Origin of the sequence: Denitratisoma sp. (assembly GCA_032027165.1) — a bacterium.
Classification (GTDB): Bacteria; Pseudomonadota; Gammaproteobacteria; order Burkholderiales; family Rhodocyclaceae; genus Desulfobacillus.
This window is the reverse complement of sequence record JAVSMO010000001.1, coordinates 2022486-2247154: the sequence shown is the minus strand read 5'-3', so window position 1 is coordinate 2247154 and position 224669 is coordinate 2022486. Positions and strand designations below refer to the sequence as shown.

At 67.6% G+C, this 224669-nt stretch carries 206 protein-coding genes, 2 tRNA genes and 1 other RNA gene (2 of these 209 cut by a window edge); 110 read left to right on the top strand and 99 right to left on the bottom strand.

What is annotated here, in order from left to right; genetic code table 11:
- The 3 genes in view from ROZ00_10965 to rsmA are tightly spaced (at most 26 nt apart) and all read left to right on the top strand, a layout consistent with a single transcriptional unit that may run on beyond the window.
- A protein-coding gene (locus tag ROZ00_10965; protein ID MDT3736738.1) for a peptidylprolyl isomerase crosses the window boundary here: on the top strand, positions 1-440 show its 3' end. The gene continues 877 nt to the left of window position 1, outside the view; the window shows 440 of its 1317 coding nt (coding positions 878-1317); its start codon lies beyond the left edge, outside the window; it ends in the stop codon at positions 438-440.
- Between the two features lie 21 nt (positions 441-461).
- A complete protein-coding gene (gene pdxA, locus ROZ00_10960) occupies positions 462-1400 on the top strand; it encodes a 4-hydroxythreonine-4-phosphate dehydrogenase PdxA (protein MDT3736737.1) in 939 nt (312 codons plus the stop codon).
- Between the two features lie 26 nt (positions 1401-1426).
- Positions 1427-2230, top strand: coding sequence for a 16S rRNA (adenine(1518)-N(6)/adenine(1519)-N(6))-dimethyltransferase RsmA (gene rsmA / locus ROZ00_10955; GenBank protein ID MDT3736736.1), 804 nt, complete (start codon positions 1427-1429; stop codon positions 2228-2230).
- Here rsmA and ROZ00_10950 read toward each other — a convergent pair.
- The 17 genes from ROZ00_10950 to ROZ00_10870 all read right to left on the bottom strand — a co-directional run bounded on the left by ROZ00_10950 (position 2202) and on the right by ROZ00_10870 (position 21488).
- The gene (locus tag ROZ00_10950) at positions 2202-2393 is read right to left on the bottom strand and encodes a DUF2892 domain-containing protein (protein MDT3736735.1); all 192 of its coding nucleotides are present in this window, start codon (positions 2391-2393) and stop codon (positions 2202-2204) included. The two genes, rsmA and ROZ00_10950, sit on opposite strands and share 29 nt — an antisense overlap.
- Positions 2394-2466: 73 nt before the next feature.
- A complete protein-coding gene (locus tag ROZ00_10945; protein ID MDT3736734.1) occupies positions 2467-3126 on the bottom strand; it encodes a Crp/Fnr family transcriptional regulator in 660 nt (219 codons plus the stop codon).
- Positions 3123-3887 (bottom strand): exodeoxyribonuclease III, encoded by a 765-nt coding sequence (gene xth / locus ROZ00_10940; protein MDT3736733.1) that lies wholly within the window; start codon positions 3885-3887, stop codon positions 3123-3125. The genes ROZ00_10945 and xth overlap by 4 nt, the downstream gene beginning before the upstream one ends.
- Positions 3884-4396, bottom strand: a complete 513-nt coding sequence (locus tag ROZ00_10935) for a glutaredoxin family protein (GenBank protein MDT3736732.1) — start codon at positions 4394-4396, stop codon at positions 3884-3886. The genes xth and ROZ00_10935 overlap by 4 nt, the downstream gene beginning before the upstream one ends.
- 20 nt (positions 4397-4416) lie before the next feature.
- Positions 4417-6471, bottom strand: a complete 2055-nt coding sequence (locus ROZ00_10930) for a M3 family metallopeptidase (protein ID MDT3736731.1) — start codon at positions 6469-6471, stop codon at positions 4417-4419.
- A 57-nt stretch (positions 6472-6528) separates the two neighbouring features.
- The gene (locus tag ROZ00_10925; GenBank protein ID MDT3736730.1) at positions 6529-7425 is read right to left on the bottom strand and encodes a phosphoribosylaminoimidazolesuccinocarboxamide synthase; all 897 of its coding nucleotides are present in this window, start codon (positions 7423-7425) and stop codon (positions 6529-6531) included.
- A 29-nt stretch (positions 7426-7454) separates the two neighbouring features.
- Positions 7455-8192: an HAD family hydrolase gene (locus tag ROZ00_10920; GenBank protein MDT3736729.1), complete on the bottom strand. Its 738-nt coding sequence runs from the start codon at positions 8190-8192 to the stop codon at positions 7455-7457.
- Positions 8179-8622: a phosphate-starvation-inducible PsiE family protein gene (locus ROZ00_10915; protein ID MDT3736728.1), complete on the bottom strand. Its 444-nt coding sequence runs from the start codon at positions 8620-8622 to the stop codon at positions 8179-8181. The genes ROZ00_10920 and ROZ00_10915 overlap by 14 nt, the downstream gene beginning before the upstream one ends.
- A 60-nt stretch (positions 8623-8682) precedes the next feature.
- Positions 8683-9747 carry a class II fructose-bisphosphate aldolase gene (fba, locus tag ROZ00_10910; GenBank protein ID MDT3736727.1) on the bottom strand — a complete coding sequence of 355 codons (1065 nt, stop codon included), beginning with the start codon at positions 9745-9747 and terminating at the stop codon, positions 8683-8685.
- Positions 9748-9779: 32 nt separating this feature from the next.
- A complete protein-coding gene (pyk, locus tag ROZ00_10905; GenBank protein MDT3736726.1) occupies positions 9780-11231 on the bottom strand; it encodes a pyruvate kinase in 1452 nt (483 codons plus the stop codon).
- Positions 11232-11243: 12 nt separating this feature from the next.
- Complete coding sequence (locus ROZ00_10900; GenBank protein MDT3736725.1) at positions 11244-12425, bottom strand: phosphoglycerate kinase; 1182 nt, start codon at positions 12423-12425, stop codon at positions 11244-11246.
- Positions 12426-12480: 55 nt separating this feature from the next.
- Entirely contained in the window at positions 12481-13479 is a 999-nt protein-coding gene (gene gap, locus ROZ00_10895; GenBank protein ID MDT3736724.1) for a type I glyceraldehyde-3-phosphate dehydrogenase, read from the bottom strand.
- 22 nt (positions 13480-13501) lie between these two features.
- A complete protein-coding gene (gene tkt, locus ROZ00_10890) occupies positions 13502-15526 on the bottom strand; it encodes a transketolase (protein MDT3736723.1) in 2025 nt (674 codons plus the stop codon).
- A gap of 102 nt (positions 15527-15628) precedes the next feature.
- Positions 15629-16504: a phosphoribulokinase gene (locus tag ROZ00_10885; GenBank protein MDT3736722.1), complete on the bottom strand. Its 876-nt coding sequence runs from the start codon at positions 16502-16504 to the stop codon at positions 15629-15631.
- Positions 16505-16916: 412 nt separating this feature from the next.
- Complete coding sequence (locus ROZ00_10880) at positions 16917-19196, bottom strand: VWA domain-containing protein (protein MDT3736721.1); 2280 nt, start codon at positions 19194-19196, stop codon at positions 16917-16919.
- A gap of 33 nt (positions 19197-19229) precedes the next feature.
- Positions 19230-20036: a CbbQ/NirQ/NorQ/GpvN family protein gene (locus ROZ00_10875; protein ID MDT3736720.1), complete on the bottom strand. Its 807-nt coding sequence runs from the start codon at positions 20034-20036 to the stop codon at positions 19230-19232.
- A 72-nt stretch (positions 20037-20108) separates the two neighbouring features.
- Entirely contained in the window at positions 20109-21488 is a 1380-nt protein-coding gene (locus ROZ00_10870; protein ID MDT3736719.1) for a ribulose-bisphosphate carboxylase, read from the bottom strand.
- Between the two features lie 130 nt (positions 21489-21618).
- On the opposite strand from ROZ00_10870, the gene ROZ00_10865 reads away from it, so the two are divergent.
- The gene (locus ROZ00_10865; GenBank protein MDT3736718.1) at positions 21619-22599 is read left to right on the top strand and encodes a LysR family transcriptional regulator; all 981 of its coding nucleotides are present in this window, start codon (positions 21619-21621) and stop codon (positions 22597-22599) included.
- On the opposite strand, the gene ROZ00_10860 is transcribed toward ROZ00_10865, so the two are convergent.
- Positions 22535-23341, bottom strand: coding sequence for an inositol monophosphatase family protein (locus ROZ00_10860; protein MDT3736717.1), 807 nt, complete (start codon positions 23339-23341; stop codon positions 22535-22537). The genes ROZ00_10865 and ROZ00_10860 overlap by 65 nt on opposite strands.
- On the bottom strand, positions 23338-23898 hold the full coding sequence (locus ROZ00_10855) for a thioredoxin family protein (GenBank protein MDT3736716.1): 561 nt from the start codon (positions 23896-23898) through the stop codon (positions 23338-23340). The genes ROZ00_10860 and ROZ00_10855 overlap by 4 nt, the downstream gene beginning before the upstream one ends.
- A 42-nt stretch (positions 23899-23940) precedes the next feature.
- On the opposite strand from ROZ00_10855, the gene ROZ00_10850 reads away from it, so the two are divergent.
- The 5 genes from ROZ00_10850 to ROZ00_10830 all read left to right on the top strand — a co-directional run bounded on the left by ROZ00_10850 (position 23941) and on the right by ROZ00_10830 (position 30122).
- Positions 23941-24666, top strand: a complete 726-nt coding sequence (locus ROZ00_10850) for a 16S rRNA (uracil(1498)-N(3))-methyltransferase (GenBank protein MDT3736715.1) — start codon at positions 23941-23943, stop codon at positions 24664-24666.
- A 15-nt stretch (positions 24667-24681) separates the two neighbouring features.
- Positions 24682-26166, top strand: a complete 1485-nt coding sequence (gene pap / locus ROZ00_10845; protein ID MDT3736714.1) for a polyphosphate:AMP phosphotransferase — start codon at positions 24682-24684, stop codon at positions 26164-26166.
- A 154-nt stretch (positions 26167-26320) separates the two neighbouring features.
- On the top strand, positions 26321-27643 hold the full coding sequence (gene argA, locus ROZ00_10840; GenBank protein MDT3736713.1) for an amino-acid N-acetyltransferase: 1323 nt from the start codon (positions 26321-26323) through the stop codon (positions 27641-27643).
- Between the two features lie 11 nt (positions 27644-27654).
- Positions 27655-29721: a diguanylate cyclase gene (locus ROZ00_10835; GenBank protein ID MDT3736712.1), complete on the top strand. Its 2067-nt coding sequence runs from the start codon at positions 27655-27657 to the stop codon at positions 29719-29721.
- 128 nt (positions 29722-29849) lie between these two features.
- The gene (locus ROZ00_10830) at positions 29850-30122 is read left to right on the top strand and encodes an oxidative damage protection protein (GenBank protein MDT3736711.1); all 273 of its coding nucleotides are present in this window, start codon (positions 29850-29852) and stop codon (positions 30120-30122) included.
- 81 nt (positions 30123-30203) lie between these two features.
- On the opposite strand, the gene rpiA is transcribed toward ROZ00_10830, so the two are convergent.
- The 6 genes from rpiA to ROZ00_10800 form a co-directional block, all read right to left on the bottom strand.
- Complete coding sequence (rpiA, locus tag ROZ00_10825; protein ID MDT3736710.1) at positions 30204-30866, bottom strand: ribose-5-phosphate isomerase RpiA; 663 nt, start codon at positions 30864-30866, stop codon at positions 30204-30206.
- A 33-nt stretch (positions 30867-30899) separates the two neighbouring features.
- On the bottom strand, positions 30900-32642 hold the full coding sequence (gene lpdA, locus ROZ00_10820; GenBank protein MDT3736709.1) for a dihydrolipoyl dehydrogenase: 1743 nt from the start codon (positions 32640-32642) through the stop codon (positions 30900-30902).
- Entirely contained in the window at positions 32639-33217 is a 579-nt protein-coding gene (locus tag ROZ00_10815) for an MFS transporter (GenBank protein MDT3736708.1), read from the bottom strand. Before ROZ00_10815 ends, lpdA begins: the two co-directional genes overlap by 4 nt.
- Positions 33214-34533: a dihydrolipoyllysine-residue acetyltransferase gene (gene aceF, locus ROZ00_10810; GenBank protein MDT3736707.1), complete on the bottom strand. Its 1320-nt coding sequence runs from the start codon at positions 34531-34533 to the stop codon at positions 33214-33216. Before aceF ends, ROZ00_10815 begins: the two co-directional genes overlap by 4 nt.
- Before the next feature lie 9 nt (positions 34534-34542).
- Positions 34543-37218, bottom strand: coding sequence for a pyruvate dehydrogenase (acetyl-transferring), homodimeric type (gene aceE, locus ROZ00_10805; GenBank protein MDT3736706.1), 2676 nt, complete (start codon positions 37216-37218; stop codon positions 34543-34545).
- Positions 37219-37796: 578 nt separating this feature from the next.
- The gene (locus tag ROZ00_10800; GenBank protein MDT3736705.1) at positions 37797-38978 is read right to left on the bottom strand and encodes an ABC transporter substrate-binding protein; all 1182 of its coding nucleotides are present in this window, start codon (positions 38976-38978) and stop codon (positions 37797-37799) included.
- Positions 38979-39088: 110 nt separating this feature from the next.
- Between ROZ00_10800 and ROZ00_10795 the strand changes: the two genes are divergently transcribed.
- The 14 genes from ROZ00_10795 to phoR all read left to right on the top strand — a co-directional run bounded on the left by ROZ00_10795 (position 39089) and on the right by phoR (position 53455).
- A complete protein-coding gene (locus ROZ00_10795; protein ID MDT3736704.1) occupies positions 39089-41770 on the top strand; it encodes a PAS domain S-box protein in 2682 nt (893 codons plus the stop codon).
- Positions 41767-42372: a response regulator transcription factor gene (locus ROZ00_10790; protein ID MDT3736703.1), complete on the top strand. Its 606-nt coding sequence runs from the start codon at positions 41767-41769 to the stop codon at positions 42370-42372. The genes ROZ00_10795 and ROZ00_10790 overlap by 4 nt, the downstream gene beginning before the upstream one ends.
- An 11-nt stretch (positions 42373-42383) precedes the next feature.
- Positions 42384-43154 (top strand): 3-hydroxybutyrate dehydrogenase, encoded by a 771-nt coding sequence (locus ROZ00_10785; GenBank protein ID MDT3736702.1) that lies wholly within the window; start codon positions 42384-42386, stop codon positions 43152-43154.
- A gap of 67 nt (positions 43155-43221) precedes the next feature.
- A complete protein-coding gene (locus tag ROZ00_10780) occupies positions 43222-43950 on the top strand; it encodes a (Fe-S)-binding protein (GenBank protein MDT3736701.1) in 729 nt (242 codons plus the stop codon).
- Between the two features lie 2 nt (positions 43951-43952).
- Positions 43953-45359: a LutB/LldF family L-lactate oxidation iron-sulfur protein gene (locus ROZ00_10775; protein MDT3736700.1), complete on the top strand. Its 1407-nt coding sequence runs from the start codon at positions 43953-43955 to the stop codon at positions 45357-45359.
- On the top strand, positions 45356-45997 hold the full coding sequence (locus tag ROZ00_10770) for a lactate utilization protein C (GenBank protein ID MDT3736699.1): 642 nt from the start codon (positions 45356-45358) through the stop codon (positions 45995-45997). The genes ROZ00_10775 and ROZ00_10770 overlap by 4 nt, the downstream gene beginning before the upstream one ends.
- An 83-nt stretch (positions 45998-46080) precedes the next feature.
- On the top strand, positions 46081-46836 hold the full coding sequence (locus ROZ00_10765; GenBank protein MDT3736698.1) for a hypothetical protein: 756 nt from the start codon (positions 46081-46083) through the stop codon (positions 46834-46836).
- Positions 46837-46973: 137 nt separating this feature from the next.
- Entirely contained in the window at positions 46974-47969 is a 996-nt protein-coding gene (locus ROZ00_10760; protein MDT3736697.1) for a PstS family phosphate ABC transporter substrate-binding protein, read from the top strand.
- 109 nt (positions 47970-48078) lie between these two features.
- Positions 48079-48990: a phosphate ABC transporter permease subunit PstC gene (gene pstC / locus ROZ00_10755; protein MDT3736696.1), complete on the top strand. Its 912-nt coding sequence runs from the start codon at positions 48079-48081 to the stop codon at positions 48988-48990.
- A 1-nt stretch (position 48991) separates the two neighbouring features.
- The gene (gene pstA, locus ROZ00_10750; GenBank protein ID MDT3736695.1) at positions 48992-49915 is read left to right on the top strand and encodes a phosphate ABC transporter permease PstA; all 924 of its coding nucleotides are present in this window, start codon (positions 48992-48994) and stop codon (positions 49913-49915) included.
- A 6-nt stretch (positions 49916-49921) separates the two neighbouring features.
- Complete coding sequence (gene pstB / locus ROZ00_10745) at positions 49922-50713, top strand: phosphate ABC transporter ATP-binding protein PstB (protein ID MDT3736694.1); 792 nt, start codon at positions 49922-49924, stop codon at positions 50711-50713.
- 22 nt (positions 50714-50735) lie between these two features.
- Positions 50736-51449 (top strand): phosphate signaling complex protein PhoU, encoded by a 714-nt coding sequence (gene phoU / locus ROZ00_10740; GenBank protein ID MDT3736693.1) that lies wholly within the window; start codon positions 50736-50738, stop codon positions 51447-51449.
- Between the two features lie 2 nt (positions 51450-51451).
- The gene (gene phoB / locus ROZ00_10735) at positions 51452-52144 is read left to right on the top strand and encodes a phosphate regulon transcriptional regulator PhoB (GenBank protein ID MDT3736692.1); all 693 of its coding nucleotides are present in this window, start codon (positions 51452-51454) and stop codon (positions 52142-52144) included.
- A 9-nt stretch (positions 52145-52153) separates the two neighbouring features.
- Entirely contained in the window at positions 52154-53455 is a 1302-nt protein-coding gene (gene phoR, locus ROZ00_10730; GenBank protein ID MDT3736691.1) for a phosphate regulon sensor histidine kinase PhoR, read from the top strand.
- Here phoR and ROZ00_10725 read toward each other — a convergent pair.
- The 6 genes from ROZ00_10725 to ROZ00_10700 all read right to left on the bottom strand — a co-directional run bounded on the left by ROZ00_10725 (position 53436) and on the right by ROZ00_10700 (position 61395).
- Positions 53436-54221: a lysophospholipid acyltransferase family protein gene (locus ROZ00_10725; GenBank protein ID MDT3736690.1), complete on the bottom strand. Its 786-nt coding sequence runs from the start codon at positions 54219-54221 to the stop codon at positions 53436-53438. The genes phoR and ROZ00_10725 overlap by 20 nt on opposite strands.
- Positions 54218-54976 (bottom strand): GNAT family N-acyltransferase, encoded by a 759-nt coding sequence (locus ROZ00_10720; GenBank protein ID MDT3736689.1) that lies wholly within the window; start codon positions 54974-54976, stop codon positions 54218-54220. The genes ROZ00_10725 and ROZ00_10720 overlap by 4 nt, the downstream gene beginning before the upstream one ends.
- Positions 54977-55066: 90 nt before the next feature.
- A complete protein-coding gene (locus ROZ00_10715) occupies positions 55067-55879 on the bottom strand; it encodes a hypothetical protein (protein ID MDT3736688.1) in 813 nt (270 codons plus the stop codon).
- A 65-nt stretch (positions 55880-55944) separates the two neighbouring features.
- On the bottom strand, positions 55945-57780 hold the full coding sequence (locus ROZ00_10710; protein ID MDT3736687.1) for a GGDEF domain-containing protein: 1836 nt from the start codon (positions 57778-57780) through the stop codon (positions 55945-55947).
- Positions 57777-59441, bottom strand: a complete 1665-nt coding sequence (locus ROZ00_10705) for a PEP/pyruvate-binding domain-containing protein (GenBank protein ID MDT3736686.1) — start codon at positions 59439-59441, stop codon at positions 57777-57779. The genes ROZ00_10710 and ROZ00_10705 overlap by 4 nt, the downstream gene beginning before the upstream one ends.
- A gap of 13 nt (positions 59442-59454) precedes the next feature.
- A complete protein-coding gene (locus ROZ00_10700) occupies positions 59455-61395 on the bottom strand; it encodes a hypothetical protein (protein MDT3736685.1) in 1941 nt (646 codons plus the stop codon).
- 131 nt (positions 61396-61526) lie between these two features.
- Between ROZ00_10700 and ROZ00_10695 the strand changes: the two genes are divergently transcribed.
- The 10 genes from ROZ00_10695 to ROZ00_10650 all read left to right on the top strand — a co-directional run bounded on the left by ROZ00_10695 (position 61527) and on the right by ROZ00_10650 (position 70166).
- Entirely contained in the window at positions 61527-62309 is a 783-nt protein-coding gene (locus tag ROZ00_10695; GenBank protein ID MDT3736684.1) for a UDP-2,3-diacylglucosamine diphosphatase, read from the top strand.
- Positions 62309-63499 (top strand): glycosyltransferase, encoded by a 1191-nt coding sequence (locus ROZ00_10690; protein MDT3736683.1) that lies wholly within the window; start codon positions 62309-62311, stop codon positions 63497-63499. The genes ROZ00_10695 and ROZ00_10690 overlap by 1 nt, the downstream gene beginning before the upstream one ends.
- Complete coding sequence (locus tag ROZ00_10685; GenBank protein MDT3736682.1) at positions 63466-63831, top strand: diacylglycerol kinase; 366 nt, start codon at positions 63466-63468, stop codon at positions 63829-63831. The genes ROZ00_10690 and ROZ00_10685 overlap by 34 nt, the downstream gene beginning before the upstream one ends.
- Positions 63828-64961, top strand: a complete 1134-nt coding sequence (locus ROZ00_10680) for a glycosyltransferase family 1 protein (GenBank protein ID MDT3736681.1) — start codon at positions 63828-63830, stop codon at positions 64959-64961. The genes ROZ00_10685 and ROZ00_10680 overlap by 4 nt, the downstream gene beginning before the upstream one ends.
- A gap of 108 nt (positions 64962-65069) precedes the next feature.
- Positions 65070-66941: a thiamine pyrophosphate-dependent enzyme gene (locus ROZ00_10675; protein MDT3736680.1), complete on the top strand. Its 1872-nt coding sequence runs from the start codon at positions 65070-65072 to the stop codon at positions 66939-66941.
- 7 nt (positions 66942-66948) lie between these two features.
- Positions 66949-67557, top strand: a complete 609-nt coding sequence (locus ROZ00_10670; protein ID MDT3736679.1) for an indolepyruvate oxidoreductase subunit beta — start codon at positions 66949-66951, stop codon at positions 67555-67557.
- Positions 67558-67621: 64 nt separating this feature from the next.
- Positions 67622-68476: a bifunctional methylenetetrahydrofolate dehydrogenase/methenyltetrahydrofolate cyclohydrolase FolD gene (gene folD, locus ROZ00_10665; protein ID MDT3736678.1), complete on the top strand. Its 855-nt coding sequence runs from the start codon at positions 67622-67624 to the stop codon at positions 68474-68476.
- Between the two features lie 13 nt (positions 68477-68489).
- On the top strand, positions 68490-68984 hold the full coding sequence (gene purE, locus ROZ00_10660) for a 5-(carboxyamino)imidazole ribonucleotide mutase (protein MDT3736677.1): 495 nt from the start codon (positions 68490-68492) through the stop codon (positions 68982-68984).
- 68 nt (positions 68985-69052) lie between these two features.
- On the top strand, positions 69053-70045 hold the full coding sequence (locus ROZ00_10655; protein MDT3736676.1) for an L-threonylcarbamoyladenylate synthase: 993 nt from the start codon (positions 69053-69055) through the stop codon (positions 70043-70045).
- A gap of 45 nt (positions 70046-70090) precedes the next feature.
- Positions 70091-70166 (top strand) — tRNA-Ala (locus ROZ00_10650).
- A gap of 92 nt (positions 70167-70258) precedes the next feature.
- On the opposite strand, the gene ROZ00_10645 is transcribed toward ROZ00_10650, so the two are convergent.
- The 6 genes from ROZ00_10645 to uvrA all read right to left on the bottom strand — a co-directional run bounded on the left by ROZ00_10645 (position 70259) and on the right by uvrA (position 77693).
- Positions 70259-72118, bottom strand: coding sequence for a sulfatase-like hydrolase/transferase (locus ROZ00_10645; GenBank protein ID MDT3736675.1), 1860 nt, complete (start codon positions 72116-72118; stop codon positions 70259-70261).
- Positions 72111-72731: a class I SAM-dependent methyltransferase gene (locus ROZ00_10640; protein MDT3736674.1), complete on the bottom strand. Its 621-nt coding sequence runs from the start codon at positions 72729-72731 to the stop codon at positions 72111-72113. Before ROZ00_10640 ends, ROZ00_10645 begins: the two co-directional genes overlap by 8 nt.
- A 130-nt stretch (positions 72732-72861) precedes the next feature.
- Positions 72862-73671 carry an ABC transporter ATP-binding protein gene (locus tag ROZ00_10635; protein MDT3736673.1) on the bottom strand — a complete coding sequence of 270 codons (810 nt, stop codon included), beginning with the start codon at positions 73669-73671 and terminating at the stop codon, positions 72862-72864.
- 14 nt (positions 73672-73685) lie between these two features.
- On the bottom strand, positions 73686-74318 hold the full coding sequence (locus ROZ00_10630; protein MDT3736672.1) for an arylesterase: 633 nt from the start codon (positions 74316-74318) through the stop codon (positions 73686-73688).
- Positions 74319-74394: 76 nt separating this feature from the next.
- A complete protein-coding gene (locus tag ROZ00_10625; GenBank protein ID MDT3736671.1) occupies positions 74395-74817 on the bottom strand; it encodes an SseB family protein in 423 nt (140 codons plus the stop codon).
- 11 nt (positions 74818-74828) lie between these two features.
- The gene (uvrA, locus tag ROZ00_10620) at positions 74829-77693 is read right to left on the bottom strand and encodes an excinuclease ABC subunit UvrA (GenBank protein ID MDT3736670.1); all 2865 of its coding nucleotides are present in this window, start codon (positions 77691-77693) and stop codon (positions 74829-74831) included.
- Between the two features lie 93 nt (positions 77694-77786).
- On the opposite strand from uvrA, the gene ROZ00_10615 reads away from it, so the two are divergent.
- The 3 genes from ROZ00_10615 to ROZ00_10605 are packed head-to-tail and all read left to right on the top strand — an operon-like array spanning position 77787 to position 80962.
- Positions 77787-79133 carry an MFS transporter gene (locus tag ROZ00_10615; GenBank protein MDT3736669.1) on the top strand — a complete coding sequence of 449 codons (1347 nt, stop codon included), beginning with the start codon at positions 77787-77789 and terminating at the stop codon, positions 79131-79133.
- Between the two features lies 1 nt (position 79134).
- Positions 79135-79584, top strand: coding sequence for a single-stranded DNA-binding protein (gene ssb, locus ROZ00_10610; protein MDT3736668.1), 450 nt, complete (start codon positions 79135-79137; stop codon positions 79582-79584).
- A gap of 28 nt (positions 79585-79612) precedes the next feature.
- Positions 79613-80962, top strand: a complete 1350-nt coding sequence (locus ROZ00_10605) for a TAXI family TRAP transporter solute-binding subunit (GenBank protein MDT3736667.1) — start codon at positions 79613-79615, stop codon at positions 80960-80962.
- Here the strand turns inward: ROZ00_10605 and rfaE2 are convergent.
- From rfaE2 to ROZ00_10580, 5 genes are read right to left on the bottom strand one after another with little or no spacing between them, the layout of a single operon-like run.
- Positions 80949-81440: a D-glycero-beta-D-manno-heptose 1-phosphate adenylyltransferase gene (gene rfaE2, locus ROZ00_10600; GenBank protein ID MDT3736666.1), complete on the bottom strand. Its 492-nt coding sequence runs from the start codon at positions 81438-81440 to the stop codon at positions 80949-80951. The two genes, ROZ00_10605 and rfaE2, sit on opposite strands and share 14 nt — an antisense overlap.
- A gap of 6 nt (positions 81441-81446) precedes the next feature.
- Positions 81447-82082 (bottom strand): BON domain-containing protein, encoded by a 636-nt coding sequence (locus tag ROZ00_10595; GenBank protein ID MDT3736665.1) that lies wholly within the window; start codon positions 82080-82082, stop codon positions 81447-81449.
- A complete protein-coding gene (locus tag ROZ00_10590) occupies positions 82079-82672 on the bottom strand; it encodes a phosphoheptose isomerase (protein MDT3736664.1) in 594 nt (197 codons plus the stop codon). Before ROZ00_10590 ends, ROZ00_10595 begins: the two co-directional genes overlap by 4 nt.
- A 54-nt stretch (positions 82673-82726) precedes the next feature.
- Entirely contained in the window at positions 82727-83098 is a 372-nt protein-coding gene (locus ROZ00_10585) for an HIRAN domain-containing protein (protein MDT3736663.1), read from the bottom strand.
- Positions 83088-83423, bottom strand: a complete 336-nt coding sequence (locus ROZ00_10580; protein MDT3736662.1) for a YraN family protein — start codon at positions 83421-83423, stop codon at positions 83088-83090. Before ROZ00_10580 ends, ROZ00_10585 begins: the two co-directional genes overlap by 11 nt.
- A gap of 62 nt (positions 83424-83485) precedes the next feature.
- Between ROZ00_10580 and rsmI the strand changes: the two genes are divergently transcribed.
- Genes rsmI through ROZ00_10565 form a run of 3 tightly spaced genes read left to right on the top strand, consistent with a single transcriptional unit; the run spans position 83486 to position 85852 of the window.
- Positions 83486-84352 (top strand): 16S rRNA (cytidine(1402)-2'-O)-methyltransferase, encoded by an 867-nt coding sequence (gene rsmI / locus ROZ00_10575; protein MDT3736661.1) that lies wholly within the window; start codon positions 83486-83488, stop codon positions 84350-84352.
- 19 nt (positions 84353-84371) lie between these two features.
- Positions 84372-85406, top strand: coding sequence for a dihydroorotase (pyrC, locus tag ROZ00_10570; protein ID MDT3736660.1), 1035 nt, complete (start codon positions 84372-84374; stop codon positions 85404-85406).
- A complete protein-coding gene (locus tag ROZ00_10565) occupies positions 85403-85852 on the top strand; it encodes a hypothetical protein (GenBank protein MDT3736659.1) in 450 nt (149 codons plus the stop codon). Before pyrC ends, ROZ00_10565 begins: the two co-directional genes overlap by 4 nt.
- On the opposite strand, the gene ROZ00_10560 is transcribed toward ROZ00_10565, so the two are convergent.
- Positions 85824-87161 (bottom strand): MFS transporter, encoded by a 1338-nt coding sequence (locus ROZ00_10560; protein ID MDT3736658.1) that lies wholly within the window; start codon positions 87159-87161, stop codon positions 85824-85826. The genes ROZ00_10565 and ROZ00_10560 overlap by 29 nt on opposite strands.
- 30 nt (positions 87162-87191) lie before the next feature.
- Between ROZ00_10560 and ROZ00_10555 the strand changes: the two genes are divergently transcribed.
- The 20 genes from ROZ00_10555 to ROZ00_10460 all read left to right on the top strand — a co-directional run bounded on the left by ROZ00_10555 (position 87192) and on the right by ROZ00_10460 (position 107610).
- A complete protein-coding gene (locus tag ROZ00_10555; protein ID MDT3736657.1) occupies positions 87192-88037 on the top strand; it encodes a DUF3025 domain-containing protein in 846 nt (281 codons plus the stop codon).
- A gap of 135 nt (positions 88038-88172) precedes the next feature.
- Positions 88173-88557, top strand: an RNA gene (gene rnpB / locus ROZ00_10550) — RNase P RNA component class A.
- Positions 88558-88807: 250 nt separating this feature from the next.
- The gene (gene mraZ, locus ROZ00_10545; GenBank protein MDT3736656.1) at positions 88808-89254 is read left to right on the top strand and encodes a division/cell wall cluster transcriptional repressor MraZ; all 447 of its coding nucleotides are present in this window, start codon (positions 88808-88810) and stop codon (positions 89252-89254) included.
- A gap of 115 nt (positions 89255-89369) precedes the next feature.
- Positions 89370-90290, top strand: a complete 921-nt coding sequence (gene rsmH / locus ROZ00_10540; protein ID MDT3736655.1) for a 16S rRNA (cytosine(1402)-N(4))-methyltransferase RsmH — start codon at positions 89370-89372, stop codon at positions 90288-90290.
- A gap of 4 nt (positions 90291-90294) precedes the next feature.
- Positions 90295-90561, top strand: coding sequence for a cell division protein FtsL (ftsL, locus tag ROZ00_10535; protein MDT3736654.1), 267 nt, complete (start codon positions 90295-90297; stop codon positions 90559-90561).
- The gene (locus ROZ00_10530; GenBank protein ID MDT3736653.1) at positions 90558-92285 is read left to right on the top strand and encodes a penicillin-binding protein 2; all 1728 of its coding nucleotides are present in this window, start codon (positions 90558-90560) and stop codon (positions 92283-92285) included. Before ftsL ends, ROZ00_10530 begins: the two co-directional genes overlap by 4 nt.
- Complete coding sequence (locus ROZ00_10525; GenBank protein ID MDT3736652.1) at positions 92282-93775, top strand: UDP-N-acetylmuramoyl-L-alanyl-D-glutamate--2,6-diaminopimelate ligase; 1494 nt, start codon at positions 92282-92284, stop codon at positions 93773-93775. The genes ROZ00_10530 and ROZ00_10525 overlap by 4 nt, the downstream gene beginning before the upstream one ends.
- A complete protein-coding gene (gene murF, locus ROZ00_10520) occupies positions 93772-95169 on the top strand; it encodes a UDP-N-acetylmuramoyl-tripeptide--D-alanyl-D-alanine ligase (GenBank protein ID MDT3736651.1) in 1398 nt (465 codons plus the stop codon). The genes ROZ00_10525 and murF overlap by 4 nt, the downstream gene beginning before the upstream one ends.
- Before the next feature lie 147 nt (positions 95170-95316).
- Complete coding sequence (gene mraY, locus ROZ00_10515) at positions 95317-96405, top strand: phospho-N-acetylmuramoyl-pentapeptide-transferase (protein ID MDT3736650.1); 1089 nt, start codon at positions 95317-95319, stop codon at positions 96403-96405.
- Positions 96402-97787 carry a UDP-N-acetylmuramoyl-L-alanine--D-glutamate ligase gene (gene murD, locus ROZ00_10510; GenBank protein ID MDT3736649.1) on the top strand — a complete coding sequence of 462 codons (1386 nt, stop codon included), beginning with the start codon at positions 96402-96404 and terminating at the stop codon, positions 97785-97787. The genes mraY and murD overlap by 4 nt, the downstream gene beginning before the upstream one ends.
- A 65-nt stretch (positions 97788-97852) precedes the next feature.
- Positions 97853-98962, top strand: a complete 1110-nt coding sequence (gene ftsW, locus ROZ00_10505) for a putative lipid II flippase FtsW (GenBank protein ID MDT3736648.1) — start codon at positions 97853-97855, stop codon at positions 98960-98962.
- Positions 98959-100017, top strand: coding sequence for an undecaprenyldiphospho-muramoylpentapeptide beta-N-acetylglucosaminyltransferase (murG, locus tag ROZ00_10500; protein ID MDT3736647.1), 1059 nt, complete (start codon positions 98959-98961; stop codon positions 100015-100017). The genes ftsW and murG overlap by 4 nt, the downstream gene beginning before the upstream one ends.
- The gene (gene murC, locus ROZ00_10495; GenBank protein ID MDT3736646.1) at positions 100014-101405 is read left to right on the top strand and encodes a UDP-N-acetylmuramate--L-alanine ligase; all 1392 of its coding nucleotides are present in this window, start codon (positions 100014-100016) and stop codon (positions 101403-101405) included. Before murG ends, murC begins: the two co-directional genes overlap by 4 nt.
- Positions 101392-102306 carry a UDP-N-acetylmuramate dehydrogenase gene (gene murB / locus ROZ00_10490; protein MDT3736645.1) on the top strand — a complete coding sequence of 305 codons (915 nt, stop codon included), beginning with the start codon at positions 101392-101394 and terminating at the stop codon, positions 102304-102306. The genes murC and murB overlap by 14 nt, the downstream gene beginning before the upstream one ends.
- Positions 102303-103217, top strand: coding sequence for a D-alanine--D-alanine ligase (locus tag ROZ00_10485; protein ID MDT3736644.1), 915 nt, complete (start codon positions 102303-102305; stop codon positions 103215-103217). Before murB ends, ROZ00_10485 begins: the two co-directional genes overlap by 4 nt.
- A 52-nt stretch (positions 103218-103269) precedes the next feature.
- Positions 103270-103989 (top strand): cell division protein FtsQ/DivIB, encoded by a 720-nt coding sequence (locus tag ROZ00_10480; GenBank protein ID MDT3736643.1) that lies wholly within the window; start codon positions 103270-103272, stop codon positions 103987-103989.
- Positions 103986-105218 carry a cell division protein FtsA gene (gene ftsA / locus ROZ00_10475; protein ID MDT3736642.1) on the top strand — a complete coding sequence of 411 codons (1233 nt, stop codon included), beginning with the start codon at positions 103986-103988 and terminating at the stop codon, positions 105216-105218. The genes ROZ00_10480 and ftsA overlap by 4 nt, the downstream gene beginning before the upstream one ends.
- Before the next feature lie 42 nt (positions 105219-105260).
- Positions 105261-106418 carry a cell division protein FtsZ gene (gene ftsZ, locus ROZ00_10470; GenBank protein MDT3736641.1) on the top strand — a complete coding sequence of 386 codons (1158 nt, stop codon included), beginning with the start codon at positions 105261-105263 and terminating at the stop codon, positions 106416-106418.
- An 88-nt stretch (positions 106419-106506) separates the two neighbouring features.
- Positions 106507-107421, top strand: coding sequence for a UDP-3-O-acyl-N-acetylglucosamine deacetylase (gene lpxC, locus ROZ00_10465; GenBank protein MDT3736640.1), 915 nt, complete (start codon positions 106507-106509; stop codon positions 107419-107421).
- A 36-nt stretch (positions 107422-107457) separates the two neighbouring features.
- Entirely contained in the window at positions 107458-107610 is a 153-nt protein-coding gene (locus ROZ00_10460) for a hypothetical protein (protein MDT3736639.1), read from the top strand.
- Positions 107611-107617: 7 nt separating this feature from the next.
- Here ROZ00_10460 and ROZ00_10455 read toward each other — a convergent pair whose 3' ends face one another.
- On the bottom strand, positions 107618-108052 hold the full coding sequence (locus ROZ00_10455) for a DUF721 domain-containing protein (protein MDT3736638.1): 435 nt from the start codon (positions 108050-108052) through the stop codon (positions 107618-107620).
- A 23-nt stretch (positions 108053-108075) separates the two neighbouring features.
- Between ROZ00_10455 and ROZ00_10450 the strand changes: the two genes are divergently transcribed.
- The 3 genes from ROZ00_10450 (at position 108076) to argJ (ending at position 113068) form a co-directional block, all read left to right on the top strand.
- On the top strand, positions 108076-109029 hold the full coding sequence (locus ROZ00_10450) for a M23 family metallopeptidase (GenBank protein ID MDT3736637.1): 954 nt from the start codon (positions 108076-108078) through the stop codon (positions 109027-109029).
- Positions 109030-109110: 81 nt separating this feature from the next.
- A complete protein-coding gene (gene secA, locus ROZ00_10445; GenBank protein ID MDT3736636.1) occupies positions 109111-111822 on the top strand; it encodes a preprotein translocase subunit SecA in 2712 nt (903 codons plus the stop codon).
- 19 nt (positions 111823-111841) lie between these two features.
- The gene (argJ, locus tag ROZ00_10440; GenBank protein ID MDT3736635.1) at positions 111842-113068 is read left to right on the top strand and encodes a bifunctional glutamate N-acetyltransferase/amino-acid acetyltransferase ArgJ; all 1227 of its coding nucleotides are present in this window, start codon (positions 111842-111844) and stop codon (positions 113066-113068) included.
- Between the two features lies 1 nt (position 113069).
- Here argJ and ROZ00_10435 read toward each other — a convergent pair whose 3' ends face one another.
- From ROZ00_10435 to ROZ00_10425, 3 genes are read right to left on the bottom strand one after another with little or no spacing between them, the layout of a single operon-like run.
- Positions 113070-115301: a caspase family protein gene (locus tag ROZ00_10435; GenBank protein MDT3736634.1), complete on the bottom strand. Its 2232-nt coding sequence runs from the start codon at positions 115299-115301 to the stop codon at positions 113070-113072.
- Between the two features lie 25 nt (positions 115302-115326).
- Positions 115327-115479, bottom strand: coding sequence for a hypothetical protein (locus ROZ00_10430; GenBank protein ID MDT3736633.1), 153 nt, complete (start codon positions 115477-115479; stop codon positions 115327-115329).
- Positions 115480-115527: 48 nt separating this feature from the next.
- The gene (locus ROZ00_10425) at positions 115528-117837 is read right to left on the bottom strand and encodes a caspase family protein (protein ID MDT3736632.1); all 2310 of its coding nucleotides are present in this window, start codon (positions 117835-117837) and stop codon (positions 115528-115530) included.
- A gap of 5 nt (positions 117838-117842) precedes the next feature.
- Between ROZ00_10425 and ROZ00_10420 the strand changes: the two genes are divergently transcribed.
- Positions 117843-119771, top strand: a complete 1929-nt coding sequence (locus tag ROZ00_10420; protein ID MDT3736631.1) for an adenylate/guanylate cyclase domain-containing protein — start codon at positions 117843-117845, stop codon at positions 119769-119771.
- Positions 119772-119906: 135 nt separating this feature from the next.
- On the top strand, positions 119907-120680 hold the full coding sequence (locus ROZ00_10415; protein MDT3736630.1) for a hypothetical protein: 774 nt from the start codon (positions 119907-119909) through the stop codon (positions 120678-120680).
- Positions 120681-120683: 3 nt separating this feature from the next.
- Here ROZ00_10415 and ROZ00_10410 read toward each other — a convergent pair whose 3' ends face one another.
- Together ROZ00_10410 and apaG are read right to left on the bottom strand one after the other, a co-directional pair.
- Positions 120684-121280: a class I SAM-dependent methyltransferase gene (locus ROZ00_10410; protein MDT3736629.1), complete on the bottom strand. Its 597-nt coding sequence runs from the start codon at positions 121278-121280 to the stop codon at positions 120684-120686.
- A gap of 7 nt (positions 121281-121287) precedes the next feature.
- On the bottom strand, positions 121288-121671 hold the full coding sequence (gene apaG, locus ROZ00_10405) for a Co2+/Mg2+ efflux protein ApaG (protein ID MDT3736628.1): 384 nt from the start codon (positions 121669-121671) through the stop codon (positions 121288-121290).
- Between the two features lie 112 nt (positions 121672-121783).
- Between apaG and rpe the strand changes: the two genes are divergently transcribed.
- The 7 genes from rpe (at position 121784) to ROZ00_10370 (ending at position 128536) form a co-directional block, all read left to right on the top strand.
- Positions 121784-122467, top strand: a complete 684-nt coding sequence (gene rpe / locus ROZ00_10400) for a ribulose-phosphate 3-epimerase (protein ID MDT3736627.1) — start codon at positions 121784-121786, stop codon at positions 122465-122467.
- Entirely contained in the window at positions 122467-123141 is a 675-nt protein-coding gene (locus ROZ00_10395) for a phosphoglycolate phosphatase (protein ID MDT3736626.1), read from the top strand. Before rpe ends, ROZ00_10395 begins: the two co-directional genes overlap by 1 nt.
- 165 nt (positions 123142-123306) lie before the next feature.
- Positions 123307-124782, top strand: coding sequence for an anthranilate synthase component I (gene trpE / locus ROZ00_10390; protein MDT3736625.1), 1476 nt, complete (start codon positions 123307-123309; stop codon positions 124780-124782).
- Between the two features lie 11 nt (positions 124783-124793).
- Complete coding sequence (locus ROZ00_10385) at positions 124794-125363, top strand: aminodeoxychorismate/anthranilate synthase component II (protein MDT3736624.1); 570 nt, start codon at positions 124794-124796, stop codon at positions 125361-125363.
- The gene (gene trpD, locus ROZ00_10380) at positions 125360-126385 is read left to right on the top strand and encodes an anthranilate phosphoribosyltransferase (protein ID MDT3736623.1); all 1026 of its coding nucleotides are present in this window, start codon (positions 125360-125362) and stop codon (positions 126383-126385) included. Before ROZ00_10385 ends, trpD begins: the two co-directional genes overlap by 4 nt.
- Positions 126382-127170: an indole-3-glycerol phosphate synthase TrpC gene (gene trpC / locus ROZ00_10375; protein ID MDT3736622.1), complete on the top strand. Its 789-nt coding sequence runs from the start codon at positions 126382-126384 to the stop codon at positions 127168-127170. The genes trpD and trpC overlap by 4 nt, the downstream gene beginning before the upstream one ends.
- A 214-nt stretch (positions 127171-127384) precedes the next feature.
- Complete coding sequence (locus ROZ00_10370; protein ID MDT3736621.1) at positions 127385-128536, top strand: porin; 1152 nt, start codon at positions 127385-127387, stop codon at positions 128534-128536.
- Between the two features lie 107 nt (positions 128537-128643).
- On the opposite strand, the gene proB is transcribed toward ROZ00_10370, so the two are convergent.
- Genes proB through rplU form a run of 4 tightly spaced genes read right to left on the bottom strand, consistent with a single transcriptional unit; the run spans position 128644 to position 131450 of the window.
- The gene (gene proB / locus ROZ00_10365; GenBank protein ID MDT3736620.1) at positions 128644-129759 is read right to left on the bottom strand and encodes a glutamate 5-kinase; all 1116 of its coding nucleotides are present in this window, start codon (positions 129757-129759) and stop codon (positions 128644-128646) included.
- Positions 129743-130807, bottom strand: coding sequence for a GTPase ObgE (gene obgE / locus ROZ00_10360; protein MDT3736619.1), 1065 nt, complete (start codon positions 130805-130807; stop codon positions 129743-129745). The genes proB and obgE overlap by 17 nt, the downstream gene beginning before the upstream one ends.
- 55 nt (positions 130808-130862) lie before the next feature.
- Entirely contained in the window at positions 130863-131123 is a 261-nt protein-coding gene (rpmA, locus tag ROZ00_10355; protein ID MDT3736618.1) for a 50S ribosomal protein L27, read from the bottom strand.
- A gap of 15 nt (positions 131124-131138) precedes the next feature.
- Positions 131139-131450 carry a 50S ribosomal protein L21 gene (gene rplU / locus ROZ00_10350; GenBank protein MDT3736617.1) on the bottom strand — a complete coding sequence of 104 codons (312 nt, stop codon included), beginning with the start codon at positions 131448-131450 and terminating at the stop codon, positions 131139-131141.
- A 141-nt stretch (positions 131451-131591) separates the two neighbouring features.
- Between rplU and ispB the strand changes: the two genes are divergently transcribed.
- From ispB to ROZ00_10310, 8 genes are all read left to right on the top strand, one after another.
- Positions 131592-132560 carry an octaprenyl diphosphate synthase gene (ispB, locus tag ROZ00_10345; GenBank protein ID MDT3736616.1) on the top strand — a complete coding sequence of 323 codons (969 nt, stop codon included), beginning with the start codon at positions 131592-131594 and terminating at the stop codon, positions 132558-132560.
- A 67-nt stretch (positions 132561-132627) separates the two neighbouring features.
- A tRNA-Pro gene (locus ROZ00_10340) sits at positions 132628-132704 on the top strand.
- Between the two features lie 44 nt (positions 132705-132748).
- On the top strand, positions 132749-132979 hold the full coding sequence (locus ROZ00_10335) for a PP0621 family protein (protein MDT3736615.1): 231 nt from the start codon (positions 132749-132751) through the stop codon (positions 132977-132979).
- A complete protein-coding gene (locus ROZ00_10330; protein ID MDT3736614.1) occupies positions 132972-134594 on the top strand; it encodes a histidine kinase dimerization/phospho-acceptor domain-containing protein in 1623 nt (540 codons plus the stop codon). The genes ROZ00_10335 and ROZ00_10330 overlap by 8 nt, the downstream gene beginning before the upstream one ends.
- Positions 134555-135931 carry a sigma-54 dependent transcriptional regulator gene (locus tag ROZ00_10325; GenBank protein MDT3736613.1) on the top strand — a complete coding sequence of 459 codons (1377 nt, stop codon included), beginning with the start codon at positions 134555-134557 and terminating at the stop codon, positions 135929-135931. The genes ROZ00_10330 and ROZ00_10325 overlap by 40 nt, the downstream gene beginning before the upstream one ends.
- Positions 135924-136478 (top strand): 1,6-anhydro-N-acetylmuramyl-L-alanine amidase AmpD, encoded by a 555-nt coding sequence (gene ampD / locus ROZ00_10320; protein MDT3736612.1) that lies wholly within the window; start codon positions 135924-135926, stop codon positions 136476-136478. The genes ROZ00_10325 and ampD overlap by 8 nt, the downstream gene beginning before the upstream one ends.
- A gap of 584 nt (positions 136479-137062) precedes the next feature.
- Positions 137063-137626: a histone H1-like DNA-binding protein gene (locus ROZ00_10315; GenBank protein ID MDT3736611.1), complete on the top strand. Its 564-nt coding sequence runs from the start codon at positions 137063-137065 to the stop codon at positions 137624-137626.
- Between the two features lie 395 nt (positions 137627-138021).
- Positions 138022-138714, top strand: coding sequence for a lytic transglycosylase domain-containing protein (locus tag ROZ00_10310; protein MDT3736610.1), 693 nt, complete (start codon positions 138022-138024; stop codon positions 138712-138714).
- Positions 138715-138719: 5 nt separating this feature from the next.
- Here ROZ00_10310 and ROZ00_10305 read toward each other — a convergent pair whose 3' ends face one another.
- A complete protein-coding gene (locus tag ROZ00_10305) occupies positions 138720-139898 on the bottom strand; it encodes a pyridoxal phosphate-dependent aminotransferase (GenBank protein ID MDT3736609.1) in 1179 nt (392 codons plus the stop codon).
- Between the two features lie 61 nt (positions 139899-139959).
- Positions 139960-141801 (bottom strand): phosphoenolpyruvate carboxykinase (GTP), encoded by a 1842-nt coding sequence (locus ROZ00_10300; GenBank protein MDT3736608.1) that lies wholly within the window; start codon positions 141799-141801, stop codon positions 139960-139962.
- A gap of 209 nt (positions 141802-142010) precedes the next feature.
- On the opposite strand from ROZ00_10300, the gene ROZ00_10295 reads away from it, so the two are divergent.
- The 3 genes from ROZ00_10295 (at position 142011) to pbpG (ending at position 146575) form a co-directional block, all read left to right on the top strand.
- On the top strand, positions 142011-144284 hold the full coding sequence (locus ROZ00_10295; GenBank protein MDT3736607.1) for an NADP-dependent malic enzyme: 2274 nt from the start codon (positions 142011-142013) through the stop codon (positions 144282-144284).
- Between the two features lie 53 nt (positions 144285-144337).
- Complete coding sequence (locus ROZ00_10290) at positions 144338-145504, top strand: patatin-like phospholipase family protein (protein MDT3736606.1); 1167 nt, start codon at positions 144338-144340, stop codon at positions 145502-145504.
- A gap of 111 nt (positions 145505-145615) precedes the next feature.
- Positions 145616-146575: a D-alanyl-D-alanine endopeptidase gene (pbpG, locus tag ROZ00_10285; GenBank protein MDT3736605.1), complete on the top strand. Its 960-nt coding sequence runs from the start codon at positions 145616-145618 to the stop codon at positions 146573-146575.
- Positions 146576-146614: 39 nt separating this feature from the next.
- On the opposite strand, the gene ROZ00_10280 is transcribed toward pbpG, so the two are convergent.
- Positions 146615-147382, bottom strand: a complete 768-nt coding sequence (locus ROZ00_10280) for an IclR family transcriptional regulator (GenBank protein ID MDT3736604.1) — start codon at positions 147380-147382, stop codon at positions 146615-146617.
- 91 nt (positions 147383-147473) lie between these two features.
- On the opposite strand from ROZ00_10280, the gene ROZ00_10275 reads away from it, so the two are divergent.
- The 5 genes from ROZ00_10275 to ROZ00_10255 are packed head-to-tail and all read left to right on the top strand — an operon-like array spanning position 147474 to position 152750.
- On the top strand, positions 147474-148199 hold the full coding sequence (locus ROZ00_10275; protein MDT3736603.1) for a (Fe-S)-binding protein: 726 nt from the start codon (positions 147474-147476) through the stop codon (positions 148197-148199).
- Positions 148199-149608, top strand: a complete 1410-nt coding sequence (locus ROZ00_10270; GenBank protein MDT3736602.1) for a LutB/LldF family L-lactate oxidation iron-sulfur protein — start codon at positions 148199-148201, stop codon at positions 149606-149608. Before ROZ00_10275 ends, ROZ00_10270 begins: the two co-directional genes overlap by 1 nt.
- Positions 149605-151125, top strand: a complete 1521-nt coding sequence (locus tag ROZ00_10265; protein ID MDT3736601.1) for a CoA-acylating methylmalonate-semialdehyde dehydrogenase — start codon at positions 149605-149607, stop codon at positions 151123-151125. Before ROZ00_10270 ends, ROZ00_10265 begins: the two co-directional genes overlap by 4 nt.
- Before the next feature lie 3 nt (positions 151126-151128).
- The gene (locus ROZ00_10260) at positions 151129-152088 is read left to right on the top strand and encodes a D-2-hydroxyacid dehydrogenase (GenBank protein ID MDT3736600.1); all 960 of its coding nucleotides are present in this window, start codon (positions 151129-151131) and stop codon (positions 152086-152088) included.
- A gap of 8 nt (positions 152089-152096) precedes the next feature.
- On the top strand, positions 152097-152750 hold the full coding sequence (locus ROZ00_10255; protein ID MDT3736599.1) for a lactate utilization protein C: 654 nt from the start codon (positions 152097-152099) through the stop codon (positions 152748-152750).
- Here the strand turns inward: ROZ00_10255 and ROZ00_10250 are convergent.
- Entirely contained in the window at positions 152737-154689 is a 1953-nt protein-coding gene (locus tag ROZ00_10250; protein MDT3736598.1) for a serine/threonine protein kinase, read from the bottom strand. The genes ROZ00_10255 and ROZ00_10250 overlap by 14 nt on opposite strands.
- 220 nt (positions 154690-154909) lie before the next feature.
- Positions 154910-155452 (bottom strand): MarR family transcriptional regulator, encoded by a 543-nt coding sequence (locus ROZ00_10245; protein ID MDT3736597.1) that lies wholly within the window; start codon positions 155450-155452, stop codon positions 154910-154912.
- A gap of 107 nt (positions 155453-155559) precedes the next feature.
- Between ROZ00_10245 and ROZ00_10240 the strand changes: the two genes are divergently transcribed.
- From ROZ00_10240 to ROZ00_10205, 8 genes are read left to right on the top strand one after another with little or no spacing between them, the layout of a single operon-like run.
- Complete coding sequence (locus tag ROZ00_10240; GenBank protein MDT3736596.1) at positions 155560-157791, top strand: trehalose-6-phosphate synthase; 2232 nt, start codon at positions 155560-155562, stop codon at positions 157789-157791.
- Entirely contained in the window at positions 157770-158570 is an 801-nt protein-coding gene (gene otsB / locus ROZ00_10235) for a trehalose-phosphatase (protein MDT3736595.1), read from the top strand. The genes ROZ00_10240 and otsB overlap by 22 nt, the downstream gene beginning before the upstream one ends.
- A complete protein-coding gene (locus tag ROZ00_10230) occupies positions 158567-160354 on the top strand; it encodes a glycoside hydrolase family 15 protein (GenBank protein ID MDT3736594.1) in 1788 nt (595 codons plus the stop codon). The genes otsB and ROZ00_10230 overlap by 4 nt, the downstream gene beginning before the upstream one ends.
- Positions 160354-161205 (top strand): mechanosensitive ion channel family protein, encoded by an 852-nt coding sequence (locus ROZ00_10225; GenBank protein MDT3736593.1) that lies wholly within the window; start codon positions 160354-160356, stop codon positions 161203-161205. Before ROZ00_10230 ends, ROZ00_10225 begins: the two co-directional genes overlap by 1 nt.
- A gap of 21 nt (positions 161206-161226) precedes the next feature.
- A complete protein-coding gene (locus ROZ00_10220; protein MDT3736592.1) occupies positions 161227-162417 on the top strand; it encodes a cation:proton antiporter in 1191 nt (396 codons plus the stop codon).
- 2 nt (positions 162418-162419) lie between these two features.
- Positions 162420-163550 (top strand): YbdK family carboxylate-amine ligase, encoded by a 1131-nt coding sequence (locus tag ROZ00_10215; protein MDT3736591.1) that lies wholly within the window; start codon positions 162420-162422, stop codon positions 163548-163550.
- Positions 163547-164323 carry a type 1 glutamine amidotransferase gene (locus ROZ00_10210; protein MDT3736590.1) on the top strand — a complete coding sequence of 259 codons (777 nt, stop codon included), beginning with the start codon at positions 163547-163549 and terminating at the stop codon, positions 164321-164323. Before ROZ00_10215 ends, ROZ00_10210 begins: the two co-directional genes overlap by 4 nt.
- A gap of 21 nt (positions 164324-164344) precedes the next feature.
- Positions 164345-166303, top strand: coding sequence for a serine/threonine protein kinase (locus ROZ00_10205; protein MDT3736589.1), 1959 nt, complete (start codon positions 164345-164347; stop codon positions 166301-166303).
- Positions 166304-166312: 9 nt separating this feature from the next.
- On the opposite strand, the gene ROZ00_10200 is transcribed toward ROZ00_10205, so the two are convergent.
- On the bottom strand, positions 166313-167500 hold the full coding sequence (locus ROZ00_10200) for a cation:proton antiporter (GenBank protein ID MDT3736588.1): 1188 nt from the start codon (positions 167498-167500) through the stop codon (positions 166313-166315).
- Between the two features lie 130 nt (positions 167501-167630).
- Positions 167631-168533 carry a transcriptional activator NhaR gene (gene nhaR / locus ROZ00_10195; GenBank protein ID MDT3736587.1) on the bottom strand — a complete coding sequence of 301 codons (903 nt, stop codon included), beginning with the start codon at positions 168531-168533 and terminating at the stop codon, positions 167631-167633.
- A 116-nt stretch (positions 168534-168649) separates the two neighbouring features.
- Between nhaR and ROZ00_10190 the strand changes: the two genes are divergently transcribed.
- Genes ROZ00_10190 through ROZ00_10175 form a run of 4 tightly spaced genes read left to right on the top strand, consistent with a single transcriptional unit; the run spans position 168650 to position 173520 of the window.
- Positions 168650-169339 (top strand): Bax inhibitor-1/YccA family protein, encoded by a 690-nt coding sequence (locus tag ROZ00_10190; protein ID MDT3736586.1) that lies wholly within the window; start codon positions 168650-168652, stop codon positions 169337-169339.
- Positions 169340-169365: 26 nt separating this feature from the next.
- Positions 169366-170244, top strand: a complete 879-nt coding sequence (gene htpX, locus ROZ00_10185; protein ID MDT3736585.1) for a protease HtpX — start codon at positions 169366-169368, stop codon at positions 170242-170244.
- Between the two features lie 34 nt (positions 170245-170278).
- Complete coding sequence (locus ROZ00_10180; protein MDT3736584.1) at positions 170279-172966, top strand: cation-transporting P-type ATPase; 2688 nt, start codon at positions 170279-170281, stop codon at positions 172964-172966.
- A 17-nt stretch (positions 172967-172983) separates the two neighbouring features.
- Positions 172984-173520, top strand: a complete 537-nt coding sequence (locus tag ROZ00_10175; protein MDT3736583.1) for a DUF2062 domain-containing protein — start codon at positions 172984-172986, stop codon at positions 173518-173520.
- A gap of 47 nt (positions 173521-173567) precedes the next feature.
- On the opposite strand, the gene ROZ00_10170 is transcribed toward ROZ00_10175, so the two are convergent.
- Positions 173568-175307, bottom strand: a complete 1740-nt coding sequence (locus ROZ00_10170) for a potassium/proton antiporter (GenBank protein MDT3736582.1) — start codon at positions 175305-175307, stop codon at positions 173568-173570.
- A gap of 249 nt (positions 175308-175556) precedes the next feature.
- On the opposite strand from ROZ00_10170, the gene ROZ00_10165 reads away from it, so the two are divergent.
- Entirely contained in the window at positions 175557-176510 is a 954-nt protein-coding gene (locus ROZ00_10165) for a DUF533 domain-containing protein (protein ID MDT3736581.1), read from the top strand.
- A gap of 48 nt (positions 176511-176558) precedes the next feature.
- On the opposite strand, the gene ROZ00_10160 is transcribed toward ROZ00_10165, so the two are convergent.
- From ROZ00_10160 to ROZ00_10085, 16 genes are all read right to left on the bottom strand, one after another.
- Positions 176559-177470, bottom strand: a complete 912-nt coding sequence (locus ROZ00_10160; GenBank protein MDT3736580.1) for a universal stress protein — start codon at positions 177468-177470, stop codon at positions 176559-176561.
- A 1-nt stretch (position 177471) separates the two neighbouring features.
- Complete coding sequence (locus tag ROZ00_10155; GenBank protein MDT3736579.1) at positions 177472-179121, bottom strand: cation:proton antiporter; 1650 nt, start codon at positions 179119-179121, stop codon at positions 177472-177474.
- Positions 179122-179153: 32 nt separating this feature from the next.
- On the bottom strand, positions 179154-179915 hold the full coding sequence (locus tag ROZ00_10150) for a slipin family protein (protein ID MDT3736578.1): 762 nt from the start codon (positions 179913-179915) through the stop codon (positions 179154-179156).
- Positions 179915-181255: a nodulation protein NfeD gene (locus ROZ00_10145; protein ID MDT3736577.1), complete on the bottom strand. Its 1341-nt coding sequence runs from the start codon at positions 181253-181255 to the stop codon at positions 179915-179917. The genes ROZ00_10150 and ROZ00_10145 overlap by 1 nt, the downstream gene beginning before the upstream one ends.
- 60 nt (positions 181256-181315) lie before the next feature.
- Positions 181316-182749, bottom strand: coding sequence for a dihydrolipoyl dehydrogenase (locus tag ROZ00_10140; GenBank protein MDT3736576.1), 1434 nt, complete (start codon positions 182747-182749; stop codon positions 181316-181318).
- Positions 182750-182869: 120 nt separating this feature from the next.
- Positions 182870-183367, bottom strand: a complete 498-nt coding sequence (locus tag ROZ00_10135; protein ID MDT3736575.1) for a universal stress protein — start codon at positions 183365-183367, stop codon at positions 182870-182872.
- A gap of 30 nt (positions 183368-183397) precedes the next feature.
- On the bottom strand, positions 183398-185086 hold the full coding sequence (locus ROZ00_10130; protein MDT3736574.1) for a Na(+)/H(+) antiporter subunit D: 1689 nt from the start codon (positions 185084-185086) through the stop codon (positions 183398-183400).
- The gene (locus ROZ00_10125) at positions 185079-185330 is read right to left on the bottom strand and encodes a hypothetical protein (protein ID MDT3736573.1); all 252 of its coding nucleotides are present in this window, start codon (positions 185328-185330) and stop codon (positions 185079-185081) included. The genes ROZ00_10130 and ROZ00_10125 overlap by 8 nt, the downstream gene beginning before the upstream one ends.
- Positions 185327-186790 (bottom strand): proton-conducting transporter membrane subunit, encoded by a 1464-nt coding sequence (locus ROZ00_10120; GenBank protein ID MDT3736572.1) that lies wholly within the window; start codon positions 186788-186790, stop codon positions 185327-185329. The genes ROZ00_10125 and ROZ00_10120 overlap by 4 nt, the downstream gene beginning before the upstream one ends.
- A complete protein-coding gene (locus ROZ00_10115; GenBank protein MDT3736571.1) occupies positions 186790-188271 on the bottom strand; it encodes a monovalent cation/H+ antiporter subunit D family protein in 1482 nt (493 codons plus the stop codon). Before ROZ00_10115 ends, ROZ00_10120 begins: the two co-directional genes overlap by 1 nt.
- Complete coding sequence (locus tag ROZ00_10110; GenBank protein MDT3736570.1) at positions 188268-188654, bottom strand: cation:proton antiporter subunit C; 387 nt, start codon at positions 188652-188654, stop codon at positions 188268-188270. Before ROZ00_10110 ends, ROZ00_10115 begins: the two co-directional genes overlap by 4 nt.
- Positions 188647-189072 carry a Na(+)/H(+) antiporter subunit B gene (locus tag ROZ00_10105; GenBank protein ID MDT3736569.1) on the bottom strand — a complete coding sequence of 142 codons (426 nt, stop codon included), beginning with the start codon at positions 189070-189072 and terminating at the stop codon, positions 188647-188649. The genes ROZ00_10110 and ROZ00_10105 overlap by 8 nt, the downstream gene beginning before the upstream one ends.
- The gene (locus tag ROZ00_10100) at positions 189069-189578 is read right to left on the bottom strand and encodes a DUF4040 domain-containing protein (protein MDT3736568.1); all 510 of its coding nucleotides are present in this window, start codon (positions 189576-189578) and stop codon (positions 189069-189071) included. The genes ROZ00_10105 and ROZ00_10100 overlap by 4 nt, the downstream gene beginning before the upstream one ends.
- A gap of 23 nt (positions 189579-189601) precedes the next feature.
- On the bottom strand, positions 189602-189928 hold the full coding sequence (gene mnhG / locus ROZ00_10095; GenBank protein MDT3736567.1) for a monovalent cation/H(+) antiporter subunit G: 327 nt from the start codon (positions 189926-189928) through the stop codon (positions 189602-189604).
- On the bottom strand, positions 189925-190215 hold the full coding sequence (locus ROZ00_10090; protein ID MDT3736566.1) for a monovalent cation/H+ antiporter complex subunit F: 291 nt from the start codon (positions 190213-190215) through the stop codon (positions 189925-189927). The genes mnhG and ROZ00_10090 overlap by 4 nt, the downstream gene beginning before the upstream one ends.
- Positions 190215-190700 (bottom strand): Na+/H+ antiporter subunit E, encoded by a 486-nt coding sequence (locus ROZ00_10085; protein MDT3736565.1) that lies wholly within the window; start codon positions 190698-190700, stop codon positions 190215-190217. Before ROZ00_10085 ends, ROZ00_10090 begins: the two co-directional genes overlap by 1 nt.
- Before the next feature lie 178 nt (positions 190701-190878).
- Between ROZ00_10085 and ROZ00_10080 the strand changes: the two genes are divergently transcribed.
- Positions 190879-192507, top strand: a complete 1629-nt coding sequence (locus ROZ00_10080; GenBank protein MDT3736564.1) for an MASE1 domain-containing protein — start codon at positions 190879-190881, stop codon at positions 192505-192507.
- The gene (locus ROZ00_10075) at positions 192500-193126 is read left to right on the top strand and encodes a response regulator (GenBank protein MDT3736563.1); all 627 of its coding nucleotides are present in this window, start codon (positions 192500-192502) and stop codon (positions 193124-193126) included. Before ROZ00_10080 ends, ROZ00_10075 begins: the two co-directional genes overlap by 8 nt.
- A 27-nt stretch (positions 193127-193153) precedes the next feature.
- On the opposite strand, the gene ROZ00_10070 is transcribed toward ROZ00_10075, so the two are convergent.
- Together ROZ00_10070 and ROZ00_10065 are read right to left on the bottom strand one after the other, a co-directional pair.
- The gene (locus ROZ00_10070) at positions 193154-193552 is read right to left on the bottom strand and encodes a lipopolysaccharide assembly protein LapA domain-containing protein (GenBank protein MDT3736562.1); all 399 of its coding nucleotides are present in this window, start codon (positions 193550-193552) and stop codon (positions 193154-193156) included.
- Positions 193553-193567: 15 nt separating this feature from the next.
- Positions 193568-193765 (bottom strand): DUF3330 domain-containing protein, encoded by a 198-nt coding sequence (locus ROZ00_10065; GenBank protein ID MDT3736561.1) that lies wholly within the window; start codon positions 193763-193765, stop codon positions 193568-193570.
- A gap of 489 nt (positions 193766-194254) precedes the next feature.
- On the opposite strand from ROZ00_10065, the gene ROZ00_10060 reads away from it, so the two are divergent.
- Together ROZ00_10060 and ROZ00_10055 are read left to right on the top strand one after the other, a co-directional pair.
- Positions 194255-194815: a hypothetical protein gene (locus tag ROZ00_10060; protein MDT3736560.1), complete on the top strand. Its 561-nt coding sequence runs from the start codon at positions 194255-194257 to the stop codon at positions 194813-194815.
- 75 nt (positions 194816-194890) lie between these two features.
- Complete coding sequence (locus ROZ00_10055) at positions 194891-195793, top strand: hypothetical protein (GenBank protein MDT3736559.1); 903 nt, start codon at positions 194891-194893, stop codon at positions 195791-195793.
- Positions 195794-196012: 219 nt separating this feature from the next.
- Here the strand turns inward: ROZ00_10055 and ROZ00_10050 are convergent, their stop codons facing one another.
- From ROZ00_10050 to ROZ00_10005, 10 genes are all read right to left on the bottom strand, one after another.
- A complete protein-coding gene (locus ROZ00_10050) occupies positions 196013-197662 on the bottom strand; it encodes a Na/Pi symporter (protein MDT3736558.1) in 1650 nt (549 codons plus the stop codon).
- Positions 197659-197955 carry a Na+/H+ antiporter subunit G gene (locus ROZ00_10045; GenBank protein MDT3736557.1) on the bottom strand — a complete coding sequence of 99 codons (297 nt, stop codon included), beginning with the start codon at positions 197953-197955 and terminating at the stop codon, positions 197659-197661. Before ROZ00_10045 ends, ROZ00_10050 begins: the two co-directional genes overlap by 4 nt.
- The gene (locus tag ROZ00_10040) at positions 197952-198221 is read right to left on the bottom strand and encodes a K+/H+ antiporter subunit F (GenBank protein MDT3736556.1); all 270 of its coding nucleotides are present in this window, start codon (positions 198219-198221) and stop codon (positions 197952-197954) included. The genes ROZ00_10045 and ROZ00_10040 overlap by 4 nt, the downstream gene beginning before the upstream one ends.
- A complete protein-coding gene (locus tag ROZ00_10035) occupies positions 198215-198706 on the bottom strand; it encodes a Na+/H+ antiporter subunit E (protein ID MDT3736555.1) in 492 nt (163 codons plus the stop codon). The genes ROZ00_10040 and ROZ00_10035 overlap by 7 nt, the downstream gene beginning before the upstream one ends.
- A 109-nt stretch (positions 198707-198815) precedes the next feature.
- Positions 198816-200345 carry a monovalent cation/H+ antiporter subunit D gene (locus ROZ00_10030; GenBank protein ID MDT3736554.1) on the bottom strand — a complete coding sequence of 510 codons (1530 nt, stop codon included), beginning with the start codon at positions 200343-200345 and terminating at the stop codon, positions 198816-198818.
- Complete coding sequence (locus tag ROZ00_10025; GenBank protein MDT3736553.1) at positions 200342-200683, bottom strand: Na+/H+ antiporter subunit C; 342 nt, start codon at positions 200681-200683, stop codon at positions 200342-200344. The genes ROZ00_10030 and ROZ00_10025 overlap by 4 nt, the downstream gene beginning before the upstream one ends.
- Positions 200683-203481 carry a monovalent cation/H+ antiporter subunit A gene (locus tag ROZ00_10020; GenBank protein ID MDT3736552.1) on the bottom strand — a complete coding sequence of 933 codons (2799 nt, stop codon included), beginning with the start codon at positions 203479-203481 and terminating at the stop codon, positions 200683-200685. The genes ROZ00_10025 and ROZ00_10020 overlap by 1 nt, the downstream gene beginning before the upstream one ends.
- A 114-nt stretch (positions 203482-203595) precedes the next feature.
- The gene (locus ROZ00_10015; protein MDT3736551.1) at positions 203596-206232 is read right to left on the bottom strand and encodes a cation-translocating P-type ATPase; all 2637 of its coding nucleotides are present in this window, start codon (positions 206230-206232) and stop codon (positions 203596-203598) included.
- Complete coding sequence (locus ROZ00_10010; protein ID MDT3736550.1) at positions 206222-207223, bottom strand: sodium:calcium antiporter; 1002 nt, start codon at positions 207221-207223, stop codon at positions 206222-206224. The genes ROZ00_10015 and ROZ00_10010 overlap by 11 nt, the downstream gene beginning before the upstream one ends.
- A complete protein-coding gene (locus tag ROZ00_10005) occupies positions 207220-208461 on the bottom strand; it encodes an anion transporter (GenBank protein MDT3736549.1) in 1242 nt (413 codons plus the stop codon). Before ROZ00_10005 ends, ROZ00_10010 begins: the two co-directional genes overlap by 4 nt.
- Before the next feature lie 158 nt (positions 208462-208619).
- Here ROZ00_10005 and ROZ00_10000 point away from each other — a divergent pair, with 158 nt between their 5' ends.
- The gene (locus tag ROZ00_10000) at positions 208620-209798 is read left to right on the top strand and encodes a porin (GenBank protein ID MDT3736548.1); all 1179 of its coding nucleotides are present in this window, start codon (positions 208620-208622) and stop codon (positions 209796-209798) included.
- Positions 209799-209885: 87 nt separating this feature from the next.
- Here the strand turns inward: ROZ00_10000 and ROZ00_09995 are convergent, their stop codons facing one another.
- Positions 209886-210311 (bottom strand): universal stress protein, encoded by a 426-nt coding sequence (locus tag ROZ00_09995; GenBank protein MDT3736547.1) that lies wholly within the window; start codon positions 210309-210311, stop codon positions 209886-209888.
- A 160-nt stretch (positions 210312-210471) separates the two neighbouring features.
- Here ROZ00_09995 and ROZ00_09990 point away from each other — a divergent pair, with 160 nt between their 5' ends.
- From ROZ00_09990 to ROZ00_09970, 5 genes are all read left to right on the top strand, one after another.
- Positions 210472-211815, top strand: coding sequence for a citrate transporter (locus tag ROZ00_09990; protein MDT3736546.1), 1344 nt, complete (start codon positions 210472-210474; stop codon positions 211813-211815).
- Between the two features lie 96 nt (positions 211816-211911).
- On the top strand, positions 211912-213645 hold the full coding sequence (locus tag ROZ00_09985) for a cation:proton antiporter (GenBank protein ID MDT3736545.1): 1734 nt from the start codon (positions 211912-211914) through the stop codon (positions 213643-213645).
- Positions 213646-213840: 195 nt separating this feature from the next.
- On the top strand, positions 213841-214998 hold the full coding sequence (locus ROZ00_09980) for a TRAP transporter substrate-binding protein (GenBank protein ID MDT3736544.1): 1158 nt from the start codon (positions 213841-213843) through the stop codon (positions 214996-214998).
- 60 nt (positions 214999-215058) lie between these two features.
- The gene (locus ROZ00_09975) at positions 215059-215679 is read left to right on the top strand and encodes a TRAP transporter small permease subunit (protein MDT3736543.1); all 621 of its coding nucleotides are present in this window, start codon (positions 215059-215061) and stop codon (positions 215677-215679) included.
- Positions 215676-217646 carry a TRAP transporter large permease subunit gene (locus ROZ00_09970; GenBank protein ID MDT3736542.1) on the top strand — a complete coding sequence of 657 codons (1971 nt, stop codon included), beginning with the start codon at positions 215676-215678 and terminating at the stop codon, positions 217644-217646. Before ROZ00_09975 ends, ROZ00_09970 begins: the two co-directional genes overlap by 4 nt.
- 7 nt (positions 217647-217653) lie before the next feature.
- On the opposite strand, the gene ROZ00_09965 is transcribed toward ROZ00_09970, so the two are convergent.
- The 9 genes from ROZ00_09965 to ROZ00_09925 all read right to left on the bottom strand — a co-directional run.
- The gene (locus ROZ00_09965) at positions 217654-218055 is read right to left on the bottom strand and encodes a hemerythrin family protein (GenBank protein ID MDT3736541.1); all 402 of its coding nucleotides are present in this window, start codon (positions 218053-218055) and stop codon (positions 217654-217656) included.
- 16 nt (positions 218056-218071) lie between these two features.
- Complete coding sequence (locus ROZ00_09960) at positions 218072-218500, bottom strand: hypothetical protein (GenBank protein ID MDT3736540.1); 429 nt, start codon at positions 218498-218500, stop codon at positions 218072-218074.
- Between the two features lie 10 nt (positions 218501-218510).
- Positions 218511-219341, bottom strand: coding sequence for a hypothetical protein (locus ROZ00_09955; GenBank protein ID MDT3736539.1), 831 nt, complete (start codon positions 219339-219341; stop codon positions 218511-218513).
- Positions 219342-219351: 10 nt separating this feature from the next.
- Positions 219352-220566, bottom strand: coding sequence for an NrfD/PsrC family molybdoenzyme membrane anchor subunit (gene nrfD / locus ROZ00_09950; GenBank protein ID MDT3736538.1), 1215 nt, complete (start codon positions 220564-220566; stop codon positions 219352-219354).
- Positions 220567-220576: 10 nt separating this feature from the next.
- Positions 220577-221668 (bottom strand): 4Fe-4S dicluster domain-containing protein, encoded by a 1092-nt coding sequence (locus tag ROZ00_09945; GenBank protein MDT3736537.1) that lies wholly within the window; start codon positions 221666-221668, stop codon positions 220577-220579.
- Between the two features lie 306 nt (positions 221669-221974).
- Positions 221975-222781 (bottom strand): hypothetical protein, encoded by an 807-nt coding sequence (locus ROZ00_09940; protein ID MDT3736536.1) that lies wholly within the window; start codon positions 222779-222781, stop codon positions 221975-221977.
- 3 nt (positions 222782-222784) lie between these two features.
- Positions 222785-223174 (bottom strand): hypothetical protein, encoded by a 390-nt coding sequence (locus ROZ00_09935; GenBank protein MDT3736535.1) that lies wholly within the window; start codon positions 223172-223174, stop codon positions 222785-222787.
- Positions 223175-223176: 2 nt separating this feature from the next.
- Positions 223177-224271, bottom strand: coding sequence for a 4Fe-4S dicluster domain-containing protein (locus ROZ00_09930; protein MDT3736534.1), 1095 nt, complete (start codon positions 224269-224271; stop codon positions 223177-223179).
- A gap of 7 nt (positions 224272-224278) precedes the next feature.
- Positions 224279-224669, bottom strand: the 3' portion of a protein-coding gene (locus tag ROZ00_09925) for a hypothetical protein (protein MDT3736533.1). It continues 35 nt past the right edge of the window; the window shows 391 of its 426 coding nt (coding positions 36-426); its start codon lies off the right edge, out of view — the gene reads right to left on this strand; the stop codon is at positions 224279-224281.

Here is a 224669-nt window from a genome sequence, read left to right as displayed (position 1 = left end):
AACAGACGCGTGCGCGCCATATCCTGATCAAGACCAGTGAGCTGGTGTCAGAGGCGGATGCCAGGCGGCGTCTGGCGGCGCTCAAGGAGCGCATCACGCATGGCGCCGATTTCGCCGAACTGGCCCGGCTTCACTCGAACGATCTTTCTGCGGCGAAGGGCGGCGACCTCGGCTGGCTCAACCAGGGCGACACGGTGCCGGATTTCGAGAAGGCCATGAACAGCCTGAAGCCGGGCGAAGTCGGCGAGCCGGTGCAATCCCCCTTCGGCTGGCATCTGATCCAGGTGCTGGAGCGCCGCATGGATGTCTCCCAGGAGCGGGTGCGCCAGAGCGCGCGCATGGCCTTGCGCGAACGCAAGGCGGACGAAGCCTATCAGGACTGGTTGCGCCAGATGCGCGATAGGGCTTACGTCGAATACCGGCTGGAAGACAACCGGTAGGTCCGTCGGAGCGCGAGCGGCATGGAACGCCTTCCCGTCGTTGCCGTGACCAGCGGCGAGCCGGCCGGCATCGGTCCGGACATCTGCCTCGAACTGGCCGGACGCGTGGCCGCCGCGCGCATCGTCGTGCTCGGCGACCGCCAGATGATGGCCGAGCGTGCCGCGCATCTGGGAAAAGCCCTCGACGGCCTTGACGTCCTCCATATCCCGTTGCGCCGGCCGGTGCAACCCGGCCGCCTCGACATCGGCAATGCCGCCTACGTGCTGGAAATGCTCGATCGCGCCCTCTCGGGATGCCGGTCAGGCGAATTTGCCGCCATGGTGACGGCCCCGGTGCACAAGGGGGTGATCAACGAAGCGGGCATCCCTTTCACCGGCCATACCGAGTATCTGGCCGAGAAGACCGGCACCGACCGGGTCGTCATGATGCTGGCCGGCGCAGGACTGCGTGTTGCGCTGGCGACGACGCATCTGCCGCTGAAGGACGTTCCTGGCGCCATTACGCGGCCGGAACTGGAAACGACCCTCCGCATCCTGCACGCCGACCTGGTCGGCAAGTTCGGCATCGCGCGGCCGCGCATCCTCGTTGCCGGCCTGAATCCGCATGCCGGCGAGGGCGGCCACATGGGCCGCGAGGAGATCGAGGTGATCGCCCCGGTGCTGGAGAAGCTGCGCGGCGAGGGCATGGACCTCGTCGGCCCGCTGCCGGCCGACACGCTGTTTACGCGCGGCGTGCTGGCCGGTTCGGATGCGCAGCTTGCCATGTACCACGACCAGGGACTGGCGGTGCTGAAGTACGCCGCCTTCGAGGACGGCATCAACATCACGCTGGGCCTGCCCATCATCCGCACTTCGGTCGACCATGGCACCGCACTCGATCTGGCCGGCACCGGTACGGCGGATCCGCGCAGTCTGTTTGCGGCGCTGGATCTGGCGGTCGATCTGGCCCGGCGTCGATGACCGAAGGAAGTGCAAAGTCCCGTGGGATGAAGCCCCATGTTGCGCGCAAGCGCTTCGGACAAAACTTTCTCGTATCCCCGGGGATCGTCGCCAAGATCGTCGAGGCGATCCATCCGCATGCGGGCGACACCCTCGTCGAGATCGGCCCGGGCCTCGGTGCCCTGACCGAGCCGCTGCTGGCGCGCCTGGATCATCTGCACGTCGTCGAGATCGACCGCGACCTGATTGCCCGGCTGCGCGAACGTTTTCCGCCTGAACGCCTGACGATTCACGAGGGCGATGCGTTGCAATTCGACTTCACGGGCCTCGGCCCCGATCTGCGCGTGGTCGGCAACCTGCCCTACAACATCTCCACGCCCTTGCTGTTCCATCTTGCTGCCTGCGCGGAGCGTGTGCGCGACATGCACTTCATGCTGCAGCGGGAAGTGGTCGATCGCATGGTGGCGCCGCCGGGCGGGTCTGAATATGGACGCCTGTCGGTGATGCTGCAATACCGCTTCGAGATGGAGCGGCTGTTCCTGGTGCCGCCCGGCGCCTTCAAACCGGCGCCCAAGGTCGAATCGGCGGTGGTGCGCATGGTCCCGCGTTCGCGCGAGGCATTGGCTGCGAACGATGAAGCCTTGCTGGAAGAAATCGTAAAGTCAGCCTTTGCGCAGCGGCGAAAGATGCTGCGCAATACGCTGCGGGAACGCCTGCGGGAGGGAGACTGGGCCGCGCTCGGCATCGATCCGATGCGGCGCGCGGAGGAACTGGCGGTCGGCGATTACGTACGCATCGCCAACCGCCTTGCCGAAAGCGGGGCTACTGCTTCTTCGTCGAGCAGGTGCTGAGGCCGAAGGGCAGATAGGCCGGGCACCAGCCGAGCGCCCCCGTGGCGATCGGCAGCACGCCGATCCAGGCCCAGACCGGGCCGCCCATCACGGCCCAGGCGACGAGCGCCAGGCCGACCACGATGCGAAGCGTGCGGTCAATGCCGCCGACGTTGCTTTTCATTCTTGCCTCCTGTTGGGATTGGGATTGCAGCGCCATTAGACGCCCGCGCGTGGCACGGCGTCTGTAACCAAGATCACACAGTTTCGGCAAGGCGCCGCAGGCCGGCGGCATCGCGAATCTCGATCTGCTCGCGGCCCAGGGCGACCAGGCCCTGCTCGGCGAATCCCTTCAGCAGGCGGCTGATCATTTCGCGCACGCTGCCGAGCTCGTCGGCCAGCTGCTGATGGGTGGCGTGCACGATGCGGCCCTTGCCCAGCAGCAGCGCGGCGAGCCGTTGGTCGAGCTTGCGGAAGGCGACCTCCTCGACCAGCCGCATCAGGTCGGCCATGCGCTCGGCGAAAAGATTGAAGATGAAGTTGCGAAAGGGTGCCTGGGCCAGCAGGTCGATGAACATGCCTTGGGGCAGCAGCACCAGCACCGTCTCGCTTTCCGTCGTTCCGCGCGCGTTATAGGGCACGCTGCCGAGCAGGCAGCTCGACGTGATGATGCAGGTCTCGCCCGGCGTGACGCGGTAGAGCGGCAATTCGCGGCCGTTGGCGGCGACCTTCGCCACGCGGATGGCGCCGGCGAGGACGAAGGGGAATCCCTGGCAGGGCTGGCGCTCGTCGAACAGCGTGGCACCGGCCGGCACGGTCATGGCCTGGGCGGCGCCGGCGACGGCCTCGCGCAGCTTCTGCGGCAATTCCGCCAGGACGGGGTACTGTGCCTCGAGTTGCGGCAGGGCCACGCTCATTTCAGTTCCGCGATGACCGGGGCGTGATCGGAAGGCCGCTCGGCCTTGCGCGCCTCCTTGTCCACCGTGCAGGCCGTGCAGTCGCCGGCGAGCATGTCCGACAGCAGGATGTGGTCGATGCGCAGGCCCATGTTGCGGCGGAAGGCCATCATGCGGTAATCCCACCAGGTGTAGATCTTCTCCGGCTGCGCGAAGAGGCGGAAGGCGTCCTTCAGGCCGAGCCCGAGCAGGGCACGGAAGGCGGCGCGCTCCGGCCCGGAGAACAGCACCTGGCCTTCCCAGGCCTTGGGGTCATGCACGTCGCTTTCCTCGGGGGCGATGTTGTAGTCGCCGAGCAGCGCCAGGCGCGGGTGGCGCGTCAGCTCCTCGTGAAGCCAGGCCGTCAGCGCCTCGAGCCATCTCAGCTTGTAGGCGAACTTGTCCGAGCCGACGCTCTGGCCGTTGGGGAAGTAGCCGCAGATTACGCGCACGCCGTCGGCTGTCGCGGCGATGAGCCGCTGCTGCGCGTCGGCGAAACCGGGAATGCCGACCGTCACGTCGCTGAGCGGCAGGCGCGACAGGATGGCGACGCCGTTGTAGGTCTTCTGGCCGGCGAAGGCGGCCTGATAGCCGGCCGCCTCGAGTTCCATGCGCGGGAAGGCCTTGTCCTCGAGCTTGGTCTCCTGCAGGCAGACGACGTCGGGCTGGCGGGCAGCGAGCCACTCCAGCAGTTGCGGCAGGCGGACCTTGAGGGAGTTGACGTTCCAGGTGGCGAGCTTCATTGCGCCGCGGGCGCGGGGCGCGTGACGCTTCCGGGAATGGCGCTGCGCGGATAGCCGGCGGTGTCCAGCATGCCGCTCCATGCCGTTTCCTCGAAGCCCTGGCGCTGCTGGGAACCGACGGTGATGGCCGGCACGAAGACGTTGTCCACCTTGAACTGGTCCCTGAAAGCCACGATCTCATCGTTGCTGGTAAGCGACTTCTCGCTGTAGGGGATGCCGCGCTTGGCCAAATAGTCCCTGGCCATCTTGCACTCCGCTGCGCAATCCGGCGTGGTGTAGATCGTCACCGGGAAATCCCGCGCGGCTTTCTGGGCCTCGTAGGACAGGCCGCTGGTTTCGATGGTGGAGTTGCCCAGGCGCGGCCGCTCGACCTTCTTGATCTCCTTCGGCGGCGGCTGGTCGGAATAATGCACCTTGCCTTCCTTGTCCACCCAGCGATACATCGTCTGGGCGTCGGCGCTCGACGCAAGCACAGCCAGCGAGAGCAAACAGATCGGGGCAATCTTCATGGCACGCCTCCCGTTACCGATTACGCCAGAATCATACCACTGTGCCGCAGCAGGGCATCGACGCTGGGCGGGCGGCCGCGGAAGGCTTTGAAGGACTCCAGCGCCGGGCGGCTGCCGCCGACGGCGAGGATCTCGTCGCGGAAGCGGGCGCCGGTGGCCGGATTGAGCACGCTGCCGTTCAGGCGCTCCTCCTCGAAGGCGGCGAAGGCGTCGGCGGAGAGAACTTCGGCCCACTTGTAGCTGTAGTAGCCCGCCGCGTAGCCGCCGGCGAAGATGTGCGAGAAGCTGTTGGGGAAGCGGTGCCAGGGCGGCGGGAAGACCACCGCCACCTCCTGGCGCACTTCATCGATCAGGTCGAGCACGCTTTTCTGGCCGGCCGGCTCGAAATCGCTGTGCAGCAGGAGATCGAACAGGCTGAACTCGAGCTGGCGCACGATCTGCATGCCGCCCTGGAAGTTCTTCGCCGCGGTCATGCGGTCGAAGAGCGCGCGCGGGAGCGGCGCGCCGGTATCGACATGCGCAGTCATCCCCGAAAGCACTTCCCATTCCCAGCAGAAGTTCTCCATGAACTGGCTGGGCAGTTCGACGGCGTCCCACTCGACGCCGTTGATGCCGGAGACGCCGAGCTCCTCGACGCGGGTGAGCAGGTGGTGCAGGCCGTGGCCGGTCTCGTGGAAGAGCGTGATCACTTCGTCGTGGGTGAACAGCGCCGGCTTGTTCCCTACTGGGCGCGAGAAGTTGCAGTTCAGGTACGCCACCGGGGTCTGGATTCCCGCTTCGGTCAGGCGGCGCGTGACCGCGTCGTCCATCCAGGCGCCGCCGCGCTTGGTCTCGCGCGCGTAGAGGTCGAGGTAGAACTGGCCGACCAGACCGCCCCCGGCATCCTCGATGCGGAAGAAGCGCACGTCCTCGTGCCAAGCGGACGCCGTGTCCGGCTTGAGGCGCACGCCGAACAGCGTCTCGATGACGCGGAACAGGCCCTCCAGCACCTTGTGCTCGGGGAAGTACTGGCGCACCTCCTCGTCGGAGAAGCTGTAGCGTTCCTGCTTGAGCTTCTCGGAGGCCCAGCCGATGTCCCACGGCTCGAGAGAAGTCAGTCCCTGCGACGCGGCGAATGCGCGCAGCTCGGCCATGTCGCGCAAGGCAGAAGGTTTCGACTTGACGGCCAGTTCGCGCAGGAAGGCCAGCACGTCGGCGGGCGACTCGGCCATCTTCGGCACCAGTGAGACCTCGGCGAAGTTCGAATAGCCGAGGTGGCCGGCTTCCTCGGCGCGCAGTGCGAGGATGCGGCGGATCAGCGGCATGTTGTCCCACTCCGGCTTGCCGTAAAGGTCGTGGAATTCGGCGGCGCGGGTGGCGTAGGCGCGGTAGAGCGCCTCGCGCAGCCGCCGCGACTCGGCGTACTGCATCACCGGCAGGTAGGAAGGCATGTGCAGGGTGAACTTCCAGCCTTTCACGCCATCTTTCTCCGCCGCGGCGCGCGCCGCCTCGACGACATCGGCGGGGATGCCGGCCAGATCCGCTTCGTCCGTGACGATCTCGGCGAAGGCGTTGGTGGCGTCGAGCAGGTTCTCGGAGAACTTCGCCTGCAGGCTGGCCAGCTCCTCCTGGATGGCCTGGAAGCGCGGTTTGACATCCTCCGGCAGTTCGGCGCCGGAGAGGCGGAAGTCGCGGATCTCGTGCTCGACGATGCGGCGCTGCGCGTCTGAGAGCTGTGCGTAGCCTGGACTGGCCCTGAGCGCCTTGAACTGGGCGAAGAGGTGCTGGTTCTGCCCCAGCTCGGCGAAGAAGCGCGTCACTTCCGGCAGGTTGGCGTTGTAGGCCTCGCGCCATTCCGGCACGTCCATCACCGAATGCAGGTGGCCGACGATGCCCCAGGCGCGCGACAGGCGCTCGCTGGCGTCGAAGAAGGGCGCGGCGAAGTCCGCCCAGGTGGCCGGCGCCGTCTCCAGGCGCGCCAGCAGGGCGCGGTTCCCGGCGAGCAGCTCGGCTATGGCGGGCGTGACGTGTTCGGGCCGCACCGCGTCGAAGCGCGGCAGGCCGGAGAAGTCGAGCAAAGGGTTGGTTGTCGTCATGGTCTTTAAACGCAAAGGGCGCGGATCGCGCCCTTTATAGTTGGGGTCGGGGAGCGATCAATCAAGCTTGCGGCCGGTCAGCCGCTCGTAGGCCTCGCGGTACTTGGCGGTCGTCTTGGCGATGATCTCCGGCGGCAGCTTCGGCCCCGGCGCCTGTTTGTTCCAGTCCAAGGTCTCCAGGTAGTCGCGCACGATCTGCTTGTCGAAGCTGGGCGGGCTGATGCCCTCCTTGTATTCGTCGGCGGGCCAGAAGCGCGAGGAGTCGGGCGTCAGCGCCTCGTCGATGAGGTGGAGGCGGCCGGATGCGTCGAGGCCGAACTCGAACTTGGTGTCGGCGATGATGATGCCGCGCGTCAGCGCGTAGTCTGAGGCCTCGCCGTAGAAGCGCAGGGTGACGTCGCGCACCTGCTCGGCGAGCGCCTTGCCGAGAATCTTTTCCACGGTGGCGAAGTCGATGTTCTCGTCGTGGGCGCCCTGCTCGGCCTTGGTCGACGGCGTGAACAGCGGCTGCGGCAGCTTCTGCGCCATCTTCAGGCCGGCCGGCAGCGGGATGCCGCAGACGGCGCCGGTCTTCTGGTAGTCCTTCCAGCCGCTGCCGATGATGTAGCCGCGCACCACCGCCTCGACCGGCAGGGGCTTCAGGCGCTTCACGACGACGGAGCGGCCGCGCACCTGGGCGCGCTCGTCCTCGCCCTGCACCACCGACTCCGGGTCGATGCCGGTGAGGTGGTTGGGCACGATGTGGGCGAGGCGCTCGAACCAGAAGCTGGACACCGCCGTCAGCACGCGGCCCTTGTCCGGGATCGGGTCGGGCAGGATGACGTCGAAGGCCGACAGACGGTCGGTGGTGACGATCAGCATCTGCTGCTCGCCGACGGCGTAGATGTCGCGCACCTTGCCGCGGGCGATGAGGGGCAGGCTGGCGATGCGGGATTCGTAGACGGTCTGGCTCATGGGGGTGGAGGGGTGACGGAAAGGCGCAATTATACGGACGCGGCGGCGCCGGACAACCATGCCCGCAGATCGGGGATTGCCAGCCCTTCCAGGCTGTCCAGAACGGCCGCGGCGCCGCCGAAATCCTGGCCCCGTGTGTAATCGCAGGGGGTGACGATTGTCGCCAGTCCGGCGCCGAGGGAGGCCTTCAGGCCGTTCTCCGAATCCTCGAAGGCCAGGCAGGCGGCGGCGGGCAGACCGAGCCGCTCTAGCACCCACAGGTAGATGTCCGGCGACGGCTTCTTGGCCGGCACCACGTCTCCGGCGCCGATCACCTCGAACCAGGCCATGGCCTGCGGGCCGAGGGTCGGCACCAGCAGGGCGGAGACATTCTCCGGCGTGGTGGTGGTGGCGACGGCCAGGCGCAGGCTGGCCGCGCGGGCTTCACGGAGCAGGCGCGCCACGCCCGGCCGCAGCGGAATGGCGCCGGATGCGGCCAGTTGCGTGTAGTGCCGCGTCTTCGCCCTGTGCAGCGCCGCCACGCGCTCGGCGTAGTCCGGCAGATTGGCGAAGTCGGGCCGGTGGCGGGCGACGAAATGGGCGATGCGCTCCTTGCCGCCGGTGACGGCCAGCAATTCGCCGTAGAGCGCCTCGTCCCAGTGCCAGTCGAGGCCGGCCTCGCGGAAGGCGGCGTTGAAGGCGGGGCGATGGCCGTCGCGCTCGGTGTCTGCCAGTGTCCCATCGACGTCGAAAATCAGTGCCTGCAGCACGGCGCTATTCGCGGACATAGGGGCGGTCCTTGCTCGCCTGGTCCTCGCGATAGGGAAACTTGACGTGGCCGTAGCGGATGGCCAGCACGGCGAGGGTGAGCAGCAGGATGGCGCCCGCCGTCGCCATCACGCGCAGCTCGGTGAGCTCCTTGATGTCGAGGATCAGGTAGCGCGCCAGGGCCACCATGGCGATGTAGAGCGGATAGCGCACCGGGATGTGGCCGGAACGGAAGTACTGGCCGATCATCGCCAGCACTTCGAGGTAGAGGAACATCAGCAGCAGGTCGGCCAGGGTGACCTTGCGCGCCTCGATCATCACCGCCGCCTCCTGCCAGATCGCCACGGTGGTGGCGAAGGCGATGATCAGCAGGCCGGCGAGTTCGACGATGTCGAGGCCGCCGCTGAAGAATTTGCGGATGCGGTCGAGGGTGTGGGAGCGGATGTCCATGGTAGTCTCCAAACGGCGGGAGCCGCTCTGGGCGGCTCCCGCATCGTACCGGAACGGTGCTTACTTGACGACCTGGTTCAGCTCGCCTTTCCGGTAGCGCTCGGCCATCTTCTCCAGCGAGACCGGCTTGATCTTGGCGGCCTGGCCGGCGCAGCCGAAGGCCTCGTAGCGCGCCTTGCAGATTTCCTTGGCGGCCTTCTGCGCGTCGGCGAGGAACTTGCGCGGGTCGAACTCGGCGGGCTTCTCGGCCATGTGGCGGCGCATGGCGCCGGTCATGGCGAGGCGGATGTCGGTGTCGATGTTCACCTTGCGCACGCCGTGCTTGATGCCGGTGACGATCTCCTCGACCGGCACGCCGTAGGTCTCCTTCATCTGGCCGCCGTACTTGCGGATGATCTCCAGCCACTCCTGCGGCACGCTGCTGGAGCCGTGCATCACCAGGTGGGTGTTGGGGATGCGGGCGTGGATCTCCTTGATGCGGTCGATGGCGAGGATGTCGCCGGTCGGCTTGCGCGTGAACTTGTAGGCGCCGTGCGAGGTGCCGATGGCGATGGCCAGCGCGTCGCACTGGGTCTTCTGCACGAAGTCGGCGGCCTGGTCCGGGTCGGTGAGCAGGTCCTCGCGCTTCATGGTGCCCTCGGCGCCGTGGCCGTCTTCCTTGTCCGCCTTCATGGTCTCGAGCGAGCCGAGCACGCCGAGCTCGGCCTCGACGGTGACGCCGATGGCGTGGGCGAAGTCGACCACCTTGCGCGAGGTCTCGACGTTGTACTCGTAGGAGGCGGGCGTCTTGCCGTCCTCCATCAGCGAGCCGTCCATCATGACGCTGGAGAAACCGGAGCGGATCGCCGCCATGCACACCGCCGGCGACTGGCCGTGGTCCTGGTGCATCACCACGGGGATGTGCGGATAGGCCTCGATGGCCGCCTCGATCAGGTGGCGCAGGAAGGCCTCGCCGGCGTATTTGCGCGCGCCGGCCGAGCCCTGCATGATCACCGGGCTGCCGGTCTCGTCGGCGGCCTCCATGATGGCACGCACCTGTTCCAGGTTATTGACGTTGAAGGCGGGCAGGCCGTAGCCGTTTTCCGCGGCGTGGTCCAGCAGTTGGCGCATCGATACGAGTGGCATGGCGTGGTCTCCTTGATTTGGAATGGGAAGGCTTACAGGCTGCTGCGCCCGGTCGAGTAGCTGTGCTCGCCGACGCGCACGATCTTCATGGTGTTGGTGCCGCCCGGCGTGCCGATCGGTTCGCCGACGGTGAGCACGATGGTGTCGCCGGGCTGCACGGCGCCGGCGCGGATGAGTTCTTCCTCGGCTTCGCGCAGCGCCTCCTCGCGGTCGTGGCCGACGTAGCGCATCAGCAGCGGGAAGACGTCGCGGTACAGGCTCATGCGGTAGCGGCTGCGGATCTCCGGCGTCAGGGCGTATATCGGCACGCCGCAGTTGATGCGCGACATCCACAGCGCCGTCGAGCCGGACTGGGTCAGCGCGGCGATGGCCTTCACCTTGAGGTGGAAGGCGGTGAACAGGGCGGCCATGGCGATCGACTGGTCGATGCGCGTGAACACCCGGTCGAGGAAATGCCGGTCGAGGGTGATCTCCTCGGATTTCTCCGCCTCGACGCAGATGCGCGCCATGGCCTCGATGGTCTCCACCGGATACTTGCCGGCTGCCGTCTCCGCCGAGAGCATGACGGCGTCGGTGCCGTCGAGCACGGCGTTGGCGACGTCGGAGACCTCGGCGCGCGTCGGCACCGGGCTGGAGATCATAGATTCCATCATCTGGGTGGCGGTGATGGCGACCTTGTTGTGCTCGCGCGCCACGCGGATCATGCGTTTCTGCAGCGCCGGCACGGCGGCGTCGCCGACTTCGACGGCGAGATCGCCGCGCGCCACCATGATGGCGTCGGCGGCCTCGAGGATCTCCTCCAGCGCGGCGATGGCCTCCACGCGCTCGATTTTCGCTATGATCAGCGCATCGGAGCCGGCGGCGGCGAGCAACTCGCGCGCCTGGCGGATGTCGGCGCCGGATTTCGGAAAGGACACGGCGACATAGTCGGCATGGAATTCCGCCGCCAGCTTGATGTCATCGCGGTCCTTGTCGGTGAGGGCGGGGGCCGAGAGGCCGCCGCCCTGACGGTTGATGCCTTTGTTGTTGGACAGGGTGCCGCCGACGCGCACGCGGCAATGGATTTCGCGGCCGCGGATGGCTTCCACGTCGAGCACGAGGCGGCCGTCGTCGAGCAGCAGCACGGCGCCCGGCTCGACATCGCCCACCAGCTCGGGATAGTCGAGGCCGACGCGGGTGGCGTCGCCCAGCTTGCAGGTCGCGTCGAGGATGAAGGGGGCGCCGTTGGCGAGCTCGACCTTGCCCTCGGCGAACTTGCCGACGCGGATCTTCGGCCCCTGCAGGTCCACCATGACGCCGACCGTGCGGCCGACCTTGCGCACGCAGTCGCGGACGAGCTCGACGCGCCTGCGGTGGTCGTCGTGCGTGCCGTGCGAGAAGTTCAGTCGGACGACGTCCACGCCCGCCTGGATCATGCGGGTGAGGACGCCGGTTTCGGAGGAGGCCGGTCCGAGGGTGGCGACGATCTTCGTCGAGCGTTGCATCGCCGGGGGTGTTCAGTCCTTGGCCCGCTGCTCGAGAATGTCCACCGCGGGCAGGACCTTGCCCTCGAGGAACTCGAGGAAGGCGCCGCCGGCCGTCGAGATGTAGGAGACCTTGTCGTAGATGCCGTACTTCTGGATGGCGGCGATGGTGTCGCCGCCGCCGGCCAGGGTGAAGGCCTTCGTCGCGGCGATGGCCGCGGCAATCTTCTTCGTGCCCTCGCCGAACTGGTCGAACTCGAAGACGCCGACCGGGCCGTTCCACACCACGGTGCCGGCCTTCATGATGATGTCGACCAGCGCCTGCGTGCTCTTCGGGCCGATGTCGAAGATCATGTCGTCGTCGGCCACGGCGCCGGCGTCCTTCAGCACGGCGGCTTCCGCGGCGTCGAACTTCTTGCCGCAGACCACGTCGACGGCTACCGGGATGGTGGCGCCGCGCTTGGCCATCTTCTCCATGAGGACCTTCGCCGTCGGCACCAGGTCGTCCTCGCACAGCGACTTGCCGACGTTCCTGCCGGTGGCCTTGAGGAAGGTGTTGGCGATGCCGCCGCCGACCACCAGCTGGTCGACCTTCTCGGACAGCGATTCTAGCACCGTCAGCTTGGTCGACACCTTGGAGCCGCCGACGATGGCGACCATCGGCCGGGCCGGGGCGAGCAGGGCCTTCGACAGGGCCTCCAGTTCCTCGGCCACCAGCAGGCCGGCGCAGGCCGCCGGCGCGAACTGGGCGATGCCGTAGGTGGTGCCCTCGGCGCGGTGGGCGGTGCCGAAGGCGTCCATGACGAAGAGATCGCAGAGGGCGGCGTACTTGCGGGCGGTCGTCTCGACGTTCTTCTTCTCGCCCTTGTTGAAGCGGCAGTTCTCCAGCAGCACCACTTCGCCGGCATTCACGTCGAAGCCGCCGTCGACCCAGTCGCGCACCAGGCGCACCGGCCGGCCCAGCTTGGCGGCCATCACGTCGGCGACCGGCTTGAGCGAGTTCTCCTCGGTGAACACGCCCTCCTCGGGGCGGCCGAGATGGGAGGTGACCATCACCTTCGCGCCGGCCTTCAGGCAGTGCTCGATGGTCGGCATGGAGGCGGTGATGCGGGCGTCGGAGGTGACCTTGCCGTCCTTGACCGGCACGTTGAGGTCGGCGCGGATGAAGACACGCTTGCCGGCGAGGTCGAAATCGGTGAGTTTCTTGAATTTCATGGCTGTCCGGGGAGGCGGCCGGCGCGCGGTGCGCGCCGGCCGCTGCAAGGAGAATTTACTTGGCGACGTGCTTGACGAAGCGCAGCATGTTGCAGGTGTAGCCGTACTCGTTGTCGTACCAGGAGACGACCTTGACGAAGGTCTTGTCCAGGGCGATGCCGGCGTCGGCGTCGAAGATCGACGGCTGCGAATTGCCGCGGAAATCGGTGGCGACGACCTTGTCCTCCGTGTAGCCGAGAACGCCCTTCAGCGCGCCTTCGGAGGCGGTCTTCATGGCCTTGCAGATGTCCTCGTAGGAGGCTTCCTTGTTCAGCTCGACGGTGAGGTCGACCACCGAGACGTCGGAGGTCGGCACGCGGAAGGCCATGCCGGTGAGCTTCTTGTTGAGCTCGGGCAGCACCACGCCGACGGCCTTGGCGGCGCCGGTCGAGGACGGGATGATGTTCTCGAGGATGCCGCGGCCGCCGCGCCAGTCCTTGGAGGAGGGGCCGTCGACGGTCTTCTGCGTCGCCGTGGCGGCATGCACGGTGGTCATCAGGCCGCGCTTGATGCCCCAGTTGTCGTGCAGCACCTTGGCGACGGGGGCCAGGCAGTTGGTGGTGCAGGAGGCGGCGGAGACGATCTTCTCGCCGGCGTACTTCTCGTGGTTCACGCCGTAGACGAACATCGGCGTGTCGTCCTTCGACGGGGCCGACTGGACGACCTTCTTGGCGCCGGCGTCGAGGTGCTTCTGGCAGGTGTCCTTGGTCAGGAAGAAGCCGGTGGATTCGATGACGATGTCGGCGCCGACCTCGCCCCACTTCAGGTTGGCSGGATCCTTCTCGGCGGTCAGGCGGATCTTCTTGCCGTTCACGATCAGGTTGCTGCCCTCGACGGCGATGCTGCCGTTGAAGCGGCCGTGCACCGAGTCGTACTGCAGCATGTAGGCCAGGTAGCTGGGCTCGAGCAGGTCGTTTATGGCGACGACCTCGATCTCGGGAAAGTCCTTGGCGATGGCGCGGAAGGCCATGCGACCGATGCGTCCGAAACCGTTGATGCCGACTTTGATAGCCATGAGATGATCTCCAGATGGGAAGTTACAGAACCGATTTCACGGCCTTCGCGACGTTCTCCGCCGTGAAGCCGAATTCCTTGAACAGCACGCCGGCCGGTGCCGACTCGCCGAAGCGGTCGAGGCCGACCACCTTGCCTTCCAGTCCGACGTACTTGTACCAGCCGTCGGTGACGCCGGCTTCCACGGCGACGCGCGGCAAGCCTTTCGGCAGCACGCTCTCCCTGTAGGCGGCGTCCTGGCGGTCGAAGGCGTTGGTGTTGGGCATGGAGACGACGCGCACGGCGACGCCTTCCTGCGCCAGTGCTGCTTGCGCCTTGAGCGCGAGATCGATTTCCGAGCCCGTGGCGATGATCACCGCCTGGGCCTTGCCCTGTGCCTCGGAGAGCACGTAGCCGCCTTTTTCGATGTTGGCAAGCATGGCGTCGGTGCGCTTGACGAAGGGCAGGTTCTGACGCGACAGGCACAGCGCCGTCGGGCCGGCCTTCTTTTCCACCGCCTGGGTCCACGCCACCATCGTCTCGACGGTGTCGCAGGGGCGCCAGACGTCCATGTTCGGGATCATGCGCAGCGTGGCGGTCTGCTCGACCGGCTGGTGCGTCGGGCCGTCCTCGCCGAGGCCGATCGAGTCGTGCGTGAACACGTAGATCACGCGCTGCTTCATCAGCGCCGACATGCGGATGGCGTTGCGGGCGTATTCCGAGAACATCAGGAAGGTGCCGCCGAAGGGCAGGATGCCGCCGTGCAGGGCCATGCCGTTCATGATGTGCGACATGCCGAACTCGCGCACGCCGTAGGAGATGTAGTTGCCGGGCGTGCGGCCGGAGACGTGCTTGCAGCCTGCCCAGTTGGTCAGGTTCGAGCCGGTCAGGTCAGCCGAGCCGCCGACGAACTCGGGCAGGGCTGGCGCCAGGGCGTTGATGGCAATTTGGGAAGCCTTGCGCGTGGCGACGGTCTCGCCCTTGGCGTTGATCTCGGCAACGGCCTTCTGCGCATGCGCCGCCCAGCCGGCGGGCAGCTCGCCGGCCATGCGGCGCTGGTATTCGGCGGCCAGATCCGGGTAGGCCTTGGCATAGCGCTCGAACTTCTGGTTCCAGTCGGACTCCAGCGCGGCGCCCTTCTTGCGCGCGTTCCAGGCTTCGTAGACTTCCTGCGGGATTTCGAAGGGCGGGAACACCCAGCCCATGTGCGGACGGGCGGCGGCGATCTCGGCGTCGCCCAGCGGCGCGCCGTGCACGTCGTGGGTGCCGGCCTTGTTGGGCGCGCCCATGCCGATGCGGGTCCGGCAGCAGATCAGGGTCGGGCGGGAGGTTTCGGCCTTGGCCTTGTTGATGGCGGCGTGAAGGGCCTCGGGATCATGGCCGTTCACATTGGGGATCACCTGCCAGCCGTAGGCCTCGAAGCGGCGCGGCGTGTCGTCGGTGAACCAGCCCTCGACGTGGCCGTCGATAGAGATGCCGTTGTCGTCCCAGAAGGCGGTGAGCTTGCCCAGGCCCCAGGTGCCGGCGAGCGAGCAGGCCTCGTGCGAGATGCCCTCCATCAGGCAGCCGTCGCCGAGGAAAGCGTAGGTGCGGTGGTCGACGATCTCGTGGCCGGGCCGGTTGAACTCGGCGGCGAGCAACTTCTCCGCCATGGCCATGCCGACGGCGTTGGTGATGCCCTGGCCGAGCGGGCCGGTGGTGGTCTCGACGCCCGGCGTGTAGCCGTACTCGGGGTGGCCCGGCGTCTTCGAGTGCAGCTGGCGGAACTGCTTGATGTCGTCGATGGAGACGTCGTAGCCGGTCAGGTGCAGCAGGGCGTAGATGAGCATCGAGCCGTGGCCGTTGGAGAGCACGAAGCGGTCGCGGTCGGCCCACTTCGGGTTGGCCGGGTTGTGGCGCAGGTGGTGGTTCCACAGCACCTCGGCGATCTCCGCCATGCCCATGGGGGCGCCGGGGTGGCCGGACTTGGCTTTTTCGACCGCGTCCATGGCGAGGGCGCGGATGGCGCTGGTCAGGTTGTTGAACACCGGTGTCTCGAAGTCGCTGAAAGTGGCACTCTGGATGGACATCTGTTTCCCCTTGTTTCCTGAATCAGTGGTGCCCGCTGGAAAACTGCAAATTATCTTCCAAACCGGGCGGTTTTGGTAGTGAATGAACCTACGACTTCGGCGTCAGGCCTTCTTGCGCTTCTCCATCAGCTGCAGGATCAGCGGGGTGAGGACGAGCTGCATGGCCAGCTCCATCTTGCCGCCCGGCACCACGATGCAGTTCGGCCGCGACATGAAGGAGTCGTGGATCATCGTCAGCAGGTAGGGGAAGTCCACGCCGTGCGGGTCGCGGTAGCGGATCACCACGAAGGACTCGTCCAGCGTCGGTATGTCGCGGGCGACGAAGGGGTTGGAGGTGTCCACCACCGGCACGCGCTGGAAGTTGATGTGGGTGCGCGAGAACTGCGGCGTGATGTAGTGCACGTAGTCGTACATGCGGCGCAGGATGGTCTGGGTCACCGCCTCGACCGAGTAGCCGCGCGTGCTGGTGTCGCGGTGGATCTTCTGGATCCACTCGAGGTTCACCGTCGGCACCACGCCGACCAGCAGGTCGGTATGGCGGGCGACGTCCACCGTCTCGGTCTTGACGCCGCCATGCAGGCCCTCGTAGAACAGGCAGTCGGTGCCCAGGGGCAGGTCCTCCCAGGGCGTGAAGGTGCCCGGCTTCTGATTCCACGGCTCGGCCTCCTGCTCGTTGTGCAGGTAGTAGCGGCGCTTGCCGGCGCCGGTCTCGCCGTAGCCCTTGAACAGGGCCTCGAGCTCCTCGAACAGGTTGGCTTCGGGGCCGAAGTGGCTGATGTGCTCGCAGACACCGGCTTTTTCCGAGGCCTGGATGGCCTTCTTCATCTCCTCGCGGTCGTACTTGTGGAAGCTGTCGCCCTCGATGACGGCGGACAGGATGCTTTCGCGGCGGAAAATGTGCTCGAAGGACTTCTTGACCGTGGATGTGCCGGCCCCGGAGGAGCCGGTAATGGCGATGACGGGATGCTTGGCGGACATGGCTTACCCTTTGCTGATAGTTTGAATTCTTGGGCGGCAGGGCGCGACGAGGCGCGGCGGCCGACGATTGCAGGACTGTAATCGGGGCGATGCATAAGTTCCATTCAAAATTTGTTATGGAACGAATAAGAGAACTCTGATGATTAGGGCCTGTTCACGCTAATTCTGTCGGATGGGTTGTGGCCAGAAGCGTCGACTGCTAGGCGCGCGACGCTGTCAATGGCCATTCCCTTGACAAGGAGCGCAACGACGCAGCCGGCGCTTCTGGCCGCAACCCGGAGGGAACGGATCTTTCCGGGCGCATGGCCGCGTTGCGGCGGCTCGCCGTGGAATGACCACTGTCTTCGCCGCCGCGCCTTGCCCTGCATCCGGAAAGACCCGTTCGCACCGACAGAATTAGCGTGAACAGGCCCTACTTCGTCAGCGCCATGTACAGGAGCGGCAGCTTCTCCGGCAACTGCTCGACCCGGTCCAGCACCAGGTGTCGCCGCCCGAAAATCCCCTGCACGTAGTCGTCGGCCTTCGGGTCGAGGCTGAGGCAGAAGGTGTCGACGCCCTGGGCGGCCAGCTCGCCGACGGCCTTCCTGGCGTCGGCATGAAGATGTTCTGGATCGCGCACGTCGATGTCGGCCGGCTCGCCGTCGGTGAGCAGCAGCAGCAGCCGCTTGTCGGCCTGGCGCTGGGCCAGGGCCGCGCCGGCATGGCGCAGGGCGGCGCCCATGCGCGTCGACCAGCCGGCGCCGGCGGCGGCGAGCCGTCCCTTCACCGTGTCGTCCCAGCGCTCGGAGAAACCCTTGATGTGCAGGTAGCGCACCTCGTGGCGGGTGTTGGAATGGAAGCCGGCGATGGCGAAGGGATCGTTCAGGCGCTCGATGGCCATGCCGAGCAGCGAGACGGCTTCCTGCGAGAGTTCCAGCACGGTCTGCCCGCCGCCGGCGACCTTCTGGTTGAGCGATTCCGACAGGTCGAGCAGCAGCAGCACGGCGATGCTGCGCCCGCTCGTGCGGTGGTTCATGTTGATGCGCGGATCGGGCGTGACGCCGCTCCTGAAGTCGATCAGCGAGCGGATGGCGATGTCGAGGTCGAGCTCGGAGCCGTCCTCCTGGTAGCGGATGCGCTGCTTGTTCTGCGGCTTGATGAGGTCGAGCAGGCGCATCAGGCGGCGGGCGAGGGCGGCGTGCTTGTCCAGCAGGCGGTCGATCTTCGCCGCCTCGCCGGCCGGGTGCAGCGCCTCGTAGAGGCTGACCCAGTCCGGGCGGTAGGACTCCGTGGCCTGGTCCCACTCGGGATAGTGGCGCGGCGGCAGGCCCTGCGGCTCCTCCGTCTTGCTCGTCTCTTTCCGCGTGTCGAAGGCTTCCTCCTCGTCGCCTTCCTCGATGAAGGCCCACAGCTGGCGGTTGTCGTCGCGGTAGTCGACCACCGTGTCGTCGAAATGGATGCGCGGCAGCTGGTCGCCCGGGCGCCGCGTGCGCGCCACCCAGGCGAGCGCGAGTTCCGCCATCTCCGCCGTGCCGGAAGGCCCGTCGGCGAGCGCGGCCTGGAAGGCGGCGACGGTTTCATTCAGGACGGGATCGGCGTAGCCGTGGTTCGGGTCGAGGCAGGCGCGCGAGAGCATGGCGAGGCGGTGGCGCAGGCAGGACGTGGTTTCGGGATCGCAGGCGCCCTCGACCGGCTGCGGATGCAGGGCGAGCAGGTCGGGGGCGAGGCCGGGATACTCGCGCATCAGCAGGCAGTCGATGCGCGCGTCCTCGATGAACTCCACGGCGAGGCGCTGGAAGGGGCTCCAGTTGTCGGCGATCTGCGGCGCCGACCAGCGCCGGTGGCCGGCCATGTGCGCCAGCGTCGCGCGGTAGCGGTCGAGTCCCGAAATGCCGTTGCGCGCGTCGAGGACGTCGGGCAGGCGCATGCCGAGCCCGTCGTAGTAGGGCACGATCTGGCGCAGCTCGTGGTAGGCGTTCGAGTAGGGGACCAGCGGCTGCGGGTCGCGCCACAGCGCACGAAGATACAGGTCGAGGCGGCGCTCGGCGTCGGCGAACAGCGTGCCGTGGCGTTCGCGTTGCAGCACGGCGCGGCTGTCGGCGAGCGCCAGCTTGAAGTAGTCCTCCTGCTGCTGCGGGTGGTCGCCGTAGTGGCGGATACCGTAGTCGACCCAGTTCTGCAGCCCCGCCATCGGCAGCTGCTCGACGAGCTGCGGCGCCTGGCGGAAGAAGGCCGGCAGACCGGGGCTGGCGATCGTGGCGTGGCGGCCATGGATGGAGCCGGTGGTGCGCGCCATCAGGTCGCGCGCGATGTCCAGGTAGAAGGCGAGCTGCTCGCGCGAGGCGAGGCGCCGTGCGACCGGCGCCAGCGTCTGCAGGAAGGGCGCGATGGCGTGGCCGTTGGGCGAGGCCTGCAGGGCGCACGCGGTGGCCATCACCTCCTCGAGGACCGCGGCGCCGGCCGCCGCGGCGACTGCCGGCCAGGCCTCGAGGAAGGCCAGCACCGGCTCCGGCCCGCGGCCGAGGCGGCTGAGATATTTGGCCGCCGCCACGTAGGCATCCATTTCCCGTTTCGAGAACGCGGTCAGCGCCTCGTAGAGGCACTCCTCGAAGACGTCGGCCACCTGCGTGAAGCCGCAGTCCATCTCGCGCCACCAGGCTTGCACCTGGGGATGATGCATTTCACGCTTGCGTGCGTCGACGGGCTTGCTCATGTCGGCGAATCGCCGTGTTGTGGAGACTGACTTTTACGCGAAGATCGCGTCGACCGCGTGGTCGAGCGTGGCGCGGATGTCGGCGTCGTCGGTGATCGGCCGTGCCATCGCCGTGCGGCAGGCGGCGCGCGGGGCGACGCCGTGGCGGATGAGCTGGGCGGCATAGACGACCAGGCGGGTGGACACGCCCTCGGCGAGGCCGTGGCCCTTGAGGTTGCGCGCCTTGCCGGCGAGCTTCACCAGGCGGCCGGCGGTTTCCGCGTCGATGCCGGTCTCGCGCGCCACGATCTGTGCTTCCAGCGCCGGCTCCGGGTAGTCGAAGTCGAAGGCGGCGAAGCGCTGCTTGGTCGACTGCTTGAGGTCCTTCATCAGCGACTGGTAGCCGGGGTTGTAGGAGATCACCAACTGGAAGTCGGGATGGGCGGCGACCACCTCGCCCTTCTTGTCGAGCGGCAGCGTGCGGCGGTGGTCGGTGAGCGGGTGGATCACCACCGTAGTGTCCTGGCGCGCCTCGACGATCTCGTCGAGATAGCAGATGGCCCCGATGCGCGCCGCGGTGGTGAGCGGCCCGTCCAGCCAGCGTGTGCCCTCGCGGTCGAGCAGGTAGCGCCCGACCAGGTCGGAGGCCGTCATGTCCTCGTTGCAGGCGACGGTGATGAGCGGCTTGCCGAGCTTCCAGGCCATGTGCTCGACGAAGCGGCTCTTGCCGCAGCCGGTCGGGCCCTTCAGCATCACCGGCAGGCGCGCGGCGTAGGCGGCCTCGTAGAGCGCCACCTCGTCGCCCTGCGGCTGGTAGAAGGGTTCCTTGGCGATGCGGTACTGCTCGACGTCCTGACTCATGACGACCTCCGAATAAAAAAGCCCCTGCCCTTGCGGGTCAGGGGCTAACCGGTAATCCGACTGGTAAACGGATTACTTGTGACCTTTGAGCTTGTCGCGCCATCCCGGATAGAGCTTGTCGGCGTCCTGCGGGAACGACTCGAAGGCGCGGGCGAATTCCTTGTGCTGCTTGGCCCACTCGATCGGATCGGCCTTGGCCTTCCAGCAATCGTAGGCCTGGCGCAGCGAGATGGCGCCGGCGGCCGGGGAATCGATGTGGCCGTAGGAGCCGCCGCCGGCGGTGTTGATGACGTTGCCGTGGCCGAGGTTCTCGAAGAAGCCGGGCAGGCGCAGCGCGTTCATGCCGCCGGAGATGATCGGCGTGGTCGGCTTCATGCCGTACCACTTCTGGTTGTAGGCCGGGCCCTGGTACTCGTCGCGCTCGATGATGTAGGCGATGGCGCGGTCGTCCTTCTCGCCTTCCATCTTGCCGTAGCCCATGGTGCCGACGTGGATGCCGGAGGCCCCCTGCAGGCGGCTCATCTTGGCCAGCACGTAGGCGGTGTAGCCGCGCTTCGACTGGGGCGAGGTGACGGCGCCGTGGCCGGCGCGGTGGTAGTGCAGGTACTGGTTGGCGAAGCAGCGCCGCGCCGTGGTGACCATGCCGGGGCCGCCGACGTAGCCGTCGACCAGGAACGCCACCTTGTCGGCGTCGGGGCCGAAGGCCTCGAGGATGTACTCGCCGCGGGCGATCATTTCGTAGTGGTCGTCGGCGGTGATGTTGGCCGAGAAGATCTTGGCCTGGCCGGTCTCGTCCATGGCGCGCTTCATCGCGTCGTACACCAGCGGGATGGTCTTCTTCATCGGCGCGAAGACCTGGTTGCCCTGCGGTTCGTCGTTCTTGATGAAGTCACCGCCGAGCCAGAACTGGTAGGCGGCCTTGGCGAAGGGCTCCGGGCGCAGGCCGAGCTTGGGCTTGATGATGGTGCCGGCGATGTAGCCGCCGTCCTTGACCGGGCGGCCGAGGATGCGCCACATGTCCGAGATGTCCTTGGCCGGGCCGTCGAACAGCTGGATGGCGCGCTCGGGCATGTAGAAGTCGTACATCTTGGCGTACTCGATGTCGCCCATGCCCTGGTTGTTGCCGATGGTCAGCGTCAGGAAGGAGACGATCATCATGCGGCCGTCGCTGACGTTGCGGTCGAAGAGGTCGATCGGGTAGGCGATGCGCATCTCCTCGGCCGCCTCGTCGATGTGGTAGACCAGGGCGTCGACGCCCTTGGTGAACTCGTCGGTGGTGCTCACCTCGACGTTGGTGCCGGTGGACGACTCGGCGGCGAAGTGGGCGGCGGCCGAGAGATAGCCGTAGCCGGCCTTCGGCTTCATCTTGTAGGCGCAAAGAATGTGCTTGCCGCCCTTGATGAGGTCCTCTTCCCTGAGGCTCAGGTCGGCGTAGCGGTTCGACTGGTCCATGTGCTCTCCTTGTGTCGCGGTCGTTTGTGTATGGGGCGCACTCTATTCCCGAAAATCCATAAGGTGAACTAAATGTTTGTTATGGTATTCTTGCACTGTTCCTTATGGACGATTTCAGGACGATCCGACCATGCACCTGACCCTGCGCCAGTTGAAGATTTTCGAGGCGGTGGCCCGCCACCTGTCGTTCTCGCGCGCCGCCGACGAGCTGCACCTGACCCAGCCCGCCGTGTCCATGCAGGTACGGAGCCTGGAGGCGGCGGCGGGACTGCCGCTCACCGAGCAGGTCGGCAAGCGCGTCTTCCTCACCGAGGCCGGCGAGGAGCTGGCGCGCCACGCCCGCGTCATCGCCCAGCAGCTGCGCGAGGCCGAGGAGGCGCTGCTGGCCATGAAGGGCTTGCGCGGCGGTCGCCTCAACATCGGCGTGGTGTCCACCGCCAAGTATTTCGCGCCGCGCCTGCTCACGGCCTTCCGCCAGCTGCACCCGGAGGTCGAGCTGCGCCTCGGCGTGCACAACCGCGGCGAGATCGTGCAGCAGCTCGTCGACAACGACATCGACCTTGCCATCATGGGGCGCCCGCCGCAGGAGCTGGAGACGGTGTCGGAGCCGTTCGCCGAGAACCCGCTGGTCTTCGTCGCGGCGCCGGACCATCCGCTGGCGGGGGCGAAGCGCATCGCGCCGAAGCAGCTGGCGGAGGAAAGCTTCCTGCTGCGCGAGCCCGGCTCCGGCACGCGGGCGGCGATGGAGCGCTTCCTGGCGGAGAACGGCGTCGTGCCGCAGCGCACCGTGGAGATGACCAGCAACGAGACCATCAAGCAGGCGGTGATGGCCGGCATGGGCATCTCCTTCATCTCGGAGCGCACCATCGTGCTAGAGCTGGCCACCGGCCACATCGCCCGCCTGAATGTGACGGGCACCCCGCTCAAGCGCCACTGGTTCGTGGTGCATCGCGCCGAGAAGCGCCTGCTGCCGGTGGCGGAGGCCTTCCGCCAGTTCCTGCTGAAGGAGAGCGGCGGGCTCGACGAGCCGCCGGCGAAGGTCGCGGCTAGCGCCGCGAGCGGATCCAGTCGCGCCAGGCCGCAAAAAGCTGCGGATCGACGGCAGCGATGACGGAGCGCTTCCACAGGTCGTCGGCGTCGAAATCGTCCTTCTTCAGGGTGCACATGCGCCCGCCCGCCTCCTCCAGGATCAGGCGGCCGGCGGCGTAGTCCCACAGCTTCTGGCCGCCGTGCAGCAGCAGGTCGAGCCGGCCTGCGGCGGCATAGGCCCATTCCAGGGTGCTGCAGCCGAAGTTGCGCTGCGAGTAGTAGGGTGGCCGCGTGGCGAGGTCGTCGCCGAGTTTCTTCGGGATGCGCTTGAAGTCGACGCCGGCGACGCACTCGGCGAGGCTGGCCGCCGGCGCCCGCAGCGGCAGGCGCAGGCCGTTCATGATGGCGCCGCCGCCGCGCGAGGCGAAGAACATCTCGCGCGTCGCCGGGTTGTAGACCACGCCGACGACGGCGCGGCCCTCGACGAAATAGGCCACCGAGATGGCGAAGAAGGGCAGGCCGGCGACGAAATTGGTCGTGCCGTCGATGGGATCGACCACCCACAGCCCCTCGGCGCCTTCGTTCCAGAGCCGGTGCTGCTCGGCCTCGCCCATCTCCTCCTCGCCCAGCATCGGGCGCTCGCGCAGGCGCTGCAGCCGCTCGGCCAGCGCGCGCTGGGCGGCAATGTCGACTTCCGTGAAGATGGTGCCGTCGGCCTTGTGCTCGCGCACCACCTGCAGGTAGCGCGGCATCACCACCTGGGCGGCGACCTCGCGCACCACCTGGGTGACTGCCGCGGCGAGTTCGTACCAGGGCGAGCTCACCTTGCTTCATCCTTCCATTTGATCGAGCAGCCCATGCTCGGGATCTGCTCGCGCGGTCCCCGGCCGGTCTGCGCTACCTGCAGCATGGCCTCGAACAGATCGCGCCGTGCCGCCGGGACTGACTCTTTCCGCGAGGCGTCGAGGCGGCCGCGGTACTGCAGTTCCAGCGCGGCGTTGAAGCCGAAGAAGTCCGGCGTGCACACCGCGCCGTAGGCCTTCGCCACTTCCTGCGTCTCGTCGAGGACGTAGGGGAAGGGGAATTCCATGCGATTCGACACCGCCACCATGTTGTCCCAGGCATCCTCGGGGTAGTCGGTCGGATCGTTCGACATGACCGCAATCGACCCCACCCCGTGCGCCGCCAGTTCGCGGCAGTCGCGCACGATGCGGTCGAGCACCGCCTGGACGTAGGGGCAGTGGTTGCAGATGAACATCACCAGCAGGCCATTGGGGCCGCGTGCGCTGGCCAGGCCGTGTCGGCGACCGTCGGTGCCGGGCAGGTCGAAGTCGGGGGCCTTCCAGCCGAAGTCGCAGATGGGGGTGGTGAGGCTGACCATGATGCGGTGGGAAAAAAGTGAAGGCTGCGGAATAATAGCACGATGACTTCGCGCTTCTTCTGTCCGCAACCGCTGGTGCCGAACAGCCTGGCCGAACTGCCGTCGGACGCCGCGCACCACGCGCTGCGCGTGTTGCGGCTGTCCGTCGGCGATGCCGTGACGCTGTTCAACGGCGAGGGCGGCGAGTATCCCGGCCGGATCGCCGAGGCCGGCCGCGCCGTGCGCGTGCGGCTGGGCGATCGGCTTGCCGTCGAGCGAGAGTCGCCCCTGGAACTGGTGCTGGCGCAGGCGCTGCCCTCCGGCGACAAGATGGACTTCGTCGTGCAGAAGGCCGTCGAGCTGGGTGCCGCGCGCATCCAGCCGCTGCTGGCGGCGCGCAGCGTGGTGCGGCTGTCGGGCGAGCGCGCCGCGCGTCGCGTCGAACACTGGCGCCAGGTGGTCATCTCCGCCTGCGAGCAGTGCGGCCGCAACCGGCTGCCGGAAATCGCGCCGATTCTTGATCTGCGGCAATGGCTCGGCCGCCTGCCGCAGGACAATGAAATGAATAGGCTGCTGCTCTCGCCGCAGGGCGGGCGCCGGCCGCGCGAGATGGCCGGCAGCCGCTACCTGCTGCTGGTCGGGCCCGAAGGCGGACTGGACAAGGAGGAGGCGGCGGCGGCCAGGCTGGCGGGATTTGCGGACCTGGCGCTCGGGCCGCGCGTCCTGCGTACGGAAACGGCGGGCCCTGCCGCGCTGGCTGCGCTGGGCGCGCTTTACGGCGACATCTGAGGGGAGGTTCTGATTATGTTCGAATCGGCGGAACTGGGGCACAAGATCAGCAAGGAGGTCTTCGACAAGGAGGCGCCGAAGCTGCGCGCCGACCTGCTCGATGCGCAGTTCGACGTCGGCGAGTTGAAGAAATTTCCCGTCATCATCCTCATCAACGGCGTAGACGGCGCCGGCAAGGGCGAGACGGTGAACCTGCTCAACGCCTGGATGGACCCGCGCCACATCCAGACCCACGCCTTCCCGCCGCCCTCCGACGAGGAGCGCGAGCGGCCCTTCATGTGGCGCTTCTGGCGTGCGCTGCCGCCGCGGGGCAAAATCGGCATCCTCTTCGGCAACTGGTACACCGACCCCATCGTCAACCGCGTGCTGAAGAAGACCAAGGCGGCCGACCTCGACCAGTCCATCGAGGAGATCAACCGCTTCGAGCAGATGCTCGCCGACGAGGGCGCGCTGATCCTGAAGTTCTGGTTCCACCTCTCCAAGGATGCGCAGCGCAAGCGCCTCAAGGCGCTGGAGAAGGACAAGGACACGCGCTGGCGCGTCACCGAGGCGGACTGGGAGCACTTCAAGATCTACGACAAGTTCCGCGCCGTCTCCGAGCACACGCTGCGCCACACCAGCACCGGCGTGGCGCCGTGGATCGTCGTCGAGGGCACCGACGAGCAGTACCGCTACCTCACCGTGGCGAAGATCCTGCTCGACGCCATGAGGAAGCGCGTCGACCAGGAGAAGAAAGGCGCGCGCCGCGTCGCCGTCAGCGCGCCGCCGCCGCCGCCCGCCGCCGACCGGCGCGACCTCATCAACTCGCTCGACATGAAGCTGGCGCTGACCAAGAAGAAATTCGACAAGGAGCTGGAGAAGTACCAGGGGCGGCTGAACCTGCTCACGCGCAACCCGAAGTTCAAGGCGCGCTCGCTGATCTGCGTCTTCGAGGGTTCGGACGCCGCCGGCAAGGGCGGCAGCATCCGCCGCATCACCGGCGCGCTGGATGCGCGCCAGTACGCCATCGTGCCGATCGCCGCGCCGACCGAGGAAGAGCGCGTCCAGCCCTACCTGTGGCGCTTCTGGCGGCACGTGCCGCGCATCGGCCGCGTCACCATCTTCGACCGCTCCTGGTACGGCCGGGTGCTGGTCGAGCGCGTCGAGGGCTTCGCCCGCGAGGAGGACTGGATGCGCGCCTACGCCGAGATCAACGACTTCGAGGACCAACTGGTGAGGAGCGGCGCCATCGTCGCCAAGTTCTGGCTGGCCATCACCGCCGAAGAGCAGCTCAAGCGCTTCAAGGAGCGCGAGAAGACCCGCTTCAAGCGATTCAAGATCACCGAGGAGGATTGGCGCAACCGCAAGAAGTGGGACGACTACGAGCAAGCCGTCTGCGACATGATCGACCGCACCAGCACCGAGATCGCGCCGTGGACCCTGGTCGAGGCCAACGACAAGCTGCATGCCCGCATCAAGGTGCTGAAGACGCTCTGCGATCGTCTCGAGGACGCCCTGTAATGAATGCCTGAGACGCCGATGAACGGCGGCAAAGCAGGGCACAACGGCACGGGGGCGTGAAATATTTCCGCCCCCGTGCTATTTTCATGGGCTAAAATCCAAGCAAAACATTGGCTTGGCCTTGCTGTTTAACGACATTTCTCGACACGCCGACATGACAGCGCCCGAACCCACCCGGCAATACGTCTCCTGGTTCCGCCAGGCGGCGCCCTACATTCACGCCTTCCGCGGCCGCACCTTCGTCATCGGCTTCGACGGCGAGGTGGCCCAAGGCGCCCTGGCGCAGGCGCTGGCGCAGGACTGCAACCTGCTCGCCGCACTCGGCATCCGTCTGGTGCTGGTGCATGGCGCGCGGCCGCAGATCGAGGCCGAGCTCGCGCGGCGCGGCCTCAAGGCGAAGTACCACAAGGGCCTGCGCGTCACCGATGCCGCGGCGCTGGAGTGCGTCAAGGCGGCGATGGGCGTCACGCGGCTGGAGATCGAGGCACTGCTCTCGCAGGGGCTGCCCAACACGCCGATGGCGGGCGCCTGGATGCGCGTCACCGGCGGCAACTTCATTACCGCCAAGCCGGTCGGCGTCGTCGACGGCATCGACTACCAGTACACCGGCGCAGTGCGCAAGATCGTCGCCAACGAGATCAGCGCCGACCTCGACCAGCAGAACGTCGTCCTGATCAGCCCGATCGGCGTTTCGCCCGCCGGCGAGATATTCAACCTCAGCATGGAAGAGGTCGCCGAGTCGGTGGCCGTCGCCCTGCAGGCCGAGAAGCTCATCTTCCTGTGCGATGCGCCCGGCGTCACCGACCGCCGTGGCCAGCTCATCGATGCGATCACCGCCGACGAAGCCGAGCAGGTGCTGCGCAAGCCGAAGCGCCTGACCGAGGATCTCGGCCTTTACCTGCCCTGCTGCATGCGCGCCACCCGCGCCGGCGTCAAGCGCGCCCACCTGGTCGACCGCGACGTCGACGGCGGCCTGCTGCTCGAGCTGTTCACCCACGAGGGCGTCGGCACGGTCGTCACGCGCGACCCGCTGGCGCGCCTGCGCGAGGCGACCATCGACGACGTCGCCGCCATCGTCGGCCTGATCGCCCCGCTGGAGGCGGACGGCACGCTGGTGCGGCGCGGCCGCGAACTGCTGGAGATGGAAATCGGCCGCTTCTCCGTGCTCGAGCACGACGGCGTGATCCTCGGCTGCGCCGCCCTGTATCCGTTCAGCAAGGACAAGGCGGCGGAGCTCGCCTGCCTGGCCGTCAATCCCGATTACCGCCGCGTCGGCTACGGCGAGCAGCTGCTGCACTACATGGAGGTGCGGGCGCGCAAGGCCGGCCTGAAGAAGCTGTTCGTGCTGACGACGCGCACCTCCCACTGGTTCATCGAGCGCGGCTTCAAGGAAGCCGGCGTCGACTCCCTGCCGCGCGAGAAGCGCGAGCTCTACAACTGGCAACGTCGTTCCAAGGTGCTGGGCAAGGCCTTGTAGGAAAGGTCGGCATGCTGGAAGCCCTCAAGGGCATGGCCGCTTCGCTGCGCTTCCGCCTCATCGCGGCGGCCTGCTTCGTCCTGGTGCTCGTGCTGTGGGTGCAGGTCGCCAACAGCGTGCGCCTGCTCGACGATGCGTTGATTGCACGGGAGAACCTCCACCTGGCGGAATTGCAGGTCCTCCACAATGCCTCCCTTGCCGTGCCGTTGGCCGAGCGCGACTACGTCAAGCTGACGCGCCTGGTCAGGCAGCTGGGGCAGCAGGAGGGCACCAGCTACGTCGTGCTGCAGGATGCCGCCAGGCGCATCGTTGCGGCGGAAGGCTGGGATCCCGCCCAACCGCTGCCGACCTCCATGGAAGACTTCTCCAGCCTGCCGCGCGAGGCCGAGCGCTTCGACGGCGTCACCGTGCTGCGCATCGGCGACCGCGAGATCGGCAGCGTGCGCTTCGGCATCGACACGCGCTACCTGCGCCAGGCCAGCGACCAGCTGCTGTGGCAGAGCGTCGCCATCGGCTGGGGCGCTTTCGTGCTGACCGTGATCTTGCTGGCCCTGATCGGCTACTGGCTGACGCGCAGCCTGCGCATCCTGCAGCGCGGCGCCGCTGCGCTGGAAAGCGGCGAGACCACCGTGCGCCTGCCGGTCGGCAGCAACGACGAAGTCGGCGCGCTGACGCGGGCCTTCAACCGCATGTCGCAGGCGCTCGACGAGCGCGTCGAAGCGCTGAAGAAGAGCGAGGCGCGCTTCCATGCCATCGCCGACTACACCTACGGTGTCGAGGGCTGGTTCAACCCGCAGGGCCGCCTCATCTGGATCAACCGCTCGGTCGAACGCATCACCGGCTACACGCCGCTCGAGTGCCTGCTCTCGAACAACCTGGTGGACATGCTGGTGTTCGACAAGGACCGCAAGCTGGCACTCGAGGTCGCGCTCAAGGCCCTGCGCGGCAGCACCGGCGACAACTTCGAGGTGCGCCTCAAGCGCAAGGACGGCAGCGTCGTATGGACGGTGCTCAACTGGCAGCCGCTCAACAGCCCGACCGGCGAGTACCTTGGCCTGCGCGTCTCGGGGGACGAAATCCAGGGCCGCAAGGAGGCCGAACTGAAGCTGCTCGACACGGTGGTCGAGCTGCGCCGCGCGCAGGCGCTCAAGGAATACTACCTGACCAACAGCAACGAGGAGCGCTCGCGCCTGGAAGCCCTGCTCAACGTCATGAAGATCGGCGTGCTCTTCGCCGACGGCAACCACCGCGTCGTCTACATCAACAACGCCTGCCGCGACATCTGGAAGCTGCCGCGCGACGAGAACCTGGCGGGGCTGCGCGACAGCAGCATGATCGACCGCATGGCCCGCCTGTGCAAAGAGGACGTCGCCTTCCGCAGGCATATCGAGGAGGTGCTGGCCGGCGAGGAAGTCAGCGGCGCCTACGAAATCGGCTTGCAGGACGGCCGCATCATCACCGACATCTCCGCCCTCGTGCCCGGCGACAAGCCCGGCCGCTTCATCGGCCGCGTCTGGATCTACGAGGACGTCACCCGCCAGAAGCAGCTCGAGGCCCAGCTCATCCAGCTGGCCGAGCGCGACCCGCTCACCAACCTCTACAACCGCCGCCGCTTCCACGAGGAGATCGAGCGCATCATCGCCGACGCCTCGCGGCGCAAGGCCCAGGCCGGGCTGCTCGCCGTCGACCTCGACGGCTTCAAGCCGATCAACGACGAGTTCGGCCACCAGGCCGGCGACGTCGTCCTCATGCGCCTGGCCGAGGAGGTTGGCGCCATCGTCCGCCGCAACGAGATCTTCTTCCGCGTCGGCGGCGACGAATTCGCCATCCTGGCGCCGGATGCTGACGAGGAGGAAATGGTCGGCCTGGCCCGCCGCGTCGGCGGCAAGATCGCCGACATGCGGTTCAATTTCGCCGGACGTGACGTCCAGCTTACCGCCAGCCTCGGCATCGCGCTCTATCCCAAGCACGCCGCCAGCAGCGAGGAAATCATCGCCCGGGCCGACTCCGCCATGTACCAGGCCAAGATGAGCGGCAAGAACCGCTGGGCGGTATTCGGGAGCGCGAAGCTGCACTAGGGCCTGTTGATCTTCATTTGGCCGCAACCCGTTCGCACCGACCAAATGAAGATCAACAGGCCCTAAAGGGGTAAAATGCTCCATGCCGCCCGCTGCCGCGGGCGTTTCATCTCACGAAAGGAATCGCAATGGGCCGCATGGTGAAATGCGTCAAGCTGGGCCGCGAGGCGGAAGGCATGGACTTCCCGCCGGTGCCGGGCGAGCTGGGCAAGCGCATTTTTGAGAACGTCTCCAAGGAAGCCTGGCAGCAGTGGGTCAAGTTCCAGACGATGCTGATCAACGAAAACCGCCTCAGCCTGGCCGACGCCAAGGCGCGCAAATACCTCGCCGAGCAGATGGAGAAGCACTTCTTCGGCTCGGGCGCCGACCAGGTGCAGGGCTACGTGCCGCCGAAGTCCTGAGCCTTGCCGGAGACGCAAAAAAGCCGCGCCATGTGCGCGGCTTTTTTGTTTCGGGAAAAGTCAGTCTCTGCAATACGGCGATCAGCTTCGCTTCAGCGTCTTCACGCCGTCCGTCCCGGCCAGCAACGCGACGTCGGCCCCGCGCAGGGCGAAGAGGCCGTTGGTGACGACGCCTACTATTGCGTTGATGCGGGTCTCCAGCGCCTTCGGGTCGGTGATGGAAAGGCCCTTCACGTCGAGGATGATATTGCCGTTGTCGGTGGTGAAGCCTGAGCGCAGCACCGGCTCGCCGCCGAGCTTGGCCAGTTCGCGCGCGACGTGGGCGCGGGCCATCGGGATGACTTCGACGGGCAAGGGAAACCTGCCCATCGTCTGCACCAGCTTGGAAGCATCGGCGATGCAGATAAACTTCTGCGCCACGGCGGCGACGATCTTCTCGCGCGTCAGCGCGCCGCCGCCGCCCTTGATCATGGCCATGGATGAGTCGATCTCGTCGGCGCCGTCCACGTATACCGGGATGTCGGAGACGTCGTTGAGGTCGAGCACCTGGATGCCGTGGCCGGCGAGCCGCTTGGCCGTGGCTTCCGAACTGGCCACCGCGCCGGGGATGCGGTCCTTGATCCTGCCGAGCTCGTCGATGAAGTGGTTGGCCGTCGAGCCGGTGCCGACGCCGATGATGGCGCCGGGCACCACGTAGTCGATGGCGGCTCTTGCCACCGCCTGCTTGAGTTCGTCCTGGGTCATTTCATCCTGCCGATTGATGGGTTCGGCAGGATTTTACTTCTTCTTTGATGGCGGCAGGTCGGTGCAAGCGCCCTCATAGACTTCCGCCGCCAGGCCGATCGATTCGCCCAGGGTCGGGTGCGGGTGGATGGTCTTGCCGATGTCCACGGCATCGGCGCCCATCTCGATGGCCAGGGCGATCTCGCCGATCATGTCGCCGGCGTTGGGGCCGACGATGCCGCCGCCGACGATGCGGTGGGTCTCTTCGTCGAAGACGAGCTTGGTGAAGCCGTGCTCGGCGCCGTTGGCGATGGCGCGGCCGGAGGCGGCCCAGGGAAACTTGCCGATGCCGACCTTGATGCCCTGCCTCTTCGCCTCGGCCTCGCCGAGGCCGACCCAGGCCACTTCCGGGTCGGTGTAGGCGACGCCGGGGATCACGCGGGCGTCGAAGAAGCTCTTGTGCCCCGCCGCCGCTTCCGCCGCGACGTGGGCCTCGTGCACCGCCTTGTGCGCCAGCATCGGCTGGCCGACCAGGTCGCCGATGGCGAAGATGTGCGGGACGTTCGTGCGCATCTGCTTGTCGACGGCGATGAAGCCGCGCGCGTCCACCGCCACGCCGGCCTTGTCGGCGCCGATCTTGCTGCCGTTCGGGCTGCGGCCGGCCGACTGCAGGATCATGTCGTACAGCTGCGGCTCGGCGGGCGCCTGCTCGCCTTCGAGCCAGACCTTCAATCCTTCCTTCAGCGCCTCGACCTTGACGGTCTTCGTCTTCAGCATCACCTTGTCAAAGCGGCCGGCGTTCCTCTTCTCCCACACCTTGACGAGGTCGCGGTCGGGGCCCTGCATGAGGCCGTCGAGCATCTCGACGACGTCCACCTTCGCGCCGAGCGCCGAGTAAACCGTCGCCATCTCCAGGCCGATGATGCCGCCGCCGATCACCAGCAGGCGCTTCGGCACGAAGCGCAGCTCGAGCGCGCCGGTCGAGTCGACGATGCGCGGATCGTCGGGGATGAAGGGCAGGCGCACGGCGCTCGAGCCGGCGGCGATGATGCATTTCCGGAAGCGGACGACTTTCTTGCCGCCGGCCTTCTCCTGGCCCTCGCCCTGGGTGAGTTCGACCTCGAGGCGGTTGGCGTCGAGGAAGTGGCCGTAGCCGCGCACGACGTCCACCTTGCGCGCCTTGGCCATGCCGGCGAGGCCGTGCGTGAGCTTCGTGACGACCTTGGCCTTGTGCGCGCGCAGCTTGTCGAGGTCCACTTTCGGCGCGGCGAAGGTCACGCCGTGGTCGGCCATGTGGGCGGCCTCCTCCATCACGGCAGCGACGTGCAGCAGCGCCTTGGAGGGGATGCAGCCGACGTTGAGGCAGACGCCGCCGAGTGCGGCGTAGCGCTCGACCAGCACGGTCTTCAGGCCGAGGTCGGCGGCGCGGAAGGCGGCGGAGTAGCCGCCGGGGCCGGCGCCGAGGACGAGCATGTCGGTTTCGATGTCGGCGGCGGGAGAAATCCCCCCCGGACCCCCTTTTTCAAAGGGGGGAGGGGCAGGCGAGGCGGCCGCACTCTCGACGGTCTCCAGCAGCAGCACCAGCGTGCCTTCGCTGACCTTGTCGCCGACCTTGAGCCGGATTTCCTTCACCGTGCCGGCGGCGGGCGCGGGCACTTCCATGGTGGCCTTGTCGGACTCCAGGGTGACGAGCGGATCCTCCGCCTTCACCGTGTCGCCGGGACTGACTTCCACCCCGATCACCGGCACGTCCTTGAAGTCGCCGATGTCGGGCACGCGGACTTCCAGGATGCTCATTTGCGGGACCTCTTCAGCTTGACGGTGTGCAGGACGATCGGGCCCTGCGTCGCGGTGTCGAACTCGGCACCCGCCTCGACGCCGATCTTCGCCACGTCGGCCGCCGTCTTGCAGCGGTCGTAGGCGGCGAACATCGCGCCCAGGGCAAAGTTTCGCCCGGAGCCGATGCCCCAGAAGCGGTCGTAGTCGAACACCTCGCGATAGGAGTACACGCCGTAGATGCCCGAGCTGTTCACGATCAGCGCGGTGATCTGCGAGGACTCGTAGGGATCGTCCTCGTCCTCCTTGGGGTTGAGGTAGCCCTGCTCCTTGAGGACGGGATGCAGGCGGCGGAAGGTCTCGTATACCTCCATGCGGCTGCCGAGCCTGATGTCCTCCAGCTTCGGCAGCAGGGCCGAGAGCACCAGGTGGTGGGCGCTGCTGCCGCACAGGCCGATGTACGAGCCGCCGAACTCGATGATCTTGTCGTGCTCGCCCTTGTACTGGCGGCCCAGCCGCGTGTCGCCGAAGGTGGTGAGCGAGTCGGCGGCGATGGCCACCATGCCCTTCTTCTTTACCGCGACGATGGTGGTCACAGCAGCACCCTCCTCATGTCGGCCAGGATCCCGCCGAGATAGGCCGTGAAGCGCGCCGCCTGGGCGCCGTCGATGACGCGATGGTCGTAGGACAGCGAGAGCGGAATCATCAGGCGCGGCTGGAAGGCCTTGCCGTCCCAGACCGGCTTCGTCTGCGACTTCGACACGCCGAGGATGGCCACTTCCGGCGCGTTGATGATCGGCGTGAACGCCGTGCCGCCGATGCCGCCGAGGCTGGAGATGGAGAAGCAGCCGCCCTGCATCTCGCCCGGGCCGAGCTTGCCCTCGCGCGCCTTGGCGGAGAGCGCGCCCATCTCTTTCGCGATCTCAAGCACGCCCTTTTTGTCGGCGTCGCGGATCACCGGCACGACCAGGCCGTTCGGCGTGTCGGCGGCGAAGCCGATGTGGAAGTACTGCTTGTACACCAGATTCTCGCCGTCGAGCGAGGCGTTGAAGTCGGGGAACTTCTTCAGTGCGGCGACGGCGGCTTTGATCAGAAAGGCGAGCATCGTCACCTTGATGCCGGCCTTTTCATTCTCCTTATTGAGCTGCACGCGCAGCGCTTCCAGCTCGCCGATGTCGGCCTCGTCGAACTGCGTGACGTGCGGGATCATCACCCAGTTGCGGGCGAGGTTGGCGCCGGAGATCTTCTTGATGCGCGAGAGCGGCTTCGATTCGATGGGGCCGAACTTGGCGAAGTCCACCTGCGGCCAGGGCAGCAGGTCCAGCCCGCCGCCGCCGGCGGCCGGCCCGGCGCCGCGCGGCTGCGCCAGCGCGCCCTTCACGTAGGCCTGCACGTCCTGTTGCAGGATGCGGCCCTTGGGGCCGCTGCCTTTCACCTGCGCCACGTCGACGCCCAGCTCGCGCGCGAAGCGGCGCACCGAGGGGCTGGCGTGGGCCTTGTGGCCGCCGGCGACCTCGGCAGCGATCTCGGCCGGGGCCGGGGGCGGAGCGGGTGGGGGTGGGGCGATGGGCTCGGCCGTTTTGGGCGCGGCAGCCCCCTCTCCCCGCGGGGGAGAGAGGGAGGGCTCGCTCCCTCTCCCGCTTGCGGGAGAGGGTTGGGGAGAGGGCGCAGTTTCGGCCGTCTCCAGCAGCAGCACCAGCGAGCCTTCCGAGACCTTGTCGCCGACCTTGAGCCGGATTTCCTTCACGGTGCCGGCGACGGGGGCCGGCACCTCCATGGTGGCCTTGTCGGACTCCAGGGTGACGAGCGGGTCCTCCGCCTTCACCGTGTCGCCGGGACTGACTTCTATGCCGATCACCGGCACGTCCTTGAAGTCGCCGATGTCGGGCACTTTCACTTCGATGAGCGGCATGGCGTTTCCTCAGACGGTGACGGGGTTGGGCTTGTCCGGGTCGAGGCCGTACTTGGCGATGGCCTCCTTCACCTTGGCCTTGTCCAGCTGGCCCTCGTCGGCCAGCGCCTTCAGCGCGGCGACGGCGACGTAGTGGCGGTCGACCTCGAAGAAGCCGCGCAGCTTTTCCCGGGTATCCGAACGGCCGAAGCCGTCGGTGCCGAGCACGGCATAGCGGCGCGGCACATACGGCCGGATCTGCTCGGCGAAGGCGCGCACGTAGTCGGTCGAGGCGATCACGGGGCCGCGCGTGTCCTTCAGGCACTGCTCGACGTGCGAGAGCCTGGGTTTTTCCGTCGGGTGCAGCAGGTTCCAGCGCGCCGCGGCCTGGCCGTCGCGCGCCAGTTCGGTGAAGCTCGGGCAACTCCAGAGGTCGGCCTCGACGCCCCAGTCCTTCTTCAGCAGCTCGGCGGCGGCGATCACCTCGCGCAGGATGGCGCCGGAGCCGAGGAGTTGCACGCGCGGATTGTTGCCGGCCGGCCCTTTCCTGAAGAGGTACATGCCCTTGAGGATGTCCTTCTCCGCGCCTTCCGGCAGGGCCGGGTGCGGGTAGTTCTCGTTGAGCAGGGTGATGTAGTAGAAGACGTCCTCCTGCTCCTGCACCATGCGGCGCAGGCCGTCCTGCAGGATCACCGCCACCTCRTARCCGAAGGTCGGRTCGTAGGMGACGCARTTGGGRATCAGCGCSGMCTGGATRTGCGAGTGGCCRTCYTCGTGCTGCAGGCCCTCGCCGTTCAGCGTCGTKCGKCCSGAGGTGCCGCCGAGCAGGAAGCCGCGCGCGCGCTGGTCGCCGGCCGCCCAGGCSAGGTCGCCGAARCGCTGGAAGCCGAACATCGAGTARTAGATGAAGAAGGGGATCATCTGCACGCCGTGCGTGCTGTAGGACGTCGCCGCGGCGATCCAGGAAGCCATGGCGCCGGACTCGGTGATGCCTTCCTGCAGGATCTGGCCGTCCTTGGATTCCTTGTAGAACATCAGCTCGCCGTGGTCCTGCGGCGTGTAGTTCTGCCCGACCGAGGACCAGATGCCGAGGCTGCGGAACATGCCCTCCATGCCGAAGGTGCGCGACTCGTCGGCGACGATCGGCACGACATGCTTGCCGAGCTTCTTGTCCTTCACCAGCGTGCCGAGCATGCGCACGAAGGCCATGGTCGTCGAGAACTCGCGGCCCTCGGCGGAAGCCTTCAACTGCGTCTCGAATGCCGACAGCTTCGGCACCTCCAGCGGCTCCGCCTTCTGCCTGCGGTGCGGCAGGAAACCGCCGAGGGCCTCGCGTCGCTCGCGCATGTACTGGATTTCCGGCGCGTCGGGGCCGGGATTGATGTACTCCAGCTTCTCCACCTGTTCGTCGGCCAGCGGCAGGCCGAAGCGGTCGCGGAAGGCCTTCAGCGAGACGGTGCCCATCTTCTTCTGCTGGTGGGTGATGTTCTGCGCCTCGCCCGACTCGCCCATGCCGTAGCCCTTGATGGTCTTGGCGAGGATCACCGTCGGCTGGCCGGCGTGGTTTACCGCGGCATGGTAGGCGGCGTAGATCTTGTGCGGGTCGTGGCCGCCGCGGTTGAGGCGCCAGACGTCGTCGTCCGACCAGTTGGCGACCATCGCCTTCAGTTCCGGCGTGTTGAAGAAGTGCTCGCGCACGTAGGCGCCGTCCTTCGACTTGAAGGTCTGGTAGTCGCCGTCGACGCATTCCTCCATGCGCTTGCGCAGCAGCCCCTTGGTGTCCATCGCCAGCAGGGGGTCCCAGTAGCTGCCCCAGATCACCTTGATGACGTTCCAGCCGGCGCCGCGGAAGTCGGCCTCGAGCTCCTGGATGATCTTGCCGTTGCCGCGCACGGGGCCGTCGAGGCGCTGCAGGTTGCAGTTGACGACGAAGATCAGGTTGTCGAGGCGCTCGCGGCCGGCCAGGCCGATGGCGCCCATCGACTCCGGCTCGTCCATCTCGCCGTCGCCCATGAAGGCCCACACCTTGCGGTTGCCGGCCTGCACGATGCCGCGGTCGTTCATGTACTTCATGAAGCGCGCCTGGTAGATCGCCTGCAGGGGGCCGAGGCCCATCGACACCGTCGGGAACTGCCAGAAGTCGGGCATCAGCCACGGGTGCGGATAGGAGGAGAGGCCCTTGCCGTCCACCTCGCGGCGGAAGTTGTTCATCTGCTCTTCCGTCAGGCGGCCGAGCAGGAAGGCGCGCGCATAGACGCCCGGATTCGAATGCCCCTGCAACAGCAGCAGGTCGCCGCCGTGCGTTTCGGAGGGGGCGTGCCAGAAGTGGTTGTAACCGACGTCATAGAGCGTGGCGGCGGAGGCGAAGCTGGCGATGTGGCCGCCGAGGTTGGAGTCGCCCTTGTTGGCGCGCAGCACCATGGCCAGCGCATTCCAGCGCACGTAGGAGCGGATGCGGTGCTCCAGCTCATGGTTGCCGGGCGAGGGCGTTTCCTGGCCGGGCGGGATGGTGTTGATGTAGGCGGTGGTGGCCTTGTAGGGCAGGTTGATGCCCGTGCGGCGGGCCAGGTCGACCAGGCACTCGATCAGGTAATGGGCGCGCTCCGGCCCCTCCTGCTCGATGACGGCCTCGAGGGCGTCGAGCCATTCCTGGGTTTCCTGCGTGTCCGGGTCGGACGGCAGCAGGTTGTTCGGCAGTGCTGACATGGTTGTCTCCTCGTCAGTTGTCGCAGCGGACGCCTCGTGCGCGCCCTTTTTCCCGCCTCGGCGGGCCTTTGCTTCCACTCTAGTACGGGGTGGTGTGCCGGGGGAAGCTTTTCGTATGGTAAAACAAGAGACCGGATAGTGCAATAGGCGAAAAAAGAGCCAGCCCTCAGGCTGGCTCTTCGATGCGCCGGTCTTACTTCTTCGGCTCTTCCTTTGCGCCGTTCATGACCGGGCCGCCGGACATGCCGGACATCCCTTCCATGCCCGACATGCCGGATTGGGCGGGTGCCGGGGCGGGTGCGGGCGCTGGGGCAGGCGCGGGTGCGGCTGCCGGGGCAGGTGCGGGCGCAGCCGCCGGAGGCGGCGGAGCTTCCTTCTTCCCGCAGGCAGTCAGGGCGAGTGCAACCATACCGGCAAACAATAGTGAACGCTTCATGGAATCTCCCTTTCGATGAGGAACAACGCAAATGAGCGGTTCGGCGCCCGTCGGACTGGCCGCGAACCGGCTCCCTATATGAATTATCAATATAGGACATGGGGATCGGTACCGCAATTGCCCGTTTCGCGGCGCCGGGGGCTTACTTCGCCGTTTTCTTCCGGGTGTCCCCGTAGGCGCGCACGACGCGGCCGCCGTGCACCTCGCCCATCGTCACCTGGCCGGGGCCGTCGATGGCCTCGTGGTCGGTGCGGGAGAAGGGATGCTCATAGGTCATGATGACGCCCTCGACTTTTTCCCCGAGGTTTTCCAGCGCCTCGCGCACGCGCGAGCCATGGGTGGTGCCGGCCTGGCGGATCGCCGCGGCGAGCAGCAGCATGCCGTCGTAGCCCTGCGCGGCGGCCGAAGGCGAGGGCATGCGTTCGGCGCGTGCGAGCTTCTGCCAGGCCGCGATGAAGGCGCGGCGCTTCGGCGAGTCCGCCTCCTGGATGAAGGTCTGCGGCATGCGCGCGCCTTCGCCGTTGGGCCCGGCGTTGTCGATGAAGTTGGACATCGACAGCGGCCAGCCGCCGATGATCGGCACCCGCCAGTCGAGCCGGGCCGCGTCGTTGGCGATCTGTGCCAGCTCCGGGCCGATGCCGTAGGTGAGCAGGACTTCCGCGCCGGCCTCGCGCGCCCTGATGAGCTGGCGCGTCATGTCGATGTCGCGGATGTTGAACTTGTCCACGGCGACGGCGCGGATGCCTTTCTTCTCGAGGGCGCGCTCGAGGTCCTCGCGGCCGAGCTGGCCGTAGTTGGTCGAGTCGGCGAGGATCGCCACCCTGCGGAACTTGCGCCGCTCGATCGCCTCCTCGACGATCATGGCGGCCTGGATGGTGTCGTTGGCCGCCATGCGGAAGATGAAGTTGTCGGGATACTGCGGCGGCAGGAACTGGCGCGTGACGATCGAGCCGGTCGCCACCGCGGTGATCATCGGGATGCGCGCCTCCTGGTAGAAGCGCTGGCTGGCGAGGGCCACGCCGGTGTTGACAATGCCGATGCCGGCGACGACCTTCTCCCTGCCGACCAGTTCCTGGGCGATCTGCGCGCCGCGCTCGTTGCGCGCCTCGTCGTTGCGCTCGACGAGCACGACCGGCCGGCCGAGCAGGCCGCCCGAGGCATTGATTTCCGCGGCCGCGACGCGGATGCCGTCGCGCATCGACAGCCCCATCGGGCTCGAGCCGCCGGTGAACGGGCCGGAGACGCCGATGCGGATCGGTTCGGCGGCCTGCGCGGCGGCACAGGCCGCCCATCCCGCCAGGACGATCAGGCGCAGCAGCTTCACATGTTTTCCTCGTCAGGGCCTGAGCGCAGGTTAACCAGCGGGCCGCGGGGGGCAAATGCGGGTAAACCCCAAGGGCGTGAGAAAATCCCCGGTGACATCCTCCGATACCCGTGAACACCGAAGCCACCATCCGCCAGCGCAATTGGGTCTGGAGCGTTCCCTACGTCGCCATCGGCATCTTTGCCCTGGCCATGCTGGCGCTCGTCTGGGGGCTGCAGAAGCGCGAGACCGACCTGATCAACGACACCCTCGGTCGAGACGTGCAGTGGGCCGAGCAGACCATGCGCCTGCACATGCAGGGCACGCAGGATCATCTCGCCCAGATGGCGCGCGAGATGGCCGAGGGCAAGCTCGACCGCAACGCCTTCCACGTGCGCGCCACGCAGTACCTCGCCAACACGCCGGAACTCGCCAGCATCGTCTGGGTCGATTCCGGCCAGATCATCCGCTGGGCGGCACCCTTCGAGACCACCGACTGGATCGCCGGCGAACGCCTCGCCGGCGCGCAGCCGTCGAGCTTCGCCCACGCCCTCACCTCCGAGCGGCCGACCTACGGCGAGGCCTACGTCAACCACCGCGGCGCGGCGCTCCTGGAGGTCTACGTGCCGGTGCAGTTCGGCCGCACATATATGGGCGCGCTGGTCGGCGTGTATACCATCGAGGGCATGGTGCGCCACCTGGTGCCGGCCTGGTTCGGCGAGAAATACAGCCTCAGCATCGTCGATGCCGAGGGCCGGGTGCTGGCCGCCAACACCACGGTGAGGCCGGCCGACGACGCCCTCAGTTACGCCATCGACTTCGACCCGCCCGGCAACGGCCTTCAGCTTCATGCCAAGGCCTTCCGCACCGACCCCGGCGTGGCGCGGGTGGTGCCGCTGTTCCTGATTGCCGGCCTGACCCTGGTGGTGGTGTGGAGCCTGTGGGCGCTGCGCGGCCACTTCCAGCGCCGCGTCAGGGTCGAGAAGGAGCGCGACCGCCTTTTCAACCTGTCGCTCGACATGCTCTGCATCGCCGGCATGGACGGCGGTTTCCGCCGCGTGAACCCGGCCTTCGGCCGCGTGCTCGGCTATTCGGCGGAGGAAATCACCGGCAAGCCGCTGCTCGACTACGTGCATCCCGAGGACATGGCCGCGACCGTGGATGAGTTGCGCCGGCTCGCCACAGGCAAGCCCTCCAGCTTCGAGAACCGCTGGCGCGGCGCGGACGGCCGCTACCACTGGCTGCTGTGGGCCATCAATCCGGTGCCGGAGGAGAAGCTGCTCTACGCCGTCGCCCACGACATCACCGACCGGCGCGAGGACGAGGAGAAGCTGAAGAGCGCCTACGCCTTCCGCCGCGCCATGGGCGAGTCGCTCGTCACCGGCCTGCGCGCCATCGACCTCGAGGGGCGCATCATTTTCGTGAACCCGGCCTTCTGCCGCATGATCGGCTGGAGCGAGCAGGAACTGGTCGGCATGCGGCCGCCGTTTCCCTACTGGCCGCCCGAGGAGGCGGACCAGCTGCGGCGCGACCTCGAGCAGACGCTTGCGGGCCAGGCGCCGCCGGGCGGCTACGAGATGCGCATCATGCGCCGCAACGGCGAGCGCTTCGATGTGCGCATGTACCTCTCGCCGCTGATCGACAGCGGCGGCCGCCAGCTCGGCTGGATGGCTTCGATGAACGACATTACCGAGCCGAAGCGCGCCCGCGCCGAGCTGGAGGCGGCGCACGAGCGCTTCGTCGCCGTGCTCGACGGTCTCGACACGGCGGTGTACGTCGCCGACGTGGCGAACGACGAGATCCTCTATGCCAACCGCGCATTCAAGCAGCTCTACGGCATGGACGCCGTCGGCAAGAACTGCTGGCAGGTCACCACCGCCTGCCATCCCGAGCGCAGCGACTTCCTCGTCGATCCGCGCAGCCTCGGCCTTGACGACGTACCGCGCGAACTGTTCGACGGCGAGATCCGCCATCGGCTCTCCGGCCGCTGGTTCCACCTGCGCGACCGCGCCATCCGCTGGGTGGACGGCCGCGTCGTGCGCATGGAGATCGCCGCCGACGTCACCGACCGCAGGCACATGGAGGAGGCGGCCCTGCAGCACCAGGAGCGGCTCGAGCAGACCTCGCGCCTGATCACCATGGGCGAGATGGCCTCCTCCCTGGCCCACGAGCTGAACCAGCCGCTCTCCGCCATCGCCAACTACTGCATGGGCAGCGTGAACCGCCTCAAGTCCGGCGACTTCCGGCGGGAGGATATCCTCGCCGCCATGGAGAAGGCCAGCACCCAGGCCGAGCGCGCCGGCAAGATCATCCGCCGCACGCGCGAGTTCGTGAAGAAGAGCGCGCCGGTGCGCGCACCGGTGGCGCTGGCCGAGATCGTCGAGGAGGCCATCGGCTTCGCCGACATCGAGGCGCGCAAGGCGGCGGCGGTCATTCGCGTGGACATTCCGGCCGACCTGCCGCCGGTGTTCGCCGACCGCATCATGATCGAGCAGGTGGTGCTCAACCTGGTGAAGAACGGCATCGAGGCCATGCAGCAGACGCCGGCCGACGAGCGGGTGCTGGCCCTCTCGGCCCGGCTGGACGGAAGCGCCGTCGAGGTGGCGGTGGCCGACCGCGGCTGCGGCCTCACCGACGAGCAGGTCGAACGGCTGTTCACGCCCTTCTTCACCACCAAGGCCGAGGGCATGGGCATGGGCCTCAACATCTGCCGCTCCATCGTCGAATACCACGACGGCCGCCTGTGGGTGCAGCCCAACCCGGGGGGCGGCAGCGTGTTCCGGTTTACACTGCCGCTTGGAACAGACTCATGACGGACCAGCGTGTTTACATCGTTGACGACGACGAGGCCATGCGCGACTCGCTCGCCTGGCTGCTCGAATCGCAGGGCTTCGCCGTCACGGCTTATGCCTCGGCGGAGGATTTCCTCGCCGCCTGCCGCGACGACATGGCCGGCTGCATCGTGCTCGACGTGCGCATGCCCGGCATGAGCGGCCTCGAGCTCTACGAGAAGCTGAACCTGCGGCATTGCACGCTGCCGGTGATCTTCATCACCGGCCACGGCGACGTGCCGATGGCCGTCTCGGCGCTGAAGAAGGGCGCCGTGGACTTCATCGAGAAGCCCTTCGGCGACAAGGACATGCTGCGCCTGGTCGGGCAGTGCCTGGAACTCGATCGCAGCAAGCGCGAGATAAAGCGGACGGGCGCGGCCATCGCGAAGCGGTTGGCCAGCCTCACCGAGCGCGAGGTCGAAGTGATGGATCTTGTCATTGCCGGCAAGCTGAACAAGCAGATCGCGGACGTGTTGAACATCAGCATCAAGACGGTGGAAGTTCACCGCGCCCGCATCATGGACAAGATGGAAGTGCGCACCGTGGCCGAGCTGGTCCAGGCCGTGATGCGCGTCAGACAGTAAAGGAGAGGAAAGTGAGTCAAGGCAGTCTGGCAGGAAAAGTGGCGATCGTGACGGGGGCCGCCAGCGGCCTGGGCAAGGCCATCGCCGAGCGGCTGGCCGCCGACGGCGCCAAAGTGGTGGTGGCCGACATCAGCGACAAGGGCGCCGAAGTCGCCGCGGCCATCGGCGGCCACTTCGTCAAGGGCGATTCGGCGCAGCGCGCCGACTGCAAGGCGCTGGTCGACGCCGCCCTGGCGCAATACGGCACGGTGCACATCCTGGTGAACAACGCCGGTTTCCAGCACGTCTCGACGATCGAGGACTTTCCCGAGGACATGTGGGACAGGATGCAGGCGGTGATGCTCACCGCGCCCTTCCTGCTGACGCGCTACTGCTGGCCGGCGATGAAGCGGCAGCAGTGGGGGCGCATCGTGAACATCTCGTCGATCCACGGCCTCATCGCCTCGCCCAACAAGGCCGGCTACATCGCCGCCAAGCACGGCCTGGTCGGCCTGACGAAGACGGCCGCGCTGGAAGGCGGCGCCTGCGGCATCACCGCCAACGCCATCTGCCCGGCCTACGTGCGCACGCCGCTGGTGGACAACCAGATCGCCGACCAGGCGAAGACGCGCGGCATCCCCGAGGCCGAGGTGATCGAGAAGGTCATGCTCGAGCCGGCCGCCATCAAGCGCCTGATCGAGCCGGCCGAGGTGGCCGACTTCGTCGCCTACCTGTGCTCGCCCGCCGCCGGCGTCATCACCGGCGCCGCGCTGACCATGGACCTGGGCTGGACGGCGAAATAGGGTAATCCCCAGTGCTGGCCGGTCCGGCTTGGCGCTAGAATCGCTGACCGTCCACAAGGAGTCCAGCGTGCGCGTCGCCCTCTTCGTCACCTGCCTCGCCGACCTCATGAAGCCCGGCGTCGCCTTCGCGGCGATCCGCCTGCTCGAGCACGGCGGCTGCACGGTCGAAGTGCCGGAGACGCAGACCTGCTGCGGCCAGCCGGCCTACAACTCCGGCGACCGCGCCAACGCCATCGCCCTGGCGCGCAAGGTGCTCGAGGAGTTCGAGGGCTTCGACTACGTCGTCGCCCCTTCGGGTTCCTGCGGCGGCATGATTCGCGCCCACTATCCAGAACTGTTCCGCGACGATCCGGCCACGCTCAAGCGCATCGAAGGCCTCGCGTCCCGCACCTATGAACTGACCGACTTCCTGGTCAACGTGCTCAAGCTCGACAGCGTGCCCGGCAATTTCAAGGGCACGGTGACCTACCACGATTCCTGCTCCGGCCTGCGCGAGCTGGGCGTCAAGGCGCAGCCGCGCGCCCTGCTGGCGCAGCTGCCGGGCGTGACGCTGACAGAGATGCACGAGGCCGAGACCTGCTGCGGCTTCGGCGGCACCTTCTCGCTGAAGTTCGGCGAAGTGTCGACCCAGCTCGCCGACAACAAGTGCGGCCACGCCTGCGCCACCGGGGCGGACGCCATCGTCGGCGGCGACCTCGGCTGCCTGCTCAATATCGAGGGCCGCCTGCGCCGCCGCGGCGACCTGAAGACGCAGGTGCTGCACATTGCCGAAGTGCTGGCCGGGCAGGGCGAGTAGCCGTGGAACTGCGCTCCAACGAATTCAAGGCCCGCGCCGCCGCCAACCTCGGCGACGCCAAGCTGCAGAAGGGCCTCGGCCTGATCAAGGTGAAGGCGGTGGTGAACCGCACCAACGCGGTGGCCGAGTTCGGCGACTTCGAATCGCTGCGCGAGGTGGGCAAGGCCATCCGCAACCGCGCGCTGGCCGACCTCGATTTGTATCTGGAGCGCTTCGAGCGCGAGGCCACGGCGCGCGGCGCCGTGGTGCACTGGGCGGAGAACGCCTCCGAGGCCTGCCGCATCGTCGTCGACATCGCGCGCGAGAACGGCGTGAAGACCGTCGCCAAGTCGAAGTCCATGGTGAGCGAGGAGGTCGGCCTCAACGACGCCCTCATCGAGGCCGGCATCGAGCCGATCGAGACCGACCTCGGCGAGTACATCCTGCAGATCAACGACGCCGAGCCGCCCTCGCACATCGTCATGCCGGTGATCCACAAGACCGCCGAGGACGTAGCCGACCTCTTCCACGCCAAGCACGGCACGCCGCGCAAGACCGACCCGGCGGCGCTGACGCGCGAGGCGCGCGAGATCCTGCGGCCGAAGTTCCTCGCCGCCGACATGGGCGTCTCCGGCGCCAATTTCCTCGTCGCCGAGACCGGATCGACATTGATCGTCACCAACGAGGGCAATGGCCGCCTGTGCACCACGCTGCCGCGCCTGCACGTCGCCCTCACCGGCATCGAGAAGGTGGTGCCGACGCTGGAGGACGTGTCGACCCTGCTGCGCCTGCTGCCGCGCTCGGCCACCGGCCAGGCCATCACCAACTACGTCTCGGTCCACACCGGGCCGAAGCACCTCGAGGAGTCCGACGGACCCCAGCAGTTCCACATCGTGCTGGTGGACAACGGCCGCTCGAAGCTGCTCGCCGGCGAGATGCGCGAGATGCTGCGCTGCATCCGCTGCGGCGCCTGCATGAACCACTGCCCGGTGTACCAGGCCGTCGGCGGCCACGCCTACGGCTGGGTCTATCCCGGCCCGATGGGCAACATCCTGACGCCGTCCTACGTCGGCCTGGAGAACGCCGTTCAGCTTCCAAACGCGGCGACCATGTGCAACCAGTGCGGCGTCGTCTGCCCGGTGAAGATCCCGCTGCCCGACCTCATGCGCAAACTGCGCGAGGAACAGATGGCGCGCGGCCTCAAGCCCTGGACGGAACGCGTGGGCCTCGCCCTGTGGGGCTGGGCGGCGCAGCGGCCGGCGCTCTACGCGCTCGGCACGCGCCTCGCCGCACGGATGATGAAATGGCTGGGCGGCGACGAGAAACTGATCCACCGCCTGCCGCTCGCCGCCGGCTGGAGCGACGGCCGCGATTTCCCGGCGCCGGCGGGCAGGACTTTCCGCGAGTTGTACAAGGAGCGCCGCCCATGAGCAGCCGCGACGCCATCCTCGGCCGCGTGCGCGCCGCACTGAATAGAAAAGTCAGTCCCGGCGATACGGCGGCCATCGACGCCCACCTCGCCGCGCACCCCGTCGGCCTGCAGCCGCCGCGCGACTGGGAACCCGAGCTGCGCTTTCGCGCCCGCGCCGAGGCACTCGCCAGCACCGTCGAGAAGGTGTCCAGCCTGCAGGCCGTGCCCGGCGCCGTCGCGCGCTACCTGGTCGTGAACCACCTGCCCACCGGCGGCGTCTGCTGGCCCAGCCTGCGCAAGCTCGACTGGATCGGCGCCGGCCTCGGCATGGAAGACCGCCCGGCGCGCGGCGACGACCTCGTCGGCGTCACCGGCTGCTTCTGCGCCGTCGCCGAGACCGGCACGCTGATGCTGCTCTCCGGCCCCGACACGCCGGCCGCGGCGAGCCTGCTGCCGGAGACCCACATCGCCGTCGTCGAGACGGCGCGCATCGTGCCCTTCATGGAAGACGCCTGGGCGCTTGCGCGCGCCGAGCGCGGCCGCCTGCCGCGCGCCGTGAACTTCGTCTCCGGCCCCTCCCGTACCGCCGACATCGAGCAGACCGTGACGATGGGCGCGCACGGGCCGTATCGGGTGCATATAATCCTGGTCGGCTGAGCCGCCCAGCGGGCAGCTCGTTTCCCGTGCCCGACTGCCGTGAGGGTCCGATGAAACAGGGTTTATTCATTGCATTCGCGCTTGTGTCCGGGTGCGCGTTCGCCCAGCTCGAAGTCAAGGAGTTGCCGACCCGTCCCGACGTCACCATCCGCTTTGTCTATGCCAAGGCGGAAAACCCGGTCGCGAATGCCATCCTGTTCCAGGGCGGCGGCGGCAACATCGGCATCTTCCCCAACGGCTCGATGCGCGTCGAGAATTTCCTCTCGGGCGGTGCCGCGCGATTCATGCAGAACGGCATTTCCGTGGCCATCGTCGACGTTCCCTCCGACCGCCGCAATTTGGACGATTTCCGCCACACGCCGGAGCACGCCCGGGACACGGCCGCCGTCATCGCCTTCCTGCGCGAGCAGAACAGGCTGCCGGTCTGGGCCATCGGCACCAGCAACGGCTCCCTGTCGGCGGCCACGGCCGCCGTGCTGCTCAAGGAGCGCGGCCCGGACGGCATCGTGCTGACGGCGTCGACGACCAGCAAGCCGGTGGCGGCTGCACACCCAGTGACGGACGCCGCGCTCGACCAGGTCACGGTGCCCACCCTGTTCGTCCACCACAAGGACGACGCCTGCCACGTCACGCCCTACAGCGCCATCCCCGGCGTCATGGCCTCGATGAAGCAGGCCACGGCCGTCGACCTGATCACCGTCGAGGGCGGCGAGAACCGCGGCAACCCCTGCCATTCCGGCTACCACCAGTTCCTCGGCATCGAGGCCAATGTGACGCAGCAGATCGCAGACTGGATCAAGCGCTACCAGTCGCAGGAGAAAGCGGGCGCCGGCTCCTGAACTGGCGACACAGGCAATCTGTCCTCCGCAGGAAAAGTCAGTCTCCGCAGGACGGCAAGGTGCTTTCCGGGCCGTAACAATCCCGTCACATTGACGAAATAAACTTCGCTCCGCAACATCAGACAAGGAGAGAAGACATGAAACACCTCAAGCAAACGATTCTCGCGCTGGCGCTGGGCCAACTGGCCATCGGCGGCGCGCTGGCCCAGTCCAATGTCGTCAAGATCGACGGCTCTTCAACGGTTTATCCGATCACCGAGGCGGTCGCCGAGGAATTCCAGAAGGCAGAGAAGAACGCCATCAAGGTCACCGTCGGCATCTCCGGCACCGGCGGCGGCTTCAAGAAGTTCTGCCGCGGCGAGATCGACATCTCGGACGCATCGCGCCCCATCCTCAAGAAGGAGATGGAGGCCTGCGCCGCCGCCGGCATCAAGTATTTCGAGCTGCCGGTCGCCTTCGATGCGCTGACCGTCGTCATCAACCCGAAAAACGCCTTCATCAAGCAGATGACGGTGGAAGAACTGAAGAAGCTGTGGGAGCCGGCTGCGCAGGGCAAGGTGACGCGCTGGAACCAGGTCAACCCGGCCTGGCCGGACGCACCGGTCAAGCTGTTCGGCGCCGGCTCCGATTCCGGCACCTTCGACTACTTCACCGAGGCCGTCGTCGGCAAGGCCAAATCGAGCCGCGGCGACTACACCGCCTCGGAGGACGACAACGTGCTGGTGCAGGGCGTGACGCAGGACGTCAACGCCATCGGCTACTTCGGCTTCGCCTACTATGCCGAGAACACCGGCAAGCTGAAGGCGGTGCCGGTGGTGAACCCGAAGGGCAAGGCGGTGCTGCCGTCCATGGACAACGTCATCAACGGTTCCTACGAGCCGCTGTCGCGCCCGATCTTCATCTACGTCAGCGAGAAGGCCTACGAACGCGCCGAAGTGAAGAAGTTCGTCGAGTTCTACATGAAGCACGGCGCCAAGCTCTCGCGCGAGGTGAAGTACGTGCCGCTGCCGGAGAAGGCCTACACCGGCAACTTGGACCACCTGAAGAAAGGCAAGCTGGGCACCGTCTTCGGCGGCAACGCCGAGGTCGGCATCACCATCGACGAGCTGATGAAGCGCGAAGGCAAGCTCTGAGATCAATGTCCGGCAAAGGCCGGCCGCTGGGCCGGCCTTTGCTTGTCTTGCAAGACCTGCCGAGTCCGATATCATGAACGGCACGCTGATTTCCACCATCGACCAGGCCATGTCCCCGTCCGAAAGCCGTCTGGCCCACCGCGCCTCGCGCCACATCAAGGAAAAGATCATCGAGATGATCCTGTTCCTGGCGGCGTCGGTGTCGGTGTTTACGACCCTGGGCATCGTCTACATCCTGATTTCCGAATCCGTGGTGTTCTTCAGCCACGTACCGATTCTCGATTTCCTGACCGACACGCAATGGACGCCGCTGTTCGACGACGCCCATTTCGGCATCATGGTGCTGCTCTCCGGCACCCTGGTCAGCTCCGGCGTGGCACTGCTGGTGGCCATTCCCCTCGGCACCGTTATCGCCATCTTCCTCTCCGAGTTCGCCGGACCGCGCACCCGCGAGGTGATCAAGCCGATGCTGGAGCTGCTCTCCGGCGTGCCGACCATCGTGTACGGCTATTTCGCCCTGCTCTTCGTCACGCCGCTGCTGCAGAAATTCATCCCGGAACTGCCCGGCTTCAACCTGCTCTCGGCCGGCCTGGTGATGGGCATCATGATCATCCCGACGGTCAGCTCGATCGCCGAGGACGCCATGCGCGCCGTGCCGATGAACCTGCGCGAGGGCTCCTACGCCATGGGCGCCACGCGCTTCCAGACCGCTACGCGCGTCGTCGTGCCGGCGGCCTTCTCGGGGATCATGGCCGCCTACATCCTCGGCATTTCGCGCGCGGTGGGCGAGACCATGATCCTGGCGGTGGCCGCCGGCATGCAGCCCAACCTGACCTGGAACCCGCTGGAGCCGGCCGCCACCATCACCGCCTTCATCGTGCAGGTGGCGCTCGGCGACCTGCCGCACGGCAGCGTCGGCTACCAGACCATCTTCGCCGCCGGCTTGACGCTGATGCTGATGACCCTGGTGTTCAACATCGCCGGCTACTGGCTGCGCCACAAGTACAGGGAGCAATACTGAAATGGCCCGACAGGACGTCGCCGAGATCCGCGCGCTGATCGCGCGCCACAAGCGCTGGGACGTGATCTTCGGCCTGATTGGAATTGTCTGCCTGGCGATCGGCCTGCTGACCTTCGCGACGCTGTTCGTCGACATGCTGCTCGATGGCTACACGCGCCTCAAGCCGGAATTCTTCACGGAGTTTCCCTCGCGCCGTGCCGGACAGGCCGGCATCCTCTCGGCCTGGGTCGGCACCATCATGGTGATGCTCGTGACCGCCGCCGTGGCCGTGCCGCTGGGGGTCGCCGCCGGCATCTACCTGGAGGAATACGCGCCGAGCAACTGGATGACCCACGTCATCGAGATCAACATCAGCAATCTGGCCGGCGTGCCGTCGATCGTCTATGGCCTGCTGGCGCTGGGCCTGTTCGTGTATCAGTTCGGCCTCGGCCAGTCGGTAGCGACGGCGGGTCTCACGCTGGCGCTGTTGATCCTGCCGGTGGTGATCGTCGCCACGCGCGAGGCGATCCGCGCCATTCCCGGCGCCATCCGCGAGGCGGCCTACGCCCTCGGCGCCACCAAGTGGCAGGTGGTGCAGGGCCACATCCTGCCCTATTCGACCGGCGGCATCCTTACCGGCGTCATCATCGGCATGGCGCGCGCCATCGGCGAGACGGCGCCCATCATCACCGTCGGCGCGCTGACCTTCATCGCCTTCCTGCCGCCGTCGCCGGTGAAGGCCGAGGCGCCCTTCGTTTCCTTTGAATGGCTGATGTCCCCCTTCACGGTGATGCCGATCCAGATATTCAACTGGACCTCGCGTCCGGACCCGGCCTTCCAGGCCAACGCCGCGGCGGCCGGCTTCATCCTCGTATTCATGACCCTGGCGATGAACGGCCTGGCCATCTGGCTGCGCTACCGCATCCGCCGCAACATCAAGTGGTAATCCGACATGGCTGAACCGAAGCCCACTCTCGATTCGTTGCCGCTCAAGGCGCACGCCGCCGGCCTGAACTTCCATTACGGCGATTTCCATGCCCTGAAGAAGATCGACATGCCGATCTACGACAAGCGCGTCACCGCGCTGATCGGCCCCTCCGGCTGCGGCAAGTCGACCTTTCTGCGCTGCTTCAACCGCATGCACGACCTCTATCCGGGCAACCGCTACGAGGGCGAGATCCGCCTGCATCCGGACAACGTGAACCTGCTCGACAAGTCGGTCGACCCGATCGAGGTGCGCATGCGCCTGTCGATGGTGTTCCAGAAGCCGAACCCCTTCCCCAAGACCATCTTCGAGAATGTCGCCTACGGACTGCGCGTGCGCGGCATCAACAGGCGCGCCGTCCTCGAGGAACGGGTCGAGGAGGCGCTGCGCGGTGCGGCGCTGTGGAACGAGGCGAAGGACCGCCTGCACGAGCAGGCCTTCAACCTCTCCGGCGGTCAGCAACAGCGCCTCTGCATCGCCCGCGCACTCGCCACCGAGCCGGAGATCCTGCTCTTCGACGAGCCGACCTCGGCGCTCGACCCGATCGCCACGGCGAGCATCGAGGAGCTGATCGCCGAGCTCAAGCAGAAGGTGACCATCCTCATCGTCACCCACAACATGCAGCAGGCGGCGCGAGTCTCCGACTTCACCGCCTACATGTACCTTGGCGAGTTGATCGAGTTCGGCTGGACGGACGACATCTTCATCAAGCCGCAGAACCCGCAGACCGAGGCCTACATCACCGGCCGTTTCGGCTGAGTCGATCCATCCAGGAGCCACCATGCCACACAGCGAACACCTTTCGAAGCAATACGATTCCGACCTGGAAGACATCCGCTCGCGCGTGTTGCAGATGGGCGGCCTGGTCGAATCGCAGATCCTCGCCGCCATAGAATGCTTCGGTACCGGCAACTACGACCTGATCGCGCAGGTGACCGATACCGACCGCCGCGTGAACAGCTACGAGATCGAGATCGACGACGCCTGCTCGCACGTCATCGCCCGCCGCCAGCCGGCGGCGAGCGACCTGCGCCTGATCATGGCGGTGAGCAAGATCGTCACCGACCTCGAGCGCACCGGCGACGAGGCGGAGAAGATCGCCCGCATGGCCAAGCAGATCTACGACCGCGGCCGCCTGCAGATCCCGCGCTCGGCCGACGTGCGGCATGCCGGCCAGCTGGCGGTGGCCATGCTGCGCCGCGTGCTCGACGCCATGGCACGGCTGGATGCCGTCGAGGCCGAGCACATCATCGCCGAGGATGCCACCATCGACGACGAGTTCCGCGGCATCGTGCGTCAGCTCGTTACCTTTGTCATGGAGGATCCGCGCACCATTTCGACGGTGCTCGACATCGTCTGGATCGCCAAGGCCATCGAGCGCATCGGCGACCACGCCAAGAACATCGCCGAGCAGGTCATCTACATCGTGCACGGCACCGACGTGCGCCATACTGCCCGCGAGGATCATGTCGAGCCCGACGGGGGGCCGCAATAGGCATGGCGACCCGCGTGCTTGTCGTCGAGGACGATCCCGCCATCCAGGAGCTGATCCGCTTCACGCTGGAGAAGGCCGGCATGAAGGCGGCCGTCGCGGCAAGCGCGGAGGAAGCGCTGGCTGCGCTGAAGGCGGCGCTGCCGGACGCCGTGCTGATCGACTGGATGCTGCCGAGGATGTCCGGCCTGGCGCTGGCGCGCCAGCTGCGCGAATCCGCCCGCACCGAGAAGCTGCCGCTGATCATGGTCACTGCGCGCGGCGAGGAGTCGGACCGAGTCGCCGGCCTCGAGCAGGGCGCCGACGATTATCTCGTCAAGCCCTTCAGCCCGCGCGAGCTGCTGGCGCGCATCCAGGCGGTGCTGCGCCGGCGCGCGCCGCATGCCGCCGAAACCACGCTGGTCTTCGGCCCGCTGCACCTCGATCCCATCTCCTACGAAGTCAGGCTCGACGGCCGCCCGGTCGAGCTGGCGCCGACCGAGTTCAAGCTGCTGCGTTTCTTCATGGCCCACCCGGGGCGCGTTTTCAGCCGGCCGCAGGTGCTCGATCAGGTCTGGGGCGACCATGTCTTCATCGAGGAGCGTACGGTGGATGTGCACATCCGCCGCCTGCGCCAGGCGCTGGGCCCGCAGGGCGAACAGCTGATCGAGACGGTGCGCGGCGCCGGTTACAAGCTCTCCCTGCCGCGGTCGGGCTGAACCGCCGCGATGCCTTCGGTCTGGATTTCCCTGCTGATCCGGCTTGCCGCGGCGGTCCTGGCCGGACTGGTCGCGGGGGCCATCTTCGGCGCCGTCGCCGGCGCGCTGGTCGTGTGCGGCATCCTGCTGCTGATGCTGCTGGCGCATACCGCCCATCTCGCCCGCCTGCAGCGCTGGCTGAAGGCGCCCGAGCAGCGCGACATCCCCGACGCCTGGGGCGCCTGGGGCAATGTCTTCGTCGACCTCTACCGCATGCTGCGGCGCGAGCGCAAGGCGCGCGCGCGCATCGAGGGCGACCTCGAGGTGTTCAGCCAGGCGGCGGAGGCTTCGCCGGACGGCCTTGTCTTCCTCGACGCCGAGGACCACATCGTCTGGTGCAACCGCGTCGCCGAGCAGCACCTCGGCCTGCGCGGCGAGCGCGACGTCGGCCTGCTCGTCACCAATCTGATCCGCCTGCCCGGCTTCGCCGAGTTCATCGCCAGCGCCGTGGAGGGCGCATCCCTGCTGTACCGGCCGCCGGAACGGAAAGGCCGCGTCCTCTCGCTCGAGGCAATCCGCTTCGGCCGGGACCGCAAGCTGCTGATCAGCTTCGACGTGACGCAGATCGAGCGGGCGGAGACGGTGCGCCGCGATTTCGTCGCCAACGTGTCGCACGAATTGCGCACGCCGCTGACGGTCATCTCCGGCTTCATCGAGCACCTGGTCGAGGATCCGCCGATCAATCCGCGCGAACTGAAGCACCGGCTGTCGATCATGGACGAGCAGGCGGGCCGCATGCTGCGCCTGGTCGAGGACCTGCTTACCCTGTCCCGCATCGAGGAGGAGGCGCAGCTGCCGCGCGAGGAGGAATTCGACGTGCGCGACCTGATCTACGACGTCTCCGCCGAGGGACGCCGGCTCTCCGGCGGGCGCCATTCCATTACCTGCGAGGTGGTGCCGGCCTTCCTCAAGGGCAGCCGCGAGGAGCTGCGCAGCGCCTTCTCCAACCTCGTCACCAATGCGGTGCGCTACACGCCCGAGGGAGGCCGCATCCTGCTGCGCTGGGAAATGCGCGACGGCAAGGGCGTCTTCAGCGTCGAGGACAGCGGCATCGGCATCCCCGAGGAGCATATCCCGCGCCTGACCGAACGCTTCTACCGTGTCGACCGCGGCCGCTCGCGCGAGTCGGGCGGCACCGGGCTGGGGCTGTCCATCGTCAAGCACGTCCTGCTGCGCCATCAGGCCAGCCTCGATATCGGCTCCATCCCCGGCGTCGGCAGCACCTTCAGCGCCGTCTTCCCTGCCTGGCGCGTCACGTCGCCGCAAGGCTGACCCGGCCGTCGGCCGCACCCACCCTTGCACCCCCGTCGCGAAGCGGGCGGTTCAGGGCGCGCCCGATCGCCATTTCCGCCTGTGCCGCCAGTCGGCGCCGCTCGGCACCGCGGCCGTCGAGCGGCGGCAGGACGTCGAGGCGGACTTCCAGGCAGGGCAGGGCGGCGATCCGGCACAGGGATTGCAGCAGCGTGGTGTCGCCGCAATAGGCCGCCGCAGCAGTGGCCTGCCCGCGTTCGTCGAGATAGCGCAGGGCCAGCGGCTGCACGAGGCAGTCGGCATCGATGGCGCCCTGCAGGAGGGCGGCGTGGAAGGGCAGCAACCCGCTGCCGTCGGTTGTGGTGCCCTCCGGGAAGACCCCCACGCGCCAGCCCTGCCGCAGGCGCAGGGCGACGATCTCGCCGGCCTGTTTTGCCGCACTGCGGCTGCCGCGCGGCATGAACACCGTTTCGGTGCGTTCGCACAGCCAGCCGATCAGCGGCCAGTCGCGCACCTCAGCCTTGCAGACGAAGGCGGCCGGCGCCAGGGCGTTGATGACGTAGATGTCCAGCCAGGAGACGTGGTTCGCCACCAGCAGGGCGGGCGAGGCCGGCATCGCCGCATCGATGCTCAGGCGCACGCCGAGCATGCCGAGCAGCTGGCGCGACCAGCGCTGTTTCAGCTTGAGCCGCGCCGGGCGGCCGATCGCGGGGTAGACCAGCGCCGCGGTAGCCAGCCCGTAGCCCAGGTGCAGGCCGACGCGGGCAAGTCGCAAGGCAACCCTCATGCGGCCTTCCGCTCGAGGAAGTGCCGCGCGTAGCGCTGGTCGACGCGCGCCATCGGCATCATGACCAGCAGGTCTGCGGTGTTGAAATCGGGGTCCCAGGCCGGCTCGCCGCCTATCCAGGCGCCGGCGCGCAGGTAGCCCTTGATGAGCGGCGGCAGCTCGGCCGGCTGGCCGTCGAAGAGCTGCTCGACCGGCAGCGGGTGGCGCGGAAAGACGCGGTATTCGATCGGCGCCATGTGCTCGCCGAGACGCCGGTAGAGATTGGCCGCCGCATGGCCGCCGTCGGCCATGCCGATGCTGGCGCAGCCGATGAGGTGGCGGTAGTTGCCCTGCGCCATGTAGCGGGCAAGGCCGGACCAGAGCAGGGCGATGGTGCCGCCGGTGCGGTAGTCCGGGTCGATGCAGGAGCGGCCGATCTCGACCATGCCCTCGCGCAGCAGTTGCAGGCGGGTGAGGTCGAATTCGTTCTCGGAGTAGTAGCCGCCGACCCGCTTGGCCGCCTGCGGCGACAGGATGCGGTAGGTACCGACGATGCGTCCCGCCGCTTCGTCGCGCACGACAAGGTGCTCGCAGAAGGGATCGTAGAGGTCGTGGTCGACGCCGGGTTCGCGGCAGTTGAGCCGGGCGCCGAGCTCCTCGGCGAAGATGCGGTAGCGCAGCTTCTGCGCCTCGCGGACTTCCGAGTCGCATTGAGCCAGCCCGACGTGCAGTCGCGGCCGGCGCGCGTGTGCGGATTGTTCCACCTTGTGCAGCATGTCTCGTCTCCGGTTTGTTGAATGCAGGCCCACTCTAGGGGGCGCCTGTTGCGGCGGCGTGAAGGCGAGGTGACGCGGCGGTTACGAAAGTCAGTTCCTGGGGGACGGCGCGGCGCTTGCCAGGGGGCTGGCCGCGCCGGTTTCCAGGTACAGCTGGGCGACGTCGTCCATCATCTGCATGATGCGCTCGCTGGTGCTGGCCACGTCGCGCGCCAGCGCGCGCTCGGCGGGGCGCGCCAAAGCATTGTCGAGGAACAGCCACTGCATGCGGGTCAGCGCGATGCGCTCGCCGATGGCGTGCGTGTTGGCGGGGGCCACGGCCAGCTCGCCGAGCGCCATGGAGAACTCGGTGCGTGCCTGCCGCATGTCGACCTGCAGGCCCTGCGAGCGGTCGCCCAGCTGGGCCTGCATGTAGAGGCGGGCCATGCGCTGCGCCAGCATGTTCTGTCGGATCGACAGGTCGACCAGGCGGCCGGCCGGCGTGCCGAGCTCGTTCTCGATGTCGAAAGCGAGCTTGCCGGCGGCGATCATCAGCGCATCGGCCAGGTCGTTGATGCGGGTGCCGCCGCCGCTACGCAACTCGCCGCGCATTTCCTGCCAGAGCATGCGGCAGCGCGCCAGGCTGCGCGCGATGCGTGGCGTGGCAGGCAGGACCGCGAGCGCATCGAGGGCGCGGTCGGCCTCGGCGATGCCGGCGACGAGGCGGCTGCGCGCCGACTCGGCGTTCACGTCGAGGCGGATCTGGTGGTGCAGCTTGGCCAGGCGCTGGGACTGCGTGCGCAACGTCCCGGCTGGCAGGATGTCGCGCGTTTGCAGCGGTTCCGGCCTGGGTGGCGCCGCCGCGGCGGGCGGCAGCGCCAGGCAGAGCGAAGCGAGAATCAGCAGGGCGACGGGTTTTCTCATGGTGCGGAGCGGATCGTTGAGCGGGCGCCATTAGATCAGGCGGGGATTACGGGCGCGTGACGGCCCTAGGCGGCGCTGCCGTCGGGGCGTCGCCGCTCGACGAACAGCGCGCTGCCTGGCAGCTTCTTGGCCTGCTTCTTCGCCTCCGCTGCTGCGGTGGAGATCTCATGGTGGCTGTGGTAGCTGCCCGGCTCGACCGTCACCGCGCCGATCGACAGGCTGGGCAGGGCATGCAGCATCTGCTGGCCGCGCCGGTCCTCGGTGAGGATGCCGCCGCGCGCCAGGTCCTCGGCGGAATACAGGTGGCAGCTGTGGTCCTCGAAATGGCCGATGACGCGCTCGCAGCGCGCCTGCCAGTCGGCGCTCTGGAACAGCACGAGGAAATCGTCGCCGCCAATGTGGCCGACGAAATCCAGCGTGCCGTCGCAATGGAGCAGCAGCGTCTCGGCCAGGATGCGGATCAGGTCGTCGCCGTGGCGGTAGCCGTAGACGTCGTTGAAGGGCTTGAAACGGTCGAGGTCGCAATAGGCGGCGGCGAAGCGCACGCCGCCCTCCAGCAGGCGGGCGATATGCTCGTCGATGGGAACGTTGCCGGGCAGCTGGGTCAGCGGATTGGCGTAGCGCGCCGCGCGGATCTGCATTTCCGTGATCAGCGCCATCAGGTCGTGGCTGTAGCCGATGCCGATGTAGCGGCCGTCCTCGGTGACGATGAAGCCGTCGGCCATGTGGTGGCGGGCCGATCGGCTGAGCAGCCGCCCCAGCTCCTGCACGCTGATGGCGTGGTCGACGATCAGCGGCGAGGTGTCCATGAACTGGCTGCAGGCGCGGCGCCCGTACAGTTCGCGCCGGTAGGGGCGCGCGAAGCGGTCGATCAGGCTGTGGCGGTTGATCAGGCCGACCGGGATGCCGTCCTTCACCACCGGCACGGCGTGCTCGTCGGACTGACTTTCGAGGCGCTGGAAGACGGCGTCGTTGAGGGTTTCCGGCGAGACCGGCTCGACATGGCGCAGCACGGTGCGCGCGGTGGCGTGCGCGCGCGGCGGCTGCATGCCGGGGAAGATGCTGATGTGGCGCCCGCCCAGCGCCTGCACCACCTCCGCGCCGGGAACGGCGGCGGGCGCCGCGTGCGGATGCGCGATGAAATAGCCCTGGCCGTAGGCGATGCCGAGGTCGCGCAGCATGGTGAACTCGGCCGCCGTCTCGATGCCCTCGGCGATGATGTTGGCGGCGCAGGCCTCGGCGAGGCCGTGGATCGAGCGCACCATCTGGAACTTCAGGGCATTCTCGTCGATGCCGCTGATGAAGTGGCGGTCGATCTTGATGTACTGCGGGTGCAGTTCTGTCCACAGGCGCAGGTTGGAGAAGCCCTCGCCGAGGTCGTCGATGGCGATTTCGTAGCCGAGTCCGCGATAGTGGTCGAGCAGCCGGCGCACGCCGGCGAAATCGTTGATTTTCTGGTTCTCGGTGATCTCGATGACGATGCTGGAGGGTGCCAGGCCGAGGCTGCGCAGCAGGTGCAGGGTTTCGCCGTCCAGCAGTACCGGGTCGGCCAGGCACTGCGGGCTGACGTTGAGGAACAGCTTGCCGGTCAGCCCGGCGGCGGCGAAGGCGCGCAGCGACTGTTCGCGGCAGGCACGCTCCAGTTCGAGCGTCAGGCCGAACCGGGCCGCGGCCTCGAACAGGGCGGGCGGCGCTTCGAGGGAAGAGCCCGCCGGTCCGCGGATCAGCGCCTCGAAGCCGAGATAGCCGCGCGTATGGAATCCCAGGATGGGCTGGAAGACCGTGCGCAGCAGGCCGTCGGCGACGATGCGGTCGAGTTCTTCCGCCTGCACCGGACCGATGGCGACGTGCTGCCGCGCAGGCAGGGGCGGCAGCACCAGGGTGGCTTTTCCCGAGGTCATTGTGCGGCGGCGGCCAGACCCGCGCGCGGCGCATCCTGCGCGACCGCTTCGCGCGCCCCCCCGGTGCCGCGCCAGCGTGCGACGGCGGCCAGCGCCGCGGCCGGCCGCTCGACGGCGACGGCCGGCTCGCGTTCGTAGACGCCGCCGCCTTCTGCGTCGATCCACAGGACATCGCCTTCGCGCAGGCTGCGGCCGCCGAGCGCGACGCTGCGGGCAGCGGCGTCGATGGCGAGTCCGGCGCAGCCGACCAGGCAGGGCTTGCCCATCTGGCGCGCCACCACGGCGGCGTGGGCGGTGCGGCTGCCGCGCACCGTCAGCAGGCCGGCGCAGGCGGCGAGTCCGGCGATGTCGGCGGTGAGCGTGTCCTCGCGCACGAGCAGCGCGGGGCGGCCCTCGGCGGCGAAGCGCTGCGCGGCGTCGGCATCCAGGGCGATGGGGCCGCCGGCGAGGCCGATGCCGGCCGATACGCCGCGTCCCAGTGCGGCCTGCTCTTCGCCCGGCGCCAGGCGCCTGCGCTCGAGCCGCTCCAGGTCGATGCCTTCGAGGCGGGCGAGCGCCTCGTCGGGTGCGATGAGGCCCTCCTTCTCCTGGTCGACGGCGATGGCCAGCGCCGCCCACGGCGTGCGCTTGGCGCTGCGCGTCTGCAGCAGGAACAGTTCGCCGTCCTGCACGGTGAACTCGAATTCCTGGGCGTCGCGGAACTCGGCCTCGAGACTGCCGCGCAACGATTCCAGCCGTGCCCACACCTCGGGCAGGAGCGCCTGCAGGCGCGGCGCATCGTTCGCCATGACGCGGCCGGAGACGACGTCCTCGCCCTGGCTGTTGAAGAGGAAGTCGGCGTAGAGCCGGTTGCCCCCGTATGCGGGGTTGCGCGTGAACGCCACGCCGGCGCCGGAGGTGCCGCCGGCGTTGCCGAACACCATGCGCTGCACCGTCACCGCCGTGCCGAGGTTGTCCGGCAGGCCGTTGAGGCGGCGGTAGGCGGTGGCGCGTTCGCCGTTCCAGGAGGCGAACACCGCCGCGATGGCGGCCTCGAGCTGCTCCATCGGGTCCTGCGGGAAAGGCTGGCCGGTGGCGTCGCGGTGGATTGCCAGGAATTCCCGCGTCAGCCCGGCGAGCTGGCGGAAGTCCAGTTCGCGTGCGTCGTCGACGCCGGCCTCGCGCACGGCCGCGTCGAGCACGTCGCGGAACGGCGCGGCGTCGGCGCCGTGCACCACCTCGGCGAACTGCTGCACCAGGCGGCGGTAGGAATCCCAGGCCAGGCGCGGGTTGCCGGTCAGGCGCATGAGGCCGTGCAGCGTGGCGTCGCACAGGCCGATGTTGAGCAGCGTGTCCATCATGCCCGGCATCGATACCGGCGCACCGGAGCGCACCGACACCAGCAAGGGCTTGCGCACGCCGCCGAAGGCCAGGCGCGAGGCGGTTTCCAGCCGCCGCAGCATCTCGACCAGCAGGTCGTGCAGCGCCGTACGCGATTTGGCCGGGTGCTTGAGGAAATCGCGGCAGAGGGCGGTGCCCAGCACGAAGGCTTCCGGCACCTTCAGGCCGATGTGCGCCATGCGCGCCAGGTTGAGGGCCTTGAAGCCCATGTTGTCCGCGCTGCCGGCGTCGCGCGCGCCGGGCAGGCCGATCTCGAAGACCTGCTTGTCGGTGTATTTCATGCGTGGTTTCCTGTCATTCTGCGACGGCGTCGGCGAGCACGTGGTCGCGCAGGCGCAGGCCGGCGTGCATCAGGGCGTCGGCCGCCGCTTCCAGATTGCGCGCGCATTCGGCGAAGGCATACAGGCGGCGGTAGTCCGCCGCACCGCGGGCGAGGGATATCTTGACCGAGCGCTGGGCGCCGTCGCTCTGTCGTTCGACCAGCATGATGCGGTGGATGGCCTCGAGGAAATCCTGCATGTCCTCGCGCGGGCCGCCGCGCCGCAGCGTGCGTACGGTTTCCAGCGAGCGCAGGTATTCCTGCGAGCCGTCGACGAGCAGGCGCGCCAGGGCATTCAGCGGCCCGTACAGGTCGCTGTCGCCGCCGTCGTGCGGCAGCAGGGTCAGGTGGAAGGCGGCTTCCTCGAGCTCGTCCACGACGTCATCGGCGCTTTCGATCAGGCTGCGGTAGAAATCGCTGCGGCCGGACTGGCTGGCCGTGCCGCGGGCGCGATTGACCAGTTCGTCGGCCTGGTGCTCCCAGGCCTTGGCCCGTTCGGCGTTGCGCGCGAAGCGGGCGGGCGCCGCCTCGCCGCGCGCCTCGATCAGGCAGTCGCGCACCCCCGAGGCGATCTCGATGGCGAAGGCGGCCTGCTCGGCGGCGAGGTCGACCAGGCTCTGCTGCGTGCTGTGGAAGTAGTTCGCCAGCTCGGCGCGCACCTCGTCCTGGATCAGGCCTTCCGGCCGGCCGGCGAGCAGGCCCTCGGCGCAGACGCGGAAGACGAAGCGCATGTATTCCGCCGCCTGCTCGCGGCCGAGCACGTTGTCGAGGCGCGCGCCCAGCGGCAACGGCGCCCGCGCCGTGAAGGCGAGCGCGTCGACGACCATCTGCTCGCCGCCGGCGCGCAGGAAGGCCATGTGGCCGTGGTTGTGGTCCGCCGCCCATTTCAGCAGGGCCAGGGATTCCTTTTTCGGCAGCAGCTGGCGCAGGCGCTTGCGCGCGCGGTTCCAGTCGATGAGGAACACCAGGCGCGAGCCGAGGAAGGCGAGGTAGTCTTCCAGCTCCTTGGCCTTGCGCGCCGCGAAGGTGCCGACGCAGAGGTGATAGACGCCGTCCTCCATTTCGTGGTCGGCGCGCGAACGGGTGTCTTCCCATCCGACGCGCCAGCCCTCGAACAGGCTCTGGAAGAAGAGCAGGCGCTGCATGTGCACGTCGGTGTAGGTGAGCTGCGCGCGCAGGCCTTCGACGTGCAGGACGATGACGTGGGCGTCGGTGGTGCCGATGTCGTTCTGCAGCACCAGGGTGTCGGCGGAGCGGGTCGCCGTGGTGCCGAGGCCGGGATGGTCGAACTTGAGCGGCAGCGACTGGTTCACGCCGCGCATGAAGGCGGCGATGAGGGCGCGGTCCTCGCCGCCGATGTCGTAGGCCTGGGCGCCGTCGATCACTTCGGTGGCCACCTTGGCCTGGAGGGCATTGAGGGCCTTGTGCATGTCCATCACCAGCAGGTGCAGGCTGTCGGCGCGCTTGCGCTCGCCCGAGGTCATGGCGGCGATCTGCTCGCCGGAAATCGTGTCGTCCGCCTTGCACCAGGGCCGCGCGGCGAGCAGCTTCAGGCGCGCGGCGAAGCCGCCCCATTCCGGACTGCCGGCCGCCTGGATCGGCTCCAGCATGCGCTGCAGGTCCTGGTATAGCGCCGTGCACACGGCCTGCACGCGCGGCATGCGGTAGAGGCCGTCTTCGCCGCGGCGGCTGGCGGCGACGATGCCGTCGAAGGATTCCTCCTCGATGCCGGCGGCCTGCCGCTCGATGCGCAGGTCGGCCGGGTCGGCGTCGGGGCTGTCGGCGCGCAGTTGCGCCGCCTGCAGCAGGGTGAAGAAGTACTTGGCGCGGTCGTTCGCCGCCAGGGCGGCATTGAGCAGGACCGGCAGCAGCAGCGGACCTTCGCCAAGCGCGTCGATGATGTGGGCTTTTTCCATGGGGATCGTCCTGGGAACGGCGGGATTCTCCCCGGCCCAGGTTACGGGACGATGAAGCGGACGCACCATCCGTCACGCAGCGTTCATCAAATCTTCACGAAGGCAACACATGCGGGAGCCAGACTGCGCGCATGCCCCGCGTCAGAACGCTGTTCCTCTCCGACATCCACCTCGGCACCCGCGCCTGCCAGGCCGAGCGCCTGCTCGACTTCCTGCGCGAGCATCCTGCCGAGACGCTGTACCTGGTCGGCGACATCGTCGACTTCTGGGCCATGAGGCGCGGTATCCACTGGAACGCGGCGCAGAACACCGTGGTGCAGAAGGTGCTGCGCCGCGCCCGCCACGGCGAGCGCGTGGTGTTCATTCCCGGCAACCACGACGAGGCGCTGCGCGAGTACGTCGGCTCGGCCTTCGGCGACATCCATGTCGCCGAGGAGGCGGTGCACACCACGGCCGACGGCCGCCGCCTGCTGCTCATCCACGGCGATGCCTTCGACCAGGTGACGCGCCACCACCGCTGGGTCGCCGTCCTCGGCGACGTTTCCTACAACCTGCTGGTGCGCGCCAACCGCTGGACCTCCTGGCTGCGGCGCAAGCTGGGGCTGGCCGGCTACTGGTCGCTTGCCGGCTACGCCAAGCGCCGCATCAAGAAGGCGCTCAACTTCATTTTCGATTTCGAGGAGAACGCCGTGCGCCATGCCGCGGCGCGCGGCCTCGACGGCATCGTCTGCGGCCACATCCATTGCGCCGTCATCAAGGACATCGACGGCGTCGCCTACATCAACTGCGGCGACTGGGTGGATTCCTGCACCGCCATCGTCGAGCACCTGGACGGCCGCCTGGAACTGGTGGAATGGCATGCGCCGGCCAGCGTGACGGCGCTGCCCGGGGCGAAAGAAAGGATTGCCGCCTGATGCGCGTGCTGATGGTGTCCGACGTCTACTTCCCCCGTATCAACGGCGTGTCCACTTCCATCGAAACCTTCCGCCACACCTTGGCCGGGGAGGGCGTCGAGGTGCACGTCGTCGCGCCGCGCTACGGCGACGAGCCGGAGCAGCCCGGCGTGGCGCGGGTGCCGGGCCGGGCGGTGCCGCGCGACCCGGAGGACCGCATCGTGGCCTGGCGAGCCATGCACAGCACCGTTCGCGCGCAGGCCGCGAAATGCGACCTGGTGCACATCCAGACGCCGTTCGCGGCGCACTACGCGGGCCTCGGCGCGGCGCGACGCGAGGGTGTGCCGGTGCTGGCGACCTACCACACCCTGTTTGAGGAATACCTGCACCACTATGCTCCTTTCCTGCCGGCGTGTGGCCTGCGTGCGCTGGCGCGCCTGCTCTCCCGTCGCCAGTGCAACGCGCTCGACGGCGTGGTCGTGCCCTCCGTGGCGATGCAGTCTCGCCTGAACGATTACGGCGTGAAACGGCCCATCCACGTGCTGCCCACCGGCATCCCGCTCGCCCGCTTTGCCGGCGGCGACCGCGCGCGCTTCCGCGCCGCGCATGGCATTGCGCCCGGGCGGCCGGTCGCCCTCTTCGTCGGCCGCGTGGCGCACGAGAAGAACATCGGTTTCCTACTCGAGATGACGGCGCAGGCGCTGAAGCTGCGCTCCGACATGCTGCTCCTCATCGCCGGCGAAGGCCCGGCCCTGCCCGCCCTGCGCGCGCAGGCGGCGCAGCTCGGGCTGGGCGATGCCGTGCGCTTCGCCGGCTATCTCGACCGCCATCGCGACCTGCCCGACTGCTACGCCGCCGCCGACGTCTTCGTATTCGCCTCCCGCACCGAGACGCAGGGCCTGGTGCTGCTGGAGGCGATGGCGATGGGCCTGCCGGTGGTGGCGCTGGCCCACATGGGCACGGTCGACATCCTGGCGCCGCGCCAGGGCTGCCGCGTGCCGGCCGAAGACCCTACCGCCTTCGCCGCCGCGGTGGTGGAAATTCTCTCCGATGCCGCACTGCGCGCCCGGCTTGGCAGCGAGGCGCGGAACTATGCCCGCAGCTGGTCCGACGAGACGATGGCGGCGCGGCTGGCCGACCTTTACTTCGAATACCACAGAAACGGAAATCCCATTTCATGGAAAGCCCCTACAAAGGCAAGACCGGCCTGAGGAGAGTGTGGAACGCCTTCCACTATTCCCTGGCCGGCCTGCGGGCGGCCTACCGCCACGAGGACGCCTTCAGGCAGGAGGTGTGGCTCGCCGCGATCCTCCTGCCCGCCGCCTGCCTGCTGCCGGTGGGCGGCGTCGGCCGCGCCCTGATGATCGCCAGCGTGCTGCTCGTGCTGGTGGTGGAGTTGCTCAACTCAGGGCTGGAGGCAACGGTGGACCGCATCGGCCTGGAGGACCACCGCTTGGCCAAGCGAGCCAAGGACATCGGCAGCGCTGCGGTGTTCGTCGCGCTGTTCAACGTGCTTGCCGTGTGGGCGAGCGTGCTGATATGACTGCGCTGTCCATCGCGGTGGTGACCGAGACGCACCCGCCCGAGGTCAACGGCGTCGCCATGACGGTGGGCCGCCTGATCGAAGGCCTGCGCGGCCGCGGCCACCGGGTCAGCGTGCTGCGGCCGCGACAGTCGCGCGAGGACCGGGGCGGCGAGGGTGAGTTGCTGCTGGCCGGCCTGCCGTTGCCGGGTTACGCGGGGCTGCGCTTCGGCCTGCCGGCCGGCGGCGCACTGGCCCGCGTCTGGCGCGCGCGCCGGCCGGATGTCGTGCATGTCGTCACCGAGGGGCCGCTGGGCTGGTCGGCGGTGGCGGCGGCGCGGCGCCTGGGATTGCCCGTCACCTCGGGCTACCACACCAATTTCGACCGCTACAGCGTGCACTACGGCTTCGGCTGGCTGCGGCCGGCAGTGGCCGCCTACCTGCGCAGCCTGCACCGTCGCACGCGCGCCACGCTCGTGCCGACCGAGGCGCTGGCGGCGGACCTCGCCGGCGAAGGCATTCCCGGCGTGTGCGTCGTGGGTCGCGGTGTCGATACGCAGTTGTTCCATCCTGGCCGTCGCGATGCGGTCCTGCGCGAAGCCTGGGGCGTCGGCGAGCGCGATCTCGCCTGCCTCTATGTCGGCCGGCTGGCGCCGGAGAAGAATCTCGACCTGAGCTGCCGCGCCTTCGATGCGATTCGCGCCGCCCGCCCACGGGCGCGCATGGTCTGGGTCGGCGACGGACCGGCAGCGGCGCGTCTGAAACGCGAGCGTCCGCAGGATCGCTTCGCCGGCACGCGAACGGGCGCCGACCTCGCGGCGCACTACGCCTCGGGCGACCTGTTCCTGTTCGGCAGCCTGAGCGAGACCTACGGCAACGTCGTGGCGGAAGCCATGGCCAGCGGCCTGGCGGTTGCGGCTTATCGCAGCGCGGCGGCGGCGGAACTCATCGCCGACGGCTTCAGCGGGCGTTGCGTGCCGCCCGGCGACGAAGTTGCATTCGTTTCTGCGGCGCTCGGTCTGGCGATGGATGACGACCTGCGTCGGGCCAACGGCCGGCGGGCGAGACTCGATATGGAAGCGCGCGGCTGGCCGGCCGTGGTCGAGCGTTTCGAGGGCGTGCTGCGCCAGGCGGCGCGACAGACCTTCTGATTCATCCTTCTGTGTGATGCACCTTTGACCTGTATCAAGGGCCAAACGGCGCCGTCCAAGTAGCTTCGCCCTTCTTATTTCTGTTTCATTTTCAGCGGGGTGGAGCAAATGGCAGCAGTCATGCCGGCGCCGGCGGCGAGCCGGCTTTTGATGTCGGGCAACGAGGCCGTGGCGCGCGCGGTGTGGGAGTCGGGGACGCGGGTCGCCGCCGGGTATCCGGGCACGCCGGCGACCGAGATGCTGGAGCAGCTGTCCACCTATCCGGACCTGTACACCGAGTGGTCGGTGAACGAGAAGGTGTCGCTGGAAGTGGCCATCGGCGCCTCGATGATGGGCTCGCGCGCCTTCAGCGCCATGAAGCACGTCGGCCTCAACGTCGCCTCCGACGCCCTCATGACCTTCACCCTGACCGGCGCCGAGGGCGGCCTGGTCATCGCCGTGGCCGACGACGTCGGCATGTCCTCCTCGCAGAACGAGCAGGATTCGCGCTTCTGGGGCCGCTTCGCCCACGTGCCCGTCCTCGAGCCGGCCGACTCGCAGGAAGCCTACGACATGACCCGCTACGCCTACGAGCTGTCGGAGGAATACCAGGTGCCGGTGATCCTGCGCCTGACCTCGCGCATCTGCCACGTCAAGGGCCTGGTCACCGTCGGCGAACGCGTCGAGCACATGCCGAAGGGCTTCTCCAAGAACGCCGAGCGCTGGGTGATGGTGCCCGGCCACGCCAAGCGCCGCATCCCGCTCATGCTCCAGCGCGAGCAGGAACTGAAGCGCCTGTCCGACAAGACGCCGCTCAACGTGCTCGAGCCGGGCACGGACCGCCGCGTCGCCTTCGTCACCAGCGGCCCGGCCTACATGCACGTGCGCGAGGCCTTCCCCGATGCGCCGGTGCTGAAGCTGGGCCTGTCCTACCCCTGGCCGATGGAGAAAGTGTCGCAGCTGGCGGAAATGGCCGACACCCTCGTCGTGGTGGAGGAAGTCGAGCCGCTGCTGGAAACCGAACTCAAGGCCGCCGGCTTCGCCGCCCACGGCAAGGACTTCCTGCCGCGCATCGGCGAGCTCGCCCCCGAGGTGGTGAAGCCCGCCGTCGAGCGCCTGCTGCGCAAGGAGGCCGCGCCCGCGCCGGAACAGGCCGCCGCGCTGCCGCCGCTGTTCCCGCGGCCGCCGACCCTGTGCGCCTCCTGCCCGCACATGGGGGTGTACTACACGCTGTCGCAGCTGAAGAACCTCACCATCTCCGGCGACATCGGCTGCTACACGCTGGGCGCCGGCCACCCCTGGAACTCGCTCGACTCGACCATCTGCATGGGCGCCTCGATGGGCATCGCCCTCGGCATGGACAAGGGCCGCGGCGAAACCGACAAGAACAAGCGCATCCTCGCCGTGATCGGCGACTCGACCTTCATGCACATGGGCATGCAGGGCCTGCTCGACATCACCTGGAACCGCGGCAACGTCACCATCCTGCTGCTCGACAACGGCACGGTGGGCATGACCGGCGGCCAGAACACGCCGGCCAACGGCCGCGACATCCACGGCCAGGGCGCGCCGCGCATCGATTTCCGCAAGCTGATCGAGGCGCTCGGCGTGAAGCCGGAGCGCATCCACGAGGTCGATCCCTACCAGTTGCCGGTGCTGTTCAAGACCGTGCGCGACGAGACCAAGATCGACGACGTCTCGGTGATCATCACCAACCGCCCCTGCGTGCTGATCGAGGAGTTCAAGCCGTTCAAGCCCTACGTCGTGCAGGAGGACAAGTGCACCGGCTGCGGCAACTGCGTCGAGGTCGGCTGCCCGGCCATCCACGTCACGCGTCGCGATCGGGTGGTGAAGCCGTCGGGCAAGGAGGTCGATCTGGCCTTCACGCGCATCGACAGCGTCGCCTGCACCGGCTGCGGCCTGTGCGTGCAGCCCTGCGCGCCGGAAGCGATCGTGCATTTCGCGCCGGCCGGCCAGGTCATCAACATCCAGCCCGCTTGAGGAAACCATGCCGAACACGACCAATATCCTTGTTTGCGGCATCGGCGGCCAGGGCGTCATGACGGCCACCGAAATCCTCTCCGAGGCGGCCATCGCCGAAGGCCACGACGTCAAGAAGACCGAGGTCGCCGGCATGAGCCAGCGCGGCGGCGTCGTCACCTCGCACCTGCGCTTCGGCGCGAAGGTGCTCTCGCCGCAGATCGCCCCGGGCACCGCCGACGTGCTGCTCGGCTTCGAGGCGGCGGAAGCCCTGCGCTGGGCGCACTACCTCAAGCCCGGCGCCATGGCGCTGGTGAACGACGCGCGCCTGGTGCCGCCCGTGGTCGAGCTCGGCCTCTTCAAGTATCCGGACGACCCGATCGGCGAGATGAAGTCGCGCGGCGTGCGCACGGTGTCCTTCGACGCCGCCACCATCGCGCGCGACCTCGGCGACCTGCGCCTGGGCAACACCGTCATGCTCGGCGCCATCGCCGACCAGCTGCCGTTCTCGGCCGAGGTGCTGCTCGACTGTATCGTCAAGCGCTTCGCGCGCAAGGGCGAGAAGGTGGTGGAGGCGAACCGCAAGGCTTTCGCCGCCGGCCGCGCCGCGGCCGCGAAGGCCTCTGTGCCAGCCTGACCGTCGGTGTAAAATAGCGCCATTCCGCGGAGCCTCCGGGCTCCGCCTTCATTTCAAGGCCACCATGACCGCCAAGATCCTCGACGGCAACGCCCTTTCCGCGAAACTCCGCGAATCCCTCCGCCAGCGCGCGGCCGAGCTCACCGCCCAAGGCTGCCAGCCCGGCCTGGCCGTGATCCTCGTTGGCGAGAACCCGGCCTCCCAGGTGTACGTGCGCAACAAGATCAAGGCCTGCGAGGCGGTCGGCGTGCATTCCGAGAAATACGAATTCCCCGCCGACACGCCGCCGGAGAAGGTGCTCAACAAGATCGCTGCCCTGAACGCCGACCCGAATATCCACGGCATCCTGGTACAGCTGCCCCTGCCGCCGCAGTTCGACGAGGACGAGGTGCTGGAGGCCATTTCCGCGGAGAAGGATGTCGACGGCTTCCACGCCGAGAACGTCGGCCTGCTGGCGCAGGGCAACCCGCGCTTCATTTCCTGCACGCCCTACGGCGTCATGGAGATGCTGAGCGCCGAAGGCATTTCGCTGCGCGGCAAGGAGGCGGTGGTGGTCGGCCGCAGCAACATCGTCGGCAAGCCGATGACGCTGCTGCTCATCGCTGCCAGCGCCACCGTCACGGTGTGCCATTCGCAGACGAAGGACCTGGCATTCCATACGCGCCGCGCCGACGTGCTGGTGGCGGCGGTGGGCAAGCCGAAGATGATCACCGGCGACATGGTCAAGCCGGGCGCGGTGGTCATCGATGTCGGCATCAACCGCCTGCCGGACGGAAAATTGTGCGGCGACGTGGATTTCGAATCGGCGAAGGAAGTCGCTTCGCTCATCACCCCGGTGCCGGGCGGCGTGGGTCCGATGACCATCACCATGCTGCTCGCCAACACCATCGAGAGCGCGGATCGCGCTGCTGGCAAATAAAAAGGAGATAAACATGGTCAAGCATCCCCTCGTCGGCATCGTCATGGGCTCGGATTCCGACTGGCCCATCATGAAGGCCTGCGCCGAGACGCTGAAGAGCTTCGGCGTTCCCCACGAAGCCAAGGTGCTGTCCGCCCACCGCACGCCCGACGCGGCGCTCGACTACGCCAGCATGGCGGCCGGGCGCGGCATCAAGGTGCTGATCGGCGCCGCCGGCGCCGCCGCCCACCTCGCCGGCGTGCTGGCGGCGAAAACCGAGCTGCCGGTGCTCGCCGTGCCGATGCCTTCCAAGCACCTGCAAGGGCTGGATTCGCTGCTGGCGATGGTGCAGATGCCGGGCGGCATTCCCGTCGCCACCTTCGCCATCGGCGAGGCCGGCGCCACCAACGCCGCGCTGTTCGCCGTCGCCATGCTGGCGCTCTCCGATCCGGAGCTGGCGAAGAAACTCAGCGAGTTCCGCGTCAGCCAGACCGAGAAAGTTCTGGCAAAGACGCTGCCTGCGGTCTGATCCGCCCCCAGGCGCCGTGTTGCGCAGACTGACTTTTGCCGCGGCGCCCATCATCCATGGCCAGTGCGATGCGGTATGAGATCGCGCAGGCGGTCGCATTGCTGCGCGCGGGCGAGCTCGTCGCCTTTCCCACCGAAACCGTCTACGGCCTCGGCGCCGACGCCGGCAATGCCGCTGCCGTGGCGAAGATCTTCGCCGCCAAGGGCCGCCCGGCCGACCACCCCCTGATCGTGCATCTGCCCTCCGCAGAACACCTCCCGTGCTGGACGCGCGAGGTTCCTCCGGAAGCAGAAAAGCTCGCCGCGGCCTTCTGGCCCGGCCCGCTCACCCTGATCCTCAAGCGCCAGCCGCAGGTGCCGGATGCCGTCACCGGCGGCCAGGACACGGTGGGCCTGCGCGTGCCGAACCATCCGCTGGCGCTGGAGCTGCTCGCCGCCTTCGGCGGCGCGAATGGGGGTGGACTGGCCGCGCCTTCCGCCAACCGCTTCGGCCGCATCAGCCCGACCACCGCCGCCCACGTGCGCGAGGAGCTCGGCGGCCGCGTGCCGCTGGTGCTCGACGGCGGCGCCTGCGCGGTGGGCATCGAATCGACCATCCTGGATCTGTCGCGCGGCGTGCCGGTGCTGCTGCGGCCCGGCGCGGTCGGCGCGGCCGACATCGCCCGTGTGCTCGGCCGCGCGCCCGAGACGGCCGCGCCGCAGGCGGATGCGCCGCGCGTGTCGGGCTCGCTGGAGGCCCACTACGCGCCGCGCACGCCGCTGCAGCTGGTGTCTTCCGACGGCCTGCTCTTCGCCCTGCGCAATGCCTTGGTGGCGGGCGAAAAGGTGGCCGTACTGGCGCCGACGGCGCAGGCCATCAGCCACGAACTCGTCAGTTGGAAGCAGTCGCCCGCCGAGCCGGCCGGCTTCGCCCACGACCTCTACGCCAGCCTGCGCGAACTGGATGCCCTCGGCTGCGTCCGCATCCTCGTCCAGCAGCCGCCCGCCGGCGAGGCCTGGCTGGCCGTCAACGACCGCCTGCGCCGGGCCGCCGCCGGCTCGGGCGAGGATGACGAGACCTGACTGGCGGCCAGCCCCCAAAACCGGCTATAATCCGCCCCTCTTTCGGGGCCGGTAGCTCAGCTGGGAGAGCGTCGCGTTCGCAATGCGAAGGTCGGGAGTTCGATCCTCCTCCGGTCCACCAGATGCAGAAAAAAGCCAACCCGCACGGGTTGGCTTTTTTCATTTCGCAAGCCGGCCCAGCCGGACGGGGCGGTTCCGTTCGCCAGGCACTTCTCAAAGCCTGGAAAACGACTGCGCCGCCCCCGGAAGAACGTGCAGCCGCCATTCCTGCTTGAGTTCAGCCGCGACGGCATCGATGGCGTTCCGGTTCTCCGCAGGATCGGCGCCCAGGTCGTAGGCATGCTCGACGCTGGTTCTGGCATCGATCCAGTATTTCCATGGCCGTCCCGGTTGCCGGTGGTCCACCAGCCCGACCTTGGCGCCTTGCTGGAAGAAACTGAAAGGCGCCAGTCCGGGTTGCTGCAGCGGCTGCCCGACCCAGGTCGCCGGTATCGGCATGCCGAGTTCGGCCAGGATGGTGGGGGCGATGTCCACCTGGGCGGCCATGCGCTTGCCGGCGAACGGCGCGGACGGCCGGTAGCCATAGGACAGGAACAGCAGCGGCACCCGCAGGGCGGGTTCGTCCACGCTGTTGCCATGCCCGAAGGTGCCGTGCTCGCCCAAATGTTCGCCGTGGTCGGCGGTGATCACGACCAGGGCTTCGCGCAGGTAACCCTTGCGGCCGAGGATGTCCAGAAGGCTGGCGATGGCGATATCGACCTGGATCACTCCGTTGTCGTAAAAATTCATGGTGCCTGCGCTGGGGCCGTCGAGCCCGTTGCGCACGCCGGTTCTGGCGTAATTCGTCACCGGCTGGTAGCGCAGGGCGTCAGGGTGGCGCTTGCCCAGCGGGTGGGCCGACATCAGGTGAAACTGCATCATGACGGGCGTTCCGTCCCAGGATGCAAAGCCGGCCAGGTGGTCGCTGACCAGCCGGTCGTCGTTCATGTAGTAGCCCTGCGCCGACGAGCCGTCGAAATAGCTGTCAACCTTGCCGTAGGATTCCCTGAGGCCATAGAAATTGGTGTGGTCGCCGCCGAGGATCATGTGGATGCGGTAGCCGTGCTGCACCAGCACCTGCTGCAGGGTGAAGGGCCGCGAGGAGAATTGATGCACGTACTTCGAGCTGGCCAGGCTTAACAGTCCGCAGGAGGATTCGCTGCAGGAGGCATGCGCGGCACCGATGTTGCGCACCAAGCCGGCCTTGGCCAGCCGGCTCAGGTTCGGCGTGGTTTCCCGTTCGTAGCCGTTCACGCCCATGTGGTCCGGCCGCAGCGCGTCGACCACGATCAGGATCACGTTGCGGCGGGTTGCAGCCGGATTCGGCTGGTAGGCGGCGCGGGCGGCGTCCTCCAGCTTGTCTCGCTTCGCCGCCTCGGCACTGTCGATGGCCTGGCTTTGGAAGGTGCGCGTCGCCTCGCGCGGGAAGAAAGTCAGGCTGACCGGTTCGGCCTGCGGAATCCAGGGCCCCGCGGAAAATTCGTAAACGCCGATGGCGACAGTGCCGGAACCGGCGGCGGTGGTGAGGGCGAGAATGCTGCCGGAGAGGCGCCGCGCCAGCAGGGGCACCCAGTCGAAGCGCGCCAGGTAGAGAAATGCCAGAATCATCAGCGCGACATAGGCGCAGCCGGCCCCGACCAGGATTGCCGTCGTTGACAGCCCGAGCGAGGCCGCCAGGTCCAGCGCCTGGGCGGCATAGGTGGTGATCAGGCTCCAGGAGATGACCCTCCCCCACGAGTCGAGGCCGATGATGGTCAGGCCATAGTAGAGCAGCAGGGAAGCCGCCAGGCTGGCGGCCAGCGATGCGCTCAGCAGGCGGGCGGCCATGCCGGGCAGCCAGCGGTCCGCGGCCAGCCGCAGCATTGCCAGCGCGAGCAAGGCAAGTGCGATGAGCTGGAGGTGGGGCAGGATGGCGGCGGCGGGGGCGGCATAGCGCGTGACGTAGACCGCCAGGAAGGCGATCGGCAGGCAATACCAGAGCGTCATCTCCGACCCGAGCCGGAGGAACAGCGAGCGCCAGGGACGTTCAGACATTCCGGATCGCCACCAGCTTCGACAAGCCCAGGAAATTGACCGGCTGCACCGAGGCCACCTGCCAGCCGTGTGCGAGTATTTGCTCGTCGTAGCTGAAATCGGAGCGGAAGCCGATACGGTCGGCCATCGGCCGCACGACACGCTCCAGCAGCCACCAGAAGCGGCTGCCGCTGAAATGGTTGAGGATGACGATGGTTCCGCCCTTGCGGCAGACCCGGCGCGTTTCGGCGATCAGGCGGTCCGGATTCGGTGTTACGGAAAGCACATAAGGCAGCGTTACGCAGTCGAAGGAACCGTCAGGGAAATCCAGGGCCTCGGCATCCATGGCCTGCAGCCGGATATGGCGATCCGGCATCTGCGCGACGCGTTGGCGTGCCAGTTCCAGCATCTCGGGGGATATGTCGATGCCGGTAACGTTTGCGGTGGAGGGGTAGCGTCCCAGGGTCAGGCCGGTGCCCACGCCCATTTCCAGGATCGACGCAGGACGCAACGAACGGACGGTGTCGGAGAGGGCGCGCCGGCCGGGCTCCAGAATGGCGCCGAACAGCCTGTCGTAGATCGGTGCGTAAAACCGGTAGGTGCTGATGACGTTTTCTTGGGTGATGGACTTCATGGGCAGGTGTTGTCGGCCGTTCGCTTTGGAATGCGCAATGATAAAGGCGTAGCGGCGAAAAAAACGGAAGTCGGCCGGCCCATCCGCCGGACGGCGGCCTTGGCAATACGGGCGGGAACGTTAAGGTCGGCTAGCCTGCAAGGGCAAGGTCGTCAGCCAGCGGCCTGCCCGGCATGTGGAAGGCCACCGGGCCGTCGGCGAGGCCGTCGACGAACTGGCGCACGAAGGGGTCGGTCGAGGCGCGTATCTCGTCGGGCGTGCCCTTGGCGACGACCTTGCCGTCGGAGATGAAGTAGGCATAGTCGACCACCTTGAGCGATTCGGCGACGTCGTAGGTGACGACGATGGAGGTGACGCCGAGGGCGTCGTTGAGGCCGCGGATCAGGTTGCCGATCTGGGTGAGCGAGATCGGGTCCAGCCCCGAGAACGGCTCGTCGTACATGATCAGCAGGGGATCGATGGCGATGGCACGCGCCAGGGCGACGCGGCGCGCCATGCCGCCGGAGAGCTCGCTCGGCATCAGTCCGTGCGCGCCGCGCAGGCCGACCGAGTGCAGCTTCATCAGGACCATGTCGTGGATCAGCTCGTCGGGCAGGTTGGTGCGCTCGCGCATCGGGAAGGCGATGTTCTCGAAGGTCGAGATGTCGGTGAACAGGCCGCCCTGCTGGAACATCATGCCCATCTTGCGGCGCATCTCGTAGAGCGCGTCGGTGTCCAGCTCGTGGATGACCTTGCCTTCGACCTTGACGTGGCCGTCGGCCGGCCGCAATTGGCCGCCGATCAGCCTGAGCAGGGTGGTCTTGCCGCAGCCGCTGGCGCCGAGGATGGCCACCACCTTGCCGCGCGGCACGTCGAGGTCGAGGCCTTTCAGCACATCGAGGCTGTTGTAGGAAAACTTGAGATTCGAAATCTCGATCAGGCTGTCCTGCTTGTCTGGCATGGCGGCTTCCGTGTTCAGTTTGGGCGAACGTACCCCAGCTTGCGCAGGGCGTCAAACGCCTTGCCGGCGAGTGCCTGGTGGCCCTCGGCGTTGGGGTGCAGCTGGTCGAGCTTGAGCGCGGGATCGGAGAGCACTTCCGGTATCGCGTCGGCGATCAGCGGCACCTTCCGTTCCTTGGCGATTTCGGCATAGAAAGGCGGCGGCGCGAGGTTCTGGAAGACGACGCCGGCCACGCTCGGTTTCGGCGTCGCCAGCAGGACGGGCTGGGCGTTGCGGCCGCGGACCAGCTCGAGGATGCGCGCCAGGTTGCCGCGTGTCTGTTCCTCCGGCAGCTTGCGCAGCATGTCGTTGCCGCCCAGCGTGACCAGCACCAGCTTCGGCGCGTGCTCGTCCATCAGCGCCGGCAGGCGCGCCAGGGCGTCGCCGGTCTTGTCGCCGCTGACGCCGCCGTTGACGATCTGCCAGCCGGTCTTTTCGGCGAGCAGGGCCGGCCAGGCCTGTTCGGGCGCCAGGCCGTAGCCGGCGGTGATGCTGTCGCCGAGCGCCAGCACCACCGTGCCGGGCGGCAGCGGCTCGGCCTTCTGTGCCTGACAGGCGGCGAGCAGTGCCAGCAGGCCGGCGGCGAAGCGCGCGCGCCAGCGGCTCATTGCCATTTCCTGCGCTGCTCGTTGATATTCGGGTTCATCGCGATCTTCCCGCCGTGCCGTGGAGACTGACTTTGGCCTACTGGTCTTCTTCGGGCAGCAGAGCGGCGACCATGGCGACCATTTCAGGATCGAGGTCGAAGCCGGGCGTCTGCTCGGGATTGATGGCGATGGCGATGCCGGCGCCCATGCGGCGCAGCAGCCAGGAGAACTCGGTGAGCATGCCGCCGCCGTAGCCGGGGAAGGCGGCGAGGAAATCGCGGGCGCGGTCCGGCGAAGAAAACAGCACCAGGATGCTGTTGCCCCCACCGTCCTCCACGACCAGCGGCTCGGCCTTGGTCGAGGCCTGGAAGCCGGCGATGGCGTGCTTCTCGTCCTTCACCGGCATGAAGACCTGCACGTCGAGCAGGCGCCGGGCGAATTCCTCCGGCTCCAGTTTGCCCTCGTGGAATTCCTGCAGCAGGGCTTCCAGTGCGTTGCGCGTGGGCTGCGGTTCGGTCATGGGGTTTCCTTTCAGTCGGCGCGCGCGGCGGCGCGGGCGGGTTGCTTGCGTCGGGCCTGCGCTTCCAGCAGCGGCTTCAGGTAGCGGCCGGTGTGGCTGGCGGACAGCTGCGCCACCAGTTCCGGCGGCCCCGCRGCGACGATGCGGCCGCCGCCTTCGCCGCCYTCCGGGCCGAGGTCGACGAGCCAGTCGGCGGTCTTGATGACGTCGAGGTTGTGCTCGATGACGACGATGGTGTTGCCGTGGTCGCGCAGCCGCGCGAGCACCTTGAGCAGCATCTCGATGTCCTGGAAGTGCAGGCCGGTGGTCGGCTCGTCGAGGATGTAGAGCGTGCGGCCGGTGTCGCGCTTGGAGAGCTCCAGCGCCAGCTTGACGCGCTGCGCCTCGCCGCCGGAAAGCGTGGTGGCCGACTGGCCGAGCTCGATGTAGCCGAGGCCGACGTCGAGCAGGGTTTCGAGCTTCCTCGCCACCACCGGCACGGCGTCGAAGAAGGCGTGCGCCTGCTCGACCGTCATGCGCAGCACGTCGTGGATGGTCTTGCCCTTGTAGCGTATCTCCAGCGTCTCGCGGTTGTAGCGCTTGCCGTGGCAGACGTCGCAGGGCACGAAGATGTCGGGCAGGAAGTGCATCTCCACCCTGACCAGGCCGTCGCCCTGGCAGGCCTCGCAGCGGCCGCCCTTGACGTTGAAGGAGAAGCGCCCCGGCCCGTAGCCGCGGTTGCGCGATTCCGGCACGCCGGCGAAGAGCTCGCGGATCGGCGTCAGGAGGCCCGTGTAGGTGGCCGGGTTGGAGCGCGGCGTGCGGCCGATCGGCGACTGGTCGACGCTGATCACCTTGTCGAAGAACTCCAGGCCCTCGATGGCTTCGTGCGGCGCCGGCTCGGCGCTGCTGCCGTAAAGGTGGCGCGCGGCGGCGGCGTAGAGCGTGTCGTTGATGAGCGTCGACTTGCCCGAGCCGGAGACGCCGGTGATGCAGGTGAGCAGTCCCACCGGCAGGTCGATCGAGACCTCCCTCAGGTTGTTGCCGCGCGCGCCGAGGATGCGCAGCTGCCGCGCCAGGTCGGGCGCGCGGCGCTTCGCCGGCAGGGCGATGGCGCGCCTTCCCGAGAGGTAGGCGCCGGTGAGCGAGTCGGGGTTGGCGGTGATTTCGCCCGGTGCGCCCTCGGCAACGATGCGTCCGCCGTGCTCGCCGGCGCCCGGGCCCATGTCCACCACATGGTCGGCGGCGTGGATGGCCTCCTCGTCGTGTTCGACGACGATCACCGTGTTGCCGAGGTCGCGCAGCTCGGCCAACGTCGCCAGCAGGCGCGCGTTGTCGCGCTGGTGCAGGCCGATCGAGGGCTCGTCGAGCACGTACATGACGCCGGTGAGGCCGGAGCCGATCTGGCTGGCCAGCCGGATGCGCTGTGCCTCGCCGCCGGAGAGCGTCTCGGCGGAGCGGTCGAGCGAGAGGTAGTCGAGGCCGACGTTGATGAGGAAGGTCAGCCGCGCGGTGATCTCGCGCACGATCTTTTCCGCCACCTGGGCGCGCTGGCCCTCGAGCGCCAGCAGGTTGAAGAAGTCGCGCGCGGCGATCAGCGGCAGGGCGTTCACCTGCGGCAGGTTGCGGTCGCCGATGAGGACGTGGCGTGCCTCGCGCCGCAGGCGCGTGCCCTCGCATTCCGGGCAGGGGCGCGTGTTGAGGTATTTCGCCAGCTCCTCGCGCACGGCGACGGAGTCGGTTTCCTTGTAGCGGCGCTCGAGGTTGTGGATGATGCCCTCGAAGGGGTGCTCCTTGATGCTGCTGCGGCCGGTCTCGGAGAGGTAGCGGAAGGCGACCTTCTCGCGGCCGGAGCCGTAGAGCACGATCTGGCGGTGCTCCTCGGCCAGCGCCTCGAAGGGCTGCTCGATGTCGAAGCCGTAGTGCGCGGCCAGGCTGGCGAGCAGCTGGTAATAGAACTGGTTGCGCCGGTCCCAGCCGCGGATGGCGCCGGAGGCGAGCGACAGGTGCGGGTAGGCGACGACGCGCGCCGGGTCGAAGAAGCTGATCTGGCCGAGGCCGTCGCACTTCGGGCAGGCGCCCATCGGGTTGTTGAAGGAGAACAGCCGCGGCTCCAGCTCCTGCAGCGCGTAGCTGCACACCGGGCAGGCGAAGCGCGCCGAGAAGAGGTGCTCGGCGCCGGAATCCATCTCCACCGCCACGGCGCGGCCGTCGGCATGGGTGAGCGCCGTCTCGAAGGACTCGGCCAGGCGCTGGCGCGCGTCGATGCGCACCTTGAGGCGGTCGACCACCACGTCGATGCTGTGCTTGCTGTTCTTGGCGAGCTTCGGCAGGGCGTCGATGTCGTGCACCTGGCCGTCGACGCGAAGGCGCACGAAGCCCTGCGCGCGCAGCTCGGTGAACAAGTCGAGCTGCTCGCCCTTGCGCCCGGCCACCACCGGGGCGAGGATCATCAGTTTCGTATCTTCCGGCAGGGCCAGCACGTGGTCCACCATTTGCGAGACGCTCTGCGCCGCGAGCGGCTGGCCGTGCTCCGGGCAGTGCGGCGTGCCGGCGCGGGCGAAGAGCAGGCGCAGGTAGTCGTGGATCTCGGTGACGGTGCCGACCGTCGAGCGCGGGTTGTGGCTGGTGGCCTTCTGCTCGATGGCGATGGCCGGAGAAAGGCCTTCGATGAGGTCGACGTCGGGCTTCTCCATCAGCTGCAGGAACTGGCGTGCGTAGGCCGAGAGCGACTCGACGTAGCGGCGCTGGCCCTCGGCGTAGAGCGTGTCGAAGGCGAGCGAGGACTTGCCGGAGCCGGACAGGCCGGTGATCACGGTCAGCCTGTTGCGCGGCAAGTCGAGATTCAGGTTCTTCAGGTTGTGCGTCCGCGCGCCGCGGATGCGGATTTGTTCCATGGGACTTCGGGGTGAAAAGGGCAATCTGCTAATATACGCAATTCCCGCGTCTCAAGCCAAGCACGTTTCATGTCCTCCGCAAACCCCGACCGCATGACCCGGCAGGAGCTGCGCGCCGGCCTGTCGCTGGCGTCGATTTTCGCCCTGCGCATGCTGGGACTGTTCCTCATCCTGCCGGTGTTCGCCGTCGCCGCGGGCAAGCTGCCGGGCGGCGACAACCTGACCCTGGTCGGCATCGCACTGGGCATCTACGGCCTGACCCAGGCGGCGCTGCAGCTGCCCTTCGGCATGGCCTCCGACCGCTATGGCCGCAAGCGGGTCATCGTCATCGGCCTGCTGATCTTTGCCGCCGGCAGCTTCATTGCCGCCGCCGCGCCGGACATCTGGTGGACCATCTTTGGCCGCGCGCTGCAGGGGGCGGGCGCCATCTCCGCGGCGGTGACGGCGCTGGCGGCGGACCTGACGCGCGAGCAGCACCGCACCAAGGTGATGGCGCTGATCGGCTCCAGCATCGGCCTGATGTTCGCGCTGTCGCTGGTGGCGGCGCCGGCGCTCAACGCCATCATCGGCCTTCACGGCATCTTCATCCTCACCGGCCTGCTGGCGCTGGCGGCGATCCTGCTGGTGACGAAGGTCGTGCCCGATCCGCCGCCGGCCGAGCATCACGATCATGAACCGGTCGGCTTCATGGACGTGCTGCTGGATCCGCAGCTGCTGCGCCTGAATTTCGGCATCCTCGCGCTGCACTTCATCCAGATGGCGATGTTCGTCGTCGTGCCGGGCGCCATCGTCGCCACCGGCGGCATCCCCGTCGCCGGGCACTGGAAGGTCTACCTCCCGGTGGTGCTCGCCAGCTTCGTGCTGATGCTGCCGCCGCTCTTCTACGCCGAGCGGCGCGCGCGCATGAAGCCGGTCTTCGTCGGCTCCGTCTTCGTCCTGCTGCTGGCACAGGGGGGCTTCCTCTACGGCAGCGGCAGGTTCAATGCGCTGGTGGCCAACCTGGTGGTGTTCTTCGTCGTCTTCAACATCCTCGAAGCGAGCCTGCCCTCGCTCGTCTCGCGCATCGCCCCGCCGCAGGCCAAGGGCACGGCGCTGGGCATCTACAACACGACGCAGTCGTTCGGCCTGTTCCTTGGCGGTGCGGTGGGCGGCGTCCTGGCGCAGCACTACGGCGCGCCGGGCGTCTTCGGCGTCGGCATCGCATTGGCGTTGCTGTGGCTGGCGATCGCGGTTACGATGCAGGCGCCGCCGGTCGTTGCGTTGCGCGAGTTCATCATCCAGCCGCATGTCGACCTTGATGAGCTGCGCGAGCAGCTCGCCGGCCTGCCCGGCGTGCGCGAGGCGGTGGTCGAGCCCGATAAGCGGATGGCCTATTTGAAAGTGAATCTGGAACGTTGGGACGAACGGCGCGTGCGCCAGTTATTGGGAGGGGAAGCATAAAATGGCATCGGTCAACAAAGTGATTCTGGTCGGCAACCTGGGGGCGGACCCGGAGACCCGCTACGCGCCGAGCGGCGACGCGATCTGCAACATCCGCCTGGCGACCACCGACACCTGGAAGGACAAGGCCACCGGCGAGAAGAAGGAAGCCACCGAGTGGCATCGCGTTTCCTTCTACGGCCGCCTGGCCGAGATCGCCGGCCAGTACCTCAAGAAGGGCAGCCAGGTCTATATCGAGGGTTCGCTGCGCACGCGCAAGTGGCAGGACAAGGATGGACAGGACCGCTACACCACCGAAATCCGCGCCGACGAGATGAAGATGCTGGGCAGCCGCCAGGGCGCCGGCGAGGCGCCGCCGCGCGAGCGTGAAGCGGCACCGGCGCCGTCCGCCGGCGGCAAGAAGGCGCCGGCGTCCAATTTCAGCGACATGGACGACGACATTCCATTCTGAGGCAAACCGGCATGAAGGACGGGCGGCAGTGGCGGAGAAGCGGCGCAAGGTCAGCCTGAAGCGCCTGCGGGAAGTGTCGCTGCGCGATCTTCTGACCGTCGGCCTGCCGGCGCTGCTGCTGCTGATCGGCGGTTTCTGGCTGGCGGCGCAGTTCATCAAGCCGGCGCCGCCGGATTACCTGTATATCTCCTCGGGTGCGCCGGGCGGCTCCTACGAGGTCTATGCCGAGCGCTATCGCCAGGTGTTGGCGAGGAACGGCGTCGAGCTGCGCGACCAGCCCTCGGCCGGCTCCATGGAGAACCTCAAGCGCCTGCTCGACGAGGAGGACGACACCGAGGTCGCCCTCGTTCAGAGCGGCACCGCCAACGGCGTCAACGTCGACACGCTTTTCTCGCTCGGCTACCTGTATTACGAGCCTCTCTGGGTGTTCTATCGCGGCGGACGCGAGCTGGATCGTCTCACCCAGCTCAAGGGCAGCCGCATCGCCGTCGGCGCGGAGGGCAGCGGCACGCGCAAGCTGGCGCTGCAGCTGCTCGAGGCCAACGGCCTGGACACGCAGAACGCCACGCTGCTGCCGTTCGGCGGCCTCTCCGCCGTGGAAGCGCTGCAGAGCCGCAAGGTGGACGCTGTGTTCCTCGTCGGCGCCGAGCGTTCCGCGGCGGTCTGGTCGCTGCTCTACGCGGAGGACGTGCGCCTGATGAGTTTCGCGCATGCCGATGCCTATACGCGGCTCTTCCCCCACCTCGCCCGCCTGACGTTGCCGCAGGGGGCGATCGACATGACGCGCAACATCCCGGCCCGCGACGTGACGCTGGTCTCGCCGATGGCCACGCTGGTGGCGCATGAATCGACGCATCCGGCCCTGGTCCAGCTCCTGCTCCAGGCGACGCAGGAGGTGCACGGCGAGGCAGGCATCTTCCAGCGCCCAGGCGAATTCCCCCGTGCCGGACAGGCTGACTTTCCGCTTTCGCCCGATGCCGAGCGCTTCTACAAGTCGGGCAAGCCCTTCCTGCAGCGTTACCTGTCGTTCTGGGCGGCGAACCTGATCGACCGCATGGTGGTCCTGCTGGTGCCGATCTTCGCCCTGCTCATCCCGATCATGAAGTTCGCGCCGGCACTCTACAGCTGGCGGATACGCTCCCGCATCTACCGGCGCTATGGCGAACTGAAGTTCCTCGAGGCCGAGGTGGAGGCGAACCCGCAACGGCACAGCCGGGAAGAATGGCTGGAACAGCTAGACCGCATCGAGGACGATGTGCACCACATCCCGACGCCGCTGGCCTTTACCGACATGCTGTATACGCTTCGGGTGCACCTGGGCCTGGTGCGCGCCACCATCCTGCGGCGGACGCCACAAGGGGCGGCTAAAGAGCCCTGATCTTCGCCAGCAGGGCGCTGGTCGAACGCGCGTGGCGGAAGGGAATCGAGTGCACCCGGCCGCCGCGCGCTTGCACGAGTTCGGCGCCGACAATCTTCTCCGGCGCCCAGTCGCCGCCTTTCACCAGCACCTCGGGTTGCACGGCGCGAATGAGTTCCAGCGGCGTGTCCTCGTCGAACCACGTTACCAACGATACGCTTTCCAGCGCCGCCAGCACCGCCATGCGGTCCTCGAGGCCGTTGACCGGCCGGTCATCGCCCTTGCCGAGGCGCCTGACCGAAGCATCCGTGTTCACGCCGACGACCAGGCTGGCGCCGAGCGCCCGCGCCTGCGCCAGATAGGTGACGTGGCCGCGATGCAGGATATCGAAGCAGCCGTTGGTGAACACCAGCGGGCGAGGAAGTCCGGCGAGGCGCGCCGCCACTTCCCCGGGCGGGCAGAGTTTGGACTCGAAGGCGGCGGGTGCGGTGTGGTGCATCCGGGCTTACTGCTTCTGCCCGGCCTTGGCATCTTCCGTCGGGCGCTTGTCGAGCCGCTGCGCATCTTTGAACTCGATGTACTCGAAGATGCGCACGACTTTCTTCACGCCGGCCGTGGTGCGGGCGATCTCGACGGCGTCGTCGGCCTCCTTGCGCGTGACCAGCCCGAGCAGGAACACCGTGCCGGCTTCGGTCACCACCTTGACGTGGTTGACCTGGAACTTGTTGGCATCGATGAAGCGCGCCTTCACCTTCGAGGTGATGTAGGTGTCGTTGCTGCGGTCACTGAAGCTGCTGATGGCGCCGATCGTCACCTCGTTGGCGACGCCCTTGACGTTGACGATGCCGGCGACGGCCTTTTCGAGCTCGTCCTTGATGCCGGCATCCGGCACCTCGCCGGTGAGCAGCACCTTCATGTTGTAGCTGGTGACGTTGACGTGCACCTTGTCGCCGAACTTCTCGTTGATGCGGTTGAGCGAGCGGATCTCGATGGCCTCGTCGGCGAGATAGGTTTCTCCGGCACGCCGGTCGACGATCATCAGGGCGCCGGCGCCGACGCCGGTGGCGACCGCCGGCACGCAGCCCTGCAGGGCCGGCAGCGAAAGTGAAATCAATGTGGTGGCAAGCAGCAGCTTCTTCATGCGTCCTCTCCTAGCAACATGCAGTCGATTCCGTCGCACAGGCAATGCAGGGCGAGCAGGTGCACCTCCTGGATGCGCGCTGTGCGGTCGGACGGCACGCAGATGTGCACGTCCGTGTCGTTCAGCAGCGGGCCGATGGCGCCGCCACTCTTCCCGGTCAGGGCCACCACGCGCACCTCGCGCTCGTGGGCGGCATGGATCGCCTCGACGACGTTCGGCGAGTTGCCGCTGGTCGAGATCGCCAGCAGCACGTCGGCGGGCTGACCCAGGGCGCGCACCTGCTTGGCGAAAACCTGGTCGTACGAATAGTCGTTGGCGATGGAAGTCAGCGTCGAGGTGTCGGTGGTCAGCGCCACGGCGGCGAGCGGCGGGCGCTCCTTCTCGAAACGATTGAGCAGTTCGGCGGCGAAGTGCTGCGAATCGGCCGCCGAGCCGCCGTTGCCGCAGGCCATGATCTTGCCGCCGGCGAGCAGGCTCGCCACCATCGCCTCGACCGCCTGCGCGATCGGTGCGGCGAGGGCCTCCATGGCGGCCAGCTTGGTCTGGGCGCTGTCCTCGAACTGGCGGGAGATGCGGGCGAGCAGGTTCATGGCGATTGAGCGTCTGATTCTAGCATGGCGCCGAGGTTCCCCTTCCCGCTGTCGCTATAGCACGACGAACACCTCGACCTGGATGCGCTTCCACGGATCGAGATGCCGATTCAGCCGCGCGATGCGCGCTTCCACCTTGCCGCCGCGATCCATTTCCGCCGAGACGGCGCGGTTCTCCGCGCGCGGCAGGTAGCCCAGCTTGCGGCCACGCCATTCGACGCGGATCGCGTGCGGATCGTGCAGATTCTGAGGCTCGCGCACCAGCACGAGCGCATCGCCAACCTTCATCTCGTCCCACAGTTCGCGTCCGGCGTAGAACTGGAAGCCGGCCAGCGGCGAGCTTTGCACCATTACCTTGATCGACTCCGCCCGCGCCGGCAGGGCAAGGCAGGCGACGCAGCCCAGCGCCAGCAGGCTACGCCGCATCGAAGGCATTGCGGATCCAGTCGATGCGCGTGCCGTCGAGCAGCACTGCATCGAAGCGGCAGGCGGGCAGGGGCTTGCCGGCGAGGTAGTGGTTGGCGGCCAGCGCGATGCGCCGTTGCTTGGCGGGGGTGATGCTCGCCGCGGCGCCGCCATAGCCGCGGTGCGTGCGCAGGCGCACCTCGACGAAGACCAGGGTGGCGCCGTCGCGGCAGACCAGGTCGATCTCGCCGCCGCGGCAGCGGTAGTTGCGCGCCAGGATCTTCAGGCCCTGCCGAATCAGGTAGTCCGCCGCCTGCGCCTCGGCTTCGCTGCCGCGCGCGTTCATGGCTTGCGCCCCGGAGCGGGCCGCCCGACAATGCGGGCAGTCAAACCAATCATGGCATTGCGATGCGGCATCGGGACACGGGCGCCGGGCTCAAGACACCGGCATTATATGTGGTGGCCACGCCGCTGGGAAACCTCGGCGACATCGGCGCGCGCGCGCTCGAGGTGCTGCGCGGGGCCGATGCCATCGCCTGCGAGGACACGCGCCACACGCGCCGGCTGCTCGACCACTTCGGCATCCGCGCCGAGACTTTCTCCCTGCACGAGCACAACGAGGCAGCGTCCGCGGAGCGGTTGCTCCGGCTGCTGCGCGACGGCCGTGCCGTCGCCCTTGTGTCGGACGCCGGCACGCCGGCCGTCTCGGATCCTGGCGCGCGCGCCGTGGCGGCGGTGCGCGCGGCCGGTCATGAGGTAATTCCGGTGCCGGGACCGAACGCCGCGATCGCCGCGCTCTCCGCCTCCGGCCTCACCGATCCGCACTTCCTCTTCTACGGCTTCCTGCCGGCGAAGGAGGCGGCCCGCCGCAGGGCCCTCGCCGAACTGAAGCCGCTGCCCTGCGCCCTGGTCTTCTACGAGGCGCCGCACCGCATCGAGGAGACCGTAGCCGACCTCGCCGCGGTGCTGGAGCCGCAGCGCACCCTGGTCATCGCGCGCGAGCTGACCAAGCTGTTCGAGTCCATCGCCAGCCTGCCGCTGGCGGAGGCGCCGGCTTGGCTGGCGGCGGACGCGGATCGCCGCCGCGGCGAGTTCGTGCTGGCCGTCTCGGCGCCGCCGCCGGCGGAGGGCGTGCCGGCAGAGGCGGAACGGATGCTCGACCTGCTGCTGGCGGAGCTGCCGCTCAAGCAGGCGGTGAAGCTGGCGGCCGAGATCAGCGGCGCGTCGAGGAATGCGCTCTACGACTTGGCCCTGGAGAAAAAGCACGCCGGCTAGCTGCGTATAATCCGACCCCATGCAAACCCTGACCCTCACCCGCCCCGACGACTGGCATCTCCACCTGCGCGACGGCGCCGCGCTGGCGACCGTGGTGCCGCACACGGCGCGGCAGTTCGCACGCGCCATCGTCATGCCGAACCTGAAGCCGCCGGTGACCACCGCCGCGCAGGCCGCCGCCTACCGCAGCCGCATCCTCGCCGCCGTGCCGCCGGGACTGACTTTTGCACCGCTGATGACGCTGTACCTGACGGACAACACGCCGGCGCAGGAGATCGACCGCGCCAAGGCCTCCGGCGTCGTGCATGCCGTCAAGTACTACCCGGCGGGCGCCACCACCAACTCGGATTCCGGCGTCACCGACATCGGCAGATGCTTCGGCGCGCTGGGGCGCATGGAGGAGCTGGGTCTGCCGCTGCTGGTGCACGGCGAGGTGACGGACGCCGAGGTCGACATCTTCGATCGCGAGCGCGTCTTCATCGAGCGGGTGCTGGCGCCGCTGTTGCAGCGCTTCCCGAGACTGCGCCTGGTGCTCGAGCACATCACCACGCTGGAGGGCGTGCAGTTCGTCGAGGCGATGGGTTCCAACGTGGCCGGCACCCTCACCGCCCACCACCTGCTGATGAACCGCAACGCGCTGCTGGCCGGCGGCGTGCGGCCGCACCACTACTGCCTGCCGGTGCTCAAGCGCGAGACGCATCGCCGTGCGCTGGTGAAGGCCGCCGTCTCGGGCAATCCGAAATTCTTTCTCGGCACCGATTCGGCGCCGCACGCGCGCAACACCAAGGAGGCCGCCTGCGGCTGCGCTGGCTGCTACACGGCGCTCCACGCCCTCGAGCTGTATGCCGAGGCCTTCGCGGCGGCCGGCGCGCTCGACCGGCTGGAAGCCTTCGCCAGCTTCCACGGCGCCGACTACTACGGCCTGCCGCGCAACGCGGGGACGGTCACGCTGGAGCAGGAGGCTTGGCGCGTGCCGGACAGCCTGCCCTTCGGCGACGACACGCTGGTGCCGCTGCGTGCCGGCGAAACCCTGAACTGGCGCGTGCGGGCATGAAGCCGCTGATCCTGGCGCTGCCCGCTGCGCTGCTGCTGGCCGGCTGCATGAATGAAAGTGCCACCCTGTCCCTGGATGGCAAGGACCACAGCCTGACGCTGCAGGCGAAGCAGCCCTGGTTCTGGAACCAGAGAGTGGATCTGGAACTGGTGATGTCGCGCCTGCCGGACTGCCAGCGCCGCAGCCGGCTCGATGCGGCCATGCCCGCCGAGATCGCGCTCGAGGTGTTCCGTCCCGAGGCAGGCGAATTCGCCGAGCCGATCCTGATTCTCAGGCAGGGCCGCCGCCACTACGCGCTCGGCCTCGCCAACTGCGAGTTGCAGGCCTTCAAGGCGGCGCCGCAGAAACCGGGCGCGCTGCTGGGCACTTTCCGCATGCAAGGCCAGCGGCTGAAGTTCAGCGCCGCGCCTGCCGCCGTTACGCCGCCGCCGGCCGCGTCGCAGTAGCGCGTTCCTCGCGTTCCGAGCGCAACGCCGAGCGCCGCCCGCGCCGGACGTCGATTCCCGAGAGCAGCGCCAGGCCGGCGATGAAGTAGGCGCCGGTGATGAGGATGGCCCGGCGGTGGTCGCCGCCGGAAAGCCAGTTGGCGAGGCCGTAGGTCAGCGGGCCGAAGATCGAGGCCAGCTTCACGGCCAGCCCCCACAGGCCGAAGAATTCCGCCAGCCGCGACGGCGGCGCCAGGTAGCCGACCATGGCGCGCCCGGCCGATTGCGAGGCGCCCATGCACAGGCCGGCGATGTTGGCGGCCACCCAGAACAGCATCCTGCCCTCGGCCAGCCAGGCCAGCACGATCATCAGGATCCAGCCGCACAAGGTCAGCGCGATGGCGCGCACGTGGCCGATGCGGTCCTGCAGGTAGCCGAAGCCGAAGGCGCCGAAAGCCGCCGTCAGGTTCACCACCAGGATCAGCACCAGCGTGTCCTGCGTCGAGAATTTCATCGCCTCCTGGGCGTAGATCGCGGCGAGCGTGATCACCGCGGCGATGCCGGCCTGGTAGAAGAGGGTGCAGACGAGAAAGCGCGACAGGTCGCGGAAGCGCCGCGCGTGGTGCAGCGTCGCCGCCAGGCGCGACCAGGCGGTGTGCACGATGCCGTCGACCGCCGCCTGCGGCACGGCGCGCTCGCGCAGGAAGAGGAAGGTCGGCAGGCTTGCCACGGCGAACAGCGCGGCGGTGATGAGCAGGGTCTCCGGCACCGCCTGCGCCGTCTCGCGGCCGGCCGCCTTGGCCTGCGAGAGCCAGGCCAGGCAGAGCCCCAGCGAGAGCAGCCCGCCGAGGTAGCCCAGGCTCCAGCCCCAGCCGGAGACGCGGCCCATGGCGCGGCTCTTCGCCAGTTCCGGCAGGAAGGCGGCGATCAGGTTCTCGCCGGTGCCGAAGAAATAGTTGGAGGCGATGACGCAGGCCACGGCGACGGCGAGCGTGCCGGGGCCGGTGAAGTAGAGCGCGGCGGTGAAGATCACGCAGCCGACGGTGGTGATCGCGAGCAGGCGCTTCTTGGCGGCGCGCGCATCGGCCCAGGCGCCGATCAGCGGCGCGGTCAGCACGATCAGGGCGTAGGAGACGGCCAGCGTCGCCGTCCACGCCAGCGTGGCCCACGGCGCGCGCTGCGCGACGACGGCGACGAAGTAGGCGTTGAAAACGGCGGTGATCACCACCGTCGTGTAGCCCGAGTTGGCGAAGTCGTACATCGCCCAGGCCCAGGCCTCGCGCGGTCTCACATCCTCGGTCAGCGTGCGGGAGCGTTTCTCGTAGGCCATGGCGGGGCGCGTAAAATGATTGGACGGATTATGGCCCCTATCACCGATCTCGTGGCGCTGGCGGCGCGCCCCCTTTTCGAGTCCATTGCGGACCGGCTGCGCTTCTTCGGCGGCGAGACGCCTCCCGGCGTCGATGCGCTGAATGACTTGCTGGAAATGCTCGCGAAGCCGCCGCGGGCGGCCAGCGGCGCACCCGTGCGCTTTGTCCTGCCGGCAGGGAATTCAGGCGGCTATGAAGAGCGCGTCTACGCGAAAGGCGAAGTCGAGACGCGGCCGGGCAATTGGCACGACTTCTTCAACGCGTTGGCCTGGATGGCCTATCCGCGCACCAAGCACGTCCTCAACGGCCGTCACCATGCCGCCCTCCAGGCGCAGCGTGCGGCCGGCAGCGGCGCACGCGGCGCGATGCGCGATGCCGTCACGCAGTTCGACGAGTGCGGCATCGTCGTCGCGTCAGCCTCGCCGGCGCTGGTCGACCTGATCCGCGCACATGAATGGAAGGAACTGTTCTGGAGGCATCGTGCGCAACTGGTGCGCGACATGCGTTTCTTCGTTTTCGGCCACGCTACCTGGGACCAGTTGCGCGCGCCCTTTGTCGGGCTGACGGCGAAGGCGGTTTTTCTCGAAGCGGGCGCGGCGTGGCTGGCGCGACCGGTCGAACAGCAGGTCGCCGATGTCGATGCGCGTCTCGCCGAAATTTTTTTGCGGCCCGACTCGTATGCGCAGCCGCGCGCGTTTCAGCCGCTGCCGCTGCTCGGCATTCCCGGCGTGGTGGTCGAGAGCGAGGCGCCGTCCTACTACGACGACGTGCGCCAGTTCCGCCCAAGAAAAAGAGGCCCCGCCGAAGCGGGGCCTGCAATGGAAGCGGAGGTTTGAGATGGCCCCTGCTAAGAAAGCCTTATTCCGTTCCCCCCTTATTTTCGGACGGCCCCGTTGGCAGATCAAGGCGAGCCTGAAAATAAATTGTAAGGCATTGAAAATAAACGGTGTAGCCGCGATATAATGAACATGGAAGTCCGCCAGGCAGCCGCTGTGCGCCTTGTGCGCATGGAGGAAAGTCCGGGCCCCATAGAGCAGGATGCCGGCTAACGGCCGGGCGCAGCAAGTCGAAAGACCCAAGGCGACGGAAAGTGGCACAGAAAACACACCGCCGATGGCCCCCCCAAGGGGATCAGGCAAGGGTGAAATGGCGGGGTAAGAGCCCACCGCAGTCCGTGGCAACACGGCTGGCACGCTAAACCCCATCCGGGGCAAGGCCAAATAGGGAAGCCATGACGCTGCTCGCGTCGCTTCCGGGTAGGCTGCTAGAGCGCCGCGGCAACGCGTCGCCCAGAGGAATGGTTGCCGGACAGCTTCGGCTGTCTTACAGAACCCGGCTTATCGGCGGACTTCCAACTCCCGCTTCATATGACGGCACAAGACTGCCGCTCTTGACACTCAACTTTCACTTCGCTTTCTATCCATATTGTTTTTTAAGGATTAATTTTTCAAGATTTTATCTCAAGTCGACCCTTTAAGTCTTTGTTGCGCCTAGAAAAATTCGCAATTTTCCGCTTGACCCTGCATTAGAGTTCAACTAAAGTGGGAAATAGTGGAAAAAAGTGGGAAATCTGGATTTAGGGTTTCCTGCCAAAGGAGGGGGTCGGATGTACCAGGGGGCTGCGGCGCTGTATCTTGACGCGAAGGGACGCCTGGCGGTGCCGTCGCGGCATCGCGAGGGGCTGTCTGCCGCTGCCGATGGCACGTTAGTGCTCACTGCGCATCCCCACCGCTGCCTCCTGATCTATCCCCTGCCGGCCTGGGAGCCCATCCGCGACAAAGTGCTCCAGGCCCCCAGCCTCGAACAGCAATCCGCCCTGTTGAAACGCCTGCTCATCGGCTTCGCCCGCGAAGAGACGATGGATGCGGCCGGCCGCGTGCTGATCGCACCGGAGTTGCGCCAGTACGCCGGCCTTGAGAAGGAGGTCTGGCTGGTCGGCCAGGGCAACCATTTCGAGCTCTGGTCGGATGCCGGCTGGAAGCAGCAGCAGGAAGCGATTTTTGCCCTCGGCGACAAGCTGCTGCCGCCGGGACTGGAGACGCTCACGCTGTGAGCGCCGCCGCCCGCCGGGCCGCCCCAAGGGCGGCGCAGCCAACAGCACGGAGCGGGCATGGCCCGCGAACCACCGTCACCCCCTTCCGCGGGAAGGGGGGCCGGGGGATGGCGAATTGAATGCGCAGCACAAGACGGTGCTGCTGGAGGAGGCGGTCGACGCCCTGGCGGTGAAGCCGGGCGGGGTATACGTGGATGCGACCTTCGGCCGCGGCGGTCACAGCCGGCTGATCCTCGGGCAGCTGAACGAGCAGGGGCGGCTGATCGCGCTGGATCGGGATCCGGCGGCGGTCGCGGCGGGCAGGGAGATTGCCGATACGCGCCTGAAAGTGATCCATGCCGCCTTCGGCCGCTTGCGCGAAGTGCTGAAGGCGGAAGGTGTTGAGCAGGTGGATGGGATATTGCTGGATCTGGGCGTGTCCTCCCCGCAGCTGGACGAGGCGGAGCGCGGCTTCAGTTTCCGGCAGGAAGCGCCGCTCGACATGCGCATGGATACGACCCGCGGCCAGACGGCGGCGGAATGGCTGGCGCAGGCGAGCCAGCAGCAACTCGCGGAGGTGATAAAAAATTATGGCGAAGAACGGTTTGCTAATGCGGTTGCAAAGGCGATTGTTGCTGCTCGGGCAGGGGGGGCTATCGCAACCACACGACAACTTGCCGAGATCGTGGCATCGGCCGTCCGCACGCGCGAGCAAGGCCAGCATCCGGCGACGCGCAGCTTTCAGGCTATACGGATTCACGTCAATCAGGAGCTTGAGGAATTGTCGCTAGTCCTGCCCCAGGCCGTTGCAGCACTCAAGTCCGGCGGCCGCCTTGCCGTGATCAGCTTCCACTCCCTCGAAGACCGCATCGTCAAGCGCTTCCTGCGCGACGAATCGCGTCCGCCGCAGCTGCCTTCGCGCCTGCCGGTGCGCGCCGCCGACCTGCCGCCGCCGCGGCTGAAGCTGGTCGGCAAGCCGGTTACCCCTTCTCTGGCGGAAGTCGGCGCCAATCCGCGTGCCCGCAGCGCCGTGATGCGCGTGGCGGAAAGGACCTGACGCCGTGCTCCGGCTGAACCTCGCCCTCATCGCGATTGTCCTGGCCAGCGCGCTGGGGGGGGTGGCCTCGCAGCACAAGGCGAGAAAATTGTTCACCGACCTGGAGCGCGAGCAGGAGCGCATGCGCCAGCTGGAAGTCGAGTGGGGCCAGCTGCAGTTGGAGCAGAGCACCTGGGCGTCGCATTCGCGGGTCGAGAAATTCGCCCGCGAGCGGCTGCACATGAAGCCGCCGGCGGCGGGGCAGGTGCTGGCGGTGGAGGTGCCGCGGTGAAGTTCGCCAACAGCCCATTGCTGTCGCAACTGCTGCCGGCCTGGCGCGCACGCTTCGTTGCCGCGCTGATCCTGCTGGCCTTCGGCACCCTGGCGGCACGCTCGGTGTACCTGCAGGTGGTGCGCAACGACTTCCTGCAGCAGAAGGGCGAGTCGCGCTATGCCCGCGTGATCGAACTGTCGGCCACGCGCGGCCGCATCGCCGACCGCAGCGGCGACATGCTGGCTGTGTCCACGCCGGTGAAGTCGGTCTGGGCGATTCCCGAGGACGCCCGGCTGGCGCCGGCGCAGGCGCGCGAACTGGCGGGCCTGCTGGAGATGGACGTGCGCGAACTCAACCGCCGTCTTGCCGCGGAGAAGGACTTCGTCTTCATCAAGCGGCAGATCCCGCCCGACACGGCTGAGAAGGTCGCCGCGCTCAACCTGCCCGGCATCCATCTGCAGCGCGAGTATCGCCGCTACTATCCGGCGGCCGAGGTGACCTCGCACATGCTCGGCTTCACCGGCGTCGAGGACAAGGGGCAGGAAGGCATCGAGCTCGCCCTCGATGCCCAGCTCGCCGGCAAGCCGGGCAGCCGCCGCGTCATCAAGGACCGCCTCGGCCGCATCGTCGAGGATGTCGAGAGCATCAAGCCGCCGCAGGACGGCAAGGACATCACGCTGGCCCTCGACGCCAAGGTGCAATACCTCGCCTTCACCCACCTCAAGCAGGCGCTGGCCGAGCACAAGGCCAAGGCCGGCGGCGTCGTCGTGCTCGACGCCAAGACCGGCGAGGTGCTGGCGCTGGCCAACCTGCCGGCGTACAACCCGAACAACCGCGTCAAGCTGACCGGGGCGCAGCTGCGCAATCGCGCCCTCACCGATGTGTTCGAGCCGGGCTCGACGATGAAGCCCTTCACCGCCGCGCTGGCGCTGGAGAAGGGCCGCTTCCGCTTCGACTCGCAGATCCAGACGGCGCCGGGACGCCTCACCATCGGCAACGCCACCATCCATGACGCCCATCCGCATGGCCTGCTGACGGTGGCGCAGGTGATCCAGAAGTCGAGCAACGTCGGCACGGCGAAGATCGCCGGCGCGTTCTCCCCGGAGGAAATGTGGCAGATGTTCGACGCGCTCGGCTTCGGCCAGCCGCTGCGGCTCGGCTTTCCGGGCGAAGTCGGCGGCCGCCTGCGCCCGTTCAAGACCTGGCGGCCGATCGAGCAGGCCACCATGTCATACGGCCACGGCATCTCGGTGACGCTGATGCAGCTGGCCCGCGCTTACCTGGTATTTGCCCGCGACGGCGACCTGATCCCGTTGTCTCTGACCCGGCTGGAATCACCGCCGATCGCGGGCAAATCCGTTTTTTCGGCACAGACGGCGCGCGAGGTCCGCGCCATGCTCGAGATGGCCGTGCTGCCCGGCGGCACCGCGCCCAAGGCGCAGATCGCGGGCTACCGCGTCGCCGGCAAGACCGGCACGGCGCACAAGCTGGAGGCCGGCCAGTACGCCGACCGCTACGTGGCGGCTTTCGTCGGCTTCGCGCCGGTGTCGGACCCGCGCCTGCTGGTGGCGGTGATGATCGACGAGCCCTCCGCCGGCAAGTACTACGGCGGCGAGGTGGCGGCGCCGGTCTTCGCCCAGGTGATGGCCGGCAGCCTGCGCACGCTCGGCGTGGCGCCGGACGCACCGCTGAAGCCCGTGCAGGTGGCGCGGGATGCGGCGGTGGTGCCGGAGAGCCTGTGAAACGTGAACTGGGAGAAGCACAACGCGTGCTCGATGAACTGCAAAGGCAAGGCGTGACGGCGACGGCCCTCTGCGCGGATTCCCGCGCGGTGGCACCGGGGGAGGTGTTCGTCGCCTTCCCGGGCGCGCGCGTCGATGGCCGCCGCTACATCGCCGATGCGGTGGCGCGCGGCGCCGCGGCGGTGCTGTGGGAGCGCCAGGGCGTGGAGGCGCCCGCCATCGACGTGCCGAATGTGGCGGCGGACGAGCTGCAGGCGCTCTCCGGCTGGATCGCCCACCTGGTGTACGGCCGCCCCTCGGAGAAGCTGTGGACGGTCGGCGTCACCGGCACCAATGGCAAGACCTCGGTGAGCCAGTGGATCGCCCAGGCCTTCGCGCAGCTCGGGCGCCGCTGCGCGGTGATCGGCACGCTCGGCTGCGGCTTCCCGGGGCACTTGGAAGAAAGCCTCAACACCACGCCTGACGCCCTCACCCTGCACCGCCTCTTCGCCGGCTACCTCGCGCAGGGTGCACAGGCGGCGGCGATGGAAGTCTCCTCGATCGGCCTGCACCAGGGGCGCGTCAATGGCGTGCATTTCGACGTCGCGGTGTTCACCAACCTCACGCGCGACCACCTTGAATACCACGGCAGCATGGAAGCCTATGGCGCGGCGAAGGAGCAGCTGTTCGCCACGCCCGGACTGAAGGCGGCCGTGCTCAATCTCGACGATGCGCTCGGCCGCAAGATCGCCCGCGACCTTGCCGGCCGCGGCGTGCCGGTGACGGGTTATACCCTGCGGGGGGAGACCGCGAATGGCGTCGATGTCCTGCTCGCCGCCGAGGGCATCGCGGCGGCGCCGCGCGGGCTGCGCTTCACCGCGGTCACGCCGCAGGGCCGCGCCGACATCGAGGCTCCGGTGGTGGGCGAGTTCAATGTCGCCAACCTGCTTGCCGTGCTGGGCACGCTGCTGGCTTCCGGCGTGGCGCTCGACCGGGCGGCCGCCGTGTTGCGGAGACTGACTTCTTCGCCCGGCCGCATGCAGGCCGTCGGCGGCGAGGGCCAGCCGCTGGCGGTGATCGATTACGCGCATACGCCGGACGCGCTCGACCAGGCCCTGGCGGCGCTGCGCGAAACCGCTGCCGCGCGCGGCGGCCGTCTCGTCTGCGTCTTCGGCTGCGGCGGCAACCGCGACCCGGGCAAGCGGCCGCAAATGGGCGAGGTCGCGGCGCGCCGGGCCGATGCGGTGATTCTCACCAGCGACAACCCGCGCGACGAGGACCCGCAAGCCATTCTTGCCGACATCGCCCGCGGGGCGCCGGGGGCACGCACGATTGCCGACCGCGCCGAGGCGATCCGCGCCGCGCTGGCCCAGGCCGATGCCCGGGATGTGGTGCTGATCGCCGGCAAGGGCCATGAGGCCTACCAGGAAATCGCCGGCCGGCGCCAGCCGTTCTCCGACGTCGACTGTGCCGTGGCCGCGCTCGCCAGCCGTGGAGGCCCGTCGCGATGATGAGCCTGATGGAAGCGGCCCTCGCCACCGGCGGCACGGCGCTCTACGGCAATCCGCGCTTCGAGGGCGTGTCGACCGACACCCGGACGATCGCCAGCGGCGAACTGTTCATCGCCCTCAAGGGCGGAAATTTCGACGGCCACGAATTCGTCGGGGCCGCCGCCGAGCGCGGCGCTGCGGCGGCGATGGTCGATCGGGACTGGGCGGCAGGCCGTTCGTCCGGACTGCCGCTGCTGACGGTGGCCGACACGCGCCTGGCGTTCGGCTATCTCGGCGCCTCGTGGCGCGCCCGCTTCGACATCCCCCTTATCGGCGTCACCGGCAGCAACGGCAAGACGACGGTCAAGGAGATGATCGCCGCGATCCTGCGCGCCCGCGCCCTGAGCGAAGGCTACGATCCCGAACTCGCCGTGCTGGCGACCACGGGCAACCTGAACAACGACATCGGCCTGCCGCTGATGCTGCTGCGCCTGCACGGCAGCCATCGCGCCGCGGTGATCGAGATGGGCATGAACCATCCGGGCGAGATCGCCTACCTGACGCGACTGGCGCAGCCGACCGTGGCGCTGGTGAACAACGCCCAGCGCGCGCATCTTGCCGGGCTGGGCGGCGTCGCCGAGGTGGCGCGCGCCAAGGGCGAGATTTTCGACGGGCTGCGCTCCGGCGGCACGGCGGTGATCAATGCCGACGATGCCTTCGCCGGCCTCTGGCGGGAAATGAGCGCCGGGCACCGCCTGCTGACGTTCGGCCTGGAACAGCCGGCCGACGTGCGCGGGCGCGCGGAGCCGAAGGCGCTCGGCAGCCTGCTGTCGATCGAAACGCCGCAGGGCGCCATCGAGGTGGCGCTCGCCGTGCCCGGCCTGCACAACGCGAGGAACGCCCTTGCCGCCACCGCGGCGGCGCTGGCGGCGGGCGCCTCGCTCGCCGCCGTGTCGGCGGGACTGACTTCCTTCGCCGGCGTGAAGGGGCGACTGCAGGTGCGGCCGGCCGCCGCGGGTGCGGTGCTCATCGACGACAGCTACAACGCCAACCCGGATTCGGTGCGTGCGGCCATCGACGTGCTGGCCTCCACGCCGGGCCGCAAGATCCTCGTGCTCGGCGACATGGGCGAGATCGGCGGGCAGGCCGGGCAGTTCCACGACGAGATCGGCGGCTACGCCAAGAGCCAGGGCGTGGACCAGCTGTTCGCCCTGGGCGAGCACAGCGAGCTGGCGTCGCGCAACTTCGGCGCCGGCGGCCGGCATTTCGCCGACGCCGAGGCGCTGCTGGAGGCGCTGGCGCCGCAGCTCGGCGCCGACACGGTGGTGCTGGTGAAGGGCTCGCGCTTCATGCGCATGGAGCGCGTGGCGGATGCCGTCGCAGACGACGGCAAATCGGGAAACGGAGCGCATTGATGGGGAACGCGGAGGGCATGGTAGCGGGAATGGGCGGACGAGCCAGCATTGATGCTGCGACCCGGTGGGGCTGCTTGGATAATCCATTGACCCCGCCTGCCGTGCCCTCCGGTTTCCCCAGCGATGCGGGTGCGGAAGGAGGGCGGCATGCTGCTTGAGCTGGCGCAATGGCTGTCGAAGGACTTCCGCGTCTTCAATGTCTTCGGCTACATCACGCTGCGCATGGTGCTGGCGGCGATGACGGCGCTGGTGATTTCCTTCCTGTTCGGCCCGGCGGTGATCCGCTGGCTGGCGGAGAAGAAGATCGGCCAGGCGGTGCGCGACGACGGACCGCAATCGCATCTTGCCAAGACCGGCACGCCGACCATGGGCGGCGCGCTGATCCTCATCGCCATCGGCGTCACCACGCTGCTGTGGGGCGATCTCTCCAACCGCTACGTCTGGGTGGTGCTGCTGGTGACCCTGGGCTTCGGCGCGGTGGGCTGGGTGGACGACTGGCGCAAGGTGGTGCATCGCAACCCGAAGGGGCTGTCGGCGCGGGCGAAATTCTTCTGGCAGTCGCTGATCGGCGCGGCGGCGGCGATCTTCCTGGCCACGACGGCGACGCTGCCGGCGCAGACCGAGCTGATCGTGCCCTTCTTCAAGACGGTGGCCTATCCGCTGGGCATCGTCGGCTTCGTCATCCTCAGCTACTTCGTCATCGTCGGCACCAGCAACGCGGTGAACCTCACCGACGGCCTCGACGGCCTGGCCATCATGCCGACGGTGATGGTGGCCGGCGCGCTGGCCATCTTCGCCTACGTCGCCGGCCATGCCGGCTTCTCCAAATATCTCGGCCTGCCCTTCATCCCCGGTGCCGGCGAGCTGGCGGTGTTCCTCGGCGCCCTGTGCGGGGCCGGCCTCGGCTTCCTCTGGTTCAACGCCTACCCGGCGGAGGTGTTCATGGGCGACGTCGGCGCACTCGCGCTGGGCGCGGCGCTCGGCACGGTGGCGGTGGTGGTGCGCCAGGAGATCGTGCTGTTCATCATGGGCGGCGTGTTCGTCGTCGAGACGCTGTCGGTGATGATCCAGGTCGCCTACTTCAAGGCCACCGGCGGCAAGCGCATCTTTCTCATGGCGCCGCTGCACCACCACTACGAATTGAAGGGCTGGAAGGAGACCCAGGTCGTCGTCCGGTTCTGGATCATCACGATCATGCTGGTGCTGTTCGGATTGTCGACGCTGAAACTGAGATGAGCTGGCAAGGCAAAACGGTTCTGGTGCTGGGGCTCGGCGAGTCGGGCTTGGCCATGGCGCAATGGCTCGCTCGCCAGGGCGCCCGCGTGCGCGTGGCCGATTCGCGCAAGGAGCCGCCGTTTGCCGCCGAGCTGAAGCGCAGCGCCCCCGGCGCGGCACTGCTGACCGGCTCCTTCAACGACGAGCTGATCGACGGCGCCGAGCTGATCGGGTTGTCGCCCGGACTCTCGCTCAATGAGCCGGTGGTGGCGGAGGCCGCCCGGCGAGGCATTCCGATTCTCGGCGAGATCGAGCTGTTCGCCGGTGCACTGCGCGAGCTGGGCGTACGCGAGCAATGCAAGGTGATCGCCATTACCGGCACCAACGGCAAGACCACGACGACGGCGCTGGCCGGCGCGCTCTGCCGCGCCGCCGGCAAGGTGACGGCGGTGGCCGGGAACATCAGTCCGGCAGCGCTCTCCGCCCTGATGACCTGCCTCGACGCCGGCAAGCTGCCGGAGGTCTGGGTGCTCGAGCTGTCGAGCTTCCAGCTGGAGACGACGGTGAGCCTGGCGGCCGAGGCGGCCGCGGTGCTCAATGTTTCCGACGACCATCTCGACCGCTACGCCGGCCTGGACGACTACGCTGCCGCCAAGGCGCGCATCTTCGCCGGCGGCGGCGTGCAGGTGCTCAACCGCGAGGACGCCCGCGTCATGGCCATGGCGCGCGCCGCCTCGCGCAGGCTGACTTTCGGCCTGGATGCGCCTGCCGGCGCCGACGACTTCGGCCTGTCCGACGGCTGGCTGATGCACGGGGGCGAGCGCCTGCTGCGTGCCGACGAGCTGGCCGTGAGCGGCCTGCACAATGCCGCCAACGCGCTTGCCGCCCTGGCCCTCTGCTGCGCCGTCGGCTTGCCGCTGGCGCCGCTGCTGCCGGCGCTGCGCGACTTCCAGGGCCTGCCGCATCGCGTCGAGCGCATCGCCGAGATCGACGGCGTCGCCTGGTATGACGACTCCAAAGGGACCAACGTCAGTGCCACCGTTGCGGCGCTCGAAGGGCTGGGCCGCAAGATCGTGCTGATCGCGGGCGGGGACGGCAAGGGGCAGGATTTCTCGCCTCTGGGCCCGGCGTTGGCCGCCCATGGCCGCACTCTGGTGCTGATCGGCCGCGATGCCATGAAAATCGAGGCCACCGTGGCCGGCTGCGGCATTCCCATCATCCACGCCCAGGACATGGACCAGGCCGTGCGCAAGGCGGCGGTGGCCGCGCGCGCCGGCGACGCCGTGCTGCTCTCGCCGGCCTGTGCCAGCTTCGACATGTTCCGCAACTATGCGCACCGCGCCGAAGTTTTCGCCCTGTCGGTGCGCGAGCTGGCCGCGGCACGGCAGAAGGAGGCGTCGTGAGCGCCAGCCAGACCTTGCATCGGTATCGCGCCGGCAGCCCGGCCCAGCCGCAGGAGCTGGATCCCATGCTGCTGTGGCCGGCCCTGGCGCTGCTGCTGTTCGGGCTGGTGATGGTGTACTCGGCCTCCATCGCCACCGCCGAGGGCAGCCGCTTCACCGGCCACCAGCCGGCCTATTTCCTGATCCGCCACAGCGTCTTCCTGGTCATCGGACTGATCGCCGCGGTGGTGGTGTTCCAGGTGCCGCTGCGCGTCTGGCAGCAGGGCGCGCCCTGGCTGTTCCTCCTCGGCGTGGCACTGCTGGTGGTGGTGCTGGTGCCGTTCATCGGGCGCGAGGTCAACGGCGCGCGGCGCTGGCTGCCGCTCGGCCTGGTCAACCTGCAGCCCTCCGAGCTGATGAAGCTGTTCGCCGTACTGTATGCCGCCGACTACACGGTGCGCAAGCTCGCCGACATGGGCAGCTTCCGCCGCGGCTTCGTGCCGATGGCGCTGGTCATGGCGCTGGTCGGCGGCCTGCTGCTGCGCGAGCCGGATTTCGGCGCCTTCGTCGTCATCATCTGCATCGCCATGGGCATCCTCTTCCTCGGCGGCATCAACGCGCGGCTGTTCACCCTGCTGTTCCTCTTCCTGGCCCTGGCCTTCGTCGCGCTGATCTGGACCTCGCCCTACCGGCGCGAGCGCATCTTCGGCTTCATGGACCCGTGGTCGGACGCCTACGGCAAGGGCTACCAGCTCTCGCACGCGCTGATCGCCTTCGGCCGCGGCGAGTGGTTCGGCGTCGGGTTGGGAGCGAGCGTCGAGAAGCTGTTCTACCTGCCGGAGGCGCACACCGACTTCCTGCTGGCGGTGATCGCCGAGGAGTTGGGCCTCGTCGGCGTGCTGGCGGTGATCGTGCTGTTCGGCCTCCTTGTCCAGCGCGCCTTCGCCATCGGCCGCCAGGCCCTGCTGCTCGAGCGCGCCTACGGCGGACTGGTGGCGCAGGGCATCGGCATCTGGATCGGCGTGCAGGCCTTCATCAACATGGGCGTCAACATGGGCCTGCTGCCAACCAAGGGCCTGACCCTGCCGCTGATGAGCTTCGGCGGCTCGGGCATTCTGGCGAATTGCGTGGCGCTCGCCATCCTGCTGCGCGTCGACTATGAGAATCGAGCCTTGATGCGGGGGCAACCGGCATGAAGACGATTCTCGTCATGGCCGGCGGCACGGGCGGGCATGTGTTCCCCGGGCTTGCGGTGGCGGACTACCTGCATGAGCGCGGCTGGCGCATCGTCTGGATGGGCAATCCGGAGGGCATGGAAGCGAAGCTGGTGCCGACGCGCGGCTACGAGATGGCCTGGGTGCGCATCAAGGCGCTGCGCGGCAAGGGCCTGCTGCGCAAGCTGCTGCTGCCGGTGAGCCTGCTGCGCGCCTTCTGGCAAGCTTTGCGCCAGCTCTCGCGCGTCAAGCCGAACGTGGTGCTCGGCATGGGCGGCTATGTCACCTTCCCCGGCGGCATGATGGCGGCGCTGACCGGGCGGCCGCTGGTGGTGCATGAGCAGAATTCGGTGGCCGGCTTGGCCAACCGCGTGCTGGCCGGCGTTGCCGACCGAGTTCTCAGCGGCTTTCCGAATGTGCTGAAGCAGGGCGAGTGGACCGGCAATCCGGTACGCGCCGAGATCGCCGGCCTGCCTGCGCCGGCGCAGCGCTACGCCGCCCGCAGCGGTCCGCTCAACGTGCTGGTGGTGGGCGGCAGCCTCGGCGCCCAGGCCCTCAACGACGCCGTGCCGCGGGCACTGACTTTGATTCCCGCCGGCGAGCGGCCGCGCGTGACGCACCAGTCCGGCGCGAAGCAGATCGACGCGCTGCGCGCCGCCTACGCGGTGGCCGGGGTGGAGGCGGAACTGCTCGGCTTCATCGACGACATGGCGGCGCGCTATGCCGCCGCCGACTTGGTGGTCTGCCGCGCCGGCGCGCTCACCGTCGCCGAGCTGTCCGCCGCCGGCGTCGCCAGCGTGCTGGTGCCCTTCCCGCATGCCGTGGACGACCACCAGACCGGCAACGCGCGCTTCCTCGCCGAGGCCGGCGCGGCGATCCTGCTGCCGCAGCCGGAGCTCACGCCGGAAAAACTCGCCGGACTGCTGCGCGAACTGACGCGCGAGCGGCTGGCGGCGATGGCCGAGAAGGCGCGTGCGCAGGCCAAACCCGAAGCGACCCGGGCCGTGGCGGAAGTGTGCATGGAGGCGGCCAAGTGAAGCATAAAGTGCGCCGCATCCACTTCGTCGGCATCGGCGGTTCCGGCATGAGCGGCATCGCCGAGGTGATGGTGAACCTCGGCTACGAGGTGAGCGGTTCCGACCTTGCCGAGAACGCCGCGACGCGGCGCCTGGCCGGCCTCGGCGCCCAGGTGCATATCGGCCACCGCGGCGAGAACATCGCCGAGGCCGACGCCGTGGTGGTGTCCACCGCCGTCAAGGACGACAACCCGGAAGTGCTGCTGGCGCGCACGCGGCAGATCCCCGTCGTGCCGCGCGCACTGATGCTGGCCGAACTGATGCGCCTCAAGCAGGGCATCGCCGTGGCCGGCACCCACGGCAAGACCACCACCACCAGCCTGGTGGCGAGCGTGCTCGCCGAAGGCGGCTTCGATCCGACTTTCGTCATCGGCGGGCGGCTGAACAGCGCCGGCGCGCACGCCCGTCTCGGCTCGGGCGAGTTCATCGTCGCCGAGGCCGACGAGTCCGACGCCTCCTTCCTGCACCTCGCGCCGGTGATCGCCGTGGTGACCAACATCGACGCCGACCACATGGAGACCTACGGCCACGACTTCGGCCGGCTCAAGCAGGCCTTCGTCGACTTCCTGCAGCACCTGCCGTTCTACGGCGCCGCCATCCTCTGCGAGGACGACCGCAACCTGCGCGAGATCATGCCCGCCGTCTCCAAGCCGATCGTGCGCTACGGCCTCGCCGAGACGGCCCACATCCGCGCGGTGAACATCCGCCACGAGGGGGCGCAGATGAAGTTCTCGGTGCTGCGGCCGGGTTCCGCGCCGAAGCTCGACATCGTGCTCAACCTGCCCGGCGTGCACAACGTGCAGAACGCCCTGGCCGCGATCGCCGTGGCCGACGAGGTCGGCGTGCCGGACGCGGCCATCGTCAAGGCGCTGGCGGAGTTCAAGGGCGTCGGCCGGCGCTTCCAGCGTTACGGCGAGATTCCGCTCAAGGCCGGCGGCCATTTCACCCTGATCGACGACTACGGCCACCATCCGGCGGAGATGGCGGCGACGCTGGCGGCCGCGCGCGGCGCCTTCCCGGGCCGGCGCCTGGTGCTGGCCTTCCAGCCGCACCGATACACGCGCACGCGCGACTGCTTCGAGGATTTCGTCAAGGTGCTCACGACCGTCGACCTGTTGCTGCTGGCCGAGGTGTACCCGGCCGGCGAGGCGCCGATCGTCGCCGCCGACGGCCGCTCGCTGGTGCGGGCGATCCGCGTCACCGGCGCCCTGGAGCCGATCTTCGTCGAGGACATCGGCGAGATGCCGCAGCAGATACTGAACGTGGCGCGCGACGGCGACGTGGTGCTGACGATGGGCGCCGGATCGATCGGCGGCGTGCCGGGAAAGCTGGCGCATGGACATGTCTGAACTGAAGCGACTGGAGAGCGGGTTGCGCGGCGAACTGCGGTTCAACGAGCCGATGGCGCGGCACGTCACCTGGCGCGCCGGCGGCGCGGCGGCGCGCGCCTACCTGCCGGCGGACCTCGACGATCTGGCCGCCTACCTGCGCGCCACCCGCATCGACGAGCCGCTGCTGTTCGTCGGCCTCGGCAGCAACCTGCTGGTGCGCGATGGCGGCTTCAATGGCACGGTGGTGTTCCTGCACGCCGTGCTGGGGAGGCTGACTTTTGCCGATGGCCTCGTCTATGCCGAGGCCGGCGTCGCCAGCCCGAAGGTGGCGCGCTTTGCCGCCAACCGCGACCTCGCCGGCGCGGAGTTCCTCGCCGGCATTCCCGGCACAGTGGGCGGCGCCCTGGCGATGAACGCCGGCTGCTACGGCGGCGAGACCTGGGCCATCGTCGATCGCGTGCTGATGCTGGATCGGCACGGCAGGCTGAGCGAGCGCCGCGCCGAGGATTTCGAGATCGGCTACCGCCATGTCGGCCTGCGCGCCGCGAGCGACGAGGTGTTCGCCGCCGCCTGGTTCCGCCTGCCTGCAGGCGAGGGTGCGGCCTCGCGCGCGCGCATCCGCGCGCTGCTGGAGAAGCGCATCGCCAGCCAGCCGCTGCAGCAGCCGAACGCCGGCTCGGTCTTCCGCAACCCGCCGGGCGACCATGCGGCGCGACTGATCGAGGCGGCCGGGCTGAAGGGGCTGCAGGTCGGCGGGGCGAGGGTGTCGGAGAAGCATGCGAATTTCATCGTGAATCCGGATCGCCGGGCCACGGCGGCGGACATCGAGGCGCTGATCGGGAAGGTGCAGGCAGGCGTGCAGGAGCGATTCGGCATCGAACTGGTGCGGGAAGTGCGGATAGTCGGAGAGAGGCCGTGAGCAAGCAATTCGGAAAAGTGGCGGTATTGATGGGCGGCGCGTCGGCCGAGCGCGAGATTTCGCTGATGTCGGGAAGCGCCGTGCTGGCGGCATTGCAGAAGCGCGGCGTCGACGCGCACGCCTTCGATCCGGCCGAGCGGCAGCTGTGGACGCTGAGGGAGGCCGGCTTCCAGCGCGCCTTCATCGCCCTGCACGGCCGCGGCGGCGAGGACGGTACGGTGCAGGGCGCACTCGAACTGATGGGCATTCCCTACACCGGCAGCGGCGTGATGGCCTCGGCGCTTTCCATGGACAAGTGGCGCACCAAGATGGTCTGGCATGCCAGCCAGCTGCCGACGCCGGCCTGGCACCTCCTCAGGGCCGACACCGACTGGCATGCCGTGGCCGACGAATTGGGCCTGCCGCTGTTCGTCAAGCCGGCGCGCGAGGGCTCCAGCGTCGGCGCCACCAAGGTGACGCGCGCGGCCGACCTGTGTGCGGCCTACGAAGCGGCCGTGAAACACGACCCGCTGGTGATCGCCGAGCAGTTCATCGCGGGCGAGGAGCTGACGGCCGCCTTCCTCGGTGACCAGGCCCTGCCGCTGGTGCGCATCGTCGCGCCGGGCGGGAACTACGACTGGCAGAACAAGTATTTCAGCGACGAGACGAAATATTTCTGCCCGAGCGGCCTGCCTGAATCGGCCGAGGAAACGATCCAGGCCCTGGTGATGGAAGCAGCGCAGCTGCTCGACTGCCGCGGCTGGGGCCGCGCCGACCTGATCCTGGATGCCGCCGGCAAGCCCTGGCTGCTGGAGATGAACACCTCGCCGGGCATGACGGGACATTCGCTGGTGCCGATGGCGGCGCGCGCCGTCGGCATCGATTTCGAGACGTTGTGCGTGAAGATCCTGGAGCAGGCAACGCTTGGCTAAGGCAAAGAGAAAAACGAATGACAACACCGGATTCTGGGACAGGCCGCAGCTGATGAACCTGATCGCCGACCTGCTGTTCTTCGCCGCTGCGCTGGCGCTGGGCTATGCCGCCACGCTGGCGGTGGCGCGCCTGCCGTTCTTCCCGCTGCGTGCGGTGACCGTTGCCGGACCGCTGCAGGAAGTGACGCCGACACAGGTGGAATACGCCGCGCGCAATGCGGTGGCCGGCAATTTCTTTACCGTGAACCTCGATGCGGTGCGCGCCGCCCTCGAGAAGCTGCCCTGGGTGCGCAAGGCCGAGGTGCGGCGGCGCTGGCCGGACGACCTCGAGCTGGTCATCGAGGAACATGTCGCCGTGGCGCGCTGGAAGCAGGCCGACGGCGCCGAGGCCCGCCTGGTCAATCGCGAGGGCGAAGTCTTTGCCGCCGCCAGCAACGCCAGGCTGCCGCTGTTCGTCGGCCCGGAGGGGACGGCACCGCAAATCCTCGACCGCTACCAGGAGCTGATCCCGCTGCTCGAGCCGATCGGACGACGTCCGCACAGCCTCGCCCTCAGCCCGCGCCAGGCCTGGCAGCTGCGGCTCGACGACGGCGTGCTGCTGGATCTCGGGCGCGACCAGGCGAAATCGCGTGTCAATGAGCGGGTGCAGCGCTTCACCGCGGTTTACCACCAGGCGACGGAGCGACTCAAGGCGCGCGCCGACGTCATCGATTTGCGCTATCCGAACGGCTTCGCGATGCGGGTGGCGAGGGCAGGGGAAGGGAAGAGATGAGCAAGGAAGTGAAGAACCTGATCGTCGGACTCGACATCGGCACCTCGAAGATCGTCGCCATCGTGGCCGAGCTGACGCCGGAGGGACGACTGGAAATTCTCGGCCTGGGCAGCCACCAGGAATCGCGCGGCCTGAAGAAGGGCGTGGTGGTCAACATCGAGGCGACGGTGAATGCCATCTCGCGCGTGGTGCAGGAAGTCGAACTGATGGCCGACTGCAAGGTGAAGGAGGTCTATACCGGCATTGCCGGCAGCCACATCAAGAGCTTCAACTCGAACGGCATGGTGGCGATCAAGGACAAGGAAGTCTCGCCGATGGACGTCGACCGCGTCATCGAGACGGCCCGTGCCATGCCGATCCCCTCCGACCAGCAGATCCTGCACATCCTGACACAGGAGTTCATCGTCGACGGCCAGGACGGCGTGCGCGAGCCGATCGGCATGAGCGGCGTGCGACTCGAGGTGAAGACGCACATCGTCACCGGCGCCGTGTCGGCGGCGCAGAACATCGTCAAGTGCGTGCGCCGCTGCGGCCTCGAAGTGATCGACCTGGTGCTGCAGCCGCTCGCCTCCAGCTATGCCGTGCTGACCGAGGACGAGAAGGAACTGGGCGTCTGCCTGGTCGACATCGGCGGCGGCACCACCGACATCGCCGTGTTTACCCAGGGGGCCATCCGCCACACGGCGGTGATCCCGGTCGCCGGCGACCAGATCACCAACGACATCGCCCACGCCCTGCGCACACCGACGACCGAAGCGGAGGAGATCAAGGTCCATTACGGCGTCGCCCTGCAGCAGCTGGCCGACCCGGAAGAAATGTTCGAGGTGCCCGGCATCGGCGAGCGCGGGCCGCGCCGCCTCTCAAGGCAGGCGCTGGCCGACGTCATCGAGCCGCGCGTCACCGAACTCTACGAACTGATCCAGTCCGAGCTGCGGCGCAGCGGCTACCAGGAACTGCTCTCCTCGGGCATCGTCCTCACCGGCGGCAGCTCGGTGATGCTCGGCATGGTCGAACTGGGCGAGGAGATTTTCCACATGCCGGTGCGGCTGGGCATCCCGAAGTATTCGGGCAGCCTGGCCGAGGTGGTGCAGCATCCGCGCTACGCCACCGCCATGGGCCTGCTGCTGGAGGGCATGGCGCAGAAGAAGCGCGGCATCCAGGCGCACCAGACGCGCACCTTCAAGCAGGTGCTGGGCAACATGAAGTCGTGGTTCGAGAAGAATTTTTGAGGTTGTTTTTCGTTTTGCAGTCGTTACTACAAGGAGGCGAGCATGTTTGAAATCATCGACAAGGAACCGAACGGCACGGTCATCAAGGTGGTCGGCGTCGGCGGCGCCGGCGGCAATGCCGTCGACCACATGATCCGGGAAGGCGTGCAGGGCGTGGAGTTCATCTGCGCCAACACCGACGCCCAGGCGCTCAACCGCAGCGATGCGCATCAGAAGCTGCAGTTCGGCCCGGGCCTGGGCGCCGGCGGCAAGCCGGAGAAGGCCCGCGCCCTGGCCGACGTTGAGCGCGAGCGCATCGCCGACGCCCTGCGCGGCGCCCACATGGCCTTCATCACGGCCGGCATGGGCGGCGGCACCGGCACCGGCGCGGCACCGATCGTCGCCGAGGTGGCGCGCGAGCTGGGCATCCTCACCGTTGCGGTGGTGACCAAGCCCTTCGAGTTCGAGAACGCCAAGCGCATGAAGGTAGCCGAGGAGGGGCTGGCCGAACTGTCGCGCCATGTGGATTCCCTCATCGTCATCCTCAACGAGCGTCTGACCGAGGTGCTGGGCGAGGACATCAGCATGATTGCCGCCTTCAAGACGGCGGACAACGTGCTGCGCAACGCCGTCGGCGGCATCGCCGAGATCATCAACGTGCCGGGCCTGGTGAACGTCGATTTCGAGGACGTGCGCACGGTGATGGGCGAGATGGGCAAGGCCATGATGGGATCGGCGGTGGCCTCCGGCATGGACCGCGCCCGGCTTGCCGCCGAGCAGGCCGTGGCCAGCCCGCTGCTCGAGGGCATCGAGCTGTCCGGTGCGCGCGGCGTGCTGGTGAACATCTCCGCCAACAGCAACCTCGGCATGAAGGAAGTGCGCGAGGTGATGAACACCATCCGCGCCTATGCCGCAGAAGATGCCCACATCATCTTCGGCACCGTCTTTGACGATGCCATGGAGGACAACCTGCGCGTCACCGTGGTGGCGACCGGCCTGGGTGCGGCTGCTGCCGCCCAGCAGTTCAGGCCGCGCATCGAGGTGGTGGCGCAGAAGACCGGCACCGACAATGCGGCGATCATCGAGACCATCAACTACGGCGAGCTGGAGGTGCCGGCGGTGATCCGCAGCGGTCGCCGCCACGCCACCGTCGAGGCGATGGCCGCCAGCGGGGTGGACAAACTCGACATTCCCGCTTTCCTCCGGAAGCAGGCGGACTGATGCGTTGGATCGGCGCGAGCGTGTGCAATGTGGCGGCAGGCGCTCCCTGCTATGGTAAAATTCGCCTCTTTGTCATAGCGTTACCGTCATGCTGCAGCAGCGCACGCTGAAATCGCTGATCCGCGCCACCGGCGTCGGGCTCCATTCCGGGGTCAAGGTCACCATGACCCTGCGTCCGGCGGCGCCCGACACCGGCATCGTCTTCCGCCGCGTCGACCTCGACCCGCCGGTGGAGTTGCGCGCCGACCCCTTCGCCGTCGGCGACACCCGCCTGGCCTCCTGCCTGGAGCGTGACGGCGTCAAGGTCGCCACGGTGGAGCACCTCATGTCGGCCCTCTCCGGCCTCGGCATCGACAACGCCTGGGTGGACGTGGATGCCGCCGAGATCCCCATCATGGACGGCAGCGCGGCGCCCTTCGTCTTCCTCATCCAGTCGGCCGGCATCGAGGAGCAGAAGGCCGCCAAGAAGTTCATCCGGGTGAAGAAGTCAGTTCGTGTCGAGGACGGCGACAAATGGGCCGAGCTTGCCCCCTACGACGGCTTCCGACTGACCTTTTCCATCGTCTTCAGCCATCCGGTCTTCGACAAATCGAAGCCGAGCGTGACCGTGGATTTCGCCGAGCATTCCTACGTGCGGGAAGTGGCACGTGCCCGCACCTTCGGCTTCATGCAGGATGTCGAGCACATGCGCGCGCAGGGCCTTGCGCTCGGCGGCAGCATGGAAAATGCCATCGTGATGGACGAGTATCGCGTGCTCAACTCCGACGGACTGCGTTACGGCGACGAGTTCGTCAAGCACAAGGTTTTGGACGCGGTGGGCGACCTTTACCTGCTCGGACACCCGCTGCTCGGCGCCTTCTCCGCGCATAAGTCCGGTCACGCCCTCAACAACAAGCTGCTGCGCGCGCTGTTGGCAGACGAGGCGGCCTGGGAGATGGTGAGCTTCGAGCGAATCGAGGAAGCCCCGGCGTCGGTTGCCCGGCTATTCACGCAGCCCGCTTAAGCCCCTATGCTGTTGCTGAGGATCGTTGGTGTCCTGGTGGCGATCACCGTCGGCGCCGGCATCGTCGCCTTTCTGTTTACCCGTGACCGACGCTACCTGCGCCTTTCCTGGCAGGTGGCGAAGTATTCCGCGCTTTTTGCCCTGGTCGTTCTGGCGCTGATGTTCCTCGAACGGGTGATTGTTCTGTAGCCAGTCGTCAGCGGCTGCGTTTGACCAGCCGTTCCAGTGCCGCTTTCAGTGGCGAATCCTCCGGCAGCTGCTCAGCCAGACGGTGCAAATCCGATTTTGCCGATGCCCCGACGACACTGGGCAGAACGGGCTTGTTATGTTGCGGTGCAGCATGGCTTGGTTGCACTTTGACCTGTATTTCGGTAACCTCTGAGCCCTCTAAAGAAAATTCGCCGACAAGGCTCGGGATCATCTGCCTCAGCTTGGCGGCGACTGCGCCGGAATCGGCGTGGATAACAACCTTCCCCAGTTTGTAGTTGGCTACGCGGCATGACGTAGCCAGATAGGGAGGCGCGATTTCCTCGAAAACGCGCTGCAGTTTGACCAGCCGCCCGGCGTGCGCCGACAGACGCGCCAGACCGTCGGCGGAATTCAGGTAAGCGTCTAGAGAACGCGCTGCCATTTGAGATTTTTTGGAGGGACGGCGTGCATATTATTCTCGTCTCCGACCGACTGGCAACTGCCAGAACCATCACGATTACCGCCAAGCACCTTGTGCTGGCCGTCGTTGGCTTCGTGCTGACGGTGCTGGCCGTGTCTTCGCTGTTTTCCTACGTCACCGTGCGCCATGCGGCGGAGGTGCGCTTGCCCTTCCTGCAGAGCCTGTTGATGAGCGTGCGCGAGCAGGAAACCCAGAAGACACAGGACTTCATGCGGGAAAACCTGAACGCGATGGCCGTCCGTCTCGGCCAGATGCAGGCCCAACTGATGCGCCTGGATACTCTCGGCGAGCGGCTGGGCCAGCTTTCCGGCATCAAAATGCTTGATTCCAAGCCGGTCGACAAGTCCGGGCAAGGCGGCCCCTTGATCGCGCCGACCAAGCCGCTGACGGCGGAAGACCTGCAGCGCCAGCTTGACCAGCTCTCCAGGCAGCTGGAGTCGAAGACCGATTATCTCGGCCTGATCGAGTCCGAACTGATGGACGAACGGGTGAAAAGAAACCAGTTGCCGACGGCCTTGCCGGTCGAAGCGCAATGGAACGCTTCGGGCTTCGGCTGGCGCATCGACCCCTTCACCGGCGAACAGGCCATGCACGAAGGCATCGACTTCATTGCCGAGACGGGCACGCCGATTGTCGCCGCCGCCGCCGGCATCGTAGTGACGTCCGAGCGCCATCCCCAGTACGGCAACCTGATCGAGATCGACCACGGCAACGACCTGATCACCCGCTATGCCCATGCCTCCAGGCTGCTCGTGAAGCAGGGTGCCCTGGTCAAGCGAGGCCAGAAGGTTGCCGAAGTGGGTTCGACCGGACGTTCCACCGGCCCGCACCTGCATTTCGAGGTCCGTTTCAAAGGCGCCGCGCAGAATCCCAACCGCTTCCTGCAGAACGCCCAACAGCAGAAGCAGCAGAAGCTGGCCTCAGCTCGTCGCAAGTAGTGGTGCCGTCCTGGCCAGCCGCCCGGCCGGAGGCGGCATGGTAAAATTTGTCTTTTTTCCAGACGCCCCCCGCGTTCCCGCATGATTCCCGGCCTCCTCAAGAAGATATTCGGCAGCCGCAACGACCGGCTGATCCGCCAGTATGGGCACGCCGTGCGCGCCATCAACGCACTCGAACCGGCCATCAGCGCGCTCTCCGACGATCAGCTGCGCGGCAAGACCGACGAGTTCCGCCAGAAGCTGGCTGCCGGCACGAAACTCGACGACCTGCTGCCGGAGGCCTTTGCCGTGGTCCGGGAAGCGGGCAAACGCGTCCTCGGCATGCGTCACTTCGACGTCCAGATGATCGGCGGCATGGTGCTGCACGACGGCAAGATCGCCGAGATGCGCACCGGCGAGGGCAAGACACTGGTAGCCACGCTGCCGGCCTACCTGAATGCGCTGCCCGGCACCGGGGTGCACGTCGTCACGGTGAACGATTATCTGGCTTCGCGCGACGCCGAATGGATGGGCAAGCTCTACCGCTTCCTCGGCATGAGCGTCGGCGTCAACCTCTCGCAGATGCCGCACGAGGAGAAGCAGACCGCCTACGCCGCCGACATCACCTACGGCACCAACAACGAATTCGGCTTCGACTACCTTCGCGACAACATGGTCTACTCGGTCAAGGACCGGGTGCAGAAAAAGCTCAACTACGCCATCGTCGACGAAGTCGACTCCATCCTCATCGACGAGGCGCGCACGCCGCTGATCATCTCCGGCCAGGCCGAGGATCACACCGACCTCTACGTGCGCATGAACCAGGTGGCGCCGCTGCTCACCCGGCAGAAGGAGGAAAAGGGCGAAGGGGACTACTGGGTGGACGAAAAGGCCCACTCGGTGCTGCTGTCGGAAGCCGGCCACGAGCATGCCGAGGAAATCCTCGCCCGCATGGGCATGCTGCCGGCGGGCAGCAGCCTTTACGAGCCGGGCAACATCCTGCTCATGCACCACCTTTATGCCGCATTGCGCGCCCACAGCCTGTTCCACCGCGACCAGCATTACGTATCCCAGAACGGCGAAATCGTCATCGTCGACGAGTTTACCGGTCGTCTGATGCCGGGCCGGCGCTGGTCCGACGGTCTGCACCAGGCCGTCGAGGCAAAGGAGGGCGTGGCGATCCAGAACGAGAACCAGACGCTCGCCTCGATCACCTTCCAGAACTATTTCCGCATGTACGGCAAGCTCGCCGGCATGACCGGCACGGCCGACACGGAAGCCTACGAATTCCATCAGATCTACAATCTGGAGACGGTGGTCATCCCGACCAACCAGCCGATGGTCCGCGACGACCGAATGGACCAGGTCTATCGCACCGCGCCGGAGAAACACCGCGCCATCATCGCCGACATCCGCGACTGCCACCAGCGCGGCCAGCCGGTGCTGGTCGGCACCACTTCGATCGAGAACTCCGAGCTGCTCGCCGGCATGCTGGCCAAGGAGGGGCTCCCGCACCAGGTGCTCAACGCCAAGCAGCACGCCCGTGAGGCGTTGATCGTCGCCCAGGCCGGCCGGCCCGGCATGATCACCATCGCCACCAACATGGCCGGCCGAGGCACCGACATCGTGCTCGGCGGCAACGTCGAGAAGCAGGTCGACGCCCTTCTCGCCGAGGGGGCGTTGTCCGAGGCTGAGCGGGAAGCCCGCAGTGCCCAGCTGAGAAGCGAATGGCAGGCGCTGCACGAGCAGGTGGTGAAGGCCGGCGGCCTGCACATCATCGGCTCCGAACGGCATGAGTCGCGACGCATCGACAACCAGCTGCGGGGGCGTGCCGGCCGCCAAGGCGACCCCGGCTCCAGCCGCTTCTACCTGTCGCTGGAGGACCCGCTGCTGCGCATCTTCGCCGGCGAGCGGCTCAACGCCATCATGGTGCGCCTGAAGATGCCGGAGGGCGAGGCCATCGAGCATCCGCTGGTAACGCGCTCGCTCGAATCGGCCCAGCGCAAAGTCGAACAGCGCAACTTCGACATCCGCAAGCAGCTCCTGGAGTACGACGACGTCGCCAACGACCAGCGCAAGGTGATCTATCAGCAACGCAACGAGCTGCTGGAGACGGACGACATCTCCGAGACCATCACGGCCATGCGCCAGGGCGTGCTGCACGACACCTTCCGCACCTACGTGCCCGCCGACAGCGTCGAGGAGCAGTGGGACATCGCCGGCGCGGAAGCGGCGCTGTCCGCCGACTACCAGTTGCAGCTGCCGATCGGCGAGTGGCTCAAGGCGGAGCCGAATCTTTCGGATGACGATATCGTCCGCCGCATCCTTGACGAAGCCGACAGACGCTACGCCGAGAAGGTTGAACTGGTGGGGGGTGAGCCCTTCCACCACTTCGAGCGCAACATGATGCTGCAGAGCCTGGACACGCACTGGCGCGAGCATCTGGCGGCGCTAGACCATCTGCGCCAGGGCATCCACCTGCGCGGCTATGCACAGAAGAACCCGAAGCAGGAATACAAGCGTGAGGCCTTCGAGCTGTTCGAGGGCCTGCTGCAGACGATCCGCAACGAAGTTACCAAGCTGCTCATGACGGTCGAGATCCGCTCCCAGGACCAGATCGAAGAGAGCGAGCCGCAGCCTGCGGTGGAGAACGTGCAGTACCACCACGCCGACTACGACGAAGCCCTCGGCACCGCGGCCGAAGCGGAAAAACCGCCTCAGCCGGTGCGGCAGGTGCAGAAAGTCGGCCGCAACGACCCCTGCCCCTGCGGTTCGGGCAAGAAGTACAAGCACTGCCACGGCAAGTTGAGCTGACGTTGGGCGCGACGAGACCATGCCCGTCAATCTGAATCCGCCCGTTTCCGCAGAACTGCTTCCCATTGCCGGCGTAGCGCTGGGCATCGCCCAGGCCGGCATCCGCAAGGCCAATCGCCGCGACTTGCTGCTGATCCGCCTCGACGAAGGTGCCGCGGTGGCTGGCGTGTTTACGCAGAACCGCTTCTGCGCCGCCCCGGTGCTCGTTTGCCGAGAGCACCTGCAGGGCGACATGATCCGCGCCCTCGTTGTCAACACCGGCATCGCCAACGCCGGCACTGGCGAGCCCGGCCTGCAGGCGGCGCGCGCCACCTGTGCGGCCGCGGCGCGGCTGCTCGGCTGCACGCCGGCGCAGGTGCTGCCATTTTCCACCGGCGTCATCATGGAGCCGCTGCCGGTCGAGCGCATCGAGGCTGGGCTTCCCGCCAGCGCGGCCGATCTCCGCGAGGACAATTGGGCTGCCGCCGCCGAGGCGATCATGACCACCGACACCCTGCCCAAGGCGGCGTCGAGAAAAGTCAGTCTCGGCGGCACGGCGGTCACCGTCACCGGCATCGCCAAGGGCGCCGGCATGATCCGCCCGAACATGGCCACCATGCTCGGCTTCGTCGCCACCGATGCGGCGGTCGCACCGGCCTTGCTGCAGCGACTGGTGCGCGAAGCGGCCGACGCCTCCTTCAATTGCGTCACCGTCGACGGCGACACTTCGACCAACGATTCCTTCGTGCTGATCGCCTCGGGCAAGGCCGGCAACGTGCCGCTCGCCGATGCGGCCTCGTCCGACTACGCTGCGCTGAAGGAAGCCGTCACCGCCGTGGCGGCGGAACTGGCCCAGGCCATCGTGCGCGACGGCGAGGGCGCCACCAAGTTCATGACCATCGAGGTGCGCGGCGGGCGCGATTCCGCCGAGTGCAAGGCGGTCGGTTACGCCATCGCTCACTCGCCGCTGGTGAAGACCGCCTTCTTCGCCTCCGACCCCAACCTTGGCCGCATTCTCGCCGCCATCGGCAATGCCGGGATCGGTGACCTTGACGTCACCCGCGTCAGGCTTTGGCTGGACGAGGTGCTGGTGTCGGAGAACGGCGGCAGGGCGGCGAGCTACCGCGAGGAGGATGGTGCCCGGGTCATGGAACAGGCCGAAATCGCCGTCCGCGTCGACCTCGCCCGCGGCGACGCGCAGGCGACGGTGTGGACCTGCGATTTTTCCTACGACTACGTAAAAATCAACGCGGACTACCGCAGCTGATTTAATCGAGCTTCATGCCCGTAAGCTCGATGGTTTCATTGTCGTTCCGACCATGGATCCTGATCTTGACGTACCGCTTGGCAATAGGGGCATACCAGACTGTCAAACTATAAGAATCGGAGCCGCCTGACGGGTTGTTTGCCCATCGGTATCGGTTGCCCTCGATGACCAATTTCTCTGCCTCGAAGCTGCCGGCCGGCACAGTGATCGTTTCCTTGCCGGCGAGCTTGGCCGTGAATGGCGGGCTGCTGTCAAAAATCTTCAATGATTTCCATTCCGGCTTGTCTCGCAAGGGCCCGTGGCTCAGCAAATAGGGCGAGACTTCGCGAAGAGCAAGATTCCCCAGCTTGCGGTCGGCAAGTTCCAGTCCGGGCTCGAAGGACGCAGCATGGCGCGCTTTGCCCAAGCGTGCTTCATCCGTGATCTCGCCGGTGGATGCGGCGGTGACCTGCACCGTGTAGGTTTCCGACTTGCCGTAGATATCCGAGAAGCGGTAGGTCCATGTGTCGCCAACCTTGGGAAAACCAGCGGCAGCGGTGCTCCCGCCTGTGGGGGCCAAGCTGGCAAACGCGGTTGCAGACTTACCTGCTGTCCCGGACACGGCGGATGACATGCCCGCACTCACGGGAAAGCCGGTTTCAATCAGCACGATTTCGTCGCGATCCCCGCCTCCGCCCCACTTGTCTTCCGAATGAAAGCTCATCTTGACATAGCGCTTGACGGAAGGGGAATACCAGATCGTAATTGTCAGGGGGCGGGTTCTCGAACCAAGGTATACCTGCTCCCCCTTCAGCACGATTTTGCGTGCCTCGAAGCTGCCGGCGGGCACCGTGATGCTTTCCGTTCCAGCCGGCCGGGCTGTGAAAGCGTTTCCGCCCAAGGAGATGTTGCTCCAGGCCTCCGTTGGCTCTGCGGGCCCGAGGCTCAGCAGGTAGGGTGAGATTTCTCGCAGGGAATAGCCGTCCAGATTGCGGGACGCCCATTCCATTCCGGGTTCGAAGCTGGCACTCAGTCTTGATCGGCCGATGACCACTTCATCGGTGATGGAGGAATCGGTGGCGGTGGTTATTCTCACCGTAAAGGTGCCCTTCTTTTCGTAGCCGTCCGAGTAGCGGTAGGTCCAGCGGTCGCCCACGGTGGGGCGGTTGCCTGGAGCTGTTTTCGGAGCGTTTGCGGGCCATTGCACAGCCGGTGTCGGTGCAGTGAGCGCAACCGGTGCAGGCGCCTGAGCAGCCTGGCGGCGGAGCGCCTCGTTTTCCGCAGCTAGGCGCTCGCGCTCGCGCAGCAGCCTTTCTCGCTCGGCGAAGAGCGCCTCCTGCTCGGCTCTGGCCTGGTCGTTCCTGGGCTGGCGCTCCGCCTGCTCGCGCGCCATGCGCTCGGCGGTGAGCGAGGCAGCGCGCTCGGCGGCTGCACGCACTGCCTCCTCGATCAACTTGTCCTGCGAGGCGGTTTGCTGGGGTGCGGCTTCGCGGAAGACGAAATCGCCCTTCATGGAAGAACTTTCCCAGGGGACCTGCGCCTCGTTGGTGTCCCTCGCCACGCCGACGCGCACGCGCTTGAACATCTGCTCGACAGGCAGGCCGGGCATGGCGATGCTCTCCAAGAGATGCTTGGTGTAGATACCATTCTCCCCCGTGCCGTCCTGGGCGACCGAGCCTGGGGCAGTTGCGAAGGCGATCAGAGTGCCGATGGGGGCATCCATCTGGGCGAGGCCAGTGCCGGAGGAGCGGAAGCGGCGCGCAAAGGGGTTGTTGCGGCAGGCGTCGAGAATCACGATGTTGACGGCGCTCTTGCCGACTTCCATCTTGTCCAGCACCAGGCTGACGTCGATGGTCGAGTAGGGCACTTCGTCCTCGAGTTGGATGTCGGCGTCGGTCGGCACCAGGTAGTTGCGGCCTTTCACCTGCATGCCGTGGCCGGCGAAGTAGAACACGGCGGTCGAGCCGGGGGTGATGGAGGAGCCGAACTGTCGGACCGCCGCAGCCAGGTCGCGCTGGCTCGAATTTTCCCGCAAGGTCACCTCGAAGCCGAGTTCCTTGAGGCTCTTCGCCATGGCGCGTGCGTCGTTGACCGGGTTCTTCAGGGGCGCAGTGGGATATTTCCCGTTGCCGATTACCAGGGCGATGCGCTTGCCGGAAAACGTTGCCGCCTCGGCCGGCCCCGAAAGCAGCAGCGCCGCCATCAGGGCGAAGGCGGCGCACAGTATGTTTGCGAAGGCTACGAACGGCGGCATGGCGGCCCCTCGCATGCAGGTCAGGTCAGACGATATTCCACAACTCGGTGTGGCCGGCGAAGGGGCAGAAGATGACAGCGTGCATGAACTTGCTTAGGCTCGCCTTGCCGGCGATTTCCGCGTGCTCCGAACCATATGTTGCAACCTGAATCGTCGTCAGGGCCAGCAGTCCCGGCAACAAGATCCTGTACAGGGCGAATGGACATAGGATCTCCCGAAGTCGATATCAATCCACCTTGAATTCCACCAGTTCTACCGTGTCCTGTTCGGCTGGATAAGCGGCGTGGGGGGCATAAAAGGTCAGCTTGACGAAGCGCTTAACGGCCGGTGCGTACCAGACGGTGACGGTAAAGGTGCGCGAGGGGTTGCCGTAGGCGGCGCGCATCACTTGCGTGCCTTGGATGACGAGTTTCCGCGTCTCGAAGGTACCGGCCGGCACCGTGACCGTCTCGCTGCCGGCGAGGTGGGCCGCGAAGGGCTGTTCGCCGGTCAGAATGCTGATGTTGCGCCATTCGGCCGTCGGCTCGTTAGGTCCGAGGCTCTGCAGGTAGGGCGAGATCTCGCGCACCGTGGTGCCACCGAAGCTGCGGCCGGACAGCGCCACGCCGGGGGCGAAGTTCCCGACATGGCGGTTGTTGCCCATGCGTGCCTCGTCGGAAATTTCCTCGCCCGAGGCACCGGTGACACGCACAGTGAAGGTGCCGGCTTTCCCGTAACCGTCTGAATAGCGGTAGGTCCAGTTGTCGCCTGGCTTGGGCAGGCCGGCCTTGTCCAGCGACCCGCCGCTGCCCCCGGCTGCTGGTCTGCCGAAGAATGCGGTGCGCGGCGGCTCGGCCGGCTTGGCGGCAGGGACCGGCTGGGGTGCGGCGGCCATGTTCATGGCAAAGTTGGTTTCCACCAGTTCGATCGTGTCCTGTTCGGCCGGATAGGCGGCGGAAGGTGCAAAGAAGGTCAGCTTGACGAAGCGCTTGGCGGCGGGCGCGTACCAGGCAGTGACGGTATAGGTGCGCGAGGGGTTGCCATAGGCGGCGCGCAATACTTGTGTCCCCTCGATGACGATTTTTCGCGCTTCGAAGGTGCCGGCCGGTACCGTGACCCTCTCGGTGCCGGCGAGGTGGGCCGTGAAGGGCTGTTCCCCGGTGATGATGTTCACGCTGCGCCATTCGGCCGTCGGCTCGTTGGGCCCGAGGCTTTGCAGGTAGGGCGAGATTTCGCGCACGTTGGTGTCACCGAAGCTGCGGCCGGAAAGTGCCAGGCCGGGGGTGAAGATGCCGATATGGCGGTTGTTGCCCATGCGCGCCTCGTCCGTGATCTCCTCGCCGGAGATGCCGGTGATCCGCACAGTGAAGGTGCCGGATTTGGTGTAGCCGTCGGTATAGCGGTAGGTCCAGCTGTCGCCCACTTCGGGGTTGGCGCCGCCGGCCCGCAGGGGCGCCGCGGCGGGTTGTGGCGCCGGCCGTGGCCGGATTGCTGCCGCCTTCGCAGGCGGGGGCGCTTTCTTTCCGTTATCGGCACGGGCAGCTTCGCTGCGCTGTGCTGCGCGCTCGGCCTCAAAGCTCCTGCGCTCCTGACGCAAGGCCTCGCGCTCGGCCGCCAGGCGCTCCGTTTCCTGGCGTGCCACTTGGGAGTCCTGCTGCGGTGCCGGCTGGCGGCTTGCCTGCTCGCGTGCCATGCGTTCGGCGGTGAGGGCTGCCGCACGCTCGGCTGCCGCACGCACGGCCTCCTCGATCATCTGGTCCTGTGAAGCGGTGGCTTTGCTTCGAGGCGCTTCCTTGAAGACGAACTCCCCTTTCAAGGATGAGCTTTCCCAGGGAACCTGGGTTTCCCGCGTTTCCTGGGCGACAGCGACGCGCACGCGCTTGAACAACTGCTCCACCGCGAGGCCTTCGGTGTTGAGGTTGGCGACCAGGTGCTTGGTATAGACGCCGTTTTCACCGCCGCCATCGCGGGCAACCGAGCCCGGTGCGGTGGCATAGGCCAGCAGGGTGCCGATGGGTGCATCCATCTGCGCGAGGCCCGTATTGGCGGGACGGAAGCGGCGTGCGAAGGGGTTGTCGCGGCAGGCGTCGAGGATGACGATGTTGGCCGGACTTCTGGCCTGCTCCATCTTGCCCAGCAACAGGCCGACATCGATGGTGGAGTAGGGCACTTCATCCTCTGCCTGCACGTCAGCGTCCACCGGGATGAGGAAATTGCGCCCCTGCACCTGCATGCCATGGCCGGCATAATAGAAGACGGCAGCCGTGCCCGGCGTCAGGCGGGCGCCGAATTGGCGGATGACGTCCGCCATGGCCTTCTGCGTCAGGTTCTCGCGGTGAGTGACGTCGAAGCCGAGATCCTTGAGCGCCCGGGAAATGGCGCGAGCGTCATTCACCGGGTTCTTCAGCGGCGTAGCCGGGTAGGCGCCATTGCCGATGACAAGCGCCACGCGCTTCAGGTTTTCGGGGGCGTTCCGCTGGGCGAATGCCGGCGTCAGGCCGGCCAATGCCGCGGCCATGCAAAAGAAGGCCAGCAAGGCTGAACGGAGGAATGCCATCTGATTTGAACCCCTATCCTGAATGCTGGTTTATGATGCCACAAAACGTACCGGTTGATGCGTGCAATGGCTCACGTTTCCCGGAGGTGTTCCTGAATAATTCACACTTCACACAATCCGGAAACGACGTTTCCCCCAACGGCCAATCCGCGCACGCCAATCCGATGCCGCCGAAGTGGAAGTGGTATGGGCTGGGCGCAATCGCTCTGTTTGCCGTACTACAGTCCATGTCCGGGCTATTCGCCCTTGCCGATCTCAAAATCATCGACCAGCAATTCCGTTTATTGAGGAATTATTTTCCGGCAGGCGCGCCGGAAGTGGTCGTGATCGGCATCGACGAAGCCACCGTTGCCCGGATGCCGGAACCCCTCGCCCTTTGGCACCCTCATCTCGGCAAGCTGCTCCGGGGCGTGGCCAACGCCCGCCCGGCCGTAGTGGGCGTCGATATCATCCTGCCCGATCGTTCCTTCAATACCATCGTTCCGGGTTATGACCGTCAGTTGCTTGGCGGCATCATCGACGCCCGTCGGCAGGTCCCCCTTGTGTTCGGGCTGACCATAGGGCCGACAGGTGCAACGCGCCCCATCTACCCGCCATTTTTGTCCGCTGCCGGAAAGGAAGGCGCCGGCTATGCGCTCTGGCGGCTTGATGCAGACGGCTCGGTGCGCTGGTTCGACGAGGCGCTGGATGTCGAGGGGCACGCCGTCGCCACGCTATCGGGACAGATGGCCCGTCTCATGAAGGTGGAGCCCAAGCGGGGATTGATCGATTTCAGCCGTGGCGAAGCATTCGACTACCATCCCTTCCATGAGGTGCTCGACTGGATCGAGGCCGGAGACAGCGACAGACTGGCACGCAGCTTTGCTGGTAAGCCGGTGCTGATTGGCAGTGTCACGCTCTTCGAGGACAGACAGCTGCAGCCGGTGGAACTTTTCAAATGGAATGATCCGGGCAATCGACGCGTGCCGGGGGTGCTGGTGCACGCCCAGGTTTTGCGCTCGATCCTGGGCGGCACCCTGATTCAACCCTTGCCGGCATTTCTGGCGTCGTTTCTGGCACTGCTGGCCGCCTTGTTTTGGCTGTGGCCGCTCAAGCCCTTGCAGGCGCTCCTCGTCACAGCCGGGTTGGTTTCCGCAGTGTTTGCAGGCGCCACGGTACTGCAACGCCTGGGATACTTCCTTCCAGTGAGTGGCCTGCTCGCCACAGCGTCCTTGGCCCTGATCGGCCGGTCCCTGGCGGATCAGGCGGCGAATGCACTCGAGCGGCTGCGGCTGCGTCGGGCCTTTGGCGCTTACGTCAGTCCGCAGATCATGGACGAAATCGTTGGCGGGCGTCTTTCCGGTAGCCTCGGCGGCGATCGACGCGGGCTGTGCGTGCTGTTCGCGGATATTCGCGATTTCACTACCCGCAGCGAGACACTCTCGCCGGAAGCGGTGATTACTCTGCTCAACCGCTATTTCGAGGAAGTCACTGGCGCCATCCACAAGCATGAAGGCACGGTGGATAAGTTTATCGGGGACGGCATCATGGCGTTTTTTGGCGCGCCCAAGTCCCTCCCGAATCCCTCTGCGGCGGCTGTCGCGGCCGCGCAGGAAATGCTTAATCGACTCGCTCGCCTGAACGAGTCGCTGATGCTGGAGGGACAGAAGCCGATCCGCATCGGCATCGGATTGCATACGGGCGATGCCGTGGTCGGTCATGTCGGTTCGACGGCGCGACACGAATACACCGCCATCGGCGATACTGTGAACTTGGCCTCCCGAATCGAGAGCCTGACCAAGGAAGTAGGCTATCCGCTGGTGTGTTCGGGGTTCGTGGTGCAGGCGCTTGATTCCTCCGAGGGATTCGTTAATCTGGGGGCAAAGCCGGTGAAGGGACATACCCCGGTGGTAGTCTATGGCTGGCCGGCGCAGGCGGGGCGGTCCTCCGGCTAGCAATCCAAGACCTAGACAGGAAGGGAGATCCAGATGTTGAAGACACTTCGTGCCGCTGCTGTCTTGCTGGCATGTGTAGCGAGTGCGCTGCCTGCTCACGCGCAACCGGCGAAGACAGCCACATCCGCGGTTGCGATGATCACCGATCTCGTGGGCGAGGCTTCCCTCGTTACCGAAAAGCGAACCGCATCGATTCTCGACGAAATCACTACCGACCAGCGTATCAAGCTCGATGCGGGGGCGCGCATGGTGCTGGTCTTCCTCAAGACCGGGGAGGAGTTTGATTTCCGCGGGCCGTCGCTGGTGCACATTCGTGCCGCCCAGGCCGTGGCGCTTTCCGGCGAGCAGCCCGAGCGGCGCAGTACGCGCTTCGGAGGAGGCAAGGCCATTCGCATCAGCCCGATCAATATCAATCAGGGGGCGGTGCTGATGCGCAGCATGCAGGATCAGGCTAAGCTGCGCCTGCTTACGCTGGCCGATACGGTGACGCTGGATGAGTGGCCCGAGTTTCGCTGGAAGGGGGTGCATGCCGGCACGCTGGTGCGCTTCGAACTGTTCGACGACAAGGGAAAGCGTCTGCTAGAACGCGAAGTGGGTGGTGAATCCTTTGTATTGCCCGGAAATGTGCGCTTGAAATCCGGTATCCGCTATCGCTGGCTGGTCACGGGCAAGGCGGCCAATGGTCAATCCATCAGCAACTCGGCTCAATTTACGTTGGCCAGCCTGGAATTGAGAGCGGATGCCGAAAACCTGCGGCCCGGGGTGGGAGCGACGCTCTCCGAACAGGTCATCTATGCAGCCTGGCTCGAACAAAAGGAACTGCGCGACGAGGCACGCAAGTACTGGCGCCACGCCGCTACTGAGCGGCCGAATGATTCGCGCCTGCGGGAATTGGCCGGACCCTACTGAAACTTAAAGTTTTTTCAGGCGCATAAGCCTGAACCATCCGCCTGCCAGTGCCGGATCATCCCCCTGCAGTAGGAGAGCCGGCGCTTGGGCAAGCATTTCCTCGAACACCACGTCCAGCCTGGTCGCAATGCGCCGCGCGAGCGGATTCAAGGCACGCTTCCAGCGTGCCCGCTCACCGGGTTTGAGGAACTTGTCGAAGACCAGGAGGCTTCCGCCGCGCCGTGTCACGCGGGCTGACTCTTGCAGGCAGCGCGCCGGAACAGGCACTACGGCCAGAATCAGGTGCAACACGACGGTGTCGAAGCTGTCGTCCGCGAAAGGCAGCCGCTGGGCATCGCCCTGTACCGGGCAGAAATTCAGCGCTGCGGCCCGTGGCAGCGCCTGCTTCAGCATGGCGCGTGTCAGATCGAGCCCGGTGTAGCGGTGCTGCGGCGGCAGGTGGGGTAGATCCAGGCCGGTACCGATTCCATTCACGAGGACATCACGTGGTGGTTCCGCCGCGAGGTGGGACAGGCTTTTCCGCCGCGCACCGCGCGTGGCGGCGTCGAGGAAGGCATCGTAGAAGGGGGCGATGATGGTGTAGCTGTGCTTCAGCGACACGGTGAACTTAATGCAGGACGCGCGGCATCGCCAGGGTGAACTCGGCGATCGGTGCCTCGAACTGGGTGCCGTCTTCCGCCACCATCTGGTAGCTGCCGCGCATGGTGCCGACGGGCGTGGTGAGGACGCAGCCGCTGGTGTATTCGAAGCGCTCACCCGGCTTGAGCAGGGGCTGGTGGCCGACCACGCCGAGGCCACGCACTTCCTGCACGTGGGATTCGGCATCGTTGATGAGCCAGTGGCGGGAAATCAGTTGGGCGGCAATGTTGCCGGTGTTGAGGATAGTGATGTTGTAGGCGAAGACGTAGCGTCCGTCCTCCGGGTCGGACTGGTCGGCCAGATACTGCGTTTCCGCCGTGACGCTGATCTCGTACTTCTTGCTTTCTGCCATGCGGCCATTATAGGGTCGCGGCAGGGAGGCCGGCTTATGGCTGCCATAATTTCTTTTAGCCGGCGGGCGGTTCGAATCCGTTTAAAATCATTCGGTCAAAAGGGGAGCCGCCATGACCTACCGCATCGCACCGAGCATTCTGTCCGCCAACTTCGCCAAGCTGGGCGAGGAGGTTGACAACGTCCTCAAGTCCGGCGCCGACATCGTGCACTTCGACGTGATGGACAACCATTACGTGCCCAACCTGACCATCGGCCCGCTGGTCTGCGAGGCGTTGAGGAAGCACGGCGTCACCGCGCCCATCGACGTGCACCTGATGGTCAAGCCGGTGGATCGCATCATTCCCGACTTCGCCAAGGCGGGCGCCACCTTCATCACCTTCCACCCGGAGGCGTCCGAGCATATCGACCGCACCATCGCCCTCATTCGCGAAGCGGGCTGCAAGCCGGGCCTGGTCTTCAACCCGGCAACGCCGCTCGATGTGCTGGAGTGGACGCTCGACAAGCTCGACATGGTGCTGCTGATGTCGGTGAACCCCGGCTTCGGCGGACAGAAGTTCATTCCCCACGTCCTCGACAAGGCGCGACAGGTGCGCAAGATGATCGACGCGCGCAAGCTGAACGTCAGCCTGGAAATCGACGGCGGCGTCGGCCCGGCCAATATCCGCGAGGTGGCCGAGGCCGGCGTCGACACCTTCGTCGCCGGTTCCGCCGTCTTCGGTGCCGGCAAGGACGGTGATCCCCATCGCTACAACTCCATCATCGCCGCCCTGCGCGCGGAGCTGGCCAAGGTCTGATGCCCATTCGCGCTGTCCTCATCGACCTCGACGGCACCCTGCTCGACACCGTACCCGACCTCGCCGACGCGGCCAACGCCATGCTTGCCGAGCTGGGGCGGCTGACTTTGCCGGCTGGCACCATCCGCGATTTCGTCGGCAAGGGCATTCCCAACCTCGTCGGCCGCTGCCTTGGCTACCCGGGCGAATCGGACGCCCCCGAGGTGCGCGAGGCCCTGGCGGTGTTCAAGCGCCACTACGCCGCCGTAAACGGCCGCAAGACCCGCATCTATCCGGGCGTTCTGGAAGGCCTGCGGGCGATGCGCGGGGCGGGGCTGAAGACCGCCTGCGTCACCAACAAGGCCGCCGCCTTCACCGAGCAGCTGCTGGCCGCCACCGGTCTGGCAGCGCTGCTAGACATGACGGTGAGCGGCGACACGCTGGCGGAAAAGAAGCCGCACCCGCTGCCCTTCCTGCATCTTTGCGAGCGCTTCGGCATCGTTCCCGCCGAGGCGCTGGTGGTCGGTGATTCGCGCAACGACGTTGCCGGCGCGCGCGCCGCCGGCTGCCCTGTGTTCTGCGTGCCTTACGGCTACAGCGAGGGCGAGGACGTGCGCGATCTCGGCGCCGATGCTATAGTGGCAACCCTCGAGGAGGCGGCGAGCCGCATTCCGAGCCTGAATACGGAAATCTGAAACAGCAAGCATCGTGCTCCACAGGAACTTGAAACGCGTGAGGAAATACGCCGTCGGCGGGGAGGCTTGGCCCTGGCGTCGCTTGCCTGACTGATCGTCGCAAGCGGCGGGCGCCTTTTGTGTTTGCGCCTGCGTTGTTCCTGCAGTTCAAGTTGTGGAGTCATGATGACCGAAGCCGAATTCAATCAGTTGGCCGCCCAGGGCTATAACCGCATTCCGGTGACCCTGGAAACCTTCGCCGACCTCGATACACCCCTCTCGATCTACCTGAAGCTGGCCGATAGCGCCTACACCTACCTGCTCGAATCCGTGCAGGGCGGCGAGCGCTTCGGCCGCTATTCCTTCATCGGCCTGTCCGCGCCGACGCGCATCGCCGCCTATGGCCGCAACGTCATGGTGCTGACCGGCAACCGCATCGCCGAGCGGCGCGACGACTGCGACCCGCTCGCCTTCGTCGGCGAATACATGGCGCGCTTCAGGCTGGCGCCGCGCGCCGGCCTGCCGCGTTTCTGCGGCGGTCTCGTCGGCTGCTTCGGCTACGACACGGTGCGCTACATCGAGCCGAAGCTCGCGAGAGCACAGAAACCGGACGAGCTCGGCACGCCCGACGTCCTGCTGCTGCTCTCCGAGGAGATCGCCGTCGTCGACAACCTCTCCGGCAAGCTGACCCTGGTGGTGTACGCCGAGCCCGGCGTGCCCGGCGCCTTCAGGCGCGCCCAGGCGCGCCTGAAGGAACTGCTGGCGCGCCTGCGCGAACCGGCGGTGATTCCGGCAGAACAACCGGCTTCGCCGCAGGCGGCCGTCTCTTCCTTCGGCGAGGAGGCCTTCAAGCAGGCCGTGGCGCGCGCCAAGCAGTACATCGTCGACGGCGACATCATGCAGGTGGTGCTCTCGCAGCGCATGTCGAAGCCCTATGCCGCGACGCCGCTGGCGCTCTACCGCGCGCTGCGCACGCTGAACCCCTCGCCCTACATGTTCTACTTCGACTTCGAGGACTTCCACGTCGTCGGCGCCTCGCCGGAGATCCTCGTGCGGCTGGAGGACGGAAGCGTCACCCTGCGGCCGATCGCCGGCACGCGCAAGCGGGGCAAAACAGTCGAGGAGGACGAGGCGCTCGCCGCCGAACTCCTGGCCGACGAGAAGGAACGCGCCGAGCACCTCATGCTGCTCGACCTCGGCCGCAACGACGTCGGCCGCGTGGCGCAGGCCGGCACCGTGAAGGTGACGGAGCAGTTCGTCATCGAGCGCTACTCGCACGTGATGCACATCGTCTCCAACGTCGAGGGCCGGCTCAAGCCCGAACTCGACGCGCTGGCGGTGCTGCGTGCCACCTTCCCGGCCGGAACGGTGTCGGGCGCGCCCAAGGTGCGGGCGATGGAGATCATCGACGAGTTGGAGCCGGTCAAGCGCGGCATCTACGCCGGCGCGGTGGGCTACCTCGGCTTCCACGGCGACATGGACCTCGCCATCGCCATTCGCACCGCGGTGATCAAAGACGGCCGCATCCACGTCCAGGCCGGTGCCGGCATCGTCGCCGACTCCGATCCGGCCTCCGAGTGGCAGGAGACGCAGAACAAGGCTCGCGCCCAGTTGCGCGCCGCCGAGATGGCCGAGTCGGGCCTCGACACGCGCCTGGATTGAGGGGGACGGCCATGCTGCTGATGATCGATAACTACGACTCCTTCACCTACAACCTCGTGCAGTACTTCGGAGAACTGGGCGAGGACGTGCGCGTCTTCCGCAACGACGAGATCACGGTCGAGGGCATTGCCGCACTCAAGCCCGACCGCCTTGTCGTCTCGCCCGGACCTTGTTCCCCTGCCGAGGCCGGCATCTCGGTGGCGGCGATCCAGGCTTTCGCCGGCAATGTGCCGCTGCTCGGCGTCTGCCTTGGCCACCAGAGCATCGGCGCGGCCTTCGGCGGCAGAATCGTCCATGCCCGCCAGCTCATGCACGGCAAGACTTCGCCGGTGCATCACGCCGACACCGGCGTCTTCCGCGGCCTGCCCAACCCCTTCACGGCCACGCGCTACCACTCGCTCGCCATCGACCGCGCCTCGCTGCCCGCCTGCCTCGAAGTGACGGCTTGGACCGAGGACGGCGAAATCATGGGTGTGCGCCACAAGGATTTTCAGGTCGAGGGCGTGCAGTTCCACCCCGAATCCATCCTCAGCGAACATGGCCACCGTTTATTGAAGAACTTTCTGGAGCAAGCAAAATGATCACCCCACAGGAAGCCCTGCAGCGCACCATCGAACACCGCGAGATTTTCCACGACGAGATGCTGCACCTGATGCGGCAGATCATGGGCGGCGAGATCACGCCGCTGATGGTTGCCGCCATCCTCACCGGCCTGCGCGTGAAGAAGGAGACCATCGGCGAGATCTCGGCCGCGGCGAAGGTGATGCGCGAACTGTGCACCCGCGTCGAGACGCCGCACAACCCGCATTTCGTCGACATCGTCGGCACCGGCGGCGATTCGGCCCACACCTTCAACATCTCCACCGCCTCGGCCTTCGTCGCCGCCGCGGCCGGCGCCACGGTGGCCAAGCACGGCAACCGCAGCGTCTCCTCCAAGTCCGGCTCGGCCGACGTGCTGGAGGCGCTCGGCGCGAAGATCGACCTCACGGCGCCGCAGGTGGCCGAGTGCATCCAGGCCACCGGCATGGGCTTCATGTTCGCCCCCAACCACCACCCGGCCATGAAGAACGTCGCGCCGGTGCGGCGCGAGATGGGCGTGCGCACCATCTTCAATATCCTCGGGCCGCTGACCAACCCGGCCGGCGCGCCCAACACCCTGATGGGGGTGTTCCATCCCGACCTCGTCGGCATCCAGGTGCGCGTCATGCAGCAGCTCGGCGCCGACCACGTCATGGTGGTGTGGGGGAAGGACGGCATGGACGAGATCTCGCTCGGCGCCGCCACCATGGTCGGCGAACTGAAGAACGGCGAGATCACCGAGTACGAGATCCACCCCGAGGACTACGGCCTGCAGATGGTCTCCAATCGGGGGCTCCGCGTCGCCGGCGCCGCCGAGTCGAAGGAGATGGTGCTCGAGGCGCTCGCCGACACGCCGGGCACGCCGCGCGAGATCGTCACCCTCAACGCCGGTGCCGCGCTTTACGCCGCCAACGTTGCTGCCTCGGTCGCCGACGGCATCGCCCGGGCGCGCGAGGCCATCGCAAGCGGCGCGGCGCGTGCCAAGCTCGACCAGTTCGTCGCCTATACGCAGCGCTTCAAATGAGCGACATCCTGCAGAAGATCCTCGCCGTCAAGCGCGAGGAAGTCGCCGCCGCGCAGACACGGAAGACGCTGGCGGCGCTGCATGCCGAGGCGCTCCTGCAGTCGCCGCCGCGCGACTTCGTCGGCGCCATCCGCGCAAAAGTCAGTCTCGGCAAGACGGCGGTGATCGCCGAGATCAAGAAGGCCAGCCCCTCGAAGGGCGTCATCCGGTCGGATTTCCGCCCCGGCGAGATCGCGCGCAGTTACGCCGCGCATGGCGCCGCTTGCCTGTCGGTGCTCACAGACCGCCAGTTCTTCCAGGGTGCGCCCGAATACCTGCAGGAGGCGCGTGCAGCCTGTGCGCTGCCGGTGCTGCGCAAGGACTTCATCATCGACCCTTACCAGGTGGTCGAGGCGCGCGCCATGGGAGCCGACTGCATCCTGCTCATCGTGGCGGCGCTGGAATTGCCGCTATTGCTGGAACTGGAGGCCCTCGCCCATGAACTGGGCATGGCAGTGCTGGTCGAGGTGCACGACGCCGCCGAACTTGATGTTGCCCTACGCCTCAAGACCCCGCTCATCGGCATCAACAACCGTAACCTGCGCACATTTGAAGTCTCATTGCAGGTTACCTTGGACCTGCTTGCCCGCATGCCGCCGGGCCGCACTGTCGTAACCGAATCGGGCATCATCGCACCGGCGGATGTGGTTATCATGCAAGCCAATGATGTAAAAGCATTTTTGGTTGGAGAGGCGTTCATGCGGGCCGACGACCCGGGGGCTGCGCTCTCCGCTCTGTTTGGGTAGAAAAATCCCTGTTGCAAAAAAGCAACAACCTTGGCCTACACTCCTCTGAAAAGCGCCTTTTTCCTTGCTCCTTCCCGGGCAGGATAGGCACAATGACCGCGACTTCTCAGATTCGCGGGAAGCAAGGCAGGCGGGGAGTAACGGTGCAGTACGGGATGTGCACATGGCGCCGGAGCAACCTGCCGAACTCTCAAACAAAGAGGAGATTCACACAATGCAAAAGAAACTCATCGCTGCTGCAGTGGCCGGCCTGCTCGCCGTTCCGGCTCTGGCGCAGACCAACGTTACGATTTCCGGCCGTGTTGCGACCGGTTGGGAAAGCTACAAGCTGTCCGGCGGCGGCTTCACCGGCCACGACAGCGAATCGCGCGTCTCCGACCAGTCCTCCCGCATCATCTTCAACGTCAACGAGGATCTCGGCGGCGGTCTGAAGGCCTGGGCGCAGATGGACATGCGCTACGGCAACGACATGGGTGGCATCGGCATGACCGGTAACACCGGCGCCGGCTTCATGGGCAGCTGGGGTAAATTCACCATCGGCCGCTGGGATGTGCACTACGGCGAACTCGACGGCGCCATCGGCGGCAACCGTGCCGGCTCCCTGCAGACCCTGGTCGGCAACGGCATCATGTCGCAAGTCTGGAACGGCGCTGTCCTGGCCACCATGGGCAACGGCACCCGTACCCCGAACCTGCTGATGTGGGACAGCCCGAACTGGAACGGCTTCACCGCCCGCCTCGGCTACTCCACCACTGGTTCCGGCGCTGGCACGACCGAAGGCAACACCAACCGCGCCAACGGCGACCCCGGTGCCGGCCGTTCCTGGACCGGTGCCGTGCGCTACAACAACGGCCCCTGGACCGCCGGCCTGAGCTACTGGAACTCCAACGCGGAAAGCCAGGTCAACGGCGCCGCCGAGAACGACCAGCGCAGCACCCGTGCCTGGGTGGGCTACACCTTCGCCATGGGCCTGAAGATCGGCTTCGCCTGGGATCGCAGCTCGCTCGACACCGGCGTGAACGGCGGCGCCAGCTTCCGCGCCGCCCGCAATGCCTGGACCATCCCGGTCAGCTATGCCTGGGGCCCGCACAAGGTCTACGGCCAGTACGCCCGTGCCGGCAGCCACAGCGGCTCCGCCATCGCCGCGGGTACCGGCGGCGACTACAAAGCCCATCAGTGGATGCTTGGCTACGACTACGCCTTCTCGAAGCGCACTTCGGCCGGCGTGTTCTACACCAAGGTCAACAACAACAGCATGGGCGCCTACGACATGTTCGGCCTCGGCGCGAACGGCGCGACCGCCACGTCCGGTGCCGGTGGCGAGGATTCCCGCCAGTGGTACTTCGGCATGGCCCACAACTTCTAAGCGACTCTCCGAGTCAATTAGCAAGTCTCGAAACGGCCGCCTTCGGGCGGCCGTTTTTTATTTGTAATCCGGAAAAAGAATAGGGTGGCGACCCGGCCGGGATGCCGCTAGAGCAGGACGAGGTTGTTGCGGTGGATCAGCTCCGGCTCGTCGAGGTAGCCGAGAAGGGTCTCGATCTCCGAACTGGGCTGGCCTGCGATGCGGCGCGCTTCCGAACTGGAGTAATTGACCAGGCCGCGGGCGATTTCGCGGCCGTCTGCGCTGCGGCAGGCGACTGCCGCGCCGCGTTCGAATTCCCCTTCCACTGCGGTGACGCCGATCGGCAGCAGGCTCTTGCCTGAAGCCAGGGCCTTTGCCGCCCCTGCGTCGAGAATCAGGCTGCCGGCCAACTGGAGATGGTCGGCCAGCCACTGCTTGCGTGCCGCCAACGGCGTGGAGGAAGCGACGAGGAGGGTGCCGAGCGCTTCGCCTCGCGACAGCCGCGGCAGGACGTCGGCCTCGCGGCCGCTGGCGATCAGGGTATCGGCGCCGCTGCGGGCGGCGCGCTGTGCTGCCCGCACTTTGGTGATCATGCCACCTTTGGAAATGCCCGAGCCGGCGCCGCCGGCCATGGCTTCCAGTGCCGCGTCGTCGGCACGATGTTGGGCGACGAGCGTTGCGGCAGGATCCTTGCGCGGGTCGGCGGTGTACAGGCCGGCCTGGTCGGTGAGGATGACGAGCGCCTCGGCCTCCACTAGGTTGGCGACCAGCGCCCCCAGCGTATCGTTGTCGCCGAACTTGATCTCGTCGGTGACGACGGTGTCGTTCTCGTTGATGATGGGAACGACGCCGAGCTGGAGCAGGGCGGATAGTGTCGAGCGGGCGTTGAGGTAGCGCAGCCGGTCGGCAAGGTCCTCGTGCGTAAGCAGGATTTGTGCGGTTTTCAGACCGTACTGGGTGAAACAGGTTTCGTAGGCCTGGGCCAAACCCATCTGACCTACCGCGGCGGCGGCCTGCAGCTCGTGCATGGCGTGCGGGCGGGTTGCCCAGCCAAGGCGCTGCATGCCGGCGGCGATGGCGCCGCTGGAAACTAACAGCACCTCGCGGCCATCTTCGCGCAGGCGGGCGATCTGCCGCGCCAGCTCGCCGAGGTAGTCGATGGCCAGGCCGGTGCCGTTGTTGGTGACCAGCGCGCTGCCGACCTTGACGACCAGCCGGCGGGCCTGGCTAATTCTCTGTCTCATCGACATGCTTTTCGTCCGGCGCAGCAGGTGCCGCCGCCTTCTGCTTTTCGATGTGCTCCATGATAGCGAAAGTCAGCTCGCGGCATCCGGCGCCGTTGATGGCGGAGATGGCGAAGTGGCGCTCGACCGGGCCGTAGCCGGCGAGCAGGGCGGCGAGGCGCGCCTCGCGTTCGCCCTCCGGCAGCAGGTCGAGCTTGTTGGCGACTAGCCAGCGCGGCTTTTCATGCAGTGCCGGATCGTATTTCATCAGCTCGTCAAGGATGGCGCGGGCATCGTGCACGGGATCGGCGCCAGGATCGAAGGGGGCGATGTCCACGATGTGCAGCAACAGATGGGTGCGCTGCAGGTGGCGCAGGAACTGGTGGCCAAGGCCGGCGCCCTCCGCCGCACCCTCGATGAGGCCGGGGATGTCGGCAACGACGAAGCTGCGGTTGGTGTCGACGCGCACGACGCCGAGGTTCGGGTGCAACGTAGTAAAGGGGTAGTCGGCGACCTTCGGCCGGGCCGAGGAAACGGCGCGGATGAAGGTGGACTTGCCGGCGTTGGGCAGGCCGAGCAGGCCGACGTCGGCCAGCACCCTGAGCTCCAGCTTGAGGTTGCGCCGCTCACCCGGCGTGCCGGGCGTGCACTGCTTCGGCGCGCGGTTGGTGCTCGACTTGAAATGGATGTTGCCGAGCCCGCCCTGGCCGCCTTGAGCGATGAGGGCCTTCTTGCCGTCATGGTCGAGGTCGGCGACTACCTCTCCGGTCTCGAGGTCGCTGATGACCGTACCGACCGGCATGCGCAGGACGAGGTCTTCGCCGCCGCGGCCGTAGCAATCCGAGCTCATGCCGTTCTCGCCGCGCTCGGCGCGGAAGATGCGCGTGTAGCGGAAATCGATGAGCGTGTTGAGGTTGCGGTCGGCTATGGCGTAGATACTGCCGCCGCGGCCGCCATCGCCGCCCGACGGCCCGCCCTTCGGCACGTACTTCTCGCGCCGGAAGGTGGCCGCGCCATTGCCGCCATCGCCGGCAACGACCTCGATTTTCGCCTCGTCGAAGAATTTCATAATAAAAAAAGCCCTGCCGCGACGGCAGGGCTTTGTGTCGCGGCGACCGGGTTGCTTAGGCGGCCGGGACGATGTTCACGGTCTTGCGCCTCTCGGCGCCCTTGATCGTGAATTCGACCGTGCCGGTGACCTTGGCGAACAGCGTGTGGTCGCGGCCCATGCCGACGTTGTCGCCGGCGTGGAACTGGGTGCCGCGCTGGCGCACGATGATGCTGCCGGCGTTGATCAGCATGCCGCCGTAGCGCTTCACGCCGAGGCGCTTGGATTGCGAGTCGCGGCCGTTGCGCGAGCTGCCGCCTGCTTTTTTATGTGCCATGTGTCTGCTCCTTGCTTACGCCGAAATGCCGGAAATCTGGATTTCGGTGAAGTTCTGCCGGTGGCCCTGGTGCTTCTGGTAGTGCTTGCGCCGGCGCATCTTGAAGATCTTCACTTTGTCGTGCCGGCCCTGGGCGAGGACTTTCGCCTTGACAGAAGCGCCTTGCACCAGCGGCGCGCCGATTTTCACCGACTCGCCATCTCCGACCATGAGGACCTGGTCGAGGGTGATTTCAGCGCCCACTTCTGCCGGTATCTGTTCTATTTTCAGTTTTTCGCCGGCCGCGACGCGATACTGCTTGCCGCCGGTTTTTATGACCGCATACATGATGGACTCCGTGTGGTTCGTGTTGCAACAGGACCGAGCATTATACATATGCAAGGTGTTAGAGTCAAAAGGAAATTTGCCTTGCTTGACGCCGCCCGGGCGCCCCCCTACCATGCCGCTTTTCCCGTAATTGCCCCAGCCTTGAGCCTCGAAATCCTTTACGAGCCGATCGCCGCCGACATGCGGGCGGTGGATGCGGTCATCCGCGACCGGCTGCACTCCGACGTTGTCCTGATCCGCCAAGTGGCCGAATACATCATCGGCGCCGGCGGCAAGCGGCTTCGCCCGGCTCTGGTACTTTTCTCGGCAGGTGCGCTGGGCTACCGCGGCACCCACCATCAGGAACTGGCAGCGGTGGTGGAGTTCATTCATACCGCTACCCTCCTGCACGACGATGTGGTGGACGAGTCCGAATTGCGCCGCGGCAACCAAACTGCCAATGCCCTTTTCGGTAACGCCGCTTCGGTGTTGGTGGGGGATTTCCTTTACTCCCGTGCCTTCCAGATGATGGTATCGGTGGGCAGCATGCGCATCCAGCAGGTGCTGGCCGACGCCACCAATACCATCGCCGAAGGCGAAGTGCTGCAGCTGCTCAATTGCCATAACGCCGATGTCGACATCCCGCAGTACCTGCAGGTGATCCGCTACAAGACGGCCAAACTGTTTGAGGCGGCGGCGCGCCTGGGCGCCATTCTTTCCGGCGCTCCAGCGGCAATCGAGGAAGGCATGGCGCGCTACGGCATGCATCTGGGCACGGCCTTTCAACTGGTCGACGACGTACTGGATTATTCCGGCGACGAGGCGGCCACCGGCAAGCACCTCGGCGACGATCTGGCAGAGGGCAAGCCGACGCTGCCGCTGATCCACGCCATGAAGCACGGCAGCGCCGAGCAGTCGGCCTGCGTGCGCCACGCCATCGAGGAAGGCGGGCGCGAGTCATTGCCGGGGGTGCTGGGGGCGATTCGTGCCACGGGGGCACTGGACGAGACGCGGCGTCATGCCGAGGCCGAGGCAAGGCTTGCGCTAGAGGCCGTAGTACCGCTGCCGGCTTCGCCATTCAGGGATTCTCTGGTACAATTGGCATCGTTTGCAGTCGCACGCGACTTCTGATTTGAAGGCGCGGTCGCGGCTGCATTCGTTTCGGCTGGCGGTTGCCCATAGTGCCCAGCCAAGACGTCGGGGTGTAGCTCAGCCTGGTAGAGTACTGCGTTCGGGACGCAGGAGTCGGAGGTTCAAATCCTCTCACCCCGACCAATCCTAACATCGCCCGCCTAAGACGGGCGGCGACGGAGCCAGGCATGTCCAAGCTGATCCTGCTGCTCTTTCTCGGCTTCCTCGCCTATCTCGTTTTCAAAGGTTACCAGCGCGCAACATCACGCCGCGCAGGAGATTCGAGCAGGCCTAAAGCGTCCGAGCGTATGGTCGCCTGCGCGCACTGTGGCGTGCACCTTCCCGAGAGCGAGGCTCTCGAAGGCAATGGCGGGCGCTTCTGCTGCGAAGAGCACCGTCGCTTGGGCGCCCATGACTGAAGGCCGTTCTGGCATACCCTATACGGCCGGCCGCCCCGTTTCGGTCTGGACATCGCTCCACTATTTCAATATCTATCGCCTGATCGTGGCGAGCGTGTTCATGCTCGCCGTCGCTTTCTACCCGAGGACGAGCGGCCTCGGTTCGCAGAACCTGATGCTGTTCGTGTGGACCTGCCTGGCCTACTGGCTGTTGGCGATCTTTTTCTATGGGGCACTGAAGCAGCTGCGTTTCGGATTCAACAAGCTCCTTACGCTTCAGGTGTCGGTCGACATCCTCGCGATCACCCTGATGATGTACGCGAGCGGCGGCGAGAAAAGCGGCGTGGCCGTCATGTTGCTGGTCGTGCTGGCGGGGGCAGGTTTGGTCGGCCAAGGTCGGCTGACCTTGTTTTATGCGGCCCTTGCTACCGTTGCAGTGCTGTTCGAGCAGGGCGCCCGCGTGCTCGAGTCTGGCGCCGACCTGGCCGACTTCGTCCAGACCGGCATCCTTTGCACAGGCTTCTTTGCCACGGCGATTTCCGCCAGGCTCCTCGCCAAGCGTGTCATTGCCAATGAGGAACTGGCACGCCAGCGCGGCATTGATCTGGCCAATCAGCTGTCGGTCAGCGAGCGAGTCATCCGCGACATGCAGGATGGGGTGATGGTCGTGGATTCCAGTGAGAGAGTGCGGCAGTGGAATCCGCAGGCAGAAGTACTGCTTGGGGTGCATCCCCCGTCCCATCCGGACCTGGCCTCCTTCTCGGTTGTGCTTGCCGGCGAATACCGCAGCTTCAAGAATGACTCGAAGGAGCGGGTGGCGTCGCTGCGCGTGCCGGGCAGCGGGGCGTTGCTGCGCGTGCGCCTTCTTAGCGCCGGCGAAAGCGGCGACGTCCTCATCTATATCGAGGACATGGGCCGCATCCAGCAACAAGCTCAGCAAATCAAGCTGGCCGCGCTTGGCAGGCTGACGGCGAACATCGCCCATGAAATTCGCAATCCGCTTTCTGCCATTAGCCACGCTGCCGAGTTGCTGCGGGAGGAGAAACGGGCGGAGGGGTATGAGCGACTGTCGCGCATCATTAACGACAATGCGCTGCGCCTGGAGCGACTGGTGCGCGACGTGCTGGAATTGGGGCGGCGCGACCGGGCCTCGCCTGAGCCGATACGGCTGGCCGGCTTTCTGGAAAGCTTTCTGGATGAAATGGCCATGCACGAGCAGATCGACAGGCCTCTTTTTGCGTTGAAGACGGGAGCCGATGCGACGCTTCTCTTTGACCGTGCCCACCTCAACCAGGTGCTCTGGAATCTGCTGTCAAATGCACAACGTTATTGCAGCGGCAGGCCAGGGGCAGTGAAAATCGAGGCACTCGAGTTACCCGCCTCGGAGCGCGTCGAATTGCATATCATTGACGATGGGACCGGGGTGGGCGAGGAGGCGCGCAGCAAGATATTTGAGCCCTTTTTCACTACCCATAGCAAGGGAACCGGGCTCGGACTGTATATAGCCCGAGAGCTGTGCGAGGCGAATGATGCGGTCCTCGAATGGGTCGGCAACGAGCCTGGCGCGCATTTCCGGATTATCGGGAGAAACCAGCAGTGGCGGGAAAACAGGATCGCAGGACAGCATCTGGGGTAGGTCGGGTTCTTGTCGTTGACGACGAGGACGACATCCGCGAGTTGCTCGACATGACGCTGTCGCGCATGGGCTTGTATGCGGACTGTGCGGCGAACGTGGCGGAGGCACGCCGGTTTCTGGCCGAAAATGCCTATCAACTTTGCCTGACGGATATGCGTCTGCCAGACGGCGACGGGCTGGAACTGGTGCGCTACATCGGAGAGCAATGCCGGGACCTGCCGGTGGCAGTCATTACCGCCCACGGCAGCATGGAAAATGCCGTTTCTGCATTGAAGGCAGGGGCTTTCGATTACGTTCCCAAACCGGTTTCGCTGGAGCAGTTGCGGGCCCTCGTGAAATCGGTGCTCAATCTGCCGAGCCAGGACGCGAGCCGGCCCGAAGTGACGGGGCAGGCGCTGCTCGGCGAATCCCAGGCGATTTGCCAAGCCCGTACCATGATAGGCAAGGTTGCGCGTAGCCAGGCCCCGGTCTATATCAGCGGCGAATCCGGCAGCGGCAAGGAATTGGCTGCGCGGCTCATCCATGAGCAAGGGGCCCGGCGGGGACAGCCCTTCATAGCTGTCAATTGCGGTGCCATCCCGGAGAACTTGATGGAAAGCGAGTTCTTCGGTTACAAGAAGGGCGCATTCACTGGAGCCGATGCCGATCGTGATGGCTTTTTCCAGGCAGCGCACGGCGGCACCCTGTTTCTTGATGAAGTGGCCGATTTGCCGCTGACCATGCAGGTCAAGCTGCTGCGCGCCATACAGGAGAAGCGCGTACGCAAGGTTGGCGCTCCAGCCGAGGATCCCGTGGACGTCCGCATCATCAGCGCCACCCACCAGAACCTGAAGCAACTGGTGGCCGCAGCCCGTTTTCGCCAGGATCTGTTCTATAGGCTGGACGTGATCGAACTGAAGATGCCGGCCCTGCGCGAATGCCGCGAGGACATTCCTCTCCTGGCTGAGAGCATTCTGGCTCGCTTGGCGCGCGAGGCCGGCATGCCAATGCCGCGCCTGAGCCAGAAGGCGATCAAGGCTCTGGGTGAATACCCGTTTCCGGGCAATGTGCGCGAATTGGAGAATATCCTGGAGCGCACCCTGGCCTTGATGGGGGGCAGCGAAATTGGAGTTGAGGATCTGCATTTGGCTCCACAGGCGGAACCGGATGCGCCCCCACTTTCGCAGGAGGGAAAGGGAGACACCTCGCTCCAGGATCATCTCGACCGGGTCGAGAAACAGGCGATCCTGGATGCCCTGCAGAAAACGCGCTTCAACCGGACGGCGGCTGCCAAGCTGCTCGGCGTCACTTTCCGTTCCCTGCGTTACCGGATGGAGCGGCTCGGGTTGAATGAATAGCGAGCTTGATGCCGAAGGCTGGCTGATCGGTGCGCGGCGCATCCCTTCCCCCAATTGCGATGAGCGGCCCGCCGGACAGGCGGTGCGACTGATCGTTGTTCACGCCATATCCCTGCCCCCCGGCGTATTCGGCGGGGACGGGATCGTGCGACTCTTCACGAATACGCTGGATCCCGAGGCGCATCCCTACTATCGCGAAATCCAGTTTCTACGCGTCTCAGCGCATTTCCTGATCCGACGCGATGGCGGGCTCGTGCAATTCGTGCCCTGCGATTTGCGTGCCTGGCATGCAGGCGCCTCGAGCTGGCGTGGCGTCGAACGCTGCAATGATTTCTCGATCGGCATCGAATTGGAGGGGAGCGACGAGTTACCTTTCGATCCGCGGCAATATGCGGTTCTGGTTCGGCTGATTCACAGCCTTCAACAGCGCTACCCCATCGAAGACATCGTTGGTCATGCCGAGATTGCGCCTGGTCGCAAGACGGATCCTGGCCCGCTTTTCGACTGGGCCCATCTCGATCGACTTCTCGCCTGCCGCAAGGCGTGAAAGATCGCCTGCTGATCGGGATCTCATGATGTCTGCGCGCGCGGATTTTTTGCGACACTGATTTGCCGCGTATGACAAAAAATGCAAAAAACACTTGCATCCGAAAAGTCAAGCTACTAGAATTAGGTCGAAATATTCGCCAAGGCACTAGATCTAGTGGGTTGTGGCAGTGCCAAAATGATGTGCGGCAGAGCGTGGCCGCAAAGGGAATGAGGCAGTTCAACGAACCAGGCAGCAGGAGAAGTACGGAGACCGCTTGATGCAGATTGCGATATTCGTCGGCCACAGGCCGCGACCTCCCTCCAGTTCCGGCGCTCCCCTTTTCCCTTCTTTCTTACCTTCATCCCCCCTCTTCTTCAGCCGCAGTGGCATCACTGCCGGCGCCCAAGCCACCCGAAACGAACCGCAGCTGATGGCGATAGTGCGTCGAATGCCGTTTGCGCACATGTTGGCGGCGTCGGTGGCTAGTGGCATTTGGAATTCAATCGGTGCGGCTTTGCCGCTCTGTTGGATAGTCCGTGCTAGTCGAGACGGACTGTAGTTGATGTTGTTTCTTTCCTGTTACTTCATATAGGAGGTTTGAGATGGCTACTGCTAAGAAACCCGCTTCTAAAGCCAAGAAGCCCGCCGCCAAGAAACCGGCGGTGAAGAAAGCCGCTGCCAAGAAGCCGGCGGCGAAGAAGGCCGCTGCCAAGAAGCCGGCAGTGAAGAAGGCCGCTGCCAAGAAACCGGCGGCGAAGAAGGCCGCTGCCAAGAAGCCGGCGGCGAAGAAGGCCGCCAAGAAGCCGGCGGCAAAGAAGAAGCCGGCGGCGAAGAAGGTTGCGAAGAAAGTCGCAAAGAAAAAGCCTGCGGCAAAAAAAGCGGCCAAGAAAAAGCCTGCGGCAAAAAAAGCGGCTAAGAAAAAGCCTGCGGCAAAAAAAGCGGCTAAGAAAAAGCCTGCGGCAAAGAAAGCTGCCAAAAAACCTGCGGCAAAGAAAGCGGCTAAAAAGAAGCCTGCGGCAAAGAAAGCTGCGAAGCCCGCTGCGAAGCCGGCAGCAGCCCCCGCACCAGCCGCTGCTGCGCCTTCAACTGCTGCAGCCCCCGGCCTGAAGTCGTCGCTCAACCCGGCAGCTGCCTGGCCCTTTCCGACCGGCTCGCGTCCTTCCTGAGCTTGTGCGGACCGCCCGGACGGGCGGCTTGGTCACGATGTGATCCAGCCGCCTGTCCGCGGTCATTTCCCTTCCAGCGCAGTTTCATACTCAAGCGGCCTTTTGAGCCTAATAGGGTGTCGTCTGTGCGTCGCACAAACTACACTTGAAATTATTGACAAAATCACATTAAATCAAGATAATGTAAATTGTTGCATCGCCCAATTTTAGGGTAAGAGCCAATAATTCCGGCTGCTGCCCATAAGACGATATTTCAAATCGGTTCTTCCGGCACCGAGATCAGGCGCGTGAAGTCCTGCGCCGTATTTCATCCCCCAGCGATCCCAGACAGGACTGATGTCGAGCGTCAGGCGACCGCTACGGGATGGATGGTCCGGATACTGAAAGGAGCAAGCATGATGAGCGCGACAGAACTGAAGAAATTCATGAAAGAAGCGGCGTCGTTTGTAATTCATTTTGCCCATGGCGGCTTGTTGGTGGCCGGAATTCTTGTCACAGCTCTACTGTTCGCGCATGTCGGGTCGGCAGAGAGCCATGAACGTGGGTTGCAGGAACTGGGCGATATCATCGCAGAGGGGCGGGTATTCAAAGCCAATACTGCGTCTCGTGCGCCTGAACTGGTTCTTTCGAACTCGGAGGGGCTTGCCACGGTGGAATATCTTTCACGCAAGTATCGCGTGGCCGCTTCAGCCATCGAACCGCTCATGCTCGCAGCCCAAACAGCGGGGGCGCGGACAGGGCTTGACCCGATGCTGCTTGTAGCTGTCATGGCGATCGAGTCCGGATTCAATCCCATTGCCGAAAGCCCGATGGGTGCCCAGGGTCTGATGCAGGTAATCCCGCGTTTCCATCAGGACAAGTTGGAGGCGGTGTCGGGCAGCAGCAGCTTGCTCGATCCGGTCGTGAATATCCAGGTTGGGGCGATGGTGCTGAAGGAATACATCATGCGTACCGGCTCACTGGAAGCCGGGTTGCAACAGTATGCCGGGGCCGCCAGCGACGAAGAGGGTATTTATGCCGCAAAGGTGCTGGCTGAGAAACAGCGAATCGAATCCGCTTCCAAACGCGGTCGCCAGGGCAGCGCCTGACAGCCCTACCTTCCCAGGTGGTGCGCCAGGCGCGCCACGCCTTCCTCCAGCTTTTCCCGGGCCACCGTGTAGGCAAAGCGCACGTGGCGCTGCGGCGCGTTGTCGCCGAAGTCCAGCCCGGGTGTGATCGCCACACCGGCCTGCTCGATCAAATCACGTGCCAAGACCTCGCTGTCGGGGGCGATCGTCGAGCAATCGGCATACAGGTAAAAGGCGCCGCGGGGTTCGGCGCCGATGCGGAATCCCAGGCGGCGTAGCGACGGCAGCAGAAAATCGCGACGCGAACGGAACTCGGCGCGTCGGCCTTCCAGGATGGCAATGGTTTCCGGATTGAAGGCCGCGAGGGCGGCGTGTTGCGCCGGGGTCGAGGGGGAGATGAACAGGTTCTGCGCCAGTTTCTCGATGTCCCGCATGAAGCGCGAAGGAGCCACCAGCCAGCCCAGGCGCCAGCCGGTCATGCCGAAGTATTTCGAGAAGCTGTTGATGACGAATATTTCGTCGGATAGCGAAAGGGCCGTCTGGGCATCGCAGTCGTAGGTCAGCCCGTGGTAGATCTCGTCGACCAGCAGCGCGCCGCCGCGCTCCGCGACGCAAGCCGCCAGCCCGGCCATCTTTGACGGTGCGATCAGGGTGCCGGTCGGATTCGCCGGTGAGGCGACCAGCAGCCCTCTGGTTCGTGCCGTCCAGTTTTGTGCGACCAGCACTGCGGTAGGTTGATAGCCGGTCTCCGGCCCGACGAACAGGGCGCGCGGCACGCCCTCCAGCATGCGCACGAAATGGCGATTGCAGGGATAGCCAGGGTCGGGCAGGAGCAGTTCGTCACCCGGGTCGAGCAGCGCGGCCAGGGCGAGCAGCAGGGCGCCGGAAGAGCCGGCGGTGACGGCGATGCGGTCCGGCGAGACATCGGCGCCGTAGCGTTCGGCGTAGAAGCGCGATATGGCCTCGCGCAGTTCGGGTATGCCGAGGGCCGGCGTATAAAACACCCGCCCGCTGCGGACGAATTCATTGGCCGCCTCGATCACCGGCTGCGGTGTCGGAAAATCCGGTTCGCCCACTTCCATGTGGACGATGCTGCAGCCGGCGGCTTCGAGTTCCCGGGCGCGCGTGAGCAATTCCATGACGTGGAAGGGCGCGATGTCGTTCATGCGCCGGGCAACGCGAGGAGGCCGATGGTTGCTGTCCATGGATGCTCAGAATAAATTAAAAGGGCGCCCGCAGGCGCCCTTTGCTGCAACGAAAAGTCAGTTACTCCAGGGCGCCGAAGCTCATGCGGAAGAGCTCGCGCTTGAGCACCAGCTGCTTGGGCAGGCGCTCCTTCAGCTTGTCGAACAGCTCGCCATGCAGGTCGAGTTCCTCCTGCCACATCTGGGTGTCGACGCGGGTGAGCTCCTGGAACTGTGCCTTGCTGACTTCGTCAAGTCCGGTCCAGTCGAGGTCCTCGAAGCGCGGCATCCAGCCGAGCGGCGTCTGCTGCGCGCCGACGCGGCCCTTGACCCGATCGACGACCCATTTCAGCACGCGCATGTTCTCGCCGAAGCCGGGCCACATGAAGTTGCCCTTCTCGTCCTGGCGGAACCAGTTAACCGTGAAGATGCGCGGCGGGTTGTCGATGACATGGCCCATGCGCAGCCAGTGGTTGAAGTAGTCACCCATGTGGTAGCCGCAGAAGGGCAGCATGGCGAAGGGATCGCGTCGCACCTGGCCGATCTTGCCGGCGGCGGCGGCGGTGGTCTCCGAGCCGAGCGTGGCGGCCATATAGACGCCGTAGTTCCAGTTGAAGGCCTCGAACACCAGCGGCACGGTGGTGGAGCGGCGGCCGCCGAAGATGAAGGCGGAAATGGGCACGCCGGCTGGGTCTTCCCACTTGTCGTCGAGCGAGGGGCATTGGCTGGCAGGGGCGGTGAAGCGGGCGTTGGGATGCGCCGCCGGGCGGCCGCAGCCCGGCGTCCACTCCTTGCCGGTCCAGTCGGTGAGCTTCTCGGGCGGCTGCTTGCTCATGCCTTCCCACCAGACGTCGCCGTCGGGGGTAAGCGCAACGTTGGTGTAGATGATGTTGGCGTGCAGCGTTGCCATGGCATTGTAGTTGGACTTCTCCGAAGTGCCGGGGGCGACGCCGAAGTAGCCGGCTTCCGGATTGATGGCGTAGAGGCGGCCGTCCTTGCCCGGCTTGATCCAGGCGATATCGTCGCCGACGGTGGTGACCTTCCAGCCGCCAAAGGTCTTTGGCGGAATCAGCATGGCGAAGTTGGTCTTGCCGCAGGCGCTGGGGAAAGCCGCCGCAACATAGCTCTTTTCACCATCCGGCGATTCCACGCCGAGGATCAGCATGTGCTCGGCGAGCCAGCCCTGGTCGCGCGCCATGGTCGAGGCGATGCGCAGGGCGAAGCACTTCTTGCCGAGCAGGGCGTTGCCGCCGTAACCGGAGCCGTAGGACCAGATCTCGCGGGTCTCGGGGAAATGCACGATGTACTTGGTGTCCTTGTTGCAGGGCCAGCGCACGTCCTGCTGGCCGGGCTGCAGGGGATGGCCGACGCTGTGCAGGCAGGGCACGAACTCGCCGTCCTCGCCGAGCACGTCGTACACCGCCTTGCCCATGCGGGTCATGATACGCATGTTGGTGACGACGTAGGGGGAATCGGAAATTTCAACGCCGATGTGGGCGATCGGGCTGCCGAGCGGGCCCATGCTGAAGGGAATGACGTACATCGTACGGCCGCGCATGCAGCCGTTGAAGAGCCCCGTCAGGGTGGCCTTCATCTTTGCCGGGTCTTCCCAGTTGTTGTTCGGGCCGGCGTCGTCCTTGTGTTGCGAGCAGATGAAGGTGCGGTCTTCCACGCGTGCCACGTCCGAGGGATCGGACCAGGCCAGGTAGGAATTCGGCCGCTTTTCCGGGTTGAGCTTGATCAGGCTGCCGGCCGCGACCATCTCGCCGCACAGGCGGTCATACTCCTCTTCGGAGCCGTCGGCCCAGACGATGCGGTCGGGCTGAGTGAGTGCGGCCACTTCGGCGACCCAGGCCTTGAGGCGGGCGTGGCGGACATAGGCGGGCGCGTTGAGTGCGGCAGGATCGGAAAAGCGCTGGTTCATGGTGCGGAATCTCCAGGACTGATCTTGTGGATATGAATTAGCGTCGCGGGCCGGCAAGGGCGGGCGGCGGCGAATATTCTGTGTGGGGTCGATTTGAGGCGGAAAGTGCAATGCAATATTATGCCACACTTCGATACCCCGATAAACTCCGTTATTCCCCCCGTACCCCGGGCGTTTGTGCCCGGCATGGCAATTACAAGGACATCAAGATGGATGAAGCAATCCGCGCGGCAGCCCTCGAATATCACCGCAAGCCCCGCCCCGGCAAGATCGCAGTCACGCCGACCAAGCAGCTGATCACCCAGCGCGACTTGGCGCTGGCCTACTCGCCGGGGGTGGCCGCGGCCTGCGAGGAAATCGTCGCCAATCCTGCCGAGGCCTCCAGCCTGACGTCGCGCGGCAATCTGGTGGCGGTGATCACCAACGGCACGGCGGTGCTGGGCCTCGGCAACATCGGCCCGCTCGCCGGAAAGCCGGTGATGGAAGGCAAGGGCGTGCTGTTCAAGAAATTCGCAGGCGTCGACGTCTTCGATATCGAGGTGAATGAACTCGATCCGGACAAGCTGATCGACATCATCGCCTCGCTGGAACCGACCTTCGGCGGCATCAACCTCGAGGACATCAAGGCGCCGGAATGCTTCTACATCGAGAAGAAGCTGCGTGAACGCATGCGCATCCCCGTCTTCCACGACGACCAGCACGGCACGGCCATCATTTCCGCCGCGGCGGTAATCAACGGCCTGCGCGTGGTCGGCAAGCAGATCGAGGAGGTCAAGCTGGTGTGTTCCGGCGCCGGTGCGGCGGCCATCGCCTGCGTCGATCTGATGATCGCGCTCGGCCTGCGCCGCGAGAACGTCTGGATGACCGACTCCAAGGGCGTGGTGAGCAAGAAGCGGCTGGCCGACCTCGACCCGAGCAAGGCGCAGTTTGCCCAGGACACGGCCGCCACCACGCTGGGCGAGGTGGTCGCCGGCGCCGACATTTTCCTGGGCCTGTCGACGGCGGGCGTGCTCAAGCCGGAGATGGTCAAGACCATGGCGGACAAGCCGCTCATCCTGGCGCTGGCCAACCCGATCCCGGAGATCCTGCCCGAGGATGCCAAGGCGGTGCGGCCGGATTGCGTGATTGCCACGGGGCGCTCGGACTATCCCAACCAGGTCAACAACGTCCTCTGCTTTCCCTTCATTTTCCGCGGCGCGCTGGATGTCGGCGCCACCACCATCACGCAGGAAATGGAGCTGGCGACGGTGCGCGCCATCGCGGAACTGGCGCATGCCGAGCAGTCCGACATCGTCGCCGCTGCCTATGCCGGCTCCGACCTGAACTTCGGGCCGGAATACCTCATTCCGAAGCCGTTCGATCCGCGCCTCATCGTCAAGATCGCGCCGGCGGTGGCGAAGGCGGCAATGGAATCCGGCGTCGCGACGCGGCCGATTGCCGACTTCGACGCCTATCGTGAGCAGTTGCAGCAGTTCGTCTACCACTCTGGCCTGTTGATGAAGCCAGTGTTCGCCGCGGCCAAGCAGATCGACAAGCGCATCGTCTATGCCGAGGGCGAGGACGAACGCGTGCTGCGTGCTGTGCAGGTGGTGGTGGATGAGCACCTGGCGAAGCCCATCCTGATCGGACGGCCCGAGGTGATCGAGCATCGCATCCAGAAGTGCGGTCTGCGCATCCGGCCAGGCGTCGATTTTGAACTGTGCAATCCGCAGAAGGACCCGCGCTACAAGGATTACTGGCAGACCTATCTGCAGCTCACCGAGCGCAAGGGCGTCTCACCGGATTATGCCCAGATCGAGATGCGCCGCCGCCATACCCTTATCGGCGCCATGATGATCCACAAAGGTGACGCCGACGGCATGCTGTGCGGCACCTTCGGCACCCATGCCCTGCACCTGAAATACGTCGACCAGGTGATCGGCCGGCGCGAGGGCGTGTCCGCCTACTACGCCATGAACGGCCTGATGCTGCCCAAGCAGACGGTGTTCATCAGCGATACCTACGTCAATTACGACCCGACGGCCGAGCAGTTGGTCGAGATGACCATCCTCGCTGCCGAGGAAGTGCGCCGCTTCGGGCTCACGCCCAAGGTGGCGCTGCTGTCGCATTCCAGTTTCGGCAGCTATGACACGCCCAGCGCCAGGAAGATGCAGCGTACCGCGCAGTTGCTGTGGGAACGCGCGCCGGAACTGGAGGTGGAGGGCGAGATGCATGGCGACGCGGCGCTTTCCGGCGACGTGCGCAGCCAGGTCTTCCCCCATTCCCGTCTGAAGGGGGAGGCGAACCTGCTCATCATGCCGACGCTGGATGCCGCCAACATTTCCTTCAACCTGCTCAAGCAGTCTGCCGGCGATGGCGTCACCATCGGACCGATCCTGCTGGGCACGCGGGCGCCGGTGACCATCCTGACGCCGACCGCCACCGTGCGGCGCATCATCAACCTGACGGCCGTGACCGTCGTCGAGGCCGCGGCCAAAGCCTGAGGAGAGGGCGCAACAGTCTTCAAGGCTGCCGCGCGGCGGCCGTTACTGTTGTCATGACCGAAGTAAATCCCTGCGGGATGAAAGTCAGTCCCGACAAGACGGCGTTGATCCTGACGGGCGGCGGCGCACGCGCCGCCTATCAGGTCGGCGTGCTGGGCGCCATCCGCGAGCTGCTGCCGGAGCCCGGCCGCAACCCCTTTCCGATCATCTGCGGTACCTCGGCCGGCGCCATCAATGCTGCCGCACTGGCCTGCCTTGCCGATGATTTCGGCAAGGGCATCGGCTATCTGCAGGACATCTGGGGCAACTTCCATGCCGCGCAGGTGTATCGCGCCGATGCGCTGGGCATCGGCGCCAGCGGCCTGAACTGGCTGTCCGCCCTCATGTTTGGCTGGCTCTTCAGGCACAGTCCGCGCTCGCTCCTCGACAATACTCCCCTGCGATGCCTGCTGGAGCGCAGCCTGGATCTGGGGAACATCGACGCGGCCATTCGGCGCGGTTCCCTGTATGCCGTCTCGATCACCGCCTCGGGCTACCAGTCGGGCCACAGTGTCAGCTTTTTCCAGGCCGCCGAAGCGGCGGAAACCTGGAGGCGCACCCATCGTGGAGGCACCCGTGTCAGGCTGACCGTCGACCACCTGCTCGCCTCCAGTGCCATCCCTTTCATTTTTCCGGCCATCAAAATCCACCGCGAGTATTTCGGCGACGGTTCGATGCGTCAATTGGCGCCGGTCTCCCCGGCCATCCACCTCGGCGCCGAGCGCATCCTGGTCGTCGGCGCCGGCCGCATGGAAGACGAGAAGCGGTCAAGGCGCGGCGATGCCTATCCGCCGCTGGCGCAGATCGCCGGCCATGCCCTCTCGTCGATTTTTCTCGATAGCCTGCATGTCGATCTGGAACGCCTGCAGCGCATCAACAGTACGGTGGCGATCATCCCGCCGGAGGTGCGCGCGCAGGCCGGCTTTCCCCTGCGCAAGATCGAGACACTGGTGATTTCGCCTTCGCAGCGCCTGGACTACATGGCGGCGCGGCATGTCAGAAGCCTGCCTTGGCCAGTGCGGGCCCTGCTGCGAGGCATCGGCGCCACCAACAAGACCGGTTCCGCCCTGGCGAGCTACCTGCTTTTCGAGAAACCCTATACCTGCGCCTTGATGGAACTCGGCTATACGGATACGATGGCACGCCGCGAGGAAGTGTGTCGTTTCCTCAGAATTCCCTGAAACCGAATTCGCGAAGCCACTTTAAAAAAACAGCCTAACAGGCTATTTTTATTGAAAATGCTGTTTTTGGTGCTAAACTCAAAAAACCATGGTCCCAACTGGGGAGATTGCGTGAAATTCAAGCTGACGACTCTGCTGGCAATTTGTGCGGCCTTGGCTATTGGCACGCTGGGCGATGCCGCGCCGGCTGAAGCGGCTTCGACCAAGAAGGCGGCAGCCAAGCGCAAGGCCAAGCCGGTGAAGAAAGTCGAAAGGCGTGTCGAGGTACAGGATTCCGACGAACTGCTGCTGAAGTCTGCTGCCGTGGTGGTGCAGGATCAGTCCTCGGGCGAAGTTCTGTTCGAGAAGAACTCAGACGCCGTCCTGCCGATCGCCTCCATCACCAAGCTGATGACGGCGATGGTGGTGCTCGATGCCCAATTGCCCTTGACTGAAACCCTCAGCATCGGCCAGGAGGACGTGGATACCCTCAAGGGCACCCGTTCGCGTCTGAAGGTGGGCACCCTGCTGACCCGCGAGGACATGCTGCTGCTGGCGCTGATGGCTTCCGAGAATCGCGCGGCCTCCGCACTGTCCCGCCACTATCCGGGCGGTGCCGAGGCATTCATCGCGGCCATGAACCACAAGGCAGCCGCCATCGGCCTCAAGGACACTTACTTCGCCGATCCCACCGGGCTGACGGCAGCCAATGTCTCCAGTGCGCGCGACCTCACCAAGATGGTGGCCGCGGCCTCGCATTACCCCCTTATCCGCGAGTTGTCCACCACCAGCGAGCGCACGGTGTGGTCGGGCGGACGTCCGATTTCCTTCCACAACACCAACACGCTGGTGCGCAGCCCGGCCTCGGGCTGGGAAATCGCCGTGTCGAAGACCGGCTATATCCGCGAGGCGGGCAAGTGCCTCGTGATGCAGGCCTGGCTGAGCAACCGGCCTGTGGTCATCGTGCTGCTGGATTCCTGGGGTCGGCTGACGCGCATAGGCGACGCCAACCGCATCAAGCGCTGGATCGAGAATGCTTCGACCGGCAGCGGCCGGCCGAGTGCTGCACTGGGTCGCCGTACGGCCGGCTGACCGCTTCTCGACGCATTGCAGAGGCCGGCGCTGCCGGCCTTATTTTTTGACGTAGCCCAAGGCGTGGGAAATGTCGTCGGCTGCCCGCTTGATGAGCGGGATCCACTCGGCGTCGTAGCGTTCGGCGGGCGCCGAGACGGAAAGACCGGCGACCAGTTCGCCGGAATCGTCGCGCACCGGCGCGGCGACGCAGCGCAGGCCCTGCTCGATCTCCTCGTTGTCGAAGGCGACGCCGTGGCGTCGCACGCGATCGAGTTCTTTTTCCAGCGAGGGCAGGGTGGTGAGCGAGGTCGGCGTGAAGCCGGGCAGGCCGGTGCGCTTGGCGTACTCGCGCAGCTTCTGCAGGCCGTCCTCGACGAGGAACAGCTTGCCGACGGCGGTGGCGTGCAGCGGCGCGCGRGCRCCGACRAGRTGCACCACGCGCACCGAGGARCGGCCGCTGGARGTGCGCTCGACGTAGATGATYTCRTCGYCRTGGCGCACGCCGAGGTTCACGCTYTCGCCGATCTTTCCRTGCAGSGYCTGCATGAAGGGCAGCGCGATTTCGCGGATGTTGATGCGCGACTTGACGATGTTGCCCAGTTCAAGCAGGCGGATGCCGAGCCGGTAGGCCCCAGGCTCGGCACGTTCGACGAAGCCGCTCTGCGCCATGGCGCCGAGGATTCGGTGCGCGGTGGACGGATGCAGGCCGGTCTCCAGCGACAGCTGCTTCAGGCTGACGGCGTCGTGGTGGTGCGCCAGCACGTCGAGCAGCGTCATCATGCGCTCGATGACCTGGATGGAGCTTTTCGCTTCCGGCTGGGACAAGATCGGCTTCCGTTGAATCGAATGGCGGAATACTATATCAGATCGTGAAACCCTGACTGCCGCAAAAGACGGCGGCAGCAACGGAGAGAGGATGAAAGTAGGCCTGTTCGTCACCTGCCTGGTCGACCTGATGCGGCCGCGCATCGGCTTCGCGGCATTGCGGCTGCTCGAGGCGGCCGGCTGCGAGGTCGTCGTGCCGGAAACGCAAACCTGCTGCGGCCAGCCGGCGTACAACTCGGGCGATCGTCGTGCCGCGCGCCTCCTGGCGGAAAAGCTCATCGCCGAGTTCGAGAGATGCGACTATGTCGTGGCGCCATCCGGCTCCTGCGCCGGCATGATCCGCGCCCATTATCCCGAGCTGTTCGCCGACGATCCCGCCTGGCATGCGCGCGCCGCCGCGCTGGGCGCGCGCACCTACGAGCTTGCCGACTTCCTCGCCAGCGTGGCGAAGCTCGACAAGGTGCCAGGCGATTTCACCGGCACGGTCACCTACCACGATTCCTGTTCCGGCCTGCGCGAGCTGGGCGTGAAGGCACAGCCGCGCGCCCTGTTGGCGAAGCTGTCCGGCGTGACCCTGACGGAAATGACCGGCGCCGAGGAGTGCTGCGGCTTCGGCGGCACTTTCGCGGTGAAGTTCGGCGACATCTCGGCGCGCCTTGCCGAGAAGAAATGCGACAACGTCCGCGCCAGCGGCGCCGACGCCGTGGTGCTGGGCGACCTCGGCTGCATGCTCAGCATCGAGGGCAAGCTGCGGCGCATGGGCGACGAAAAGACCAGAGTGATGCACATCGCCGAAATCCTGGCCGGGGAGCGATAGTGGAAGTCCGCTCCATGCACTTCAAGGCGCGCGCCGGCGAGGCGGCCGCCGACCAGGCGCTGCAGGCCAAGCTGGCCACCGCCAAGGGCCTCTTCGTCGAGGGGCGCCGCCGCGCCGTTTCGGAGATCGACCTCGAGGCGACGCGCGAGGCGTCGAAAGCCATCCGCAACACCTGCCTCGCCGATCTCGACCTCTGGCTGGAACGTTTCGAAACCGAGGCGACCCGCCGCGGCGGCAAGGTGCTGTGGGCGCGCGACGGCGCCGAGATCTGCCGCCTGGTGGTGGAGATCGCCCGCCGCCACGGTGTGAAGAAGGCCATCAAGTCGAAGTCCATGCTCTCCGAGGAGGCCGGCCTCAACGCCGCGCTGGAGGCGGCCGGCGTGCAGCCGGTGGAGACCGACCTTGGCGAGTACATCCTGCAGATCAACGACAACGAGCTGCCCTCGCACATCATCGCCCCGGCCATCCACAAGACCAAGGAGGAAGTGGCCGAACTGTTCGAGCGCGTGCACCAAAAGCCGCGCAAGACCGACATCGGCGAGATGACGCGCGAGGCTCGGGAGATGCTGCGCGCGCACTTTCTGTCCGCCGACATGGGCATCTCCGGCGGCAATTTCCTCGTCGCCGAGACCGGTTCCTTGGCGCTGGTCACCAACGAGGGCAACGGCCGCATGGTGACGACCCTGCCGCGCGTGCATGTCGTCATCACCGGCGTCGAGAAGGTCATCCCGACGCTGGAGGACCTCGCCACGCTGATGCGCATCCTGCCGCGTTCGGCCACCGGCCAGACCATCTCCAACTACTTTTCCGTCCTCACCGGCGTGAAGCGCCCCGAGGACACGGACGGCCCCGAGCACCTGTATTTCATCCTGGTCGACAACGGCCGCGTCGACCTCCTCGGCAGCGACTTCCAGGACATGCTGCGCTGCATCCGCTGCGCCGCCTGCATCAACCACTGCCCGGTGTACCAGACCATCGGCGGCCATGCCTACGGCTGGGTCTACCCGGGACCGATGGGCGCGGTGCTGACGCCGCTCTTCGTCGGCATCGAAAACGCCATCGACCTGCCGCACGCCGCCACGCTGTGCAACCAGTGCGGCGTCGTCTGCCCGGTGAAGATCCCGCTGCCGGACCTGATGCGCAAGCTGCGCGAGCAGCAGGCCGAGCGCGGCCTGCGGCCGTGGGGCGAGCGCGCGGCGCTCGGGCTCTGGGCCTGGCTGGCGCGGCATCCCAGGCTATATGCGCTGGCGGCCAGGGTCGGCGTGCGCTATCTGAACTGGCTGGCCGAGGGCGTGGATCGCATCCGCGTCATGGGCATCGCGCCGTCGTGGACGGCCGGCCGCGATTTTCCCGCGCCGGAAGGACGCACCTTCCGCGAACTTTACAAAACCAACAGGAGAGACCGATGAACGCAGTCATGCAGCCCGCGGCCCTGCCGCAGGTTCCCTTATGGATCGACGGCCGGGCGCAGGCCGCTGGCGCGCAGCGCTTCGGCGAGGTGTTCGATCCGGCGCGCGGCGCGGCGATCCGCCTGGCGCCGCTGTGCGAGGCGGATGACGTCGAGCGGGCGGTCTCCGCCGCCGCGCGCGCCTTTCCGGCCTGGCGCGACACGCCGCCGCTGCGCCGCGCGCGCATCCTGATGCGCTTCCGCGAGCTGCTGGAGGCGAACAAGGAGGCGCTGGCGCGTCTCGTCGTCGAGGAGCACGGCAAGACGCTGGAAGACGCCATCGGCTCGGTGACGCGCGGCATCGAGGTGGTCGAGTTCGCCACCGGCATCCCGCACCTGCTCAAGGGCGAGTTCGCCGAGAATGTCGGCGGCGGCGTCGACTGCGTCTCGCTGCGCCAGCCGCTCGGCGTCTGCGCCGGCATCACGCCCTTCAACTTCCCGGTGATGGTGCCGCTGTGGATGTTCCCGGTGGCGCTGGCCTGCGGCAACACCTTCGTGCTGAAGCCCTCCGAGAAAGTGCCCTCGGCCAGCCTGCGCATGGCCGAGCTGCTGACCGAGGCCGGCTTGCCGCCGGGCGTCTTCAACGTCATCCACGGCGACCGCGTCGCGGTGGACGCGCTGCTGAACCATCCCCTGGTGAAGGCTGTGTCCTTCGTCGGCTCGACGCCGGTGGCGCGCCACATTTACGAGACCGGCACCCGCGCCGGCAAGCGCGTGCAGGCGCTCGGCGGGGCGAAGAACCACGCCGTCGTGCTGCCCGACGCCGACCTGGAGTTCACCGCCGAGGCGCTGACCGGCGCCGCCTACGGCTCGGCCGGCGAACGCTGCATGGCGATTTCCGCCGTGATGGCGGTGGGCCCGGCCGGCGATGCGCTGATCGAAAAATTGAAGGCGAAGGCCGCTGCCATCCGCGTCGGCCCGGGCTGTGCGCCGAATGTCGGCATGGGGCCGTTGATCTCCGCGCCGCATCGCGCCAAGGTGGCGGGCTACGTCGATCAGGGCGTCAAGGAGGGCGCCGAACTGGTGGTGGACGGCCGTGGCCTCAAGGTGGCGGGCAGCGAGCAGGGCTTCTTCCTCGGCCCGACGTTGTTCGACCGCGTGCGGCCCGAGATGAGCATCTACCGCGACGAGATCTTCGGCCCGGTGCTGGTGGTGCTGCGCGCAGCCACGCTGACCGATGCCATCGCCCTGGTGAACGCCAACCCCTACGGCAACGGCACGGCGATCTTCACCCGAGACGGCGGCGCGGCGCGCCGCTTCCAGAACGAGATCGAGGTCGGCATGGTCGGCGTCAACGTGCCGATCCCGGTACCGATGGCCTTCTTTTCCTTCGGCGGCTGGAAGGCCTCGCTGTTCGGCGACCTGCACGTGCACGGCCCGGACGGCGTGCGATTCTATACGCGCGGCAAGGTGGTCACGACGCGCTGGCCGGAGGCTGCCGCCGCCGCGCCCGGACTCAACATGCCGACCCTGGGGTGAGCCATGGCCGAACACAAGATCGTCTTCCTCGAGCGCGATTCCATCCGCGGCGAATTCCGCCGGCCGGACTTCCCGCACGACTACGCCGAATACCCACTGACGAAACCCGAGGAGCTGGCGCTGCGCGTCAAGGACGCCAGCATCGTCATCGTGAACAAGGTGCAGCTGCGCGGCGAACTGCTCGCCACGTTGCCTGACCTAAAGATGGTCGCCATCGCCGCCACCGGCACCGACAACGTCGACCTTGCCTGGTGCCGCGAGCACGGCGTCGTCGCCTCCAACATCCGCGGCTACGCCGTGAACACCGTGCCCGAGCACGTCATCGCCCTGACCATGGCGCTCAGGCGCAACTTGCTCGCCTACCGCCGCGACGTGCAGGCCGGCAAGTGGCAGCAGGCGCCGATGTTCTGCTTCTTCGACCACCTGATCGGCGACCTCCACGGCGCGACGCTGGGCATCTTCGGCCGCGGCTCGCTCGGCGAGGGCGTGGCGCGCCTGGCCGAGGCCTTCGGCATGCGCGTGCTGTGGGGGGAGCATAAAGGCGTGGGCGAAACAAAAGTCAGGCCCGGCAGGACGGCGTTCGAGACGGTGCTGCGGGAGGCCGACGTCATCTCGCTGCACTGCCCGCTCAATGATGCCACGCGCGGCATGGTCGGCGAGGCGGAGCTGAGGACGATGAAGCCGGATGCCGTGCTCATCAATACCGCGCGCGGCGGCCTCGTCGACGAGGCGGCGCTGGCGCGGGCACTGAAGGAAGGATGGATCGGCGGCGCCGGCTTCGACGTGCTGTCGAAGGAGCCGCCGCGCGAGGGCAACCCGCTGCTGGCGATCGACCAGCCCAACTTCATCCTGACGCCGCACGTCGCCTGGGCCTCGGCGCGGGCGATGCAGACGCTGCTCGACCAGCTGACGGGCAACATCGAGGCCTTCGCCCGCGGCGAGCCGCGCAACCGGGTGGCCTGAGGGATCGCATGAACGACTCGCGCGACGACATCCTGAATCGCATTCGCAGCCGGCTGGGCCGCACGGCAGAGAATGCCGTGGCCGGGCAGGCCGCCATCGACGCCGTCCTCGCGCGCCGCGCGCAGGGTCCGCGGCCGGCAGTCGAGGACGACCTCGTCGCGCGCCTGCGCAGCCGTTCCGAGGCGCTGGCGAGCACCGTCGAGATCGTCGAGCGGATCGAAGCAGCACCGGCGGCGGTGGCGCGTTACCTCAGTGCCCATCAGCTGCCGCTGGTGGCCGTCGCCTGGCCGCAGCTGGCCAGCCTCGACTGGGCCGGCGCCGGCCTGCGGGTGGAGGCGCGCGCCGCCCGCGGCGAGGACCTCGTCGGCATCACCGGCGTCTTCTGCGCCGTGGCCGAGACCGGCACGCTGGTTGTGCTCTCCGGCGCCGACACGCCGGCTTCGGCGAGCCTGTTGCCGGAGACGCACATCGCCGTCGTCCCGGCCGCGCGCATCGTGCCGGGCATGGAGGAAGCCTTCAACCTGATCCGCGCCGAATGCGGCGAACTGCCGCGCGCGGTGAATTTCATTTCAGGTCCCTCGCGTACCGGCGACATCGAACAGACCCTGGTGCTCGGCGCGCACGGCCCCTACCGGGTGCACATCGTCGTCAGCCGGTCCTGAAGCGCCGCTCGGGGTGGTCCTCCGATATCCAGTTCTTTTCCCACCAGGCGCCGATCTGGCTCCGCGTCCACGGCTGGTAGACCAGCACGGCATCGAGGGCGCTGGCAACCTCCGCCATGCTCTGCGGGCGCCGGTCGGGATCCTTTTCCAGGCAGCGGCCGATCAGCGCATCGAGCTCGACCGGCACGGGGAAGGGCGAGCGTTCCGAGGCGAGCGGCGGCACCGTATGCAGCACCTGGTAGATCAGGTCGTGTTCGGTCTCGGTCTCGAACAGGCGCTTGCCGGTGAGCAGGTAATAGCCGACGGCGCCCAGCGCGTAGATGTCGGCGCGGGCATCGGCGTCGCCGGGGTGGCGGATGCGCTCGGGTGACATGTAGAGCGGGGTGCCGAGAATGCGCAGCGTGCTGGTGAGATCGCGCGTCTGCTCGCCGGACATCTGCTTGACCAGGCCGAAGTCGAGCACCTTCACCACGTCGCGCTCGCCGCGGATGTCGCACAGCATGATGTTCTGCGGCTTGATGTCGCGATGCACCAGTCCGCTGGCATGCGCCTCCCAGAGCGAGGCGCAGACCTGGCGCAGGATCCAGGCTGCGCGCGCGGGCGGCACCGGACCGTAACGCTCGACCAGATCGGCGAGCGAGAGGCCTTCCAGGAATTCCATGGCATACCAGAACTCGCTGTTGGCGCCGGTGCCGTAGTCGTAGATGGTGATGGTGTTGGGATGGCCGAGCTGGCTGGCCGACTGCACTTCGCGCTGGAAACGGGCGGTCCATTCGTCGGAGGTCGTCTGCGGCTTGAGCACCTTTATCGCAGCCGGGCGCTTGAGCATCCGATGCTGGGCGAGATACACGTTGGAGAGCGCCCCCTCGCCGATCTGGCGGATCAGCCGGTAGGGCCCGAGCTGCCTTGCGTGCCCTTCGCGCCGCAGCAATGAAGCCAACGCCTGCGGCGGCAGGAATCCCGACAGCCACACGGCACCCATCAGCAGCAGCACGACGGCAAAGCCGACCTGCAGGTAGGTAAGCGGCGCATAGGCTTCGCCGGATTCCATCTCGATGGCGACGCCGATGTCGTGGTCGGCAAGCCAGCGCCAGGCGCCGATGACATCGTTCCCGAGATAATTCGTATAGGGGGCGAGAAGCAGTCCCTGACGTTCGCCTTCGCTGCGCATGCGCGCGGCGCTGGCTGCCGCCGCAAGCCGGGTCAGCGTTTCCGTCTCGGGCATGACCAGCCGGTGTGCCAGTCCGCCCTGCCTGAGAGCGTCCGCATGGCGGCTCTCCGACAACAGCCAGCCCTCGGCATCGAAGACCAGCGCCTCTCCCGTGCGGCCGGGGCGGGCGGCCCGGAAGAGCGCCGCGAAGCGCTCCCCTGCCGGGGAACCCAGTGCGATGATGGCGATGATCTTGCCGCCATCGGCCCGTACCGGGGCTGCCACCCAGACGCGCCCGAGCAGGCCCGGGCCGGCGCCGCTGCCGCTTCGATACGGCCGAATGAATACCGACCGGCCGCCCAGGGCCGGAGACAGGTGGGCGAAGAAATCGGGCGTCACGCCCTGGCCGACGCGCACAGCATCGCTCGAGGCAAGAATGCCGCCCTGAGGGTCGACGATGTGGGCTGCCGTGATGCCGATCCCGCCCGCCTTCTGCAGGATGTGCCCGATGACAAGGCTGCCGTCGCTCTTTTGCGGGCCGCGGCGGGAAAGCCCGGCGATCGATGCGCGCAATTCTTCATCGGCGGACAACTGCTCGGCCTCGTTCCGCCCTTGCGCGATCCATTGCTCAAGCGCCTCGACCTGGGTGTCGAGCAGTGTCTGCAGACCGGTGGCGCGGATATCGCGCAGCGATTCGCCGACGCCGCGATAGGCCCACAGGCCCACGGCCAGCATGGCGGCGAGCAGCAGGAGCAGGGCGAGGCGCGCGCGGTCGAGGGATGGGTTCACGGCACGCAGCGTAAAGCATGCAGCGCCGCGCCGGCAACCTTCCCGTCACGCGACAGCCGCCGGGCGGGCCGAGAAAAGTATTGCAGCAAATGCATTTGTGAAAATATAATGTCGCAACGACAGCCAAAACAGCCTCCTGTCGTTCGCCCTGACTGCCGCCATGAGGAGGGTGGAGGTGAGGGTGACAAATATTCAGGCCTCGCTCCGCGGGGCCTTTTTTTCAGATGTCGGCGAGCGGCGTGTGCCTGCCGCTGGCATCACGCACGCGCATGAGTTGCGTGAGCCCCTTCAGCAGGGCATCGAGCTTGAGCAAGTCGGCTTTGGGCAGGCGCATCAGCGCATCCGGCAGAACGCCTTCGACGGGCTGCGGCGCCTTGGCCACGATGGCCAGGCCCAGCCTGGTCAGATAGAGCTGCACGATACGCTGGTCGTCGCTTTTTCGTTCGCGTCGTGCCAGGTCGCGTTGCACAAGCTTGTCGATCAGGTTGCTGGCAGTCGACTGGTGGATGGCGAGGGCACGGGCCAGTTCCGTGACGCTCATGCCGGGGGTGTCGGCGATCTGCGCCATCGCCCAGAGCTGCGAGCCGCTGACGCCCGTTTCCCGCTCCACCCACTGGAAATGCTTTTTGGCCGACTTGAAGACGAAACGGAATTGCTGCAATACCGCCATTGCCTGGACGCGCTGAAGGTCGCTGGCGGAGGCTTTGCCGCGCTTGATGCCGGCAATATTCTTGCCGTGCGGTTTTCTCGCTTGAGCAGTCATGGCAGGTACCCTGGCCCGAAAAAACGGACTATGCCAGAAATGCCGCTCGGTGCAATGCGGCGCTGAAACATGATATTTTGAACCGGGCGCACCCTCAGGAGATTTCGATGTCCCTTTCACTGCGCTTCATCCTTCCCCTGGTGCTGGCCCTGGCGGCGATTGCCTACGGTGTCGTGCCCCTGGTGGATCAGTTGACGCTGCGCTGGTTCGTGCGAGACCTCGACATCCGCGCCGAGCTGGTTGCCAATTCCCTGCAGGACCCGCTGCAGGACCATCTGCGGGTGGGGCAGAAAGCCAAGACCCAGCTCTATTTCTCCCGCCTCATCCAGGACGAGCGCCTGTTCGGCCTCGGTTTCTGTCCAGAGGGCGGCGCGCTGATCGCCACCAAGGGATTTCCCGCGGCCATCCGCTGCGACAGCCTGGAGCGGTTCGGCGATCCCGCCGCGCGCCTGCTGGAGAGCGAACAGGGACCGCTGCATGTGGCCGTTCGCGCCATCGAACAGGATGGAAGCGTCCTCGGCAAGCTCGTGCTGGTGCACGACATGAGCTTCATCCTGCGGCGCAGCGAGGAAACCAAGCAATACGTCTTCTATTTCTTTATCGGCCTCGGCCTGGTCGTCTCCCTCATCACGGTGGTGATTGCCCAGCTGTCCTGGCGCGGCTGGATACAGGGCATGCGCGCACTGCTCAGGGGCGAGGGACTCCTGCGCGAGCCGGGCAAGGAAATGGCGGCACCCGAGTTCCTGCCGATCGCCCGCGACCTGCGCGTCCTCATACGAGAAATGGAGGCGGAGTTCCGTCCGCGCGACGATGCGCAGATGACCTGGACCCCGGAAACGCTGCGCGCCATCCTGCTCGGCGAACTGAGCGGCGAGGACGTGCTGGTGGTCTCCAACCGGGAGCCCTACATCCACGTCCGTCGCGGCGAGCAGATCGAGGTGCAGCGGCCGGCGAGCGGACTCGTCACCGCGTTGGAGCCGATCATGCGCGCCTGCTCGGGCACCTGGATCGCCCACGGCAGCGGCAACGCGGACCGCGAAGTGGTGGACGCAAGCGACCGGGTGGCCGTGCCGCCCGAGCGGCCGGCCTACCATATCCGCCGCGTCTGGCTTTCGCCCGAGGAAGAGGCCGGCTACTACTACGGCTTCTCCAACGAAGGCCTGTGGCCGCTGTGCCATATCGCCCACGTGCGACCGACGTTCCGCACCAGCGACTGGCGGCAGTACGTCGAGGTCAACCGGAAATTCGCCGAGGCGGTCGTTGCCGAGGCGAAGAAGCCCAATCCGATCGTATTGGTGCAGGACTACCATCTGGCCCTGCTGCCGCGGATGATCCGAGAACGGCTGCCCGAGGCCATCGTCATCACCTTCTGGCACATACCCTGGCCAAACCCGGAGGCGTTTTCCATCTGCCCCTGGCGCAAGGAGATCCTCGAAGGGCTGCTCGGCAGCAGCATCCTCGGCTTCCACACGCAATTCCATTGCAACAATTTCGTCGACACCGTGGATCGCATGCTCGAGGCACGCGTCAACCGGGAGAACTTCAGCGTCAGCTACGGCGGGAAGTCGACGGTGGTCAAGCGCTATCCGATTTCCATCGAATGGCCGCCGCCGGCCGAACTGACCGAAAAAACGGTCGATCAATGCCGCAGCGAGGTGCGGCGCCGGCATGGGCTTGGGCGGGATCACCTGCTGGGCGTCGGCGTCGATCGCCTGGACTACACCAAGGGCGTCATCGAGCGGTTCCGCGCCATCGAGCGGCTGCTCGAACTGGAGCCGGTCTGGATCGGCCGTTTCAGCTTCGTGCAGATTGCCGCGCCGACGCGCACCAGCATCGGCGAGTACCAGCAGTACGAGGCGCATGTGCGCGCCCTGGCGAAGGAAATCAACGATCGCTACGGCCGCGGCGGCTACAGCCCCATCATCCTGAAGATCGAGCACCATGAGCCGCAGGACGTATACGAGTACTACCGGGCGGCCGACCTGTGCTTCGTCAGCAGCCTGCACGACGGCATGAACCTGGTGGCGAAGGAATTCGTCGCCGCGCGCGACGACGATCGCGGCGTTCTGATTCTCAGCCGTTTCACCGGGGCCGCACGCGAACTGCCCGAGGCGCTGCTAGTCAATCCCTACGACGCCGACCAATGCGCGGCGGCGCTGCATGTGGCGCTCTCGATGCCGGCGGTTGAACAGCGCGACCGCATGCGCCTGATGCGCGGGCTGGTGGCCGAATTCAATGTGTACCGCTGGGCCGGACGCATGCTGCTCGACGCGGCCGGCATGCGGCGCAGGGGAAAAGTCCTGGAGAAAAAGGAAGAATGGCCGAAGCCACAAGCCTGAGCGGCACATCCATGGCCCTGCCGGCGGCGGATGCGGATCGGGCCTATTTCCTCGACATCGACGGCACCCTGCTGGAAATTGCCGAAACGCCTTCCGGCGTGCAGGTCGACGCGACGCTCATCGACATGATCCGCCGCCTCCACGATTGCACCGGCGGTGCGGTGGCCCTCATCAGCGGGCGGCGCGTTGCCGATGTCGACGCCTTGTTCCCCGGCCTGCGCCTGTCCATCGCGGGACAGCACGGACTCGAGCGCCGCGATGCCGCCGGCGGCATTCACAGCCATGCCCCCGAAGGCGTGGACTGGCCGTGGCTGAAGGCGCTCGTGAAGGGAACCTTCGATGACGGCCAGGGCCTGATCATCGAGGACAAGGGGTTGACGCTGGCGGTGCACTTCAGGCTGAATCCCGGGCAGGAAGACAGGGTTCGGGAATCGCTTCGGCGCATCGTTGCGGATGCCGGCGCCGCGGTGAGCCTGCAGCCCGGCAAATGCGTGATGGAAGTGAAGCCGGCCGGCCGCGACAAGGGCACGGCCATCGCCGAATTCATGTCGGAGCCGCCGTTCCGCGGGCGGCGGCCGGTTTTCGTAGGAGACGACGTGACGGACGAGTACGGATTCCGCGTGGTGAACGATCTGGGCGGCGATTCGGTCAAGGTCGGCGAGGGCGAAACCATTGCGCGCTGGCGCATCGATGACGTGCGGGCGGTGCGTGCGTGGCTGACGCAGATCCTGGAGGGCGACCCGGATTGCCGGGGCGGCCGGCGGGGGAACATGGCATGAAGACACTGGATCTGGCGCTGATCGGCAACAGCAGCATCGGCGCGCTGCTCGACGAAAAGGCCGAGGTCGTCTGGGCCTGCTTCCCGCGCTTCGACGGCGACGCCCTGTTCTGCTCGCTGCTGCGGGAACGCACCGACGAGTCGGGTTTCGGCTTCATGGCGGTCGACCTGCTGGACTTTACCCATGCCGAACAGGAGTACCTGACCAATACGGCGATCCTTGTCACCCGCCTGCATGACCGTCACGGCGGCGTGGTGGAAGTGACCGACTTCTCGCCGCGCTTCCGCCAGCATGGACGCATGTTCGCCCCCATGACCCTGGTGCGCCAGGTGCGGCGGCTCTCCGGCAGCCCGCGCATCGTGCTGCGCGTGCGTCCTGCCCACGACTACGGCCGCGAGCGTCCGGCCGTGACCTGGGGCAGCAACCATATCCGCTTCGTTACCCCCGACCTGGTGCTGCGCCTGACCACCGACGCCTCGGTGACCGCCGTCATCGAGGAGACGCCGTTCTTCCTGGACGACATGGTGACGCTGATCCTCGGTCCGGACGAGACCCTGCAAGGCGCGGTCGGCGAGACCGGCCGGCGCTTCGCCGAGGAGACGGCCGCCTACTGGCGCGAGTGGGTGCGCTATCTCGGCATCCCCTACGAATGGCAGGAGGCGGTGATCCGCGCCGCCATTACTCTCAAGCTCAACGCCTACGACGACTCCGGCGCCATCATTGCCGCCATGACGACCTCGATACCCGAGGCGGCGGACAGCGGGCGCAACTGGGATTACCGCTACTGCTGGCTGCGCGACGGCTATTTCGTGGTGAACGCCCTCAACCGCCTCGGCACGACGCAGACCATGGAGCGCTACCTCGGCTACGTCGTGAACATTGCCGCCGGCGCGAAGGACGGCGTGCTGCAGCCGGTTTATCGCATCAACGGCCGTTCGCTCATCGACGAGTGCGAGATCGACACCCTGCCCGGCTACCGCGGCATGGGGCCGGTGCGCGTCGGCAACCAGGCCTACCGCCAGGTGCAGCACGACGTCTACGGCTCGGCCATCCTCACGGCGACCCACGTCTTCTTCGACAGGCGCCTCGTGCGCTGCGGCGACGAGGCGCTGTTCCATCGGCTCGAAGCCCTTGGCGAGCGCGCCGTGCAGGTGCACGACCAGCCGGACGCCGGCCTGTGGGAGCTGCGCGGCACGGCCCGCGTGCATACCTTCTCCAGCGTGATGTGCTGGGCCGCCTGCGACCGTCTGGCGAAAATCGCCACCCGGCTCGGCCTGGCGCAGCGCGCGGATTACTGGCACAGCCAGGCCGAGCGCATCCACCGCGTCGTCAGCCAGCGTGCCTGGAGCGACAAGCTCAACAGCTTCGTCGCCACCCTCGACGGCAATTCCATGGACGCCAGCCTGCTGCTGCTCAACGAAGTGGGTTTCCTGGATGCCGAGGACCCGCGCTTCGCCGGCACGGTCGCCGCCGTCGAGCGCGAGCTGCGGCGCGGCGATTTCATCTTCCGCTACGTCGAGAAGGACGATTTCGGCGAGCCTGCCAACGCCTTCCTGATCTGCACGTTCTGGTACATCAATGCCTTGTCGGCGCTGGGGCGGCGCGACGAGGCGCGTGCCCTCTTCGAGCGCCTGCTCGCCTGCCGCAACCGCCACGGCCTGCTCGCAGAGCACATCGATCCGAGGAGCGGCGAGCAGTGGGGGAATTTCGTGCAAACCTACAGCATGGTCGGGCTGATCAATTCGGCGATCCGCCTGAGCGTGCGCTGGGACCAGGCCTTCTGATGAAACAGACGCTGGACGCTTTCGTCGCCGGGCTGCCGGCGTATCTGGCCACGCCGGCCCGCGTGCTGCTGATCCTGCTGCTGGCGGGCCTCGCGCTGCGCCTGATCCCGCGCGCCATCAGGCGCGTGCGCCAGGCGGTGGAGGCGCGCCAGGAGAGCGCCGAGGACAGCCGCCGCGTGCAGACCCTGTCGCGGGTGATCCGCTATGTCGTCACGGTGGCGGTGACGGTGGTCGCCGGCATCCTCATCCTCGGCGAGTTCGGCGTCTCGGTGGCGCCGATCCTCGGCGCCGCCGGTGTCGTCGGCATCGCCCTCGGCTTCGGCGCGCAAAGCCTGGTGAAGGACTACTTCACCGGCTTCTTCCTGCTGCTGGAGAACCAGATCCGCGTCGGCGACGTCGTCGAGGCCGGCGGCAAGTCCGGCGTGGTCGAGGAACTGACCTTGCGCTACCTGCGCCTGCGCGACTATTCGGGCAATGTGCACTACGTGCCGAACGGCAACATTTCCGTGGTGACCAACATGAGCCTCGGTTTCGCCCAGGCCGTCATCGACGCCGGCGTTTCCTACGGCGAGGACATCGACCGCGTCGTCGCCGTGATGCGCCAGGTCGGCGAGGAGCTGCGGCGGGACGCCGCGTTCTCGGCGAAGATCCTCGACGCCCTGGAGGTGGCCGGCGTCGAGCGCTGGGCGGACTCCGCCGTTGTGATCCGCTGCCGCTTCAAGGTGATGCCGCTCGAGCAGTGGAACGTCCGCCGGGAATACCTGCGCCGGCTCAAGATGGCCTTCGACCGGGAAGGGATCGAAATCCCCTTTCCGCACGTCAAGCTGGTCATGCCGTCAAAGGATGCATGACAAGCGCCCGAAGGAGGTACCGTGCCTGAAGCACTGATCAACCTGATGGGCCAGGTCGCCTGGCCGCTGGCGCTGGCCGTCGCCTGGCTGGCGGGAGAGCTGGGCCACCGCTGGCTGGCCCTGCCCCGCATCAGCAGCTACGGCATCGCCGGCTTCCTGCTCGCCGCCGGCCAGGCCGGCGTGCTGCCGGAAGTGCGCGGCGGCGCGATGGCGCTGCTCGCCAACGTCGCTTTCGGCCTGATCCTGTTCGAGCTGGGCTACCGCATCAACCTGGCCTGGCTGCGTGCCAATCCATGGCTCGGCCTCACCAGCGTCGTCGAGTCCGTTTGCACCTTCTACGCGGTGTTCCTCGTCGCCCAGGCGCTGGGCGTGCCGACCCTGCCCGCCCTGCTGCTCTCGGCACTCGCCATGTCGACCTCGCCCGCCGCCGTGCTGCGGGTGGTGAACGAGGCGCGCAGTTCCGGCCAGGTGACGGAACGCACGCTGCATTTGTCCGCCTTCAACTGCGTGCTGGCCCTCGTGGTATTCAAGGCGGTGGTGGGCTACGAGATGTTGTCCAGCGCCGGCGGCGTCTTCGAGGCCGTCTGGAACAGCCTGGTGGTGGTGCTGGTCTCGGCCGGCCTGGGTGCCCTCTTCGGCGTCGCCGTGCCGGGCCTGCTGCGGCTGCTCGGCGGATTGGCGCGCAACGCCACCGTCGTCTTCGCCCTCGCCGTGCTGCTGCTCACCGCGCTCACCGACGCGCTCAAGTTTTCCCCGCTGCTGGCGGCGCTGGCCTTTGGCCTGGTGGCGCGGCAGCGGCGCGTGGTGCTGTCCCAGGTGCAGCGCAACTTCGGCGCGCTGGGCGACCTGCTGACGGTGCTGCTGTTCGTCTACGTCGGCGCCACCCTGGACTGGCGCCAGGCCCTCGCCGGCGCCGAGCTCGCGCTTGCCGTGGTGGCGGTGCGCCTGCTGGCGAAGACGCTGGCGACGACGCTGTTCGCGCAGCCGAGCGGCATCTCCTGGCGCAAGGGGGCGTTGACCGGGCTGGCGCTCACGCCGCTGTCGGCGTTCGCCATCCTGCTGCTGGAGCAGACGCGACACCTGAAGCTGGACCTCCTCGAGGACGTGGCGGGCGTCATGGCGGTCGCCCTGCTGCTCGAGGTCGTCGGCCCGCTGCTGACCCGCTGGGCGCTGGTCTGGGCGGGCGAGACGCAGCGCAAGGAGGAGACCTGACCATGCCGCTCGCACCATTCAAGGAGGCCGAGGCCCTCACCATGGGCGTGGAGCTGGAGCTGCAGCTCGTCAATCCGACCGATTTCGACCTGTCCTCCTCGGCCAGCGATATGCTGCACCTGCTGGCGCGCGGGCGCTTCCCCGGCGACGTCAAGCCGGAGATGACGGAGAGCATGATCGAGGTGTCCACCGACGTGCACACCCGCCACGAAGCGCTGCTGGCGCAGCTGCGGCAGATGCGCGATGCGCTGGTGGCGGCGGGCGACCGCCTCAACGTCGGCCTGTGCGGCGGCGGCACCCATCCGTTCCAGCGCTGGTTTCACCAGCGCATCTTTTCCAAGCCGCGCTTCAAGGAGCTGTCCGGCCTCTACGGCTACCTCGCCAAGCAGTTCACGGTGTTCGGCCAGCATGTGCACATCGGCTGCGGCTCCGCCGACGAGGGCCTCTACCTGCTGCATTCGCTGAACCGCTACCTGCCGCACTTCATCGCGCTGTCGGCCTCGTCGCCCTTCTTCCAGGGGGTGGACACTCTCTTCGATTCGGCGCGGCTGAATTCGGTGTTCGCCTTCCCGCTCTCCGGGCGGGCGCCCTTCCTGCTGAAGTGGGAGGATTTCGAGCGCGGCTACTTCGCCAAGATGGAGAAGACCGGCGTGGTCAACAGCATGAAGGATTTCTACTGGGACATCCGGCCGAAGCCGGAATACGGCACCATCGAGCTGCGGGTCTGCGACACTCCGCTGACGGTCGAGCGGGCCGCGGCGCTGGCCTGCTACCTGCAGGCCCTGTGCCGCATGCTGCTGGAGCGCAGCGAGGCGCCGCCCGCCGAGGACGACTACCTGGTTTACAACTACAACCGCTTCCAGGCCTGCCGCTTCGGCCTCGACGGCATGCTGGTGCATCCGAAGACCAACGAGTCGCTGCCCCTGCGCGAAGACATCCTGGCGACGCTGCGCCGCCTCGAGCCGCATGCCGCAGCCCTGGAGAGCAGCGCCGCGCTCGACGAGCTCTACAAAGTGGCCGCCGGCGAAGGCAACCATGCGAGCTTCCTGCGGCGGCAGCATGCCGAGGAGGGCGGCGTCGAGGGCGTGGTGGACGCGGCGGTGCGATGCTTTCGCGAGGAGGTGACGGCATGATCGGCAAGCGACGTCCCATCCGCATCGGCCTGTCGGCGCGGATCTTCCATCCCGAGCAGGACGCCCGCGGCATCCGCAGCAAGACCCTGCAGGTGCTCGAACAGTCGGTCGCCCAGTGGGTCATGTCGCGCGGCGTGCTGCTCCTGATGGTGCCCTCGGTGGTGCAGGACGGCATCCTCATGCGCAGCAACATCCGCCTGCGCGACTACGCGGAGAACCTCGACGGTCTGATCCTGCAGGGCGGCGCCGACGTCAGCCCGCGTGCCTACGGCGAGGAACCGTTGCGTCCGGAATGGGGCGGCGATCCGGTGCGCGATGCCTACGAACTGGAGCTGCTGCACGAGTTCATGGAGGCGAGGAAACCCGTGCTCGGCATTTGCCGCGGCATGCAGCTCATCAACGTCGCCCTAGGCGGCTCGCTCTACCAGGACCTGCCGATGCAGTGCCCGGGCGCGGTGGCGCACGAGAGCGAGGCCTACGACGGCAACGCCCACGCCGTCGCCTTTGCCGAAAAGGGCCAGCTGGCGCGCTGGTACGGCGATGCGACGGGCGGGCAGGTCGTGTCGATCCACCATCAGGCCGTCAACCGGCTCGGCCGCGACCTGGCCGTCGAGGCAAGTTCGCAGGACGGCGTGGTCGAGGCGATACGCGGCACGGGACGCGGCTTCGTCTTCGGCGTGCAGTGGCATCCCGAATTCCATCAACAGGCCGGCATGGAGCTGCTCGACTGCTCGCCGATCCTCGAGGCCTTCCTCGCGGCGGCGCGTCCATAGCGCAGCGAAACCCCTTTCGCGATGCGCCCGATCGTCTATCGCTGGCTTTCCGAGTTCACGCGGCGGAATACCCTCATCGCCATTCTGGTCGCCCTCGTTGCGGCCGCCGCCGCCGTCTGGGCCTTCATCAACGTGCAGACGGCCGTCAGGGAGGCGCGCCGGACCTATCTGGGCGGCCTGCTGGACACCCAGGCGGAGCTCATCGATTTCTGGATTTCGGCGCGGAAATACGACGCCCGGCAGTGGGCAGGCGATGAAGAGCTGCGCCGCCTGGTACGCGAGCTGATCGCCCGTTCCCGCAGCGGGCCGGCCGCCACAAAGCGGCGGTTGCACGGCGAGCTGCTCAAGCGCCTGGCGCCTGCCCTGGAGGACGGCAACCTGGCGCTGGCCAACATCGTCGCCCCCGACGGCATCCTGCTGGCCTCACTGGTGCCGGAATACACCGGCAGGCGGCTTGCACCGGCCTTCAGGGAGAGGCTGGCGCGGGTTTTCCGCGGCGAGCAGGTTTTCATCGGCCCGATGTTCGAGGCGGAGCGTCTCCCCGGGCCGGGCGTGGCCAATCCCGATACGGCCATCGTCTGGGCGGCGGCGCCGCTACGCGACGAGTCCGGGCGGGTGGTTGCCGTGCTCTGCCTCGGCCGCCATGCCGGCAAGGGGTTCGCGCATCGGCTGGAAATCACCCGTCCGGGTGCAACGGGCGAAGCCTACGTCTTCGACCGCGACGGCAGGATGATGTCCAACAGCCGCTTCGAGGACCGGCTGAAGGCAGGCGGCCTGCTGGCGCCCGGGCAGACGGCGCTCGGACGGGTGATGGTGCGGCCGCCCGACGGCGACCAGGGCATTCATGCGGCGACGGCGCGGCCGACCGAACTGGCGGCGCGGGCGCTGCAGGCCGCCGCGGCGCCCGGCGGTGAGAGGAAAGGCATCCTCCTCACACCCTATCGCAATTACGCGGGCGATTCCGTCATCGGCGCCTGGCAGTGGCTGGACGAGCATCAGCTCGGCCTCGCCGTCGAGATTGGCGAAGCCGAGGCCTACAAGACCATTGCCATCCTCAACACGCAGCTGGGGGTGATGGTGCTGACGCTGGCGGTGGCGGTTTTCCTCGGCCCGATGCTGCCGGGCATCCTCTGGCGTCGCGTGGTGCCGGTGAAGAGGGGGCAGAGCGTGGGCGCCTACCGGCTGGAGCGAAAGATCGGCGAAGGCGGCATGGCCGAGGTCTTTCTCGGCACGCACGAGCGGCTGGGGCGGCCGGCGGCGGTGAAGATCGTCAAGGGCGGCCAGCGCGAGGAAATCCAGCAGCGCTTCGAGCGCGAGGCGCGCCTGCTCGCCTCGCTCAGCCACACGGACATCGCGGCGGTATACGAGATCGGCAACATCGAGGACGGCCGTCCCTACTATGCCATGGAGTACTTCGACGGCGAGCCGCTCGACCGCATCGTCGCGCGCGATGGTCCCATGGAGGAGGGCCTCGCCTGCGAAGTGCTGATCCGCCTCTGCGGCATCCTCCAGCACGCCTGCGACCGCGGCGTCCTGCATCGTGACGTCAAGCCGGAGAACCTGCTCCTCGCGCGCGACGCGCAGGGCGAGGTGTCGCTGAAGCTGATCGACTTCGGCCTTGCCAAAGCGCTCGATCCCGCCCTTCACGACCAGCTGACGCGGGAAGTCAGCCTGCTCGGCACGCTGGGCTATCTCGCGCCCGAGCGCATCCGCGATCCGGCCGATGCCGACATCCGCGGCGAGGTGTATGGCGTCGGCGCCATCGGCTATTTCCTGCTGACGGGGCAGGAATGGCTGCCTAATCTCGAGAGTGCCGCGCCCGAAGAGGCGCCGCCGATCGGTGCCCGCCGCACGCTCGAAACGCCCGGCCTCGAAGCCGTCATCGCCAAGGCGCTGCGCCATCGCAAATCGGCGCGCTGGGAGAATTGCCGGGAGCTGGCCGCGGCGCTGGAAAGCTGTCGCTCGAAAACGCCGGGGTGATCGGGAAGCTCAACCTTGGGCCTGGGGGGAATCTGCCTTGGCCGCCTGCCAGCGGGAGAGGCCGATCAGGGCCGCCGAGATCAGCACCACCAGCATGATGGCGCCGTCCAGGTAGCCGGGCAGGGCCAACACTTCCTTTGCCCCCAGGTACAGCAGCACCGTGATCAGGCCGCGCGGCGCCAGCCAGGTGAGCGTGCCGGCGAGCGGGATCTTCGCCGCGCGCAGCATGAAGTGGCGCAGGCCATAGACCACGGCCAGAACCGCCAGGGCAGCGAGCCAGGTGCGCGGCGCAGCCAGGTCGGCAATTTCGGTCCAGTAGCCGAGCAGGATGAAGAAGAAGCCGCGCACGGCGAAGGTGAGTTCCATCACCAGCACCTTGAAACCGTTCAGGGTGTCCTCGTAGGTGTCGTCCATCCAGCCCTTGAACGGCTTGAAGCGCGTGATGATGCGCGGATTGTTCAGCGCCAGCCCGAAGAGCAGGACAAGGATGAGCGGCGACAGGTGCAGCAGCTTGCCAGCGGCATACAGCCCGAAGAGGCCGGCGAGCAGGGGGATGAAGCGGATGTGGCCGTCGATCCGCATCAGCAGCAGCACCAGGCCGACCGAGAAGGCGATGGCCAGGAGCAGCGACAGAAAACCGCCGCCGACAAGTCCGGCCAAGGCGCCGCCGGCCGATCCGCCCGAATTCACCAGGGCAAAAAACACCAGCACGCCGAGTATGTCCGAAACGGAGCTTTCGTAGACGACGAACTCCCGGCCCTTGGCTGGCAGGAAGTCGCTGCTCGGGATCGCCACCGCGCTGCTGATCACGGAGAAAGGAACGGCAAGAATCATTGCCTGGAAAAGCGTCAGCGGCAGGATGGCGGCGGCCAGCAGGGTGAATACGGCCACGCACGAGAGGAAGCCGGCCGTCGCCATGGCGATCGGGCCGCCGGCTGCCTGGAGCGCATCGCGGCGCAGGCGGATATCCAGCGCTCCTTCCAGGACGATCAGGACGAGTCCGACGGTGCCCAGCACCGGTACCACCATCTCCAGGCCATCCAGTTCAAAGCCCAAGGACGCCAGCAGGGGCTTCAGGACCAGCCCGATGCCGATCATGACGATGACCGACGGCAGGCCGGTGGCGCGGCCGAGCCGCTCCACCGCGAAGGCGGCCAGCAGCACTAGCGAGGCAATCAGGATGGCGGAATAGATCATGCGATTTCTTCTGCAGTGCGGGATCCGGGAGCGGCCGTCGCGTCGTCGCGCCAGCTTACCGGCCGCCGTCCTCCGCCACAAGGCGATATCCGCGGTTCGCCTGCGGCGTGCAACCCCGCCGGGCGGGATGTCATCCCCGGGATTCCTCGACGAAACGCGTGCGCGCCGACGCGGCGATTGCCAGCACGCAGGGATGGGTGACGCGGCGCTCGGCGGAAATGGCGAAGTACTCGGTGCGCGCCTCCGCGCTGCGGCCGAGCAGGCTCACGCCGTAGGCGGCGACGATCTCCGCCTCGACGACCGTGGGCACCGGGAAGACGCCGACGCCGGCCTGGCCGAAGGCCGTCATCAGCGCGCTGTCGTCGAACTCGCCGACGATCTTCGGCCGCAGGCGCGCCTTTTCCAGCCAGCGCATCAACTTCAGCCGCGCCGAGGAATCCTCACCCGGCACCAGCAGCGGCAGCTCGGCCAGACAGTCGGGAAATTTTTTCGCGCAGCGCGCCGCCAGCGCCGGCGCGGCGACGAAGCTCATGCCCGACTCGGCCAGGCGGTGGTTGAAGGCGCGCACGTCGAGCGTGGCCGGCAGCGGCGTGTCGGCGATGACGAGGTCGAGGCGGTGCACCGCCAGCTCGGTGAGCAGGCGCTCGAGCCGGCCTTCGCGGCAGACGATGCGCAGCGGCTCGCCGACGGCGACGGCCGGCTCGAGCAGGCGGTAGGCCAGCAGCTTCGGCAGCGCGTCGGAGACGCCGACGCGGAAGGTGGCGGGGCGCCCCTTCGGGTAATGGCGGATCGCCTGCTCGAGCTCGGCGCCGAGCGAGAAGATCTCGTCGGCATAGCTGAATGCGAGCCGGCCGGCATCGGTCAGCTCCAGCGCGCGGCCCTGGCGCGAGAACAGCGCTACGCCGAGGCTATCCTCCAGCAGGCCGATCTGGCCGCTGATGGTCTGCGGCGTCACATGCAGCGCCTCTCCGGCCCGCATGACGCCGCCTTCCTTGGCGGTTTTCCAGAAATAAAACAGATGCTTGAGGTTCATGGCAGGACTCCCCTGAAACTTCGGTAAAAACGAACTGTCGATACATAAAAATCGACTTTATTTGATTGTTGCCGGCACGTAAACTGGCTGCGTTTCTTACACAGGAGGAATCCGCCATGAGAACCGAACGACCCACCGCCATCGCCATCCCGGCCGATCGCTATGCCGGCACGGCGCCTTCGCTGCTCGCCACCCACAAAGTGCTGCGCAACACTTATGCGCTGCTGGCCATGACGCTGCTGTTTTCCGCCGTCACCGCCGGCGCCGCCGCGGCGCTGAAGCTGCCGCATCCCGGCATCGTGCTGACGCTGGTCGGCTACTTCGGCCTGCTGTTCCTGACGACGAAGCTGCGCAACAGCGGCTGGGGCGTGCTCTCGGTGTTCGGCCTGACCGGTTTCATGGGCTACACCCTCGGCCCGATCCTCAGCGCCCACCTCGCCATGCCCAATGGCCATGAGACGGTGATGCTGGCGCTCGGCGGCACCGGCGCGGTGTTCCTCGGCCTCTCCGCCTACGCCGTCGTCAGCCGCAGGGACTTCGGCTTCATGGGCGGCTTCCTCGCCGTCGGCATCCTGGTCGCCTTCCTCGCCGGCCTGGCGGCGATCTTCTTCGAGCTGCCCGCCCTGTCGCTGGCCGTTTCCGCCGCCTTCATGCTGCTCGCCTCGGGCCTGATCCTGTACGAGACCTCGCAGATCATCCACGGCGGCGAGACCAACTACGTGATGGCCACGGTCGGCCTTTACGTTTCCATCTACAATCTGTTCGTGAGCCTGCTCTCGCTGCTGGGCTTCGCCAACAACGAGTGAGGCCGCGCTAATCCGCGGAGGCCGCCATGAAGCGCATCGTCCTGTTCCTCGCCACCAACTTCGCGATCCTGGTCGTCCTCAGCATCGTCGTCCAGCTGCTCGGGCTGGAGCCGGTGCTGGCCGACGGCGGGCTCAACCTCGGCGGCCTGCTGGCCTTCGCCGCCGTCTTCGGCATGGGCGGCGCCTTCATCTCGCTCGCCATGTCGAAGTGGAGCGCCAAGCGCATGGTCGGCGCCCACGTCATCGAACAGCCGTCCTCGGAAGTCGAGCGCTGGCTGGTCGAGACGGTGCGGCGTCAGGCTCAGGCTGCCGGCATCGGCATGCCCGAAGTGGCGATCTACGAGGCGCCCGAGGTCAACGCCTTCGCCACCGGCATGAGCCGCAACAACGCGCTGGTGGCGGTGTCGACGGGGCTGCTGCGCGCCATGGACCGCGGCGAGGCCGAGGCGGTGCTGGCGCACGAGGTCTCCCACGTCGCCAACGGCGACATGGTGACGCTGGCGCTGATCCAGGGCGTGGTGAACACCTTCGTCATCTTCCTCTCGCGGGTGATCGGCCACGTCGTCGACCGCGTCGTCTTCAAGACCGAGCGCGGCCACGGCCCGGCCTATTTCGTCACGCTGATCGTGGCGCAGATGGTGCTCGGCATCCTCGCCTCCATCATCGTCTTCTGGTTCTCGCGCCAGCGCGAGTTCCGCGCCGACGCCGGCGCCGCCGGCCTGGCCGGGCGCGGCAAGATGATCGCCGCGCTCGAGCGCCTGCGCGCCGCCCACGAGCCGGCGCCGCTGCCGGACAAGATGGCCGCCTTCGGCATCTCCGGCGGCGCCGGGGCGGGGCTGAAGCGCCTGTTCATGACCCATCCGCCGCTCGAGGAGCGCATCGCCGCGCTGCAGCGCGGCGTCTGACACCGCCGCTCGCCACGGGCAGAAAGGTGAGGCCATGGGTGCATCGGCCTGGCACGTCCGCACGAAGGAAGAAGCGCTCGCCGACCTCCAATCGACGCCGCAGGGCCTGAGCGGCGAAGAGGCGGCGCGCCGCCTCGCCGAACACGGCCCCAACCGCCTGCCGCCGCCGAAGAAACGCGGCCCGCTCCTGCGCTTCCTCGCCCAGTTCCACAACGTCCTCATTTACGTCCTGCTCGCCGCCGTCGCCGTGACGGCGGCGCTCGGCCATTACGTCGACAGCGGCGTCATCCTCGGCGTGGTGCTGGCCAACACCGTCATCGGCTTCTTCCAGGAAGGCAAGGCGGAGGCGGCGCTCGACGCCATCCGCGGCATGCTCTCGCTCACCGCTTCCGTGCTGCGCGACGGCCGCCGCCGCGAGATTCCCGCCGAGGAACTGGTGCCCGGCGACATCGTCTTCCTCGCCTCCGGCGACAAGGTGCCGGCCGACCTGCGCCTGGTCGAGGCACGCAGCCTGCGCGTGGATGAAGCCGCGCTCACGGGCGAATCGGTGGCGGTGGAGAAGGATGTTTCCCCCGTTGCGGCGGATGCGCCGGTCGGCGACCGCCGCCCGATGGCCTATTCCGGCACGCTGGTGACCTACGGCCAGGCGAAGGGCCTGGTGGTGGCCACCGGCGAGGCCACCGAGATCGGCCGCATCGGCCGCCTGCTCGCCGAGGTCGAGGACATCGCCACGCCGCTCTTGCGCAAGATGGCGGTCTTCGCGCGCTGGCTGACCGGCGCCATCCTGGTGTCCGCCGCCGGCCTGTTTGCCTTCGGCGTGCTCGCGCGCGGCTTCTCCGCCGCCGAGATGTTCACCGCCGCCGTCGGCCTCGCCGTGGCGGCGATCCCCGAAGGGCTGCCGACCATCCTCACCGTGACGCTGGCCATCGGCGTGCAGCGCATGGCGCGCCGCCACGCTATCGTCCGTCGCCTGCCGGCGGTGGAGACGCTGGGTTCCGTCACCGTGATCTGCTCGGACAAGACCGGCACGCTGACGAAGAACGAAATGACCGTGCAGCGCGTCGTCTCCGCCGAGCGCGTGTATGAAGTCGGCGGCGCCGGCTACGCGCCGCGCGGCGGTTTCGGCGTCGATGGCGCTGCCGTGACGCCGCAAGAGGCGCCCGAGCTGGCCGGCATCGCGCGCGCCGCGGCTCTGTGCAACGACGCCGCGCTGCACGAGCGGAACGGCGAGTGGAAGCTGGAAGGCGACCCGACCGAGGGCGCGCTGCTCACGCTCGCCCTCAAGGCCGGCCTCGAGCGGCACTACGAGAGCGAATCGCTGCCGCGCGTCGACGCCATCCCCTTCGAGTCCGAGCACCGCTTCATGGCCACCCTGCACCACGACCATGCCGGCCACGCCTTCGCCTTCGTCAAGGGCGCGCCCGAGCGGCTGCTGCGGATGTGTACGCGCCAGCGCGTCGCCGGCGAGGACCGCCCGCTCGACGACGCCTTCTGGCAGCGCCAGATCGAGGCGCTCGCCGCAGCCGGCCAGCGCGTGCTGGCGCTGGCGGAAGCGCCGATGGAAAAGGGCAAGCGCGAGCTCGACTTCGCCGACGTCGAACAGGATCTCACCCTGCTGGCGCTGGTCGGCATCATCGACCCGCCGCGCGAGGAGGCCATCACGGCGGTGGCGCATTGCCGCGCCGCAGGCATCCGCGTCAAGATGATCACCGGCGACCATGGCGTCACGGCGCGCGCCATCGGCGCCGCCATGGGCATCGGCGACGGCCGCCGCGCGCTGACCGGCGCCGAGATCGAGGAACTCGACGCCGCCGCGCTGCGCAGCGCCGTGCGCGAGGTCGACGTCTTCGCCCGCGCCAGCCCCGAGCACAAGCTGCGCCTGGTGCGGGCGCTGCAGGCCGAGGGCGAGATCGTCGCCATGACCGGCGACGGCGTGAACGACGCGCCGGCCCTGAAGCAGGCCGACGTCGGCGTGGCGATGGGCCTGAAAGGCACCGAGGCGGCGAAGGAGGCCGCCGAGATGGTGCTCGCCGACGACAACTTCGCTTCCATCGCCCACGCCGTCGAGGAGGGCCGCACGGTCTACGACAACCTGCGCAAGGCCATCGCCTTCCTGCTGCCGATCAACGGCGGCGAGTCGCTCTCGCTTGTCGCCGCCGTCCTGCTGGGACTGACTTTGCCGATCACGCCGGTGCAGATCCTCTGGGTGAACATGGTCAGTTCGGTGGCGCTGGCCATGACGCTGGCCTTCGAGCCGACCGAGCGCGAGGTCATGCGCCGCCGGCCGCGTCCGCCCGACGAGCCGGTGATCTCCGGCTTCCTCGTCTGGCGCATTGTGCTGGTCTCGCTGCTGTTCCTCGCCGGCATCTTCGGCATGTTCGAGCTGGCGCTCCTGCGCGGCGCCGCCGTCGAAGAGGCGCGCACCGTCGCCGTCAACACCCTGGTGGCGATGGAGGTGTTCTACCTCTTCAGCGTGCGCTACCTGCGCGCGCCGTCGTTCACCTTCGAGGGCGTCAAGGGCACCAAGCCGGTGCTGATCGCGGTGTTCTCGGTGTTCGCCCTGCAGCTGCTGTTCACCTACGCGCCCTTCATGGAGACCTTCTTCCATAGCCGCCCGCTGTCCTTCGCCACCGGCCTGCAGGTGGTGGCGGTCGGCGTCGCCCTGCTGGTGCTGCTGGAGATCGAGAAGTTCCTGCGCCGGCGGCTGGCCGTCGGCGCCTGAGGGCGGGATTCCCGGCCGTGCGCGAATCCCTGCGCCGCCTGCTGCCCGATCCCGAGCGCCTGCGCGCCAACCGCTGGCTGCGCTGGCTGGCGCCGGCGATGCAGCACCCGCGCCTGTGGCGCCTGACCCGCCGCGGCGTCGCCCTCGGCGTGGCCATCGGCGTGTTCTTCGGCCTGCTGATTCCCATCGCGCAGATCCCGCTCTCCGCCGCCGCCGCCATCGTCCTGCGCGCCAACATCCCCACCGCCGTGGCGAGCACGCTGGTCAGCAACCCGGTCACCTATGCGCCGCTCTACTACGCCGCCTACCGCATCGGCAGCGCGATCCTCGGCGAGGAGACGCCGCGCCAGGATGCCGCGCCCGCCGCGCCGCGCGAGCCGGGCGCGCTCGGCTGGGCGGCCCATTGGTGGGACCGCATCGCCGCGCTCGGCCGGCCGCTGCTGCTCGGCATGGCGGTCATGGCCAGCGCCGCCGGCCTCGCCGCCTGGCTGCTCGCCACCTGGCTGTGGCGGCTGAAGGTGTGGTGGGACTGGCGCCGCCGCGGGCGGAGGTGAGGCGGCTGGACGCTGGCGGAAAAAGTCAGTCCCTGCAGCACGGCGGATCAATGCCCGGCGTTGCGCGGCGCGGTCCGGTGCAGGACCAGGCCGACCTTCGAGATCGCCTTGCCTTCGGTCTCCTTCACCACCAGCTCGATGTCGCCCAGGGCGACACGGTCGCCGACGACGGGCACGCCCTTGATGCGGCGGGCGAAGACCTCGGTCAGGCTGAGGCCGGCGAGTTCCGCAGGCGGCGTCACGCCGTATATGGCGCAGACCTCGGCCAGCGGCGCGGCCGGGTCGAGGGTGAAGTCGCCGAAGAAGCGGCGCTGCGCCAGCGGCGCGGGCAGCGGACGGGCGGCGAAGAGGCCGCTGATGCGGTCGACGCTGTCGTTGTGCACGAGCAGGTAGACCACGTCGCCGGCGGCGATGCGCAGCGGCGCGGCCGGGTCCTGCAGCACGTTGGCGCGGAAGGCGGCGACGACACGCTCGTCGGCTTGCAGGGGCAGGACGTCCGGCGCGAGGCCTTCGGCGGGGCTGGCCGGCGGCACGACGTAGCCGATCAGTTCGAAGCCCTTGCCGCCGCCGATGTCGAGCGCCACGCGCTGGCGCGCCTCGAAGACGGGCGGCAGTTCCAGCTTGAGGCGCCGCGCCAGCGGCGTGATGGTCCAGCCCTGGCTGACGAGCGAAACGAGGACGACGAAGAAGGCGACGTCGAAGTAGAGGTGCGCGTGCTCGATGCCGGCCATCAGCGGGAACAGCGCCAGCACGATCGGCACGGCGCCGCGCAGGCCGACCCAGGAGATGAACAGCTTTTCCGCGGCCGGGGCGCGGTAGAACAGCAGCGACAGCCACACCGCCACCGGCCGCGCGACGAAGATCATGCCGGCGGCCACCAGCAGCGCCGCCGGCGCCACCGCGATCAGCTCGGTGGGCGTCGCCAGAAGGCCGAGCACGAGGAACATCACGATCTGCGCCAGCCAGGCGAGGCCGTCGTGCACGCTGAGGATGTCCTGCGCGGCGTGCACCGGCCGGTTGCCGAGGACGATGCCGGCGACGTAGATCGCCAGGAAGCCGCTGCCGCCGGCGAAGGCGGTGGCGGCGAAGACGAACAGCCCGCCGGCCAGCGCGAGCAGCGGGTAGAGGCCTTCGGCGAGGCGGATGCGGTCGATGCCCCAGGCGAGCAGGCGGCCGCCGGCATAGCCGGCGAGCAGGCCGAGGCCCATCTGCTGGACGAAGAGGAGGCCGAGCCGCCACGACGGCGCCTCGCCGCTCGCCAGCAGCGCCACCAGCGCCACGGTGAGGAAGATCGCCATCGGGTCGTTGCTGCCGGACTCGATCTCCAGCACCGCCGACACCCGCCGCTTGAGGCCGATGCCCTGGTTGCGCAGCAGCGAGAAGACGGCGGCGGCGTCGGTCGAGCCGACGATGGCGCCGACCAGCAGGCCCTGCATGAGGCTCAGGTCGAGCGCCCAGGCGGCGATGGCGCCGGTGATGGCGGCGGTGACGACGACGCCGAGCGTGGCGAGCGAGAAGGCCGGCCGGAAGCCGAGGGCGAAGCTGGCGGTGCGCGTGCGCAGGCCGCCGTCGAAAAGGATCACCGCCAGGGCGATGTTGCCGACGATGTAGGTGGCGCGGAAGTCGTCGAAGCGGATGCCGCCCGGGCCGTCCACGCCGGCGAGCATGCCGACGGCGAGGAACACCAGCAGCAGCGGGGCGCCGACGCGGAAGGCCCAGGCGCTGACGAGGACGGCGGCGACGAAGATCAGCGCGCCGACGAAGAGCAGCTCGTTCGCCGCCTGCACTAGCGTCTCGGCGCCGCGAGCGTGTCGCGGCGGGCAATGAAGAGTTGCGGCGTCATGCGGCGATTATCCCCGAAAGCAAAAGTCAGTGCCGCCGGGACGGCGTCCGGGTCCGCTCGGCAGCACGGCGCGCTTCGGGGCGGACGGGATTTCCTGCGCCCTGGCCGGGAACTTGCCCGCCGCTGCCGGCGTCCCACGTTCGCGCCTGTGCGCAGCGCGCAGATTCCCCTACTCGACAACAGGACAAACCGCATGAACCCGGAACAGCAGAAAGCCGTCCTCACCATCGCCCTGCTTGCCGCCTTTGCCGACGGCGCCAACGACGAACGCGAGCGCGAGGAGATCCGCCGCCTGGCCGAATCGCTCGGCGCGGCGCCCGGCGCGCCCGACGTCGCCGGCCTCTACCGCGACGTCCTGCTCAAGCGCGCCGGCCTGCAGGAGGCCGCCGCCGCCCTCGCCGAGCCCGGGCACCGCCAGCTGGCCTACGAGATGGCGGTCTGCGTCTGCGACGCCGACGGGCGCGCGACGGAGGCCGAGCGCGGCTTCCTAGCCGGGCTGGCGCAGGCGCTGCGGCTCGACGCCGGCGTCACCGCGCCCCTCGACCGCCAGGGCGAGGCGATGGCGGAGCTGGCCGAGGCCGCCGCGCCGGCCGCGGCGGCCGGCCCGGTGGTGGCGGCAACGCCGAACGTGCCCGAGGCCGAGCTTGACCGCAGCATCCTCAACTACGCCATCCTCAACGGCGCGCTCGAGCTGCTGCCGCAGTCCTGGGCCTCGATGGCCGTCATTCCGCTGCAGATGAAGATGGTCTATCGCATCGGCAAGGCGCACGGCTACGAGCTCGACCAGGGCCACATCCGCGAACTGCTGGCGACGCTCGGCGTCGGGCTGACCTCGCAATACCTCGAGCAGTTCGGCCGCAAGCTGCTCGGCGGCCTGCTCGGCAAGGCCGCCGGCGGCCTCGGCAGGCAGATCGGCCGGGCCGCCACCGGCATGGCCTTTTCGTTCGCCACCACCTACGCCCTCGGCCACGTCGCCAAGCGCTATTACGCCGGCGGCCGCCAGATGGACGGCGCGCTGCTGAAGGAGACCTTCCGCAACCTGCTCGAGCCGGCGAAGCGGATGCAGGCCGAATACCTGCCGCAGATCCGGCAGCAGGCGGACAGCCTCGACATGGCGAAGGTGATGTCGCTGGTGCGCGGCCAGTAGGGCCGGCTTCGCCGCAGGCGCGCGCGTCGCCGCGCCTGCGGGAAAAAGTCAGTCTCCGCGGGACGGCGCCGTATCCAGTGCCACCAGCATGTCGCAGCGGGTCTCGAACAGCACGTGCTTGGTGACGCTGCCGAGCAGCAGCTCCTCGAGTTCGTTCTGGCCGTGCTTGCCCATCACGATCAGGTCGGGCCGCATCTCCTCGGCCAGCTCGCGGATGCCGGCGGCGGGATGGCCGTGCAGCATGCGCTGCAGAAAGTCAGTGCCGGCGGCGCGGCGCGGTTCGAGGAAGGCGCGCAGGGCGTCCTGCGCCTGCTGGCGCGCGGCGGCCCGGTAGCCCTCGAGCACCTTGTCCTCGACGCTGGCGTAGCGCAGCGTACTCTCGTAGGGCGCCTCGTACACGTGGGCGACGGTGACCTCGGCGCCGCCGGCCAGCGCCTGCGCCCATTCGAGCGCGCGCGCCGAGGAGGGCGAGAAGTCCACCGGCACCAGCAGGCGCTTGTAGGGCGAGAGCGGTTCCTGCTTGACCACCAGCACCGGCCGCCGGCTCTTGCTCAGCACCTTCTCGGCGGTGGCGCCGAGGAACAGCTCCCGCACCAGGTGCGCGCCGTAGCCGCCGACCACCACCAGTTCGGCGTCGAGCGCCTCGGCCTCCTCGGCGATCTCCACATACGGGCGGCCGATGCGCACGGCCGTGCCGGTGGCGATGCCGTATTTCTCGCCGAGGCGGCGCGCGCGTTCCTTCAGTTCGGCGCCGGCGGCCTCGACCAGCTTCTGCTCGGTCTCCAGCGGCGTGCGCTCGAGGATGTTGGTCAGTGCCTCGAGCGGCAGGCTCGGCACGACGTGCATCAGGACCAGCTTCTTCGCGCCGAGCGATTGCGCCAGCATGGCGGCGCGCGTCTCGGCCTTGCCGGCGTGGGAGGAGAGGTCGGTGGCGATCAGGATGTGTGCGGGTTTTTCCATGTCAGATCTCCTGTGGATTCAGTTCCTGGCCGATGGCGCGCGCGGCGAACTCGGCGGCGTCGTCGAAGGGCTGCAGCACGCGGTCGGCGCCGGCGTGCTCGAGCCGGAGGATGTCCGCCGGCGCGTGCGCGGTCATGGCGACGCGGCCGCCGTAGCCGTGGCGCCGCAGCGCGTCGAGCAGGCCGAGGTTCACGTCGAGCTGCGGCAGGGTGCTCACCACCCAGCGCGTGCCGGCGAGCGGCAGCGTCTCGGGAAAGGTCGGGTCCTCGGCGTCGCCGAAGCGGATCGCCATGCCGCGCTGGCGGCAATGCGCCACCGTCTCCGGATCGAAGTCTACCCCGAGCACCCGTGTTTCCAGCCGCGCCAGCCGCTGCGCCAGGTGCTTGCCGTAGCGGCCCATGCCGAAGACGATGACGTCCGCCCCGGCCGGGCCGGCCTCGTTCTTCTCGACCGCCAGCTCGCGGAAGGGCACGCGCCGCTCGAAGCGGCCGAGCCAGGGCTTGAGCCGGGCGTAGAGCGGCTGCGAGTAGAGGATCATGTAGGTCGACAGCGTGATGGTGACGAGGCCCACCAGCGTCACCAGGCCGAGCGCCTCCTGGCCGACGTGGCCGAGGGTGATGCCCATGGCGACGAAAACGATGGAGAACTCGCTGATCTGCGCCACGGTGAGGCCGGCGAGAAAGCCGGTGCGCTTGCGGTAGCCCATCCAGCCCATGATGGCCATGACGATGAGCGGGTTGCCGATCAGCACGAACAGCGAGAGGACGACGGCCGGGCCGAGGTCGCCGCCGAGCGCCGAGAGGTCGAGCTTGGCGCCGAGGTCGATGAAGAAGAACAGCAGCAGGAAGTCGCGCAGGCTGGTGAGCCGCGTGCTCATCGCCTCGCGGTAGGGCGTCGAGGCGAGCGAGAAGCCGGCGAGGAAGGCGCCGACCTCCTTGCTGAAGCCGAACAGCTCGCCGGCGGTGGCGAGCGCCGTGCCCCAGGCGACGGCGGCGAGCAGCAGCAGCTCGGGCGAGCCGGCGATCCGGCGCAGCAGGTGCGGCAGCACCCAGCGCATCAGGGCGGCGATGACGGCGAGCACGACGGCGAGCTTGACGGCGACGGTGGCGGCGATCGCCAGCCAGCCGCCGCCGCCGCCGGCATGGTGCGCGCCGAGCACCATCATCGCCACCACCACGGCGATGTCCTGCACGATGAGGAAGCCCATGGCGATGCGCCCGTGCAGGGAGTCGATCTCGCGCTTGTCGGAGAGCAGCTTGACGATGATGATGGTGCTGGAGAAGGTCAGCGCCACGGCGACGTAGAGCGCCGTCATGGCCGACATGCCGAGGGCCAGCGCGATCAGGTAGCCGAAGACGATGGTGAACAGGAGCTGGCCAAGGCCGGTGGCGAGCGCCACGCTGCCGAGGTTGCGCACCAGGTGCATGTCGAGCTTCAGTCCGACCACGAACAGCAGCAGGGTGACGCCGATCTGCGCCAGCAGGTCGATCTGGTCGCGCGCCGTCACCCAGCCGAGGGCCGACGGACCGACGGCGATGCCGACCACGATGTAGGCGACGATCAGCGGCTGGCGCAGGCGCACGCCGAGCGCGCCGACGGCGGCGGCGGTCAGCAGCAGGACGGTGAACTCGGTGTAGGCGTCGGCGAACATCTTCCGCCCCTCCCGGCGGATCGGCGATGTTGTCAGGGCTTGTCGGCGGTGAGCTTCTTCAGCGCCTCCATGATGTCCATCGGCATCGGGAAGACGATGGTCGAGGTCTTGTCGCCGGCAATGTTCACCAGCGTCTGCAGGTAGCGCAGTTGCATCGCCTGCGGCGACTGCGCCAGCACCCTGGCCGCCTCCAGCAGCTTCTCGGAAGCCTGCTGCTCGCCCTCGGCGTGGATCACCTTGGCGCGCCGCTCGCGCTCGGCCTCGGCCTGGCGGGCGATGGCGCGCACCATCGATTCGTCGATGTCCACGTGCTTGATCTCGACGTTGGCGACCTTGATGCCCCAGGAGTCGGTCTGCGCGTCGAGGATCTGCTGGATGTCGACGTTGAGCCGCTCGCGCTCGGCGAGCATGTCGTCGAGCTCGTGCTTGCCGAGCACCGAGCGCAGCGTCGTCTGCGCCAGCTGCGAGGTGGCCTCGAAGTAGTTCTCGACGTGGATGATGGCCTTCTGCGGATCGACGACGCGGAAGTACACCACCGCGTTCACCTTCACCGAGACGTTGTCGCGCGAGATGACGTCCTGGCTCGGCACGTCCATCACCACCAGGCGCAGGTCCACCCGCACCATCTGCTGGATGCCCGGCACGACGAGGACGATGCCCGGCCCCTTCACCTTCCAGAAGCGTCCGAGCAGGAACACCACGCCGCGTTCGTACTCGCGCATGATGCGGATGCTGGCCGCCGCCAGCGCGATGAGCAGCAGCAGCGCGCCGCCCCAGCCGAAGTCCCAGATCATCATGATCGTTCTCCTTTGCCTTCCGGTTCAACTACGAGGGTCAGTCCGTCCACCGCCACGATGCGCGCCCGCTCGCCGCTTTTCAGCGGCGAAGCGCTGCGCGCATGCCAGCGCTCGCCGAAGGCCAGCACCCAGCCTTCGCGCGCGAAGTCCTCCAGTGCCTCGGCCGTGCCGCCGGCCATGGCCTCGACGCCGGACACCACCGGGCGGCGCCGCGAGCGCAGCGCGAAGGCGCCGACGCCGCCCAGCACCAGGGCGCTCGCCGCCGCCAGCGGAACGATGAAGGCGAGCGAGATCTGCAGGCCCGGCACCTCTGCGTCGATCAGCATCAGCGACCCGGCGACGAAGGCGACGATGCCGCCGATGCCAAAGGCGCCGAAGCTCGGCACGAAAGCCTCCGTCGTCATCAGCGCCACGCCGAGCAGGATCAGCAGCGCCCCGGTGGCGTTGATCGGCAGCATGGCCAGGGCGTAGAGCGCCAGCAGCAGGCAGATCGCGCCGACGATGCCGGCGACGCCGAAGCCCGGCGTGTAGAACTCGAAGAGCAGGCCGTAGACGCCGAGCATCATCAGGATCAGCGCGATGTTCGGGTCGGCGATGGCCGCCAGCAGCCGTTCCTTCCAGTTGCGTTCGACCGTCACGACGGCGGCGCCGGCGAGCGAGAGCGTGGCGACGCCGTCGGCGAGCTTGACCTTGCGGCCCTCGGCCTTTTGCAGCAGCTCGGGCAGGTCGGCGGCGACGAAGTCGACCACCTTCAGCTTCAGCGCCTCCTCGGCGGAGAGGCTCTCCGCCTCGCGCACGGCGCGCTCGGCCCACTCGGCGTTGCGTTCGCGCAATTGCGCCAGGCTGCGGATGTAGGCAGCGGCGTCGTGCACCGCCTTTTTTTCCATGGCGGTGCCCGGTGCGCCGCCGCCCTTGCCCGCTTCCGGCTTCTTCTCCGCCGGCTTGCCGGCATCGCCGCCGATGCCGATCGCCACCGGCGTCGCCGCACCGAGGTTGGTGCCCGGCGCCATGGCGGCGACGTGGCTGGCGTAGAGCAGGTAGGTGCCGGCGCTGGCGGCGCGCGCGCCGCTGGGCGCCACCCAGGTCGCCACCGGCACGGGCGAGGCGAGGATGCCCTGGATCATCTCGCGCATGGCCGAATCGAGTCCGCCCGGCGTGTCGAGCTTGAGCACCAGCAGGTCGGCTTTCGCGCGCTGCGCGTCCTCCAGCGCGCGCAGGAAATAGGCGGCGCTCGCCGGGCTGACGGCGCCGTGGATCTCCGCCACCTTCACCGTCGCGGCGAAGGCCGGCAGCGGGAGGAACACGAGCGCGGCAATGAGGAGCAGCAGGCGTTTCATCGTTTGTCCCCGACTTGTCTCTGTCCGACAGGCTTTGGCACGAAGCGTTCCCTGCCACGCCTAATCGAGCGCTTCGGCGCCGATGGCCTCGAAGGCGCCGCAGGATTGCAGGTCCGATTCTCCGGCGGCGGGCAGCTGCGCCGCCAGCTCGCGCAGCGCGCTGCGCAGGCCTTCCTCCAGCACCGGGTGGTAGAAGGGCAGGCGCAGGAGTTCGCGCACCGTCATGCCGCGGTCTAGCGCCAGCGCCAGCAGGTGCGCCATGTGTTCGGCGGCCGGCGCGCACATCTCGGCGCCGAGCAGCCTGCCGGTGTCTTTTTCCGCATAAATGCGCATCAGGCCGTGGTTGCGCTGGCCGGCGCGGGCGCGGCCCTGGCGCGCGAAGTCGATTTCGCCCTCGATGAAGGTTCCCGCCGCCAGGTCGGCGCGGCGGCGGCCGGCGACGGCGATGTTCGGCTCGGAAAAGACGATGGCGAGCGGCGTGCGCCGCGCGAAGCAGGCCGGCTTTTCGCCCGCGGCCAGGCGCATGGCGTTGAGCCCGGCGATGTGGCCTTCGTCGGCGGCCTCGTGCAGCAGGGCGCGCTCGCCGTTGGCGTCGCCGGCGAGGAACAGCGGCAGGCCGGCGACCTGCAGGGTGTTCGGGTCGACCGGCGGCAGGCCGCGCGCATCGAGCGCGACGCCGAGCGTTTCCAGGCCGAGGCCGCCCAGGTTCGGCCGCCGGCCGAGCGCGGCTAGCACGGCGTCCACCGTCGCTTCGGCGTCGCCGGCGCGCACGCGGATGGCGCCGCCCTCGGCGCGCACTTCCGCCTCGGCGCCGAGGTGCAGGGCGAATTCGCCGCCGAGCAACGCCGTGGCGGCGGCACTGACTTTTGCGTCGGAGAGGCCGCCGAGGTGGCCGCGGCCGAAGGCGGCGACTTCGATGCCCAGCCGCGCCAGCGCCTGCGCCATCTCGACGCCGATGGCGCCGAGGCCGATGACCGCCATGCGCGACGGCAGCGTCTCGCGCTCGAACAGCGTGTCGGTGGTGAGCAGCCGCTCCCCCAATACCTGCCAGGCCGGCGGCACCACCGGGCTGGAGCCGGGCGCGAGGACGATGGCGCGCGCGGAAATTTCCCGGCCGTCCACCTCCAGCCGGCCGGGGCCGGCGAGGCGGGCGCGGCCGGAGACGGCGCGCTCGCCCAGATTGTCGGTGGCCTGCAGGGTGCCCTTGACGAAGCCGTCGCGCAGGCGCCGCACGCGGCGCAGCACGGCGGGCAGGTCGACGCCGAGCGCGCCGGCGCCGCGGATGCCGAACTCCTCGAAGGCATGGCGCCGGTGGTAGGCGTTGGCAGCCTCGATCAGCACCTTCGAGGGCATGCAGCCGACGCGGGCGCAGGTGGTGCCCCAGGGGCCGTCGTTGACCAGCAGGAAGTCCTGCGTGCGCTTCTTTACTTCGCGCAGGGCGGCGAGCCCGGCGCTGCCGGCGCCGACGATGACCACTTCGTAATTCGCGTTCATGGCGTCTTCTCCTGTCGGGTGCAAGCCCGCTTGCATCTTAACCCGGTCGGATGGAAAAAACGGGCGGCCGAAGCCGCCCCAATCTCCACTCTCGCACTGCTCGATTGCGTGGCGGGCCGCTCAGCGGCCGTCCACCGGCATGCCTTCGGCGTTCACGGTGACGACGGGCAGAGCACGCGCCTGGCTCAGCACTTCCTGCGCCACGTCGCGGCAGAGCAGCCGCGCCAGGCGGGGCTGCGGCTGCGGCAGGACGACGCTGCTGCAGCCGAGCTGCTCGGCGGCGTCGAGGATCTGGAAGGCCATCTCGCCCTCGCGCAACACCGCCTCGTAGGGAATGCCGGCGCGCACCAGCGGGTCGGCGGCGTCCTCGATCAGGTACTGGCCGCTCTCGGCCTGGAAGCGGGCGATCTCGTCGTGCGTGCGGAAGCGCAGCAGCTCGAGGCTGGTGACCGGCTCGGCGACGAACAGCAGGCAGGCCTGCACCGGCTTGCCGACCTGGTGCTGGCGCAGGGCGTAGCGGACGCCCCAGCGCGAGCGCTCGGTCGCATCGATCGGGATCAGCAGCCGCATCGCCGTCGTCCCCGGGCCGGCCGGGGCGTCGTTCGCTTTGTCGGTCATGATGTCTCCTTTCATCCTTGCGGTTCAGCGTCAGGGGAGGTAGTAGAGGACCAGCCAGGCCAGCAGCATCGTCATCACCCAGAGGGCCATGCCGCCGGTCGGCCAGCTGCGCAGCAGCAGGCCGTCGGGTTCGCGGTGGCGGCGGATGCCGGCGGCCAGGCGGGCGGCGAAAGTCCCGGCGCGCGCAGCGAGGCCGTCGCGCAGCCTGCGGTGCGCATGGCCGGCGCCGCGCGCCAGGGCCGGCAGCGGCGTGCGCCACAGCCAGTCGACGTCGAGCGTGAGGGTCGGCGTGCGCTTCAGCCAGGGCAGCATGACGAAGAAGGCGAGGCCGGAGAACAGCAGCAGCTGCAGCTGCGTCAGCACGTGCGCCGCCGTGTAGGGGACGTAGTCGACCGCGTAGGGCAGCAGGCGGTAGAGCGGTTCCGGCCACACGCCCAGCGCGATGCAGAGGAAGGCGAAGGCGATCATCGCCCACCGCATGCTGGCGGGCGGATCGCTCGGGCGCAGCCCCGAATCCTTCTGGAAGAAGACGAACCACGGGAACTTGATGCCGGCGTGCAGGAAGACGCCGGCCGAGGCGGCGGCGAGCGCCAGCCACACCCACAGCAGGTGGCCGTCGATGGCCGCCTGCGTCACCATCGACTTCGAGACGAAGCCGGAGGTGAGCGGGAACGAGGAGATGGCGAGCGCGCCGATGCTGCCGCAGATCGTCGTCAGCGGCATGCTGTGGAAGAGGCCGCCCAGTTCGGAACACTTGCGCCGGCCGGTGGCCGCGAGCACGGCGCCGGCCGACATCAGCAGCAGGGCCTTGTAGACGATGTGGGTGAAGGCGTGCGCGGCGGCGCCGTTCAGCGCCATCTCGGTGCCGATGCCGATGCCGGCGATCATGAAGCCGACCTGGTTCACGATGCTGTAGGCGAGGATGCGCCGCATGTCGTTTTCCAGCAGCGCGTAGACGATGCCGTAGAAGACCATGAAGAGGCCGATCCAGATCAGGAACTCGGTGCCGGGGAAGCCGCGCAGCAGCACGTACACCGCCGTCTTGGTGGTGAACGCCGAGAGGAACACCGTGCCGCTCCAGGAAGCCTCCGGGTAGGCGTCGGGCAGCCAGGCCGAGAGCGGCGGCGCGCCGGCGTTGATGAGGAAGCCGATGAGGATCAGCCAGTGCGCCACCGAGTCGGGCGCCATGCGGACGAAGGCGGCGTCGCCGGTGTCGAGCAGGTGGCCGGTGATGCCGGCGAAGAGGACGACGCCGCCGAGGAGGTGGATCATCACGTAGCGGCGGCTGGCGGCCCAGGCCTGCGCCGTGCCGGCGCTCCACAGCACCAGCGTCGAACCGACCGCCATCAGCTCCCAGAAGACGAACACCGTGACGAGGTCGCCGGCCAGCGCCACGCCGATGGCCGAGCCGGCGTAGACGTAGGCGGCGGGGATTTCCAGGCGGCTCTGCTGGCGCAGCGCGAAGAGGCCGCCGCCGCAGGCCATCAGGGCGAAGATGGTGGCGAACAGGCGCGACAGCTTGTCGACGCTGAGCGGCGCCAGCTCGTAGCCCAGCCACTGCGCGCGCCACAAGGCGCCCTCCGGCAGCTGCCAGAGGCAGAACAGGGCGGCAAGCGGCAGCGCCAGCACCGCCGCGCTGCGCGCGCCGCCGCGCAGCCAGGGCAGGGCGAAGGCGCCGAGCACCAGCAGCAGGCCGGGATGGACGAGCCACTCACTCATCGCCGTCGGCCTCGTAGTAGCTGTCCGGCCGCTTCAGCAGCAGCCCCAGCCCCTTGGCGGCGAGGATCATCGCCGCGCAGGCGGCGAAGCCGTACCAGGCGTGGAAGCCGAACAGGGATTCGACCTCGAAATGCGGATGCAGTGCGATGGCCAGCTCCGCCAGCACCGTCGCCGCCAGCACGGCGAGGAATAAACGCCAGAGCAGTTTCACGTTCTTCGGTTCGTCCAGCCAGTGCGGCTTCATGGCAGGCCTCCGAGCATGTCGCGCGCCAGCGCCAGCGGCACGTCGGGCAGGAAGAACAGCGCCAGCGTGCCGGCGGCGGTGAGCGTGAGCGCGATCACCATCGGCAGCGGCGCCTCGCCGTGCGGGGGGTGCGCGTCGCCGGCGCTGGCGGGGCGGAAGAAGGCGCGCCAGAGGATGGGCAGGAAGTAGCCGGCGTTGAGCAGGGTGCTGGCGGCGATCACCGCCACCGCCGGCCAGTGCGCCGCCGCCATGGCGCCGGAGAGCATGTACCACTTCGAGACGAAGCCGGCCGCCGGCGGCAGGCCGATCATCGACAGCGCGCCGACGGCGAAGGCGCCCATGGTCCACGGCATGCGCCGGCCGATGCCGTCGAGCTGGCTCACCTCGGTCTTGTGGGCGGCGGTGTAGATGGCGCCGGCGGCGAAGAACAGGGTGATCTTGCCCAGCGCGTGGGCGGCGATGTGCAGCGCCGCGCCGACCAGCGACAGCGGCGCCAGCAGCGCGGCGGCGAGCACCACGTAGGAGAGCTGGCTGACGGTGGAATAGGCCAGGCGCCGCTTCAGGTTGTCGGCGTTGAGCGCCACCACCGAGGCGGCGAGGATGGTGAAGCCGGCGACGGCCACCAGCCAGTCGGCGGCGCCGTCGAGCGTGTCGAGGCCGAAGACGTACACCACCACCTTCACCACGCTGAAGACGCCGGCCTTCACCACGGCGACGGCGTGCAGCAGCGCCGAGACCGGCGTCGGCGCCACCATCGCCGCCGGCAGCCAGCGGTGGAAGGGCATCAGCGCCGCCTTGCCGATGCCGAACATGTAGAGCGCCAGCAGGCCGGCCAGCGCCAAGCCGTCGAGCCGGCCGGCGAGGATGCCCCCCGGCCGGAAGTCGGTGGTGCCGGCGACGTGCCAGGTGAACACCAGCGCCGGCAGCAGGAACAGCACCGAGGTGCCGACCAGCAGGCCGAGGTAGGTGCGCCCGCCGTTCTTCGCCTTGTCGCTGCCGTGGTGGGTGACCAGCGGATAGGTGATCAGCGTCAGCAGTTCGTAGAAGACGAACAGGGTGAACACGTTGGCGGAGAAGGCGATGCCCAGCGCCGCGGCGATGGCCAGCGCGAAGCAGACGTAGAAGCGCGTCTGGTTCGCCTCGCCGTTGCCGCGCAGGTAGCCGATCGAGTAGAGCGAGTTGACGATCCACAGGCCGGAGGCGACCAGCGCGAAGAGCATGCCGAGCGGCTCGACGGCGAAGGCCAGGTCGAGGCCGGGCAGGACTTCCAGCAGGCGCACGCCCGGCCGCGCGCCGGCCAGCACGCCGGGCAGCAGCGCGGCGACGCACAGGAGCAGCGCCGCCGCCGTCGTCAGCGTCACCGTCTCGCGCCAATTCGGCGCGCGGTGGCTGAGGGCGATGCCGACGGCGCCGACGAGCGGCGTCCCCAGCGCGGCGAGGATGAGATGCTCGGACGCCATCAGGGCGTCCCCAGCAGCATCGCCGCCGCCCGCGCGGCGGAACCGACGGTGACGGAGGTGTCGAGGCCGAACCAGATCGTGGCGCCGACCAGGGTCCAGGCGGGAATCGCCAGGCCCGCCGGCGCCTCGCGCACCGCGGCGAGGTCGGCGCGCGGCGCGTGGAAATAGGCCGCCTCGACGAAGCACCAGACGTAGGCCACCGCCAGCAGCGAGGAGGCGACGATGAGGAACACCAGCCACCACTGGCCCTGCTCCAGCGCGGCGAGGATGAGGTACCACTTGCTGACGAAGCCGGCCGTGCCGGGCACGCCGATCAGGCTGAGGCCGCACAGCACGATGCCGAAGGCGGTGAGCGGCATGACGCGGCCGATGCCGCGCACGCGCGCGAGCGTCACCCCGCCCATGCCGGCCATGACGGCGCCCAGCAGCAGGAACAGCCCGCCCTTGGTGACGGCGTGGTTGACCAGGTGCGCGACGGTGGCGGTGAGCCCCGTCACCGAGTCGAAGGAGATGCCCAGCACGATGTAGCCGATCTGCGCCACGCTGGAATAGGCGAACAGCCGCTTCAGGTCGTCCTGGAAGATCGCCACGGCCGAGGCGGCGAACATGCCGGCCAGCGCCAGGATGAGCATCAGGTCTTCCATCGGCAGGCGCTTGAACACGGCGGTCTCGCCGAACACCGAGAAATAGAAGCGCAGCAGGGCGTACACCGATACCTTGGTGGCGGTGGCGGCGAGGAAGGCCGACACCGCCGAGGGCGCGTAGGCATAGGCGTTGGGCAGCCACTGGTGCAGCGGGAAGAGGGCGAGCTTCAGCGAGATGCCGACGGTGAGGAAGGCCAGCGCCGCCAGCACCGGGCGGTGGCTGGTCATCTCCTGCAGGCGCACGCCCATGTCCGCCAGGTTGAGGGTGCCGGTCTTCAGGTAGAGCAGGCCGACGCCGACGACGATGAAGGTGGCGCCGATGGTGCCCATGATCAGGTACTGGTAGGCGGCCACCAGCGCGCGGCGGTCGCGCCCGAGCGCGATCAGCACATAGGAGGAAAGCGAGGAGATCTCCAGGAAGACGAACAGGTTGAAGGCGTCGCCGGTGATGGCGATGCCGGCCAGTCCCGCCAGGCACAGCGCGAACATGGCGTAGAACAGGTAATGGACGTCCTGTCGCAGCTCGCGCTCGATGCTGGCGCGGCAGTAGGGCAGCACCACCGCGGCGATGCCGCAGACCAGCATCAGCATCAGGGCCGAGAGGCTGTCCACGCGGTACTCGATGCCCCAGGGCGGCGCCCAGCTGCCCAGCGCATAGGAGATCGGCCCGGCGGCGTTCACCTGCAGCCACATGAGGATGCTGACGGCGAAGGCGGCCCAGGCCGCCAGGGTGACGAGCACGAAGGCCGCGCCGCGGCCGCGCACCAGCACCGCCAGCGGCGCGGCGGCGAGCGGCAGGACGACCTGGAGGGCCGGCAGGTGCGCGGCGAGATTCATGCTTCGCCTCCGCCGTCGGGCGCCTGGTCGCGCCGCAGGATCTCGTCCTCCTCGATGCTGTCGTAGGCCTCGCGGATGCGCACCACCAGGGCGAGGCCGAGGGCCAGCGTGGCGACGCCGACGACGATGGCGGTGAGGATCAGCACGTGCGGCAGCGGGTTGGAATAGACGCGGAAGCCCTCGGCGACGATGGGCGCCGTGCCGCCGGCGATCTTGCCCGGCGCGACATAGAGCAGGTACACCGAAGTCTGGAAGATGCCGAGTCCGACCAGCTTCTTGATCAGGTTGCCGCGGGCGATGACGATGAACAGCCCGGCCATCGCCAGGAAGATCATGGCCCAGTAGTCGTAGTGGTCGACGAAGTGGGCGAGCATCTCACTCATCCTCGGCGCCGCGCCCGGCGAACAGGTAGAAGACCTTCAGCATCACGCCGCAGACGGTGATCGCCACGCCCAGCTCGATCCAGAAGATGCCGCGGTGCTGTCCGGCGACCGGGTCGGCGGACAGCACGAAGTAGTCGAGGAAGTTGCCGCCGAGCAGCAGGCCGGCGACGCCGACGCCGAGGTAGAGCAGCACGCCCGCGGCGATCATCGTCTCGACCAGCCGGTCCGGCAGCACCTTGCGCGCGTTGTCGAGGCCGAAGATGACGGCATAGAAGACCATCGCCGCGGCGAGGATGACGCCGGCCTGGAAGCCGCCGCCCGGGCCGAAGTCGCCGTGGAACTGCACGTAGAGGGCGAACAGCAGGATGAAGGGGATGAGCAGCTTGGCCACCACCCGCAGGACCATGTCGCGCGTCATGGCGTTTCCTTGTCGGCTGTCGTGCGGCGGCGGCGCAGCAGCGCGATGATGCCGGCGCCGGCGGTGAACACCACCGTCGTCTCGCCCAGCGTGTCGAAGCCGCGATAGCTCGCCAGCACGGCGGTCACCACGTTCGGCACGCCGGTCTCGCGCGGGCCTTCCTCGAGGTAGCGCGGGGCGACGTGATGGTGGATGGGCGCCTCGGGGTCGGAAAAGGCCGGCAGGTCCCAGGTGCCGTAGACCAGCACCAGCCCGGTGGCCACCGTCACGGCGAGCGGCAGCCAGGGTTTGTGCGCCGGCTTCGCCTCCTCGCTCCTGCACAGGTGCAGGGCGCCGAGCAGCAGCACGGTGGAGATGCCGGCGCCCACCGCCGCCTCCGTCATGGCGACGTCCACCGCGTCGAGCGCCACCATCACAGTGGCCATGAGGAAGCTGTAGAGTCCGGACAGCACGACCACCGCGAACAGGTTGCGCGTGCGCGCCAGCACCACCACCGCCAGCATCATCAGGGTGAGCAGCGCGTTGACGATCAGGGTTTCGATGGCGGCATCTCCCCGTCGAGCTTCGGCGCCAGCCCGCGCATCAGCGCGGCCTTGGTCAAGGCGTGGGCGGCGACCGGGGCGGTGAAGAACAGCAGCAGTCCGACCATCGCCAGCTTCACCGTCACCAGCGTCAGGCCCGCCTGCAGCATCAGGCCGAGCAGGACCAGGCCGGCGCCGAGCGTGTCGGTGACGCTGGCGGCGTGCATGCGCGTGTAGAAGTCGGGCATGCGCAGCAGGCCTATCGCGCCGACGAAGCAGAAGAAGCCGCCGGCGAGGAGGCAGGCCCAACTCGCCGCGTCAACCAGCCAACTCATCGCGCCGCCCCGTTGCCATTGCCGTTGCCCGGGTCGCCGAGCGCGCCCTGGCGGAAGAACTTCAGCACGGCGACGGTGCCGATCACGTTGAGCAGGCCGTACACCAGCGCCAGGTCGAGGAAGTCCGGCCGGCCGGTGAGGAAGCCGAACACCGCCAGCAGCAGCACCGTGCAGGTGCCGACGGTGTTGGTCGCCAGCAGGCGGTCGAAGACGCTGGGGCCGCGCGCCGCCCGCAGCAGGGTCAGGGCGAGCGTCGCCAGCAGGGCGAGGGCGGCGGCGGCGAACATCAGGGGGCGGCCTCCTTCTCGAGGGCGGCGACGCGGCGGTCCATCTCGCTGCCGGCAAGTCCGGCGGCGGCCTCGCGCGTCAGGGCGTGCACCAGGAACGTGTCCGCCTCGACCTCCACCGCGACGGTGCCGGGCGTCAGCGTGATCGAGTTGGCGTGGATGACGAGCCCGAGCTCGCTTTTCTGCGAGGGGCGGAAGCGCGCCAGCGTCGGCGAGATCGGCAGGCGCGGATCGAGGATGCGGCGGCTGACGTCCCACGACGAGCGGACGATTTCCCGGAGCAGCCAGGGCCAGTAGGAGATGAGCGCGCGCCAGCCGAGGTGGATCGGATGGCCTTCGCGGTCGACGACGTCCATGCGGCGGGCGAAGGCCAGCACCGCCAGCGCGCAGCCGGCGCCGGCCGCCAGCAGGAAGGGCGTGAACAGGCCCGAGAGCAGGAGCCAGAAGGCGTACAGGACGAGGAAGACGCTCGCGGCATGGAGCATGGGACCTCCCGGTTGCGGAAACGGTGCAGCAGGGGAAATCCTAGAGAGGGAAAGCCGCCCTGAAAATTCGGGCGCCAGCGTACGGCCGACCCCGCCTGCGGGAACCTGCCAGGCGGCGCGCGAATCGGAGGAGAATACGCGTTCCACGTAGGGGCACGGGCGAATTACGCCATCCGCCATGCTTGCGCACAATAAGCCTTCGATAGACAGGATCGACCTGAAAGAGCCGATGCTCACCGCTCGCCGCCTGCGCTGGACCGATGCGCTGCTGTTGATCGCGGGTTACGTCGCGCTCGACTGGGCCAGCTTCTTCCATCCCCTGCACGGTCTCAACATCACGCCGTGGAACCCGGCGCCGGCGCTCGGCCTGGTGTTCCTGCTGCGCTACGGCTGGAAGGCGGCGCCACCGCTGGCGCTGGCCGTGCTGCTGGCCGAGGTGTGGGTGCGCGACCTGCCGCTCGCCCTGCCGGTCTCGCTGGCGATCGCCGCGATGCTGGCAGCCGGTTATGGCGCCATCGGCGAACTGCTCAGGCGGCGCCTCGGCGGCCTGGTGATTTTCTCGGACCGCAGCGGCATGCTGCAGTGGGCCGGCATCGTCGTCGCCGGCACCCTGTTGACCAGCCTGGCCTTCGTGCTGGCGCTGGTGGCGCTCGGCCTGATCCCGCCCGAGGACTGGCGCCAGGCGGTCGGCCGCTACTGGATCGGCGACGGCGTCGGCATCCTCGTCACCATGCCGCTGCTGTGGATGCTGTTCGACGAGCAGGGGCGCGCCCAGCTGGGCGCGACGCTGGGGCGCCTCGACACCGCCTGGCATGTCCTGCTCGCGGCGGTCGCCCTGTGGGTGGCCTTCGGCCTCGGCGCCGAATCCGAGTTCAAGTACTTCTACGTCCTTTTCCTGCCCATCGTCTGGGCGGCGGCGCGGCAGGGCCTGGCCGGCGCGGTGCTGAGCGCCGCGCTGGTCCAGACCGGCATCATCGTCGCCGTGCAGTCGCTCGGCTTCGCCGCCGTCACGGCATTCGAGATCCAGGCGCTGACGGTGGTGCTGGCCCTGGTCGGCTTCTTCGTCGGCATCGTCGTCGACGCCCAGCAGCGCATCAGCGCCGAGCTGCGGCAGACGCTGCGGCTCGCCGCGGCGGGGGAAATGGCCGGCGCGCTCGCCCACGAGCTCAACCAGCCGCTGACGGCGCTGTCCGCCTACGGCACCGCCTGCGAGGAGCTGCTCGCGCGCGGCGACACCGGCGACAACCTGAAGAACGCCATCCGCCTGATGGTGTCCGAATCCTTCCGCGCCGCCGAGGTGGTGCGCCGCCTGCGCGACTTCTTCCGCACCGGCACCACCCGGCTCGAGCCGATCCCGCTCGCCGAGCTGCTGCCCGCCGCCGCCGCGCCCTTCCGGGCGCGCGCCGGGCAGGCCGGCGTGGAACTGATGCTTGCGCCGGCGCCGGAAGGCATCGTCATGGCCGACCGGCCGCAGGTCGAGGTGGTGATCCGCAACCTGCTCGCGAACGCCTTCGACGCCGTGGCGGGCCAGCCGGCGGGCAGCCGGCAGGTGCGCCTGTCGGCCGAGCCGGAAGGGCCCGACCGCGTCTGCATCAAGGTCGAGGACAGCGGGCCGGGCCTCTCCGGCACGGCGGCCGCCCGCCTGTTCGAGCCCTTCAGCTCCACCAAATCGAGCGGCCTCGGCCTCGGGCTCGCCATCAGCCGGGCGATTGCCGAGGCGCACGGCGGCAGCCTGCGCGCCGAGGTCGGCGGCCATGGCGTGTTCCGCCTGCAGCTCCCCTTCGAAAGGAAAGCCCCGCATGCCTGACACCACCGTCTTCATCGTCGACGACGACCCTTCCGTGCGCGACTCGCTCGGCCTGCTGCTCGGCCTGCGCGGCTACCGCACGGCGATCTTCGCCGATGCCGAAAGCTTCCTGCACGCCTGGCAGCCCGACTGGCGCGGCTGCGTCCTGCTCGACATCCGCATGCCCGGCATGGACGGCCTCGAGCTGCAGAAGCGCCTGCACGCGCTCGACTGCGGCCTGACGGTCGTCGTCATGACCGGCCACGGCGACGTCGAGTCGGCGCGCGAGGCCTTCAAGGCGCAGGCGGTGGATTTCCTGGAGAAGCCGCTCGACCAGGCGCGGCTGATGGCGGCCCTCGACGACGCCCTCTCGAAGTGCGAGTCGACGCGGCAGGAGGCCGACCGCCGCGACGCCTTCGCCCGCCTGCTGGCGACGCTGACGCCGCGGGAGCGCGAGGTGATGGACATGATCGTCGCCGGCGGGCACAACCGCGACATCGCCGAGCAGCTGGGCATCAGCCCGCGCACGGTGGAGGTGCACAAGGCGCGGGTGATGCAGAAGCTGCAGGTGGACGGCGTCGCGCAGCTGGTCCGCCTCAGCCTCGGCGCGGCGGGCGGCGCAAACGCGGAAGGGGACTGAATCGCGACGTGCCGGCGGCCTGCCCGCTCACGCCGGCGGCGGCTTCGGCGCCTGCTCCCCGCCGGTGAGGATCGATTTCAGCTCGGCGAAGCGCTCGGGCTCCGCGTCCGGCGGCGGCAGCGGCCGGTTGCGCGCCGCCTCGGCTTCCAGCGCCGCGACACGCTGCTCGAGCGCGGCCTTCTCCTTCTCGAGGGCGGCGACCTGGCGTCGCAGCCGCGCGCCGCTCCACTGGCCGCGCAGCACCGTGGGCGTGGAGACCAGGCCGGCGATCAGCACGCCCAGCCCGATGGCCAGCAGCAGCACCACGGCCAGGGTGCTCTCGAAATGCCACAAGGCGACCGTCACCGTGACCAGCGCATTGTTCTGCAGGGCGAACAGCACCGCGGCGATGGCGAAAACGATGCCGAAGATCAGCATGAGCTGCATGGCGGAGCCTCCCGTTTATGCCTTGCCGCCCGGCCCGCCCTCGCCGCGCCGCTTCGACTCGGCGACGAATTGCTGGTAGCACTCGAGACCGCAGAAATGCTCGACGTATTCCGCGCCCTCCGGCGTGAAGGCGGCGCTGAGCGGCACTTCGTGGCGGCAGACGGCGCAGGTGATGTTCGGTTCGCCGGATGGCGCAATGGGCTTGTCGGTCATGGCATACCTCGACTGTACAGGCGACCCGCACATCTTACTCCCGCCCCGCGCGCCGTCGCCAGCGGGGACGACGCTGCGAAGGGGAAAGGAGAGGGCGGCCGGGGGAAAGTCAGTCGCTGCAGGACGGCGTGCGCGTGCTGCCGCCCCGAATGAGCCCCTGACTGGCTCAGGGCCAACTCCCGCTGATCGGCCGGAGCGGATGTTCATTCTGAAAACAGCTACTACCGCTGCCGGCAGGAGCAGTCGCCCGCAGTTGCCATTCCATTTGCGCAATGGCAGCATGAGGGCGGCAAGCAGCAAGAGATGGCGCGCTCCATTTAGTTTGCACTTTGGGACCTATAAAAAATAGCTATTCGATTAATGCGTCGATACTCGAATGCCAACAACTCCTATTTATCCATCGGAAGTGACGGAAAACGATCTGTCATTTAGGCAGAACAATTCACGTTGGGCGCCTTCATCATCCATCACCTGAGCGGAGGACTGCACTTGACTGACGACACTGGAACCATTGCCAAGAGTGGGAAAATTCTACCGTCCCTACTCGAAAAGATGGCCGATGGAAAGTTTCTGGTTCTTCTACTCTCCTTCTTTCTGTATCTCGATATTTGGCTGCTCCGTGCTGGCGTCGATCCAACCACCCTAGCCCTTGATTCCGGGTACGAGGCACTGAAGAAGGTTTCAGTTTTTGCCGTAGTCATGTTTGTGCTCTCGTACTCACTTCTGATGGCCGGTTTCTTTCCCATACTCCGCAAGTTCATTGGCCTCGGTCAGCTCCACTTCCGCTCAACCGTCGTTTTCTCCAACCAAACGCCTGACGGCAAGCGCTTGTCTGACTGGTCTATGGCATTCGTCGTGCTCTCTGTTTATGACGCAGCTCTTGGGTACTTTTCTGCAACTACGGAGTACCGAGGGCTTGCTGTCTTCGTACTCAACTTCTTGCAGGCCGACGGCATTGAGATCGTAATCTTTCGGCTAAGCGTCTTCTTTCTCTGGCTGGCCTGTGCCGCCTTCGCTCTCGAAGTAGATGATCCCAGTGCAACCGCCTGACGCCCAACCCATCCATCAACACGGACGCTGCGCGATGAAGCCGCGCAGAGCCTGTTACTTTGAGCGTTATGCGTCATGACCTACGTCCTTCGCAAAGCGGTCCTAGATATAGTCCCGGAAGTTGAGATTACGCCGGAAGAATTCGTGACCCTAAAGGCGGCCCGCGAGATCTTGACCGACGCGTTCGCCATAGAAGAGAAGTACGAGATTGTTGTCTCTAACTTCCTTTCCGTCGAAAAGCAGCTTCTGGATATCGCGGTCACAAACGCAGTTCGAGACACCCTGAGCTACGGCGAATTGTTCGAGATCAGATCAGCGTTAAACATACGCATCGTAAACCTCCTTACGGCTACCAAGCTGTACTTCGACCAACTGCCCCAGCACATTGCTGATTGCGTTCCCGATAGGGTAGATATCGCCGACACCGTAAAGCGACGCTGCTCGGAGGAATACGATAAGTTCTTCGAATATCGCTTCATGGAAGCCCTTCGAAATCATGTACAGCATCGAGGAATCCCAATTCACTTCATCCGACAGGATGGTCATTGGACCTCGTTTGACGAACTCGGACAGATGGAGTTTTCCGTCTTCATCGCGGCACAAAGGGACGTACTTGAGTCCGACGGAAAATTCAAAAAGACCGTGCTTTCGGAAATGACTCAAGATGTAAACCTACTTGCCGCGGCGAGGAGGTATGTCGAATCATTGAGTTCAATTCATCAATTCGTCCGAGATTTAATCTCGGACTCCGTTACCGCAGCTCGGGCCAGAATCGAATCAGCGCATACGAGATACTCAATGGTATTTGACGGCAGCCTAATAGGCCTTTCCGCTCTAGACGTGGGAGAAGCAGGCGTCCGCTCATCTTTTCCGTTGCTGCTTGAGTGGGACGATGTGCGAATCCAACTCCAAAAGAGAAATCGGCAACTCGTTAACTTGGCGAAACGCTACGTCACAAGCAAGGTTCCAAATTTATGATGTAACGCATAATCCACCGGACCTGCGCGAAGAGCCGCGCAGGCCGGTGATTTTTAACATTGATAGTCCGTTTCGGGTTGTGAGCTGCCGTTCGGCAGTAGCGTGCAAAGGTTCGCTCCGGCCGAGCTTGAGACGTTCGTCACCTCAACTCAAATCCCGTCCCTGGCCGCATCCCCGCCGTATTCCGGAGACTGACTTTTGCGTCAGCCCGTTCCGGCTTCAGTGCGGGGCGTTCCGCTCGGTCTTGTCCATGGCGGGGGCGGGGTCGTGGGCGGGGACGGCGCCGCCCGCCAGCATGCGCGCGGCCTTGGCGATCTGCTGCGCGGCGCGGCGCAGGGCGCTGGCGGCGCGCAGGCGTGCGTCCATGTCGGCCACGGCGAGGCGGTCCTGCGCGCCGGCCTCCAGCAGTTCGGCCTTGAGGTTCTGGTAGTCGGCCTCGAAGCCGTCGAGGGCGGCATCGATCTCGGCGGGCGAGGCGTGCGGAGCGTCCGGATCGCAGCGGGCGAAGAGGGCCTCGGCCTGCCGCCGGAAGTCCTCGTGGCCGGCGGGGAAATCGCCGGGTGCCGACTCGGCGGCGGCGGCGACGGCTTCCTGCGCCTGGTCCGCCGCCGTCTCGTAGTAGCGGGCCACGCGCAGGATCTGCGGCAGGCGCGCGGCGCTGTCCTGCGACAGGGTGGCGCGGGAGAGGCGGGCGATGAAGTCGGCGATGGCCAGGTTGAGGCGGTCGACGATCCGCTCGTCGCGCGCCAGCGCCGCGCGGTCGCCGCCGGCGCCGGCCGCGGCGGTGCGCGCCATGCGCAGGGCGATGCCGCCCATGCGCCGCACTTCCTGGCCGAGCGCGTCGAGCGCCAGGGCCGGCACCGCCAGCACGGTCCGGTCGAGATGGCGCGGCCGCGCCTCGTCTTCCTCGGCGCTGCGGAAGCGGGCCTCGAGGAAACCGGTCAGCCATCCGGTCAGCGGCCAGATCAGCGCCACGCCGAGCAGGTTGAAGGCAGTGTGGAACAGCGCCAGCTTGGCGGCCGGCGCCGAGTCGAGCCCGAGCGCCGCGCGCAGCATGCCGAGCGCGGCGAGCAGCCAGGGCAGCAGCAGCAGGGCGACGGCGGCGGTGAGGACGTTGAAGAGGACGTGCGCCGCCGCCGCCCGCTTCGCGTTCGAGGTGGCGCCGACGGTGGCGATGACCGCCGTCACGGTGGTGCCGACGTTGGCGCCGATGACCACCGCCGCGGCGGCGTCGACGCCGAGCATGCCGCCCTGGGCGGCGGTGAAGGCCAGCACGAGGGCGGCGGCGGAGGCCTGCATCAGCACCGTCATCAGGACGCCGACCAGCACCAGGGCGAGGACGCCGAGCGGGCCGTCCCAGTGCGGCAGCGTGAAATCGGCGGCGACGCCGGAGAAGGCGTCCTTGAGCAGGTCGATGCCGAGGAACAGCACGCCGAAGCCGGCGATGGCGGTGCCGAGCGCACCGCGCCGGCTGCCTTCCCCCGTCAGGCGCAGCAGCATGCCGAGGCCGATCAGCGGCAGCGCCAGCAGCGCGATGTCGAACTTCAGGCCGACCAGGGCGACCAGCCAGCCGGTCATGGTGGTGCCGACGTTGGCGCCGAACAGCACCCACAGCGACTGGCCGAGGCTGAGCAGGCCGGCGTTGACGAAGCCGATGGTGGCGACGGTGACGGCGCTGGAGGATTGCACGAGGATGGTGACCAGCGCGCCCGAGACGAGCCCGCGCAGCCGCGTCTGCGTCGAGCGGGCGAGGGTGCGCTCGAGCGCCGGGCCGGCGGCGAGCTTGAGGCCGTCGGTCATCAGCCCCATGCCGAGCAGGAACAGGCCGACGCCGCCGGCCAGTCCGCCGAGCACGGCGAGCCAGTTCACGGCTTCTTCCGGTGCAGCGCCGCCTTGGCCAGCACGTGGGCGGAGACCGGCGCGGAGATGAAGAGGAACACCAGCACGGCGATCTCGTGCAGGCTGAGCCCCGGCGCCGTCGTGCTGAAGTACAGGGACGAGGCCAGCACCATGGCGCCGACGCCGAGCGTGGTGGCCTTGGTCGGGCCGTGCAGCCGCGTGAAGAAATCCGGCAGCCGCGCCAGCCCGATCGAGCCGAGCAGGGCGAAGGCGGCGCCGAGCAGGATCAGCGCGGAGACGATGGCTTCGATGGCAGGGTTCATTCGATGATGTCTCCGCGCAGCAGGAACTTGGCCAGCGCCACGGTGCCGACGAAGCCCATCACGGCGAGGATCAGCGCCGCCTCGAAATAGGCGCTGCTGCCGGCGCGCACGCCGAACAGCACCAGCAGGGCGATGGCGTTGATGGTCAGGGTGTCGAGCGCGAGGATGCGGTCGGTGGCGTCCGGGCCGCGCACGAGGCGCCACAGGTTCAGCGTCATGGCCAGTCCGATGAGGACGAAGCCGGTTTCGATGGCGAAGTTCAGCATGCGAAGACCTCCTTCAGCGGCGCTTCGTAGCGCGCCTTGATGGCGGCGACGAGCGCCTGCGGGTCGGGTGCGTCGAGGGCATGCAGCGAGAGCACCCAGCGGGTTTGATCGACGTCGATGGAGACCGTTCCCGGCGTCAGCGAAACGATGCTGGCGAGGATGGTCGCGGCGAAGGGGTCGCGCAGGTCCAGCGGCACCTCGACGAAGGCCGGCTGAAGGTTCGCGATCGGGCCGAGGACGCGGCGCGCCACCGCCGCGTTGGCGACGACGATGTCGAGGGCCACCCGCGCGGCGAGCCGCAGGGCGAGGCCGGGGCGCCGCAGGCGCGGCGCGTCCGGCCAGAACGGCCGCGTGACCGCCGGCAGCAGCACGGCGAGCAGCGTGCCGACGGCGAGCGCGCCGACGGACGCCGCGTTGCTCAGCGCCGCCCAGAGCAGGAAGATGGCGGCGGACAGGGCCGGATGCGGGAGCAGCCTTCGTATCATTGGACTTCCCTCCCCCCAGCCCCCTCCCCGCGGGAGGGGGTGACGGCGGTTCGCCGCTGCGCGGCTCCTTGTTGTGGCTTGCGCCCCTTCGGGCGGCCGTGCGGGGCGCTCATGGCCGCCTCTGCCGCCAGATCGAGCGGACGTCCTTGCCCAGCACGGTGCCGATGTAGGCCTTCGGCGCGTGCAGCTGGGCGGCGGCGCGCGCGGCGTAATCCGCCACCGGCCGCGCGAACAGCGCCAGCAGCGGGCCGGCGGCGACGAGCAGGACGATGGCCGTCGCCCGCTGCCAGCCGACGGGTCCGGCAGCCGGCGCCGGCAGGTCCGGCTTGCGCTCCCAGAACAGGCGGCTGCCGTTGCGCGCCAGCGACGCCATGAAGAGGAAGCCCGCCGTCAGCAGCACGCTCCACACGGCGACGGCGGCGGGGGTCGGGCGGAACGCTTCGAGCAGCATCAGCTTGCCGATGAAGCCGGAGAAGGGCGGCAGCCCGGAGACCGTCGCCGCCGCCAGGAAAAAGCCCAGCGCCAGCCACGGCGCCGCCAGCGCCGGTCCCGGCAGGAAGGCGTCGGAGGCGTCGCCGCGCCGTTCGGCGATGCGCTCCGCCAGCAGGAAGAAGGCGGCGCCGGCGAAGGTGGACTGGACGAGGTAATACAGCGCCGCCGCGGTGAGGTCGGCGCCGGCCAGCGCAGGCACGGCCAGCAGGATGCCGGCGGAGCCGAGCACCAGCCAGGCGGCGAGCTCGCGCAGCCGTCCGGCGGCGAGCGCGCCGAGGGCGGCGAAGAGCACCGTGGCCAGCGCCAGCGGCGTCAGCCAGCCGGCGAGGAGGTCGGCGGTGGCCGCCGCCGGGGCGAAGGCCACGACCTGCACGCGCAGGAGGGCGACGATGCCGACCTTGGTCATGAGGGCGAAGAGCGCCGCTACCGGCGCGCCGGCGGCGGCGTAGCTCGTCGGCAGCCAGAAGGAGAGCGGCAGCAGCGCCGCCTTCAGCGCGAAGACGGCGACGAGCAGCGCGGCGGCGAGCCGCGCCAGGGCGGGATCGTGCCCGGTGCCCTGCAGGCGCAGCGCCACGTCGGCCAGGTTGAGCGTGCCCAGCGTGCCATAGAGCAGGCCCAGCGCGATGAGGAACAGCGCCGAGCCGGCGAGGTTGAGCACGACGTAGGCGAGCCCGGCGCGGGTGCGGGCGAGGCCGCCGCCGTGGGCCAGCAGCGCATACGAGGCGAGCAGCATCACCTCGAAGAAGACGAACAGGTTGAACAGGTCGCCGGTGAGGAAGGCGCCCTGCAGGCCGACGATCTGCAGCTGGAAGAGCGGATGAAAATGCCGGCCGCGGGCGTCGAAGCCGTGGCTGGCATGCAGCAGGCTGACGGCGGCGAGCAGCGCCGTCAGCAGCGTCATGCCGGCGGCGAGGCGATCCACCGCCAGCACGATGCCGAAGGGCGCCGGCCAGTCGCCGAGGGCGTAGACGAGGATGTCGCCGCGGTCGGCCAGCAGCGTCAGCCAGGCGGCGGCGGCGATGCCGGTGAGGGCCGCGGCGAGGCCCGTGCCGCGCTGGAAGGCGAGCCCGCGGCCGGTGCCGGCCAGCAGCACCAGCGCCGCGGCGAAGGGAATCAGGATCGGCAGGATCGGGGCGTGCTGGATCACTGCGAATCCTCCCTCCCCGGTCCTTTCGCGTCGACGTGGTCGTCGCCGGATTCGGCCAGCGCGCGCAGCGCCAGCATGACGAGGTAGGCGGTCATGCCGAAGCCGATGACGATGGCGGTGAGCACCAGCGCCTGCGGCAGCGGGTCGGTGTAGAAGGCGCCGTCGCGGATCAGCGGCGGCGCGCCGGGCATCAGGCGGCCGCTGGCGAAGAGGAACAGGTTCACCGCGTAGGAGAGCAAAGTCAGTCCCAGCACCACGGCGAAGGTGCGCGCGCGCAGCAGCAGGAAGACGCCGCAGGCGGTCAGCGTGCCGATGGCGATGGCGAGCAGCGCTTCCATCAGGCGGCCTCCGCGTCGCGGCGCGACAGGCGGCCGAGTTCGGCCAGCGCCATCAGCACGGTGGCGACGACGACGAGGTAGACGCCGAGGTCGAACAGCAGCGCCGAGGCGATCTCCACCTCGCCGATCAGCGGCAGGCCGAGGCGGCCGTGGGCGCTGGTGAGGAAGGGCCGGCCGAAGAGCCAGCTCGCCGCGCCGGTGCCGGCGGCCAGCGCCAGGCCGAGCGCGAGCAGTTGCGGGGTGCGCCGCGGCAGGCGCGGCCGGGCGAAGTCGATGCCGGCGGCGAGGTATTGCAGGATCAGGGCGACGCCGGTCACCAGCCCGGCGACGAAGCCGCCGCCCGGCAGGTTGTGCCCGCGCAGGAAGAGGAAGGCGGAGACCGCCAGCGCCAGCGGCAGCAGCGGGCGCATCAGCATCTGCAGGAACAGCGGGTGGCGCTCGCCGCTCCACGGGCGGCCGTCGGCGTCGTGCGCCGGCGCGACGAGCACCAGCCGGTCGAGCAGCGCATGCGCGGCCAGACCGACCATCGCCAGCACGGTGATCTCGCCCAGGGTGTCGAAGCCGCGGAAGTCCACCAGGATGACGTTCACCACGTTGGTCCCGCCGCCGCCGGGCACGGACTGCTCGAGGAAATAGGCCGACACGGTGTCGAAGGGCGAGGTCAGCAGCGCCCAGGCGGCGGCGCCGAAGCCCAGGCCGGCGGCCGCCGCGAGCAGCGCATCGCGCGCCAGCCGCGCGCGGCCGCGCTCCGGCGGCGGCTGCTGCGGCAGGTAGTGCAGGGCGAGCAGCAGCAGGACGATGGTGACGACTTCCACCGCGAGCTGGGTCAGCGCCAGGTCGGGTGCCGAGAAGCGCTCGAAGGTGAGCGCCACGATCAGGCCGACGACGCTCATCAGCACGATGGCGGTGAGCCGGCGCCGGTGCAGCACGGTCGCGCCGACGGCGGCGAGCGCCAGCGCCGCCAGCGCCCACAGGCCGGCGGCGTCGGCCGGCAGCATGACGACCGTCTCGCCGCGCCGCGCCGGCGCCGAGTGCCAGGCCCAGCCGCCGAGCGCCAGGGCGAAGGCGACGAAGAGCATGGCGTAGCGCTGCAGCGAGCCGTTGTCCGCCATGCCGACGGCAGTGCGGGCGAAAGCCGCCAGCCGCTCGTAGAAGCGCTCGAAGGCGATGCGCGCGTGCAGCGAGGGCAGGCGCTCGTAGAGGGCGAACAGCGGCCGCCGCAGGGCATAGACCAGCACGCCGCCGGCCAGCGCCGCCAGGCTCATGGCGAAGGGGGTATTGAAACCGTGCCACAACGCCAGCCGGAATTCCGGCAGCGGCCCCTGCAGCACCGCGCCCGCCGCCGCCCCGAGCAGCGGCGCCACGCTCCACTCCGGGAAGATGCCGACCAGTAGGCAGGCCACCACCAGCACCTCGATCGGCGCGCGCAGCCAGCGCGGCGGCTCGTGCGGCTGGCGCGGCAGGTCGATGGGCGCGCCGTTGAAGAAGACGTCGTGGATGAAGCGCGAGGAGTAGGCCACCGCCAGCACGCCGGCCAGGGTGGCGAACAGCGGCAGCAGCCAGCCGACTTCCTCGAAGGCCGGGTGGCCGATGGTTTCGGCGAAGAACATCTCCTTGCTGAGGAAGCCGTTGGCGAGCGGCACGCCGGCCATGGCGCCGGCGGCGACGATGGCCAGGGTGGCGGTGATGGGCATGATGCGGAAGAGGCCGTTCACCTTGCGCATGTCGCGCGTGCCGCACTCGTGGTCGACGATGCCGGCGGCCATGAACAGCGAGGCCTTGAAGATGGCGTGGTTGATGATGTGGAAGACGCCGGCGACTACCGACAGCGGCGTGTCGAGGCCGAACAGCAGGGTGATCAGGCCGAGGTGGCTGGTGGTGGAATAGGCCAGCAGGCCCTTCAGGTCGTGGCGGAACAGCGCCACCCAGGCCGAATACACCAGCGTCGTCGCGCCGACGCCGCCGACGATGTAGAACCACGCGTCGGTGCCGGAGAGCGCCGGATGCAGCCGCGCCAGCAGGAAGACGCCGGCCTTCACCATGGTCGCCGAATGCAGGTAGGCCGACACCGGCGTCGGCGCCGCCATGGCGTTGGGCAGCCAGAAGTGGAAGGGGAACTGCGCCGACTTGGTGAAGGCGCCGAGGAGCACCAGCAGCAGCATCGGCACGTAGAGGGCGTGGCCGCGGATGCGCTCGCCGGCGGCCAGCACCGTCGACAGCTCGAAGCTGCCGGCGATGTGGCCGAGCAGCAGCACGCCGGCGAGCAGCGCCAGCCCGCCGGCGCCGGTCACCGCCAGCGCCATGCGCGCGGCGATGCGCGAGTCGTGCAGCTCGCGCTTGTAGGCGATGAGCAGGAAGGAAGCCAGGCTGGTGATCTCCCAGAACACCACCAGCAGCAGCAGGTTTTCCGACAGGGCGACGCCGAGCATGGCCGCCATGAACAGCGTCAGCAGGCTGAAGAAGCGGCCGAGCCGGTCGGCCACCGGCAGGTAGTAGTGGGCGTAGAGCACCACCAGCAGGCCGATGCCGAGGATGAGCAGCGCGAAGAGCATGCCGAGGCCGTCCAGGCGCAGGGCGAGGTCGAGGCCGTGCGCCGGCAGCCAGGCGAGGCGCGCGACGACCGTTGCGCCGGCGAACACCGGCGGCAGCAGCGGCGCGAGCAACGCCAGGCACAGCGCCATCGTGCCGGCGCAGGCCCAGGCCGCCGCGGCGCGGCCGAAGCGGGCGGCGAGGAGCGGCAGCGGCACGCCGGCGAAGGCGGCGGCGAGGGCGAGGAACAGGAGGCTCGAATCGGTCACCGGTCGTGGCGTCTTCTTGTCGGGGCAAGCCCATTCTCGCCGAGGCGGTGCGCAGGGGCAAGCCGCTCAGGAAAACCTGCGGCTGCCCTTCGGGAAAAGCGAAGAATGCCCCGCCTATCGCAGCGGGCTGCCGCGGTAGAGGAGGCCGCGCCGCACCAGCCACTTTTCCGCCTCGACGGCGAAGAACACCGCGGTCGACAGGAGCAGGCAGATCGCCAGCTCGTCCCAGTCGAGCGGCTCGGTCTTGAAGACCGGATTGAGCGCCGGCACGTAGATCGTCGCCAGCTGCAGGCCGAGGGTGAACACCACCGTGGCCATCAGCAGCGGGTTCGACCAGAAGCCGAGGCGGAAGGTCGAGTCGCGCTCGGAGCGGATGGCCAGCGCATGGCCGAGCTGCGACAGGCACAGCACGGTGAACACCATCGTCTGCCAGTGCGCGCCGCTGTGGTGGATCGACCAGGCCTGCAGCAGCAGGCACACCCCGCCCATGGTGAGGCCGACCCAGACGATGTGCTGCCACATGCCGTGGGCGAAGATGCTTTCCGTCGGCGCGCGCGGCGGCCGCTGCATGACGTTGCGTTCGGCGCGCTCGGCGGCGAGCGCCAGCCCGGGCAGGCCGTCGGTGACGAGGTTGATCCACAGGATGTGGATCGGCAGCAGCGGGATCGGCAGGCCGAGGAAGGGGGCGAGGAAGATGGTCCAGATCTCGCCCGAGTTGCTGGTCATCGTGTACTTGATGAACTTGCGGATGTTGTCGAAGATGCGCCGCCCCTCGCGCACCGCATGCACGATGGAGGCGAAGTTGTCGTCGAGCAGCACCATGTGCGCCGCCTCGCGCGCGACGTCGGTGCCGCCCTTGCCCATCGCCACGCCGATGTCGGCGCGCTTGAGCGCCGGCGCGTCGTTCACGCCGTCGCCGGTCATGGCGGCGAACTCGCCGGCCGCCTGCAGCGCCTGGACGATGCGGATCTTCTGCTCCGGATCGACGCGGGCATAGACGCGGATGTCCTTCACCTGCGCGGCGAAGTCCGCGTCGGAAAGCGCGGCCAGCTCGACGCCGCTGACGACGCGCCCGCCCCGGTCGAGGATGCCGAGCCGCTCGGCGATGGCGCGTGCCGTGGCCGGATGGTCGCCGGTGATCATCACCGGCACGATGCCGGCCGCCTGGCATTCGTCGACGGCCTGCGCCGCCTCGTCGCGCGGCGGGTCCATCAGGCCGACCAGGCCGAGGAAGGTGAGGCCGCTCTCAGCCTCTGCGGCATCCGCCGGCAGGCGGTCGAAGCGGCGCTCGGCGAAGGCCAGCACGCGCAGCCCGCGCGCGGCGAGGCGGTCGGCCTGCGCCAGCGCGGCGGCGGCATCGAACGGTTCGGGCCCGTGCGCGGTCAGCCGCCGGGAGCAGCGATCGAGCACCGCCTCCGGCGCGCCCTTGACGCAGGCGAGGAAGCCGGCGCCGTCGGCATGCAGGGTGGCCATGCGCTTGCGCTCGGAATCGAAGGGAAACTCGCCGTGCCGCGGCGACTGACTTTCCAGCGCGGCGAGATCGACGCCGCGCGCGATCGCCGCCTCCAGCAGCGCCACTTCGGTGGGATCGCCGACGATGCCGCCGTCGGCCGCGGGGGCGGCGTCGTTGACCAGCGCCAGGGCGCGCAGCAGGCTCGGCCAGGGCTCGGCGCGCTCGTCCTCGCCGTCCGCCCAGAAGGCCTCCGCCCGCATGCGGTTCTGCGTCAGCGTGCCGGTCTTGTCCGAGCAGATGTAGGTGATCGAGCCGAGCGTCTCCACCGCCGGCAGGCGCCGGATGAGGGCGTTCTGCTTCACCATCTTCGAGGCGCCCAGCGCCAGCGAGATGGCCACCACCGCCGGCAGCGCCTCGGGGATCGCCGCCACGGCGAGGCTGACGGCGGTGAGGAACATCAATACCGGCGGCTCGCCGCGCAGCAGGCCGGCGGCGAAGACGATGGCGCAGATCGCCAGCACCGCCCAGGCCAGCCGTGCGCCGAAGCGGGCCAGGCGCTTCTGCAGCGGCGTCTTCACTTCCTCGGCGCCTTCGAGCAGCCGGGCGATGCGCCCCAGCTCGGTGGCGAGCCCGGTGGCGACGACCACGCCGGTGCCGCGGCCGTTGGCGACCAGCGTCCCCTTCCAGGCCATGTTGCCGCGGTCGCCGAGCGCCAGATGCGCCTCGGCGAGGGCCTCCGTGCGCTTTTCGACCGGCTGCGACTCCCCGGTGAGCGCCGCCTCGGCGACGCGCAGCTGCGCCGCCTCGATCAGGCGCAGGTCGGCCGGCACCACGTTGCCGGCCTCCAGCAGCACGACGTCGCCGGGCACCAGCCCGTCGGCCGGCAGGGTCGCCACGGCGCCGTCGCGGCGCACGCGGGCCGAGGGCGCCGCCATCATGCGCAGGGCCGCCATGGCGCGCTCGGCGCGCCACTCCTGGGTGAAGCCGATGACGGCATTCAGCAGCACGATGACGATGATGGCGATGGTGTCCGAAGGCTCGCCGACGATGCCGGAGACCACCGCCGCGGCGATCAGCACCAGGATCATGAAGTCCGAGAACTGGTCGAGCAGCATGCGCGCGACGGAACGGCTGCGGCCTTCCGGCAGGGCGTTCGGGCCGTGCCGCGCCAGGCGCGCGGCGGCCTCGGCGGAAGTCAGTCCCCGCGCATCGGCGTGCAGCGACTGCAAGGTCGCGTCGATGCGCAGGGTGTGCCAGTCCGGCGTGCCGGCGGGATGGCGGGTGTGCTCAGGCGCCATGGAGGAACAGGATATAGCTGTTGAGGAGATAGAGCGCCAGCATGAACACGCTGATCCAGCTGACGCTGCGCCAGAGCGGGCCGGCCGGCCGGTAGAACAGGCCGGTAATGGCCATGCCGGTCATGATGATGGCGGACACGGCGGACAGGGCGTGCGCCTGCGACACGCTCGCCAGCAGGGGGCCGTCGACGTAAAAGATGTCGTCGATGGCAAGGATGAGGATGTCGAAGAGATTGCTGCCGAGCAGGTTGGCCACCGCCATGTCGAGGGCGCCCATGCGCACGGCGGCGACGGTGACGGCGATCTCCGGGGCGGAGGTGGCGGCGGCGACGAACAGCGTGCCGACGAAGGAGTCGTGCCAGCCCATCTGCACGGCGATGTCGGCGCCGACGAAGGGCAGCCAGATGCCGGCGGCGACGACGACGCCGGACGCCAGCATGTAACCGATGGCGGCCCGCCTCAGGCCGATGTGCGGGTAGCGCTCCGCCACGTCCTCGACGAATTCGGCGACTTCGCGCCGCTCGTACTGGTAGAGCGTGCGGATGGCGAGCAGGTAGAGCGCCACGATCAGCGGGGTGTAGGCGCCGATGTGGCCGATGGCGAGCGTCTCCCCGCGCCGGGCCAGCAGCAGCGAGAAGGCGACCGCACCGATCAGCACGATGCCGAACCCGGCGGACAGGATGTGGCCGCGGCTGGCGCGGCTGTAGATGGATTCGGCGGGGTGCAGGAAGTCGACGACGACGAGGATGGCGAGGTTGAAGACGCAGCTGCCGAGCACGTCGCCGACGGCGATGTCGGGCACGCCGGCGATCGTCACGGCCGAGATGCCCGTCACCAGTTCCGGCAGCGAGGTGACGGTGGCGAGCAGGACCAGGCCGACCCAGCTGCGGCCCACGCCGGTCTTCTCGGCGATGACGTCGCCGTAGCGCGACAGCCGCGCGCCGGCCAGCCCGATGGCGGCGATGCAGACGAGGAGCTTGAGCCAGATCATCGGGCGGTCCGCAGGAGGAGCCAGGCGGCGGCGATGGCGAGCGTGGCCAGCGTCACCGGCACGCCGATGCGGGCGTGGCTGCGCCAGTCGATGCGGATGCCGCGCCGCGCCGCGCAATCGACGACGATGATGTTGGCGATCGAGCCGACGATGAGCAGGTTGCCGGCCAGGGTGCTCACCAGGGCCAGCAGCGGCCCCGACCAGGGCTCGGCGGCCGCCGGCAGGAGCAGCATCACCGCCGGCACGTTGGAGACCAGGTTGGAGGCGACGAAGGTCGCGGCGAACAGCATCGGGGGCGAGGCGAGCGACAGCCCCGCCGCCTCGAGCCAGGCCATCGCCTGCGCCGCCAGGCCGGTCGCCTGGAAGGCGTGGTTGACGACGAACAGGCCGATGAACAGCACCAGCAGCTCCCAGTCGACCAGCCCGAGCATCTTGTTGCTGTGCAGGCGGCGCGAGAGCAGCAGCAGGCCGGCGCCGGTGAGCGCCGCCACTTCGCGCGGCAGGCCGGTGAACAGGAAGACGGCGAGCAGGGCGCCGGCGACGAGCAGGCCCTTGGCCGTCTGCCAGGGGTCGAAGACGGCGTCGTCTGCCTCGCGCCGCTCCGCCTCCGGCACGGCGACGGCATCGCCCGCCAGCGCCCACTGGCCGCGCGAGAGCAGGGCGATGAAGGCCCAGGTGGCGGCGAGGCCCGTCAGCACCGGCACGGCCGCTTCCAGCGCATAGCCGGCGAAGGACAGGCGCAGCGTCTCGCCGATCAGCATGTTCTGCGGATTGCCGATCAGCGTGGCGGCCGAGCCGACATTGGCGGCGCAGGCCAAGGCCAGCAGATACGGCACGGGATTCAGGCGGCGCTTCAGGCAGGCGTCGGCCAGCACCGGCGCCATGGCCAGGCAGACGATGTCGTTGGAGAACACCGCCGAGAGCGCCGCCGCGGCGGCGATCAGCAGCGCCAGCAGCGCGGGCGGGCTCGCCTCGAGGGCGGCGATGCGCCTTGTGACCCGCGTGTAGAAGCCGCCCAGGCGCATCTGCGCCGAGACCACCATGAAGGAGAACAGCAGCAGGAGCGTCGGCAGATGCACCGACTGCGCCGCCTCCTGGGGACTGACTTTTCCCAGCGCGACCAGCGCGATGGCGCCGAGCAGCGCAATGCCGGTGCGGTCGATCTGCAGGAAGGGCAGGCCGCCCAGGATCATGCCCAGGTAGACGATGACGAAAATGACGAGCGTTGCACTGTCCATGCGATAGGGGGGTGGAAGGTCCCGCCGAGCGGACATGCTACAACGCGCCCGCCCCGTGCGCCGCGGAAATCTGCAGCGCGGCTGAAATATTGCCGAAATATTGCGGAAACATTGCGTGACGACAATGCGCGACGGCACTCAACTCAAAAAGGAAAGACATGTACAAGAAGCTCATTGGCGCGGCGATTGCCGGCCTTGTCGCCGTGCCGGTCATGGCGCAGACCAACGTCACCCTCTCCGGCAAGCTTGCCGCGGGCTGGGAGAACTACAAACTGTCCGGCGGCGGCAACACCGGACACGATGCCGAGTCGCGCGTCTCCGACCAGTCCTCGCGCCTCATCTTCCGCGTGAGCGAGGATCTGGGCGGCGGGCTGAAGGCCTGGGGCCAGATGGACATGCGTTTCACGGTCGACGCCGGCGCGCTCAGCATGGGCGGCAACACCGGCATGGGCCTGCAGGGCAACTGGGGCAAGTTCACCGTCGGGCGCTGGGATCTTCACTACAACGAGTTCGGCGCCATCGAGAGCAACCGCGCCGGCTCCAACCAGACCAACTTCGGCGACGGCATCATGTCGCAGGTCAGCTCCACCCACACCGGCGGCGCCGGCACCGAGGTCGTGTCGATCATGGCCAGCGCCAGCCGCACGCCGAACATCGTGATGTGGGACAGCCCGAACTGGAACGGCTTCACGGCCCGCCTGGCCTATTCGACCAGTCCCTTCGGCACCGAGGGCAACACCAACCGTGCGGCCGGCGATCCCGGCGGCGGCAGCGGCTGGAACGGCGCACTGCGCTACAACAACGGGCCGTGGACGGCCGGCGTCAGCTACTGGAACGCCAGCAGCGAGAACCGCGTCGCCGGCACCCGCGCCGCGGACCAGAAGGCCTGGCGTGCCTGGCTGGGTTACGCCTTCGCCATGGGCCTGAAGGTCGGCTTCGGCTGGGATCGCAGCGAGCTGGACAACCACATCCTCGGCGCGGCCGACGCCGTGGCGGCCGGCAACACCCGCCGCAACGCCTGGATGATCCCCGTCAGCTACAGCTTCGGCGCGCACACGCTCTACGCCAAGTACGCCCGTGCCGGCAAGGCCGGCGGTTCCGCCATTGCCGCCGGCACCGGCGGCGACTTCAAGGCCAGCGCCTGGCATCTCGGCTACGACTACGCCTTCTCCAAGCGCACGTCGGCCGGCGTGTTCTACACGAGGCTGAACAACGACAGCAACGCGGCCAACACCGTCGGCGCCGCCTACAACTTCAAGTCCGGCAACGGCGCGACGGCGACGCGCCGCGGCGAGGACGCCAGCCAGTTGTACGTCGGCATGACGCACAGCTTTTGAGAAGCAGCGACTGCCGTCAGGCAAAACGGCCGCCCGCGGGCGGCCGTTTTGTTTCTCTTGTATTCGGGGAAGGGGCTAATCCGGCCGCTACTTGACCAGCGTCACCGGCACGTCGGCGAGGTGGATCACCTTGGAGGTGACGGAGCCGAGCAGCGCGCCGGCCACGGCGCCGAGGCCGCGCGTGCCCATGACGATGCCGTCGCAGTTCTGCTCGAGGGCGGTCCTGGCGATGGTCTCCGGGACCGGGCCGATCAGCACCTGAGGTTCGTAGCGCACCTTGGCGGCGTCGAGGATCGCCCGGGCCGATTCCAGGGCGTCGCCGCCCTTGGATATCTCCATGGCCTCGACTTCCTCCTTCTTCAGGAAGCTGCGCACCTCCCACTCGCCGATTTCCGGCTGGACGTTGAGGAGGCAGACCTCGAGGGCGGGGTTGTTCCTGGCCAGGTCGACGACGTGGTGCACGGCGCGGTCGGAATTGGGCGAGCCGTCCACGGGGACGAGGGCTTTGCGCATGTCAAGAATTCCCTTAGAAGTAAAACGATTGACGCGATTATCCCACTGTTCGCGCGGAATTTGACTGCTGCGGCCGGATTGCGGAAAACACGTACGCGATTCCCGGCGAAAGTGTCCGGCCCGATGATAAAATCCCGCGCTGCCGAATTTGGAGCGCCCGATGTCCTGCAAACGCCTCAGCCCGGCCCGCCTGCTTGCGGCCGGTTCGCTCTTCCTTTTTGCCCCGGTTTCCCAGGCGGCGGACAGCCCCGCCGTGGCAGGCATCCCGGTCGACTTCATCCTGTTCGCGCTGACCCTGCTCGGCGTGGCGATGTTCCACCACCATGTGCTCAAGGTTGCGCTCGGCGGCCTGGCGGCCATCGCTGTGTACAAAATCCTGTTTACCGGTTTCAAGACCGGTGACGGCCTCGCCGGCTTCGGCCTGCACATGGCGCACGAATGGGTGCTGCTGGTGAACCTGCTCTGCCTGCTGGTCGGCTTCGCCCTGCTGGCGCGCCACTTCGAGGACAGCGGCGTGCCGGAAGTGCTGCCGAAGCTGCTGCCCGAGGGCTGGCTCGGTCCCTTCGTGCTGCTGGTGATCATCTGGGTGCTGTCGGGCTTCCTCGACAACATCGCGGCGGCCCTGATCGGCGCCACCATCGCCGCCAGCGTCTTCAAGCGCAAGGTGCACATCGGCTACCTCGCCGCCATCGTTGCCGCCTCGAATGCCGGCGGTGCCGGCAGCGTGGTGGGCGACACCACCACCACCATGATGTGGATCGCCGGCGTCAGCCCGTTCGACGTGGTCGAGGCCTACGTCGCGGCGGCAGTGGCGCTGTTGGTGTTCGGCTTTCCGGCGGCCCTGCAGCAGCATCGGCACCAGCCGATCCTGCGCGACATCCAGGCGGCGCACCGCATCGACTGGGCGCGCGTCGGCGTCGTCGGCGCCATCCTGGTCGGCGCCGTCGCCACCAACGTCACGGTCAACCTGAAATTCCCCGAGGCGGCGGACCACTTCCCCTTCCTCGGCGTGGCGGTGTGGGTGGTGCTGCTCGCCGCCATCCCGGTGAGGAAGCCCGAATGGAGCCTGGTGCCGGACGCCTTCAAGGGCTCGATCTTCCTGCTCGCCCTGGTCACCTGCGCCTCGATGATGCCGGTGGAGAAGCTGCCGCCCGCCTCCTGGCAGTCCGCTTTCTCCCTCGGCTTCATCTCTTCCGTCTTCGACAACATTCCCCTGACGGCGCTGGCGTTGAAGCAGGGCGGCTACGACTGGGGCTTCCTCGCCTATGCGGTAGGCTTCGGCGGCTCGATGATCTGGTTCGGCTCTTCCGCCGGCGTGGCGGTGTCGAACCTGTTCCCCGAGGCCAAGTCGGTCGGCCGCTGGCTGCGCCACGGCTGGTTCATCCCGATCGGCTACGTGGCGGGCTTCTTCGCCCTGCTGATGGTCCTCGGCTGGCATCCGCAGGAGACGCAGAAGGCGCCCCCGGCCGCCGCGCAGGCCGTGCAGGCGTCGAAGTCCCTGTAGAGGTCGGCCTTCAGGCCGACAAGGGCGATCGATTTGCCGCCTCCCGTCGGCCTGGAGGCCGACCTACAATAGCGGCAATCCGAACCGGACTCATCCATGCACGAAGGGCTACGCGTCGTCCTGCTCCTGCTCACCGCCGCCGTCGTCATGGTGGCGCTGGCGAAGGTCGCGCGCCTGCCGTCGATGCTGGCCTATCTCGCCATCGGCGTCGCCGTCGGCCCGCACGCGCTGGGCTGGCTGCACGAGAGCGAGCAGACCGGGCGCCTGGCCGAGTTCGGCGTCGTCTTCCTGATGTTCTCCATCGGCCTCGAGTTCTCCCTGCCGCGGCTGATCTCCATGCGCTGGCAGGTGTTCGGCCTCGGCGGCGCCCAGGTCGCGGCGACGGCGCTGGCGACCCTGCTGATCGGCCTCACCGGCGGCATCCCCTGGCAGGGCGGGCTGGCGCTGGGGGCGATCTACGCCATGTCGTCGACCGCCATCGTCGGCCGCCTGCTCGCCGAGAAGCTGGACCTGCACTCCGCTTCCGGGCGGCGCACCATGAGCGTGCTGCTGTTCCAGGACCTCATGGTGGTGTTCATGCTGATCCTGATCCCCGCCCTGGTCGACACCTCCCACCTCGCCGCGGCGCTGGGCAAGGCCCTGCTGCAGACAGTGGCCGTGCTGCTGCTGGTCATCGTCGTCGGGCGGCCGCTGATCCGGCGCTGGTTCGACATCGTGGTGCGGCGCAAGTCGGCCGAGCTGTTCATGCTCAACGTCCTCTGGATCACCATCGCGCTGGCCTTCCTCACCGACTGGGTCGGCCTCTCGCTGACGCTGGGCGCCTTCCTCGGCGGCATGCTGATCTCGGAGACCATGTACCGCCACCAGGTGGAGGCCGACATCCGCCCCTTCCGCGACGTGCTGCTCGGCCTGTTCTTCATCACCATCGGCGCCCAGCTCGACCTCGCCCTCGTCTGGCAGCGCATCGAGTGGGTGGCGCTGGTGCTGGCCGGGCTGGTGGCCGGCAAGGGCCTGCTGATGCTGATCGTCACGCGCCTGTCCGGCGCCGACACTTCGGTCGCCTTCCGCACCGCGGCGCAGCTGGCGCAGGCCGGCGAGTTCGGCTTCGTCCTGCTGACCCTGGCGAGCGCCAACGGCCTGCTCGCGCCGGAGGTGGTGCAGCCCTCGCTGGCCGGCATGCTGCTGTCGATGCTGGCGGCGCCCTTCATCATCGAGCGCGCGCGCGCGATCGGCGATCGGATGTCGCGGGACGAGTGGCTGCGGCATTCGGCCGCCCTGCAGGAGGTGGCGGCCCACGCCTTCGGCATCCAGGACCACGCCATCGTCTGCGGCTACGGCCGCACCGGCCAGAGCGTCGCCCGCTTCCTTTACAAGGAGAAGATCCCCTTCATCGCCCTCGACATGGATGCCCACCGCGTGCAGCAGGCGCTGACGGCGGGCGAAAACGTGGTGTTCGGCAACGCCGAGCGGCGCGAGGTGCTGCTCGCCGCCGGCCTCGAGCGGGCGCGCATCGTCGTCGTCACCTCGCCGGACGTGCCTTCGGCCCTGAAGGTGCTGGGCATCGTGCGCGCCCGCCGGCCCGACCTGCCCGTCGTCGTGCGGGCGGCCGACGACGCCCACCTCGACGAGTTGAAGCGCGCCGGCGCCACCGAGGTGGTGCCGGAGGTCATGGAAGGCAGCCTGATGCTGGCGGCGCAGACGCTGACCCGCCTCGGCGTGCCGCTGCGCCGCGTGCTCCGCGACGTCGAAGAGGCGCGCGAGAGGCGCTACGAACTCCTGCGCGAACGCTACGGCGATGCGGGACAGGCCGCGCCGGAGGAGAAGCCATGATCCTTCCGGCCAAAGACCATCGGAGGGCCGCGGCATTAGGGTTTTCCCTAGCCCTGTTGATATTGATGCCTTGAAAGTTTAGGATCAAACGATCTTTGGAATAGTGCCGTGGCGGGCGATCCCTGCCATGGCCGAAAGATGAGAGGAGCCACAGCTCCCGGATATCCCGATCGCAACCCACCTGAGGAGAGAGACATGAGCAACGAGAGCAAGACCGAAGACAAGAAGCTGTCCCGCCGTTCCTTCCTGAGCAAGGCCGCCGCCGGCACCGCCGGCGCCGCCGCAATGGGCTTCCCGATGATCTCGGTGGCGCAGTCGCCGATCACCATGCGCTGGCAATCCACCTGGCCGGCCAAGGACATCTTCCACGAATACGCGCAGGACTTCGCCAACAAGGTGAACGGCATGTCCGGCGGCCGCCTCAAGATCGAGGTGCTGCCGGCCGGCGCCGTGGTGAAGGCCTTCGACCTGCTCGACGCCGTCTCCAAGGGCACGCTCGACGGCGGCCATGGCGTGGTTGCCTACTGGTACGGCAAGAACTCCGCCGTGGCGCTGTGGGGCTCGGGCCCGGCCTACGGCATGGACCCGAACATGGTGCTGGCCTGGCACAACTACGGCGGCGGCAGGCAGCTGCTCGACGACATCTACAAGAGCCTCAACCTCGACGTGCAGTCCTTCCTCTACGGCCCGATGCCGACGCAGCCCTTCGGCTGGTTCAAGAAGCCGATCACCAAGGAGGCCGACGTCAAGGGCATGAAGTTCCGCACCGTCGGCCTCGCCGTCGACATCTACAAGGACATGGGCGTGGCGGTGAACCCGCTGCCCGGCGGCGAGATCGTGCCGGCCATCGACCGCGGCCTCATCGACGGCGCCGAGTTCAACAACGCCTCGTCCGACCGCCTGCTCGGCTTCCCCGACGTCAGCAAGGTCTGCATGCTGCAGAGCTTCCACCAGTGCTCCGAGCAGTTCGAGATCCTCTTCAACAAGAAGAAATACGACTCGCTGCCGGCCGAGCTGAAGACCATCATCAACCACTCGGTGGAGGCGGCTTCCGCCGACATGTCGTGGAAGGCCATCGACCGCTACTCGAAGGACTACATCGAGATGCAGGAGAAGCAGGGCGTCAAGTTCTACAAGACGCCGGACGCCATCCTGCGCCGCCAGCTGCAGGCCTGGGACAAGATCGTCGCCGCGAAGAGCGCGGAGAACCCGACCTTCAAGAAAGTGAACGATTCGATGAAGGCCTTCGCCCAGCGCGCCTGCCGCTGGCAGAACGACACCAACGTCGACTACAAGATGGCCTACAACCACTTCTTCGCCAGGAAAGGCGCGCCGGCCAAGAAGAAGGGCTGAGTCTCGCCCCGATATCCGCCCGGCGTCCGCCGGGCGGATTTTCCTTCCCCGGATTCCAACATGCAGAAGCTGCTGCTCTTCGTCGACAAGGCGAGCACGCTGGCCGGCCAGATCTCCGGCTGGTCCATCCTCGCCCTTACCCTGCTGATTTCCTGGGAGGTCTTCTCCCGCTACGTGCTCAACGTGCCGCATGCCTGGGTGCTCGACGCCCAGATCATGCTCTACGGCCTGCTCTTCATGATGGCCGGCGCCTATACCCTGGCCAAGGGCGGCCACGTGCGCGGCGACGTGCTCTACGGCTTCTTCGCGCCGCGCACCCAGGCCACCATCGACCTGGTGCTCTACATATTGTTCTTCCTGCCCGGCATCTTCGCCCTCAGCTATGCCGGCTGGATCTACGCCAACGAATCGATGGCGATCAACGAGCAGACCTTCAGCCCCGAGCCGCTGCCGTTGTATCCCTTCAAGTTCGTCATCCCGGCCGCCGGCTTCGGCCTCATGCTGCAGGGCCTGGTCGAGATCGCCCGCTGCGTGATCTGCCTGCGCGACGGCGCCTGGCCTTCGCGCGAGGAGGACGTCGAGGAGGTCGACGTCGACAAGCTGAAGGAGATGGTGCACGTCAAGGACGAGGACATCGCCAAACTGGATGAGCTCGTCGTGAAGCAGGCGGAACACAAATGAAGAAGGAACTCCGCTTCGGCTTCGGCCTGATGGCCATCATCCTCGCCACCACGGCGGTGCTGATGCCGTGGGCCAGCATGACCAACGGCCACCTCGGCCTGCTCATGCTCTCGCTGGTGGTGGTCGCCATCATGCTCGGCTTCCCCACCGCCTTCACCCTGATGGGCATGGGCGTCTTCTTCGCCTGGCTCGCCTACAACAGCACCGGCCCGGACCTGGCCGTGCGGCAGACCCTGGACCTGATGGTGCAGCGCGCCTACTCGGTGATGAGCAGCGACGTGTTGATCGCCGTCCCGCTCTTCGTCTTCATGGGCTACCTCGTCGAGCGCGCCAACCTGATCGAGAAGCTGTTCAAGAGCATCCACCTCGCCATGGCGCGGCTGCCCGGCTCGCTCGCCGTCGCCACGCTCATCACCTGCGCCATCTTCGCCACCGCCACCGGCATCGTCGGCGCGGTGGTGACGCTGATGGGCCTGCTCGCCTTCCCCGCCATGCTGCGCCACGGCTACGACATCCGGCTGTCGGCCGGCGCCATCACCGCCGGCGGCTGCCTCGGCATCCTCATCCCGCCCTCGGTGCTGCTGATCGTCTACGGCGCCACCGCCGGCGTCTCGGTGGTGCAGCTCTATGCCGGCGCCTTCTTCCCCGGCCTCATGCTGGCGGGCCTCTACATCGGCTACGTCATCGTCGTGGCCAAGCTGAAACCGCAGTGGGCGCCGCCGCTCTCCGCCGAGGAGCGCATCGTGCCGCTGCCGCCGCACAACCGGGCGCTGTCCGACGCTCTCGGCCGCAAGGCCCTGCCGGCGCTGCTCTCGGCGCTGAAGGGGCGCGCCAACCTGGATGTCCCCGCCGCCACGATCCTCAAGCAGCTCGTCATCGTCCTGCTGCCGGCCGCGGTCTGGTTCGGCAGCATGGGGCTGGTGTACAAATCCGTCACCGAGCCGCCGGAGCAGGTGGACGTGTCCGGCCTGCAGGAGATGGGCAGCGGCGCGGCCGTCGCCGAGGAGGAGGGCGGCGAGGAGGAGAGGGCCGAAGGCATTTCCGAACCGCCCGCCGAGGAAGAGGAAGAAGGCGCCGAAGGCGTCAAGGAACCGCCGGCGGATGGCGTCAGGGAACCGCCCGCCGATGGCGCGAAGGAGGCGGCGGCGGAAAAACCGGCGGCAGCCGAATCCGTCGCCGCGCCGCCCGAGCCTGCCGCCGAGGCGGAACGCCTGCCGGCGCCGATGAGCTACTGGATCGTGCTCGCCGTCGGCACCGCCGCCGTGCTGTTCTTCTACTGGATCTTCGACTTCGCCCGGCTGGAAATCTTCAAGATGCTGCTGGGCTCGTTTTTCCCACTGGCGATCCTGATCCTCGCCGTGCTCGGCTCCATCGTTTTCGGCCTGGCCACGCCGTCCGAGGCGGCCGCGGTCGGATCGTTGGGCGGCATCCTGCTGGCGGCGGCCTACGGCCGGCTGAACCTGGGCGTGCTGAAGGAGTCGGTGTTCCTCACGGCGAAGACCTCGGCCATGGTGTGCTGGCTGTTCGTCGGCTCGTCGATCTTCTCGGCGGCCTTCGCGCTGCTGGGCGGCCAGGCGCTGGTGGAAGAATGGGTACTGTCGCTCGACATGACGCCGCTGCAGTTCATGATCCTCGCCCAGTTCATCATCTTCATCCTCGGCTGGCCGCTGGAATGGACCGAGATCATCGTCATCTTCATGCCGATCTTCATCCCGCTGCTGGCGCACTTCAACGTCGACCCGCTGTTCTTCGGCCTGCTGGTGGCGCTCAACCTGCAGACGGCCTTCCTCTCGCCGCCGGTGGCGATGGCGGCCTTCTATCTGAAGGGCGTGGCGCCGCCGCACGTCACGCTGAACCAGATCTTCGCCGGCATGATGCCGTTCATGGGACTGCAGGTGGTGGCGCTGGTGCTGCTCTACATGTTCCCCGACATCGGGCTGTGGCTGCCGAAGGTGCTCTACCAGTAGTAACCGGTCAGGCGTTCGTGGCCGGCTGCCGCTCGAGACAGGCGCGATGGCTCCTGGCGGCGCCGAGGATGTGTCCGGCCCACCACAGGGCGAGGAAGGTCTGCAGCTCGTTCCGGTCGAAGTTCCCGGTGGTGGCGATCTCGGCCGAGAGGTAGTCGAACTCCTCGCGCTCGCTGCGGTAATCCTCGAGGTCCGGATAGCCGCAGTCCACGAGAAGCGCTTCCTCGGCGGCGAAGTGCTCGCGCGCGAGGGCCATCAGTTCCCGGAAGGTCTCGTCGAAGCGTGCCTCGTTGGCCTCGTCGAGGCAGTCGGCCAGGGCGTTGCAGCGCGCCAGGATGGCCTGGTGCTGCGCGTCGAGGGCTTCGTTCCCGACGCTGTGGCGCGGCTCCCATTGCATCCGGTTGGCCATTGACGGTCTTCCCTTCTCAGAACCCGAGTGATTCAACGACTGCGACGAGGTCGGCGAAGCTGGCCGCCTCGAGCTTCTTTGCCAGCGCCGCCTTGTCCAGCCCCTCGCATTCGAATTTGCTCAGGCTGACCTCGAAGGGCAGTTCGCGGATCTCCAGCGTCGACATGAAGCCGATGTTGCAGATGTGCGCGATGCACTGGCGCTCCGGCTCGGAGAGTTCCAGGCCGTGGTGCCTGAGGATCTCCATGTAGCGCTCGGCGGCGAGGTTGAGCCGGCCGCTGATCTCCATGGTGTTGTTGCGGCCCTCCGTGAGGATGGCCAGCGGCGGCCCGAAGAAGACCGGCGTCTTGCCGACCTTGCGGGTCTGCTCCTCGCGCGTCAGCGCCGGGGCGACCCAGGCGGGGTCGCCCCGGACGGGAGCGGGCTTCTCGGGCGCGTCTGACATCAGCGGGGCATCAGTGCGGGATCGGATGCAGCTTTTCGTGCTTCGCATCCTTCATGCCCTTCGGCAGCTGGGGCGGCGGCTCCGGCTGCAGCTGGGCGAAGCCGCGGTTGCGCGCGCCGTCCTGCACGTTGTGCGGGTTGTGGCACTCGGTGCAGGTGAACCAGCGTTTCTTGCCGGTGCTGGTGAACTCGCCGATGCGCTTGCCGTGGATGCCGTCGCGCCAGTCGCGCAGCTTGTCGCCGTGGCACTTGCCGCACAGCAGCTGCGGCTGGTCGAAGCTGATCGGGTCGCCGAAGTGGTCGACCAGCATGTTGCGCTTGGTCGTGTGGTGGCAGTCCATGCACCAGATGCGGCCGCGGCCGTGCTGCAGATTCGCGAGATCGGGCACCATCGCCTCCATGGTCGGGTTCGGCTTGGCCCTCTTGTCCTTCGGCAAGGTCGGCGGATTGGCATTGGGGCCGACGCCGTTGTGGCAGGCCGTGCCGCACATCGGCATCAGCGCCAGCTTCTCCGAGCGCGGCTTGACCACGGCATGGCCCGCGGGGAGCTTCTCCAGCCCCGGCATCTTGCCCATCGGTACGGTGCCGTCGTAGGGGTCGCCGTACCAGAGCGCCGCGCCCGTCGTCGGCGAGCACTTGACGTTGGGCAGGCCGGGCTTGACCTCCTTCTGGGTGACCTCGGAGGCACCCTTGCGGCTCTCGAAGCAGACCGGCGGCTCCTTCGCAGCTTCCGCCGGCGCCGCCGCCTGGGCGGGTTCGGCGGCCTTTTCCGCGGCGGAGACGGCGTAGAGCGTGCTGCCGAGCAATGCCGCAGCCAATGTGTAGATAGCTAGTTTTTTCATGGTCGTTGCCTCACTTCGCCGCGACGTACTTGATATCGCCCTGCAGGATGCCGATGGCGCCCTTGAGCAGGATGGTCAGGATGAAGAAGCCGAAGGCCCAGATGCCGAGGGTCAGCAGCCACTCGACGAAGGTCGGGTAGTACTCGGTCACCTCGCCGATCGGCGTCGGGATGAAGCCCGGCACGATCAGGCCCATGCCCTTCTCGATCCAGATGCCGGCGAAGGCCATGACGCAGGGGATCGGCAGCAGCTTGAAGTTGTTGCGGATCGACGGGATGAGGAACAGCACGAAGGAGCTGACCATCAGGATCACCGCGCCCCAGAACCACGGCACCAGATTGGTCAGGCCGTGCAGGCCGAACATCAGGTAGTAGAGGCCGTTGGCGTGCTCGGTGCGGGCGTACAGCTCGACCACCACTTCGGACAGGGTGAGGAACAGCGCGATGCCGAGGCACCAGGTGACGATGGTCGTCAGCAGCTTGATGGCGCTGTCGTCGACCCAGAACTTGGTGTTGTTGCGGATGATCAGGAAGGCCAGGATGATCAGGCAGGGGCCGGCCGCGAAGGCCGTCGCGATGAAGCGGATCGGCATCATGCTGTGGAACCACATCGGGCGCGCCGGCATGGTCGAGATCAGGAAGGCCGTCACGGTGTGGATCGACAGCGCCCAGACGATCGCGACCCACACCAGCGGCATGAACCACTTGTAATTGATCGGCTTGCCGGTGTACTTGCACCACAGGTAGTAGAAGCCGCAGATGGCGTTGAGGATCAGGTAGCCGGTGAGCACCAGCACGTCCCAGCCGAGCATCGAGTGCGGGAAGTTGTAGATGCCGATGAGCGGGAGCATGTGCCAGAGGCGGTCCGGCCGGCCCATGTGGGCGAAGACGAACATCGTCACCATGATCACGGCGGAGATCGCCAGCATCTCGCCCAGCACGGCCACCTTGTGCATGCCCTCGTGGTGGTAGGCATACGCCGGGAAGACGATGGTCACCGCCCCGGCGGCGACGCCGACGAGGAACACCAGGTTGGCGAAATAGAGGCCGTCGTGGATCTGGCTGGTCATGCCGGTGACGATCAGGCCCTCGGTGTTCTGCAGGTAGAACACGTACATCATGCCGACGATGAGCACCGCCAGCGAGCCCATCCAGGCGTAGAACTTGGTGCCGCCCTTGAGGACGTAGCCCACATAGTCGGCAGCGAAACGGGTCAGTTGTTGCACGGCTCGCTCCTCAATCGTAGAAGTAGAAGAATTTCGGGAAGGTGTTGAGCTCGGCCTTCAGGCGGAAGACGTTCTTCCGCTCGAGGATCTTGCTCACTTCGCTTTCCGGGTCGAGCAGGTTGCCGAACTTGCGCGCGCCGACCGGGCAGACCTCGACGCAGGCCGGGTAGCGGCCGTGGCGGGTGCGCTGCAGGCACCAGTGGCACTTCTCGACGACGCCGCGCATGCGCGGGCGGTTGCCGAGGTAGTGCGTCACCGGATTCATCTCTTCCTTCGGCAGGACCGGGCTGGTCAGGTTGATGCGGCGCGCCCAGTAGGGGCAGGCGCCCATGCACATGCGGCAGCCGATGCACCAGTTGTAGTCGATCACCACCGGGCCGTCGGCCTCGCGGTAGGTCGTGCGCACCGGGCAGACTTTGACGCAGGGCGGCTTCTCGCACTGCATGCAGGCGATCGGCATGTAGGTGGCGTCCTGCTCCGGCACCGCCTCGGGCGTGTAGTGGTACTGGCCCTCGAGCACCTGGCCGGCCGGGGTGTAGGCGTTGCCGCCGACCTGGATGCCGAGCCCCTCGGGGTAGCCGTGGTCCATCTTGCCCTGCTCGAACTTGCCGCGCTCCATGCGCAGCACCTGGATCCACTCGATCTTCTCGCCGGGCTTGGTGCCGCGCGACTGGTTGTTCTCGGCGACGCAGGCATGCACGCAGCGGCGGCAGCCGATGCACTTGCGGATGTTCAGCGCGTAGCCCATCAACACGCCGGGCTGCGGGCCGGTGGTGTCGACGGTGACCTGCTTGCCGTATTCCTGGGAGTAGCGCCGCTCGAGCCGGGCGCGCGCCTCGGCCTTCTCCGCGTCGGTCATCAGGCGGTAGTTCTTCTGGAAGTGCTCGGCCCACTCGGCCGCCGCATGGGCGTCGTCGGACTGGGTCATCAGCGCCGCGGTGCCCATCAGCGTCGACATGCTCAGCATGCCGCCGGCTTTCAGGAAGTCTCGGCGCGAGGTTTTCGGGGCGCTGGCGGCGGGGTCCGCGGACGCCGGCGGCGCCGTACAGACGGATGGTTGCTCCTCGGCCGGACAGGCCTTGGGAGTCTCCTTGGTGGTCACAGTGGTCCTCCTTTAAGCGGAAATAATTTAATGCTCAGAAGATGCGGCAAGCCCAAAAACTGTCGCGCGATCATACTCGGGGATGCCGGCTTGGCAACTGAGGCAAGTCAAATTTCGGACGGATCGTTGCGGCGCGGATGATGTTCAGATTACTTTCTTTAACATGAAGATAAGGCAGACCTCTGTCCACTGATTACCTCGGGCCCGGCTCAGGAAAAATGCTTGGGCGAGCATGCCAGCCCAACGCGGACGGGCCTCTTCCCGGCAGCGGTCTGCTGCTGCCGAAGGTGCGCCACCAGTAACCGGTCAGGCGCCTGTCGTGGCCGGGCAGTACTGCGCGGCCACGACGGCGAGAACGGCAAACGCGATCTTGCCGGGACGTTCGGCGATGCCGAAGGCCCGCGCGGGATTGCCACGCGGGTCGACCTCGACCACCTTCGTTCCGGGCTTCACCGGGGCTCCTGCATGCGTGAGGCCGCGCAGGCAACCGTCGAGCGGGGCCCTGACGATTTCGGCGCCGATGCAGGCGACCGGTTCGCCGCGCGCCACGCTTGCGCCGATCCTGCGGTCGGTTTCGAAACGCCCTTCGGCCGGCGCATAGACGTAGCGCTCGCGGCCGTAGCCGTCGATGGCACGCGGCTCGCCCGAGAGCGGCAGCGACGAGCCGGAGGCGATGATCCGTCCCAGGCCGTCCCAGGCCGTTTCCACGACGAAATCGGCGGTTTCACCCGCGATGAAATTGGGACCGAGGCCGATCGTCAGCGGCGCCAGGCCGGACTGCCTTTCGGGAACCGAGCGCTTGTTCATGCGAGCGTCGATGAGGACCTGCGGCCGCAGGTATTCGAGCATCTTCGCAAGGCTTTCCGCCACGAGCGGAATTTCCCGCCGCTGTTCCAGCATCAGGCGGACCGAGAACACGTCCGAGGTCCGCCTGCCGGTGACGCCAGACAGGATTGCGCTGTCGCCGTACATGGCGTCCGTGAAGGCCATGCCCCGGCGCGCGAAGTTCGGTTCCGCGACGTCGTGGATCAGCACCGCATGCCCTGCCGAGAACAGCGCATGCGCCACGGCGGAGCCGATATCGCCGCAGCCGCGCACCAGACACAGAGCCATCTTCTAATCGTTGGCCACGGCTTGCCTGTGATGCTCCGCCACCGAGTCGAGCGCCTGTTCCAGTGGCATGCCGGCCTCGACGCGATCCATGATCAGCCGCTGCAGGATGGCGCCGAGCATCTCGCCGTTCGGCCGCATCGGCTCCACCATCTCCCGCAGGAATTCGCAGGTCGGCGGGTCGAATGCGAGGGTGGCCAGCATGGCGTCCATGTCGCCCCGCGTGGCCATCGCATAACAGAGGTCATAAAGAAGGTCGGTGGTCTGCGCCACCTCCTCGGATGAAGCCGGGCCGAGGTTGCCGCGCACCTCCGCTGCAAGGTCGCGGCGAAAATCCTCGAGCGCGTAGCTGACTTCTCTCTTGACGACTTGTTCAGGCGTGAATTCCCATTCCATGATCAGTTCCCAAAGATTGCGGTGAAGGCTTCCGCGTCGTCGGCGCACACCGGGCAGGTGTCGCACGGCTCTGACGAGACGAAGAAACGGTCGCAGCGGTTGCAGCGCTGCTTGGCGAGCTGACGCAGGACCGCCGGCTCGCGTTCGGGCGACGCGTCGAACGACTCGGCGGCGTCGAGCACGCGCGGCTGGCAGACTTCGAGGCAGGCGCCGCAGCCGACGCAGCGGTCGATGGCGAAGGCCAGGTTCCAGTTCTCGTCGTCCTCGCGGATCTGCATGGCGCCGGTGGGGCAGACGCGGAAGCAGGCCTCGCAGGCGGTGCAGCCGCGCTTCAGGCGGATGTCCATCAGCGGCAGGGCGGTCTGCCGCTCGATGCGGAACGGCTCGCCGTTCTTGCGCTTGCAGACGATCTGCAGCAGCTCGCGCATCTCCGGTACGAACCAGGGGCCGGCGCGAATGGCCTTTTCCTCCACCGGTAACTCGGTCGCCGGCGTTGCCTCACGCGCCACCTCGTCGACGCCGCGCCCAATCAGGCGGCGGAACAGCTGCCGGCGGCCGGCGCGGAAATCGCCCGCGGCCCCGGCCTGGCCGGGCGCATCGTCCAGCGTGGCGGCCAGCCATTCCTCGGGCGCGGCCTCGGCTTCCAGTGTATCGGCAGCTTCCAGGTGGGCGGCGAGCTGCGTTTCTCCCTTGGCGCCATGTGCGCACTGCCCGCAGTGCCGGCTGCCGCGCAGCGCCACCGCGATGCGCCGCTTGGCGAGATAGGCCAGCATCGCCGCATCCAGCGCGCCGAGGCAGGGCACCACCGCATCGCCGGCCAGGCCCGAGGGCGCGCAGGCGAAGCTGAAACGGTCGGTTTTGATGGCGCGCCGCAGCAGGTCGAGGCGCGGCAGGTTGTCCGCGCCCAGCGCCGCCGTCGGGCAGGCCGTGGTGCACAGCGCGCAATTCTGACAGCGCGCCGTATCGAGGCGGATGCCTTCGTCGAGGAGCGCGACCGCATCGTGCGGACAGGCCTCGGCGCAGCGCTGGCAGTTGCTGTAGCGGTAGCGGTAGCGGGTGCAGCGTGTGGTGTGGAATTCCGGCAGCGAGACGGTCATGTGGCTTTCAATACTGCTGGATCGCGGTGCCGGATTCGCACGTATTCTTGGGGATGATGAAGCCGCTCGGCATGCCGGAAGCGGCAGCGCCCGTCGCCGCGCGCCAGGCCCGCTCGCCGCCCTTGACGGCATAAATGTCCTTGGCCTTGCTGGCGCGCTCCAACGCCTTGCCGACTTCGATGGCCCGCGCATCGGTGTCGGCGATGACGACGACGATGCCGGTCGGGTTGATCTTGAGATCCTTGCGATAGGGCAGCGTGTCGGCCAGTGGCGCGGACAGACGCTTGGCCGCGTTGCGGGCATCGATGACGCAGCAGGGCGTGCCGCTGGCCAGGAAGGCCTTCAGGGCCGCCGTGTCGCGGAGACTGACTTCCGCTGCGGCGGGCATTGCTAACGTC

What these genes read in the sequence shown, in the direction of transcription:
- pdxA (MDT3736737.1), top strand. Translation starts at nt 462, where the DNA reads ATGGAACGCCTTCCCGTCGTTGCCGTGACCAGCGGCGAGCCGGCCGGC.
- rsmA (MDT3736736.1), top strand. Translation starts at nt 1,427, where the DNA reads ATGAAGCCCCATGTTGCGCGCAAGCGCTTCGGACAAAACTTTCTCGTA.
- ROZ00_10950 (MDT3736735.1), bottom strand. Translation starts at nt 2,393, where the DNA reads ATGAAAAGCAACGTCGGCGGCATTGACCGCACGCTTCGCATCGTGGTC.
- ROZ00_10945 (MDT3736734.1), bottom strand. Translation starts at nt 3,126, where the DNA reads ATGAGCGTGGCCCTGCCGCAACTCGAGGCACAGTACCCCGTCCTGGCG.
- xth (MDT3736733.1), bottom strand. Translation starts at nt 3,887, where the DNA reads ATGAAGCTCGCCACCTGGAACGTCAACTCCCTCAAGGTCCGCCTGCCG.
- ROZ00_10935 (MDT3736732.1), bottom strand. Translation starts at nt 4,396, where the DNA reads ATGAAGATTGCCCCGATCTGTTTGCTCTCGCTGGCTGTGCTTGCGTCG.
- ROZ00_10930 (MDT3736731.1), bottom strand. Translation starts at nt 6,471, where the DNA reads ATGACGACAACCAACCCTTTGCTCGACTTCTCCGGCCTGCCGCGCTTC.
- ROZ00_10925 (MDT3736730.1), bottom strand. Translation starts at nt 7,425, where the DNA reads ATGAGCCAGACCGTCTACGAATCCCGCATCGCCAGCCTGCCCCTCATC.
- ROZ00_10920 (MDT3736729.1), bottom strand. Translation starts at nt 8,192, where the DNA reads ATGTCCGCGAATAGCGCCGTGCTGCAGGCACTGATTTTCGACGTCGAT.
- ROZ00_10915 (MDT3736728.1), bottom strand. Translation starts at nt 8,622, where the DNA reads ATGGACATCCGCTCCCACACCCTCGACCGCATCCGCAAATTCTTCAGC.
- fba (MDT3736727.1), bottom strand. Translation starts at nt 9,747, where the DNA reads ATGCCACTCGTATCGATGCGCCAACTGCTGGACCACGCCGCGGAAAAC.
- pyk (MDT3736726.1), bottom strand. Translation starts at nt 11,231, where the DNA reads ATGCAACGCTCGACGAAGATCGTCGCCACCCTCGGACCGGCCTCCTCC.
- ROZ00_10900 (MDT3736725.1), bottom strand. Translation starts at nt 12,425, where the DNA reads ATGAAATTCAAGAAACTCACCGATTTCGACCTCGCCGGCAAGCGTGTC.
- tkt (MDT3736723.1), bottom strand. Translation starts at nt 15,526, where the DNA reads ATGTCCATCCAGAGTGCCACTTTCAGCGACTTCGAGACACCGGTGTTC.
- ROZ00_10885 (MDT3736722.1), bottom strand. Translation starts at nt 16,504, where the DNA reads ATGTCCGCCAAGCATCCCGTCATCGCCATTACCGGCTCCTCCGGGGCC.
- ROZ00_10880 (MDT3736721.1), bottom strand. Translation starts at nt 19,196, where the DNA reads ATGAGCAAGCCCGTCGACGCACGCAAGCGTGAAATGCATCATCCCCAG.
- ROZ00_10875 (MDT3736720.1), bottom strand. Translation starts at nt 20,036, where the DNA reads ATGAGTCAGGACGTCGAGCAGTACCGCATCGCCAAGGAACCCTTCTAC.
- ROZ00_10870 (MDT3736719.1), bottom strand. Translation starts at nt 21,488, where the DNA reads ATGGACCAGTCGAACCGCTACGCCGACCTGAGCCTCAGGGAAGAGGAC.
- ROZ00_10865 (MDT3736718.1), top strand. Translation starts at nt 21,619, where the DNA reads ATGCACCTGACCCTGCGCCAGTTGAAGATTTTCGAGGCGGTGGCCCGC.
- ROZ00_10855 (MDT3736716.1), bottom strand. Translation starts at nt 23,898, where the DNA reads ATGGTCAGCCTCACCACCCCCATCTGCGACTTCGGCTGGAAGGCCCCC.
- ROZ00_10850 (MDT3736715.1), top strand. Translation starts at nt 23,941, where the DNA reads ATGACTTCGCGCTTCTTCTGTCCGCAACCGCTGGTGCCGAACAGCCTG.
- pap (MDT3736714.1), top strand. Translation starts at nt 24,682, where the DNA reads ATGTTCGAATCGGCGGAACTGGGGCACAAGATCAGCAAGGAGGTCTTC.
- argA (MDT3736713.1), top strand. Translation starts at nt 26,321, where the DNA reads ATGACAGCGCCCGAACCCACCCGGCAATACGTCTCCTGGTTCCGCCAG.
- ROZ00_10835 (MDT3736712.1), top strand. Translation starts at nt 27,655, where the DNA reads ATGCTGGAAGCCCTCAAGGGCATGGCCGCTTCGCTGCGCTTCCGCCTC.
- ROZ00_10830 (MDT3736711.1), top strand. Translation starts at nt 29,850, where the DNA reads ATGGGCCGCATGGTGAAATGCGTCAAGCTGGGCCGCGAGGCGGAAGGC.
- rpiA (MDT3736710.1), bottom strand. Translation starts at nt 30,866, where the DNA reads ATGACCCAGGACGAACTCAAGCAGGCGGTGGCAAGAGCCGCCATCGAC.
- lpdA (MDT3736709.1), bottom strand. Translation starts at nt 32,642, where the DNA reads ATGAGCATCCTGGAAGTCCGCGTGCCCGACATCGGCGACTTCAAGGAC.
- aceF (MDT3736707.1), bottom strand. Translation starts at nt 34,533, where the DNA reads ATGCCGCTCATCGAAGTGAAAGTGCCCGACATCGGCGACTTCAAGGAC.
- ROZ00_10790 (MDT3736703.1), top strand. Translation starts at nt 41,767, where the DNA reads ATGACGGACCAGCGTGTTTACATCGTTGACGACGACGAGGCCATGCGC.
- ROZ00_10770 (MDT3736699.1), top strand. Translation starts at nt 45,356, where the DNA reads ATGAGCAGCCGCGACGCCATCCTCGGCCGCGTGCGCGCCGCACTGAAT.
- ROZ00_10760 (MDT3736697.1), top strand. Translation starts at nt 46,974, where the DNA reads ATGAAACACCTCAAGCAAACGATTCTCGCGCTGGCGCTGGGCCAACTG.
- pstC (MDT3736696.1), top strand. Translation starts at nt 48,079, where the DNA reads ATGTCCCCGTCCGAAAGCCGTCTGGCCCACCGCGCCTCGCGCCACATC.
- pstA (MDT3736695.1), top strand. Translation starts at nt 48,992, where the DNA reads ATGGCCCGACAGGACGTCGCCGAGATCCGCGCGCTGATCGCGCGCCAC.
- pstB (MDT3736694.1), top strand. Translation starts at nt 49,922, where the DNA reads ATGGCTGAACCGAAGCCCACTCTCGATTCGTTGCCGCTCAAGGCGCAC.
- phoU (MDT3736693.1), top strand. Translation starts at nt 50,736, where the DNA reads ATGCCACACAGCGAACACCTTTCGAAGCAATACGATTCCGACCTGGAA.
- phoB (MDT3736692.1), top strand. Translation starts at nt 51,452, where the DNA reads ATGGCGACCCGCGTGCTTGTCGTCGAGGACGATCCCGCCATCCAGGAG.
- phoR (MDT3736691.1), top strand. Translation starts at nt 52,154, where the DNA reads ATGCCTTCGGTCTGGATTTCCCTGCTGATCCGGCTTGCCGCGGCGGTC.
- ROZ00_10725 (MDT3736690.1), bottom strand. Translation starts at nt 54,221, where the DNA reads ATGAGGGTTGCCTTGCGACTTGCCCGCGTCGGCCTGCACCTGGGCTAC.
- ROZ00_10720 (MDT3736689.1), bottom strand. Translation starts at nt 54,976, where the DNA reads ATGCTGCACAAGGTGGAACAATCCGCACACGCGCGCCGGCCGCGACTG.
- ROZ00_10715 (MDT3736688.1), bottom strand. Translation starts at nt 55,879, where the DNA reads ATGAGAAAACCCGTCGCCCTGCTGATTCTCGCTTCGCTCTGCCTGGCG.
- ROZ00_10710 (MDT3736687.1), bottom strand. Translation starts at nt 57,780, where the DNA reads ATGACCTCGGGAAAAGCCACCCTGGTGCTGCCGCCCCTGCCTGCGCGG.
- ROZ00_10705 (MDT3736686.1), bottom strand. Translation starts at nt 59,441, where the DNA reads ATGAAATACACCGACAAGCAGGTCTTCGAGATCGGCCTGCCCGGCGCG.
- ROZ00_10700 (MDT3736685.1), bottom strand. Translation starts at nt 61,395, where the DNA reads ATGGAAAAAGCCCACATCATCGACGCGCTTGGCGAAGGTCCGCTGCTG.
- ROZ00_10695 (MDT3736684.1), top strand. Translation starts at nt 61,527, where the DNA reads ATGCCCCGCGTCAGAACGCTGTTCCTCTCCGACATCCACCTCGGCACC.
- ROZ00_10690 (MDT3736683.1), top strand. Translation starts at nt 62,309, where the DNA reads ATGCGCGTGCTGATGGTGTCCGACGTCTACTTCCCCCGTATCAACGGC.
- ROZ00_10685 (MDT3736682.1), top strand. Translation starts at nt 63,466, where the DNA reads ATGGAAAGCCCCTACAAAGGCAAGACCGGCCTGAGGAGAGTGTGGAAC.
- ROZ00_10680 (MDT3736681.1), top strand. Translation starts at nt 63,828, where the DNA reads ATGACTGCGCTGTCCATCGCGGTGGTGACCGAGACGCACCCGCCCGAG.
- ROZ00_10675 (MDT3736680.1), top strand. Translation starts at nt 65,070, where the DNA reads ATGGCAGCAGTCATGCCGGCGCCGGCGGCGAGCCGGCTTTTGATGTCG.
- ROZ00_10670 (MDT3736679.1), top strand. Translation starts at nt 66,949, where the DNA reads ATGCCGAACACGACCAATATCCTTGTTTGCGGCATCGGCGGCCAGGGC.
- folD (MDT3736678.1), top strand. Translation starts at nt 67,622, where the DNA reads ATGACCGCCAAGATCCTCGACGGCAACGCCCTTTCCGCGAAACTCCGC.
- purE (MDT3736677.1), top strand. Translation starts at nt 68,490, where the DNA reads ATGGTCAAGCATCCCCTCGTCGGCATCGTCATGGGCTCGGATTCCGAC.
- ROZ00_10655 (MDT3736676.1), top strand. Translation starts at nt 69,053, where the DNA reads ATGCGGTATGAGATCGCGCAGGCGGTCGCATTGCTGCGCGCGGGCGAG.
- ROZ00_10645 (MDT3736675.1), bottom strand. Translation starts at nt 72,118, where the DNA reads ATGTCTGAACGTCCCTGGCGCTCGCTGTTCCTCCGGCTCGGGTCGGAG.
- ROZ00_10640 (MDT3736674.1), bottom strand. Translation starts at nt 72,731, where the DNA reads ATGAAGTCCATCACCCAAGAAAACGTCATCAGCACCTACCGGTTTTAC.
- ROZ00_10635 (MDT3736673.1), bottom strand. Translation starts at nt 73,671, where the DNA reads ATGCCAGACAAGCAGGACAGCCTGATCGAGATTTCGAATCTCAAGTTT.
- ROZ00_10630 (MDT3736672.1), bottom strand. Translation starts at nt 74,318, where the DNA reads ATGAGCCGCTGGCGCGCGCGCTTCGCCGCCGGCCTGCTGGCACTGCTC.
- ROZ00_10625 (MDT3736671.1), bottom strand. Translation starts at nt 74,817, where the DNA reads ATGACCGAACCGCAGCCCACGCGCAACGCACTGGAAGCCCTGCTGCAG.
- ROZ00_10615 (MDT3736669.1), top strand. Translation starts at nt 77,787, where the DNA reads ATGACCCGGCAGGAGCTGCGCGCCGGCCTGTCGCTGGCGTCGATTTTC.
- ssb (MDT3736668.1), top strand. Translation starts at nt 79,135, where the DNA reads ATGGCATCGGTCAACAAAGTGATTCTGGTCGGCAACCTGGGGGCGGAC.
- rfaE2 (MDT3736666.1), bottom strand. Translation starts at nt 81,440, where the DNA reads ATGCACCACACCGCACCCGCCGCCTTCGAGTCCAAACTCTGCCCGCCC.
- ROZ00_10595 (MDT3736665.1), bottom strand. Translation starts at nt 82,082, where the DNA reads ATGAAGAAGCTGCTGCTTGCCACCACATTGATTTCACTTTCGCTGCCG.
- ROZ00_10590 (MDT3736664.1), bottom strand. Translation starts at nt 82,672, where the DNA reads ATGAACCTGCTCGCCCGCATCTCCCGCCAGTTCGAGGACAGCGCCCAG.
- ROZ00_10585 (MDT3736663.1), bottom strand. Translation starts at nt 83,098, where the DNA reads ATGCGGCGTAGCCTGCTGGCGCTGGGCTGCGTCGCCTGCCTTGCCCTG.
- ROZ00_10580 (MDT3736662.1), bottom strand. Translation starts at nt 83,423, where the DNA reads ATGAACGCGCGCGGCAGCGAAGCCGAGGCGCAGGCGGCGGACTACCTG.
- rsmI (MDT3736661.1), top strand. Translation starts at nt 83,486, where the DNA reads ATGCGGCATCGGGACACGGGCGCCGGGCTCAAGACACCGGCATTATAT.
- pyrC (MDT3736660.1), top strand. Translation starts at nt 84,372, where the DNA reads ATGCAAACCCTGACCCTCACCCGCCCCGACGACTGGCATCTCCACCTG.
- ROZ00_10565 (MDT3736659.1), top strand. Translation starts at nt 85,403, where the DNA reads ATGAAGCCGCTGATCCTGGCGCTGCCCGCTGCGCTGCTGCTGGCCGGC.
- ROZ00_10560 (MDT3736658.1), bottom strand. Translation starts at nt 87,161, where the DNA reads ATGGCCTACGAGAAACGCTCCCGCACGCTGACCGAGGATGTGAGACCG.
- ROZ00_10555 (MDT3736657.1), top strand. Translation starts at nt 87,192, where the DNA reads ATGGCCCCTATCACCGATCTCGTGGCGCTGGCGGCGCGCCCCCTTTTC.
- mraZ (MDT3736656.1), top strand. Translation starts at nt 88,808, where the DNA reads ATGTACCAGGGGGCTGCGGCGCTGTATCTTGACGCGAAGGGACGCCTG.
- murF (MDT3736651.1), top strand. Translation starts at nt 93,772, where the DNA reads ATGATGAGCCTGATGGAAGCGGCCCTCGCCACCGGCGGCACGGCGCTC.
- mraY (MDT3736650.1), top strand. Translation starts at nt 95,317, where the DNA reads ATGCTGCTTGAGCTGGCGCAATGGCTGTCGAAGGACTTCCGCGTCTTC.
- murD (MDT3736649.1), top strand. Translation starts at nt 96,402, where the DNA reads ATGAGCTGGCAAGGCAAAACGGTTCTGGTGCTGGGGCTCGGCGAGTCG.
- ftsW (MDT3736648.1), top strand. Translation starts at nt 97,853, where the DNA reads ATGCTGCTGTGGCCGGCCCTGGCGCTGCTGCTGTTCGGGCTGGTGATG.
- murG (MDT3736647.1), top strand. Translation starts at nt 98,959, where the DNA reads ATGAAGACGATTCTCGTCATGGCCGGCGGCACGGGCGGGCATGTGTTC.
- murB (MDT3736645.1), top strand. Translation starts at nt 101,392, where the DNA reads ATGGACATGTCTGAACTGAAGCGACTGGAGAGCGGGTTGCGCGGCGAA.
- ROZ00_10480 (MDT3736643.1), top strand. Translation starts at nt 103,270, where the DNA reads ATGAACCTGATCGCCGACCTGCTGTTCTTCGCCGCTGCGCTGGCGCTG.
- ftsA (MDT3736642.1), top strand. Translation starts at nt 103,986, where the DNA reads ATGAGCAAGGAAGTGAAGAACCTGATCGTCGGACTCGACATCGGCACC.
- ftsZ (MDT3736641.1), top strand. Translation starts at nt 105,261, where the DNA reads ATGTTTGAAATCATCGACAAGGAACCGAACGGCACGGTCATCAAGGTG.
- lpxC (MDT3736640.1), top strand. Translation starts at nt 106,507, where the DNA reads ATGCTGCAGCAGCGCACGCTGAAATCGCTGATCCGCGCCACCGGCGTC.
- ROZ00_10455 (MDT3736638.1), bottom strand. Translation starts at nt 108,052, where the DNA reads ATGGCAGCGCGTTCTCTAGACGCTTACCTGAATTCCGCCGACGGTCTG.
- secA (MDT3736636.1), top strand. Translation starts at nt 109,111, where the DNA reads ATGATTCCCGGCCTCCTCAAGAAGATATTCGGCAGCCGCAACGACCGG.
- argJ (MDT3736635.1), top strand. Translation starts at nt 111,842, where the DNA reads ATGCCCGTCAATCTGAATCCGCCCGTTTCCGCAGAACTGCTTCCCATT.
- ROZ00_10435 (MDT3736634.1), bottom strand. Translation starts at nt 115,301, where the DNA reads ATGCCGCCGTTCGTAGCCTTCGCAAACATACTGTGCGCCGCCTTCGCC.
- ROZ00_10425 (MDT3736632.1), bottom strand. Translation starts at nt 117,837, where the DNA reads ATGGCATTCCTCCGTTCAGCCTTGCTGGCCTTCTTTTGCATGGCCGCG.
- ROZ00_10415 (MDT3736630.1), top strand. Translation starts at nt 119,907, where the DNA reads ATGATCACCGATCTCGTGGGCGAGGCTTCCCTCGTTACCGAAAAGCGA.
- apaG (MDT3736628.1), bottom strand. Translation starts at nt 121,671, where the DNA reads ATGGCAGAAAGCAAGAAGTACGAGATCAGCGTCACGGCGGAAACGCAG.
- rpe (MDT3736627.1), top strand. Translation starts at nt 121,784, where the DNA reads ATGACCTACCGCATCGCACCGAGCATTCTGTCCGCCAACTTCGCCAAG.
- ROZ00_10395 (MDT3736626.1), top strand. Translation starts at nt 122,467, where the DNA reads ATGCCCATTCGCGCTGTCCTCATCGACCTCGACGGCACCCTGCTCGAC.
- trpE (MDT3736625.1), top strand. Translation starts at nt 123,307, where the DNA reads ATGACCGAAGCCGAATTCAATCAGTTGGCCGCCCAGGGCTATAACCGC.
- ROZ00_10385 (MDT3736624.1), top strand. Translation starts at nt 124,794, where the DNA reads ATGCTGCTGATGATCGATAACTACGACTCCTTCACCTACAACCTCGTG.
- trpD (MDT3736623.1), top strand. Translation starts at nt 125,360, where the DNA reads ATGATCACCCCACAGGAAGCCCTGCAGCGCACCATCGAACACCGCGAG.
- trpC (MDT3736622.1), top strand. Translation starts at nt 126,382, where the DNA reads ATGAGCGACATCCTGCAGAAGATCCTCGCCGTCAAGCGCGAGGAAGTC.
- ROZ00_10370 (MDT3736621.1), top strand. Translation starts at nt 127,385, where the DNA reads ATGCAAAAGAAACTCATCGCTGCTGCAGTGGCCGGCCTGCTCGCCGTT.
- proB (MDT3736620.1), bottom strand. Translation starts at nt 129,759, where the DNA reads ATGAGACAGAGAATTAGCCAGGCCCGCCGGCTGGTCGTCAAGGTCGGC.
- obgE (MDT3736619.1), bottom strand. Translation starts at nt 130,807, where the DNA reads ATGAAATTCTTCGACGAGGCGAAAATCGAGGTCGTTGCCGGCGATGGC.
- rpmA (MDT3736618.1), bottom strand. Translation starts at nt 131,123, where the DNA reads ATGGCACATAAAAAAGCAGGCGGCAGCTCGCGCAACGGCCGCGACTCG.
- rplU (MDT3736617.1), bottom strand. Translation starts at nt 131,450, where the DNA reads ATGTATGCGGTCATAAAAACCGGCGGCAAGCAGTATCGCGTCGCGGCC.
- ROZ00_10335 (MDT3736615.1), top strand. Translation starts at nt 132,749, where the DNA reads ATGTCCAAGCTGATCCTGCTGCTCTTTCTCGGCTTCCTCGCCTATCTC.
- ROZ00_10330 (MDT3736614.1), top strand. Translation starts at nt 132,972, where the DNA reads ATGACTGAAGGCCGTTCTGGCATACCCTATACGGCCGGCCGCCCCGTT.
- ampD (MDT3736612.1), top strand. Translation starts at nt 135,924, where the DNA reads ATGAATAGCGAGCTTGATGCCGAAGGCTGGCTGATCGGTGCGCGGCGC.
- ROZ00_10315 (MDT3736611.1), top strand. Translation starts at nt 137,063, where the DNA reads ATGGCTACTGCTAAGAAACCCGCTTCTAAAGCCAAGAAGCCCGCCGCC.
- ROZ00_10310 (MDT3736610.1), top strand. Translation starts at nt 138,022, where the DNA reads ATGATGAGCGCGACAGAACTGAAGAAATTCATGAAAGAAGCGGCGTCG.
- ROZ00_10305 (MDT3736609.1), bottom strand. Translation starts at nt 139,898, where the DNA reads ATGGACAGCAACCATCGGCCTCCTCGCGTTGCCCGGCGCATGAACGAC.
- ROZ00_10300 (MDT3736608.1), bottom strand. Translation starts at nt 141,801, where the DNA reads ATGAACCAGCGCTTTTCCGATCCTGCCGCACTCAACGCGCCCGCCTAT.
- ROZ00_10295 (MDT3736607.1), top strand. Translation starts at nt 142,011, where the DNA reads ATGGATGAAGCAATCCGCGCGGCAGCCCTCGAATATCACCGCAAGCCC.
- ROZ00_10290 (MDT3736606.1), top strand. Translation starts at nt 144,338, where the DNA reads ATGACCGAAGTAAATCCCTGCGGGATGAAAGTCAGTCCCGACAAGACG.
- ROZ00_10275 (MDT3736603.1), top strand. Translation starts at nt 147,474, where the DNA reads ATGAAAGTAGGCCTGTTCGTCACCTGCCTGGTCGACCTGATGCGGCCG.
- ROZ00_10265 (MDT3736601.1), top strand. Translation starts at nt 149,605, where the DNA reads ATGAACGCAGTCATGCAGCCCGCGGCCCTGCCGCAGGTTCCCTTATGG.
- ROZ00_10260 (MDT3736600.1), top strand. Translation starts at nt 151,129, where the DNA reads ATGGCCGAACACAAGATCGTCTTCCTCGAGCGCGATTCCATCCGCGGC.
- ROZ00_10255 (MDT3736599.1), top strand. Translation starts at nt 152,097, where the DNA reads ATGAACGACTCGCGCGACGACATCCTGAATCGCATTCGCAGCCGGCTG.
- ROZ00_10245 (MDT3736597.1), bottom strand. Translation starts at nt 155,452, where the DNA reads ATGACTGCTCAAGCGAGAAAACCGCACGGCAAGAATATTGCCGGCATC.
- ROZ00_10240 (MDT3736596.1), top strand. Translation starts at nt 155,560, where the DNA reads ATGTCCCTTTCACTGCGCTTCATCCTTCCCCTGGTGCTGGCCCTGGCG.
- otsB (MDT3736595.1), top strand. Translation starts at nt 157,770, where the DNA reads ATGGCCGAAGCCACAAGCCTGAGCGGCACATCCATGGCCCTGCCGGCG.
- ROZ00_10230 (MDT3736594.1), top strand. Translation starts at nt 158,567, where the DNA reads ATGAAGACACTGGATCTGGCGCTGATCGGCAACAGCAGCATCGGCGCG.
- ROZ00_10225 (MDT3736593.1), top strand. Translation starts at nt 160,354, where the DNA reads ATGAAACAGACGCTGGACGCTTTCGTCGCCGGGCTGCCGGCGTATCTG.
- ROZ00_10215 (MDT3736591.1), top strand. Translation starts at nt 162,420, where the DNA reads ATGCCGCTCGCACCATTCAAGGAGGCCGAGGCCCTCACCATGGGCGTG.
- ROZ00_10210 (MDT3736590.1), top strand. Translation starts at nt 163,547, where the DNA reads ATGATCGGCAAGCGACGTCCCATCCGCATCGGCCTGTCGGCGCGGATC.
- ROZ00_10205 (MDT3736589.1), top strand. Translation starts at nt 164,345, where the DNA reads ATGCGCCCGATCGTCTATCGCTGGCTTTCCGAGTTCACGCGGCGGAAT.
- ROZ00_10200 (MDT3736588.1), bottom strand. Translation starts at nt 167,500, where the DNA reads ATGATCTATTCCGCCATCCTGATTGCCTCGCTAGTGCTGCTGGCCGCC.
- nhaR (MDT3736587.1), bottom strand. Translation starts at nt 168,533, where the DNA reads ATGAACCTCAAGCATCTGTTTTATTTCTGGAAAACCGCCAAGGAAGGC.
- ROZ00_10190 (MDT3736586.1), top strand. Translation starts at nt 168,650, where the DNA reads ATGAGAACCGAACGACCCACCGCCATCGCCATCCCGGCCGATCGCTAT.
- htpX (MDT3736585.1), top strand. Translation starts at nt 169,366, where the DNA reads ATGAAGCGCATCGTCCTGTTCCTCGCCACCAACTTCGCGATCCTGGTC.
- ROZ00_10180 (MDT3736584.1), top strand. Translation starts at nt 170,279, where the DNA reads ATGGGTGCATCGGCCTGGCACGTCCGCACGAAGGAAGAAGCGCTCGCC.
- ROZ00_10165 (MDT3736581.1), top strand. Translation starts at nt 175,557, where the DNA reads ATGAACCCGGAACAGCAGAAAGCCGTCCTCACCATCGCCCTGCTTGCC.
- ROZ00_10160 (MDT3736580.1), bottom strand. Translation starts at nt 177,470, where the DNA reads ATGGAAAAACCCGCACACATCCTGATCGCCACCGACCTCTCCTCCCAC.
- ROZ00_10155 (MDT3736579.1), bottom strand. Translation starts at nt 179,121, where the DNA reads ATGTTCGCCGACGCCTACACCGAGTTCACCGTCCTGCTGCTGACCGCC.
- ROZ00_10150 (MDT3736578.1), bottom strand. Translation starts at nt 179,915, where the DNA reads ATGATCTGGGACTTCGGCTGGGGCGGCGCGCTGCTGCTGCTCATCGCG.
- ROZ00_10145 (MDT3736577.1), bottom strand. Translation starts at nt 181,255, where the DNA reads ATGAAACGCCTGCTGCTCCTCATTGCCGCGCTCGTGTTCCTCCCGCTG.
- ROZ00_10140 (MDT3736576.1), bottom strand. Translation starts at nt 182,749, where the DNA reads ATGAACGCGAATTACGAAGTGGTCATCGTCGGCGCCGGCAGCGCCGGG.
- ROZ00_10135 (MDT3736575.1), bottom strand. Translation starts at nt 183,367, where the DNA reads ATGACCGACAAAGCGAACGACGCCCCGGCCGGCCCGGGGACGACGGCG.
- ROZ00_10130 (MDT3736574.1), bottom strand. Translation starts at nt 185,086, where the DNA reads ATGAGTGAGTGGCTCGTCCATCCCGGCCTGCTGCTGGTGCTCGGCGCC.
- ROZ00_10125 (MDT3736573.1), bottom strand. Translation starts at nt 185,330, where the DNA reads ATGAAGCCGCACTGGCTGGACGAACCGAAGAACGTGAAACTGCTCTGG.
- ROZ00_10120 (MDT3736572.1), bottom strand. Translation starts at nt 186,790, where the DNA reads ATGGCGTCCGAGCATCTCATCCTCGCCGCGCTGGGGACGCCGCTCGTC.
- ROZ00_10115 (MDT3736571.1), bottom strand. Translation starts at nt 188,271, where the DNA reads ATGAATCTCGCCGCGCACCTGCCGGCCCTCCAGGTCGTCCTGCCGCTC.
- ROZ00_10110 (MDT3736570.1), bottom strand. Translation starts at nt 188,654, where the DNA reads ATGAGTGAGATGCTCGCCCACTTCGTCGACCACTACGACTACTGGGCC.
- ROZ00_10105 (MDT3736569.1), bottom strand. Translation starts at nt 189,072, where the DNA reads ATGACGCGCGACATGGTCCTGCGGGTGGTGGCCAAGCTGCTCATCCCC.
- ROZ00_10100 (MDT3736568.1), bottom strand. Translation starts at nt 189,578, where the DNA reads ATGATGCTGGCGGTGGTGGTGCTGGCGCGCACGCGCAACCTGTTCGCG.
- mnhG (MDT3736567.1), bottom strand. Translation starts at nt 189,928, where the DNA reads ATGAGTTGGCTGGTTGACGCGGCGAGTTGGGCCTGCCTCCTCGCCGGC.
- ROZ00_10090 (MDT3736566.1), bottom strand. Translation starts at nt 190,215, where the DNA reads ATGTTCGCCGCCGCCGCCCTCGCCCTGCTGGCGACGCTCGCCCTGACC.
- ROZ00_10085 (MDT3736565.1), bottom strand. Translation starts at nt 190,700, where the DNA reads ATGCTCCATGCCGCGAGCGTCTTCCTCGTCCTGTACGCCTTCTGGCTC.
- ROZ00_10080 (MDT3736564.1), top strand. Translation starts at nt 190,879, where the DNA reads ATGCTTGCGCACAATAAGCCTTCGATAGACAGGATCGACCTGAAAGAG.
- ROZ00_10075 (MDT3736563.1), top strand. Translation starts at nt 192,500, where the DNA reads ATGCCTGACACCACCGTCTTCATCGTCGACGACGACCCTTCCGTGCGC.
- ROZ00_10070 (MDT3736562.1), bottom strand. Translation starts at nt 193,552, where the DNA reads ATGCAGCTCATGCTGATCTTCGGCATCGTTTTCGCCATCGCCGCGGTG.
- ROZ00_10065 (MDT3736561.1), bottom strand. Translation starts at nt 193,765, where the DNA reads ATGACCGACAAGCCCATTGCGCCATCCGGCGAACCGAACATCACCTGC.
- ROZ00_10055 (MDT3736559.1), top strand. Translation starts at nt 194,891, where the DNA reads ATGACCTACGTCCTTCGCAAAGCGGTCCTAGATATAGTCCCGGAAGTT.
- ROZ00_10045 (MDT3736557.1), bottom strand. Translation starts at nt 197,955, where the DNA reads ATGAACCCTGCCATCGAAGCCATCGTCTCCGCGCTGATCCTGCTCGGC.
- ROZ00_10040 (MDT3736556.1), bottom strand. Translation starts at nt 198,221, where the DNA reads ATGCTGAACTTCGCCATCGAAACCGGCTTCGTCCTCATCGGACTGGCC.
- ROZ00_10035 (MDT3736555.1), bottom strand. Translation starts at nt 198,706, where the DNA reads ATGATACGAAGGCTGCTCCCGCATCCGGCCCTGTCCGCCGCCATCTTC.
- ROZ00_10025 (MDT3736553.1), bottom strand. Translation starts at nt 200,683, where the DNA reads ATGGAAGCGCTGCTCGCCATCGCCATCGGCACGCTGACCGCCTGCGGC.
- ROZ00_10015 (MDT3736551.1), bottom strand. Translation starts at nt 206,232, where the DNA reads ATGGCGCCTGAGCACACCCGCCATCCCGCCGGCACGCCGGACTGGCAC.
- ROZ00_10010 (MDT3736550.1), bottom strand. Translation starts at nt 207,223, where the DNA reads ATGATCTGGCTCAAGCTCCTCGTCTGCATCGCCGCCATCGGGCTGGCC.
- ROZ00_10005 (MDT3736549.1), bottom strand. Translation starts at nt 208,461, where the DNA reads ATGGACAGTGCAACGCTCGTCATTTTCGTCATCGTCTACCTGGGCATG.
- ROZ00_10000 (MDT3736548.1), top strand. Translation starts at nt 208,620, where the DNA reads ATGTACAAGAAGCTCATTGGCGCGGCGATTGCCGGCCTTGTCGCCGTG.
- ROZ00_09995 (MDT3736547.1), bottom strand. Translation starts at nt 210,311, where the DNA reads ATGCGCAAAGCCCTCGTCCCCGTGGACGGCTCGCCCAATTCCGACCGC.
- ROZ00_09990 (MDT3736546.1), top strand. Translation starts at nt 210,472, where the DNA reads ATGTCCTGCAAACGCCTCAGCCCGGCCCGCCTGCTTGCGGCCGGTTCG.
- ROZ00_09985 (MDT3736545.1), top strand. Translation starts at nt 211,912, where the DNA reads ATGCACGAAGGGCTACGCGTCGTCCTGCTCCTGCTCACCGCCGCCGTC.
- ROZ00_09980 (MDT3736544.1), top strand. Translation starts at nt 213,841, where the DNA reads ATGAGCAACGAGAGCAAGACCGAAGACAAGAAGCTGTCCCGCCGTTCC.
- ROZ00_09975 (MDT3736543.1), top strand. Translation starts at nt 215,059, where the DNA reads ATGCAGAAGCTGCTGCTCTTCGTCGACAAGGCGAGCACGCTGGCCGGC.
- ROZ00_09970 (MDT3736542.1), top strand. Translation starts at nt 215,676, where the DNA reads ATGAAGAAGGAACTCCGCTTCGGCTTCGGCCTGATGGCCATCATCCTC.
- ROZ00_09965 (MDT3736541.1), bottom strand. Translation starts at nt 218,055, where the DNA reads ATGGCCAACCGGATGCAATGGGAGCCGCGCCACAGCGTCGGGAACGAA.
- ROZ00_09960 (MDT3736540.1), bottom strand. Translation starts at nt 218,500, where the DNA reads ATGTCAGACGCGCCCGAGAAGCCCGCTCCCGTCCGGGGCGACCCCGCC.
- ROZ00_09955 (MDT3736539.1), bottom strand. Translation starts at nt 219,341, where the DNA reads ATGAAAAAACTAGCTATCTACACATTGGCTGCGGCATTGCTCGGCAGC.
- ROZ00_09940 (MDT3736536.1), bottom strand. Translation starts at nt 222,781, where the DNA reads ATGGCTCTGTGTCTGGTGCGCGGCTGCGGCGATATCGGCTCCGCCGTG.
- ROZ00_09935 (MDT3736535.1), bottom strand. Translation starts at nt 223,174, where the DNA reads ATGGAATGGGAATTCACGCCTGAACAAGTCGTCAAGAGAGAAGTCAGC.
- ROZ00_09930 (MDT3736534.1), bottom strand. Translation starts at nt 224,271, where the DNA reads ATGACCGTCTCGCTGCCGGAATTCCACACCACACGCTGCACCCGCTAC.